The 224925-nt window shown below is 51.7% G+C and carries 228 protein-coding genes, 2 tRNA genes, 5 other RNA genes, 5 pseudogenes, 1 riboswitch and 1 other annotated feature (2 of these 242 running past the window's edge); of the genes and pseudogenes, 116 read left to right on the top strand and 124 right to left on the bottom strand.

What is annotated here, in order from left to right; genetic code table 11:
- The 4 genes in view from cmoA to ACH0WD_RS08735 are tightly spaced (at most 52 nt apart) and all read right to left on the bottom strand, a layout consistent with a single transcriptional unit that may run on beyond the window.
- Window positions 1–719: the 5' portion of a carboxy-S-adenosyl-L-methionine synthase CmoA gene (gene cmoA, locus ACH0WD_RS08750; protein WP_000019609.1), read on the bottom strand. 25 nt of this gene lie to the left of the window's left edge; 719 of the gene's 744 nt are visible here — the first part of the coding sequence; its start codon is at window positions 717–719; its stop codon lies beyond the left edge, outside the window.
- Between the two features lie 40 nt (window positions 720–759).
- The gene (locus ACH0WD_RS08745) at window positions 760–1155 is read right to left on the bottom strand and encodes an MAPEG family protein (protein ID WP_000252975.1); all 396 of its coding nucleotides are present in this window, start codon (window positions 1153–1155) and stop codon (window positions 760–762) included.
- Between the two features lie 52 nt (window positions 1156–1207).
- Entirely contained in the window at window positions 1208–2026 is an 819-nt protein-coding gene (locus ACH0WD_RS08740) for a DUF72 domain-containing protein (protein WP_000639238.1), read from the bottom strand.
- Complete coding sequence (locus ACH0WD_RS08735; protein ID WP_000916144.1) at window positions 2023–2589, bottom strand: hydrolase; 567 nt, start codon at window positions 2587–2589, stop codon at window positions 2023–2025. Before ACH0WD_RS08735 ends, ACH0WD_RS08740 begins: the two co-directional genes overlap by 4 nt.
- Window positions 2590–2913: 324 nt before the next feature.
- On the opposite strand from ACH0WD_RS08735, the gene aspS reads away from it, so the two are divergent.
- From aspS to ruvC, 4 genes are all read left to right on the top strand, one after another.
- A complete protein-coding gene (aspS, locus tag ACH0WD_RS08730; protein WP_001258637.1) occupies window positions 2914–4686 on the top strand; it encodes an aspartate--tRNA ligase in 1773 nt (590 codons plus the stop codon).
- Window positions 4687–4779: 93 nt separating this feature from the next.
- Window positions 4780–5232 carry a dihydroneopterin triphosphate diphosphatase gene (gene nudB / locus ACH0WD_RS08725; RefSeq protein WP_000653693.1) on the top strand — a complete coding sequence of 151 codons (453 nt, stop codon included), beginning with the start codon at window positions 4780–4782 and terminating at the stop codon, window positions 5230–5232.
- Window positions 5233–5261: 29 nt separating this feature from the next.
- The gene (locus ACH0WD_RS08720) at window positions 5262–6002 is read left to right on the top strand and encodes a YebC/PmpR family DNA-binding transcriptional regulator (protein ID WP_000907242.1); all 741 of its coding nucleotides are present in this window, start codon (window positions 5262–5264) and stop codon (window positions 6000–6002) included.
- A 36-nt stretch (window positions 6003–6038) separates the two neighbouring features.
- Window positions 6039–6560, top strand: a complete 522-nt coding sequence (gene ruvC / locus ACH0WD_RS08715; protein WP_000022509.1) for a crossover junction endodeoxyribonuclease RuvC — start codon at window positions 6039–6041, stop codon at window positions 6558–6560.
- 1 nt (window position 6561) lies between these two features.
- Here the strand turns inward: ruvC and ACH0WD_RS08710 are convergent, their stop codons facing one another.
- Together ACH0WD_RS08710 and ACH0WD_RS08705 are read right to left on the bottom strand one after the other, a co-directional pair.
- Entirely contained in the window at window positions 6562–7161 is a 600-nt protein-coding gene (locus ACH0WD_RS08710; RefSeq protein WP_000716743.1) for a YebB family permuted papain-like enzyme, read from the bottom strand.
- A 627-nt stretch (window positions 7162–7788) separates the two neighbouring features.
- Window positions 7789–8685: a DUF4034 domain-containing protein gene (locus tag ACH0WD_RS08705; RefSeq protein WP_001597478.1), complete on the bottom strand. Its 897-nt coding sequence runs from the start codon at window positions 8683–8685 to the stop codon at window positions 7789–7791.
- A gap of 419 nt (window positions 8686–9104) precedes the next feature.
- Between ACH0WD_RS08705 and ruvA the strand changes: the two genes are divergently transcribed.
- Window positions 9105–9716, top strand: coding sequence for a Holliday junction branch migration protein RuvA (gene ruvA / locus ACH0WD_RS08700; RefSeq protein WP_000580335.1), 612 nt, complete (start codon window positions 9105–9107; stop codon window positions 9714–9716).
- Window positions 9717–9724: 8 nt separating this feature from the next.
- Entirely contained in the window at window positions 9725–10735 is a 1011-nt protein-coding gene (ruvB, locus tag ACH0WD_RS08695; protein ID WP_000568508.1) for a Holliday junction branch migration DNA helicase RuvB, read from the top strand.
- Between the two features lie 78 nt (window positions 10736–10813).
- Here the strand turns inward: ruvB and znuB are convergent, their stop codons facing one another.
- Both znuB and znuC read right to left on the bottom strand, forming a co-directional pair.
- Window positions 10814–11599: a zinc ABC transporter permease subunit ZnuB gene (znuB, locus tag ACH0WD_RS08690; RefSeq protein ID WP_000571508.1), complete on the bottom strand. Its 786-nt coding sequence runs from the start codon at window positions 11597–11599 to the stop codon at window positions 10814–10816.
- Window positions 11596–12351, bottom strand: coding sequence for a zinc ABC transporter ATP-binding protein ZnuC (gene znuC / locus ACH0WD_RS08685; protein WP_000203023.1), 756 nt, complete (start codon window positions 12349–12351; stop codon window positions 11596–11598). The genes znuB and znuC overlap by 4 nt, the downstream gene beginning before the upstream one ends.
- 78 nt (window positions 12352–12429) lie before the next feature.
- On the opposite strand from znuC, the gene znuA reads away from it, so the two are divergent.
- The 3 genes from znuA to lpxM all read left to right on the top strand — a co-directional run bounded on the left by znuA (window position 12430) and on the right by lpxM (window position 15797).
- On the top strand, window positions 12430–13374 hold the full coding sequence (znuA, locus tag ACH0WD_RS08680) for a zinc ABC transporter substrate-binding protein ZnuA (RefSeq protein WP_000939597.1): 945 nt from the start codon (window positions 12430–12432) through the stop codon (window positions 13372–13374).
- A gap of 15 nt (window positions 13375–13389) precedes the next feature.
- Window positions 13390–14709, top strand: coding sequence for a murein DD-endopeptidase MepM (gene mepM, locus ACH0WD_RS08675; protein WP_001184028.1), 1320 nt, complete (start codon window positions 13390–13392; stop codon window positions 14707–14709).
- A gap of 116 nt (window positions 14710–14825) precedes the next feature.
- Window positions 14826–15797, top strand: coding sequence for a lauroyl-Kdo(2)-lipid IV(A) myristoyltransferase (gene lpxM, locus ACH0WD_RS08670; protein WP_000448398.1), 972 nt, complete (start codon window positions 14826–14828; stop codon window positions 15795–15797).
- A gap of 72 nt (window positions 15798–15869) precedes the next feature.
- Here the strand turns inward: lpxM and pyk are convergent, their stop codons facing one another.
- Both pyk and ACH0WD_RS08660 read right to left on the bottom strand, forming a co-directional pair.
- Window positions 15870–17312, bottom strand: coding sequence for a pyruvate kinase (gene pyk / locus ACH0WD_RS08665; protein WP_000091156.1), 1443 nt, complete (start codon window positions 17310–17312; stop codon window positions 15870–15872).
- A gap of 123 nt (window positions 17313–17435) precedes the next feature.
- On the bottom strand, window positions 17436–18305 hold the full coding sequence (locus ACH0WD_RS08660) for a MurR/RpiR family transcriptional regulator (RefSeq protein WP_001056719.1): 870 nt from the start codon (window positions 18303–18305) through the stop codon (window positions 17436–17438).
- A gap of 341 nt (window positions 18306–18646) precedes the next feature.
- Between ACH0WD_RS08660 and zwf the strand changes: the two genes are divergently transcribed.
- The 3 genes from zwf to kdgA all read left to right on the top strand — a co-directional run bounded on the left by zwf (window position 18647) and on the right by kdgA (window position 22847).
- Window positions 18647–20122 (top strand): glucose-6-phosphate dehydrogenase, encoded by a 1476-nt coding sequence (gene zwf / locus ACH0WD_RS08655; RefSeq protein ID WP_000301711.1) that lies wholly within the window; start codon window positions 18647–18649, stop codon window positions 20120–20122.
- A 234-nt stretch (window positions 20123–20356) separates the two neighbouring features.
- Window positions 20357–22168, top strand: coding sequence for a phosphogluconate dehydratase (edd, locus tag ACH0WD_RS08650; protein WP_001069128.1), 1812 nt, complete (start codon window positions 20357–20359; stop codon window positions 22166–22168).
- Between the two features lie 37 nt (window positions 22169–22205).
- Window positions 22206–22847 (top strand): bifunctional 4-hydroxy-2-oxoglutarate aldolase/2-dehydro-3-deoxy-phosphogluconate aldolase, encoded by a 642-nt coding sequence (gene kdgA / locus ACH0WD_RS08645; protein WP_000800494.1) that lies wholly within the window; start codon window positions 22206–22208, stop codon window positions 22845–22847.
- A 99-nt stretch (window positions 22848–22946) separates the two neighbouring features.
- Here the strand turns inward: kdgA and purT are convergent, their stop codons facing one another.
- Window positions 22947–24125 (bottom strand): formate-dependent phosphoribosylglycinamide formyltransferase, encoded by a 1179-nt coding sequence (gene purT, locus ACH0WD_RS08640; protein ID WP_000173431.1) that lies wholly within the window; start codon window positions 24123–24125, stop codon window positions 22947–22949.
- A gap of 130 nt (window positions 24126–24255) precedes the next feature.
- Here purT and yebG point away from each other — a divergent pair, with 130 nt between their 5' ends.
- From yebG to ptrB, 4 genes are all read left to right on the top strand, one after another.
- Window positions 24256–24546, top strand: a complete 291-nt coding sequence (gene yebG / locus ACH0WD_RS08635; RefSeq protein WP_000257723.1) for a DNA damage-inducible protein YebG — start codon at window positions 24256–24258, stop codon at window positions 24544–24546.
- A 67-nt stretch (window positions 24547–24613) separates the two neighbouring features.
- Entirely contained in the window at window positions 24614–24967 is a 354-nt protein-coding gene (gene yebF / locus ACH0WD_RS08630) for a protein YebF (protein ID WP_001042123.1), read from the top strand.
- A gap of 93 nt (window positions 24968–25060) precedes the next feature.
- On the top strand, window positions 25061–25720 hold the full coding sequence (locus ACH0WD_RS08625) for a tellurite resistance TerB family protein (protein ID WP_000024707.1): 660 nt from the start codon (window positions 25061–25063) through the stop codon (window positions 25718–25720).
- 212 nt (window positions 25721–25932) lie between these two features.
- The gene (gene ptrB / locus ACH0WD_RS08620; protein ID WP_000937000.1) at window positions 25933–27984 is read left to right on the top strand and encodes an oligopeptidase B; all 2052 of its coding nucleotides are present in this window, start codon (window positions 25933–25935) and stop codon (window positions 27982–27984) included.
- Window positions 27985–28018: 34 nt separating this feature from the next.
- Here the strand turns inward: ptrB and exoX are convergent, their stop codons facing one another.
- The 3 genes from exoX to ACH0WD_RS08605 form a co-directional block, all read right to left on the bottom strand.
- Window positions 28019–28717 (bottom strand): exodeoxyribonuclease X, encoded by a 699-nt coding sequence (exoX, locus tag ACH0WD_RS08615; protein WP_000944278.1) that lies wholly within the window; start codon window positions 28715–28717, stop codon window positions 28019–28021.
- A 23-nt stretch (window positions 28718–28740) separates the two neighbouring features.
- The gene (locus tag ACH0WD_RS08610) at window positions 28741–29397 is read right to left on the bottom strand and encodes a carbon-nitrogen hydrolase family protein (RefSeq protein WP_000100257.1); all 657 of its coding nucleotides are present in this window, start codon (window positions 29395–29397) and stop codon (window positions 28741–28743) included.
- 107 nt (window positions 29398–29504) lie between these two features.
- Entirely contained in the window at window positions 29505–29735 is a 231-nt protein-coding gene (locus ACH0WD_RS08605; RefSeq protein ID WP_000856227.1) for a DNA polymerase III subunit theta, read from the bottom strand.
- A 137-nt stretch (window positions 29736–29872) separates the two neighbouring features.
- Between ACH0WD_RS08605 and yobA the strand changes: the two genes are divergently transcribed.
- The 3 genes from yobA to ACH0WD_RS08590 are packed head-to-tail and all read left to right on the top strand — an operon-like array spanning window position 29873 to window position 31493.
- On the top strand, window positions 29873–30247 hold the full coding sequence (gene yobA, locus ACH0WD_RS08600; protein ID WP_000168393.1) for a CopC domain-containing protein YobA: 375 nt from the start codon (window positions 29873–29875) through the stop codon (window positions 30245–30247).
- Window positions 30248–31123 (top strand): copper homeostasis membrane protein CopD, encoded by an 876-nt coding sequence (gene copD, locus ACH0WD_RS08595; protein WP_000979694.1) that lies wholly within the window; start codon window positions 30248–30250, stop codon window positions 31121–31123. It begins immediately after the preceding gene.
- A 16-nt stretch (window positions 31124–31139) separates the two neighbouring features.
- Window positions 31140–31493, top strand: a complete 354-nt coding sequence (locus tag ACH0WD_RS08590; RefSeq protein WP_000722368.1) for a YebY family protein — start codon at window positions 31140–31142, stop codon at window positions 31491–31493.
- A gap of 382 nt (window positions 31494–31875) precedes the next feature.
- Here the strand turns inward: ACH0WD_RS08590 and ACH0WD_RS08585 are convergent.
- Window positions 31876–32229, bottom strand: a pseudogene (locus tag ACH0WD_RS08585) (tyrosine-type recombinase/integrase); the annotation flags it as partial.
- A 261-nt stretch (window positions 32230–32490) separates the two neighbouring features.
- Between ACH0WD_RS08585 and sspH3 the strand changes: the two are divergent.
- The 3 genes and pseudogenes from sspH3 to ACH0WD_RS08570 form a co-directional block, all read left to right on the top strand.
- On the top strand, window positions 32491–34911 hold the full coding sequence (gene sspH3, locus ACH0WD_RS08580) for a type III secretion system effector SspH3 (protein ID WP_024144813.1): 2421 nt from the start codon (window positions 32491–32493) through the stop codon (window positions 34909–34911).
- 33 nt (window positions 34912–34944) lie between these two features.
- Window positions 34945–35043 (top strand): annotated as a pseudogene (locus ACH0WD_RS08575) (DUF4113 domain-containing protein); the annotation flags it as partial.
- Window positions 35044–35052: 9 nt separating this feature from the next.
- Window positions 35053–35595, top strand: a pseudogene (locus ACH0WD_RS08570) (IS256 family transposase); the annotation flags it as partial.
- 145 nt (window positions 35596–35740) lie between these two features.
- Here the strand turns inward: ACH0WD_RS08570 and ACH0WD_RS08565 are convergent.
- Window positions 35741–35881 (bottom strand): hypothetical protein, encoded by a 141-nt coding sequence (locus tag ACH0WD_RS08565; RefSeq protein ID WP_000489598.1) that lies wholly within the window; start codon window positions 35879–35881, stop codon window positions 35741–35743.
- Between the two features lie 165 nt (window positions 35882–36046).
- Window positions 36047–36316 carry a hypothetical protein gene (locus tag ACH0WD_RS08560; RefSeq protein WP_077905753.1) on the bottom strand — a complete coding sequence of 90 codons (270 nt, stop codon included), beginning with the start codon at window positions 36314–36316 and terminating at the stop codon, window positions 36047–36049.
- Between the two features lie 370 nt (window positions 36317–36686).
- On the opposite strand from ACH0WD_RS08560, the gene ACH0WD_RS08555 reads away from it, so the two are divergent.
- The gene (locus ACH0WD_RS08555) at window positions 36687–37106 is read left to right on the top strand and encodes a GNAT family N-acetyltransferase (RefSeq protein ID WP_000354404.1); all 420 of its coding nucleotides are present in this window, start codon (window positions 36687–36689) and stop codon (window positions 37104–37106) included.
- Between the two features lie 235 nt (window positions 37107–37341).
- Here ACH0WD_RS08555 and ACH0WD_RS08550 read toward each other — a convergent pair whose 3' ends face one another.
- The 4 genes from ACH0WD_RS08550 to ACH0WD_RS08535 form a co-directional block, all read right to left on the bottom strand.
- Entirely contained in the window at window positions 37342–37500 is a 159-nt protein-coding gene (locus ACH0WD_RS08550) for a lipopolysaccharide 1,2-N-acetylglucosaminetransferase (protein ID WP_023165344.1), read from the bottom strand.
- On the bottom strand, window positions 37497–37991 hold the full coding sequence (locus tag ACH0WD_RS08545) for a glycosyltransferase (protein ID WP_016419152.1): 495 nt from the start codon (window positions 37989–37991) through the stop codon (window positions 37497–37499). The genes ACH0WD_RS08550 and ACH0WD_RS08545 overlap by 4 nt, the downstream gene beginning before the upstream one ends.
- Window positions 37992–38246: 255 nt before the next feature.
- A complete protein-coding gene (locus ACH0WD_RS08540; RefSeq protein ID WP_000561389.1) occupies window positions 38247–38666 on the bottom strand; it encodes a type II toxin-antitoxin system HigA family antitoxin in 420 nt (139 codons plus the stop codon).
- A complete protein-coding gene (locus ACH0WD_RS08535; RefSeq protein WP_000558158.1) occupies window positions 38663–38974 on the bottom strand; it encodes a type II toxin-antitoxin system HigB family toxin in 312 nt (103 codons plus the stop codon). The genes ACH0WD_RS08540 and ACH0WD_RS08535 overlap by 4 nt, the downstream gene beginning before the upstream one ends.
- Before the next feature lie 178 nt (window positions 38975–39152).
- On the opposite strand from ACH0WD_RS08535, the gene ACH0WD_RS08530 reads away from it, so the two are divergent.
- Window positions 39153–39452, top strand: a complete 300-nt coding sequence (locus ACH0WD_RS08530; RefSeq protein WP_000775225.1) for a hypothetical protein — start codon at window positions 39153–39155, stop codon at window positions 39450–39452.
- 29 nt (window positions 39453–39481) lie between these two features.
- Entirely contained in the window at window positions 39482–39697 is a 216-nt protein-coding gene (locus tag ACH0WD_RS08525) for a hypothetical protein (RefSeq protein WP_001747696.1), read from the top strand.
- Window positions 39698–39750: 53 nt separating this feature from the next.
- Here ACH0WD_RS08525 and ACH0WD_RS08520 read toward each other — a convergent pair whose 3' ends face one another.
- The 4 genes from ACH0WD_RS08520 to ACH0WD_RS08505 all read right to left on the bottom strand — a co-directional run bounded on the left by ACH0WD_RS08520 (window position 39751) and on the right by ACH0WD_RS08505 (window position 42400).
- Window positions 39751–40533 carry a DUF2971 domain-containing protein gene (locus tag ACH0WD_RS08520; RefSeq protein ID WP_001747695.1) on the bottom strand — a complete coding sequence of 261 codons (783 nt, stop codon included), beginning with the start codon at window positions 40531–40533 and terminating at the stop codon, window positions 39751–39753.
- Between the two features lie 362 nt (window positions 40534–40895).
- A complete protein-coding gene (locus tag ACH0WD_RS08515) occupies window positions 40896–41090 on the bottom strand; it encodes a hypothetical protein (protein WP_023134800.1) in 195 nt (64 codons plus the stop codon).
- A 109-nt stretch (window positions 41091–41199) separates the two neighbouring features.
- Entirely contained in the window at window positions 41200–41676 is a 477-nt protein-coding gene (locus ACH0WD_RS08510) for a hypothetical protein (protein WP_000030944.1), read from the bottom strand.
- Between the two features lie 328 nt (window positions 41677–42004).
- A complete protein-coding gene (locus ACH0WD_RS08505) occupies window positions 42005–42400 on the bottom strand; it encodes a DUF1398 domain-containing protein (RefSeq protein WP_000422887.1) in 396 nt (131 codons plus the stop codon).
- Between the two features lie 684 nt (window positions 42401–43084).
- Here ACH0WD_RS08505 and sopE2 point away from each other — a divergent pair.
- The 4 genes from sopE2 (at window position 43085) to pphA (ending at window position 45130) form a co-directional block, all read left to right on the top strand.
- Window positions 43085–43807: an SPI-1 type III secretion system guanine nucleotide exchange factor SopE2 gene (sopE2, locus tag ACH0WD_RS08500; RefSeq protein WP_000182066.1), complete on the top strand. Its 723-nt coding sequence runs from the start codon at window positions 43085–43087 to the stop codon at window positions 43805–43807.
- Between the two features lie 284 nt (window positions 43808–44091).
- Window positions 44092–44256 carry a hypothetical protein gene (locus ACH0WD_RS08495; RefSeq protein ID WP_001134851.1) on the top strand — a complete coding sequence of 55 codons (165 nt, stop codon included), beginning with the start codon at window positions 44092–44094 and terminating at the stop codon, window positions 44254–44256.
- Complete coding sequence (locus ACH0WD_RS08490; protein ID WP_024132346.1) at window positions 44247–44462, top strand: hypothetical protein; 216 nt, start codon at window positions 44247–44249, stop codon at window positions 44460–44462. Before ACH0WD_RS08495 ends, ACH0WD_RS08490 begins: the two co-directional genes overlap by 10 nt.
- Before the next feature lie 17 nt (window positions 44463–44479).
- Window positions 44480–45130, top strand: a complete 651-nt coding sequence (gene pphA, locus ACH0WD_RS08485) for a protein-serine/threonine phosphatase (protein ID WP_000986168.1) — start codon at window positions 44480–44482, stop codon at window positions 45128–45130.
- A gap of 18 nt (window positions 45131–45148) precedes the next feature.
- Here pphA and ACH0WD_RS08480 read toward each other — a convergent pair whose 3' ends face one another.
- From ACH0WD_RS08480 to yebS, 5 genes are all read right to left on the bottom strand, one after another.
- Entirely contained in the window at window positions 45149–45340 is a 192-nt protein-coding gene (locus ACH0WD_RS08480; RefSeq protein ID WP_000457838.1) for a YebW family protein, read from the bottom strand.
- A 110-nt stretch (window positions 45341–45450) separates the two neighbouring features.
- The gene (locus ACH0WD_RS08475; protein WP_024131108.1) at window positions 45451–45687 is read right to left on the bottom strand and encodes a YebV family protein; all 237 of its coding nucleotides are present in this window, start codon (window positions 45685–45687) and stop codon (window positions 45451–45453) included.
- 117 nt (window positions 45688–45804) lie between these two features.
- On the bottom strand, window positions 45805–47244 hold the full coding sequence (gene rsmF / locus ACH0WD_RS08470) for a 16S rRNA (cytosine(1407)-C(5))-methyltransferase RsmF (protein ID WP_001747693.1): 1440 nt from the start codon (window positions 47242–47244) through the stop codon (window positions 45805–45807).
- Window positions 47245–47321: 77 nt separating this feature from the next.
- Window positions 47322–49955, bottom strand: a complete 2634-nt coding sequence (locus ACH0WD_RS08465) for a PqiB family protein (protein WP_001747692.1) — start codon at window positions 49953–49955, stop codon at window positions 47322–47324.
- On the bottom strand, window positions 49924–51207 hold the full coding sequence (gene yebS, locus ACH0WD_RS08460; RefSeq protein WP_001207293.1) for a membrane integrity lipid transport subunit YebS: 1284 nt from the start codon (window positions 51205–51207) through the stop codon (window positions 49924–49926). Before yebS ends, ACH0WD_RS08465 begins: the two co-directional genes overlap by 32 nt.
- Window positions 51208–51335: 128 nt before the next feature.
- On the opposite strand from yebS, the gene ACH0WD_RS08455 reads away from it, so the two are divergent.
- From ACH0WD_RS08455 to htpX, 4 genes are all read left to right on the top strand, one after another.
- Complete coding sequence (locus ACH0WD_RS08455) at window positions 51336–51833, top strand: GAF domain-containing protein (protein WP_001518229.1); 498 nt, start codon at window positions 51336–51338, stop codon at window positions 51831–51833.
- A gap of 97 nt (window positions 51834–51930) precedes the next feature.
- Window positions 51931–52617, top strand: coding sequence for an RNA chaperone ProQ (proQ, locus tag ACH0WD_RS08450; RefSeq protein ID WP_000431401.1), 687 nt, complete (start codon window positions 51931–51933; stop codon window positions 52615–52617).
- A gap of 19 nt (window positions 52618–52636) precedes the next feature.
- Window positions 52637–54685 carry a carboxy terminal-processing peptidase gene (prc, locus tag ACH0WD_RS08445; RefSeq protein ID WP_001091237.1) on the top strand — a complete coding sequence of 683 codons (2049 nt, stop codon included), beginning with the start codon at window positions 52637–52639 and terminating at the stop codon, window positions 54683–54685.
- A gap of 193 nt (window positions 54686–54878) precedes the next feature.
- The gene (gene htpX / locus ACH0WD_RS08440; protein ID WP_000984498.1) at window positions 54879–55760 is read left to right on the top strand and encodes a protease HtpX; all 882 of its coding nucleotides are present in this window, start codon (window positions 54879–54881) and stop codon (window positions 55758–55760) included.
- A 47-nt stretch (window positions 55761–55807) separates the two neighbouring features.
- On the opposite strand, the gene ACH0WD_RS08435 is transcribed toward htpX, so the two are convergent.
- The gene (locus tag ACH0WD_RS08435; RefSeq protein ID WP_000416128.1) at window positions 55808–57181 is read right to left on the bottom strand and encodes an MFS transporter; all 1374 of its coding nucleotides are present in this window, start codon (window positions 57179–57181) and stop codon (window positions 55808–55810) included.
- Window positions 57182–57356: 175 nt separating this feature from the next.
- Here ACH0WD_RS08435 and kdgR point away from each other — a divergent pair, with 175 nt between their 5' ends.
- Window positions 57357–58148: a DNA-binding transcriptional regulator KdgR gene (gene kdgR, locus ACH0WD_RS08430; RefSeq protein ID WP_001262195.1), complete on the top strand. Its 792-nt coding sequence runs from the start codon at window positions 57357–57359 to the stop codon at window positions 58146–58148.
- A 211-nt stretch (window positions 58149–58359) separates the two neighbouring features.
- Here kdgR and yobH read toward each other — a convergent pair whose 3' ends face one another.
- On the bottom strand, window positions 58360–58599 hold the full coding sequence (gene yobH, locus ACH0WD_RS08425; protein ID WP_001236777.1) for an invasion protein YobH: 240 nt from the start codon (window positions 58597–58599) through the stop codon (window positions 58360–58362).
- A 157-nt stretch (window positions 58600–58756) separates the two neighbouring features.
- Between yobH and mgrB the strand changes: the two genes are divergently transcribed.
- From mgrB to rlmA, 6 genes are all read left to right on the top strand, one after another.
- Entirely contained in the window at window positions 58757–58900 is a 144-nt protein-coding gene (mgrB, locus tag ACH0WD_RS08420; RefSeq protein WP_000714547.1) for a PhoP/PhoQ regulator MgrB, read from the top strand.
- Window positions 58901–58970: 70 nt separating this feature from the next.
- Complete coding sequence (locus ACH0WD_RS08415; RefSeq protein ID WP_001000660.1) at window positions 58971–59258, top strand: YebO family protein; 288 nt, start codon at window positions 58971–58973, stop codon at window positions 59256–59258.
- 648 nt (window positions 59259–59906) lie between these two features.
- Window positions 59907–60050 carry a DUF2627 domain-containing protein gene (locus tag ACH0WD_RS08410; RefSeq protein WP_001537930.1) on the top strand — a complete coding sequence of 48 codons (144 nt, stop codon included), beginning with the start codon at window positions 59907–59909 and terminating at the stop codon, window positions 60048–60050.
- A gap of 12 nt (window positions 60051–60062) precedes the next feature.
- Window positions 60063–60272 carry a transcription antiterminator/RNA stability regulator CspE gene (gene cspE, locus ACH0WD_RS08405; RefSeq protein ID WP_001062678.1) on the top strand — a complete coding sequence of 70 codons (210 nt, stop codon included), beginning with the start codon at window positions 60063–60065 and terminating at the stop codon, window positions 60270–60272.
- Between the two features lie 219 nt (window positions 60273–60491).
- Window positions 60492–62237: a peptidoglycan glycosyltransferase FtsI gene (ftsI, locus tag ACH0WD_RS08400; RefSeq protein ID WP_000730307.1), complete on the top strand. Its 1746-nt coding sequence runs from the start codon at window positions 60492–60494 to the stop codon at window positions 62235–62237.
- A 65-nt stretch (window positions 62238–62302) separates the two neighbouring features.
- A complete protein-coding gene (rlmA, locus tag ACH0WD_RS08395; RefSeq protein WP_000010924.1) occupies window positions 62303–63112 on the top strand; it encodes a 23S rRNA (guanine(745)-N(1))-methyltransferase in 810 nt (269 codons plus the stop codon).
- Here rlmA and mntP read toward each other — a convergent pair.
- The 5 genes from mntP to manX form a co-directional block, all read right to left on the bottom strand.
- A complete protein-coding gene (gene mntP / locus ACH0WD_RS08390; protein WP_001518359.1) occupies window positions 63109–63675 on the bottom strand; it encodes a manganese efflux pump MntP in 567 nt (188 codons plus the stop codon). The genes rlmA and mntP overlap by 4 nt on opposite strands.
- A gap of 111 nt (window positions 63676–63786) precedes the next feature.
- Window positions 63787–63888, bottom strand: a riboswitch (yybP-ykoY riboswitch).
- Window positions 63889–64084: 196 nt separating this feature from the next.
- The gene (locus ACH0WD_RS08385; RefSeq protein WP_000156286.1) at window positions 64085–64543 is read right to left on the bottom strand and encodes a DUF986 family protein; all 459 of its coding nucleotides are present in this window, start codon (window positions 64541–64543) and stop codon (window positions 64085–64087) included.
- 58 nt (window positions 64544–64601) lie between these two features.
- Window positions 64602–65453 carry a PTS mannose transporter subunit IID gene (locus ACH0WD_RS08380; protein ID WP_001518647.1) on the bottom strand — a complete coding sequence of 284 codons (852 nt, stop codon included), beginning with the start codon at window positions 65451–65453 and terminating at the stop codon, window positions 64602–64604.
- Between the two features lie 12 nt (window positions 65454–65465).
- Window positions 65466–66266 carry a PTS mannose transporter subunit IIC gene (manY, locus tag ACH0WD_RS08375; RefSeq protein ID WP_000406918.1) on the bottom strand — a complete coding sequence of 267 codons (801 nt, stop codon included), beginning with the start codon at window positions 66264–66266 and terminating at the stop codon, window positions 65466–65468.
- Between the two features lie 52 nt (window positions 66267–66318).
- The gene (gene manX / locus ACH0WD_RS08370) at window positions 66319–67287 is read right to left on the bottom strand and encodes a PTS mannose transporter subunit IIAB (RefSeq protein WP_000150523.1); all 969 of its coding nucleotides are present in this window, start codon (window positions 67285–67287) and stop codon (window positions 66319–66321) included.
- Window positions 67288–67439: 152 nt separating this feature from the next.
- Between manX and ACH0WD_RS08365 the strand changes: the two genes are divergently transcribed.
- Together ACH0WD_RS08365 and yoaE are read left to right on the top strand one after the other, a co-directional pair.
- Entirely contained in the window at window positions 67440–67772 is a 333-nt protein-coding gene (locus ACH0WD_RS08365) for a protein YoaL (RefSeq protein ID WP_011233029.1), read from the top strand.
- Window positions 67760–69319, top strand: a complete 1560-nt coding sequence (gene yoaE, locus ACH0WD_RS08360; protein WP_000421815.1) for a CNNM family cation transport protein YoaE — start codon at window positions 67760–67762, stop codon at window positions 69317–69319. The genes ACH0WD_RS08365 and yoaE overlap by 13 nt, the downstream gene beginning before the upstream one ends.
- A gap of 21 nt (window positions 69320–69340) precedes the next feature.
- Here the strand turns inward: yoaE and ACH0WD_RS08355 are convergent, their stop codons facing one another.
- From ACH0WD_RS08355 to pabB, 4 genes are all read right to left on the bottom strand, one after another.
- Window positions 69341–70942 (bottom strand): EAL domain-containing protein, encoded by a 1602-nt coding sequence (locus tag ACH0WD_RS08355; protein WP_001192519.1) that lies wholly within the window; start codon window positions 70940–70942, stop codon window positions 69341–69343.
- 137 nt (window positions 70943–71079) lie between these two features.
- The gene (gene sdaA / locus ACH0WD_RS08350) at window positions 71080–72444 is read right to left on the bottom strand and encodes an L-serine ammonia-lyase (protein WP_000624277.1); all 1365 of its coding nucleotides are present in this window, start codon (window positions 72442–72444) and stop codon (window positions 71080–71082) included.
- Window positions 72445–72707: 263 nt separating this feature from the next.
- Window positions 72708–73286 (bottom strand): CoA pyrophosphatase, encoded by a 579-nt coding sequence (locus tag ACH0WD_RS08345; RefSeq protein ID WP_000381531.1) that lies wholly within the window; start codon window positions 73284–73286, stop codon window positions 72708–72710.
- 3 nt (window positions 73287–73289) lie between these two features.
- The gene (gene pabB / locus ACH0WD_RS08340) at window positions 73290–74654 is read right to left on the bottom strand and encodes an aminodeoxychorismate synthase component 1 (RefSeq protein ID WP_000978463.1); all 1365 of its coding nucleotides are present in this window, start codon (window positions 74652–74654) and stop codon (window positions 73290–73292) included.
- An 80-nt stretch (window positions 74655–74734) separates the two neighbouring features.
- On the opposite strand from pabB, the gene ACH0WD_RS08335 reads away from it, so the two are divergent.
- The gene (locus tag ACH0WD_RS08335; protein WP_000457328.1) at window positions 74735–74914 is read left to right on the top strand and encodes a YoaH family protein; all 180 of its coding nucleotides are present in this window, start codon (window positions 74735–74737) and stop codon (window positions 74912–74914) included.
- A gap of 5 nt (window positions 74915–74919) precedes the next feature.
- On the opposite strand, the gene ACH0WD_RS08330 is transcribed toward ACH0WD_RS08335, so the two are convergent.
- Complete coding sequence (locus tag ACH0WD_RS08330; protein ID WP_000029550.1) at window positions 74920–75264, bottom strand: RidA family protein; 345 nt, start codon at window positions 75262–75264, stop codon at window positions 74920–74922.
- Between the two features lie 130 nt (window positions 75265–75394).
- Here ACH0WD_RS08330 and ACH0WD_RS08325 point away from each other — a divergent pair, with 130 nt between their 5' ends.
- The 5 genes from ACH0WD_RS08325 to rnd all read left to right on the top strand — a co-directional run bounded on the left by ACH0WD_RS08325 (window position 75395) and on the right by rnd (window position 81801).
- Window positions 75395–77305 carry an ATP-dependent DNA helicase gene (locus tag ACH0WD_RS08325; protein WP_000128793.1) on the top strand — a complete coding sequence of 637 codons (1911 nt, stop codon included), beginning with the start codon at window positions 75395–75397 and terminating at the stop codon, window positions 77303–77305.
- Window positions 77306–77362: 57 nt separating this feature from the next.
- Window positions 77363–78058 carry a tRNA (adenosine(37)-N6)-threonylcarbamoyltransferase complex dimerization subunit type 1 TsaB gene (gene tsaB / locus ACH0WD_RS08320; protein WP_001221017.1) on the top strand — a complete coding sequence of 232 codons (696 nt, stop codon included), beginning with the start codon at window positions 77363–77365 and terminating at the stop codon, window positions 78056–78058.
- A gap of 71 nt (window positions 78059–78129) precedes the next feature.
- Entirely contained in the window at window positions 78130–78711 is a 582-nt protein-coding gene (locus ACH0WD_RS08315) for a Slp family lipoprotein (RefSeq protein ID WP_000290594.1), read from the top strand.
- Between the two features lie 204 nt (window positions 78712–78915).
- Complete coding sequence (gene fadD, locus ACH0WD_RS08310; protein WP_001532413.1) at window positions 78916–80601, top strand: long-chain-fatty-acid--CoA ligase FadD; 1686 nt, start codon at window positions 78916–78918, stop codon at window positions 80599–80601.
- Window positions 80602–80673: 72 nt separating this feature from the next.
- Window positions 80674–81801 carry a ribonuclease D gene (rnd, locus tag ACH0WD_RS08305; protein WP_001109124.1) on the top strand — a complete coding sequence of 376 codons (1128 nt, stop codon included), beginning with the start codon at window positions 80674–80676 and terminating at the stop codon, window positions 81799–81801.
- A gap of 120 nt (window positions 81802–81921) precedes the next feature.
- Here rnd and minE read toward each other — a convergent pair whose 3' ends face one another.
- Genes minE through minC form a run of 3 tightly spaced genes read right to left on the bottom strand, consistent with a single transcriptional unit; the run spans window position 81922 to window position 83735 of the window.
- Entirely contained in the window at window positions 81922–82188 is a 267-nt protein-coding gene (gene minE / locus ACH0WD_RS08300; RefSeq protein ID WP_001185666.1) for a cell division topological specificity factor MinE, read from the bottom strand.
- Window positions 82189–82191: 3 nt separating this feature from the next.
- On the bottom strand, window positions 82192–83004 hold the full coding sequence (gene minD, locus ACH0WD_RS08295; RefSeq protein ID WP_000101047.1) for a septum site-determining protein MinD: 813 nt from the start codon (window positions 83002–83004) through the stop codon (window positions 82192–82194).
- Between the two features lie 23 nt (window positions 83005–83027).
- On the bottom strand, window positions 83028–83735 hold the full coding sequence (gene minC / locus ACH0WD_RS08290; protein ID WP_000072527.1) for a septum site-determining protein MinC: 708 nt from the start codon (window positions 83733–83735) through the stop codon (window positions 83028–83030).
- 125 nt (window positions 83736–83860) lie between these two features.
- Here minC and ACH0WD_RS08285 point away from each other — a divergent pair, with 125 nt between their 5' ends.
- The 5 genes from ACH0WD_RS08285 to ACH0WD_RS08265 all read left to right on the top strand — a co-directional run bounded on the left by ACH0WD_RS08285 (window position 83861) and on the right by ACH0WD_RS08265 (window position 86257).
- Complete coding sequence (locus ACH0WD_RS08285) at window positions 83861–84130, top strand: YcgL domain-containing protein (protein WP_000458764.1); 270 nt, start codon at window positions 83861–83863, stop codon at window positions 84128–84130.
- Between the two features lie 73 nt (window positions 84131–84203).
- Window positions 84204–84863, top strand: a complete 660-nt coding sequence (locus ACH0WD_RS08280; protein WP_001519560.1) for a fumarylacetoacetate hydrolase family protein — start codon at window positions 84204–84206, stop codon at window positions 84861–84863.
- Window positions 84864–84955: 92 nt separating this feature from the next.
- Window positions 84956–85402 carry a YcgN family cysteine cluster protein gene (locus tag ACH0WD_RS08275; RefSeq protein ID WP_001747690.1) on the top strand — a complete coding sequence of 149 codons (447 nt, stop codon included), beginning with the start codon at window positions 84956–84958 and terminating at the stop codon, window positions 85400–85402.
- Between the two features lie 351 nt (window positions 85403–85753).
- Window positions 85754–85891: a hypothetical protein gene (locus tag ACH0WD_RS08270; RefSeq protein ID WP_001540194.1), complete on the top strand. Its 138-nt coding sequence runs from the start codon at window positions 85754–85756 to the stop codon at window positions 85889–85891.
- Window positions 85892–86083: 192 nt separating this feature from the next.
- Window positions 86084–86257, top strand: coding sequence for a GnsA/GnsB family addiction module toxin (locus tag ACH0WD_RS08265; RefSeq protein WP_001083582.1), 174 nt, complete (start codon window positions 86084–86086; stop codon window positions 86255–86257).
- A 70-nt stretch (window positions 86258–86327) separates the two neighbouring features.
- Here ACH0WD_RS08265 and ACH0WD_RS08260 read toward each other — a convergent pair whose 3' ends face one another.
- The 3 genes from ACH0WD_RS08260 to nhaB all read right to left on the bottom strand — a co-directional run bounded on the left by ACH0WD_RS08260 (window position 86328) and on the right by nhaB (window position 88994).
- A complete protein-coding gene (locus tag ACH0WD_RS08260; protein ID WP_000018967.1) occupies window positions 86328–86669 on the bottom strand; it encodes a DUF1971 domain-containing protein in 342 nt (113 codons plus the stop codon).
- Between the two features lie 108 nt (window positions 86670–86777).
- Window positions 86778–87308, bottom strand: coding sequence for a disulfide bond formation protein DsbB (gene dsbB / locus ACH0WD_RS08255; protein WP_000943475.1), 531 nt, complete (start codon window positions 87306–87308; stop codon window positions 86778–86780).
- Between the two features lie 141 nt (window positions 87309–87449).
- Window positions 87450–88994: a Na(+)/H(+) antiporter NhaB gene (gene nhaB, locus ACH0WD_RS08250; protein ID WP_000406446.1), complete on the bottom strand. Its 1545-nt coding sequence runs from the start codon at window positions 88992–88994 to the stop codon at window positions 87450–87452.
- A gap of 219 nt (window positions 88995–89213) precedes the next feature.
- Between nhaB and fadR the strand changes: the two genes are divergently transcribed.
- Complete coding sequence (gene fadR / locus ACH0WD_RS08245; RefSeq protein ID WP_000234826.1) at window positions 89214–89933, top strand: fatty acid metabolism transcriptional regulator FadR; 720 nt, start codon at window positions 89214–89216, stop codon at window positions 89931–89933.
- Window positions 89934–89979: 46 nt separating this feature from the next.
- On the opposite strand, the gene ACH0WD_RS08240 is transcribed toward fadR, so the two are convergent.
- Complete coding sequence (locus tag ACH0WD_RS08240; RefSeq protein WP_000190831.1) at window positions 89980–91512, bottom strand: SpoVR family protein; 1533 nt, start codon at window positions 91510–91512, stop codon at window positions 89980–89982.
- A gap of 322 nt (window positions 91513–91834) precedes the next feature.
- Here ACH0WD_RS08240 and ACH0WD_RS08235 point away from each other — a divergent pair, with 322 nt between their 5' ends.
- Together ACH0WD_RS08235 and dadX are read left to right on the top strand one after the other, a co-directional pair.
- Window positions 91835–93133: a D-amino acid dehydrogenase gene (locus ACH0WD_RS08235; protein WP_001266935.1), complete on the top strand. Its 1299-nt coding sequence runs from the start codon at window positions 91835–91837 to the stop codon at window positions 93131–93133.
- A gap of 13 nt (window positions 93134–93146) precedes the next feature.
- Window positions 93147–94217: a catabolic alanine racemase DadX gene (gene dadX / locus ACH0WD_RS08230; protein WP_000197892.1), complete on the top strand. Its 1071-nt coding sequence runs from the start codon at window positions 93147–93149 to the stop codon at window positions 94215–94217.
- A 62-nt stretch (window positions 94218–94279) separates the two neighbouring features.
- On the opposite strand, the gene ACH0WD_RS08225 is transcribed toward dadX, so the two are convergent.
- Together ACH0WD_RS08225 and ldcA are read right to left on the bottom strand one after the other, a co-directional pair.
- Window positions 94280–96013, bottom strand: coding sequence for a potassium/proton antiporter (locus ACH0WD_RS08225; protein WP_000338376.1), 1734 nt, complete (start codon window positions 96011–96013; stop codon window positions 94280–94282).
- A 96-nt stretch (window positions 96014–96109) separates the two neighbouring features.
- Window positions 96110–97024, bottom strand: coding sequence for a muramoyltetrapeptide carboxypeptidase (gene ldcA, locus ACH0WD_RS08220; protein ID WP_000051606.1), 915 nt, complete (start codon window positions 97022–97024; stop codon window positions 96110–96112).
- 170 nt (window positions 97025–97194) lie between these two features.
- Here ldcA and emtA point away from each other — a divergent pair, with 170 nt between their 5' ends.
- Window positions 97195–97806, top strand: a complete 612-nt coding sequence (emtA, locus tag ACH0WD_RS08215; RefSeq protein WP_000776974.1) for a membrane-bound lytic murein transglycosylase EmtA — start codon at window positions 97195–97197, stop codon at window positions 97804–97806.
- Window positions 97807–97819: 13 nt separating this feature from the next.
- On the opposite strand, the gene ycgR is transcribed toward emtA, so the two are convergent.
- On the bottom strand, window positions 97820–98554 hold the full coding sequence (gene ycgR, locus ACH0WD_RS08210; protein ID WP_000017420.1) for a flagellar brake protein YcgR: 735 nt from the start codon (window positions 98552–98554) through the stop codon (window positions 97820–97822).
- A 168-nt stretch (window positions 98555–98722) separates the two neighbouring features.
- On the opposite strand from ycgR, the gene ACH0WD_RS08205 reads away from it, so the two are divergent.
- A complete protein-coding gene (locus ACH0WD_RS08205) occupies window positions 98723–98977 on the top strand; it encodes a GlsB/YeaQ/YmgE family stress response membrane protein (RefSeq protein ID WP_000511323.1) in 255 nt (84 codons plus the stop codon).
- 62 nt (window positions 98978–99039) lie between these two features.
- Here ACH0WD_RS08205 and ACH0WD_RS08200 read toward each other — a convergent pair whose 3' ends face one another.
- The 11 genes from ACH0WD_RS08200 to hyaA form a co-directional block, all read right to left on the bottom strand.
- Window positions 99040–100752, bottom strand: coding sequence for an alpha,alpha-trehalase (locus tag ACH0WD_RS08200; RefSeq protein WP_000612835.1), 1713 nt, complete (start codon window positions 100750–100752; stop codon window positions 99040–99042).
- Between the two features lie 213 nt (window positions 100753–100965).
- Window positions 100966–102240: a Glu/Leu/Phe/Val dehydrogenase gene (locus tag ACH0WD_RS08195; protein WP_001526439.1), complete on the bottom strand. Its 1275-nt coding sequence runs from the start codon at window positions 102238–102240 to the stop codon at window positions 100966–100968.
- Window positions 102241–102634: 394 nt separating this feature from the next.
- The gene (gene cbdX, locus ACH0WD_RS08190; RefSeq protein ID WP_000270301.1) at window positions 102635–102724 is read right to left on the bottom strand and encodes a cytochrome bd-II oxidase subunit CbdX; all 90 of its coding nucleotides are present in this window, start codon (window positions 102722–102724) and stop codon (window positions 102635–102637) included.
- A gap of 12 nt (window positions 102725–102736) precedes the next feature.
- Entirely contained in the window at window positions 102737–103873 is a 1137-nt protein-coding gene (gene appB, locus ACH0WD_RS08185) for a cytochrome d ubiquinol oxidase subunit II (RefSeq protein WP_000888110.1), read from the bottom strand.
- A gap of 11 nt (window positions 103874–103884) precedes the next feature.
- Window positions 103885–105429 (bottom strand): cytochrome bd-II oxidase subunit 1, encoded by a 1545-nt coding sequence (appC, locus tag ACH0WD_RS08180; protein WP_000263612.1) that lies wholly within the window; start codon window positions 105427–105429, stop codon window positions 103885–103887.
- 74 nt (window positions 105430–105503) lie between these two features.
- Window positions 105504–106352: a hydrogenase expression/formation protein gene (locus ACH0WD_RS08175; RefSeq protein ID WP_000063377.1), complete on the bottom strand. Its 849-nt coding sequence runs from the start codon at window positions 106350–106352 to the stop codon at window positions 105504–105506.
- Entirely contained in the window at window positions 106349–106753 is a 405-nt protein-coding gene (gene hyaE, locus ACH0WD_RS08170) for a hydrogenase-1 operon protein HyaE (protein ID WP_001262580.1), read from the bottom strand. The genes ACH0WD_RS08175 and hyaE overlap by 4 nt, the downstream gene beginning before the upstream one ends.
- Window positions 106743–107339: a hydrogenase 1 maturation protease gene (gene hyaD / locus ACH0WD_RS08165; protein ID WP_000993809.1), complete on the bottom strand. Its 597-nt coding sequence runs from the start codon at window positions 107337–107339 to the stop codon at window positions 106743–106745. The genes hyaE and hyaD overlap by 11 nt, the downstream gene beginning before the upstream one ends.
- Window positions 107336–108067, bottom strand: coding sequence for a Ni/Fe-hydrogenase b-type cytochrome subunit (hyaC, locus tag ACH0WD_RS08160; RefSeq protein WP_000147036.1), 732 nt, complete (start codon window positions 108065–108067; stop codon window positions 107336–107338). Before hyaC ends, hyaD begins: the two co-directional genes overlap by 4 nt.
- 18 nt (window positions 108068–108085) lie before the next feature.
- Window positions 108086–109879, bottom strand: coding sequence for a Ni/Fe-hydrogenase large subunit (hyaB, locus tag ACH0WD_RS08155; protein ID WP_000070984.1), 1794 nt, complete (start codon window positions 109877–109879; stop codon window positions 108086–108088).
- Window positions 109876–110994, bottom strand: a complete 1119-nt coding sequence (gene hyaA, locus ACH0WD_RS08150; protein ID WP_001058316.1) for a hydrogenase 1 small subunit — start codon at window positions 110992–110994, stop codon at window positions 109876–109878. Before hyaA ends, hyaB begins: the two co-directional genes overlap by 4 nt.
- 494 nt (window positions 110995–111488) lie before the next feature.
- On the opposite strand from hyaA, the gene ACH0WD_RS08145 reads away from it, so the two are divergent.
- Entirely contained in the window at window positions 111489–112754 is a 1266-nt protein-coding gene (locus ACH0WD_RS08145; RefSeq protein ID WP_000794382.1) for a DUF4427 domain-containing protein, read from the top strand.
- A gap of 483 nt (window positions 112755–113237) precedes the next feature.
- Here the strand turns inward: ACH0WD_RS08145 and ACH0WD_RS08140 are convergent, their stop codons facing one another.
- The 4 genes from ACH0WD_RS08140 to pth all read right to left on the bottom strand — a co-directional run bounded on the left by ACH0WD_RS08140 (window position 113238) and on the right by pth (window position 116894).
- A complete protein-coding gene (locus ACH0WD_RS08140) occupies window positions 113238–113693 on the bottom strand; it encodes a hypothetical protein (protein ID WP_000487337.1) in 456 nt (151 codons plus the stop codon).
- A 38-nt stretch (window positions 113694–113731) separates the two neighbouring features.
- Window positions 113732–114352 (bottom strand): hypothetical protein, encoded by a 621-nt coding sequence (locus ACH0WD_RS08135; protein ID WP_000376828.1) that lies wholly within the window; start codon window positions 114350–114352, stop codon window positions 113732–113734.
- 749 nt (window positions 114353–115101) lie between these two features.
- Window positions 115102–116193: a redox-regulated ATPase YchF gene (gene ychF, locus ACH0WD_RS08130; protein WP_000505850.1), complete on the bottom strand. Its 1092-nt coding sequence runs from the start codon at window positions 116191–116193 to the stop codon at window positions 115102–115104.
- 116 nt (window positions 116194–116309) lie between these two features.
- Window positions 116310–116894, bottom strand: coding sequence for an aminoacyl-tRNA hydrolase (pth, locus tag ACH0WD_RS08125; RefSeq protein WP_000985595.1), 585 nt, complete (start codon window positions 116892–116894; stop codon window positions 116310–116312).
- 275 nt (window positions 116895–117169) lie between these two features.
- On the opposite strand from pth, the gene ychH reads away from it, so the two are divergent.
- A complete protein-coding gene (gene ychH, locus ACH0WD_RS08120; protein WP_000823878.1) occupies window positions 117170–117448 on the top strand; it encodes a stress-induced protein YchH in 279 nt (92 codons plus the stop codon).
- Window positions 117449–117492: 44 nt separating this feature from the next.
- Here the strand turns inward: ychH and dauA are convergent, their stop codons facing one another.
- The 4 genes from dauA to lolB form a co-directional block, all read right to left on the bottom strand.
- The gene (gene dauA / locus ACH0WD_RS08115) at window positions 117493–119178 is read right to left on the bottom strand and encodes a C4-dicarboxylic acid transporter DauA (protein WP_001037181.1); all 1686 of its coding nucleotides are present in this window, start codon (window positions 119176–119178) and stop codon (window positions 117493–117495) included.
- 124 nt (window positions 119179–119302) lie between these two features.
- Window positions 119303–120250, bottom strand: a complete 948-nt coding sequence (gene prs / locus ACH0WD_RS08110) for a ribose-phosphate diphosphokinase (protein WP_001518537.1) — start codon at window positions 120248–120250, stop codon at window positions 119303–119305.
- A 265-nt stretch (window positions 120251–120515) separates the two neighbouring features.
- Window positions 120516–121367: a 4-(cytidine 5'-diphospho)-2-C-methyl-D-erythritol kinase gene (gene ispE, locus ACH0WD_RS08105; RefSeq protein ID WP_000988257.1), complete on the bottom strand. Its 852-nt coding sequence runs from the start codon at window positions 121365–121367 to the stop codon at window positions 120516–120518.
- On the bottom strand, window positions 121364–121987 hold the full coding sequence (lolB, locus tag ACH0WD_RS08100) for a lipoprotein insertase outer membrane protein LolB (protein WP_000174484.1): 624 nt from the start codon (window positions 121985–121987) through the stop codon (window positions 121364–121366). Before lolB ends, ispE begins: the two co-directional genes overlap by 4 nt.
- Before the next feature lie 313 nt (window positions 121988–122300).
- On the opposite strand from lolB, the gene hemA reads away from it, so the two are divergent.
- The 6 genes from hemA to kdsA are packed head-to-tail and all read left to right on the top strand — an operon-like array spanning window position 122301 to window position 127604.
- Complete coding sequence (gene hemA, locus ACH0WD_RS08095) at window positions 122301–123557, top strand: glutamyl-tRNA reductase (RefSeq protein WP_000173208.1); 1257 nt, start codon at window positions 122301–122303, stop codon at window positions 123555–123557.
- Window positions 123558–123597: 40 nt separating this feature from the next.
- Window positions 123598–124680 carry a peptide chain release factor 1 gene (gene prfA / locus ACH0WD_RS08090; protein ID WP_000804703.1) on the top strand — a complete coding sequence of 361 codons (1083 nt, stop codon included), beginning with the start codon at window positions 123598–123600 and terminating at the stop codon, window positions 124678–124680.
- Window positions 124680–125513 (top strand): peptide chain release factor N(5)-glutamine methyltransferase, encoded by an 834-nt coding sequence (gene prmC / locus ACH0WD_RS08085; RefSeq protein ID WP_000347305.1) that lies wholly within the window; start codon window positions 124680–124682, stop codon window positions 125511–125513. Before prfA ends, prmC begins: the two co-directional genes overlap by 1 nt.
- Entirely contained in the window at window positions 125510–125899 is a 390-nt protein-coding gene (sirB2, locus tag ACH0WD_RS08080) for an invasion regulator SirB2 (RefSeq protein ID WP_000150667.1), read from the top strand. Before prmC ends, sirB2 begins: the two co-directional genes overlap by 4 nt.
- A gap of 3 nt (window positions 125900–125902) precedes the next feature.
- Window positions 125903–126712, top strand: a complete 810-nt coding sequence (gene sirB1, locus ACH0WD_RS08075) for an invasion regulator SirB1 (protein ID WP_001257065.1) — start codon at window positions 125903–125905, stop codon at window positions 126710–126712.
- A gap of 37 nt (window positions 126713–126749) precedes the next feature.
- Window positions 126750–127604, top strand: a complete 855-nt coding sequence (kdsA, locus tag ACH0WD_RS08070; protein ID WP_000811046.1) for a 3-deoxy-8-phosphooctulonate synthase — start codon at window positions 126750–126752, stop codon at window positions 127602–127604.
- Between the two features lie 53 nt (window positions 127605–127657).
- Here the strand turns inward: kdsA and chaA are convergent, their stop codons facing one another.
- Window positions 127658–128758, bottom strand: a complete 1101-nt coding sequence (chaA, locus tag ACH0WD_RS08065) for a sodium-potassium/proton antiporter ChaA (protein ID WP_000148416.1) — start codon at window positions 128756–128758, stop codon at window positions 127658–127660.
- 266 nt (window positions 128759–129024) lie between these two features.
- Between chaA and chaB the strand changes: the two genes are divergently transcribed.
- Complete coding sequence (chaB, locus tag ACH0WD_RS08060; RefSeq protein ID WP_001146392.1) at window positions 129025–129255, top strand: putative cation transport regulator ChaB; 231 nt, start codon at window positions 129025–129027, stop codon at window positions 129253–129255.
- A 79-nt stretch (window positions 129256–129334) separates the two neighbouring features.
- Here the strand turns inward: chaB and ACH0WD_RS08055 are convergent, their stop codons facing one another.
- On the bottom strand, window positions 129335–129688 hold the full coding sequence (locus ACH0WD_RS08055; protein WP_001179794.1) for a DsrE/DsrF/TusD sulfur relay family protein: 354 nt from the start codon (window positions 129686–129688) through the stop codon (window positions 129335–129337).
- Window positions 129689–129864: 176 nt separating this feature from the next.
- Here ACH0WD_RS08055 and ACH0WD_RS08050 point away from each other — a divergent pair, with 176 nt between their 5' ends.
- Window positions 129865–131289 carry a YchO/YchP family invasin gene (locus ACH0WD_RS08050; protein ID WP_001116345.1) on the top strand — a complete coding sequence of 475 codons (1425 nt, stop codon included), beginning with the start codon at window positions 129865–129867 and terminating at the stop codon, window positions 131287–131289.
- Here ACH0WD_RS08050 and narL read toward each other — a convergent pair whose 3' ends face one another.
- Window positions 131290–131940, bottom strand: a complete 651-nt coding sequence (narL, locus tag ACH0WD_RS08045; protein ID WP_001064598.1) for a two-component system response regulator NarL — start codon at window positions 131938–131940, stop codon at window positions 131290–131292. It lies immediately after the preceding gene.
- Complete coding sequence (narX, locus tag ACH0WD_RS08040) at window positions 131933–133729, bottom strand: nitrate/nitrite two-component system sensor histidine kinase NarX (protein WP_000476244.1); 1797 nt, start codon at window positions 133727–133729, stop codon at window positions 131933–131935. Before narX ends, narL begins: the two co-directional genes overlap by 8 nt.
- A 340-nt stretch (window positions 133730–134069) precedes the next feature.
- Here narX and narK point away from each other — a divergent pair, with 340 nt between their 5' ends.
- The 6 genes from narK to ACH0WD_RS08010 all read left to right on the top strand — a co-directional run bounded on the left by narK (window position 134070) and on the right by ACH0WD_RS08010 (window position 144285).
- A complete protein-coding gene (gene narK, locus ACH0WD_RS08035; protein WP_000019864.1) occupies window positions 134070–135467 on the top strand; it encodes a nitrate transporter NarK in 1398 nt (465 codons plus the stop codon).
- 387 nt (window positions 135468–135854) lie between these two features.
- Window positions 135855–139598: a nitrate reductase subunit alpha gene (locus ACH0WD_RS08030; protein ID WP_000032891.1), complete on the top strand. Its 3744-nt coding sequence runs from the start codon at window positions 135855–135857 to the stop codon at window positions 139596–139598.
- Window positions 139595–141130 carry a nitrate reductase subunit beta gene (gene narH, locus ACH0WD_RS08025; protein WP_000702629.1) on the top strand — a complete coding sequence of 512 codons (1536 nt, stop codon included), beginning with the start codon at window positions 139595–139597 and terminating at the stop codon, window positions 141128–141130. Before ACH0WD_RS08030 ends, narH begins: the two co-directional genes overlap by 4 nt.
- On the top strand, window positions 141127–141837 hold the full coding sequence (gene narJ, locus ACH0WD_RS08020) for a nitrate reductase molybdenum cofactor assembly chaperone (protein WP_000571667.1): 711 nt from the start codon (window positions 141127–141129) through the stop codon (window positions 141835–141837). The genes narH and narJ overlap by 4 nt, the downstream gene beginning before the upstream one ends.
- Window positions 141837–142514: a respiratory nitrate reductase subunit gamma gene (gene narI, locus ACH0WD_RS08015; protein ID WP_000545593.1), complete on the top strand. Its 678-nt coding sequence runs from the start codon at window positions 141837–141839 to the stop codon at window positions 142512–142514. Before narJ ends, narI begins: the two co-directional genes overlap by 1 nt.
- Before the next feature lie 241 nt (window positions 142515–142755).
- Window positions 142756–144285 carry a tetratricopeptide repeat protein gene (locus ACH0WD_RS08010; RefSeq protein WP_001212717.1) on the top strand — a complete coding sequence of 510 codons (1530 nt, stop codon included), beginning with the start codon at window positions 142756–142758 and terminating at the stop codon, window positions 144283–144285.
- A gap of 102 nt (window positions 144286–144387) precedes the next feature.
- On the opposite strand, the gene ACH0WD_RS08005 is transcribed toward ACH0WD_RS08010, so the two are convergent.
- The 9 genes from ACH0WD_RS08005 to ACH0WD_RS07965 all read right to left on the bottom strand — a co-directional run bounded on the left by ACH0WD_RS08005 (window position 144388) and on the right by ACH0WD_RS07965 (window position 146993).
- A non-coding RNA gene (locus tag ACH0WD_RS08005) (RtT sRNA) lies at window positions 144388–144518 on the bottom strand.
- Window positions 144519–144568: 50 nt separating this feature from the next.
- A non-coding RNA gene (locus ACH0WD_RS08000) (RtT sRNA) lies at window positions 144569–144700 on the bottom strand.
- A 46-nt stretch (window positions 144701–144746) separates the two neighbouring features.
- Window positions 144747–144877: non-coding RNA, RtT sRNA (locus tag ACH0WD_RS07995), on the bottom strand.
- A 44-nt stretch (window positions 144878–144921) separates the two neighbouring features.
- Window positions 144922–145006 (bottom strand) — tRNA-Tyr (locus ACH0WD_RS07990).
- Between the two features lie 34 nt (window positions 145007–145040).
- A non-coding RNA gene (locus ACH0WD_RS07985) (RtT sRNA) lies at window positions 145041–145172 on the bottom strand.
- Between the two features lie 44 nt (window positions 145173–145216).
- Window positions 145217–145301: transfer RNA gene (locus ACH0WD_RS07980), tRNA-Tyr, on the bottom strand.
- A 28-nt stretch (window positions 145302–145329) separates the two neighbouring features.
- Window positions 145330–145471: non-coding RNA, RtT sRNA (locus ACH0WD_RS07975), on the bottom strand.
- 170 nt (window positions 145472–145641) lie between these two features.
- Window positions 145642–146484: a formyltetrahydrofolate deformylase gene (gene purU / locus ACH0WD_RS07970; RefSeq protein ID WP_001191152.1), complete on the bottom strand. Its 843-nt coding sequence runs from the start codon at window positions 146482–146484 to the stop codon at window positions 145642–145644.
- Window positions 146485–146534: 50 nt separating this feature from the next.
- A complete protein-coding gene (locus ACH0WD_RS07965; protein WP_001747570.1) occupies window positions 146535–146993 on the bottom strand; it encodes a YchJ family protein in 459 nt (152 codons plus the stop codon).
- 110 nt (window positions 146994–147103) lie between these two features.
- Between ACH0WD_RS07965 and rssA the strand changes: the two genes are divergently transcribed.
- The 4 genes and pseudogenes from rssA to galU all read left to right on the top strand — a co-directional run bounded on the left by rssA (window position 147104) and on the right by galU (window position 150357).
- Window positions 147104–148009, top strand: a complete 906-nt coding sequence (rssA, locus tag ACH0WD_RS07960) for a patatin-like phospholipase RssA (protein ID WP_001230575.1) — start codon at window positions 147104–147106, stop codon at window positions 148007–148009.
- A gap of 52 nt (window positions 148010–148061) precedes the next feature.
- Window positions 148062–148142 (top strand): annotated as a pseudogene (locus ACH0WD_RS07955) (hypothetical protein); the annotation flags it as partial.
- Between the two features lie 90 nt (window positions 148143–148232).
- Window positions 148233–149246: a two-component system response regulator RssB gene (gene rssB / locus ACH0WD_RS07950; protein WP_000193432.1), complete on the top strand. Its 1014-nt coding sequence runs from the start codon at window positions 148233–148235 to the stop codon at window positions 149244–149246.
- Window positions 149247–149448: 202 nt separating this feature from the next.
- The gene (galU, locus tag ACH0WD_RS07945; protein WP_000729450.1) at window positions 149449–150357 is read left to right on the top strand and encodes a UTP--glucose-1-phosphate uridylyltransferase GalU; all 909 of its coding nucleotides are present in this window, start codon (window positions 149449–149451) and stop codon (window positions 150355–150357) included.
- Window positions 150358–150488: 131 nt separating this feature from the next.
- Here galU and hns read toward each other — a convergent pair whose 3' ends face one another.
- The gene (gene hns / locus ACH0WD_RS07940; RefSeq protein ID WP_001287383.1) at window positions 150489–150902 is read right to left on the bottom strand and encodes a histone-like nucleoid-structuring protein H-NS; all 414 of its coding nucleotides are present in this window, start codon (window positions 150900–150902) and stop codon (window positions 150489–150491) included.
- A gap of 662 nt (window positions 150903–151564) precedes the next feature.
- Between hns and tdk the strand changes: the two genes are divergently transcribed.
- The gene (gene tdk, locus ACH0WD_RS07935) at window positions 151565–152182 is read left to right on the top strand and encodes a thymidine kinase (RefSeq protein ID WP_000068097.1); all 618 of its coding nucleotides are present in this window, start codon (window positions 151565–151567) and stop codon (window positions 152180–152182) included.
- Window positions 152183–152378: 196 nt separating this feature from the next.
- Here the strand turns inward: tdk and adhE are convergent, their stop codons facing one another.
- Window positions 152379–155057, bottom strand: coding sequence for a bifunctional acetaldehyde-CoA/alcohol dehydrogenase (gene adhE, locus ACH0WD_RS07930; RefSeq protein WP_000301678.1), 2679 nt, complete (start codon window positions 155055–155057; stop codon window positions 152379–152381).
- A gap of 476 nt (window positions 155058–155533) precedes the next feature.
- Here adhE and ACH0WD_RS07925 point away from each other — a divergent pair, with 476 nt between their 5' ends.
- The 7 genes from ACH0WD_RS07925 to ACH0WD_RS07895 all read left to right on the top strand — a co-directional run bounded on the left by ACH0WD_RS07925 (window position 155534) and on the right by ACH0WD_RS07895 (window position 163458).
- Window positions 155534–156181, top strand: a complete 648-nt coding sequence (locus tag ACH0WD_RS07925) for a YchE family NAAT transporter (protein WP_000615840.1) — start codon at window positions 155534–155536, stop codon at window positions 156179–156181.
- Window positions 156182–156957: 776 nt separating this feature from the next.
- The gene (oppA, locus tag ACH0WD_RS07920; RefSeq protein WP_001521098.1) at window positions 156958–158589 is read left to right on the top strand and encodes an oligopeptide ABC transporter substrate-binding protein OppA; all 1632 of its coding nucleotides are present in this window, start codon (window positions 156958–156960) and stop codon (window positions 158587–158589) included.
- Window positions 158590–158710: 121 nt separating this feature from the next.
- Window positions 158711–159631, top strand: a complete 921-nt coding sequence (gene oppB / locus ACH0WD_RS07915) for an oligopeptide ABC transporter permease OppB (protein WP_000911097.1) — start codon at window positions 158711–158713, stop codon at window positions 159629–159631.
- Window positions 159632–159645: 14 nt separating this feature from the next.
- Entirely contained in the window at window positions 159646–160554 is a 909-nt protein-coding gene (gene oppC / locus ACH0WD_RS07910) for an oligopeptide ABC transporter permease OppC (RefSeq protein WP_000979653.1), read from the top strand.
- 11 nt (window positions 160555–160565) lie between these two features.
- Complete coding sequence (locus tag ACH0WD_RS07905; protein WP_000058857.1) at window positions 160566–161573, top strand: ABC transporter ATP-binding protein; 1008 nt, start codon at window positions 160566–160568, stop codon at window positions 161571–161573.
- Window positions 161570–162574 (top strand): murein tripeptide/oligopeptide ABC transporter ATP-binding protein OppF, encoded by a 1005-nt coding sequence (gene oppF, locus ACH0WD_RS07900; protein ID WP_000994696.1) that lies wholly within the window; start codon window positions 161570–161572, stop codon window positions 162572–162574. Before ACH0WD_RS07905 ends, oppF begins: the two co-directional genes overlap by 4 nt.
- A gap of 47 nt (window positions 162575–162621) precedes the next feature.
- Window positions 162622–163458, top strand: coding sequence for an ion transporter (locus ACH0WD_RS07895; protein WP_000059074.1), 837 nt, complete (start codon window positions 162622–162624; stop codon window positions 163456–163458).
- 47 nt (window positions 163459–163505) lie between these two features.
- On the opposite strand, the gene ACH0WD_RS07890 is transcribed toward ACH0WD_RS07895, so the two are convergent.
- Together ACH0WD_RS07890 and cls are read right to left on the bottom strand one after the other, a co-directional pair.
- Window positions 163506–163835, bottom strand: coding sequence for an HI1450 family dsDNA-mimic protein (locus ACH0WD_RS07890; protein WP_000425070.1), 330 nt, complete (start codon window positions 163833–163835; stop codon window positions 163506–163508).
- Window positions 163836–163868: 33 nt separating this feature from the next.
- A complete protein-coding gene (cls, locus tag ACH0WD_RS07885; RefSeq protein WP_000206886.1) occupies window positions 163869–165329 on the bottom strand; it encodes a cardiolipin synthase in 1461 nt (486 codons plus the stop codon).
- A gap of 142 nt (window positions 165330–165471) precedes the next feature.
- Between cls and ACH0WD_RS07880 the strand changes: the two genes are divergently transcribed.
- Entirely contained in the window at window positions 165472–165645 is a 174-nt protein-coding gene (locus ACH0WD_RS07880; protein ID WP_001531561.1) for a YciY family protein, read from the top strand.
- A gap of 43 nt (window positions 165646–165688) precedes the next feature.
- Here the strand turns inward: ACH0WD_RS07880 and ACH0WD_RS07875 are convergent, their stop codons facing one another.
- Window positions 165689–165985, bottom strand: coding sequence for a YciI family protein (locus tag ACH0WD_RS07875; protein WP_000967605.1), 297 nt, complete (start codon window positions 165983–165985; stop codon window positions 165689–165691).
- 223 nt (window positions 165986–166208) lie between these two features.
- Here ACH0WD_RS07875 and tonB point away from each other — a divergent pair, with 223 nt between their 5' ends.
- Entirely contained in the window at window positions 166209–166937 is a 729-nt protein-coding gene (tonB, locus tag ACH0WD_RS07870; RefSeq protein WP_001525247.1) for a TonB system transport protein TonB, read from the top strand.
- 59 nt (window positions 166938–166996) lie between these two features.
- On the opposite strand, the gene yciA is transcribed toward tonB, so the two are convergent.
- From yciA to ACH0WD_RS07850, 4 genes are all read right to left on the bottom strand, one after another.
- Window positions 166997–167398 carry an acyl-CoA thioester hydrolase YciA gene (gene yciA, locus ACH0WD_RS07865; protein WP_000210317.1) on the bottom strand — a complete coding sequence of 134 codons (402 nt, stop codon included), beginning with the start codon at window positions 167396–167398 and terminating at the stop codon, window positions 166997–166999.
- 160 nt (window positions 167399–167558) lie between these two features.
- On the bottom strand, window positions 167559–168098 hold the full coding sequence (locus ACH0WD_RS07860) for a septation protein A (RefSeq protein ID WP_000808682.1): 540 nt from the start codon (window positions 168096–168098) through the stop codon (window positions 167559–167561).
- Window positions 168099–168154: 56 nt separating this feature from the next.
- Window positions 168155–168898: a YciC family protein gene (locus ACH0WD_RS07855; protein ID WP_000028507.1), complete on the bottom strand. Its 744-nt coding sequence runs from the start codon at window positions 168896–168898 to the stop codon at window positions 168155–168157.
- A 25-nt stretch (window positions 168899–168923) separates the two neighbouring features.
- Complete coding sequence (locus ACH0WD_RS07850) at window positions 168924–169328, bottom strand: YkgJ family cysteine cluster protein (RefSeq protein WP_000114954.1); 405 nt, start codon at window positions 169326–169328, stop codon at window positions 168924–168926.
- Window positions 169329–169664: 336 nt separating this feature from the next.
- Here ACH0WD_RS07850 and ompW point away from each other — a divergent pair, with 336 nt between their 5' ends.
- Window positions 169665–170303 (top strand): outer membrane protein OmpW, encoded by a 639-nt coding sequence (gene ompW, locus ACH0WD_RS07845; RefSeq protein ID WP_000714798.1) that lies wholly within the window; start codon window positions 169665–169667, stop codon window positions 170301–170303.
- Window positions 170304–170384: 81 nt separating this feature from the next.
- On the opposite strand, the gene ACH0WD_RS07840 is transcribed toward ompW, so the two are convergent.
- The 10 genes from ACH0WD_RS07840 to trpL all read right to left on the bottom strand — a co-directional run bounded on the left by ACH0WD_RS07840 (window position 170385) and on the right by trpL (window position 179785).
- Complete coding sequence (locus tag ACH0WD_RS07840) at window positions 170385–171263, bottom strand: manganese catalase family protein (protein WP_000488346.1); 879 nt, start codon at window positions 171261–171263, stop codon at window positions 170385–170387.
- 19 nt (window positions 171264–171282) lie between these two features.
- Window positions 171283–171789, bottom strand: a complete 507-nt coding sequence (locus tag ACH0WD_RS07835) for a ferritin-like domain-containing protein (RefSeq protein WP_001109977.1) — start codon at window positions 171787–171789, stop codon at window positions 171283–171285.
- Window positions 171790–171862: 73 nt separating this feature from the next.
- Entirely contained in the window at window positions 171863–172366 is a 504-nt protein-coding gene (locus ACH0WD_RS07830) for a ferritin-like domain-containing protein (RefSeq protein WP_001022822.1), read from the bottom strand.
- Between the two features lie 89 nt (window positions 172367–172455).
- Window positions 172456–172638: a general stress protein gene (locus ACH0WD_RS07825; RefSeq protein ID WP_000807657.1), complete on the bottom strand. Its 183-nt coding sequence runs from the start codon at window positions 172636–172638 to the stop codon at window positions 172456–172458.
- A gap of 479 nt (window positions 172639–173117) precedes the next feature.
- Complete coding sequence (gene trpA, locus ACH0WD_RS07820; RefSeq protein ID WP_000443029.1) at window positions 173118–173924, bottom strand: tryptophan synthase subunit alpha; 807 nt, start codon at window positions 173922–173924, stop codon at window positions 173118–173120.
- Window positions 173924–175117: a tryptophan synthase subunit beta gene (gene trpB, locus ACH0WD_RS07815; RefSeq protein ID WP_000209485.1), complete on the bottom strand. Its 1194-nt coding sequence runs from the start codon at window positions 175115–175117 to the stop codon at window positions 173924–173926. Before trpB ends, trpA begins: the two co-directional genes overlap by 1 nt.
- A gap of 9 nt (window positions 175118–175126) precedes the next feature.
- Entirely contained in the window at window positions 175127–176485 is a 1359-nt protein-coding gene (gene trpCF, locus ACH0WD_RS07810; RefSeq protein ID WP_395201887.1) for a bifunctional indole-3-glycerol-phosphate synthase TrpC/phosphoribosylanthranilate isomerase TrpF, read from the bottom strand.
- A gap of 3 nt (window positions 176486–176488) precedes the next feature.
- Window positions 176489–178084 (bottom strand): bifunctional anthranilate synthase glutamate amidotransferase component TrpG/anthranilate phosphoribosyltransferase TrpD, encoded by a 1596-nt coding sequence (gene trpD, locus ACH0WD_RS07805; RefSeq protein ID WP_000763489.1) that lies wholly within the window; start codon window positions 178082–178084, stop codon window positions 176489–176491.
- On the bottom strand, window positions 178084–179646 hold the full coding sequence (locus ACH0WD_RS07800; RefSeq protein WP_001194369.1) for an anthranilate synthase component 1: 1563 nt from the start codon (window positions 179644–179646) through the stop codon (window positions 178084–178086). Before ACH0WD_RS07800 ends, trpD begins: the two co-directional genes overlap by 1 nt.
- Before the next feature lie 22 nt (window positions 179647–179668).
- Window positions 179669–179764, bottom strand: a sequence feature (Trp leader region).
- Window positions 179741–179785, bottom strand: coding sequence for a trp operon leader peptide (gene trpL / locus ACH0WD_RS07795; protein WP_006496683.1), 45 nt, complete (start codon window positions 179783–179785; stop codon window positions 179741–179743). (Overlaps the previous feature by 24 nt.)
- A 121-nt stretch (window positions 179786–179906) precedes the next feature.
- On the opposite strand from trpL, the gene rnm reads away from it, so the two are divergent.
- The 3 genes from rnm (at window position 179907) to rluB (ending at window position 182392) form a co-directional block, all read left to right on the top strand.
- Window positions 179907–180788: an RNase AM gene (rnm, locus tag ACH0WD_RS07790; RefSeq protein ID WP_000500435.1), complete on the top strand. Its 882-nt coding sequence runs from the start codon at window positions 179907–179909 to the stop codon at window positions 180786–180788.
- A 7-nt stretch (window positions 180789–180795) separates the two neighbouring features.
- The gene (locus ACH0WD_RS07785) at window positions 180796–181416 is read left to right on the top strand and encodes an L-threonylcarbamoyladenylate synthase (protein ID WP_000077250.1); all 621 of its coding nucleotides are present in this window, start codon (window positions 180796–180798) and stop codon (window positions 181414–181416) included.
- Between the two features lie 100 nt (window positions 181417–181516).
- Window positions 181517–182392 (top strand): 23S rRNA pseudouridine(2605) synthase RluB, encoded by an 876-nt coding sequence (gene rluB / locus ACH0WD_RS07780; RefSeq protein ID WP_001291233.1) that lies wholly within the window; start codon window positions 181517–181519, stop codon window positions 182390–182392.
- A gap of 86 nt (window positions 182393–182478) precedes the next feature.
- On the opposite strand, the gene cobO is transcribed toward rluB, so the two are convergent.
- A complete protein-coding gene (gene cobO / locus ACH0WD_RS07775) occupies window positions 182479–183069 on the bottom strand; it encodes a cob(I)yrinic acid a,c-diamide adenosyltransferase (protein WP_001278856.1) in 591 nt (196 codons plus the stop codon).
- Window positions 183066–183827, bottom strand: coding sequence for a YciK family oxidoreductase (locus tag ACH0WD_RS07770; RefSeq protein WP_000559310.1), 762 nt, complete (start codon window positions 183825–183827; stop codon window positions 183066–183068). Before ACH0WD_RS07770 ends, cobO begins: the two co-directional genes overlap by 4 nt.
- 237 nt (window positions 183828–184064) lie before the next feature.
- Here ACH0WD_RS07770 and sohB point away from each other — a divergent pair, with 237 nt between their 5' ends.
- Entirely contained in the window at window positions 184065–185111 is a 1047-nt protein-coding gene (gene sohB / locus ACH0WD_RS07765; RefSeq protein WP_000422082.1) for a protease SohB, read from the top strand.
- A gap of 41 nt (window positions 185112–185152) precedes the next feature.
- Here sohB and ACH0WD_RS07760 read toward each other — a convergent pair whose 3' ends face one another.
- The gene (locus ACH0WD_RS07760; RefSeq protein ID WP_000548616.1) at window positions 185153–185404 is read right to left on the bottom strand and encodes a YciN family protein; all 252 of its coding nucleotides are present in this window, start codon (window positions 185402–185404) and stop codon (window positions 185153–185155) included.
- A 402-nt stretch (window positions 185405–185806) separates the two neighbouring features.
- Between ACH0WD_RS07760 and topA the strand changes: the two genes are divergently transcribed.
- From topA to acnA, 6 genes are all read left to right on the top strand, one after another.
- Window positions 185807–188404 (top strand): type I DNA topoisomerase, encoded by a 2598-nt coding sequence (gene topA / locus ACH0WD_RS07755; protein WP_000513593.1) that lies wholly within the window; start codon window positions 185807–185809, stop codon window positions 188402–188404.
- 410 nt (window positions 188405–188814) lie between these two features.
- Window positions 188815–189789: an HTH-type transcriptional regulator CysB gene (gene cysB, locus ACH0WD_RS07750; protein ID WP_000776233.1), complete on the top strand. Its 975-nt coding sequence runs from the start codon at window positions 188815–188817 to the stop codon at window positions 189787–189789.
- 280 nt (window positions 189790–190069) lie between these two features.
- On the top strand, window positions 190070–190210 hold the full coding sequence (locus ACH0WD_RS07745) for a YmiA family putative membrane protein (RefSeq protein ID WP_213083417.1): 141 nt from the start codon (window positions 190070–190072) through the stop codon (window positions 190208–190210).
- Window positions 190211–190381 carry a hypothetical protein gene (locus ACH0WD_RS07740; protein WP_000029025.1) on the top strand — a complete coding sequence of 57 codons (171 nt, stop codon included), beginning with the start codon at window positions 190211–190213 and terminating at the stop codon, window positions 190379–190381. It abuts the gene before it with no gap.
- A gap of 109 nt (window positions 190382–190490) precedes the next feature.
- Window positions 190491–190583, top strand: a complete 93-nt coding sequence (ymiC, locus tag ACH0WD_RS07735; protein ID WP_223148964.1) for a small membrane protein YmiC — start codon at window positions 190491–190493, stop codon at window positions 190581–190583.
- Between the two features lie 182 nt (window positions 190584–190765).
- On the top strand, window positions 190766–193441 hold the full coding sequence (acnA, locus tag ACH0WD_RS07730) for an aconitate hydratase AcnA (protein ID WP_395201886.1): 2676 nt from the start codon (window positions 190766–190768) through the stop codon (window positions 193439–193441).
- 55 nt (window positions 193442–193496) lie between these two features.
- Here the strand turns inward: acnA and ribA are convergent, their stop codons facing one another.
- Window positions 193497–194087, bottom strand: coding sequence for a GTP cyclohydrolase II (gene ribA / locus ACH0WD_RS07725; protein WP_001176284.1), 591 nt, complete (start codon window positions 194085–194087; stop codon window positions 193497–193499).
- A 195-nt stretch (window positions 194088–194282) separates the two neighbouring features.
- Here ribA and pgpB point away from each other — a divergent pair, with 195 nt between their 5' ends.
- The 5 genes from pgpB (at window position 194283) to yciH (ending at window position 197935) form a co-directional block, all read left to right on the top strand.
- Complete coding sequence (pgpB, locus tag ACH0WD_RS07720) at window positions 194283–195047, top strand: phosphatidylglycerophosphatase B (protein ID WP_000948651.1); 765 nt, start codon at window positions 194283–194285, stop codon at window positions 195045–195047.
- 149 nt (window positions 195048–195196) lie between these two features.
- Complete coding sequence (locus tag ACH0WD_RS07715) at window positions 195197–195505, top strand: LapA family protein (RefSeq protein WP_000876301.1); 309 nt, start codon at window positions 195197–195199, stop codon at window positions 195503–195505.
- A gap of 6 nt (window positions 195506–195511) precedes the next feature.
- The gene (gene lapB / locus ACH0WD_RS07710; RefSeq protein WP_000891378.1) at window positions 195512–196681 is read left to right on the top strand and encodes a lipopolysaccharide assembly protein LapB; all 1170 of its coding nucleotides are present in this window, start codon (window positions 195512–195514) and stop codon (window positions 196679–196681) included.
- Between the two features lie 190 nt (window positions 196682–196871).
- Entirely contained in the window at window positions 196872–197609 is a 738-nt protein-coding gene (gene pyrF / locus ACH0WD_RS07705; RefSeq protein ID WP_001529407.1) for an orotidine-5'-phosphate decarboxylase, read from the top strand.
- Window positions 197609–197935 (top strand): stress response translation initiation inhibitor YciH, encoded by a 327-nt coding sequence (yciH, locus tag ACH0WD_RS07700; RefSeq protein ID WP_001285199.1) that lies wholly within the window; start codon window positions 197609–197611, stop codon window positions 197933–197935. The genes pyrF and yciH overlap by 1 nt, the downstream gene beginning before the upstream one ends.
- 119 nt (window positions 197936–198054) lie before the next feature.
- Here yciH and osmB read toward each other — a convergent pair whose 3' ends face one another.
- From osmB to ACH0WD_RS07655, 9 genes and pseudogenes are all read right to left on the bottom strand, one after another.
- The gene (gene osmB / locus ACH0WD_RS07695; RefSeq protein ID WP_000481166.1) at window positions 198055–198273 is read right to left on the bottom strand and encodes an osmotically-inducible lipoprotein OsmB; all 219 of its coding nucleotides are present in this window, start codon (window positions 198271–198273) and stop codon (window positions 198055–198057) included.
- 258 nt (window positions 198274–198531) lie between these two features.
- The gene (locus ACH0WD_RS07690) at window positions 198532–199284 is read right to left on the bottom strand and encodes a DNA-binding transcriptional regulator YciT (RefSeq protein WP_001088593.1); all 753 of its coding nucleotides are present in this window, start codon (window positions 199282–199284) and stop codon (window positions 198532–198534) included.
- 86 nt (window positions 199285–199370) lie between these two features.
- The gene (locus ACH0WD_RS07685) at window positions 199371–199550 is read right to left on the bottom strand and encodes a hypothetical protein (protein WP_001279854.1); all 180 of its coding nucleotides are present in this window, start codon (window positions 199548–199550) and stop codon (window positions 199371–199373) included.
- Between the two features lie 121 nt (window positions 199551–199671).
- Window positions 199672–201654 carry a cyclic di-GMP phosphodiesterase gene (pdeR, locus tag ACH0WD_RS07680; RefSeq protein ID WP_001747569.1) on the bottom strand — a complete coding sequence of 661 codons (1983 nt, stop codon included), beginning with the start codon at window positions 201652–201654 and terminating at the stop codon, window positions 199672–199674.
- Between the two features lie 261 nt (window positions 201655–201915).
- Window positions 201916–203850: an exoribonuclease II gene (locus tag ACH0WD_RS07675; RefSeq protein ID WP_000485041.1), complete on the bottom strand. Its 1935-nt coding sequence runs from the start codon at window positions 203848–203850 to the stop codon at window positions 201916–201918.
- A gap of 244 nt (window positions 203851–204094) precedes the next feature.
- A pseudogene (locus ACH0WD_RS07670) lies at window positions 204095–205072 on the bottom strand (CMD domain-containing protein); the annotation flags it as partial.
- A gap of 199 nt (window positions 205073–205271) precedes the next feature.
- On the bottom strand, window positions 205272–206060 hold the full coding sequence (gene fabI / locus ACH0WD_RS07665) for an enoyl-ACP reductase FabI (protein ID WP_000506501.1): 789 nt from the start codon (window positions 206058–206060) through the stop codon (window positions 205272–205274).
- Between the two features lie 117 nt (window positions 206061–206177).
- Window positions 206178–206471: a hypothetical protein gene (locus ACH0WD_RS07660; protein WP_031602435.1), complete on the bottom strand. Its 294-nt coding sequence runs from the start codon at window positions 206469–206471 to the stop codon at window positions 206178–206180.
- 81 nt (window positions 206472–206552) lie between these two features.
- Complete coding sequence (locus tag ACH0WD_RS07655) at window positions 206553–206756, bottom strand: hypothetical protein (protein ID WP_001518100.1); 204 nt, start codon at window positions 206754–206756, stop codon at window positions 206553–206555.
- A 34-nt stretch (window positions 206757–206790) separates the two neighbouring features.
- Between ACH0WD_RS07655 and steC the strand changes: the two genes are divergently transcribed.
- Window positions 206791–208164, top strand: a complete 1374-nt coding sequence (gene steC, locus ACH0WD_RS07650; RefSeq protein ID WP_001116905.1) for an SPI-2 type III secretion system effector kinase SteC — start codon at window positions 206791–206793, stop codon at window positions 208162–208164.
- Window positions 208165–208630: 466 nt separating this feature from the next.
- Window positions 208631–209338, top strand: a complete 708-nt coding sequence (locus ACH0WD_RS07645; protein ID WP_001268415.1) for an EAL domain-containing protein — start codon at window positions 208631–208633, stop codon at window positions 209336–209338.
- Window positions 209339–209353: 15 nt separating this feature from the next.
- Here the strand turns inward: ACH0WD_RS07645 and sapF are convergent, their stop codons facing one another.
- From sapF to pspF, 6 genes are all read right to left on the bottom strand, one after another.
- Entirely contained in the window at window positions 209354–210160 is an 807-nt protein-coding gene (sapF, locus tag ACH0WD_RS07640) for a peptide ABC transporter ATP-binding protein SapF (RefSeq protein ID WP_000230462.1), read from the bottom strand.
- Between the two features lies 1 nt (window position 210161).
- Entirely contained in the window at window positions 210162–211154 is a 993-nt protein-coding gene (gene sapD, locus ACH0WD_RS07635; RefSeq protein ID WP_001128869.1) for a peptide ABC transporter ATP-binding protein SapD, read from the bottom strand.
- Window positions 211154–212044 carry a peptide ABC transporter permease SapC gene (gene sapC, locus ACH0WD_RS07630; protein WP_001146150.1) on the bottom strand — a complete coding sequence of 297 codons (891 nt, stop codon included), beginning with the start codon at window positions 212042–212044 and terminating at the stop codon, window positions 211154–211156. Before sapC ends, sapD begins: the two co-directional genes overlap by 1 nt.
- Complete coding sequence (sapB, locus tag ACH0WD_RS07625) at window positions 212031–212996, bottom strand: peptide ABC transporter permease SapB (protein WP_000583298.1); 966 nt, start codon at window positions 212994–212996, stop codon at window positions 212031–212033. The genes sapC and sapB overlap by 14 nt, the downstream gene beginning before the upstream one ends.
- The gene (gene sapA, locus ACH0WD_RS07620) at window positions 212993–214642 is read right to left on the bottom strand and encodes a peptide ABC transporter substrate-binding protein SapA (protein ID WP_001241628.1); all 1650 of its coding nucleotides are present in this window, start codon (window positions 214640–214642) and stop codon (window positions 212993–212995) included. Before sapA ends, sapB begins: the two co-directional genes overlap by 4 nt.
- 111 nt (window positions 214643–214753) lie before the next feature.
- A complete protein-coding gene (pspF, locus tag ACH0WD_RS07615) occupies window positions 214754–215734 on the bottom strand; it encodes a phage shock protein operon transcriptional activator (RefSeq protein WP_001747565.1) in 981 nt (326 codons plus the stop codon).
- Between the two features lie 170 nt (window positions 215735–215904).
- On the opposite strand from pspF, the gene pspA reads away from it, so the two are divergent.
- From pspA to tyrR, 8 genes are all read left to right on the top strand, one after another.
- Complete coding sequence (gene pspA, locus ACH0WD_RS07610; RefSeq protein WP_000511006.1) at window positions 215905–216573, top strand: phage shock protein PspA; 669 nt, start codon at window positions 215905–215907, stop codon at window positions 216571–216573.
- A 59-nt stretch (window positions 216574–216632) separates the two neighbouring features.
- Window positions 216633–216857, top strand: a complete 225-nt coding sequence (gene pspB, locus ACH0WD_RS07605; RefSeq protein ID WP_001274953.1) for an envelope stress response membrane protein PspB — start codon at window positions 216633–216635, stop codon at window positions 216855–216857.
- Entirely contained in the window at window positions 216857–217216 is a 360-nt protein-coding gene (gene pspC / locus ACH0WD_RS07600; protein ID WP_000508938.1) for an envelope stress response membrane protein PspC, read from the top strand. The genes pspB and pspC overlap by 1 nt, the downstream gene beginning before the upstream one ends.
- A 22-nt stretch (window positions 217217–217238) precedes the next feature.
- Window positions 217239–217457, top strand: coding sequence for a phage shock protein PspD (gene pspD, locus ACH0WD_RS07595; RefSeq protein WP_001026494.1), 219 nt, complete (start codon window positions 217239–217241; stop codon window positions 217455–217457).
- 75 nt (window positions 217458–217532) lie between these two features.
- A complete protein-coding gene (gene pspE / locus ACH0WD_RS07590; protein ID WP_000913428.1) occupies window positions 217533–217847 on the top strand; it encodes a thiosulfate sulfurtransferase PspE in 315 nt (104 codons plus the stop codon).
- A 148-nt stretch (window positions 217848–217995) separates the two neighbouring features.
- Window positions 217996–219393 carry a YcjX family protein gene (locus ACH0WD_RS07585; RefSeq protein WP_000825860.1) on the top strand — a complete coding sequence of 466 codons (1398 nt, stop codon included), beginning with the start codon at window positions 217996–217998 and terminating at the stop codon, window positions 219391–219393.
- The gene (locus ACH0WD_RS07580; RefSeq protein ID WP_001294461.1) at window positions 219390–220451 is read left to right on the top strand and encodes a YcjF family protein; all 1062 of its coding nucleotides are present in this window, start codon (window positions 219390–219392) and stop codon (window positions 220449–220451) included. Before ACH0WD_RS07585 ends, ACH0WD_RS07580 begins: the two co-directional genes overlap by 4 nt.
- Window positions 220452–220598: 147 nt before the next feature.
- Window positions 220599–222140, top strand: coding sequence for a transcriptional regulator TyrR (gene tyrR, locus ACH0WD_RS07575; RefSeq protein ID WP_001235493.1), 1542 nt, complete (start codon window positions 220599–220601; stop codon window positions 222138–222140).
- Between the two features lie 89 nt (window positions 222141–222229).
- Here the strand turns inward: tyrR and tpx are convergent, their stop codons facing one another.
- The gene (gene tpx, locus ACH0WD_RS07570) at window positions 222230–222736 is read right to left on the bottom strand and encodes a thiol peroxidase (RefSeq protein ID WP_000084401.1); all 507 of its coding nucleotides are present in this window, start codon (window positions 222734–222736) and stop codon (window positions 222230–222232) included.
- Between the two features lie 115 nt (window positions 222737–222851).
- On the opposite strand from tpx, the gene ycjG reads away from it, so the two are divergent.
- A complete protein-coding gene (gene ycjG, locus ACH0WD_RS07565; protein WP_001258076.1) occupies window positions 222852–223817 on the top strand; it encodes an L-Ala-D/L-Glu epimerase in 966 nt (321 codons plus the stop codon).
- Here ycjG and mpaA read toward each other — a convergent pair.
- Window positions 223792–224520 carry a murein tripeptide amidase MpaA gene (gene mpaA / locus ACH0WD_RS07560; RefSeq protein ID WP_000219108.1) on the bottom strand — a complete coding sequence of 243 codons (729 nt, stop codon included), beginning with the start codon at window positions 224518–224520 and terminating at the stop codon, window positions 223792–223794. The two genes, ycjG and mpaA, sit on opposite strands and share 26 nt — an antisense overlap.
- Window positions 224521–224709: 189 nt before the next feature.
- Here mpaA and ACH0WD_RS07555 point away from each other — a divergent pair, with 189 nt between their 5' ends.
- Window positions 224710–224925 carry the beginning of an ABC transporter substrate-binding protein gene (locus ACH0WD_RS07555; protein ID WP_001216561.1) on the top strand. The gene runs 1398 nt beyond the window's last position, so 216 of the gene's 1614 nt are visible here — the first part of the coding sequence; the start codon lies at window positions 224710–224712; its stop codon lies beyond the right edge, outside the window.

The raw sequence follows: 224925 nt of genomic DNA, 5'->3' as shown, positions 1-224925 counted from the left end.
GCGACAAGCGACCCGAAATTAAAGCACTGGAACCACAGTTCACTGTGTTCGAAACCCGCCTGACGCAGGCGCGCTTTATGTGTTTCCACCGAGTCGGTGAGCATCACGTTTTCCAGCATACTGCGCTTCTGGCTGATCTCCAGTTCGCTGTACCCATTCGCGCGTTTAAAATCGTGGTGCATGTTGAATAACAGCTCGCCCACTTTCGCATCTTCAAAGCTAAATTTTTCCGACAGTACCAGCGCGCCGCCGGGATTCAACCCCAGGTAAATCTTATCCAGCAATGCCTGGCGTTCGGCAGGTTCAAGGAATTGCAGGGTAAAATTCAGCACCACCATCGAGGCGTTTTCAATAGTGATATCGCGGATATCGCCTTCAACGACTTCAACCGGCGTAGGCGCTTTATACGCATCAATATGACGGCGGCAGCGTTCAATCATGGCCGGGGAGTTATCGACGGCGATAATGCGACAATGCTCATGGCGGATATTACGCCGAACAGACAGCGTCGCGGCGCCCAGCGAGCAGCCCAGATCGTAGACCTGCGTGTTCGGCTGCACAAAGCGTTCAGCTAACATGCCGATCATGGAGATGATGTTGGAGTAGCCTGGTACCGAACGCTGAATCATGTCGGGGAAAACTTCGGCTACTCGTTCATCAAAAGTCCAGTCGCCGAGACGGGCGATAGGCGCAGAAAAAAGCGTGTCGCGGTGAGACATAACGTATACATCCGGGAAAAATAAAGGCGCATATTGTGCGCTAATACAGGGAGAAAACCAACTCCCAGGGCATATACCACAGGTTTGCCAGCACCATCAGCAACAATGCGCACCAGGTCGCGCTCATCCCCGCCCGCCGCCAGCGGAACAGGCGGTGGTGAAAACCGTAATAATGCATCAGCCGACCGGCGATTAAAATGATGCCGCAGATATGCACCATCCACGTTTCGGCGCCGTTCATTTCCATAAACAGCAGCAGCACCAGCGCGACAGGAATATATTCCACCGCGTTGCCATGAATACGGATGGCGCTTTGTAATTCGCTAAAACCGCCGTCGCCATAGGCGACACGGTACTGCATTCGCAAGCGAACGACATTAAAAGAGAACTTCATTAATAATAACGCACCCAAAACGGCATACAGCGCGCTTACCATACAAACTCCCTTTTAAAATGGCTGATGGCACTGTCTATGATAGGGGGCATTTTCAGAAAAGAGAAGATTGCTGTGGAATGGACGGAGCAGTGCCGATTTCCGGTAAGACGCTGCGTAAATCATGCCAAAGTGTATTTACCAGTTCCGGCGCCTGCGCGATATCCGGAGTATGTAAAAACAGAAAAGGCGTGGTGGTCTGCCGCCACTGCGGGAGTTTCTGCAACCAGGCGGCGAAAAACTCACGGTTTTGCGCCATATTGTCGCTACCGATAAAACGCACCATCGGGTGGCTGGCCGTCACGACCGCATGTACCGGGACTTTGGGTTTTTTTCGCTGCGCGTCGCGGACGGCCTCGCTGTGGGGATGGGCGGCATGTACCGGACGACTATCCAGGATCACGCGGTTTACGCCGCGCGCGTGTAACCCGCGATTGAGCCGCTGTTCATCCTCACCTTTGTCAAAAAAACACGGATGACGAACTTCTACGCCATAGGTAAACGTGGCGGGGAGCGCATCAAGAAACTGCCATAAGGCGGGGAGATCGCGCGGTCCAAAGGCGGCGGGCAACTGCAGCCAGTATTGGCCAATACGCGTTTCCAGCGGCGCCAGCCGGGTAAAAAACGCCTGTACCAGATCGTCGCAATGGCGCAGCGCGGCCTGGTGAGAAATGGTGGCGGGAAATTTAAAGCAAAAACGGAAATCGTCCGTAGTTTGCGCATACCAGCGCTCGACAATTTCCGCTTTCGGCAGCGCGTAAAGCGTGGTGTTGCCCTCCACGCAATTAAAGTGGCGGGCATACTCTTCCAGACTGGTGATGCCGAGCCGCGCCCATTTCGGGTGCGACCATTGCGGCAAGCCAATGTAGATCATAAGGCGTTTAAAATATCCTCTACGCTGCGTACCCGGCCAATGCGCGGGAAAATATGCGTCATACTGCTCTGATGCTGCTCACTGCTGGCGGCGCTACAGGCATCTTCGGCAATAATAAGGTTAAATCCCAACTCCCAGGCGTTACGCGCTGTGGATTCGACGCCGATATTGGTTGAGATTCCGCACAATATGATGGTGTCGATACCCCGGCGGCGAAGCTGTAATTCCAGGTCGGTGCCGTAAAACGCGCCCCACTGGCGTTTAGTCACTTCCAGATCGCTGTCCTTTTTACCCAATGCCGTAGGCCAGGTCCACCAGTTTTCCGGCAACGCGTGCGCAGGCGTTGCGGCATCCACCGGCTGTTTTAACGCTTCGGCATAATCATCAGACCATCCAACGCGTACCATAACCACGGGCGAGCCGTTGGCGCGACACTTTTCCGCCAACCGCGCGGCGCGGGCGACCACCTCATTTGCCGTATACGGGCCGCCGGCAAACGGAAGAATTCCTTCCTGTAAATCAATAACCACCAGGGCGGTTGTGGTCGCGTTGAGTTTCAGCATGATAATCACTCTCCTAAAAATAGCGGATTTCACTACACCTTAAGCGCGATTAAAGAGGAAAGCGGCGACAAATATTGTTAATTTTTGTGAGCATACGCAATACCCGCGTGAAAAACCCGGGTACAGTCAGTATGAACCAAGTGTCGATACCGCATGAAACGGGCAAGTTATCGCTCCCATGCTGGATTGACTCTTATCGTGCGGCAGAATTTCCAGTATAATAGCCGCCTTTTTTCATCCAGTTGTGACATACAGCTAAAGCTGCGACTTCGTCGCCTGCATGGCAGGCAACAATCCGCCTGCGGCTAAGTTAAGGGATATCTCATGCGTACAGAATATTGCGGACAGCTACGTCTGTCCCACGTGGGGCAGCAGGTGACTCTGTGTGGTTGGGTCAACCGTCGTCGTGATCTTGGCAGCCTGATCTTTATCGATATGCGCGACCGCGAAGGTATTGTGCAGGTGTTCTTCGATCCGGATCGTGCGGACGCGTTAAAGCTGGCCTCTGAACTGCGTAATGAGTTCTGCATTCAGGTTACGGGCACCGTGCGTGCGCGTGACGCGAAAAACGTCAATGCGGATATGGCGACCGGCGAAATTGAAGTGCTGGCGTCCTCTCTCACTATCATCAACCGCGCAGACTCACTGCCGCTTGACGCTAACCACGTTAATACCGAAGAGGCGCGTCTCAAGTACCGCTATCTGGATTTGCGTCGTCCGGAAATGGCGCAGCGCCTGAAAACTCGCGCCAAAATTACCAGCCTGGTGCGTCGTTTTATGGACGAGCACGGTTTCCTTGATATTGAAACGCCGATGCTGACCAAAGCCACGCCGGAAGGCGCGCGCGACTATCTGGTGCCTTCGCGCGTGCACAAAGGTAAATTCTACGCGTTGCCGCAGTCGCCGCAGCTGTTCAAACAGCTCCTGATGATGTCCGGTTTCGATCGTTACTATCAGATAGTCAAATGCTTCCGTGATGAAGACTTACGTGCTGACCGTCAGCCGGAGTTTACTCAGATCGACGTCGAGACCTCCTTCATGACCGCGCCACAGGTGCGCGAAGTGATGGAAGCGCTGGTGCGCCATTTATGGCTGGAAGTGAAAGGCGTGGATCTGGGGGATTTCCCGGTCATGACGTTTGCCGAAGCGGAACGTCGTTACGGTTCCGACAAACCAGACCTGCGTAACCCGATGGAACTGGTAGATGTCGCTGACCTGCTGAAATCGGTAGAGTTCGCGGTCTTCGCGGGCCCGGCTAACGATCCGAAAGGCCGCGTGGCAGCGCTGCGTGTGCCTGGCGGCGCACAGCTTAGCCGTAAGCAGATCGACGATTATGGTAACTTTGTTAAGATCTACGGCGCGAAAGGCCTGGCGTATATCAAAGTTAACGAGCGCGCGAAAGGTCTGGACGGGATTAACAGTCCGGTGGCCAAGTTCCTGACCGCCGACATCGTCGACGCTATCCTTGAACGTACCGGCGCGCAGGACGGCGACATGATTTTCTTCGGCGCAGATAACAAAAAAGTGGTTGCCGATGCGCTGGGCGCGCTGCGTCTGAAACTGGGCAAAGACCTGAGCCTGACCGACGAAGACAAATGGGCGCCGCTGTGGGTGATTGACTTCCCGATGTTCGAAGACGACGGCGAAGGCGGTCTGACCGCGATGCACCATCCGTTCACCGCCCCGCGTGACATGACGGCGTCTGAACTGAAAACTGCGCCGGAAGAAGCCGTCGCTAACGCTTACGATATGGTGATTAACGGCTATGAAGTGGGCGGCGGTTCGGTGCGTATTCACAACGGTGAAATGCAGCAAACCGTATTTGGTATTCTCGGTATCAATGAGCAGGAGCAGCGCGAGAAGTTCGGCTTCCTGTTGGATGCGTTGAAATACGGTACGCCGCCGCATGCGGGCCTGGCGTTTGGTCTGGACCGTCTGACCATGCTGTTGACCGGCACCGATAATATTCGTGATGTTATCGCCTTCCCGAAAACGACCGCCGCCGCGTGTCTGATGACCGAAGCGCCGAGTTTCGCCAACCAGGCAGCGTTGACGGAGTTGGGGATTCAGGTTGTAAAGAAAGCCGAGAATAACTGATATGAACAATGTACACGACATCATTCGCGTGATATCGCGGCGGCCCGCAGGGGCGAGTCTCATCCGTCACCCAACAGCCAACAACGAGGTCGCGTGAAGGATAAAGTGTACAAGCGCCCCGTTTCGGTCTTGGTGGTTATTTTCGCGCAGGATACGAAACGGGTGCTAATGTTGCAGCGACGCGACGACCCGGATTTTTGGCAGTCAGTGACTGGCAGCATAGAAGAAGGGGAGACCGCGTTGCAGGCCGCCGTACGTGAAGTCAAAGAGGAGGTCACGATTGATGTTGCGGCAGAGCAACTGACCTTAATCGACTGCCAGCGTACGGTGGAGTTCGAAATTTTTTCACATTTACGTCATCGCTATGCGCCGGGCGTCATGCACAATACAGAATTCTGGTTCTGCCTTGCGTTACCGCATGAGCGGCAGGTGATATTCACTGAACATCTGACGTACCAGTGGCTTGATGCGCCTGACGCGGCGGCGCTTACCAAGTCCTGGAGTAACCGGCAAGCGATTGAAGAGTTTGTCATTAACGTCGCCTGAAAAGGCGCGCTTTTTTTGAGGAAATATTTATGGCAGGTCATAGTAAATGGGCCAACACCAGACATCGTAAAGCTGCGCAGGATGCCAAGCGCGGTAAAATCTTCACTAAAATTATTCGTGAACTGGTAACGGCAGCTAAATTGGGCGGCGGCGATCCGGATGCCAACCCGCGTCTGCGCGCGGCTGTAGATAAAGCGCTGGCCAACAACATGACCCGCGACACTCTGAACCGTGCCATCGCTCGCGGTGTGGGTGGTGATGAAGACTCGAACATGGAAACCATCATCTATGAAGGTTATGGTCCTGGCGGCACGGCCATTATGATTGAGTGTCTGAGTGACAACCGTAACCGTACCGTAGCGGAAGTGCGTCATGCTTTCAGCAAGTGCGGCGGTAATCTGGGTACCGATGGCTCAGTGGCGTACCTGTTCAGTAAGAAAGGGGTCATCTCCTTTGAGAAAGGCGATGAAGACACCATCATGGAAGCTGCTCTGGAAGCTGGCGCGGAAGATGTTGTGACCTATGATGATGGCGCGATTGATGTTTACACTGCCTGGGAAGAGATGGGCAAAGTGCGTGACGCGCTGGAAGCGGCGGGTCTGAAAGCGGACAGCGCCGAAGTGTCCATGATCCCGTCAACCAAAGCGGATATGGATGCGGAAACCGCGCCGAAACTGCTACGTCTGATCGATATGCTGGAAGACTGTGACGATGTTCAGGAAGTCTACCATAACGGTGAGATCTCTGATGAGGTGGCGGCGACCCTGTAATGGTGCTGTTAAACGCCGGCGGGCAGGGGGTATAGCATGTCGATTATTCTCGGTATTGACCCCGGCTCGCGCATTACCGGTTATGGCGTTATCCGCCAGGTAGGTAGGCAACTGACCTATCTGGGCAGCGGATGTATTCGTACCAAAGTCGATGATTTGCCGTCTCGTTTGAAGCTCATATACGCAGGCGTGACGGAAATCATCACGCAGTTCCAGCCGGACTATTTCGCTATCGAACAGGTGTTTATGGCGAAGAACGCCGATTCAGCCCTCAAGCTGGGACAGGCGCGCGGCGTCGCGATTGTCGCCGCGGTCAACCAGGAACTGCCCGTGTTTGAATACGCGGCGCGTCAGGTGAAGCAAACCGTCGTCGGTATTGGTAGCGCGGAAAAAAGCCAGGTACAGCATATGGTTCGTACGTTGCTAAAGCTCCCCGCTAACCCGCAGGCCGATGCCGCAGATGCGCTGGCTATCGCCATTACGCATTGCCACGTTAGCCAGAACGCGATGCAAATGAGCGAGAGCCGACTCAATCTGGCGCGGGGAAGGTTGCGCTAAATCATTCTCCCTCAGCCTCGCGTTGAGGGGGTTCAATTCCACAGGCGCTAATTAATTCTAAATTGGGATGTTGCCACAGGCTGGCGGGCGTCACCGTCTTACGATCCCACGGGATTGAACCTAAAAACCAGAACTTCCAGAAGGCGAGTTTCGCATCAGGATTGCTGTGAAGTAATTCTTCGAATGTCTCAATATCGCCTACCGGAATACACAATGCTTCTTTATAGATATCAAACACAAATTTCGAGCAGAACTGGCGCGATGACTCGTATTTAAACCCCGTGTGATAAAACTTATTCAGCCGGGCGGGAACCTGTTCCATGATGGCGAGTTTCTGTTCGACCGTCAGACCGCCGCACAGGCGACGAACGGCGTAACGTTGTCCGGCTGAACGTTGTATAAACAGTGACAGCGTGGTGACGGTTGAGAGGGGGACGCGACTTTCCGCCACCAGATAGTCATCACCATTATGACCAATAATAATCCCAACATGGTTGCTCCAGCACTGTGAAGCGGTGGATATCTGGCCGAAAAGCGCGGCACCTATACAGGTAAAGACGATATCCCCGGTTTCATAGTGGACAGAATAATGTTTTTTCATGTTCACGTTCCATTATTACCTAAAATAATATCCTTTATTTTACGCTATTGGATAATTAGCATTATACTCACATAATGACAAGATATTATTATCAATAAATATCCATCATGAATATTATAATTTACAGTGATAATGTTTTTACCTCTTTCCAGAGGTGAAAGTGAAAGGGAAAATAGACGAATGCAGGGAATAAGTGGACTGTCCTTTCCATATTATATAATTGTTTGTATCGCCATATATTTTTCTTGAGTCTATGTTATTGTCTGGTTGTGTTTCTCTTCATGCTTATTGCTTTTGTTTTTAATAGGCATTTGAGGTGTGATCTGGCAAGAGTGGTTGGCGCAAATATTTGGCTGACTCTGCGTTATATTAAGCGCCAGGGGGAACAGGAGGCGAAAGTGCAAAAGGTTAGGTTGCAATGCAAAAAAATATCGAGTTTGTACTGTTCATCAATCGCTGATTATTATTCTTGTAAAGGGTAAGGAAGTGATTAACAACGGTACCGTTTATCTCGTTCATGATCCAAAGGTTGAAGGATGTTTTCCATTAAACCACCTCTGCATATAACGGCTGAGGCGGCTTAATTCAATTAATGCTGTGCATTAAACTGTGATGGTAATCTGGCAATTATTGGAAGGACTGCTGGCATTCCCGATAATTTAACCCTTGTGGCCAGGTATCCCGCTCCGTTTCCCCTTGAATCATTTTATCTGCTTTCACAAAGGAGTCTTTATCGCGGGCAATGCAGGAAGTTATCAGAATATTATTAAGCGTGCGGGTTGATGGGAACTGTTTGTAGCGATCTCTCCAACCTTGCAGCATATCGTCCCAGGAGACAATCTGACGTTTATTCAGTAAAGCCATTAATTCAGGTTGGTAATGGATTGCATTACTCCAGATATAAGCGTAGTAAGAAAGTCCCGATTGATCTTTGTTTTTTTCTGCGGCCATTCTGGCGATTTTTTCGACTTCTTCCGGAGAACCACCCCATTTAGGCAAACGAGCGACCATGGCCTCGATATAAATATTTTGATAGGCGGGATATTTTTTGCTGGCTTCTTCCAAAGTGCTATAGAGCAGCTCTTTATCCTCAAGATTGCGTGCGACCATTTCCATTTCCTGATACCAGGTCACATCTTTGTCGGCAATATCTTTGTTCTTTAACAGATACTCTTTTTCCTGAATCATCAGCTTCTTATATTTCGGCCATATATCAGAGTCCACCGTGCTGGCCGCACCTTCACCGCGTAAATTCACGGCTTTAGCATCAAAAACCATTGCTTGCAGCAGCCTTGCACCCGTGGATTTGGGGTTTGCTTTAAGCCACTCTTTTGCCACGCCAGAAATACCATTGTCGGAAACATCTACTGAAAAAAGATTATAGATCCCTCCCCATGCGATAACCAGTTTATGAGTTCCGCCGCTGGTTGTCGGGAATCCGGTATTGTATTCCTGAAACATAGCGTCCAGCTTGTCCCACTTTTGGCTGACAGTATAGGCGATAGCTTGTTGCTCAATGGCCATTCTTTCCCGTGTTTCCGTGAGGCTATTAGCTGACGCCAGCGCAGGAATAGCCATTAATGTACCTATGACAATATTTTTCAATAACATTGAATTTCTGTCCTGAATGATTAAATAACAAGATGATTAATATTGTTTATAAAGGATGTGCTTTCACCGGAGGAAATTCAAGCTATAGTGATAATGCGTATCTGGACTTTTTATTTATTATTCTTACAGAAAATGTTATTGAATTATATTTATAATAGACACTTATTATATCTCCATATTATGGGGCGCGGCGGCACCCAGTGGTGTCGCGCGACCGATTCGAAGGGAAGGTCATTGAGATAGGCGAATAACGTGTTTTTCATCTGGATAAACATCCAGTCTTTTTTTATGATAGTGCATTATCTTTTCAGCCCTTTACGCAGGAGCGTCATGTGATAGGCAGACTCAGAGGCATTATTCTCGAAAAACAACCCCCGATCGTGCTGCTGGAGACAGGGGGCGTAGGCTATGAAGTACATATGCCTATGACCTGCTTTTACGAGCTGCCGGAGGCCGGGCAGGAGGCAATCGTCTTCACCCACTTTGTGGTGCGTGAAGATGCGCAGTTGCTGTACGGATTCAACAATAAGCAAGAGCGCACGCTGTTTAAAGAGCTAATTAAAACGAATGGCGTCGGGCCTAAGCTGGCGCTGGCGATCCTCTCCGGCATGTCGGCGCAGCAGTTTGTGAATGCGGTTGAGCGCGAAGAGCTTGGCGCACTGGTGAAGCTGCCGGGTATCGGCAAGAAAACCGCCGAAAGGCTGATTGTCGAAATGAAAGACCGCTTTAAAGGGCTACATGGCGATCTCTTTACGCCAGCGGTCGATCTGGTATTGACGTCGCCGGCCAGCCCAACCTCGGAAGATGCAGAACAAGAAGCAGTTGCTGCGCTGGTGGCGCTGGGTTATAAACCGCAAGAAGCCAGTCGGATGGTAAGCAAGATCGCCCGTCCGGATGCAAGCAGTGAAACACTGATTCGCGACGCGTTACGCGCCGCGTTATGAGGTAAAGGATGATAGAAGCAGATCGCCTGATTTCAGCAGGCGCCACGATCGCAGAAGACGTCGCCGATCGCGCCATTCGCCCGAAGTTATTGGCGGAATATGTCGGCCAACCGCAGGTGCGCTCCCAGATGGAGATCTTTATTCAGGCGGCAAAACGGCGTGGCGACGCACTAGATCACTTGCTGATTTTCGGCCCGCCAGGGTTAGGTAAGACGACTCTGGCGAATATCGTTGCCAATGAAATGGGCGTCAATCTCCGAACCACGTCCGGCCCGGTGCTGGAAAAAGCAGGCGATCTGGCGGCTATGCTCACCAATCTTGAACCGCATGATGTGCTGTTTATTGATGAGATTCACCGGCTTTCACCGGTGGTGGAAGAGGTACTCTATCCGGCGATGGAAGATTACCAGTTGGATATTATGATTGGCGAAGGGCCTGCTGCACGTTCAATTAAGATCGATCTGCCGCCGTTTACGCTCATTGGCGCGACGACGCGAGCAGGTTCGCTGACCTCGCCGCTACGTGACCGTTTTGGTATTGTGCAGCGCCTGGAGTTCTACCAGGTGCCCGATCTGCAGCACATCGTCGGGCGCAGCGCAAGGCACATGGGGCTTGAGATGAGTGATGACGGCGCGCTGGAAGTGGCGCGTCGGGCGCGCGGTACGCCGCGTATAGCCAACCGCCTGCTCAGACGTGTGCGTGATTTCGCCGAGGTGAAGCATGACGGGGCTATTTCAGCGGAAATTGCCGCGCAGGCGCTGGATATGCTGAACGTCGATGCGGAAGGGTTTGACTATATGGATCGCAAGCTGCTGCTGGCGGTTATTGATAAATTCTTCGGTGGTCCGGTGGGACTGGATAACCTGGCGGCGGCGATTGGCGAAGAGCGTGAAACCATTGAGGATGTGCTGGAGCCGTATCTGATTCAGCAAGGCTTTTTGCAGCGTACGCCGCGTGGGCGTATGGCAACGGTGCGCGCCTGGAACCATTTCGGGATCACGCCGCCAGAGATGCCTTAGCGCCTGAAGTCGCTGCGCTCATCAGACCTGGGCGATTTTGTAGGCCCGGTAAGCGCAGCGCCACCGGGCAACACACGCTTAGCTTGCCTGCTTTTTCATCATACTGAAGATAAACAGCAGCGCGGCACACAGCACTACGGATGGCCCTGCCGGGGTATCATAAAAGGCTGAGAAGGTCAGTCCACCTGTAACCGCTATCATACCTACACCAACGGCGACGCCCGCCATCTGCTCCGGCGTACGGGCAAAGCGACGCGCGGTTGCGGCGGGGATAATCAGCAGCGACGTAATGATCAGCGCTCCGACAAACTTCATCGCCACGCCAATAGTTAATGCCGTTACCAGCATCAATAGCAGCTTCACGCGCTGTAACTTCACGCCATCGACAAAGGCAAGATCCGGACTGATAGTCATTGACAGCAAGTTGCGCCACTGCCAGAAGAGAATGGCCAGCACAATAACGACCCCAATAGCGATCGAGATAAGATCTTCCGGCGTGACGGCCAGCAAATCGCCAAACAGATAAGCCATTAAATCAACGCGGACGTTGGACATCAGGCTGACCACGACCAGTCCTAAAGATAAGGCGCTGTGCGCCATAATGCCCAGTAAGGTATCAATCGCGAGGTGAGGGCGTTTCTCCAGCCATACCAGACCGGCGGCCAGCAGCAGCGTAACGGCGATTACCGCATAAAAGGGGTTAACGTCCAGCAACAGGCCAAACGCCACGCCCAGAAGCGACGCGTGAGCCAGCGTATCGCCAAAATAGGACATCCGACGCCAGACCACAAATGAGCCCAAAGGACCAGCGGCGCAGGCCAGCATCATCCCGGCCAGCCAGCCGGGCAGTAATAATTCAATCATGAGTGACCATTTCCCCGGCGCAGTACAATACGACCCTGTAAATCGTGGCGATGATTATGATGATGGCGATAAATCCCTAATTGCTCCGCGCCTCGCGGGCCAAACATAGAGATAAATTCCGGATGCATAGACACCACTTCCGGCGCGCCGGAACAGCAAATATGATGGTTCAGGCATAACACTTCATCCGTCTTTGCCATGACCAGATGTAGATCATGTGACACCATCAACACGGCGCAATCGAGTTCGCGACGCAGTTGATCGATAAGGTCGTATAACGCGACCTGGCCGTTGACATCCACGCCTTGCGTCGGCTCATCAAGTACCAGCAACTGCGGCCTGTTAAGCAGAGCACGCGCCAGCAGTACGCGCTGTGTCTCGCCGCCGGAGAGTTTTTGCATGGGCGCGTCAATCAAATGTCCGGCCTGAACGCGTTTAAGCGCCGGGAGAATATCCGTTTTTTGCGTGCCGGGACGTAAACGTAAAAATCGGTTTACCGTCAGCGGAAGCGTGGTATCGAGATAGAGCTTTTGCGGGACATAGCCGATACGGAGTTGCCCGTTGCGCTTGATCACCCCTTCATCAGGGGCTACCAGTCCTAAAACCACGCGTACAAGCGTTGACTTCCCCGCGCCGTTAGGGCCGAGAAGCGTTAAAATTTTTCCGGGGCTCAATTCAAGCGACACGTCAGAGAGGACGCGGCGTTGACCAAATGAGACCGAGACGTTTTCCAGTGAAACTAAACTTGTCATGTTAATTTTAGGCTTGCAGAAGTGATAGAATGTTATAATATCACATTTCACACATTCATTACGATGATTAGTCGCATTATGTTACAGAAAAATACGCTTCTTTTCGCAGCATTATCCGCCGCGCTTTGGGGGAGTGCAACCCAGGCCGCCGATGCCGCCGTTGTCGCTTCGCTTAAACCGCTTGGGTTTATCGCTTCCGCCATTGCTGATGGCGTTACGGATACGCAAGTATTACTTCCGGATGGGGCTTCCGAGCATGATTATTCATTGCGTCCATCAGACGTAAAACGCTTACAGGGCGCGGACTTAGTCGTCTGGGTTGGCCCGGAAATGGAAGCCTTTATGGAGAAGTCGGTCAGGAATATTCCTGATAATAAGCAGGTTACCATTGCGCAACTTGCCGATGTAAAACCGTTACTCATGAAGGGCGCGGATGATGATGAGGATGAACATGCGCATACGGGCGCCGATGAGGAAAAAGGTGACGTACATCACCATCACGGCGAATATAACATGCATCTTTGGCTCTCCCCAGAGATAGCGCGGGCTACAGCGGTTGCAATCCATGAAAAATTAGTGGAACTTATGCCGCAAAGTCGAGCCAAACTCGACGCCAACCTGAAGGATTTTGAGGCACAATTAGCCGCAACCGATAAACAGGTCGGTAACGAGCTCGCGCCGCTCAAGGGGAAAGGGTATTTCGTTTTTCATGACGCCTACGGTTACTACGAAAAACACTACGGACTCACCCCACTCGGTCACTTTACCGTGAACCCTGAGATACAACCTGGCGCGCAGCGTTTACATGAAATAAGAACACAGTTGGTTGAGCAAAAAGCAACCTGCGTTTTTGCTGAGCCACAATTCAGGCCAGCGGTCGTGGAAGCCGTGGCGAGAGGGACATCCGTTCGAATGGGAACACTGGACCCCCTCGGGACGAACATTAAACTGGGTAAAACAAGCTATTCAGCGTTTTTAAGCCAATTAGCCAACCAGTATGCGAGCTGCCTGAAAGGAGATTAACGAGGAAGTGAATACGTGCAACAGATAGCCCGCTCTGTCGCCCTGGCATTTAATAATCTGCCCCGACCCCACCGCGTTATGCTGGGGTCACTTACCGTTCTGACACTGGCCGTCGCCGTATGGCGGCCCTATGTTTACCACCCAGAATCCGCACCAATCGTTAAAACTATTGAACTGGAGAAAAGCGAGATTCGTTCCCTCTTACCGGAGGCCAGCGAACCCATCGATCAGGCCGCGCAGGAAGATGAAGCTATTCCTCAGGATGAGCTGGACGATAAAACCGCAGGCGAAGTCGGCGTCCATGAATACGTCGTCTCCACAGGCGATACGTTAAGCAGCATTCTGAATCAGTACGGCATCGATATGAGCGATATTAGCCGACTTGCCGCTTCTGATAAGGAGCTGCGCAATCTGAAAATTGGCCAACAGCTTTCCTGGACACTGACCGCCGATGGCGATTTACAGCGTCTGACATGGGAAGTCTCCCGCCGTGAAACGCGTACCTACGATCGCACTGCCAACGGTTTTAAAATGAGCAGTGAAATGCAGCAGGGGGACTGGGTTAACAGTCTGCTGAAAGGTACGGTAGGGGGTAGCTTTGTCGCCAGCGCGAAAGAGGCCGGTTTAACCAGCAGCGAAATCAGCGCAGTGATAAAAGCCATGCAGTGGCAGATGGATTTTCGCAAGCTGAAAAAGGGCGATGAATTTTCGGTTCTGATGTCGCGCGAGATGCTGGATGGCAAGCGTGAACAGAGTCAGTTGTTGGGCGTGCGGATGCGTTCCGATGGTAAAGATTACTACGCCATTCGCGCCGCTGACGGTAAATTCTATGACCGTAACGGTGTTGGCCTGGCGAAAGGCTTTTTACGCTTCCCGACCGCCAAACAGTTCCGCATCTCCTCCAACTTCAATCCGCGCCGTCTGAACCCGGTTACCGGACGCGTTGCGCCGCATCGTGGCGTTGACTTTGCGATGCCGCAGGGGACGCCGGTGCTGTCGGTGGGGGATGGCGAGGTCGTGGTCGCTAAACGTAGCGGCGCTGCCGGTTACTACATTGCGATTCGTCATGGACGCACCTACACCACACGTTACATGCACTTGCGTAAGCTGCTGGTAAAACCGGGGCAAAAAGTGAAACGTGGCGATCGCATTGCGCTTTCTGGTAACACCGGGCGTTCCACAGGGCCGCATCTGCATTATGAGGTATGGATAAACCAGCAAGCCGTTAACCCTCTAACAGCAAAATTGCCGCGCACGGAAGGTCTGACGGGGTCAGATCGTCGTGAATACCTGGCACAGGTGAAAGAGGTTCTGCCGCAACTGCGCTTCGATTAACAAATGCGCTGACAGAGCCGGTACGCGATGTGTGCCGGCTTTTTTGTTTTGTGTGCGGCGCAGACGTCGCTACACTATTCACAATTCCTTTTCGCGTCAGCAGACCCTGGAAAAGCATGGAAACCAAAAAAAATAATAGTGAGTATATCCCTGAATTCGAAAAATCCTTTCGCTATCCGCAGTATTGGGGCGCCTGGTTGGGCGCTGCGGCAATGGCGGGGATCGCATTAACACCGGCATCATTCCGCGACCCTTTGCTGGCGACGCTGGGGCGTTTTGCCGGACGGCTGGGGAAGAGTTCTCGTCGCCGGGCGCTAATTAATCTGTCGTTGTGCTTTCCGCAGCGTAGCGAAGCTGAGCGCGAAGCGATTGTCGATGAGATGTTCGCCACCGCGCCACAGGCAATGGCGATGATGGCTGAGTTGGCGATGCGCGGTCCGAAAAAAATTCAACAGCGTGTTGACTGGGAAGGTCTGGAAATCATTGAGGAAATGCGTCGTAACGACGAAAAAGTCATTTTTCTCGTACCGCATGGCTGGGGCGTCGACATTCCAGCCATGCTGATGGCCTCTCAGGGGCAAAAAATGGCGGCGATGTTTCATAATCAGGGTAATCCGGTTTTTGACTATATCTGGAACACAGTGCGTCGGCGTTTCGGCGGACGTTTGCATGCGCGTAATGACGGGATTAAACCCTTTATTCAGTCTGTTCGTCAGGGCTACTGGGGCTACTACCTGCCGGACCAGGATCACGGCCCGGAGCATAGTGAATTCGTTGATTTCTTTGCGACATACAAAGCGACGCTGCCTGCGATTGGTCGGCTGATGAAAGTGTGCCGCGCACGCGTGATACCGCTTTTCCCGGTGTATAATGGTAAAACGCATCGCCTGAGTATCCAGATTCGCCCGCCAATGGACGATCTGCTCACGGCTGACGACCACACTATCGCCAGACGGATGAACGAAGAGGTCGAAATTTTTGTCGGCCCGCATCCGGAACAGTACACCTGGATCCTGAAGCTGCTCAAAACCCGCAAGCCAGGCGAGATTCAGCCGTATAAGCGTAAAGATCTTTATCCCATCAAATAAATAAAGCCTCTCGTAAGAGAGGCTTTATGCTGACAAACCCTGTACTACCTGTTGAACAGGCCTGGAGGAGTTTTACTCAACGGTCAAAATACGCGTGGTATTGGTTGAACCGACGGTGCTCATGACATCGCCCTGAGTCACGATAACCAGGTCACCGGAAACCAGATACCCTTTATCGCGCAGCAGATTAACAGCTTCATGTGCCGCGACAACGCCATCAGCCGCGCTGTCAAAATGCACCGGCGTTACTCCGCGGTAGAGCGCGGTCAGGTTGAGCGTGCGTTCATGGCGCGACATGGCGAAAATCGGCAGGCCGGAGCTGATACGGGAAGTCATTAGCGCGGTACGACCGGATTCCGTCATGGTGATGATCGCGGTAACGCCTTTCAGATGGTTTGCCGCATACATCGCAGACATGGCAATAGCTTCTTCAACGTTGTCGAACTGCACGTCGAGACGGTGTTTAGACACATTGATGCTGGGGATTTTTTCTGCGCCCAGGCAGACGCGCGCCATTGCGGCAACGGTTTCAGAAGGATACTGACCGGCTGCGGTTTCGGCAGACAGCATAACCGCATCCGTGCCATCCAGGACGGCGTTCGCCACGTCCATCACTTCCGCGCGGGTCGGCATCGGGTTGGTGATCATCGACTCCATCATCTGCGTTGCGGTGATGACTGCACGGTTTAGCTGACGCGCACGGCGAATCAGCGCCTTCTGGATACCAACCAGCTCCGGATCGCCGATTTCAACGCCCAGGTCGCCACGTGCGACCATCACAACGTCAGAGGCCAGAATGATATCGTCCATGGCGTTTTGGTCGCATACCGCTTCGGCGCGTTCGACTTTAGCCACAATTTTCGCGTCGCAGCCGGCGTCGCGTGCCAGGCGGCGTGCATAGTTCAGATCTTCGCCGCAGCGCGGGAAGGATACGGCCAGATAGTCAACGCCTATCAGCGCAGCGGTTTGAATATCGGCTTTGTCTTTTTCGGTCAGCGCTTCAGCAGAAAGCCCGCCGCCGAGCTTGTTAATGCCTTTATTGTTAGACAGCGGGCCGCCGACGGTGACCTCGGTAAAGACTTTCATGCCCTGGACTTCAAGCACTTTCAACTGCACTCGACCATCGTCAAGCAGCAGGATATCGCCAGGAACGACGTCTGCCGGCAACCCTTTGTAATCAATGCCGACTTTTTCTTTATCGCCTTCGCCTTTACCCAGGTTAGCGTCTAACAGAAATTTGTCCCCGATATTGAGGAACACTTTGCCTTCTTTAAAAGTGGAAACGCGAATTTTTGGCCCTTGCAGGTCGCCTAAAATAGCCACATGACGCCCCAGTTTGGCGGCAATCTCACGGACTTTATCAGCACGCATTTTATGATCTTCCGGCGAGCCGTGAGAGAAGTTCATACGTACTACGTTTGCGCCCGCGGCGATAACCTTCTCAAGGTTGTTATCGCGGTCAGTTGCCGGGCCTAACGTGGTAACGATTTTGGTTCTGCGAAGCCTTCTGGACATGTAATACTCCGTTGACTAAAACAACTTGGTGTTGCGTGAACATTGATCCGGTCGTTCTGAAACCTTAACGGTATAAAATGAACGTCCCCGGATGACGAAAAGGGTAGAACATTGTTATTGCTTTTAGCGGTCATCACTCCTGATGAGTAATTCTTTATCAAAACGCGATTCCTTGAGCGCTTCCTTGACACGCTTCAAGTTATCTCTGAATTTCGCCCCGCGACGCAAAGTAAATCCCGTTGCCAGCACATCTATCACGGTCAGCTGAGCAAGTCGAGAGACCATGGGCATATAAATGTCTGTATCTTCCGGTACGTCGAGGGTAATGGCCAGCGTGGCTTCGCGCGCCAGCGGCGTTCCAGCGGAGGTCAGGGCGATCACCATCGCATCGTTTTCCCGCGCCAACTGCGCCAGTTCCACCAGGCTCTTGGTTCTGCCAGTATGCGAAATGAGCACGACGACGTCATCATCGTTACAATTCATACAGCTCATCCGTTGCAGCACGATATCGTCGGAGTAAATCACCGGCACATTGAAGCGAAAAAACTTATTCATGGCGTCATGCGCGACCGCGGCGGAGGAACCAAGACCAAAAAAGGCGATTTTTTTTGCCTGGGTCAGTAAATCGACGGCGCGGTTGACGGCCGATTTATCCAGCGACTGACGAACATGGTCGAGACTGGCCATGGCGGACTCGAAGATTTTTCCTGTATAGGCCTCAACGCTGTCATCTTCATCCACATTGCGATTAACATAGGGGGTGCCATTTGCCAGACTTTGCGCCAGATGCAGTTTAAAATCAGGAAAGCCGCGGGTATTCATGCTGCGACAGAAACGGTTCACCGTTGGCTCGCTAACGTTAGCTTCCTGGGCCAGCATGGCAATGCTTAAGTGAATCGATCTGCCTGGGGCGGCCAGAATAACATCGGCGACTTTTCGTTCAGATTTGCTTAAATGTTCCAGTTGAGACTGGACTTTTTCCAGCATATTCATGATTAGCAAGGCTCATGGGTATTAGCGATTTCAATGATGCGCGAAACCGAGCGCGTTTTGTTAGATATTACTCCTGGCGGCTGTCAAAGGGGGCAAAATGGCTAAAAAAGGTGTCGTTTTTTTTCATTACATGACCGACGTCGGATTTTAAGTTCCAGCTTGTGTGGAAAAGCGACAATTTTATTAGGCGTTTTGCCGATTATATTGCCAATCAAACGCCGGTTCACCTATGAAAAGGCGTTTACGGTTTCCGTAATCTCGTAAAAGCAGTACAGTGCTGTGTAATAAAATTACAACGATATCCTGGCTAAAGTACCAGGAGATTAACTGAGGAGAATGACATGGCGGTAACGCAAACAGCCCAGGCATGTGACCTGGTCATTTTCGGCGCGAAAGGCGACCTGGCGCGCCGGAAACTGCTGCCTTCCCTGTATCAGCTTGAGAAAGCCGGCCAGATCCATCCGGATACCCGGATCATTGGGGTGGGGCGCGCGGACTGGGATAAAGAAGCTTATACCCACGTCGTGCGTGAGGCGCTGGAAACCTTCATGAAGGAAAAAATTGATGAAGGCTTGTGGGATACGCTGAGCGGCCGTCTGGATTTTTGTAATCTTGACGTTAACGATACGCCTGCGTTCAGTCGCCTGGGCGATATGCTGGATCAAAAAAACCGCACCACCATTAACTATTTTGCGATGCCGCCCAGCACGTTTGGCGCTATTTGCAAAGGGTTAGGGGAGGCTAAACTCAACGCCAAACCGGCGCGTGTCGTGATGGAGAAACCGTTGGGTACTTCGCTGGCGACCTCGCGTGAGATTAACGATCGGGTCGGCGAATACTTTGAAGAGTGCCAGGTATATCGTATCGACCACTATCTGGGCAAAGAAACGGTTCTCAACCTGCTGGCGCTGCGTTTTGCCAACTCGTTATTCGTTAATAACTGGGATAACCGCACTATCGATCACGTTGAGATTACCGTAGCGGAAGAGGTGGGGATTGAAGGGCGCTGGGGATATTTTGACCAGGCCGGTCAGATGCGCGATATGATCCAGAACCACTTGCTGCAAATTCTCTGCATGATTGCCATGTCACCGCCGTCTGACCTGAGCGCCGACAGTATTCGCGATGAAAAAGTCAAAGTGTTGAAATCGCTGCGCCGTATTGATCGCTCCAACGTGCGTGAAAAAACGGTTCGTGGTCAATACACCGCGGGCTTTGCGCAGGGGCAAAAGGTGCCGGGCTATCTGGAAGAAGAGGGCGCGAATAAAAGCAGCAACACCGAAACGTTCGTCGCGATCCGCGTCGACATCGATAACTGGCGTTGGGCGGGCGTGCCATTCTATCTGCGCACCGGCAAGCGTCTGCCAACCAAGTGCTCTGAAGTCGTGGTTTATTTCAAGACGCCTGAACTGAACCTCTTTAAAGAGTCCTGGCAAGACCTGCCGCAGAACAAATTGACGATTCGCCTGCAGCCGGATGAAGGCGTAGATATTCAGGTGCTTAACAAAGTGCCGGGGCTGGATCATAAGCATAATCTGCAGATCACGAAGCTTGATCTGAGCTACTCCGAGACCTTTAATCAGACGCACCTGGCGGATGCATATGAGCGCCTGCTGCTGGAAACGATGCGTGGCATTCAGGCGCTGTTTGTCCGCCGTGACGAAGTGGAAGAAGCCTGGAAGTGGGTGGACTCCATTACCGAAGCATGGGCGATGGACAACGACGCGCCGAAGCCGTATCAGGCGGGCACCTGGGGACCGGTAGCGTCCGTGGCGATGATTACCCGTGACGGTCGTTCGTGGAATGAGTTTGAGTAAATTTGCCACTCACTCTTAGGTGGTATTTTACCGGTAACATGATCTAACACAGATTGTAGAATCATTTTTGCACTTTTAAGCCTCGTGTGGATTCACCTGCGAGGCTTTTTTTATTACACTGCCTGAAACGATTTTGCCCCATTATCCCCGGACATCATGTATTTCACTGTCTTTCCACATTGATGAAACGCATGGTAAACCCGGTAGCCGGACAGATAAATTTCAGGAGCCTCTATGAATCCTAATTTGTTACGCGTAACACAGCGTATTGTCGAACGCTCGCAGCAGACCCGAAAAGCCTATCTTGCCCGCATTGAGCAGGCGAAAACCGCCACGGTCCACCGCTCTCAACTGGCCTGCGGCAACCTGGCGCATGGCTTCGCCGCCTGTCAGCCAGAGGACAAAGTCTCGCTGAAAAGTATGTTGCGCAATAATATCGCCATTATTACCTCCTACAATGACATGCTCTCTGCGCATCAACCGTATGAACATTATCCGCAGATTATTCGTCAGGCCCTGCATTCCGTGAATGCGGTAGGTCAGGTCGCAGGCGGCGTACCGGCAATGTGCGATGGCGTTACGCAAGGGCAGGATGGCATGGAGTTGTCATTACTCAGCCGCGAAGTGATAGCGATGTCGGCAGCAGTAGGCCTTTCTCACAATATGTTTGACGGCGCGTTATTCCTCGGCGTATGCGACAAAATCGTTCCGGGGCTGGCGATGGCCGCGCTCTCTTTTGGTCATTTACCCGCGATTTTTGTTCCGTCAGGCCCGATGGCGAGCGGCCTGCCGAATAAAGAAAAAGTCCGTATTCGTCAGCTATATGCGGAAGGAAAAGTAGACAGAATGGCGCTGCTGGAGTCGGAAGCCGCCTCTTACCATGCGCCGGGCACCTGTACATTTTACGGCACCGCCAACACCAACCAGATGGTGGTGGAGTTTATGGGAATGCAGTTGCCGGGTTCTTCGTTTGTGCATCCGGATGCGCCGCTGCGCGAGGCATTGACTGCCGCTGCCGCACGTCAGGTAACACGTCTTACCGGCAACGGCAATACGTGGATGCCGCTCGGTAAAATGATCGACGAAAAAGTCGTGGTGAACGGCATTGTCGCGCTGCTGGCTACCGGCGGCTCCACCAACCACACCATGCATCTGGTTGCAATGGCGCGCGCGGCGGGCATTCTGATCAACTGGGATGACTTCTCGGATTTGTCGGAAGTGGTTCCGTTGATGGCGCGTCTGTATCCGAACGGTCCGGCGGACATTAACCACTTCCAGGCGGCGGGCGGCGTACCGGTATTGATGCGTGAGCTGCTCAATGCCGGATTGCTGCACGAAGACGTTAATACTGTCGCAGGCTTCGGCCTGAAACGCTATACGCTGGAGCCCTGGCTCAACAACGGCGAGCTGGACTGGCGTGAAGGCGCGGAAAGGTCACTGGATAACGATGTCATTGCCTCTTTTGATAAGCCGTTCTCTCCTCACGGCGGTACTAAGGTGCTAAGCGGTAATCTGGGGCGCGCAGTAATGAAGACGTCTGCGGTACCGGTTGAAAACCAGATCATTGAAGCGCCTGCCATGGTATTTGAAAGTCAGCATGATGTGCTGCCTGCGTTTGACGCGGGCCTGCTTGACCGGGATTGTGTCGTTGTCGTGCGTCATCAGGGACCAAAAGCGAATGGAATGCCAGAATTACATAAACTCATGCCGCCACTTGGTGTATTATTGGACCGCCGTTTCAAAATCGCGTTAGTTACTGATGGACGACTTTCAGGCGCTTCGGGTAAAGTGCCTTCAGCTATCCACGTAACGCCGGAAGCCTACGATGGCGGCTTACTGGCAAAAGTGCGCGATGGCGACATCATTCGCGTGAATGGGCAGACAGGTGAGTTAACTCTGCTGGTCGACGAGGCGGAACTTGCCGCTCGTCAGCCTCATATTCCGGACCTGAGCGCGTCGCGCGTCGGAACGGGGCGTGAGTTGTTTGGCGCGCTGCGCGAAAAGCTGTCGGGTGCGGAGCAGGGCGCAACCTGTATCACTTTTTAAGATGACACACTAGTAATCAGGCGAGAGAAGAATTCCGATGAAAAACTGGAAAACAAGTGCAGAAGCAATCCTGACCACCGGCCCGGTTGTCCCGGTCATTGTAGTCAATAAACTGGAGCACGCGGTGCCGATGGCTAAAGCGCTGGTGGCCGGGGGCGTTCGCGTTCTGGAAGTGACTTTACGTACGGCCTGCGCGATGGATGCTATTCGCGCTATCGCTAAAGACGTGCCGGAAGCGATTGTCGGCGCCGGAACCGTTCTCAATCCGCAGCAGTTGGCGGAGGTGACGGAAGCGGGCGCGCAGTTTGCGATTAGCCCGGGACTGACTGAGCCACTGCTGAAAGCCGCGACGGCAGGCACTATCCCATTGATTCCCGGTATTAGCACCGTTTCTGAACTGATGTTGGGCATGGACTATGGTCTGAAAGAGTTCAAATTCTTCCCGGCGGAAGCGAATGGCGGCACTAAAGCGTTGCAGGCGATTGCCGGTCCGTTCTCTCAGGTACGTTTCTGCCCAACCGGCGGCATCTCTCCGGCAAACTATCGTGACTATCTGGCGCTGAAAAGCGTGTTGTGCATCGGCGGTTCCTGGCTGGTACCGGCCGACGCGCTGGAAGCGGGTGATTACGATCGCATCACCAAACTGGCGCGCGAAGCGGTAGAAGGCGCGAAGCAGTAAGCCGTTAAATGCCCGATGGCGCTTGCTTATCGGGCTTACGAGTGGCGATCAGGCAGGTCTGATAAAAATGCGCTAACGTCGCCATCAAGCGATGGCGCATTAGCCTTTTACCGTCACGCGGCTGACGGCCTTTTTCGCTCTTATCACCGCTTCTTCAACGTTTTCACCTGTCGCTAACGCTACACCAAGACGACGGGTGCCGTCGATCTCAGGCTTACCAAACAGCCGTACCTGCACTCCGGCTCCTACCGCCGCGTGTACATTATCAAACGTCACATTTTGACTGGTAAGCTGCGGCAGAATCACGGCCGAGGCAGCGGGACCATACTGGCGAATAGCGCCTACGGGCATTCCCAGAAAGGCGCGCACATGCAGCGCAAACTCAGAGAGATCCTGAGAAATCAACGTGACCATTCCGGTATCGTGCGGGCGAGGGGATACTTCGCTGAAAATGACTTCATCGCCACAGACGAAGAGTTCAACGCCGAACAGGCCATGACCGCCTAACGCCAGTACCACATGACGGGCAATCTCTTGCGCCCGCTTCAGCGCCAGTTCGCTCATCTGCTGTGGCTGCCAGGATTCGCGATAGTCACCATCTTGCTGACGATGACCGACCGGCGCGCAGAAATGCACGCCATCGACGGCGCTAACGGTGAGCAACGTAATTTCAAAATCAAATTTAACCACGCCTTCCACAATCACGCGACCCGCGCCAGCGCGTCCGCCCTGTTGAGCATACTCCCATGCCTGCGCGAGCTGTTCGGCCGAGCGGATAAAGCTCTGGCCTTTGCCGGAAGAGCTCATGACCGGTTTGACGATGCAAGGAAAACCCACTGCGGCTACCGCATCATGAAAACTGGCCTCACTGTCGGCAAAGCGATACGTCGATGTCGGCAGACCTAATTCTTCTGCGGCCAGGCGACGGATCCCTTCGCGGTTCATCGTGAGCTGCGTTGCACGGGCGCAAGGCACGACATTCAGCCCTTCGCCCTCCAGCTCGCGCAGCGTATCGGTGGCGATCGCTTCTATTTCCGGCACGATATAATGCGGTTTTTCCTCTGTAATCACATGACGTAGCGCCTCGCCGTCCAGCATATTAATGACGTGTGAACGGTGAGCCACATGCATGGCGGGAGCATCAGGATAGCGATCGACGGCGATAACCTCGATCCCCAGGCGTTGGCATTCAATCGCCACCTCTTTTCCTAATTCTCCTGCCCCTAATAACATCACCCGCGTTGCTGCCGGACGCAGCGCAGTGCCTAATAGCGTCATATTTCTGTCCCCTTATTTACCTGCGCGCAGTATATACGAAAACGTTTGCGTATGTCTTTTCGAATAAATTGCTTTTCTTGCTGCCTTGCAATATACTGTATATAAACACAGGTAAATAAGGGGCTGCAAAATGGCGGTTGAAGTTAAATACGTAGTCATTCGCGAGGGTGAGGAGAAGATGTCATTTACCAGTAAAAAGGAAGCCGACGCCTGGGACAAAATGCTCGATACTGCCGATCTTCTTGATACCTGGCTTGAGCAGTCGCCAGTCGTGCTGGAAGATGGGCAGCGCGAAGCGTTGTCGCTGTGGCTGGCGGAACATAAAGAGGTATTAAGCACTATCCTCAAAACCGGTAAGTTGCCTTCTCCGCAGGCGGTTGAAAAGGACGCCGCGAGTAAAACGAAAAAGCAAGCCGCCTGAACCCGTACTTGCGCTCCCGGCGTTTTGTACCATGCTTTTCCTGAATCATTGTGCTAAGGAGAAAAGTATGAATAAAAGAGGAGCGTTGTTGAGCCTGCTGTTGTTATCCGCCAGCGTATCGGCATTTGCGGCATCCACCGAGAGTAAATCGGTTAAGTTTCCGCAGTGCGAAGGGCTGGATGCCGCCGGGATTGCGGCAAGCGTGAAGCGCGACTACCAGCAAAATCGTATCGTGCGGTGGGCCGACGACCAAAAAAAGGTCGGGCAGGCTGACCCGGTCGCGTGGGTTAATGTGCAGGACGTTGTAGGTCAAAATGATAAATGGACAGTTCCGCTAACTGTTCGCGGTAAAAGTGCCGATATTCATTATCAGGTCATCGTTGATTGCAAAGCCGGCAAGGCGGAATATAAGCCCCGCTAGCAGCGTAATTTGCGCTTCTTTTGCCGGAACAGACAATTCCTGACATCCCCTCAGGTACGCTTGACCATTATTGGTCTGTATTTGAGGGGTACTATGGCTAACTGGTTGAACCAATTACAATCACTTCTTGGGCAAAAAGGCGCTTCTGCATCGCCTTCCGGTGAACAGGGGTTAAATAAACTGCTGGTTCCCGGCGCGCTGGGCGGTCTGGCTGGACTGTTGGTCGCCAATAAGTCTTCGCGCAAATTATTAACTAAATACGGTACTGGCGCTTTGCTGGTGGGCGGCGGCGCGGTAGCGGGTTCCGTATTGTGGAATAAGTACAAAGATAAAGTACGCGCTGCGCATCAGGGGGAGCCGCAATTCGGCAGCCAAAGTACGCCGCTGGATGTTCGCACTGAGCGACTGATCCTGGCGCTGGTTTTTGCTGCAAAAAGCGATGGGCATATTGATGCCAAAGAACGCGCGGCGATTGAGCACCAACTGCGAGAGTCAGGTGTTGAAGAGCAAGGGCGTGTGTTTATCGAGAAAGCTATTGAGCAGCCGCTTGATCCACAACGTCTGGCACAGGGCGTTCGTAATGAAGAAGAAGCCCTGGAAATCTACTTCCTGAGCTGCGCCGCCATTGATATTGACCACTTTATGGAACGTAGCTATCTGAATGCGTTAGGAGACGCGCTAAAAATTCCTCAGGAGGTTCGGGACGGTATCGAGCAGGACTTGCAGCAGCAAAAACAAGCGCTACCAGGCTGATAACCTGCCATTAAGTAACATGTTTCGCTTGCATCATGCGTGTCTTTTGCCACCCTTATAGGATGGATAGTTTAAGTCATTCATGTTGCAGGATAGCGGCGAAGCAGTGACATCTCAGGCGCTTACCGAGGTGAGCGACCGGGACTACCATGCTACGCCGCTGTGTTTGCCGCGTGATATATAACAAATATTAACGCAAAAGAAAAAACGACATGTTGCCAAAAGCCAATCGAATTCCCTATGCCATGACCGTACATGGCGATACGCGCATTGATAATTATTACTGGCTGCGAGATGACACTCGCTCGCAGCCGGAAGTCCTTGATTACCTGCATCAGGAAAATGAGTATGGCCGGAAGGTCATGACCTCTCAGCAGGCGTTACAGGACCGCATTCTAAAAGAAATTATCGATCGCATCCCGCCCAGAGAAGTTTCCGCTCCGTATGTGAAAAATGGCTATCGCTACCGTTATATCTATGAACCCGGCTGCGAATATGCCATCTATCAACGACAATCAGCGTTAAGCGAAGAGTGGGATGTGTGGGAAACCTTGCTCGATGCGAACCAGCGGGCCGCGCACAGCGAATTTTATACGCTCGGCGGGCTTGCCATTACGCCGGATAATACCATCATGGCGCTGGCAGAAGATTATTTATCCCGTCGTCAGTATGGGTTGCGTTTTCGTAACCTCGAAAGCGGTAACTGGTATCCGGAACTGCTGGATAACGTTGCGCCTGAATTTGTCTGGGCCAATGATTCCCTGACCCTTTACTATGTGCGTAAGCATAAGAAGACGCTGCTGCCCTATCAGGTTTGGCGACACACGATTGGCACTCCGTCATCGCAAGATGAACTGGTATATGAAGAGAAAGACGATACCTTTTATGTCAGCCTGCATAAAACCACTTCGCAGCATTATGTGGTGATTCATCTTGCCAGCGCCACCACTAGCGAAGTGCTGTTACTTGACGCGGAACTGGCCGATGCCGAGCCGTTTTCATTTTTACCGCGCCGCAAAGACCATGAATATAGTCTCGATCACTATCAACATAAGTTTTACCTGCGCTCTAACCGGAACGGTAAAAACTTTGGGTTGTACCGTACCCGCGTGCGCAATGAAAACGCCTGGGAAGAACTGATCCCTCCGCGCGAGCATATTATGCTGGAAGGGTTTACCCTGTTTACCGACTGGTTAGTAGTAGAAGAGCGTCAACGGGGGCTTACCAGCCTGCGGCAAATTAACCGTAAAACCCGTGAAGTGATAGGCATTGCCTTTGACGATCCGGCTTACGTGACGTGGCTGGCCTATAATCCCGAACCTGAGACCTCCCGGCTGCGTTACGGCTATTCTTCAATGACGACGCCAGATACCTTGTTTGAACTGGATATGGATACCGGAGAACGACGGGTACTTAAACAGACGGAAGTGCCTGGGTTTGATTCTGGCTGTTATCAGAGCGAACACCTGTGGATCACCGCACGCGACGGTGTCGAAGTGCCGGTATCGCTGGTTTATCATCAGAAGTATTTTCGTAAAGGGCAAAATCCGCTTCTGGTTTACGGCTACGGATCTTACGGTTCCAGTATTGACGCCGACTTCAGCAGCAGCCGACTGAGCTTGCTGGATCGTGGCTTTGTTTACGCAATCGTACACGTTCGCGGCGGCGGTGAGCTGGGGCAGCAGTGGTATGAAGATGGTAAATTCCTCAAAAAGCGGAATACTTTTAATGACTATCTTGATGCCTGCGATGCCTTATTAAAACTGGGTTACGGTTCACCGTCGCTGTGTTATGGGATGGGCGGGAGCGCGGGCGGAATGCTAATGGGCGTCGCTATCAACGAACGCCCCGAGCTTTTCCACGGCGTTATTGCCCAGGTACCCTTTGTTGATGTATTAACCACGATGCTGGATGAGTCGATCCCACTAACGACAGGAGAGTTTGAAGAGTGGGGGAACCCGCAGGATAGTGAGTATTATGACTATATGAAAAGCTATAGTCCTTATGACAATGTCAAAGCGCAGGACTATCCGCACCTGCTGGTGACGACAGGATTGCACGATTCCCAGGTGCAATACTGGGAACCGGCGAAGTGGGTGGCAAAATTACGCGAGCTAAAAACGGACCAACGTCTGCTGCTGTTATGTACGGATATGGACTCCGGGCACGGTGGTAAGTCGGGGCGGTTTAAATCCTACGAAGGCGTCGCGCTGGAGTTCGCCTTTTTAATCGGCCTGGCGCAGGGAACCTTACATAGCGCATAGACGTGCGCCCGCAATGGCTTGTGAGCGTCGCGGGTTATTGTGGTGTTCCATTGCTGCGTTGCTCGCCAGCCTGAACATCTTCCAGGTAGTGTTTAAGCGTCAGGCGAAGTTCCGGGCTCATATTATCAAGGTTATTAAAAAGCCAGCGTAAATAGCCCGGATCGCGTTTTGCGACTTCAGATACCGCCTTACCGCGGTATTTACCGAACGGGAAAGTGGTTAACAGCGCAGGACGGCCCGTGATATTGACCATCTCTTCCGCGGTCCAGCCGGTGGTTTGCATAATATCAATCAGCAAGGCGGCGGTGATATAGCAATCATAAAGCGCCCGGTGATGATGCAGCCCCGGCGGCGTTTGTACGCTTAGTTTACGCGATTTATAGAGCGCCATATTGCTGTATTTTATTCCCGGCCACAGGCGTCGCGACAACTTCATGGTACAGATCCACTCACCCGGCAATTCAGGTAATACGCGTCTGTCGAAACTGGCATTGTGAGCGACATACCACTCACTACCGTAATAAAGCGGTATGACATCTTCAATCCACGGCTTATCGGCGACCATGGCTTCGGTAATACGGTGTATCGCCATCGCCTGCGGCGTAATAGGGCGATCGGGGCGTATCAGGTGACTCATGGGATTGACAATGTTGCCATCAATGACATCTACAGAGGCTATCTCTACGATCCCGCCCTGCAGCCCGCAGGTTTCCGTGTCTATAATCCGCAACATGATTCATTCCTCACCGAAAGACCTTAGCGTAATGGAATGATATCGCCTTGCCAACCCTCGGTTGTGCGCAGACCCGTCAGTAATAGCGAACCGCAATCGGCACGAACAATAAGTTGCCCGCTTTCATCCCACAGCGCGCTACTGCCACAGGCATTGGCCATCAGTACGGCCAGCGCATATTTATGCGAAAAACGTTGTAAGCGTGAGGTAGAAGCATGGAGTTCAGGTTCGTTAAGACATTGACTGGTTGTGAATAACGTAAATGAGGGATCTATATCACCACCTTCTGGCTGCTCATCCACCACGTTGATAGCGCTTCGCTGCCTGGCAATACAGGCGCCATGACTTTTGTGAAACATGAGCGGCGACGTTAGCCATGGGGCAAAAATAGCGATGCCTTTTACGAAGCGGCAGTTATGCTCAACAGGCATACCCACAATGATAGTCATATGGTGGGTATCGGCCGCATGAGTGAGCGGCTGTAAAAGCGCCTCGTCAGGCGGGGCGGGCAACGATTTATTCCTTTCGTCGCAGCCTAATAGCGACAGTGACGGAAAGACCAGCAGTTCGCACTGTTGACGAGCCGCAAGCTCAATATATTCCAGATGATGGGCGACATGCTCCGCCGGCGAGGCGTTCAGGGGCGCATACTGCGCAGCAGCAATTTTCCAGGAGGACATAATGACTTCCTTTTCATAGTCTCTACAGCCATTCTAAAAAGCATAGGTTAAGAATCGCCTTATAATGTAGTCGTCTGCATGTAAGGAAGTGTAACGTTATATAATTTTTATTTAACTTTGGGTTCGTAAGGGAGTCGGGATAGTGATACGGAAGCCAGACGATGGGCAATCAGCCGCTCGCGAAACCAGGCGCGTAGGTGCTCTGGCTGCTCACGTTCGACCGCCTCCGCGACAACTGGCATATTGTAGCGCTCTTTAAATGCCACCCCGGCTGCCGCCAGGTCCACATTGACTTTATCCATTTCCACTTGTTCAAGCTGAGCCAGATTCGTTTTCATACGCGTCTCCTTTTTTGTTGCCGCCAGAAGGTACTAAGAGTCCGCGGTAATGGCAAGATGGAAATGATGATCCTCGACTCATTGATTGTTGAAGGTTATTCTTTGTAACGTAGGCATAACAAAAAGGAATAGTGAATATGGCTTCTTCTGCACCATCGCGACGTTTAGCTTTACTGCTGCTGGCATCGACATTTGCGACGCCAGCGGCTTGGGCACATGCGCACCTGACGCATCAGTATCCAGCGGCGAATGCTGCCGTTACGGCCTCGCCACAGGCGCTGACCCTGAACTTTTCTGAAGGGATTGAGCCAGGGTTCAGCGGCGCAACCATTACTGGCCCTCAGCAAGAGCTCATCAAAACGCGCCCGGCAAAGCGAAATGAACAGGATAAAACGCAGTTGATTATCCCGCTTGAGCAGCCGTTAAAATCTGGCGCTTACACGGTAGACTGGCACGTTGTGTCGGTGGATGGACATAAAACAAAAGGGAAATACACCTTCAGCGTGAAATAAATGATGCTGACATTCGTCTGGATAACTCTCCGATTTATTCATTTTGCTAGTTTGATGCTGGTCTACGGCTGCGCGCTTTACGGCGCCTGGCTGGCACCCGCATCAATTCGTCGTTTAATGACGCGTCGATTTTTACATCTGCAACGACATGCCGCCGCCTGGAGCGTTATCAGCGCGGCTTTTATGCTGGCGATTCAGGGCGGACTGATGGGCGGCGGCTGGCCCGATGTTTTTTCCGTCTCGGTGTGGGGCGCGGTACTGCAAACCCGCTTTGGCGCGGTCTGGATATGGCAAATTATCCTCGCGCTGGTCACGCTGGCGGTGGTAGTCATTGCGCCGGTAAAAATGCAACGACGGCTTCTTATTCTCACCGTTGCTCAGTTTATCCTGCTGGCAGGCGTTGGACATGCGACGATGCGCGACGGTGTAGTGGGAACATTACAGCAGATTAACCATGCTCTGCATTTACTCTGTGCCGCAGCCTGGTTTGGTGGGCTGTTGCCAGTGGTTTATTGTATGCGCATGGCTCAGGGACGCTGGCGTCAACATGCTATTAGCGCCATGATGCGTTTTTCTCGTTATGGTCACTTTTTTGTGGCGGGCGTATTGCTCACAGGCATTGGCAACACGCTATTTATCACGGGATTTACCGCTATCTGGCAGACCACCTATGGACAGTTGCTTTTGTTAAAATGTGCGCTGGTGGTGCTTATGGTAGCAATTGCGCTGACGAATCGGTATGTTCTCGTACCACGTATGCGACAGGAAAATCCCCGGACTGACCTATGGTTTGTCAGGATGACGCAAATTGAATGGGGAGTTGGAGGCATAGTTCTGGCGATCGTCAGCCTGTTTGCAACCCTCGAACCTTTTTGATGGACTGGCATAACGAATGAAAAAAATACTCCTTCCGGCGCTTCTGCTGGCCACTTCGGGCGTAGCGTTGGCGGCGCCGCAGGTGATTACCGTAAGTCGTTTTGAAGTAGGAAAAGACAAGTGGGCGTTTAATCGGGAAGAGGTCATGTTGACCTGTCGGCCTGGCCAGGCGCTCTATGTGATCAACCCCAGTACGCTGGTGCAGTATCCCTTGAATGCCATTGCCGAACAGCAAGTAGCGGAGGGTAAAACGCGCGCTCAGCCTATTGCCGTCATTCAAATCGATAACCCGGCGAAGCCCGGTGAGAAAATGAGTCTGGCGCCGTTTATCGAACGTGCGCAAAAGCTTTGTGATCCATCCAATAGCTGACTGATTTTTAATAAAAAACCGTAAACCTTCACGAAAAGACTTACGGTTTTTTTATCTCTGATGACAGACAAAACGCCAGGTTTTTTCAATCACCTTCGTCACAAACTGGAAAACCTGGCGTCGTCATCTATTCTTAAAGGGCAAGGCGATTTAGCCTGCATTAATGCCAACTTTTAGCGCACGGCTCTCTCCCAAGAGCCATTTCCCTGGACCGAATACAGGAATCGTATTCGGTCTCTTTTTATTTTCCTTACAAATCAAACAATTAAAAACGCTTGTCCGAAAATGTCCGAAATTTGTCCGAATTTCTGTATTCCGGTCTTTTTGGTTATATCACAATCAAATTAAATTTAACATTTATTTCACAAGGAAAATTGGAGTATTAGAGCATCATATAAGCTTTATCATCACGCTCATCGAGATAGAGTTTCGTGGTGTTCGCTGATGTGTGGCCCAGGAGTTTTTGGGCGAACACCTCGCCGTGCTCGTTTTTGTACAGCCGCCCGGCCAGACTTCGGATCTCGTGAAATGTCGGTGGATTATTGCTGAAGTTAACACCGGAGGCTTTTCTTGCTTTTACAAATTTCTTTGTCAGCCCATCCGGGTGAATATTCCCGGTCGGGCTATTTTTCCTGATTCCTGCACTGATCATGAAATCGGTTCTGCTTACCAGCCGGCAGCGATCGATAACCGTTCCCGGACGTAACCCTGGCGCCTCAAGGGTCAGGGATCTGCCTGCCAAAATTGAACGCCCGGGCGCTGATGCCGGATGATCTGGTCATCGTAGAAAGCGCCCCTGAAAAAATCGACACCTTTAGCTGCAAAATGACAGTCCCGCCATCCGGTCATCATAACGGATTTTTCTTCTGCACCTACTGAAGCCCGCCATGGCAGGACGACCATGAATCCGTCGATAACCTTATTGTGAAATTAAGACCAGGGAAAGAGGATGTCCGCCAGACAGACATTATGTGTAAATTTATAAAGGTTTTTTATTATGCCCTTGCATGTTGGAAGCGGATGTCTTCCCGCCACAATCACTAACCTTCGTATTAACTGTATAGCCCAATCTGCAACCCCGCCTGAAATGAGCTTATGGGAAAAAATTAAGGAGTTTTTCTGCTCAACGCACCAGACTGAAGCGCAGGAATGTATCTGGACGATTTGCCACCCTTCGGTCGGAACGACGCGGGAGGATGTGGTCAGCAGATTTGAACAGCTCAGGATGCTCGTGTATGCCGGATACGAGGAAAGCATTCACTCCGGCCGCCACGGGGAAAGCCACTTCTGTATCCTGGATGCAGACAACCAGGAGATATTGTCGGTCACCCTTGATGACGCCGGGAACTATACCGTGAATTGCCAGGGGCACAATGAAACATATCGCTTCACCATGGACATAGAACAGGGAGAGGAATGTACAGAACATGCGGAAGGGGCATCCGGGACACTCCAGGTATCCCCCCTTCCTGATCCGGCGGCTCCACAGACACCAGCAGCGTATGATGCTGTCTGGTCAGAATGGAAGAGGGCTGCGCCAGCAGAAGAGTTACGCGGTCGTGCTGCGACGGTACAGAGAATATGTACCTGCCTGAATAACGGCAGTCGAGAGCTTAATGTGGGAGAGTCAGGCCTTACCGCCTTACCAGACTGTTTACCAGCGCATATAACAACATTGGTTATTCCTCATAATAATTATCTGACTAGCCTGCCGACGCTGCCGTCAGGACTGGAGGTGCTTACTGTCGAAGATAACCAACTGACCAGCCTGCCGCCGTTGCCGTCAGGACTGGAGGTGCTTACTGTCGAAGATAACCAACTGACCAGCCTGCCGCCATTGCCGGCAGGACTGGTGGTGCTGACGGTATCAGGTAACCAACTGACCAGTCTGCCGCCGTTGCCGGCAGGACTACAGACGCTGTCGGTAGCAGGTAACCAACTGACCAGCCTGCCGCCGTTGCCGGCAGGACTACAGATGCTGTTGGTAGCACGTAACCAACTGACCAGCCTGCCGCCGTTGCCGGCAGGACTACAGATGCTGTCGGTAGCAGGTAATCAACTGACCCGCCTGCCGCCGTTGCCGGCAGGACTACGGAGGCTGTTGGTAGCAGGTAACCAACTGACCAGCCTGCCGCCGTTGCCGGCAGGACTACAGGTGCTGTCGGTATCAGATAATCAACTGACCAGCCTGCCGCTGTTGCCGGCAGGACTGGAGTTGCTGACGCTCGAGCGCAATCCACAACTGGTGCGCCTGCCGCCGTTGCCGGAAGGACTACAGACGCTGTCGGTTGATGCTAACCCACAGTTGACCCGCCTGCCGGCGCTGCCGTCAGGCCTACAACGGTTGTATGCCCGCAATAACCAACTGACCCGCCTGCCGGAAAGCATCACGGGTCTGTCTTCAGAGGCAAGCGTAAATCTGGAAGGCAATCCTCTGTCTGAACGCACTCTGCAGGCGCTGCGGGAGATCACCAGCGCGCCTGGCTATTCAGGCCCCAGGATACTATTCGATATGGCGGGAGCCTCAGCCCCCCGGGAAGCCCGGGCACTGCACCTGGCGGCCGCTGGCTGGCTGGTGCCTGCCCGGGAGGGCGAACCGGCTCCTGCAGACAGATGGCATATGTTCGGACAGGAAGATAACGCTGCTGCCTTCAGCCTCTTCCTGGACAGACTGAGTGAGACGGAAAACTTCATGAAGGACGCGGGGTTTAAGGCACAGATATCGTCCTGGCTGGTACAACTGGCTGAAGATGAGGCGCTGAGAGCAAAAACCTTTGCCATGGCAACAGAGGCAACAGCAAGCTGCCAGGATCGGGTCACACTTGCTCTGCACCAGATGAAGAACGTACAACTGGTACATGATGCAGAAAAAGGGCAATACGATAACAATCTCGCGGCGCTGGTTGCCACGGGGCGTGAGATGTTCCGTCTGGAAAAACTGGAACAGATTGCCCGGGAAAAGGCCGGAACGCTGGCCTTGGCCGATGATGTTGAAGTCTATCTGGCGTATCAGAATAAGCTGAAGAAAGCACTCGGGCTGACCAGCGTGACGGCAGAAATGCGTTTCTTTGGCGTATCCGGCGTGACGGTTTCAGACCTTCAGGCTGCGGAGCTTCAGGTGAAAGCCGCTGAAAAAAGCGAGCTCAGGGAGTGGATACTGCAGTGGGGGCCGTTACACAGCGTGCTGGAGCGCAAAGCGCCGGAACGCGTTAACGCGCTTCGTGAAAAGCAAATATCGGATTATGAGGAAACGTACCGGATGCTGTCTGACACAGAGCTGAGACCGTTTGGGCTTGTCGGTAATACCGATGCAGAGCGCACTATCGGAGCAAGAGCGATGGAGAGCGCGAAAAAGACATTTTTGGATGGCCTGCGACCTCTTGTGGAGGAGATGCTGGGTAGCTATCTAGCGCCTTAACTGAACATGATATTCACCGCGCCAGGCGAATGGGGGACGTTGTACTTCGCCGGGCAGGGGATGCCGCAACAGTGGGCTATGAAGCGAGAAATGCTTTCGCCCCGGTACACCACCCGCTATGAAGACCTGCTTCTTCCTGATGTTAAGGACATCCTGATTGCCTGTGTGGATGGTCTGAAGGGCTGCCCGGATGCGATAAACAGCGTCTTCCCGCAAACCCATATCCAGCTATGCATTATCCATATGGTGCGTAACAGCTTGAAATACGTAGCCTGGAAAGACTACAAAGCCGTCACCAGCGGCCGGAAGATGGTCTATCAGGCCCCGACCGAAGAGGCGGTACTGATGGCGATAGATGCGTTCGCGAAAGTCCGGGACGATAAATATCCGCAAATCAGAAAAAGCTGGCGTGCGCACCGGGAAAACCTCAATACGCTCTTCAGTTATCCGTCGGATATCCGCAAGACCATCTACACGACAAACGCAATCGAATCCCTGAACTGCGTGATCCGTGCCGCGATTAAGAAACGCAAGGTGTTCCCAACGGATGACTCAGTACGAAAAGTTATTTATCTGGCAATCAAGGATGCGTCAAAAAAATGGAGTATGCCGATCCAGAACTGGTGGCTGGCGATGAGCCGTTTTATTATCGAGTTCGGTGACCGCCTGAGCGATCACCTTTAATAACTGGGCAGTTACACAGAATTACTGACAGGCTCATTCTTTTGTGTTGCGCATCTCTGTTTCTATTGTTTTAGATAGCCATAAGAGCTCCGTTGCTGAGAGTTTTAGTCGTGGGGTTCTTTCTTCTGTACCGGGTGGTCGCATTTCAAAACTGCAGGAACATCTGCTGAATACTGTATACTCCTGTATTTTGCATGTTGTTGAGATCAGTGTGCAATTCCTCGGTACTGGCTTGTTCTGTATAGGTCTGGAGATTTCTGGGTAGTGTCCTTTTGGGCCTGAACATATGTGTTTGATTGAAAATGGCATCGTGTTTTATCCTTTACGCTGTGAAATGTTGTTTTGTGCTCTTCTGTTGTGATTGGTGATGTGACGGGATCGTCCATGCACCCTTCCTTTTATTGACGGCGTATCAGTCCATTGATGCCATGCTTGCTTAATTTGTCCAGCATCAGCAAGCCGTCGTTTTCTTTCTGCTGCAATTCAAGCAACTTAAAGCGTATTTCGTTAAGTAAAGGTTTAATGACTCCGCGCTTGCGAACCACCTTTTTGATAACGTCTTTTTCGAAGTATAAACGGCAGAAGTGATTTTCATAATTCGCCTACACTCTTCACCCTGCGCTGGCAAATCTTCAACGCTTAAAGGCTGGGGAGAAGGGCGTCCAGTTGCTGAACGGAGAGCGTACCAAACACCCTGATTCCACGCGTTATCAAACTTCATACCGTGGTCATCATTCAGACAAGGCGCTTGAGGTTGCTCATATCTTTTGGGGAAAGAGGTTCGGCGGTGGATACTGGATATCCTGGATCGGGAAGTGGGTTCCACCGGTGCCAAATACAGGGTGCTGGTAAACCGGGTGGATACCTCAAATCCTGACAGGCCAGAGCATCAGCCTGATAAAATCGTATTACTGATTTCTAACCAGTGGCACATTAATTGTACCAGCTCAGACTCCAACTGACAGTTTGCTTTAAGCGAGTAGCGGACGTGACCTGTCCCGCAGGAGTAAAAATAAACTTTCTATTGATACATTTAATTAACTTATTTATAACGTTATATTCCAAATGCAAACTTGTTCAATTGGATATGTATGGACATTCAAATCACACATCAAGTTACTGAATTTGATAAAGAAGAACTATTAGCCGGATTAAGAAGCTACAATGCTCAGTTCGTCGATTTTAGTAAAAATGGGCAGCTTGGGGTCTACTGCAGAAACGAAAGCGGCGAAATGGTAGGCGGATTAATTGCTGACAGAAAAGGTCCGTGGCTCTGCATCGACTATCTTTGGGTAAGTGAATCTGCAAGGAGCCGCGGTCTGGGGAGTCAACTTATGGAGATGGCCGAAAAAGAAGGTTTGCGGAAAGGCTGTGTTCATGGACTTGTAGATACCTTTAGCTTCCAGGCTCTCCCTTTTTATGAAAAACAGGGTTATATACTTCAAATGTCGCTACCGGACTTTCCTAAAGTAGGTTCGCAAAGGCATTATTTAATTAAGCCTGATTTATAGCTTTGTTACATTTGAATACCCATAGCCTTATGAAAGCTGCAATCAGGTAGCTTTAAAATATATCGTATTGTTGGCCTGTACACACCATGTTCAGCGTCCGCTTCTGGCACAGGGCGGACAGCCAGATTAGGTTTGGCGCTGTGCCATAGATATGTCAGCTCACATTTGAGCTAATGCGCATTAATTATCTAAACCAGTTATTAACCACTTCCTCAAACCGCTGGGTTACTTTTTCTCACGGGAATTTCTCTTCCACACAACGTTGTCCATGTAAGGCAATATTGTTTAAATCAGGGGATGCCAGCGCTTTATTAATGTCCCTGGCAATGGTCTCCGGGGTCATTGGCTCCTGCAAATGGAAGCCGGTATCCCCCTCTTTTACGAGCTCAGTCATCCCGCCGCGTGTACTGACCAGTACAGGCTTTCCTGCCCCATTGCTTCAATTGCAACCATGCAGAACGGTTCCTGGAATTGAAAGGGAATAACAACCAGAACTGCTAACGAATAGTAATTGTATATCTCTTCAGGCGTTACACCTTCAACCATATGACAGTGTGGTTTTAGCCGTTTTGCTAATTCCCGCACCTCACGCTGATAGGTTGCTTTTTCACCTTTACTTTTACTCATATAGTTACCAACGACAACTAACTCTATATCGTTGCGTTCCTTGAGGAGTTGTTCGAACGCCTGTAAAAGCAAAGTCACTCCCTTATCCGGTGATATAAGGCCTGCAAAGAAAATCGTTTTTTTCTCCGGAGTTATTCCCAGGTCAGACTTTTGCAGTGGTACAACGTTTTTCTGATAGGCCTCCAGGTCAATACCATTAGGGACGATAGCGATATCAGCATTCGGCAGGTACGCCTGATAATGCTTCTTCAAAAACATGTTAGTGATTTTGTTTCCGGGGAGAATTCTACCTTTTTAACTTCGTCGATATTCAAAGGAATAACCGGGCCATCTACTGGTATATCGTTCATGATCTATCTCTCCTTTTATCTGGTTACTTTCGCATCGCAACGATATCAGGCGAGGTAATACGCCGCCAGAAAATGTCCTGGCGGCAATCTTTTTCTGCAGATCACATCAAAACCATCCAATGGAAGTGAGGGCAAATAGCAGCTTCCACTGCTAAGCGTTGTTTTATAAGAACCACTCAGGTTTCACGCCAAATCGTGCTGAAAGCGCTTTGATGTGCGTAATCGTTAACGAGCGCTGTCCGGACAGGATCTGACTTACCAGTGATTTGGAACCGATTTCTTCTTTAAGATCTGAGTATGAGAGTTTGTACTGGTCAATTAGCGTGCGCAGCAGGGCAACGCCAACCGGCATTTCAGCAACAGATTTGTTGAACTCGGCGAACTGCTTGCTGTTATCTTCGTACTCGGCAATTTTGCTTGCCAGGAAGTCAATCAGCGGGTTTTCATCGTCATTTTCGATAAGATAATCAACCAGCGCCAGCGCATCACGATAATCTTTCTCTGACGCGCTGCCACCCAGGAAAGGAACGGCGGCGACCAGCGCCTTTGTGGCTTCGATAGCTTTTGCGGTGTTGGCAATCATTCTTTATTCTCCCTGTAATAGCGGGTCAGCTTGTCATATTCAGCGTGAGTGGCGATGTGTTTCACATAAAAGCGTTTGTTTATAAAGTTGATGTAAGCGATCACCCTCAGGTTGTTGCCTCCGACATCCAGTACCCACCACTTGTTACGGTACTTAAAGTTATCGAGGCTCGGTATGACCGTTCGTAGCTCTGCCGGAGAAGAGAAATCTTTTTCGCGGACTAAGCGATACAGGGCTTTTATGGCTAACGAGTCATTGGGATATCGTCTTGCCGCTTCATCAAAAGGCTCTTTTGATATGACATGCATTATGCGTTAAACCTGCCTGTTTACATTATGTGAATATTATACCAGTGATGCTTTTCGTTTACAATATGTGAACGGTTTGGTTTTGAACACACTTCAATTACACGCCCGCCCAATCAGCCACCTACATATCACATACCCTGACACCGTGGGCGAGGCGCTTTCCATCAACGGACAGACAATGAAACTTCCTGAACTTAACTGGCCCTGGGCCGCATACTTCTGGATCGGCTGTATCTGGCTTGGCTCTATTGCGCATTCAGCGTTTCGTGTGCTGGTGGGTGATGATGTCACTGTCATTGGTGTCATTCTGCAACTGATCGTCGCGTCGTTCGCCGGGCTGCTGGCAATCCTCATTGCCATCCGCTTTAACTGGAGCGCTGAAACAGCGGGGAGTGTCTGTTCAATCGCTGGCTGGGCCGGTGGCCGGTTCGTTCAGGTTGTTGAGCACAAGGTAATGACGATGATCGCGAAAAAGTGATCTTGTAAATTCTGACCGAGGAAATCCAAATGAAAAAAACCGTATTAGCTGTACTCGCAGCGGTTTCGCTGTGCGCGTTATCGGCGTGCTCGACTTACACCGAAGCAACTGGCCTTAACGGGACGACAGTGAAGCATGTTGCCGTGGCACCGGGAACCAGTGCGGTCATATCGAACGGTGGGTATATTAATTCAGGTGGTGGAGTGTGTGAGCAGCAGACGACCAGCACAACTACTGCCCAGTAACCACTACAGAGCGTCAGGGGTTGGCGCTCTTTGCCAAATGTTTGCCTATTTCGTCAGACTTTAAGATGGTCTAAACTGTAATTTCTTTTGTTTATTTTATTTTCGAATATACTAGTTTCGGGTAAATGATTATGAATCATACATAATATTTTATTCCTATCCTGTTCCTGCATAGCGCAGCCAAGTGTAACTGATTTGAAGCATTCTTTCGGGAGAGAGAATAGTCCGTTTTCAGCAAGATTTTTTATTGGTATTATTGATCTGTATTCATTTTCATAATTCCAAATTTCTTGCTTTGTCAAAAGCAATGCTTCAAAAAGCTTTTTGGCTTCTTCGGGGAATAACTCCTCATTCATGCCCTTAATGATTTCAAAGGTTATCTCAGGGAATTGTTCTGTGTACTTTATTTTTTTTAGTGTGTTAGCGATTACAGTGCATTCTTTTAGTTTTTCTATATCGATTTCGAACATAATGCCTGTATGGTTTTGTGCGTAATGAGACCACATTAAATGGTTGTTCGGTATTTTACTTAAACATAAAACACCGAGTTTTTCTTTGATTATTTTATGAGTTGCATCGATAAATCCTTTATATCCATATATGGTTTTCTCCATTATGTCTGAGATTGACATGCTACGCCTTATAGCTTTCTCTATATTTAAATAATTATCGACTGTCTTATTTTTAATGAATAATTTAATGTAAGTGTTTATGATGTTATTTGCTTTCACTAGTTCTTGATATTTATCCGGTCTTTTTTCTTTAAATTGTTCATATATAGTGTTTGTGTCGTTTACTGTTAGCAGTTTGCAAGTGATTGATGAAGCTATAGCCATTAATCTTATTGCATTGTTTTCATTTTTTTCATCGAGGTGAAATCTTGACTCGAATGGATCGTTAAAGTCGAGGATAGATGACCATCTGAAACTCTGATTCTGTATAATGCGAGTGGCACTGTCAAACGTAGTATATTTATATAATGATGATGGTATGTTCATAAATTTTATATTTGCAGTAAATTAATAAAACATGATGTATCTTCTCTGATTATGTTTCACTTGTACATGTGTAAATAATGTTATACGTGTTTTTTTTGTTATTTTATGTGAAATAACAACCTCATCTGAAGGCGAATAATTAACCAAAACCGACTCATCCAAAATTATCGGCAGAAGCGCACCGCTGAAACCGAAAAGGCTCAGAACAAATCAAACTGCGGCGTGGCCCGAGGATCGTACTCTTCAATTGAAATCCCCAGCTCACGCCGGAACCACCGTGAGACCAGTTGCCGGTGGCAGAACTCCCCAGGCTTTTCCCAGCACAGCAGCACCGGCTCCACATTCCCCATCAACAGGTGCAGCTCATTCCACGTCTGCTCAGGATTTAACTTCACCAGTATGTCGCGCTCATACAGTTCGATATTAGGAGGAGATCACTCCACATAAACGTAATTAATTTTGTACTAAATCTCTGTGGTATGGCACAGACGTTTAGAAGACAGGTCAATTGCGAGCTGCTGGCTGGGATTTCGTCGCGCCACTCAAAAATGCGCAGAGTTTTTCACACGCCGTCAATGGCTCAATGGGCGTTTTTCCGAGGGCGGTCTCAGTCATGACGATGGCAGGACCAATAAGCATGGACCATGCTTCGCTCGCGTCTTGCTCAAGCGATGTGAAGGCAAGGAACAGTGTTTTATCTGAAGGAAAGCGGTGCTGAGTATTAAAAAGTTTCAGCCAGGCGCGGGACTGCCGGTCGGCCTGTGCTGATCGCGTGCCGAAGCGGAGTACTCTTTTTAGTATGGCGATACCCACAATGCCTGGCCCCAGAATAAAGGGATTCCCGACGTTTATGGTGACGCCGACCCCGAGAAAAACGAGGGCGAATGACAGCACGTTATCTACTCTTCTGGTAAGGGTACTGTATAGCTTTTCCAGAGAGTACCGGTAAAGAATTTGATAACTGATTTCATCCTTGCTCATACATCTCCAGATAGTTTTTCGATTACGCTCCGGTATGTTCCCGGAATCCTGACAGATTCTGCAATTATGCCACACTTCCTGGAGGGTATTAATTAGATGGAATATAAATAGCAGGCAAATATTTTGAGCTTTTAGTCGATATCGCTTTGAATATCATTTCTCCTGCATCAGGAGATGCTATTGTCGAGCATCGTGTCAAACGTTGCTGCGTCGGTCGGACTGCACAGGGTAACTCTCGCAGTCAGACTCTCATTATGGTCTCTAAATGGATAACCCGCAGTCGCAACACGCCGGATGTCACGACTGACGCTATTATTACCCTGGCTTGTTAAAGCGGCATGACCACATTTTCTATATATAATAATTGGTTGTCTTTCGACCAGTATTGTCGAGTTTTTTGGTTTAATTCCACAATCCATTTAAAAACGCCTGCCGTTGCCAGATCGGTACAGTATTTTTCATAGGAATGCTCCCCCGAAAAGTGTTTGGCTGAAGTCAATTTTATTAATTGCGTATTCGGTGTTGAATTGACTTTAATCAGCTTTCTATTGCTTTTAATAGAAATGAAGTGGCCTGCATGAGTGATAATTTTCACATTACCGGTAGCAACAAAATAGATGTAATAAGCGATATTATTATATTCCAGATCGATTAGAAATGCGTTGAAATTTGCATCCTTTCTGACGCGCTCGAAAAAGTGGTTAAGCATAAGCTGTAATTCCATTTGTTAACCTATTGTAAGTTATAATGTTATATGTTGTGTTAGAGTATTGTTGCTTAAAAGCAGCCATACAAAGATGTTACCTAAAAGCAATAATAATCGCCCGGTATCATATAGTTTACGTTATGATTGGAATAGTGTTGCAATTGTTACTGATTATTTCTCGTAGCGCGTTTTTTTGACCATTAATAGATAAGTCAATCCATTTCATTTGTAGTTTTTCTGAACGCCATGAAAAGTCATAATATATAAAAATCAGTTAATTAATTGATATTTAGATAATGATTACAGTGGTGGAGAGGTTTGGCGTGGAGACTTTATAGGTTTTGAAAAAGCGGCTAACCTGCAGGCAGGATAACTGACAGTCAGTGTTTGAATAGGGGCAAAATCGTAACAACATCAGCATAAATAATAATATTCATGAATGTTTTTGTGTGACGCAGCAGTTGAATTGAAGTGATGTTTTGCCTGTTCAGGATTGTCCCGGCAAAAATGTTCCTCGATAAAAGTCGATCTCCTTGCGCCGAAAAAAAACAGGCTAAGTGACAGAAGAACAAAATCCATCAGGAAAATAAAATTTATACAGATCAATGAATAAAAATGGTTGTGGCGAAGGTGGCTATTTTTTGAAAGCAAGAAATATAAATAAAGTGTAGCTATGCATAGGTACCCAAAAGGAGAACTACCGTGACTAACATAACACTATCCACCCAGCACTATAGAATCCATAGAAGTGACGTTGAACCAGTAAAAGAAAAAACAACGGATAAGGACGTTTTTGCAAAAAGTATTACTGCCGTTAGAAATAGCTTTATCAGCCTGTCGACGAGTCTGTCTGATCGCTTTAGCCTGCATCTGCAAACAGACATACCGACTAGCCATTTTCATCGTGGGAGCGCTTCTGAGGGTAGGGCAGTATTAACCAGTAAAACTGTTAAAGATTTTATGCTGCAAAAGCTCAATAGCCTGGATATCAAAGGTAATGCGAGTAAAGATCCGGCCTATGCTCGTCAGACATGCGAAGCCATATTATCAGCCGTGTACAGTAATAATAAAGATCACTGTTGTAAATTGCTCATCAGTAAAGGGGTCAGTATTACCCCCTTTCTGAAAGAGATAGGAGAGGCTGCGCAGAATGCGGGGCTACCTGGGGAGATAAAAAACGGCGTATTTACTCCAGGTGGGGCAGGGGCGAATCCTTTTGTCGTCCCCCTCATTGCTGCAGCGAGTATTAAATATCCGCATATGTTTATAAATCATAATCAGCAGGTGGCTTTTAAAGCGTATGCTGAGAAAATCGTTATGAAAGAGGTTACGCCGCTGTTTAATAAGGGGACGATGCCGACGCCACAACAATTTCAGTTAACTATAGAAAATATCGCGAATAAGTATCTTCAGAATGCCTCCTGAAGATAGCAAACACAATACTGCTATTAACCATATGAATTAATAGCAGATTTTCTGAAAGTATATATTCATTTTTATGGCGACGCTTTTAACAAAACGTTGTCATCTTTATTTTAATATAAAAATCAAATGGATACCCTTAAAACTTAAAATAATTGTTATTACTCTAAATACCGGCATAACCAGACAGCTTTTTTTGTAACGCTGCGTGTTGTTAAGTCTATGATACCCGCGCACGGATTATGTCTCGATAAGGATTAATGGTCTGTTAACTGTCAGGAGAGGTTATGCCGCCTTTAAAAAAAATTATGCTGCTCCTGTTTGTGGGGGCGATGGTCGCCACGGTAACGACACCTGCATTGGCGCTGGTTTGCCTTGCAACTCACTCAGCTCAAGAGTGTGCTGAAGCCTGTGGTGTCGATATGTGGTTTATGTTTTTGGCATGCTTTTAAGGAGGGAGAATATTGAACGTGAACAGGCGATAGTGAGTAGCTCGCTGCGCCAGGGGATAACACTCCCCTGGCGCAGCCAGTTATATTTTATTGCGATAATAACAAAGTATTTACTCGCTACTGATGAAATTCGCTATTTACAACAGAGCACATTTACTAAGCAAGAAAATCTGCACACGCTATCCTTTTATATCTGTCCTGGATAATGAACGACAGGAAAAATATGATGCGGCCTGAAGAGATTTATCAGCGAATAGAGGCAAAGAATTGGCGGCATGTCTGGGTGGTCGGTGATATCCACGGCTGTTTTTCAATGTTAATGAAAAAGTTACGTGAGTGTCGATTTGATCCGCAACAAGACTTGTTAGTTTCTGTGGGCGATCTCATTGATAGAGGCCCGGACAGCCTGGGTTGCCTGGCTTTACTGCGTGAGTCCTGGATGACGGCGGTTCGCGGCAATCATGAACAAATGGCGCTGGATGCGCGGGCCTCATCGCAGTCGACGCTGTGGTTGATGAATGGTGGCGACTGGTTTACCCGCCTGACGGCTGAACACGCTGCGCAAGCTGAAGCGCTTTTTATTCTTTGTCAGCGGCTGCCCTGGATACTGGAAGTTCGCTGCCGCCATAGCACGCATGTGATCGCTCATGCTGATTACCCCGCGTCAACCTATCAATGGCAAAAAAAGGTCGATTTACATCAGGTTCTCTGGAGCCGCGAACGGCTCATAAATAAGCGCGGCGGGATTAGCGGTGCCGATCATTTTTGGTTTGGCCATACGCCGTTGCGTCGGCGCATGGATTTTGCCAACGTACACTATATTGATACGGGCGCGGTATTTGGCGGGCAATTGACGTTAGCGCGGATACAATAGCGGTATCAGCGACCAGGGTTAAAAATCGCTATATTGCTGCGCAGGTCGCCAGAAGCCGTCGATAAAATCCTCTACCGGAAAACAGCCGCCATGGCGAATCCGTTGATCGTCCATCGAATAAAGACATTGCTGCTCGGTATCGTAGATGTCCACGACAATATCCTCGCATCCTCCATCCAGGTAACATACAAAAAGTACCAGCGCGAACATTACATCCTCAATGTTAACTACTTTACACGATAGTGTAGGAGAGGTTAGCGCAGGGGGGAAATGAGAAAAGGAAGAATAAATAACCCGCCTGGCGACGGGTTCTTTTTGAGTCAGGCAAGACGCATGACCCAGGCATCAGATTTAGGATCGTAATGAGTACGGAACAAAACGGAATGTTCCCCGTTGAGAATGGCGGGAACGCTGGTTTCGGCATCCCAGGCGTCCAGTTGCATACATAAATCCGGATCGGATTTACAGGGGATTGTTAACGTTCGCTCCCCCGGCGATTCGCCATGTAATTCGGCATCGTCGATTTCAAAAGCGCCAATGCGCACACTGGTTTTCATCATCGTGCTCTCCGTTAATACGCTAATTGTGGTACGACCAGTTTAGCCGTCCATTTTTCAGCGTAGTCAACGTACGCAAAAGCGCCAGTCAAAAAGTGCGGTTTTTTTGTGCGCCTTTTAACTATTACCAGTAAAGAGTTTGCCATCACGTACCAGTTCACGCGGGTAACTGTTCTTTATTCTTGAGCCGATACGTTTTGCCAGACCAAGCGGCTGACGCTGGAACGTCACCAGGACATCATCAGCGGCAGGGGGTGTTTGCGGATAAATATCCCGACCGCGATACCACTCCTCCGCCTCTTGCGCAGAGAGTTCGAACGCGTGAGCATGAGTCGGGCAGGCAAGGGCTATCGTCGCCTCATGTTGCCAGCGATAGCCTTTATTATGACTTTCGGCCAGTTTAATGCCGAGCCGGGAAAAACGGACTTTTCCGATCAGTGATTCAATCTCTGCCGGGAACAGCCAGACCTCTTTTTCACGCTGCCAAAGATGGAGATTTTCATCCCATAGCAGTCCGACGGCGTTGGCCGCCTGGGTAACGTGTAATGCTTCGCGGCCTTTGAGGGGGGTAAAAGGAAACGTCCCCACTTTATACCCCGGCGCGGGCATGGCTGGAAGGGATGATATTTTACGCAGACGTGCGACGAAGAATCCTTCGCAGTCGTAAATTTGTGGGAAGACGTGCAGGAAGCCTTCCGGGGTGAGGGCGCGGTCAGCGTCAGGAAACAGATCATCCAGCGGCAAAAATTCAACGGCGTCGGCGTAGGTCTCTTTTAGCCAGAGGCAGACCTCTTCGTTTTCCTGGCGATTTAACGTGCAGGTGGAGTAGACCAGAGTGCCGCCGGGTCGCAAAGCATGAAAAGCGCTGTCGAGCAGTTCCCGCTGTGTAGCCGCGATATCCAGATTGCTTTCTGGCGACCAGTTTTTTAGCGCATCAGGATCTTTACGTACTACGCCTTCGCCAGAGCAGGGCGCATCCAGCAGGATAGCGTCAAACATCTCCGGTAACGCAGCGCCAAATACGCGGCCATCGAAATGCGTCAGTGCGGTATTGGCGATTCCACATCGGCTGATATTAGCGTGCAGAACTTTGACGCGGCTGGCCGAAAATTCGTTGGCCAGAATGGCGCCGCGGTTCCCCATGCGGGCAGCGATCTGCGTGGTTTTGGAGCCAGGCGCCGCTGCCATATCCATAACCCGCTGCGGATGATTATCATCGGCGAACAGGGCCGCGACCGGCAGCATCGAACTGGCCTCCTGAATGTAAAACAGGCCGCTTAAATGCTCAGCGGTACTGCCAAGCGGCAATGCCTCTTCATCATCGCGCTCGATCCAGAATCCTTCATGACACCACGGAATTGGCGTGAGCGACCAGCCGTAGGGCGCGATTAGGGCAAGGAAATCAGCCACGGATATTTTAAGCGTATTGATGCGTATACTGCGGCGCAACGGGCGTTGGCAGGCCGAAATAAATTCATCAAAAGAGAGCGTGGAAGGCATTGCTTCACGCATTTGCGTCAGAAAAGCGTCAGGAAAATAGACAGCGTGTTGAGCCACAGGTGTATCGCCGGCAAAAAAACAGGCGCGCAGTGTAGCATAAAACGCTCCGGCGCGAGTACGCCGGAGCCGGGTGTTTAACGTGGCAGAGCGGTACCCCATTCACGCCACTCTTTCGGTTCGCTCTCTTGTAACAGGAAATGCTTACCGGCTTGCGCTTTTGGCGCCAGAGGCGTACCTGGTGGAGTAGCGAAGGCGATACCGCCACGGATGAACTGATTGAATGTCCCCGTTTTCACCACGCCGCCTGTCAGACCAAAGTCGAGACTATAGCCGGAGGCAAGCCAGAATACGGAGTTATTACGCACCAGATATTGGTAACGCTTACTGATGCGCAAGGTGATCATCACGCGATCGGAGAGCGACCCCAGGGACATTCCGGTGACGGTTCCCACTTCGATACCGCGGAACAGGACGGGTGTGCCAATATTAAGCGAGCCTGCTTCTGGCGCCTCCACGACGATGCTTAACCCATCCAGATAGCGTGAGTCGGTAATCGTGGCTTCCTGCAGTTCAAAGTCGCGCCGCGCCGCGCCGCGTCCTGGCTCAACGTTAATATAGGGCTGGAGAATCGTATCCAGATGCTCGACGCCCGCCGCGGAAATTTGTGGCGTAATAACGGAAAAACGTGTCCCGGCGCGGGCAAATGTCTGTACGTACTCCGGATAAAGGACGGCTTTTGCCTGCACTTCATTACGTGCGGTGATCAATTCCAGCGTCTGGATCTGGCCGATATCAATACCGAGGTAACGAATTGGCATCCCTTCCGCCAATTTTCCAGCGTCGAACGCGTGCAGCGTAATTTGTCCGCCTACCGCGCGGGCGGAAGTTTCTGAAGCATAAAGAATGCGTTTATCGCCTTTGCGCCGACTGGCGCTGGCGCCGCTCAGGTTATCAAAACTAATGGCCCCTTTCAGCGCGCGGGAGAGTGGCGAGGCCTGTACCGTTAGGCCGCTGCCGTTAAGTTGCACCTTCGCGCCGCCTTCCGCCCAGAACACGCTATTGCTGGTTAACAGGTGGCGATACTCCGGCTTAATATGCAGGTCGATGTCAAAGGTATTGGCGCGTGGGCGAACGGTGATGACTTCGCCTACTTCAAATTTTCGATACAGCACGACGGAACCTGCCTGGACATCCGGCAACGTTTCGGCCGTCAGCGTTAAGGTGGTAGTCGGTAAGTCACTGAGGCTATTTTCCAGCGCTTTTTCCAGGTTAGCATAGAGCGGGTAGGTGGATTTCATCTTCCCGCTCGTACCGGGTAAAATACGAATTCCGCCGTCAATCCACTCGCTGGCGCTGGCGCCGAGGAACTCTACGCCGTCAAGGCCGACTTTGACATCCACCCGGCTGTTGACCACGAATTTACTGTCGCCCTGTACCAAATCCCGGTGCTGCGGTTCAATCGCGACGGTGAATGACACGCCTTTACTGGATAAGTTGCGCTCAATGACCTGGCCAATTTTTACACCATGTAAAATTAACGGCTGGCCCGGTTCGATGCCGTAACTTTCCGGGGCCGTCAGCGTCAGGGTTAAGGCATTCGCCTCATGCAGCAGGGCTTTTTCACCCGGCACCACCACAAATTCACTGCGCGGTTCGCCGTCGCCCGGCACCAGCTCGAAGGTTTTTCCGGTTAACAACGAACTGATATTCGCGTCACTTAGCGACAGTTTGGGATTGCGTAACTCAATACGCGTATTTTCCCGCATCAGCGGAACAACGCTGGGATCGACGGTCATCTCTCCGGTGACTTTACCGCCAGGGTTGAGCGTCAGTTTAGAAAGCTCACCCACCTCCAGTCCCTGGTACATGAGCGGCGTAGATTCCGCCTTCAGACCGTCTCCGCTGGGCAGCTCAAGTTTAACGATTACCCCTCGTTGGCTGTGGGCTAAATCTTTATATAAGCCGAACGTGTCATCCTGGGCGGCGGGTTTGGAATTGTCCGGCGAATCAAACGCAATCGCGCCATTGACCAGGGCTGCGAGGCTCTCCAGTTTCACCTTCGCGCCGCTCAGGCTTAGATCGGCGTCAATGCCGGAGACATTCCAGAAACGGCTGCCTTTTTTCACCAGATCGGTAAACCGTCGCTCAATCAGAACGTCAATCGTCACGCCCTGTTTGTTAGGGTTAATCGAATAGTCATACACCCGTCCGACAGGGATTTTACGGAAATAGACCAGTGAACCGCTATTAAGCGAACCGAGATCCGGCGCATGGAGATGAATCATCAGATCGCCGTTGCTAAGCCGGTATTTAGGCTGTGTATCCAGGGCGACGAAATGATCTCTGGGCTTGCCTTTACCTGGCATCATACCGATGTAATTCCCGCCGACCAACGCATCCAGGCCGGAAACGCCCGCCAGCGAGGCTTTGGGCGTCACCAGCCAGAATTGCGTCTCTTCGCGCAACGCATCTTCCATATCTGATTTGATACTGACGCGAACTTCAATTTTGCGCAGATCTTTGCTCAGACTGACATCTTCCACGGTGCCGACTTCTACTCCCTGATAACGCACGGGAGTCCGGCCCGGTACGATACCGTCCGCCGACATAAAATCGATAGTCACGCTATTGCCGCGATCCTGGTAGCTATCCCATACCAGCCACCCTGCGATCATTAGCGCGATAAGCGGTAGCAGCCAGAAAGGTGAAATACGGCGTTTAGTTTTAATTTGCGCTTCAGTCTTCGAAGCGGGCGTTTCCTGACTCATGTGCATCCCAAAGTAAGCGGCTATCCAGCCATTCCACTGCAAGAATAGTCAAAATTACCGCTGCGCCGAAATAAAACGCAGCCGGTCCCATAGTAAAAGCCAGAATCTGATCGCGATTAATCAGAGACATGGTTAACGAGATAACGAAAAGATCCAGCATCGACCAGCGGCCTATCCATGTCACCAGACGCAGCAACAGAATTCGCGTCCGCAGTCCCTGTTCGCATTTAAAATGGATACTCAACAGTAGCGTAAACATCACGATGACTTTGGTAAACGGCACCAAAATACTGGCGATAAAAACGACGGCGGCGACGGCGATATTGCTGCTGGCAAGCGACATAATGCCCGACAGGATAGTATCTTCCTGACGCCCGCCATTAATGTAGATTACCGAGATAGGCAGCAGGTTTGCCGGCAGCAAAAAGACAATAGACGCCAGCAAGGCCGCCCAACACTTCTGTATGCTCTGTTTTCTGCGTAACCGTAGCGGAATATGACAACGCGGGCAGCGTCCTTTCGCATCCGGATAGCCGCTAAAGTGGCAGCCAAGACAGACGCGCAATCTTTCGTCCGCACGTTGAGCAGGGCGCTGCGGATAAAATCGTTCCCATAGTTGCTCCACATTCAGATGAATCATAGTCAGAATGCTAAGAACCACCAACGAGACGAACGCTAAAAGCCCGATGCCCGGCTGCAGAAAGGCATAGTCCTGCACTTTGATAGAGGCAACGCCAATACCGACCAGATAGATGTCCAGCATCACCCACTCTTTCAGTTTTTCCAGCATCAGCAGGACTGGACGCAGATTCATGCCGAGGAGGCTGCCAAACCACAGATAAGCAATTGAAAAAACCAGAATAAGCGGCGCGCCCACCACGCAAAAGAGCACCATTGCGGCGGTTAACGGATCGCCCTGCTGCGTCATTTGCCAGATGCCGTGCATCACATTGGCATCAATGCGTACGCCCAACAGGTAGATATGGAGTAGCGGTTCACTCCAGGCAAACGGCATCAATAGCAGCATGGTTACCGCCATCGCGGTCAGCCGCGTCAGCGACCAGTCGCGCCCATCGCGAATTTTAGCCTGGCAACGAGGACAATAAGCGCTTTGATGAGCGCTCATCTCCGGCAAGCTGAACAGCATGTCGCATTCAGGGCAGCGCTGGTAGTGGCTGCGCGGCAGCGCTTCGCTAATTGACCTGATCGTTAGCTTTTTTGTTGGCGTGACGTGTGAGGTGTTCAGAGCCATGTATCGTGAATCAAAGTGTTAGAATAATGTAATCTTAACTCATGACAGGAATAATCTTGAGCAAGAACGCATTTAATGCTTATTTTAATAGCCTGTGTTTAGGAGTAAGACCACGAAGTGATTATATAATGAGCAAAACAGAACTATACGCGGCGTTAAACCGCGATTTTCAGTCGTTAATGGCAGGTGAAACCAGCTTTCTGGCCACGCTGGCGAATACCAGCGCGCTACTGTTCGAACGTCTTACCGAGGTGAACTGGGCAGGGTTTTATCTCCTCGAAGGCGATACGCTGGTGTTGGGGCCGTTTCAGGGGCGAATCGCCTGTGTGCGGATTCCGGTTGGTCGCGGCGTGTGCGGCGCAGCGGTAGCGCAGAATAAGGTTCAACGTATTGATGATGTTCATGCGTTTGACGGCCATATTGCCTGTGATGCCGCCAGCAACGCCGAAATTGTGCTGCCTGTCACGGTTGGCGAACGGATTATCGGCGTGCTGGATATAGATAGCACGGCGTTTGGCCGTTTTACCGAAGAAGATGAACACGGCCTGCGTACGCTGGTCGCACAGCTTGAAACCGTGCTTGCAACGACGGATTACAAAAAATTCTTTGCGAGCGTCGCAGGATAATCAACGGATAACGTAGCAATTACTGATGGCGTCATTATAATGACGCCTGTTCATGCCTGCTGCTTGTTGGCTACGTCCGTTGTAATCAGGAAATTTCATGGAAAATCAACCTAAGTTGAATAGCAGTAAAGAAGTTATCGCGTTTCTGGCCGAGCGTTTTCCTCACTGTTTTAGTGCGGAAGGCGAAGCTCGCCCGCTGAAAATTGGTATTTTTCAGGATCTGGTAGAGCGAGTTGGGGGCGAAATGAACCTCAGCAAAACGCAACTTCGTTCCGCTTTACGTCTTTATACTTCAAGCTGGCGTTACCTGTACGGCGTTAAGCCGGGCGCAACGCGCGTCGACCTTGATGGCAATCCGTGCGGCGAGCTGGAAGAACAGCATGTCGAACATGCGCGTAAGCAGCTTGAAGAAGCCAAAGCCCGTGTTCAGGCGCAGCGCGCAGAGCAGCAAGCGAAAAAACGCGAAGCTGCCGCGGCGGCTGGCGAAAAAGAAGACGCGCCGCGACGCGAGCGTAAACCTCGCCCGGTAGCGCGTCGTAAAGAAGGCGCTGAACGTAAACCTCGCGCTGATAAACCGACGACGAAAGCGCCGCGTGCGCCTCGCGAAGAGAAGCACACGCCGGTTTCTGATATTTCAGTATTGACCGTAGGGCAGTCCCTCAAGGTGAAAGCGGGTAATAATGCGATGGATGCCACCGTATTAGAAATCACCAAAGATGGTGTCCGTGTACAGCTGAATTCGGGTATGTCTTTGATTGTACGCGCAGAACACCTGGTGTTCTGAAACGGAGGCCAGGCCTGGCATGAACACTTTTTTTAGGCTTACCGCGTTAGCTGGCCTGCTTGCATTAGCAGGCCAGTCCTTCGCCGTGGAAGATATTACGCGTGCCGATCAAATTCCCGTACTAAAGGAAGAGACGCAACATGCGACGGTGAGCGAGCGAGTAACGTCGCGTTTTACCCGCTCCCACTATCGCCAGTTCGATCTGGATGAGGCATTTTCGGCAAAGATTTTTGATCGCTATCTGAATCTTCTCGACTATAGCCACAACGTTTTGTTGGCGAGCGATGTCGAGCAGTTTGCGAAAAAGAAAACCGTGTTGGGCGATGAGCTGCGCACGGGTAAGCTGGATGTTTTTTACGATCTTTATAACCTGGCGCAAAAGCGCCGGTTTGAACGTTACCAGTACGCGCTAAAAGTGCTGGAACGGCCAATGGATTTCACCGGAAACGATACGTTTAACCTGGACCGCAGTAAAGCGCCCTGGCCTAAAGATGAGGCTGAGCTAAATGCGCTGTGGGATGGTAAAGTGAAATTCGATGAGCTCAGTCTGAAACTCACCGGCAAGAGCGACAAAGAAATTCGCGAAACGCTAACGCGTCGCTACAAATTCGCTATTCGTCGCCTGGCGCAGACCAACAGTGAAGATGTGTTCTCGCTGGCGATGACCGCTTTTGCGCGTGAAATCGACCCACATACAAATTATCTTTCTCCCCGCAATACCGAGCAGTTTAATACCGAAATGAGCCTGTCTCTGGAAGGTATCGGCGCGGTGCTGCAAATGGATGACGATTATACTGTCATTAACTCATTGGTTGCCGGCGGCCCGGCAGCGAAGAGCAAGTCGATTAGCGTCGGCGATCGTATCGTCGGCGTAGGGCAAGCTGGAAAACCGATGGTCGACGTCATTGGCTGGCGTCTTGACGATGTGGTGGCGCTGATCAAAGGGCCAAAAGGCAGCAAGGTTCGACTGGAAATACTGCCGGCTGGCAAAGGGACGAAAACGCGTATTATCACGCTGACGCGTGAACGGATTCGTCTTGAAGATCGCGCGGTTAAAATGTCGGTGAAAACCGTCGGCAAGGAAAAAGTTGGCGTACTGGATATTCCAGGCTTCTATGTTGGCTTGACCGATGATGTCAAAGTTCAGCTTCAGAAGCTGGAAAAACAGAACGTTAACAGCATCGTTATCGATCTGCGTTCAAACGGCGGTGGGGCGCTGACGGAAGCCGTTTCGCTTTCCGGTCTGTTTATCCCTTCTGGTCCGATAGTTCAGGTGCGCGACAATAACGGCAAAGTGCGTGAGGATAGCGACACCGACGGCGTGGTCTACTACAAAGGCCCGCTGGTGGTGCTGGTCGATCGTTTCAGTGCCTCGGCATCGGAAATCTTTGCTGCCGCGATGCAGGATTATGGTCGCGCGCTGATTGTCGGTGAGCCGACCTTCGGTAAAGGGACGGTACAGCAATATCGTTCGCTAAACCGAATTTACGATCAGATGCTTCGCCCGGAATGGCCTGCGCTGGGTTCGGTGCAGTACACCATTCAGAAGTTTTACCGTGTCAACGGCGGTAGTACGCAGCGTAAAGGGGTCACGCCGGATATCATCATGCCGACTGGCAATGAAGAGACGGAAACCGGAGAAAAATTTGAAGATAACGCCTTGCCGTGGGATAGCATTGATGCGGCGAAATACGTGAAATCGGACGATTTGGCCCCGTTTGGCCCGGAATTATTGAAAGAACACAACGCGCGTATCGCCAAAGATCCTGAGTTTCAGTACATCATGAAGGATATTGCACGTTTCAATGCCATGAAGGATAAGCGCAACATCGTCTCTCTGAATTATGCGCAGCGTGAGAAAGAGAACAATGAAGAAGACGCTCTGCGTCTGGCGCGTATTAACGATCGGTTTAAACGTGAGGGTAAACCGTTGCTGAAGAAACTGGACGATCTGCCAAAGGATTACCAGGAGCCGGACCCGTACCTTGATGAAACGGTGAAGATTGCTCTGGACCTGGCGCATCTTGAAAAAGAAAAACCAGCGGAGCAGGCGGCAGCCAATAAGTAACGCTAAACAGGCACAAAAAATTGTGCCTGTTTTTTTTTAACAAGCGCAGAAGTCGTCAGGATAATGCTACAAAATGTAAAGTTGTGTTTTTCTCGTGACTTACCGCCTGGTGATGCTTGAAAATAGCCATAAGACCCATACGATGTGGGTAATCGCATAGTGCGCTTTGTTAAATTGAGGTTAAAAGAAAATTATGATGCGAATCGCGCTCTTCCTGCTGACGAACCTGGCCGTGATGGTCGTTTTCGGGCTGGTTCTGAGCCTGACAGGGATACAGTCGAGCAGCGTGCAAGGCTTGCTGATCATGGCGCTGCTGTTTGGTTTTGGCGGTTCTTTTATTTCATTGCTGATGTCCAAATGGATGGCGTTAAAATCCGTAGGAGGGGAAGTTATTGAACAGCCTCGCAATGAAAGAGAACGCTGGTTGATGAACACCGTAGCAACGCAAGCGCGCCAGGCCGGTATCGCCATGCCGCAGGTTGCTATCTACCATGCGCCGGACATTAACGCGTTTGCGACGGGCGCACGCCGTGACGCCTCATTGGTCGCTGTGAGCACCGGTTTGTTGCAAAACATGAGCCCTGACGAAGCGGAAGCCGTCATTGCGCATGAAATCAGCCATATTGCCAATGGCGATATGGTGACGATGACGTTGATTCAGGGGGTGGTTAACACCTTCGTTATCTTTATTTCGCGCATTATCGCGCAAATTGCTGCTGGTTTTCTGGGCGGCAACCGCGATGAAGGCGAAGGAAGTAACGGTAATCCGCTAATCTATTTCGCCGTTGCGACGGTGCTGGAACTGGTCTTCGGTATTCTGGCGAGCATCATCACCATGTGGTTCTCCCGTTACCGTGAGTTTCATGCCGATGCGGGATCGGCGAAGCTGGTAGGCCGTGAAAAAATGATTGCCGCGTTGCAGCGCCTGAAAACCAGCTACGAGCCGCAAGAAGCGACCAGCATGATGGCGTTTTGTATTAACGGTAAATCGAAATCGTTAAGCGAGCTGTTTATGACGCACCCACCGCTGGATAAACGCATCGAAGCGCTGCGTAGCGGCGAGTACCTGAAATAATAAGCCCACTGGCAAGTATGAAAAGCGCGTCGAATGACGCGCTTTTTTTACGCCTGAACGCGTGGTTGCGTAATACGTAAACCGCTCACCACCGCCGCGAGAGTCGCCAGGATCGCCGCCGCAAGCAGCGAAAGATGCGTACCGCTATCGCCAAACTGGTTCAACATCAGCGCTACCAGCGCGGCGCCAGTACTTTGGCCTAACAGTCGCGCCGTGCCCAGCATCCCGCTGGCGCCACCGCTGCGCTCACGCGGCGCGGAAGTGATAATGGTGTGATTATTCGGCGACTGGAACAGGCCAAACCCTGCGCCACAAAGGATCATTGGCCAGATAATATTCAGATCGGAGGGGGAGGCTGGCAACATGACCAGCGCAAACAACCCGGCTGCCATTATCACCATTCCCAGCGCCCCTAGCAAACCGGCATGAAGACGTTCTATCAGGTATCCCGCCAGCGGCGCCATCACCATCGTTGCCAGCGGCCAGGGCGTCAATAACAGGCCGGTTTCTACTTCGCTACGGCCCAGCACGGTTTGCAGATAAAAAGGTAGCGAGACCATGGCTAACATTTGCGCGCAGAACGAGCAAATTGACGTGCCGATCGAGAGTGAAAAAAGCGGAATTCGTAACAAGTCGATGGGTAACAAAGGGACGGGCAAAGAAAGCTGGCGGCGCACGAAGAAAAACCCGACCACGACCAGAACGAGCAGCTCTGCGCCAATCAACGTTAGCGACTGTCCCTGGGCAAATCCGCTCAATGCGGTAATCAGCAGGCCAAATGTGAGCGCATTCATTACCGCGCTCGGTAAGTCAAAGCGCGGCTTAGTGTCATGGGCGATGTTTGCTGGTAAAAAGCGGATGGCCAGAATTAACGCGATGATACCTAACGGGACATTAATCAGAAACAGCCATTTCCATGATGAGATGGATAAAATCGCCGCGGCGATCGTCGGACCCGCGGCGGAAGAGACTGCGACGATAAAAGAGTTAATTCCCATACCTCGTCCCAGATGACGCTGGGGGTAGATAAGACGAATCAGCGCCGTGTTTACGCTCATTAGCGCCGCGCCGCCAAATCCCTGCGCGATGCGCGCCAGCGTCAGCATCTGCAGCGAGTCTGAAAGCGCGCAAAACAATGATGAAAGCAGAAATACCACTAAACCACATTTATAGATCCGGTGATAACCAAACATGTCGCCTAAAAAAGACAGGGAAAGCAGTGAGACGACAATGGCGATTTGGTACGCATTGACAATCCAGATAGAGCTGGCAGGGGAGGCATGTAAATCAGTCGCAATGGTTGGCAGTGCGACATTAGCGATTGCGCCATCCAGAACCGCCATCGAAATACCGATAATAATCGTCAGGATAGCGCCGTATCTCTGCGGGAGGGGCAGGCCATCGGCCCGTGTTTTTTCCATAAGTATTTTGTAATAAGGGGAATTATGAGCTGAATAATAATGTTAGCATTAATACTGAGTTGTTATGTCGCAGATTTGTAACGAAGTAAGCAAAGATGGATTGCGGGCGACCTGGCGTGAAATTATAATAAAAACTCGTTCTGAATTTTATAAAACGCTCGTAATGAGGTGATAAATGGCAAACGCAGATCTGGATAAGCAGCCTGATTCTGTATCTTCTGTGCTGAAAGTTTTCGGCATTCTGCAGGCGCTGGGTGAAGAGCGTGAAATAGGGATTACCGAGCTATCGCAGCGCGTCATGATGTCGAAAAGCACCGTTTATCGCTTTTTGCAAACCATGAAAACGCTGGGCTACGTGGCTCAGGAGGGGGAGTCTGAAAAATACTCTCTGACGCTAAAGCTGTTTGAGCTGGGCGCGCGAGCGTTGCAAAATGTTGATCTCATCCGCAGTGCGGACATTCAGATGCGCGAACTGTCTCGTCTGACAAAAGAAACTATCCATCTTGGCGCGCTGGATGAAGACAGCATTGTCTATATCCATAAAATTGACTCTATGTACAATCTGCGGATGTACTCACGTATTGGGCGTCGTAATCCGCTGTACAGTACGGCCATCGGTAAAGTGCTTCTGGCCTGGCGCGACCGTGATGAGGTTAAGCAGATTCTCGACGGCGTAGAGTATAAGCAAAGCACTGGACGCACGATTACCAGCACTGAAGCGTTGCTGCCGCTGTTGGATGAAGTGCGTGCGCAAGGCTACGGTGAAGATAACGAAGAACAGGAAGAAGGGTTACGTTGTATCGGCGTACCGGTATTTGACCGTTTTGGCGTAGTCATCGCAGGGTTAAGCATTTCGTTCCCGACGCTGCGTTTTTCAGAAGAACGCCTACAGGAATATGTGGCTATGTTACACGCCGCCGCGCGTAAAATTTCTGAACAAATGGGTTACAACGATTATCCCTTCTAAGCAACGTTATTAGCATGACGTTAAAAAAAAGCAGCTACGAAAAATGTAGCTGCTTTTTTTATAACATCGGGTGGGATGAAATCGTAAAAGTAGATAATATCTGTCGGCTTATTTAACGGTTATTAAAATATTATTTAACAGTACTTATGAACAACAGCCAATATAGGAGAATTATTGGTGATAGTTTCACTGTGAAATTATTTATTGCCGCTTAGCCATTATCCACCACGGTGGCGATTTTTCTGAAAATGGGACAGTCGGAAAAGCCAATAATGCCGCTGTTGGTATGGAGATATTGCGCCGTGCTGGTGCCGCGTGCGGTCAGGTAATGGCACTGTAAACCCAGCCCCGCAGCGTTCACTTTACTTCCCACCAGGATGCCATAGCCGCTCATCAGCAGGCCTATCCACACCAGGGCAAACAATACAATTGCGCGAATGATCAAACGCATTACTACCTCTTTTCTTTTTTAGTTAGAATAAGAGTAGCGTGTACATTGATTGAAACAAGTGAATCATTCCTAAAAACATATAATGCCGCTACAGTTACTCCTGGTTTAAGTAACTCATGATAATTTAGCGACATAAGATGTAAGATCGGAGAGTGGAGTGAAAAAATTTCGATGGGTCGTTCTCGGCATCGTGGTGGTAGTATGCCTGTTGCTGTGGGCGCAGGTGTTTAATATCATGTGCGATCAGGATGTACAATTTTTCAGCGGTATTTGCGCCATCAATAAATTTATTCCCTGGTAAACGTTTTACACCAGAGATTTCCTTCCCGTGTAGCAGTGGTAGAATGACGTCTCTACATCGAGGTGGTGAAATGAACGACGTTTTAAACTCTGGTGCGTTTTCTCTTGCATCTTTAATAGTATCAATGGTGGTTCTGGTGGTGGGGCTGGCGCTCTGGTTCTTTGTCAACCGGGCAAGTTCCCGTGCCAACGAGCAGATAGAACTGCTCGAAGCGTTATTGGATCAACAGAAGCGGCAAAACGCGTTGTTACGCCGCCTTTGCGAAGCAAACGAACCAGAAAAAGAAGCGGAACCCGCAACAGCGGCAAGCGAACCGAAAGAGGATGAGGACATCATTCGTCTGGTTGCAGAACGATAATGCTTACCGGGGCGCAAATGGCGCCAGTGCCATACGCCCCATTTCCCCGTCGGATCTCTCCGCGTTGCCGTTTGCAACTGATACTACAGCATCAACACCTTACATAATATATGGCTTTATATGCAACATAGTTTTATATGTATAACAAATGGACATATGGCATTTTTGTGATACTGCTCATTCTCTATTAAAAGCGAAACGTTTCTCTCTCTTTATGGATTGTCATTGTTTGTTCATTATTTTAAGGCATTCTGTAAAGACGCAGAACATCACAAAAAGCGGTGTCGAAAATCGCTTTTCTTTTCTATTATTTTGATTAAAAGGTGTTTTTTATCATTGTGACAATTTATGCATAACTCAGCATAAAAAGTGATATGAAAAATACAGCTTTTAAATGTGATTTGATGCACTGGAAGAAGCGAAGTTATTGAGCTATGGTAGAAAAATGGCTTTTCAGCAGTGACGTTGTCAGGAGTCCGTCAGCGCGTGAGGATATATCTTTCGCAATTTTGTTGCATAAACGTGCTGTCAATTTGTGAAGGTTCTCGTAATTTGTGCGACGGATCGAGACACGTTTAAAAATGGCTTGCCATAATTAACGTTGTATGTGATAACAGGCTTTGGGTTAAACGAGGTACAGTTCTGTTTATGTGTGGCATTTTCAGTAAAGAAGTCCTGAGTAAACACGTTGACGTTGAATACCGCTTCTCTGCCGAACCTTATATTAGTGCCTCAAGCAGTAATGTCTCAGTTTTATCTATGTTATGCCTACGGGCAAAGAAAACACTCTAAGGAATTTTGCAAATGGCAAAGATTAAAGGTCAAGTTAAGTGGTTCAACGAATCCAAAGGTTTTGGCTTCATTACTCCGGCTGACGGCAGCAAAGATGTGTTCGTACACTTCTCCGCTATCCAGGGCAATGGTTTCAAAACTCTGGCTGAAGGCCAGAACGTTGAGTTCGAAATTCAGGACGGCCAGAAAGGTCCGGCTGCTGTTAACGTAACAGCTATCTGATCGACACCACTGATTTGATGCGTTTGTCGCGTCAGCCTCAGATATAAAGCCTCGCTAAAAGCGGGGCTTTTTAATTCAATATCCTTCAAAATGTGTCTGGATGCGCTCTCGTTAGCGATTTGTTGCAAAGGCGCGAGGTTATTAGCATTGTTTTTTCTGGTTTTTCCGTCCGTTTCCCGTTAAATCAATCACCTGAAAAATGATTCGGCTGGAGATCAGGTGAAAAAGAAAAGCGACGGCGATACCCGTAATTTTGCGCCCATACGTTTTGCACTACTTTGCACTGCCATTCTGCTCAGTATGGCATTGTTGTTAGGGCGGGTGGCATGGCTGCAAATTGTTACGCCGTCGAAACTGGTGAAACAAGAAGATATGCGCTCGCTTCGTGAAGTGACCACGGCCTCTCCACGCGGCATGATCACCGACAGAGAAGGGCGGCCCTTAGCGGTGAGCGTTCCGGTTAATGCTGTCTGGGCCGATCCGAAGACTATCATAAGCAAAGGCGGCGTTGGCTACAATGAGCGCTGGCAGGCGCTGGCCAGCGCCTTACATCTGTCTCTCAGTACGCTTGCGGAACGGGTAAACAGTAACCCGGCAGGCCGTTTTATCTACCTTGCGCGCCAGGTTTCACCCCAGCAAGCCGAATGGATAGATAAACTGAATCTACCGGGTATTAACCTGCGGGAAGAGTCGCGCCGTTTTTACCCTGCCGGACACGTAGCGGCCAATTTGATCGGCTTTACCAATATCGACGGGCAGGGAATAGAAGGTATTGAAAAAAGCTTTAACGCGCAACTGACGGGAAAACCGGGCTCCCGACTGGTGCGTAAAGATAAATTTGGTCACGTTATTGAGAACATTACGGAAGTGAATCCGGTTCCTGCTCATGAACTTCAGCTTAGCATTGATGAACGTCTGCAAACGGTTACCGAAGATGCGCTGGATAACGCCGTCATCTGGAACAAAGCGGAATCCGGCGCTGCCGTATTGATTAACATCCCAACGGGTGAAATTCTCTCGATGGCGAGCTACCCGGATTTCAACCCGAACAACCGTGAAGGCGCGCAGTTGGACGATTTTCGTAACCGCGCGATTAGCGACACTTTCGAACCCGGTTCTACTGTGAAGCCATTGGTCATTATGACTGCGTTACAGCAGGGTATCGTGCAACCGGACAGCGTTATCGATACCCATCCTTTTACTCTCGATGGACACCGTATCCGCGACGTCGGTTACTATCCGGAACTGACATTAACCGGCATTTTGCAAAAATCCAGCGATACCGGCGTTTCTCACCTTTCTCTGGCGATGCCGGTGCAGAAATTAATGGATACTTATAAAAGCTTTGGTTTCGGCGTGCCTACCGGACTGGGTCTCACCGGAGAGAGCAGCGGGTTATTACCGAAACGCCGTTACTGGAGTGATTTAGATCGCGCTACCTTCGCTTTTGGCTATGGATTAATGGTGACGCCGCTGCAACTGGCGCATGTTTATGCCACGATTGGCAGCTTTGGTATCTACCGTCCGTTATCGATCACCAAAGTTGATCCGCCCGTGATCGGCACGCGGGTAATGCCTGAAGAACTGGTGCACGAGGTGGAACATATGATGGAGAGCGTCGCGTTGCCTGGCGGCGGCGGAACAAAAGCCGCAGTAAGAGACTACCGTATTGCGGTCAAAACCGGGACGGCGAAAAAAATTGGCGATGATGGTAAATACGTCGATAAGTATGTGGCATATACCGCAGGCGTCGCGCCGGCAAGTAACCCCAGGTTTGCGCTGGTGGTGGTGATTAATAATCCACAAAATGGGGCTTATTATGGCGGCGCGGTATCTGCGCCCGTCTTCAGCCAGATCATGGGCGATGTGCTGCGGCTGGAAAATGTTGAGCCAGACGGTATGCCAGCCGATTCAGATCACCTTCTGGTGATGCATGGCAGCCACGTTGCGGTTCCGGGCTCGTAAAGGATTTTCCCGGGGCGCAATTCGCGTTACACTTGCGCCCTTTAGCGCCCCAGTCCGGAGTTGTCATGTCGTTTACCTGTCCGCTTTGCCATCAGCCGCTTACGCAGATTAATAACAGCGTTATATGTCCACAGCGCCATCAGTTTGATGTGGCGAAAGAGGGCTACATCAATCTGCTGCCGGTACAGCATAAACGTTCGCGCGATCCGGGCGACAGCGCCGAAATGATGCAGGCGAGGAGAGCGTTTCTTGATGCGGGCCATTATCAGCCGCTGCGCGATGCGGTGATTAACCTGTTGCGCGAGCGGCTGGATCAGTCGGCCACGGCGATTCTGGATATCGGCTGCGGCGAGGGGTATTACACTCATGCTTTTGCCGAGGCGTTGCCGGGAGTTACCACGTTTGGACTGGACGTTGCTAAAACGGCGATCAAAGCGGCGGCGAAGCGCTATTCGCAGGTGAAGTTTTGTGTGGCGTCAAGCCATCGACTGCCCTTTGCCGATGCGTCAATGGATGCGGTGATCAGAATCTACGCCCCGTGTAAGGCGCAGGAATTGGCGCGCGTGGTGAAACCTGGTGGTTGGGTCGTTACCGCCACGCCGGGACCGCATCATCTGATGGAACTAAAAGGGCTCATTTATGATGAGGTGCGTTTACATGCGCCGTATACCGAGCAGCTCGACGGATTCACATTGCAGCAGAGTACCCGCCTTGCTTATCACATGCAGCTCACCGCCGAAGCGGCTGTAGCACTGTTGCAAATGACGCCATTTGCCTGGCGCGCCAGGCCAGAAGTGTGGGAACAACTGGCCGCCAGCGCCGGACTTAGCTGCCAGACGGATTTCAACCTTCATCTCTGGCAGCGTAACCGTTAACCGTGAAAATGCGTCCAGAGGATCTGGACGCCAATTCCTATCAGTACGACCCCGCCGAGAATTTCAGCACGCTTACCCAGCATTGGGCCGATAAAGCGACCGATCATCATCCCGAGGGTGGACATGATAAGCGTGGCGCAACCGATAGCCAATGCGGTTGCGATGATGTTTACCTGCAAAAACGCCAGACCGACGCCAACCGCCATCGCATCGAGGCTGGTCGCGATAGCCGTCGTGACTAATAGCCAAAAGCTGTGGCGACGTAACGGTGTTTCATCTTCATCGCTACCGCCGCGGATACCTTCGATGATCATGCGTCCGCCCAGAAAGATCAGCAGAACAAAGGCTATCCAGTGGTTCCATTCCAGAACGAATTTACTCGCCAATATCCCCAGCCCCCAGCCGATTAACGGGGTCAGCGTTTCAACCGCGCCAAAGATAAGACCGGTACGCAACGCTTCTGAGAATTTGGGTTTATGTAGGGTGGCGCCTTTGCCAATTGATGCCGCGAAAGCATCCATCGACATGCCGAAAGCGAGAAGAACAGTAGCAGTAAAGTGCATGACAGCGTCCTGACCGGGGTATCCATTAAACACATCACTGCCCCCAGCAAACATGCATGTCGCCATTCTGTGACGAAATACACAGCAGTTGATGCGCCTATGGTCTCGCCTGACCAGCGGCGGCTGGTCCGTACGCGCCACGTTTTGCAACGAGTATGTTGACGCGTACATTTCCGGAGTCTGGAAATCGGCTACTCCCCAATTGACGGCGCAACATTAACATATTTTTAGAATATAAAACAACAGCGATAAAATATTATTTGCCTTCTAATTGAAAACGATTTTCATTTAGATTCATTCATCAATAAAACGTTAAATTAAATAACAATTGGCCAATAGAAAATATAGCCTTAGCTATATTATGATTCGAAATAAAATTCGAAAAACATAGTTGAGGCTATATCTTAGATTATTGATTTTCAATAAGAAGTTTATATATTTTTTCCAGATCGTTGATATTGCGTACACGGATAAGCAAGCGTCGTTGTTCTAATTGCATCACCAGTACGCCGTCTTCCGATAAATTCATCTCTTTAATACGGTTATATTCTATCCAGACATTGGCGAAGAAAAAGCCACGTTGTTTAAAGATGATCCGTGGCGTGCGGATCCAGAATATATAAAACCCCATTAACGCCAGCGCGCTTAATAACCATGTGGTCATCTGCGCTCCGTGGCTGGTTACGTTGTTATAAATAAGGATGGCGACCAGCCCAACAAAGATAACGCTGTCTACGCGACCACGGCGGAGCAGGGCTATAGAAAGCAGAGTGGGGCCATTGCGACGGGGCATGATGAACTGATCGTAGAGAGCGTAAGCCAATAATGCGGCAATAAAGAGAATCAGCACCAGGTCCGTGATAGTCATTTATCCTCCAGAGAAATAAAAAAACGGGGCCGTTTGGCCCCGGTAGTGTACAACAGCCTTACTGGCCCAGCAGTCCTACGGAGTAGCCGGCGATACCAATGACGAAGAAGCCCACGATAATCCACAGCGGGTTAACTTTCTTACGCAGCAGCCACATACAGGCAAAGGTCAACAGTAGCGGAACCAGACCCGGCATCAGCTGGTCGAGAATGGTTTGCACGGTGGTAACGCGTGTCTGACCATCCTGACCAGTGATGGTGGAAACCACCAGCGGGATATTCACATGCGTCCACTTGTTAACCAATGCCCCCATGACAAACAGGCCGAGGATTGACGCCCCCTCAGTCAGTTTTTGCAGGAAGCCGCCGCCCATATCCTTAACGATATCGACGCCTTTGCGGTAGCCATAAGCCACGCCATAATAACGGGTCGCCAGACGCACCAGGTTAAACAGGATGAAAAACAGCAGCGGACCAAGCAGGCTGCCGCTCATTGCAATACCTGCGCCCAGCGCCGCGAATACCGGACGGACGGTACCCCAGAAGATAGGGTCGCCGACGCCTGCCAGCGGTCCCATCAGACCGACTTTGATACCGTTGATAGCGCCATCGTCAATCTCTGCACCGTTCGCACGCTTTTCTTCCATTGCCAGGGTCACGCCCAGTACCGGCGCCGCAACGTAAGGATGAGTGTTAAAGAACTCCAGGTGACGTTTAATCGCCTGTTTACGCGCGTCATTATTCTCCGGATACAGGCGACGAATCGCCGGCACCATAGAGAAGCAGAAGCCCAGCGCTTGCATACGTTCGAAGTTCCATGACCCCTGGAACAGGTTAGAACGAAGAAATACGCCGCGAATATCGCTCGGAGTGAGTTTTTTCTCGGTGGTAGTTTTAGTCATATCAACCATTTCGCTCACCTGTTAGTCCAGTTCGTTATCGAGATCGTTATTGCCAGCAGCCGCTGCAGGCGCGCCCGCTACACGGTTGTATTTCGGGCTCAGCTGGATGTAAAGAATAGCCATCACTGCGCCGATGACACCCAGTGCGACCAGGTTGAAGTTTGTGAAAGCCGCGGTGACGAAACCGAGGTAGAAGAACGGCATCAGGTAGCCTGCGCGCATCATGTTGATAACCATCGCATAACCAACCACGACGATCATGCCGCCGGCGATGTTCAGACCGCCTGTGACGACTTCAGGAATCGCATTCAGCATTCCCTGTACTTCGCTGGTGCCTACGGAGATGGCAACGATAACCGCCGGGATAGCGATACGCATTGCCTGCAGGAACAGAGAAGAAACGTGCAGCCAGGAGAGCGCCGTCAGGTTGCCGTTTTCAGCCGCCTTGTCCGCCGCGTGCTGGAATGCCACGGTGATGGTACGAACGATAATGGTCAGTACCTGGCCTGCCGCCGCCAGCGGAATCGCCAGCGCGATACCGGCGCCAATGCTTTGATGCCCGGCGATGACCAGAACGGTAGAGATGATGGACGCCAGTGCGGCATCAGGCGCAACGGCAGCACCGATGTTCATCCAGCCCAGAGCGATCATTTCCAGAGTACCGCCGATGATAATACCGGTTTTCATGTCCCCCAAAACGGCGCCGATTAAGGTACAGGCGATCAGCGGACGGTGGAACTGAAATTCATCAAGTACCGACTCCATACCTGCGATACATGCGACGATGAACACCAGCACAATCTGAAGAGTGGTAATCTCCATTGTACTTCTCCTATTGCTATCTTAAGTGTGAAAGCTAATTAAATGCCGGCGGTTATTTCGCCACTTTGGCAATTAAATCCATCATTTTCAGTTTCGGATCGGTGGAAACTTTACGCACCTCAAGCTCGATGCCGCGCTCGTTGAGCTTTTTAAAGGCTTCGATATCCTTTTCATCGACGGAAACGGCGTTGTTCACCTGCGTTTTACCTTGACGATAGGCCATACCGCCAATGTTCACGGAAGTGACTTTCACGCCGCCCTCAACGATGCGCTCGACGTCGGTAGGATTGGTAAACAGAAGCATCACGCGTTCACCGGCGTATTTCGGGTTATTGTAGACGCGAATCATCTTCGCGACGTCAACCACATGCGCCGTAACGCCCGGCGGCGCAACTTGCGTCAGCAGCGTTTTACGTACGGTATCCGCCGCGACTTCATCGCTCACAACAATAATACGGCTGACATTGGTCTCTTTGGTCCAGCGGGTAGCGACCTGACCGTGAATGAGGCGGTCATCAATACGGGCAAGCCCGATAACCATATAATCATTCGGGCCCATCGGTTTTGCCGGCGTGGCCGCTTTTGGCGCGGCGGCGACTGGCGCTGGCGCGGCTTTTTCTACCGGTTTCGCTTTCAGCGCTTTTACGCCTTCACGACCGGTTTCTACCGCCAGTGCGACCAGCTCATCAAAGCTCGGATCGTCGTCACGAGCCATAAACGTTTCGACCAGCATCGGGATGTTGACGCCGGCAATAACTTCATAGCGCTCTTTATCGACGACAATGCGGCTGGCAGCATTAAACGGGCTGCCTCCCCATGTATCAACGAGAAATAGCACGCCTTTACTGGTATCGAGTTTAGCCAACTGAGCGTTGTACTTTTCGATCAGCGTTTCGGCATTTTCGCCTGGAACGAAATCGATCCAGCCGACGTTTTCCTGCTCGCCTAACAGCATTTCGGCTGTTTTAAGTAACTGCTCTGCAGCCCAACCATGTGTGCCTATAACAATAGCAATGGTCACTTGCTACCTCCTTTATTATTGTCAACACATCAACTTGACAGATGTATTTTTTGAATCGCCGTCCGCAAGCGAATCGATTCAGATGAGGGTTACAACGAAAAACGCATGATTTTCGTGAATTATTTTAGATATCGAAAAAAATATTTTGTGTGATGGAGATCCGTAATTTTGTTTTCGATAATGAGAAATTTCGAAGTGTAAAATATCCCGGTTACATCTCTTTGCAAAGGAAGGTAAATCTTTGCCAAAAACCAGTTGTCTCTGTTATGTTTAGCTTCCGTTTAATTAGAATGGGGTATAGGGCAGCAGCCCGTTGTATGGATCGTCACCGACGTCATTTCACTCTTTGGCCGTTTTGCGCCTGTCAATCTGGCATATCTTGCCATAGCCTTACTTTGTTTATTGCGTTACCGCCTGCATCCTTTGAGATGTTGTGGGCGCCGTTTAGTCATTCCTTAAGCAGGAGCTTGTCATGGAATTATTAATGGATCCCTCAATTTGGGTGGGTTTACTCACGCTCGTCGTCCTGGAAATTGTCCTGGGTATCGATAACCTGGTCTTTATCGCGATCCTCGCCGATAAATTGCCGCCAAAGCAGCGTGACAAAGCGCGTCTTATCGGGCTCTCGCTGGCGCTGATTATGCGTCTGGCGCTGCTGTCCATTATTTCGTGGCTGGTGACCTTAACAAAGCCGCTCTTTACCGTCTGGGATTTTACCTTCTCCGGCCGCGATTTAATTATGCTGCTGGGCGGTATATTCCTGCTGTTTAAAGCGACCACCGAGCTGCATGAACGTCTGGAAAACCGCGAGCATGACACCGGACACGGTAAAGGCTATGCGAGCTTCTGGGTGGTAGTCACGCAGATTGTCATCCTGGATGCGGTCTTCTCGCTGGACGCCGTGATTACGGCGGTAGGTATGGTAAACCATCTGCCGGTTATGATGGCGGCGGTGGTGATTGCGATGGCGGTGATGCTACTGGCGTCAAAACCGCTGACCCGTTTTGTCAACCAGCATCCGACGGTGGTGGTGCTCTGTCTGAGTTTCCTGCTGATGATCGGCTTGAGCCTGGTGGCGGAAGGGTTCGGTTTCCATATTCCGAAAGGCTACCTGTACGCGGCAATTGGTTTCTCGATCGTTATCGAGGTGTTTAACCAGATTGCGCGCCGCAACTTTATTCGTCATCAGTCCACGTTGCCGCTGCGCGCGCGTACTGCGGACGCTATCCTGCGTCTGATGGGCGGTAAACGTCAGGCAAGTACGCAACATGAGACGGATAGCCCGGCCGCGATATCGGTGTCGGAAGGCGCCTTCGCCGAAGAAGAACGCTACATGATTAACGGCGTACTGACTCTGGCGTCGCGCTCCCTGCGCGGCATTATGACGCCGCGAGGCGAAATTAGTTGGGTGGATGCGAATCTCAGCGTAGCTGAAATCCGTCAGCAGTTACTCTCTTCTCCGCATAGCCTGTTCCCGGTATGTCGGGGCGAGCTGGATGAAATTATCGGTATCGTTCGCGCGAAAGAGTTGCTGGTGGCGCTGGAAGAGGGAGCGGACGTTGCGGCTATCGCCGCGTCTTCCCCGGCGATAGTGGTGCCGGAAACGCTTGATCCTATCAATCTGTTAGGCGTTTTGCGTCGCGCGCGCGGCAGTTTCGTTATCGTCACTAACGAGTTCGGCGTGGTGCAGGGGCTGGTTACGCCGCTGGATGTGCTGGAAGCGATTGCCGGTGAGTTCCCGGATGCCGATGAAACGCCGGAAATCGTTGCCGATGCCGAGGGCTGGATAGTGAAGGGCGGCACCGATCTTCATGCGTTACAGCAGGCGCTGGAAGTTGACCATCTGGTGAACGAAGAGGGCGATATTGCGACGGTCGCGGGGTTAGTGATCGCCGCTAATGGCCATATTCCTCGTGTAGGCGATGTCATTGATGTTCCGCCCCTGCGGATCACCATTGTCGAGGCCAACGACTACCGTGTCGATCTGGTTCGGATTGTTAAAGAACAGCCTGCCCACGACGAAGAGGAATAACGTCACACGCAGGAATCAAGTCTATAGATGCGGCATCGCGGACATAATCTGTCCGTTATGCCGGGCGGGCGGCGGCGCGCTGCCCGCCAGCCACTGTGGAAATTCGCTAATGGGCATCGGCTTCGCATAGAGATAGCCCTGTAACATTTGCACGCCATGCTGGCGCAAATGCTGTGCTTGCGTCTGGTTTTCGACCCCTTCCGCCACCAGTTCAATATTCAGTCTCTGCCCCAGCGCGATAATAATATCGGTCACCGTTGAATTGACCGCATCGGTACCGATGGCGGCGGTGAAGGATTTATCGATTTTCAAAATATCCGGCCGCAGTTTTTCCAACCAGGAGAGCGAGCTGTTTCCTGTGCCAAAATCATCGATGGCTAACTTGACGCCTTTACGATGCAACTCGCGCATCAGGCGGTAATCAACGTCAAGCAACGCGTCGCGTTCCGTGAGCTCCAGCACCAGTTGCTGAACAGGTTCCGCACTAAACCAGTACTGATTAAGATCCTTGAGAAGCACGCCGTGTCGGAAATGGCTTGCCGCCACATTGATGCCGATATGAAACTGATGGTTGATGGGGAAGTAGTGCCGCTGCCGAATGGTTTCCGCAATCACATAGCGGGTCAGCGGCGCTATCAGGTTATGCTCCTCGGCGATAGGAATAAAAACATCCGGTGAGATCCAGCCCTGGCGCGGGTTGTTCCAGCGTAACAGGATCTCAACGCCGGTACACTGCTGCGTGCGGGCATTAAGCAACGGCTGACAAAATAGCTCAAACTCCCGTTCGGCAAGGGCCAGATTAATCTCCCAGGAAAAGCTCATTCTGCTGGCCGTCGCCAGCCAGGCGATATAACCGATCAACAGGCTAAGCAATACGGCCAGCGGTAACTGTGTCGGGAGATGTTTGAACGCCAGTACGCCTGCCGACGGCCCGCTGACGCTGATAGTAAAAGGGAAATGCCGCGATGAAAGCTGGTAACGCTCTTCATCTTTTTTTAATTCTGGAAGAGTATCGACCACGCCCCGACCATATAACAGGTGCCGTTTGCCGACCGTCAGGCTGGCGCTGGTAATTTGCGGCTGCTGTGGCTCAAGTAGCATGGTCGCCAGCAAGTCAATATTCACAATTTCCATCACGCCATCCTGGCCATCGGCAGAGGCGGGATACCACTGAATGAGGATCGGGCTTCCCTTGAGTAACGATTGATCCGTGGAAAGTAGCAGCAGATCGCCAGCTGCGGGAAGATCGGGTTGAAGCTGGCGTATGGGAGTATTACGGGCGCCAAAAATGCTTGAGCAGTAGAGAATTCCCTCTTTTACCAGCCCGATAGAACGAATGGTTTGCAGGCGGGCGGCTTGCTTACGCAACGGCAAATGCGCGGTCGCGCACGGAAGCTCAAGCAAGGGTAGCAGTATGTTTCGTCCGACCAGGAGAGGATGCAGCACATTATCCAGCGCATCAACGGCATGATTCGCAAATGCAACCGTGCGATGGTGATTTAAGTTCCGCTCCGAAATAAATCGGATGCTCAGCGTAAGAATGAGCGTGACCAGTGCACAAATCGTGCAAACAATGAAACGATTACGGCGATAATGATTGATGATCCGTTGTGCTGTTTGCATGCGGGCCGCCCAATAAGCGTTGGCGACAAAAGCCAACCGCGACACAGCAAGTGTAGTGGGGAAACGTGGAGTCGACGAGGAAGAGATAAAAATTTCGCCCATCCGTAGCAGATGGGCGAAGGGAGGGGAAACGGCGTTTAATCACACTGGACTTTAATGGCCAGCCCGCCGCGCGACGTTTCGCGGTATTTTGCGTTCATGTCTTTTCCGGTCTCGTACATCGTTTCGATGACTTTATCCAGCGAGACGCGCGGCGCGCTGGTTCGACGCATGGCCATACGCGCAGCGTTAATCGCTTTAACCGAAGCAATGGCGTTACGCTCGATACACGGCACCTGCACCTGACCGGCAACCGGGTCGCAGGTCAGCCCCAGGTTATGCTCCATGCCGATTTCAGCGGCAACGCAAACCTGTTCCGGGCTGGCGCCCAACAGTTCAGCAAGGCCTGCCGCCGCCATCGAACAGGCGACCCCGACTTCACCCTGACAGCCGACTTCCGCGCCGGAAATAGACGCGTTCATCTTATACAGCGCGCCAATAGCGCCTGCCGCCAGGAAGTAGCGGGTGTAAATATCTGGGCTGACAGACTCAATAAAATGGTCGTAGTAAGCCAGTACCGCAGGCACGATGCCGCACGCGCCGTTGGTTGGCGCCGTCACGACGCGACCACCTGCGGCGTTCTCTTCGTTCACCGCCAGAGCAAACATGTTCACCCAGTCAATGACGTTCATCGGATCGCTGGAAAGCTTATCGCTGGAAACCAGCATACGACGCAGCGCGGAGGCGCGACGCGGTACGCGCAGCGGCCCCGGCAGAACGCCTTCGGTATTCATACCGCGATCAATACAGGCCTGCATGGTTTGCCAGACGTGACCGAAATACTCTTCAATCTCTTTCTTGCTATGCAGCGCCAGTTCGTTTTGCATCACCATGCCGGAGAGTGAAAGGCCGGTGCTGTTGCAATACTCCAGCATTTCTTTCGCCGATTTAAACGGATAAGGTACAGTAACCTCATTCGTCGCTTCCTGGCCGAAATGCTCTTCATCAACGATAAAGCCGCCGCCGATGGAATAGTACGTCTTGCTATAAATGACCGTGTCGTCATGCCAGGCGTGGATCTGCATCCCGTTTTCATGCAGCGGCAAATTGCCGTTGTGAAAACGCATTCCGTCATCTTTCGGGAAGTCGACTTCGTGACGTCCCTGGGCCAGTAACAGACGCTCGCGCGTTTCGACGTCGCGAATAAAACCGGGGATACTATCAATATCCACGGTAGCGGGTTCATTACCCGCCAGACCCATAATAATGGCGATATCGGTATGGTGACCTTTCCCCGTCAGCGACAGCGAGCCGTAGACATCGACAGCGACGCGGGTAACGTTATCCAGTAATCCTTTTTCGACCAGGTCATCGACGAACTGTTTACCGGCCTTCATCGGGCCAACAGTGTGGGAAGAGGAGGGACCAATCCCTACCTTAAACATGTCGAATAGGCTAATCACGATAATACTCCTGACAGGGCAACCGGGGCTTCCGGTTACGATGTTATAACTGCGCATAGTGTAAGAGGGAACGCTGGCATCAGCTTAACTATTCACATGAATTAAACTAATGAATAACCGCGTTTTTACTAATATTGCGACAGTAATCTCAAGTCGTGTCTTGCGCGCGTAAAGTTAAGTATATACACGTTGCCCTTCAGGCTGCCTCTTTGGGGGAGGCGATTGTTACCGCCTTGAGGCAACGTGAATGGCGTTGTGTACAGTCAGGGCTTTACGCCGATTTGCAGCGCCAGCTCACGAAGAATGTTTGCGGTCATGCCCCAAACGAAATAATGCTCATACCAGGAGAGCCATACGCGGTGCGAATTGCCGCGACGGTAAACATCAAGCGGATGATATCGACCCAGTTGCAACGCTTGCGCCAGCGGCATTTCAAACACCGCAGACACTTCGTCTTCACTGGCGCGCCAGGGGAGATTTGGCGGAATAATGCCGACCACCGGGGTGACCTGAAAACCGGTCACGCTGTCTACCGGCGGTAAAACGCCAATCACTTCCACGGCTTGCGGCGGGATGGCGACTTCCTCCTGCGCTTCGCGAAGCGCTGCGGCGATAAGCGAAGCATCGGTACTGTCCACGGCCCCGCCGGGAAAGGCGACCTGTCCGGCGTGTTTGCGCAAATGAATAGCCCGCTGGGTCAACAGCAGCCCCGGTTGGGGGCGGCGAACCACAGGGATCAGTACGGCGGCCTGACGTTGGTTTAACGTTTCATGAGTTATCTGCGGGCGCAAAAGCTGAAAGCGCGATAAGAAATGATCGAGCGTCAGACGGCTGGTATCCACGTATTAGTTCTCCAGTGGGTGCAGGATACGATTAACTTTATCAAAAGTTTCCTGATATTCCGCTTCTTCCTTGCTATCGGCCACGATACCGCCGCCGGCTGAGCAATAGAGTTTGCCCTGCGTTGCCGTGACGGTGCGGATAGTAATACTGGTATCCATCTTGCCGCAGAAACTCAGATAACCGATGCTACCGCACCAGGCGTTGCGTCGCTGCGGCTCCAGTTCGTCGATAATTTCCATTGCCCGCACTTTAGGCGCGCCGGTAATGGAGCCGCCGGGGAAAGCCGCGCGCAGCAGGTCGGTAGCATGAAGCGAGTCCGGTAAACGGGCGGTAATGGTGCTAACCAGATGGTGAACGGCAGGAAATGGTTCGACGACGAACAGTTCCGGCACTTTCACCGAACCAGGTACGGCGACCCGGCCAATATCGTTACGCATCAAATCGACGATCATCAAATTTTCAGCGCGATCTTTCATTGAGTTGGCCAGTTTCTGCGCCTGCTGACGATCCGCCTGCGGATCGTTAAGCCGTGGAAGCGTACCTTTGATCGGGCGCGTCTGGATATGACCATTCTCCAGTTGGATAAAACGCTCGGGAGAAAGGCTCAATATGGCGCCGTCATGTAAACGAAGAAAGGCGCTGAACGGGGCGCGATTTGCGCGGTTAAGGCGTTCGAATGCCTGCCATTCATCACCCTCGTAGCTCGCCTGAAAACGCTGGGAAAGATTGACCTGATAGCAGTCCCCGCTGTGCAGCCAGGCCTGCACCTGACGAAACTTCTCGCCATACTCGCAACGCGTCATATTGGATTGCCAGGCCGAGGTAAGCCTGAAGGGCGTTCGGGTTGGCGCGCGCTGGCTGGTGAGCCAGCGATATCGGGCGTCTGCATCGTGATAGCTTATCAGCGACACCACCTGTTTTTGGTGATCGACAATCAGCGCCCAGTCGTAAAGGCCAATCGCCATATCGGGTAAAGCGATATCGCGCGCGGCAGTATCGGGCAAAATTTCGAAACGCCGCCCTAAATCATAACCAAACAGACCCAGCGCGCCGCCCTGAAAGGGTAAGTCAGGGTCAGGCTGAGGATGAAAAGGCAGCGCCTCCAGTTGAGTCTGCAAAACGTGTAACGGATCGTCGAGAGTGACGGTAGTCGTGCGCGCAGTACATACCGTGGTTTCCTGCGCGCGCGTGGTCAGTGTGGTGACAGGATCGGCGACCAGAATATCAAAGCGGTTATAGGGATGAATAGCATCACCTGAATGCAGCAGCATCGCCCAGGGCAAATGGTTTACGGGCGCAAAATAGTGTTCAGCGGCGTCCGGACGCCAGGGTAAGGTGATAACAGTGGGAGATAACGTCTTCATCATTCCTGACTCGTTACAACACTACTGGCTTACCGCCGGGTAGCGTGAAATAATTAGCGCTAACAATTTAGCAGGAGTTAATCATGTTTGCAGGTTTACCTTCACTCAGTCATGAACAACAGCAAAAAGCCGTAGAACGTATCCAGGAATTGATGTCGCAAGGTATGAGCAGCGGAGAAGCGATTGCCCAGGTGGCGGGCGAACTTCGCGCCAACCATACCGGCGAACGGATAGTGGCGCGTTTTGAGGATGAAGACGAATAACCGGCTTATACCGCCGCGACAATCTTAATCTCAACTTTATATTTCGGGTTCATCAACCCGGCCTGTACGGTACAGCGTACCGGCGCATGGCCTGCGACGACCCACGCATCCCACGCCTTATTCATGGCGGCAAAATCCGCTTTATCGCTCAGGAAAATAGTGGCATCCAGAATACGTGACTTACTGGAGCCCTGTTTTTCCAGCACCGCATCAATTTGCGCCAGAGTATTCGCCGTTTGCTCAAAAGCATCGGCGTCCAGGTTTTCCGGCACGCCGGTATACCACAGCGTATTATTGTAGATCACCACGTCTGACCAACGATCTTCGGCATCAATACGCACGATAGACATTACTTATTCCTCATTTGCTTTTCATTTGAATGGCTCAAGACTGCCACAATGTGGCGCCGCCGTCACCTCTGTAACTGGCGTAAGCCTTTCTACCCTGACATAATCCCTGTGCAAATTAACAGGGGGCAGTGTGACGGACGATTTTGCAGCAGATGGCCAACTGGCCAAAGCGATAACCGGCTTTAAACCGCGCGAACCACAGCGACAAATGGCGATTGCCGTAACACAAGCGATTGAAAATGCGCAGCCTCTGGTTGTTGAAGCCGGCACCGGAACCGGGAAGACCTATGCTTACCTCGCTCCGGCGTTGCGTGCCGGGAAAAAAGTCATTATTTCAACCGGGTCGAAAGCGTTGCAGGATCAACTCTACAGCCGCGATCTGCCGACGGTAGCAAAAGCGTTGGCGTTTACCGGTAAGACGGCCCTGTTGAAAGGACGTTCAAACTACCTCTGCCTGGAGCGGCTGGAACAACAAGCGCTGGCGGGCGGCGATTTACCGGTACAAACGTTAAGCGACGTGATATTGCTGCGCTCCTGGTCAAATCAGACGCGGGATGGCGATATCAGCACCTGCGTCAGCGTGGCGGAGGATTCCCAGGCCTGGCCGCTGGTCACCAGTACCAACGACAACTGCCTTGGCAGCGATTGCCCGCTCTATAAAGAGTGCTTTGTGGTGAAAGCGCGTAAAAAGGCGATGGACGCGGATGTGGTGATTGTAAACCACCACCTTTTTCTTGCGGATATGGTGGTTAAAGAGAGCGGATTTGGCGAACTTATCCCTCAGGCTGAAGTAATGATCTTCGATGAAGCCCACCAACTGCCTGACATCGCCAGCCAGTATTTCGGACAATCGCTCTCCAGCCGTCAGTTGCTGGATTTAGCAAAAGACATCACCATCGCCTACCGGACGGAACTGAAAGACACTCAACAGTTGCAAAAATGCGCCGATCGCCTTGCCCAGAGCGCCCAGGATTTTCGTCTGCAACTGGGGGAGCCCGGCTACCGGGGAAATTTGCGTGAACTGTTAGCCGACCCACGTATCCAACGGGCATTTTTACTGCTGGATGATACGCTGGAGCTTTGTTACGACGTGGCGAAGCTGTCGCTGGGCCGTTCGGCGCTGCTGGATGCGGCTTTTGAACGCGCCACGCTATACCGTTCACGGCTGAAACGCTTAAAAGAGATCAATCAGCCGGGATACAGCTACTGGTATGAGTGCACCTCGCGCCATTTCACCCTGGCGCTGACGCCGCTCACCGTGGCGGACAAATTCAAAGAGGTGATGGAACAGAAGCCCGGTAGCTGGATTTTTACCTCGGCCACGTTATCGGTAAATGATGATCTTCACCACTTTACCGCCCGTCTGGGAATTGAACAGGCAGAATCCATGCTACTGCCCAGCCCATTCGACTATACGCGCCAGGCGTTACTCTGCGTACCGCGTAACCTACCGCAAACCAACCAGCCCGGCGCGGCGCGACAGTTGGCGGCTATGCTCAGGCCGATTATCGAAGCCAATAACGGGCGATGTTTTATGCTGTGCACCTCACACGCCATGATGCGCGATCTGGCGGAGCAGTTTCGCGCCACCATGACGCTGCCGGTATTATTGCAAGGGGAAACCAGTAAAGGCCAATTGTTACAGCAATTTGTTAGCGCCGGCAACGCGCTGCTCGTCGCCACCAGCAGCTTCTGGGAAGGGGTGGACGTACGCGGCGATACGTTATCTTTGGTGATTATCGACAAATTGCCGTTTACTTCCCCGGACGACCCGTTGTTAAAAGCGCGAATGGAAGACTGTCGTTTGCGCGGCGGCGATCCGTTTGATGAGGTTCAACTGCCCGATGCGGTGATTACGCTGAAGCAGGGGGTGGGGCGGCTGATTCGCGATGCGGACGATCGCGGGGTGTTAGTGATTTGTGATAACCGGCTGGTGATGCGGCCCTATGGCGCCACGTTTCTCGCCAGCCTGCCTCCTGCGCCGCGCACGCGTGATATCGCCCGTGCCGTTCGCTTTCTTGCGATTCCATCCGCCGAGTAATTTGTTACGGAGTATGGTAAGATGCGCGCTATTTTATTGATCTAAGCACGAAACCTCATGCGAATTCTGGCTATCGATACCGCCACAGAGGCCTGTTCTGTCGCCCTGTGGAACAACGGTACTATCAATGCTCACTTTGAGCTTTGTCCACGAGAACACACTCAACGTATCCTGCCCATGGTGCAGGAGATTCTGGCCGCCAGCGGCGTCTCGCTCAATGAGATAGATGCGCTGGCGTTTGGGCGCGGTCCGGGCAGCTTTACCGGCGTGCGTATCGGCATTGGTATTGCGCAAGGGCTGGCGTTAGGGGCAAATCTGCCGATGATCGGTGTTTCGACGCTTGCCACGATGGCGCAGGGCGCGTGGCGTAAAACCGGCGCGACCCGCGTACTCGCCGCGATTGACGCGCGGATGGGCGAAGTGTACTGGGCGGAATACCAGCGTGATGCGCAGGGCGTCTGGCAGGGCGAAGAGACGGAAGCGGTGCTGAAACCGGAACGGGTCGGCGAGCGGTTGAAACAGCTTTCCGGCGAGTGGGCGACCGTAGGAACGGGTTGGTCCGCGTGGCCCGATCTGGCGAAGGAGTGCGGCCTGACGCTTCATGATGGGGAGGTGTCGCTCCCGGCAGCGGAAGATATGTTGCCCATCGCCAGTCAAAAGCTGGCGGCAGGAGAGACCGTTGCCGTGGAACATGCCGAGCCGGTTTATTTGCGTAACGAAGTGGCGTGGAAGAAACTTCCCGGCAAAGAATGACTCTCACTACTATTACCCCCCATACTTTATGCTGTGGGGTGGAATAGAGGTCGAGAAAAAGGAGTCGCATCATGGCGGTTCAAAAAAGGTTAATAAAAGGGGCGCTGGCGTGCGCTTTTGCGCTTATGCTGAGTGGTTGCGTGACTATCCCGGATGCCATTAAAGGTTCGAGTCCGACGCCGCAGCAGGATTTGGTGCGGGTGATGAATGCGCCACAACTCTATATCGGGCAAGAGGCGCGTTTCGGCGGTAAAGTTGTGGCGGTACAAAATCAGCAGGGAAAAACCCGGCTTGAAATCGCGACCGTACCGCTCGACAGCGGCGCGCGTCCTGTTCTGGGCGAAGCCTCGCGCGGCAGAATTTTTGCCGATGTGAACGGTTTTCTGGACCCGGTGGACTTCCGTGGCCAGTTAGTTACCGTTGTCGGGCCGATAACCGGCACGGTTGACGGTAAAATCGGCAATACGCCGTATAAATTTATGCTGATGCAGGCTACCGGCTATAAACGCTGGCATCTTGTTCAGCAGGTCGTCATGCCTCCACAGCCGATCGATCCGTGGTTTTACGGCGGACGCGCCTGGCCTTATGGCTATGGCGGTTGGGGGTGGTATAACCCTGGACCCGCAGAGGTTCAGACGATAGTAACAGAGTAACTCTTTGTTTTATCAATAAAAGAAACAGCGGCTGGTCCGCTGTTTCTGCATTCATAGAGACATAATAAAAATAAATAGTGACGCGCTTCGCAACCTTTCAGTTGCGTAATTAATAAACTGGTACGCTGAGTTAATATAATGTTAACGACTTGTTTATTAACTGGGGTTGTGATGACGACGAACACTCATTTTAGAGGTGATGCATTGAAGAAGGTTTGGCTTAACCGTTATCCTGCTGATGTTCCGGCGGAGATCAACCCTGACCGTTATCAATCCCTGGTTGAACTGTTTGAACATGCGGCGACGCGCTATGCCGATCAGCCTGCGTTCGTCAATATGGGGGAGGTAATGACCTTCCGTAAATTAGAAGAACGTAGTCGGGCATTTGCGGCTTATTTACAACAAGGGCTGGGACTCAAAAAAGGCGACCGTGTGGCGCTGATGATGCCAAACCTGTTGCAGTATCCCGTCGCGCTATTTGGTATTTTACGCGCCGGCATGATTGTGGTGAACGTTAACCCGCTGTACACGCCGCGTGAACTTGAGCATCAGCTTAACGATAGCGGCGCGGCGGCAATCATTATTGTTTCTAACTTTGCCCATACGCTGGAAAAAGTGGTCGAGAAAACGTCGGTACAGCACGTTATTCTGACGCGGATGGGCGACCAGCTTTCTACCGCCAAAGGTACAGTTGTTAACTTTGTCGTGAAATACATCAAGCGTCTGGTGCCAAAATACCACTTGCCAGATGCGATCTCGTTTCGCAGCGCGCTACAGCATGGCTACCGTATGCAGTATGTAAAACCCGAGGTTGTCGCTGAAGATCTGGCTTTCCTGCAATATACCGGCGGTACGACGGGCGTGGCGAAAGGCGCGATGTTGACCCACCGCAATATGCTGGCGAATCTGGAGCAGGTGAAAGCGACCTATGGGCCGCTGCTGCACCCGGGGAAAGAGCTGGTAGTGACCGCGCTGCCGCTGTATCACATTTTTGCCTTAACCATGAACTGTCTGCTTTTTATCGAGCTGGGTGGGCAAAACCTGCTGATTACCAATCCGCGTGATATCCCCGGCCTGGTCAAGGAGCTGGCGAAATATCCATTTACGGCGATGACTGGCGTTAATACGCTATTCAACGCTCTGCTCAATAATAAAGAGTTTCAACAGCTGGATTTTTCTTCGCTGCATCTGTCAGCCGGCGGCGGGATGCCGGTACAAAATGTCGTTGCGGAACGTTGGGTAAAGCTGACCGGGCAATACCTGCTGGAAGGCTACGGGCTGACCGAGTGCGCCCCGCTGGTGAGCGTCAACCCGCATGATATTGATTATCACAGCGGCAGTATCGGCCTGCCAGTACCGTCAACAGAAGCCAAACTGGTGGATGACGATGATAACGAAGTCGCGCCGGGTGAGGCCGGAGAGCTTTGCGTGAAAGGCCCGCAGGTTATGCTGGGATACTGGCAGCGTCCTGACGCGACGGATGAAATCATTAAAGATGGCTGGCTGCATACGGGCGATATTGCGGTTATGGATGAAGAGGGCTTTCTGCGGATTGTCGATCGTAAGAAAGATATGATTCTGGTTTCTGGTTTTAACGTTTATCCAAACGAAATTGAAGATGTGGTGATGCAGCATTCTGGCGTGCAGGAAGTCGCAGCGGTTGGCGTGCCTTCCGGTAGTAGCGGCGAAGCGGTGAAGCTTTTTGTGGTTAAGAAAGATCCGGCATTGACTGACGATGCGTTGATCACCTTCTGCCGTCGCCATCTGACCGGATATAAGGTGCCCAAACAGGTAGAGTTTCGCGAGGAATTACCAAAATCTAACGTTGGGAAAATTTTACGACGAGAACTGCGTGACGAAGCCCGTGGCAAAGTAGACAATAAAGCCTGAGCGTTAAGTCAGCTAACGAGAGACGCCGGTTAAGCCGGCGTTTTTTTTGGCGCGAACCAAAGAGAACACGATTTGAATTACCAAATGATTGAAACGGACGATGCGCTGGCGAGCCTGTGTGAGGCTGTCCGCGCATGTCCGGCTATTGCTTTAGATACGGAATTTGTCCGTACCCGCACCTATTACCCGCAGTTAGGATTGATCCAGTTATTTGACGGGGCAAATGTCGCCCTGATCGATCCGCTCGGCATCAGCGACTGGTCGCCGTTAAAAGCGGTGCTGCGCGATACGGGAATCACCAAATTTCTGCACGCGGGTAGCGAAGATCTGGAAGTATTTCTGAATGCGTTTGGCGAACTGCCGGAACCCCTGATTGATACGCAAATTCTGGCGGCGTTTTGCGGGCGTCCGCTGTCGTGGGGTTTTGCGGCGATGGTAGAAGAGTATACGGGCGTGGCGCTGGATAAAAGCGAATCTCGTACCGACTGGTTAGCCCGGCCTTTAAGCGAGCGTCAGTGTGAATACGCGGCGGCGGATGTCTGGTATCTGTTACCGATCGCCAAAAAGCTGATGATTGAAACTGAAGCCGCAGGATGGCTGCCTGCCGCGCTTGATGAATGCCGATTGATGCAGCAGCGTCGTCAGGAGATTCAGGCGCCGGAAGAGGCATGGCGGGATATCACTAATGCCTGGCAACTGCGTACCCGCCAGTTAGCCTGTCTGCAACTTTTAGCTGACTGGCGGCTGCGTAAGGCGCGTGAGCGCGATATGGCGGTGAACTTTGTTGTGCGTGAAGAAAACCTGTGGGCGGTCGCGCGTTATATGCCGGGCAGTCTCGGTGAGCTGGATAGCCTGGGGCTTTCCGGCAGCGAGATTCGTTTTCACGGCAAGACGTTGATATCGCTGGTGGCGAAAGCACAGGCGTTACCGGAAGAGGCATTGCCGGAGCCCCTGTTGAATCTGATGGACATGCCGGGCTATCGCAAAGCGTTTAAGGCCATCAAAGCGCTGGTGGCGGAGGTGAGCGCGTCGCATCACGTCAGCGGCGAGCTACTGGCATCGCGTCGGCAGATTAATCAGTTGCTTAACTGGCACTGGAAATTAAAACCGCAAAATGGGCAACCGGAATTGATTTCCGGCTGGCGCGCCGAACTGATGGCGGAGAAGTTAACTCTTCTGTTGCAGGAGTACCCGCGTTAACGGCGGTAATTGCCGGGAAAACGGCCAGTGAAATAAATGTCCGTATTCGGAATAATGTAAAAAAATAAAAAAGGCAGATTCTTCTGCCTTTTTAATCCAGGAATTTTCCCATAAAAGAGCTTATTTTGACTCTTCGGCTTCCGGCAGCGTTACGTTAAGTTCAAGGATGGAGATATCGCCATCTTTTTGCTCAAGCTGGACGGTAACCATTTCCGGATCGATTTGTACGTATTTACAAATGACCTCAAGAATATCTTTACGTAACTGCGGTAAATAATGCGGTTCGGCATCGCTACGGCGACGTTCCGCGACAATGATTTGCAACCGCTCTTTTGCAATATTAGCGGTACTCTTTTTCCGCGAGAGAAAAAAATCCAGTAATGCCATAATTTATCCTCCGAACAGGCGTTTGAGGAAACCTTTCTTCTCTTCTTCAATGAAGCGGAAAGGACGTTCTTCTCCCAACAGACGATCTACGGTATCTGCATAGGCTTTACCCGCATCCGCAGTGGCGTCAAGAATCACCGGTTCGCCCTGGTTCGATGCGCGCAGTACGGATTGATCTTCCGGGATCACCCCGACGAGTTTAATACGCAGAATCTCCAGTACATCTTCCATGCTGAGCATGTCGCCTTTATTTACGCGGCCTGGATTGTAGCGCGTCAACAGGAGATGTTCTTTAATCGGTTCTTCGCCATTTTCTGCGCGACGAGATTTCGATGCCAGAATACCCAGAATACGGTCCGAGTCACGGACAGAAGAGACTTCCGGGTTAGTCGTGATGATCGCTTCATCGGCAAAATAGAGCGCCATCAGCGCCCCGGTTTCGATACCCGCCGGCGAGTCGCAAACGATGAACTCAAAGTCCATCGCTTTCAGTGAGTCCAGTACCTTAGCGACGCCTTCGCGCGTTAGCGCGTCTTTATCCCGGGTCTGCGACGCCGGAAGAATGAAGAGATTTTCAGTACGCTTATCTTTGATCAGCGCCTGATTCAGTGTCGCATCGCCCTGAATGACGTTTACAAAATCGTAAACGACACGACGTTCGCACCCCATAATCAGATCGAGGTTACGCAGTCCGATATCAAAATCAATGACGACAGTTTTCTTTCCCTTCTGGGCCAAACCTGTAGCGATGGCCGCGCTGGAGGTGGTCTTGCCAACGCCCCCTTTACCCGAAGTAACAACAATAATGCGTGCCATAAAAATTCCTTGTTAAAAAGGGATCAATTCAACGGTTGAACTGTCAAAGCGTTGTCTGCTAAACGCAGGCGCGCCGCTTTGCCATAAAATTCTGCCGGGATTTTATCACTCAGCCAGTAAACACCTGCGATAGAGACCAGTTCTGCCGTCAGATGGGTACAAAAAATTTGCGCTTCCCGATCGCCGCTCGCCCCTGCCAGCGCGCGACCTCTCATCATGCCATAGACATGGATATTGCCGTCAGCGATAAGCTCTGCGCCAGCGCTGACGTGACTTGTAACAATCAGATCACATTGTGGAGCATAAATGCGCTGACCGGAACGAACCGGAACATCAATTAATCGCGTTTTTGTGATGGGATTAGCGTTTTGCGGCGGTTCGCTGGGCGTTGCCGGCTCAACGGGCGCAGGCCGAACCGCTTTCTCTTTACCTTCAGTCAGTAAAGGAAGACCCATCCGATCGATTTCTACTTTCAGGCTGGCGTCTTTACAGCCGCTCACGCCGATAATGCGTAAGCCGGTTGAGGTCACGATCTTATGCAGTTCCGGCCAGTTTACCGGGCTTTCAAGACCGCTAACGTTAATAACGACAGGGGCGTGTTTTAAAAACGCAGGAGCCTGCGCTATTTTGTCTTCTAACGCCTGACGAATAACCTCTGGTTCCGCTTCATGCAAATGAACCACTGATAAGGTGAAGCTACTGCCTTTAAGCTCGATTGGCGTGTTTGACATCCTGGCCTTACTCAATTTGCTATTTATCATCTCCGATACGGAGTGATATTCCGAAGTCCAGAAGGCATGTTATAGTCAGTATTATATTGAGGCAAGTCACCATCCCGTTAATTCAGAGTAAAAGTATGTTTTGTGTGATCTATCGAAGTAGCAAGCGCGATCAAACCTATTTGTATGTCGAAAAAAAAGACGATTTTTCGCGGGTGCCTGAAGCGTTGATGAAAGGATTCGGTCAGCCGCAGTTAGCGATGATGCTGCCGCTTGATGGACGTAAAAAATTAGTCAATGCCGAGCTCGAAAAAGTAAAACAGGCGTTAAGCGAGCAGGGCTATTATTTACAATTGCCGCCGCCGCCGGAAGATTTGCTGAAACAACATCTTTCTTCGGTGGGATAAAATACGTCGTCCGCTGACCGTTAAACGGTATTCGGCGCCGCGCCTGAATTCCATCATGATCTTAGGGGAAAATATGTATCAACATCGTAACTGGCAAGGCGCCTTGCTTGATTACCCGGTAAGTAAAGTGGTCTGCGTGGGCAGTAATTACGCAAATCACATCAAGGAGATGGGCAGTGCGACGCCGGAAGAACCCGTGCTTTTTATCAAGCCGGAAACCGCATTGTGTGATATTCGCCAGCCGCTGGCGATTCCGGCGGATATGGGCGCTGTTCATCATGAAGTTGAGCTTGCTGTGCTGATTGGCGCAACGCTCCGCCAGGCGACCGAAGATCATGTACGTAAAGCGATAGCCGGTTATGGCGTGGCGCTTGATTTAACCCTGCGCGATATTCAAGGGAAAATGAAAAAGGCCGGACAGCCCTGGGAAAAAGCCAAAGGTTTTGATAACGCATGTCCGATTTCAGGCTTCATCCCTGTCGCGGCCTTCTGCGGCGATCCGCAAAATACGGTTATCGGACTTAACGTTAATGGCGAGGTTCGCCAGCAAGGGTCGACCGCGGATATGATTCATCCTATTGTGCCCCTTATCGCCTATATGAGCCGCTATTTTACGCTCAAAGCCGGGGACGTGGTGCTAACCGGCACGCCGGCAGGCGTGGGGCCATTATTAAGCGGCGATGAGCTGGACATTCGTTTTAATGACGAAACGTTGTCTACCCGCGTTCTGTAAAATCTGCTTGCCGCCTTCAGCGGCGGTAAAACTTGCATCTGCAGGCCAGACTGGTTATAAGGTGCAGCTTTAGTGCAATGGCGGATACTTTAATGAGCGATATACCTTTCTGGCAACGTAAAACCCTGGATGAAATGACCGATGCCGAGTGGGAGTCGCTGTGCGATGGCTGCGGTCAATGCTGCCTGCATAAGCTGATGGATGAAGATACAGATGAAATCTACTTCACCAACGTGGCGTGCAGGCAATTAAATATCAAAACGTGCCAGTGCCGTCATTATGAACGCCGTTTTGAATTTGAACCCGACTGTATCAAACTCACTCGCGAAAACTTGCCAGACTTTGAATGGTTGCCGATGACCTGCGCCTACCGTTTGTTAGCGGAAGGTAAGCCCTTGCCGACGTGGCATCCGCTGCTGACTGGATCGAAAGCCGCTATGCATGGCGAGCGAATTTCTGTCCGTCATATCGCGGTTAAAGAATCTGAAGTACGGGACTGGCAGGATCATATTTTAAATAAACCGTCGTGGGCAGAATAAGTCTTCGGCAAAACGGCTGATTGTTTACAATTCTTTAATTTACGCCGGGCGGCCCCTGAAACCAGGAATTGCGTGCAAATTCCGTCACCTGGCGTTATCACCGCTTTCTATTCTTCCCTGACGCGCCTTGTCGCTGCGCTCGCGCACGTATGGCGGCGACTCTATACTTTCAAAGCAGTATATCGCTGCCTATCCTGAGGAGTTACCCCATGAATAACCAACCGTTGCGCGTTTCAAAGGATCAGCCCAGGAAGCCTGATAAGACACCCGAAGACGAAGGAAAAAATCCAAAGAAAAACCAAAAGTAGTGCTGTAGGGTATCTTTAATAACTATGGTTCGTTGGAGGCTTTATGTCTGAACGTCCTGATTTAGTCGATCCATTACCAGAGGATGACCCGCTTCCTGGTGAAAATATTCCGGATACGCCAGAGGGAGACGATCCTCTCGACCCGGATACCCAGAATGAGGTTGAAGATCCTCGTAGATAGCGTCTTGTGCTATTAACCAACCGCCTGATGCACCGTCTGCGCCAGGCGGTTTTTTACATCTTCTAAAGCGAAACATCCTGATAATCCTCAGAAAGATAGCCTATAATTTTTTGTACGTTAAAATAGTAGCGCGTCCATGACGACACTGTCTTATTTGCGCTTAGCCGTTTGCGAGTTCAAAGGAGGAAATCAATGAACAGCGAAGAGTTGACACATAAAGCAGAAGAGGAAATCGCGGCACTCATTAGCAAAAAGGTTGCCGAACTACGGAAGAAAACCGGGCAAGAGGTTTCCGAAATAGAGTTCGCGCCGCGAGAAACGATGAAAGGGCTTGAGGGATACCACGTTAAAATTAAACTACTCTAGCGTTTAATTAGCGCCATTAATCACCTGGCTACTGGGCGGGACCCGCCCAGTGGTGACTGGTTTACCGATGTCAGGCTTTTTTCTGTTGATACATTTCCTCGCCCTGATGGTCTTCCTCTACCCAAAAATGAATGTTGAACCGCGCATCATCGCTCAGCTCTACCCGATGCCAGTATTGCGGCGGACTGGTGGCGAATTGCCCGGCATTAATCACCACTTTCACTTCTGGTTCTGTCGCGGTTTCATTCGCAAAGCCATAGTAGGTCACGGTGCCTTCCATCACGCAGAGTTGTCCGAAAACGCCTGCCGCTGTGTTGTGATGAGAGAGCAGTGCCGCCGGAACATTCTCTTTGGTGAAAAAGGGGGTAGAGCGTTTAACTTTCCAGTTTGCCGGGATGCGTAAGTGGGACATAAGACATCTCCCTGATGTGGTGATTGAAAGATGTATTTAATATACACCTTTCAATCACTGGCAAACAACGCTTCGGGCAAAAAAAACGCTCCCGAAGGAGCGTGTGTATCAACGACCGAACAGGTCGCGTTTTTTAGGCTTAAATGCCTGGGCTATGACGACGGCTATCGCCACCACAAGGTAAGCGGCAAAGATCCCCAACAGCCATTGCGGCATCTCCAGCGTTAAAAACGACCACTGGCGCTCGGCGCAATCACCGGATGCCACAAACACCTGCGGTAGCCATTTACCCAACGGTAACCAGTCTGGAAAGCGCGCCATAAAGTCACAGGTCATGAACGGCGAGGGATGCAACTGAATCATCGTATGTTCATACGCCAGTTGTAGACCCCGCCAGGCGCTGTAAATCCAGATAACCATTGCCACGTATCGCAGCGGCGTTTTCGGCGCTATTGCGCCGACCAGACCCGCGCCCATCACGCCAAACAGGGCGCAACGTTCGTAAATACATAGCACGCAAGGTTTAAGTAACATGACGTGCTGGAACCACAGCGCCACCATTTCCAGCGCCAGGGCGGTAAACGCCATCAGTAACCATGCGCCCCGACCCCGTGAGCACTGGTTTAAAAATCGCAACATAATAATTTCCCTGCAACATGCGTAGAGACCGCAGTGTAAACCAATTCAATTCGTGCGCCACTAGCGGGAAATGAAATAATGTGTAATTGGATAATTATCAGGCAAAAATCGGAGCCGGGCGGTGTATTGCCCGGCCAAACGTTACGAAAGCGTTGCTAACCATCCTGCCTGAGTCATCCATTCGGTGGCCGGCGCAAGAGTGAATTCGACGCACAGTAGCCCTATCAGGGTCAGTACGATAGTGTACGGTAACGCCATCCAGACCATACGGCCATAGGAGAGACGGATTAACGGCGCCAGCGCGGAGGTCAGCAGGAATAAGAATGCCGCCTGACCATTTGGCGTCGCTACCGATGGCAGGTTAGTACCGGTATTGATGGCCACGGCTAAAAGCTCAAACTGTTTTAAGCTGATAGCGCCGTTTTCCATTGCCGCCTTCGCTTCGTTGATATAAATGGTGCCGACAAAGACGTTATCTGAGATGGAGGACAACAGGCCGTTAAAGAGATAGAACAGCGTTAGCTGCGCGTGTTCAGAGGCTTGCAAGACGAACTGAATAATCGGCGCGAAAAGATGTTGATCGATAATAACCGCCACAATAGAGAAGAAAACGGTTAACAGCGCAGTAAACGGCAGCGACTCGGTAAACGCTTTGCCGATGGCGTGTTCATCGGTGACACCCGTTAACGCGGTGGCCAGAATAATGACCGACAGACCAATCAGTCCCACCTCCGCGAGATGGAGGGCGAGGGCGGTAACCAGCCAGACGCCAATAACCGCCTGGACTATTAGTTTAATTTTATCCTGGCGGGTGCGCTTCTTACGGCTTTGATCGTCGAATTGCTGCAAGACGTCGCGGACTTTTTCGGGCAACGTTTCGCCATAGCCAAACCAGCGCATTTTCTCGACCAGCATACAGGTTAACAGTCCACATACCAGTACCGGGACGGTGACAGGCGACATCCGCAAAAAGAAGTCGCCGAAATGCCAGCCAGCCGCTTTAGCGATGATCAGGTTTTGCGGCTCCCCGACCATGGTCATGACGCCGCCCAGCGCCGTCCCCACGCCTGCATGCATCATCAGACTACGCAAGAATCCGCGGAATTGCTCCAGCACCGTTTTGTAATGCGGATCGATATGGCTGTCGTCCAGCATATCGTTCTCTTCGCCGCGCGATGAGGCCACACGATGGTAAATCCCGTAAAAACCGACGGCGACGCTGATCACCACCGCAACGACGGTAAGCGCGTCAAGGAAAGCCGACAAGAACGCGGCGGCGACGCAAAAGGCCAGCGACAGAACCATCTTCGAGCGGATACTGAGTAACAGACGGGTAAAAATAAACAGCAATAACTGCTTCATAAAGTAGATGCCTGCCACCATAAACATCAGCAGCAGCAAGACTTCCAGGTTGGCGGCAACCTCTTCACGTACATGGGCGGCGCTGGTCATGCCGATGATGACGGCTTCAATGGCCAGTAACCCGCCGGGCAGCAGCGGGTAACACTTTAACGCCATCGCCAGGGTGAAGATAAACTCTGCCACCAGCAGCCAACCGGCAACAAAGGGATTAGCTAAGAAAATAAATGGGTTAACAATTAAAAAGACAAGTAGTGCCAGTTTGTACCAGTCGGGCGACTGGCCTAAAAAGTTGCGCCACATGGCGCGACCCCATGAGATCTCCATGAAATTTTTCCTTACCTAGAAAAATGAAATAGCGTTTTTATGTTTAAACACAGAGAGTAGCGAGCGCGACGAATGCAAGCAAGTCCTTAACGATATTGGCAGGCGATATCAGAAATGGTGCCTTGATCCCCTTTTTCTTCATTGCGTCCGCTATCAGGTGTTACGCCCGTCTGGTATGATGAGTACAACTATGTTTTGCTGTGTAATGGAAATCTCACTATGGTCATTAAGGCGCAGAGCCCGGCGGGTTTCGCGGAAGAGTATATTATTGAAAGTATCTGGAATAACCGCTTTCCTCCTGGCACGATCTTACCGGCAGAACGAGAACTCTCCGAACTGATCGGCGTAACGCGCACGACATTACGCGAGGTGTTACAGCGGCTGGCGCGAGATGGCTGGCTGACCATTCAGCATGGCAAACCGACAAAGGTTAATAATTTTTGGGAAACGTCAGGGCTGAATATCCTTGAAACGCTGGCCCGCCTTGATCATGAAAGCGTTCCGCAACTGATCGACAATTTGTTGTCGGTGCGTACCAATATTTCTACTATCTTTATTCGTACCGCGTTGCGTCAACACCCGGATAAGGCGCAGGAAGTGCTGGCCACTGCCCACGAAGTGGCCGACCATGCCGATGCATTCGCCGATCTGGACTATAACATCTTTCGTGGTCTGGCATTTGCCTCCGGCAATCCTATTTACGGCTTGATCCTGAACGGCATGAAAGGGTTATACACCCGCATTGGTCGCCACTATTTCGCCAATCCGGAAGCGCGCAGTCTGGCACTGGGTTTCTATCATAAATTATCGTCGTTATGCGAGCAGGGCGCGCACGACCAGGTATATGAAACGGTGCGACGTTACGGGCATGACAGCGGCGAGATTTGGCATCGGATGCAGAAAAATCTGCCCGGCGATTTAGCGATTCAGGGACGATAATCCCGCGATGCCCGGTAAGCGCAAACACTACCGGGCAGCATCTCGATTACAGCATGTTCATGCGCGGCGGACAACGCTCCAGCAGTTCTACGCTGCCATCCTCATTTTGTTGCTCCAGCATCACATCAAAGCCCCATAACCGATGCACATGTTTCAGCACCTCTTTGCGGCCTTTATCCAGCGGCGCGCGGTTATGCGGGATATAACGCAACGTCAGCGATCTGTCGCCGCGTAAATCCACATTCCAGACCTGAATATTCGGCTCCAGGTTGCTCAGGTTATACTGTGACGACAGTTTTGATCGAATCTCCCGATAACCTTCTTCGTTATGAATGGCGGAGATCTCCAGATAATTATGCCTGTCATCATCAAGTACCGTGAAGAAACGGAAATCACGCATCACTTTGGGCGACAGGAACTGACTGATAAAGCTTTCATCTTTAAAATCGCGCATGGCGAAGTGCAGCGTTTCCAGCCAGTCGGAACCGGCAATATCCGGAAACCAGTATTTATCTTCATCCGTGGGCGACTGACAAATACGTTTGATATCCTGGAACATGGCAAAGCCGAGCGCATAGGGGTTAATTCCGCTATACCAGGGGCTATTATAGGGCGGCTGGAATACGACATTGGTATGGCTGTGTAAAAACTCCAGCATAAAGCGTTCCGTCACTTTGCCTTCATCATAGAGATGGTTCAAGATGGTGTAGTGCCAGAAGGTCGCCCAGCCCTCGTTCATGACCTGCGTCTGTTTCTGCGGATAAAAATACTGGCTGACTTTACGCACGATGCGCAGAATTTCGCGCTGCCACGGCTCGAGCAACGGGGCGTTTTTCTCCATAAAATAGAGCAGGTTTTCCTGCGGTTCAGCGGGAAAGCGGCGTGCTTCGGCGACAGTTTTTTCTTCCTCGCGTTTTGGCAGCGTGCGCCACAGCATATTCACCTGGCTTTGTAGATACTCTTCCCGGCTTTTTTGTCGCGCTTTCTCTTCCTGCAACGAGATTTTCTGCGGGCGCTTATAACGATCGACGCCGTAATTCATCAGCGCGTGGCAGGAGTCGAGCAGTTTTTCTACTTCATCCACTCCGTAGCGTTCTTCACAGCGGGTAATGTAATTTCGGGCGAAAATCAGGTAATCGACGATAGAGCTGGCATCCGTCCAGCTCCGGAAGAGATAATTATTTTTAAAAAAGGAGTTGTGGCCGTAACAGGCGTGCGCCATGACCAGTGCCTGCATGGTGATGGTGTTCTCTTCCATCAGGTAGGCAATGCAGGGATTAGAGTTGATCACAATTTCATAAGCCAGTCCTTGTTGACCATGCTTATACAGACGTTCCGTCTCAATGAACTTTTTGCCAAACGACCAGTGCGGATAGTTGATCGGCATCCCGACGCTGGAGTAGGCGTCCATCATCTGTTCGGAAGTGATGACTTCAATTTGGTGCGGGTAAGTATCCAGTTGGTAGAGTTTCGCCACGCGGTCTATCTCTGCCAGATAGACATCCAGCAGATCAAATGTCCAGTCGGGTCCATCGCTCAAACGTGTGGTGTCCTTGTTCATGGAATCAATCGTTGCCATTCGCGCACCCTCATTGTTGGCGACGCTCTCTGTATGGAGCGCCTCCTTTCAAGCATAGAACACCATGTTAAAAAACGACTTGATCGTGAAAACTTTTCTTTGCGATTTCCTCCACATTGAACGGCAAAAAATCGGGTATTGGCATCATTTTATGCTGTATAGCCATGCCGCGTAGCAGGAGATCCCAAACCAGTGGGATCGCTTGTCTTTAGGGTATATGTGAAGCACGTCACCATAAAAAAGTCATATGTTGAATAATATTTTCATCTGGGTTATCAAGATGTAATCAGAAGATTGTTCTTTTACTATTAACGGAGTGGCTATGCGAGTTGTCATCCTGGGGAGTGGCGTAGTTGGCGTGACCAGCGCCTGGTACTTGAGTCAGGCGGGGCATGATGTCACCGTCATCGATCGCGAATCCGGCCCGGCGCAAGAAACCAGCGCGGCGAATGCCGGACAAATTTCACCGGGATATGCTGCGCCCTGGGCGGCCCCTGGCGTACCGCTGAAGGCGATAAAATGGATGTTCCAGCGCCATGCGCCGCTGGCGGTACGTCTGGATGGCACTCCGTTTCAACTGAAGTGGATGTGGCAAATGCTGCGTAACTGCGATACCCGGCATTATATGGAAAATAAAGGCCGCATGGTGCGCCTGGCGGAATATAGTCGCGACTGTCTGAAAACGCTACGCGCCGCGACCGGTATCGAATATGAAGGCCGCCAGGGGGGAACGCTACAACTCTTCCGCACCGCGCAACAGTATGAGAACGCCACCCGTGATATCGCCGTACTGGAAGATGCCGGGGTGCCGTATCAGCTCCTGGAAGCCAGCCGACTGGCGGAAGTTGAACCCGCTCTGGCTGAGGTTGCGCATAAATTAACCGGCGGACTGCGCTTACCGAATGATGAAACCGGGGACTGTCAGCTCTTTACCCAGCGTCTGGCGCGCATGGCGGAGCAGGCGGGCGTAACCTTTCGCTTTAATACTCCCGTGGAAAAATTACTGTACGAAAATGATCAGATTTACGGCGTGAAATGCGCCGATGAGATCATTAAAGCAGATGCGTATGTCATGGCGTTTGGATCGTATTCGACGGCGATGCTTAAAGGCATTGTTGATATCCCGGTGTATCCGCTGAAAGGCTATTCATTAACCATCCCAATCGTCGAGCCAGACGGCGCGCCGGTATCGACGATTCTTGATGAAACCTACAAAATCGCTATTACGCGTTTTGATAAGCGTATTCGCGTGGGGGGAATGGCGGAAATCGTGGGCTTTAATACCGACTTACTGCAACCGCGCCGCGAGACGCTGGAGATGGTTGTGCGCGATCTCTTTCCGCGCGGCGGTCATATTGAGCAGGCCACATTCTGGACCGGCCTGCGCCCCATGACGCCGGACGGCACGCCGGTAGTAGGACGTACCCGTTATAAAAATCTGTGGCTTAATACTGGACACGGCACGTTAGGCTGGACGATGGCCTGCGGTTCAGGCCAGTTGTTAAGCGATATCTTGTCGGGTCGTACGCCAGCGATACCCTACGACGATCTGAGCGTGGCGCGATACCGTTCCGATTTTACGCCCACCCGCCCGCAACGTTTGCATAGCGCGCATAACTGATAAAGGAAGTGAAATGACCCGCCCTATACAGGCCAGCCTTGATTTACAGGTAATGAAACAAAATTTGGCTATTGTGCGCCGGGCGGCCCCAGAGGCGCGCGTCTGGTCGGTAGTGAAAGCCAACGCCTACGGCCACGGTATTGAACGCGTCTGGAGCGCGCTGGGCGCCACAGATGGTTTCGCTATGCTCAACCTTGAAGAGGCGATTACCCTGCGTGAGCGCGGGTGGAAAGGGGCGATATTGATGCTGGAGGGGTTTTTCCATGCGCAAGACCTGGAGGCGTATGACACTTATCGGCTGACCACCTGCATCCACAGTAACTGGCAGTTGAAAGCGCTGCAAAATGCGCGGCTTAACGCGCCGCTGGATATCTATGTCAAAGTCAACAGCGGCATGAACCGACTCGGTTTTCAGCCTGAGCGGGCGCAGACCGTCTGGCAGCAATTGCGGGCAATGCGCAATGTCGGTGAAATGACCCTGATGTCACATTTTGCTCAGGCCGATCATCCAGAAGGTATCGGGGAGGCGATGAGACGAATTGCGCTGGCGACGGAAGGCCTTCAATGTTCATACTCGTTATCAAATTCGGCAGCGACGCTGTGGCATCCCCAGGCGCATTATGACTGGGTCAGGCCAGGCATTATTTTGTACGGCGCGTCGCCGTCAGGACAGTGGCGGGATATTGCCGATACCGGACTAAAACCCGTGATGACGCTGAGTAGCGAAATTATTGGCGTGCAGACGCTGAGCGCGGGTGAAAGAGTAGGCTATGGCGGAGGGTATTCTGTGACTCAGGAACAACGCATTGGCATCGTCGCGGCGGGTTATGCCGATGGCTATCCACGCCATGCGCCGACCGGGACGCCTGTGCTGGTGGACGGTATCCGTACCAGAACAGTAGGCACCGTTTCAATGGATATGCTGGCGGTGGATTTGACGCCGTGTCCGCAGGCGGGAATCGGCACGCCGGTTGAATTATGGGGCAAAGAAATTAAGGTCGATGATGTCGCCTCTGCGGCAGGCACGCTGGGCTATGAGCTACTGTGCGCCGTAGCGCCGCGTGTGCCGTTTGTGACAACGTAACCTAATTCAGGCTAAGGCGTCGACCGGTCCACTTGGGGGCGGGTCGACGTTGCCAGGCGACCTTATTCTGCTTCGTCTTCGGCGACGCGTACCCCAATCTTGCGTACCACGTTATCTTCTTTTTCAGCTACCGTCCAAATCATGCCGCCAAACTCCACCTGATCGCCGACGACCGGCGCAGCGCCCAGCAGTTGCTGTATGATTTCACCGAGGGTTTGTTGTTTATCCCGGTATTCCGTTCCTTCTTCCAGCCCGTAGATAAGCGCCACGTCGGCGAATTTCGCATTCGCTTCGAGGATAAAATCGCCAAAGAAACGCTGATCTAACGAAACCGGCGGCGACTGGCTAAACAATTTGCCCAGCGCTGGCAGATCGCGCTCCCGGCCAATCACGCAGAGTACGTCGCCTTCCTGCAGGCGAGTACTGCCCGTGGGGTGAAACAGTTCATTATTGCGAAATAGCGCGGCAATGCGGGTTTCGTTCGGCATATGCAGGTCGCGCAACGCCGCGCCGACGCACCATTTGTCGGCGCTCAACTGATAGATGAATTGCTCCCACGGATTATCAGGATGGATGTCAAGCCCCACGCGCGATACTGGCCAGCCAACCGGAGGCACGACCACTTTGGCTCTTTTCGCCGCCCATGACAGCGATGTTCCCTGCAGGAGCAGTGACACCAGTACCACAAAGAAAGCGACATTAAAGAACAGGCGAGCGTTTTCAAGCCCGGCCATCATCGGGAAAACGGCGAGAATAATCGGCACCGCGCCGCGCAGTCCGACCCAACTGATGAAAATGCGCTCCCGAAGATTGAAGCCGCGAAATGGCAGCAGGCCGGTAAACACCGACAGCGGGCGGGCGAAGAAAATCATCCAGATAGAGAGAATAAGCGCAGGGACGGCAATCGGCCACAGATCGGAAGGCGTCACCAGCAGCCCCAGAACCAGGAACATGGCGATCTGCGCCAGCCAGGCCAGTCCGTCAAAGTTTTGCAGGATGCCGTAACGGTTGCGAATCGGACGGTTTCCTAACAGGAATCCGCACAGATAGACCGCGAGAATGCCGCTGCCTTCAAGCGCGGTCGTCAAAGCAAAAATCAGAATACCGCCGCTGAGCGCCAACATCGGATACAGGCCGCTGGGCAGAGAAATACGGTTGATCATCTGCTGTAGCAGGTAACCGCCGCCGAGACCAAAAACAATACCGAGACCGAACTGTTGGATAATATGGACGGCAAACATCCAGTCCAGGCCGGTTTCATGCTTCTGGATCATCTCAATTAATGTAATGGTCAGAAAAACGGCCATCGGGTCGTTACTTCCCGATTCGATCTCCAGCGTGGAGCCTACACGTTCGTTTAGCCCTTTGCCGCCAAGCAGAGAAAAGACCGCTGCGGCGTCAGTGGAACCGACTATCGCGCCGATAAGCAGACCTTCGATAAGATCCAGATGAAACAGCCAGGCGGCCATCATACCTGTTAACCCCGACGTGATCAGCACGCCGAGCGTCGCCAGCGACAGCGCGGGGCCCAGCGCTACCCGGAAAGAGCTGGCCTGGGTGCGCATGCCGCCATCGAGTAAAATAATCGCCAGCGCCAGGTTACTGACCATATAAGCGAAAGGATAATTATCGAAAGGAATACCGCCAATGCCATCCACACCCGCTAACATCCCAATGGCGAGGAAAATGACCAGAATCGGGATACCCAGTCGCGATGAGAATGAACTTAACAGGATACTGCTGGTTACAAGGATGGAACCTAAAATAAATAGACTAATAATTGTTGCAGCATCCAACGTTTTATATCTCCTGACTCACACGACTTCGTATTATTTAACATTAACATAATAACGGCCAGGGCAGCGTTTTACTTAGCCTGTCGGGGACTTTTTTTACAATTGCAGCGTAGGATGACCAGATAAAGTGAGTTGAGTCCCCTGGCGCGTATTTTTAAGCGTTGCGTTTGCCCCGATAGGGAGCGTCACCGTACGCTGTTCATGCCCGAAGTCGAGACCGGTAATCAGCGGAACGGACAGACGGGAACGTAAAAACGCGTAGACGCTCTCCAGAGAATAGCCGGCGTCATACTCGTTGGGCGCCGCGCCGCTAAAGCTGCCGAGAACGATGGCGCTCTGGCGGTTTAAAATTCCGGCGTACTCCAGTTGCAAAAGCATACGCTCCACCCGGAAAGGATGCTCATTGACATCTTCCAGCACTAAAATTCCTTTATCGATAGTCGGCATCCAGGGCGTACCGATAAGGGAAATCAACATCGCCAGATTTCCGCCCCATAAGGTGCCCTGTACGTCGCACTGAGGGCCGTCGCCTTGCCACTCTACGGTAAATTGCGCCTTGCGTAGCGCCAGCCAGAAATGTTGCTCGGTGAACGTATTCAGCGTTTCGGCGCCAAAATTTGCCGCCAGCATAGGACCGCTAAAGGTGATGACATTGGCCTGCGCCAGGAGTCCAGCCTGAATCGCCGTAAAATCGCTATGACCGCAAATCAGTAAGGGATCGCACTGTTGCCGGGAGGCGAGCGCCTGCCAGTCGATACGATCCAGCAAGCGGCTGGCGCCATAGCCGCCGCGAACCGGCATGACGATCGTATCCGGCGACGTTAGCGAGGCCAGCGAATTAACATCGGCCAGCCGTTCCGCGTCCGTACCGGCAAAACGCTGATAGCGGCGACGAATCACCTCGTCATTCTCCACCTGATGACCCGCGTCAGTCAGGCGCTGAACGCCGCGTAACGCGGCCTGTTGGTTAATACAGTAGCCCGAGGGGGCGATTAAATGAAACAGAGACATGGTAATTCCTTGCTGACAATAGAATGCAAATGTATATCATGCCGCATATATTAGGCGATGTCCCTCGTTGTGCGACGTTTCTGGATGCGCACCAGGGAGGCAACCTAAGTACCTGGCCGGGGCGGTATGACCTCTTCGGCAGATAAGTTACGGCTATAAGGATAGATGACGTGAAATTAAGATGGTTTGCTTTTTTGGTAGTAATACTGGCTGGCTGTAGCTCAAAACAGGATTACAGGAATCCGCCGTGGAATGCCGAAGTGCCTGTAAAGCGTGCGATGCAGTGGATGCCCATCAGTGAAAAAGCCGGGGCGGCATGGGGGGTTGATCCGCATTTAATCACCGCGATTATCGCCATTGAATCCGGCGGCAACCCTAACGCGGTCAGTAAATCCAATGCGATTGGCCTGATGCAGTTAAAGGCGTCGACCTCCGGGCGCGACGTTTACCGTCGTATGGGCTGGCGTGGCGAACCGACCACCAGCGAGCTGAAAAACCCTGAGCGTAACATCTCAATGGGCGCGGCGTATCTGAGCATTCTGGAAAATGGGCCGCTGGCCGGCATCAAAGATCCGCAGGTGATGCAATATGCGCTGGTCGTCTCTTATGCTAACGGCGCAGGCGCGTTATTGCGTACTTTTTCATCCGACAGGAAGAAGGCGATAGAAAAAATTAACGATCTGGATGCTGACGAGTTTTTTGAACATGTTGTTGATAATCATCCCGCGCCGCAGGCGCCGCGCTATATCTGGAAGCTTCAGCAGGCGCTGGACGCCATGTAGTTTAGCGTGAAGATTATTCTCGCACTTTATTCGCTCTTTCTCGGGCCTCGCGCTCAAGCGAAAAAATAATCCGCTGCAACTCCCGCTCCACCGCCGGGCTAACGTTAAGGAAACGAAAGCTCAGGCGGGGAGTGGTGATCGTTTCATTTTTCCCATCAATCACCTTACGCTCGCTGATGGCGATAAGCTGGGCGTCAACGTGAAAAATCCCCCATTGCCCCATGTTCAGTTCAACCTGCGAAAAGCGCGCGCCTTCGATTAGTCCGTCGGGGATGGCGGATTCCAGTAGCGCGCCCATGCCGCCCAGGGAAAGATCAAACAGGCGAAAACGTAACGTACGGGTGTCCGGTAGCGTGGTGACGCCGTAATAAGGCGGATACAGCGGCGCGCCAATGCGAAAATACTCCCGGCGCTGGACAAACCACAGTGACGACGGCAGGGGCGTGATAAAGGCCGGCAGCCGCTGATATTCGCCTGTAACGAGTTGCGGCAACGTGAACTCGACTTTTGCGCCCTGCGTTTCTGCGATAATGGCTACCTGCCCGGCACGTAATACGGCGCTATTTTCGTATTCCTGGCTGCCGTAATCCACGATGAGTTTTTCCGGGTCTACCGCCAAAATTTTACTAATGAATTGACCATGCGCCCATGAAATACGCAGTGGAACCTGATTTTTATTTAAATCCCGTAGCACGCCTAATATCGCTAATGGATTTTTTTTCAGGAACTGCTCATTGTAACCACTCACACGAAATAACCCCTGATACGCAGACTATCGTTGGGTTATCGGCATCGGTAGAAAGAACTTAATAGCGATAAATAAATTTTTATGTCCGCGAGATAAATCAGTGTTCAGAAATGCGACGCTCGACTTTGCCTATACTTAAAACGTTTTTACTGGAAAGAGGGTTCGCAAATGGGAATTATCGCCTGGATTGTTTTTGGTTTGATTGCCGGCGTTATCGCCAAATTGCTTATGCCGGGGCGCGATGGCGGGGGATTTATCCTGACCTGTATTCTCGGTATCGTCGGGGCGGTCGTTGGCGGATGGCTGGCGACGATGTTTGGTATTGGCGGCAGTATCAGCGGCTTTAATCTGCACAGTTTCCTGGTCGCCGTGGTGGGCGCGATCGTGGTGCTGGTGATTTTCCGCCTTCTGCGACGCGGCTAACCGCTGCAAAACGTGTAAGCGTTGACCCGGTCAGCGCCGGGTCAACCTACTATAAACACGCGTTACTGCGTTGCTGCAGACGGCGTTTTTGTCGGCGTTGCGCTTAACGATGCCGGACGAGTAGACGGTACGCTATCGCACGGTTTTTCCTGCGGACAAATCAGATCGAGCATTTTCAGCGTCACGCCGTTGGTCCAGCCAAAGCCGTCCTGAAGGGGATATTCGCCGCCGCCACCGCCGGTTCCGGTACTGCTGACGTCATATTTTTCGACCAGTTTTTTCTCGCGATCGTAGGTGTGCTGCACATTGGTTAAAAAGCGCCAGGTGACTTCCATTGCCACGTCATCCTGCCCATAATTTTGCAATCCTTCGGCAGCGACCCATTGTAACGGCGCCCAGCCGTTTGGCGCATCCCACTGCTGTCCGCTTTTAACCGAGGTGGTAGCCAGCCCGCCAGGCTGTAGCAGATGCGCCTGGGCCGCCGCCGCCACTTTCGCGGCGCGATCTTTCGCGGCGGCGTTTACATATAGCGGGAACAGCGCGGCAGCGGTGAGTTGGTTACGGATTTTATTGTTCTGCAGATCGTAGTCGGCATACCAACCCTCTTTGTTATTCCACAGATGCATTTCAATGGCTTTTTGCCGCGCGTTGGCCAGCGCGTCATATTGCGAGGCTTTGGCCCGATCGCCCGCCGCAGCGCTGGCGCGGGCGAGGGTTTTCTCCAGCTGATACAGCAGAGCGTTAAGATCGACAGGGACAATCGTGGTGGTACGGATGGTACTGAGCTGCTGCGGATTATCCATCCAGCGGGAGCTGAAATCCCAGCCGGAGGCGGCGGCAGATCGGAGGTCCCGATAGATCTCCGTTGCCGGGCGGTTGGGGTTGCTTTTGGCGGTAGCGATATCTTCAACCCAGGATTCAGGGCGGGGCGTATCCCGATCATCCCAGTAGCGGTTGAGAACGCTGCCGTCTTCCAGTTTGACGACGCGTTGGTTTTGTTGCCCTGGCTGCAATGTCTCAACGCCCTCCATCCAGTAGGCGTACTCTTTTTGCAGTTGCGGCAGGTATTCTTTCAGCGCATCGTCACCTTCATGTTGCGCCAGTAACTCAACCATAAACGCAAAGAAAGGCGGCTGCGAACGACTCAGGTAGTAGGTACGGTTGCCGTTAGGAATATGCCCCCAGGCGTCAATTTCGTAACCAAAGTTCGCTACCATATCCGCCACCTTATCCCAGTGCCCGCTTTCCGCCAGCCCCAGCATCGTAAAGTAGCTGTCCCAGTAGTAAATCTCTCTGAATCGCCCACCCGGTACGACATAGGATTCAGGCAACGGCAAGAGCGAGTCCCACTTTTCGACGTTTTTAGTTGAACGGGTCAGCACCGGCCACAGGCCATCAATATGTTCACGCAATGACTGTCCGGCCGGCGGGACATATTTTTCACCCGCTTTCGGCAGGGTGAAGTTAACATCAACAAAATGACGCAAATCGAAGCCGGACTGGTTCCGCTGCATACGATAATCCGCAAGAATCATGAGCGGATCGCTATTAGGTATGGCGTCAGCAAAGGTTTTCTGATCGGGGAAGAGTTTTGCATTCTGGACATCATTAAAGAGCGGGCCAAGCAAAATATCCGGCGGCTGCGGAGTTTCAGTGTCGGAAGACGGGTCTGCGGCAGTCGCCGAAAACGATGCAAACGTCAGCAGCGTCCCTGCCAGCGCCAGTTTTATGGCTTTCTGCAGTAGAACAGAACGGCGAATCTCTGGGGGTATCATCAAGTTATCTCCTTAGCGGTGAGCCAAAGCCAACGGCATTTACCATGACAAAACCTTAGTCTACGATGACCAGATACGCGTGATTGAACCGCTATTTTGCGAACAAACAGACATTTTATTCAGACAGAGTTTATCGGCGCGCGCGTGGAAAACGGGGGATACAGACAAAAAATCCACGCCGGGACGTGGATTTTAGCGCAATAACTTGTAGCCTTAACCCGGATAGATACCGCGATCTTTACGGGCCAACAGAATGCGCTCACAGGCGACAATATAGGCTGCGGTGCGCAGAGAACAGGATTTCTCAGCCGCTTTCTCCCAGACATGGACGATCGCGTCGGTCATGATTTTGTCCATGCGCGCGTTGATCTCTTCTTCGCTCCAGAAGAAGCTGGCCATATCTTGTACCCATTCGAAGTAGCTGACGGTTACGCCGCCTGCGTTACAGACCACGTCAGGCACCACAAGGATACCACGGCTGGCCAGAACATCATCAGCATCCGGATAGGTCGGGCCGTTAGCCCCTTCCAGCACCAGCTTACACGTCAGGGCTTCCGCGCGCTGACGAGTTATCTGACCTTCAAGCGCCGCCGGGATCAGAATATCCATCTCCAGACGCCAGAACGCATCGCTGGCGATAGTTTCCGCGCCCGGGAAACCGGCAATCTGTTTGTGTTCTGTCTGCCATGCTGTGAGCGCTTTCATGTCAATACCGGTGGCGTTAAACAGCGTTGCGGTATGATCCTGAATCGCCACGACACGGGCGCCAGCGCCTGCAAACAGACGCGCGGCTTCGCTGCCGACGTTACCAAAACCCTGAACCGCAACGCGAGCGCCTTCAACGGCGATATTCGCCCGACGCGCGGCTTCCAGCCCGCTGACGAAAACGCCGCGCCCCGTCGCTTTTTCACGACCCAGCGAACCGCCAAGATGGATAGGCTTACCGGTGACGACGCCAGTGACCGTCGTGCCATGATTCATGGAATACGTATCCATCATCCAGGCCATCACTTTACCGTTGGTGCCGACATCCGGCGCAGGAATATCTTTCTGCGGCCCGATGATAATGCCGATCTCGCTGGTATAGCGGCGGGTCAAACGCTCCAGTTCACCTTCCGACAGCGAGAACGGATCGACGCGGATGCCGCCTTTGGCGCCGCCGTACGGCAGGTTCAGCGCGGCACATTTGATGGTCATCCATGCTGACAGGGCCATCACTTCATTGAGATCAACGTCAGGATGGTAGCGAACACCGCCTTTACCCGGACCTCGGGAGAGGTTGTGCTGCACGCGATATCCTTCGAAATGACGAATAGTGCCATCATCCATTTGTACCGGAATATCGACGATCAGAGCGCGTTTTGGGTGGCGCAGAGTATCCACCCAGGGGGATAACTCGCCCAGATAAGGGGCCACACGCTCGATTTGTTGCAGGTAGGTATTCCAGGCAGATGTGCTGCTATCTGAAGCGTAAGATAACTTATCCATGATAAACCTTAGTGATAAAAGTAATATGTTCTTTAATTGACCGTGATACATAGTAGATCACACCATGTAGCGATAAATTTAACACTTTTTTAAACAATTAACTCAGATCAAAAATGGCAGGCAGTTGGATTTTCGTTATGTTTTTGGATGAGAAGTGGTTAACTATCCGTTATAAGAGGTGATATATCGCTAATTATGCAATTATTTGCTTAAATATGCGCAATATGTGCAAGGCGGCTATTTGTCATAATTATGACGCACCTCTAAAAGTAAACGTTATGATAACGACATGTATCAATGTTATGTCGTCCTGTCGGCGGGGAAACGTCTTCGCCAGGCGCGTAAAAAGATAAAAATAACCGGAGTCAGACGGCGCTGGCCCCGGTTTACCTCTTTATTGTTGACGCGACTCAAGCCATACCAGCGCCAGTGTCGACAGTGAGCACATCAGCAGAATGCCGACAAACCACAGTAAATACCACATCGCTTCCGCTCCCTAATAAAGTTCATGATCGTTGCGGCGGAGGGTCTCCAGGTTGATACGCCCCAACATTTTGTAATAGCTCCATAGCGTATAGAGCAGTACGATCGGCAGAAAAATCAGCACAATCACCAGCATGATTTCGAGCGTCATCTGGCTGGAGGTGCTGTCCCACACCGTCAGGCTGGAGAGAGGACTAACACTCGACGGCATCACAAAAGGAAATAGCGTTATTCCGGCGGTAAAGATGACGCAGGCCTGGGTCAGGGAAGCGAACAGAAATCCACGAATAGTCTGACCGCGAAGGCAGGCATAGAAAGCCAGAATCGGCAGGATCATACCGAGCAACGGGATGATGAGCAGTAGCGGCGAGCGTATAAAGTGGTTCATCCATGCGCCAGGGAGTATCGCCACGCCTTTTAAGAGCGGATTGGAAGGGCCGTTGGCATCCTGCGTGAGCAAGACAAAGCCATCAACGCCGGCCCACAGCCAGTAACCGGCCAGCAGGAAGCAGATCACGATCAGCAGCGCGCTGTGGCGGGTGGCCGACAGAGCCCGTTGACGAATAACGCCCTCCGTTTTCAACTGTAACCAGACGCCTCCTTGCATAATCACCAACGACAGGCTCAATAATCCACACAGTAGGGCAAAGGGCGAGAGTAACTGCCAGAAGGTGCCAAAATAGTCAACATGAAGCTGCGGCGTGAAGGCAAACGGCACGCCTAAAAACAGGTTGCCGAACGCGATGCCGAATACGACTGGGGGAACCAGGCTGCCGATAACCAGACCGGTATCCCACAGCGCGCGCCAGCGGGCATTGGCGATTTTACCCCGATAATCAAAGGCCAGCGGGCGAAAGAAGAGGGCACACAGCACCAGGATCATCGCCACATAAAAACCGGAAAACGCGGCGGCATAGACCCGTGGCCAGGCGGCGAATAATGCCCCGCCCGCGAGAATCAACCATACCTGGTTTCCTTCCCAGTGGGCGCCGACGCTATTGATCAATACCCGGCGTTCGTCATCGTTGCGCGCTATCAGCGGGAGCAGGCAACCGACACCCATATCAAACCCGTCAGTTACCATAAATGCCACCAGGATGACGCCGATCAGCAGCCACCAAATGAACCGCAACGTTTCATAATCCAACATGATTGTCTCCTTTATCCCTGTTGTTGCGCTTGTTGTTGATGTTGCATGGCGCTCGGCCCAAGACGCGCGTACTTCTGCATCAGATAGACTTCCGCGATTAAAAACAGGGTGTAAAGTCCGAGGATAAGTCCCATTGAGAAGGCCAGCTGGCCCGGCGTCAGCGCGGAGTGAGCGTACCAGGTCGGCAGAATGTCCTGAATCGCCCAGGGCTGACGGCCAAACTCCGTCATAAACCAACCGGCTTCAATGGCAATCCACGGTAACGGCAGGCTCCACAGCGTCATACGCAATACCCAGCGATGCTGGTCGATATGCATTCGCAGCGTCTGTATCAACGCAATCAACATCACCACTAACAGCAGCGAACCGCAGCCGACCATAATACGGAAACTCCAGAACACCGGCGCCACCTGAGGAATAGCGCCACGCTGGGCCGCACGATACTGCTCCGGCGTCACATGGTTCATATCCGGGGCATATTTCGCCAGCAGAATGCCGTACCCCAGATCGCCCTCAACGGCGTGAAACGCATTCAGTACCTGCGGCGAGCGATTGCCTTGCGCTATCTCCTGCATGAGCAGCCAGGCCTCCCGGCCACGCTTCAGGCGCGGCAGAGCGTCGTCCATCAGGTTTTTTAACCCCGGAACTGGCGTATCCAGCGAATGGGTGGCCAGAATACCCAGCAGAGCAGGGATCTTCACGGCAAATGCATTACGCTCCTGTTCCTGCTGCGGCCAGGCAATCAGATGAAACGGCGCGGGCGCGGGTTCGGTTTGCCATTCGCCTTCCATCGCCGCCAGTTTCACCGGCTGAATTTGGGCGACCTCGTAGGCCGAACTGTCGCCCAGTTGCAGGGTTCCCAGAATGGCCAGGGTGCCGAATACTGAGCCGATAGCAAACGAGCGCAAGGCCACCTCACGCTCGCGGCCACGTAGCAGATACCAGGCGCTGATAGACATAATAAACATGGCGCCGGTGACATAACCGGACATGACGGTATGGACGAATTTCACCTGGCTCACCGGGTTAAAGACCAGATCGCTGAAGCTGCTCATTTCCATCCGTAACGTATCGATGTTGAAATGAGCGCCGGTAGGATACTGCATCCAGCCATTGGCATTCAGAATCCATAATGCTGAAATATTGGAGCCGAAGGCCACCAGCCAGGTGACCAGCAGGTGTTGGTATTTATTCAGCCGCTGCCAGCCGAAAAAGAACAGACCGACAAAAGTGGATTCGAGAAAAAAGGCCAGTAACGCTTCCATCGCCAGCGGCGCGCCGAAAATATCGCCCACATAGTTGGAATAGAGCGACCAGTTAGTCCCGAACTGAAACTCCATGGTCAGGCCGGTAGCCACACCGAGAGCAAAATTGATCCCGAAGAGCTTGCCCCAGAAACGCGTCATATCGCGGTAGACGGTTTTCCCCGTCACTACATAGATCGTCTCCATGACGGCCAGCAAAAAAATCAGCCCAAGCGTAAGAGGAACAAATAAAAAGTGATACAGCGCGGTCAGCGCAAACTGCCAGCGCGATAAGTCAATGACATCCCACATGCTAACTCCTGTAGGCAGAAAGAGAGTAAAAAGCTAATCAGTACCGGACACCGGTTACGTTCCTGTTGAGAGCGCTAGCGCGTCTCCAGCCATCGGCAGACTTCATCCAGGCGCTGGCGCGAATCGGCCAGATCTTCCGGGGCCGCCAGTACCAGCTCCGGCAAAGGACAAATCTCATAGCTATCGAGCAACGGCCCTTTAAGGGCGTCCAGACAGCGCACATGCCAGAGATGGCGCAATGCTGTGGCGTTGATTTGGCTTTCGCCATACCCGGAGATGCGAATCTGAATATTCCCGTGTCCGCATAAACGCGCCAGAAAAAGACGATCGGCCTCGCTGAGCGGCAGTTGGGTCAAATTGATGCTGTGAGGTTGCAACGCCGGATCGCGTACGTGCGCCAATAACTCATGGGCCAGCGGCAGTCCATTCATCAGGCCAGCGACAGGCGGAGGCAGCAGAGAGTCGTCAGGCAGCGTATCGGCAGTCGCCGCTTGCCATAATGTCAGGGGCGCGCTACCCGCTTCCAGACGATCCGTCAGCAGACGTCGGTTATGCAGATGGCGTACCCGCCACAGGCCGCAGAAGATGGTCTCCTGGATCTCGCTTTCACTCCCGTCCGGATGCTGAATGCGTACCGAGACTTCGCCTTCGCCCAATAACGTATTGAGGAATGAGAGATCATCGGCATTCAGGGGAGATAACTCCCATCCCAGCACGTCGCCGACTTCCGGGATGCGCCGGGCAAGCTGACCTCGCAGATCGGTCAACAATGCCATCACCGCCGGGCTGTGAGCGCAGCGCTCCAGCGCCGCCATACTTGGGTCGCCATTGACCTGACAGGTGAGCGGTAAGGGATTCATCGAGAAACTGGCGTCATCAGGCTGCGTACCTGGCCCCAGCAGATGAAAAAAGGCGTTGCTCATTGTACTGTCTCCTGCGCTGCGGGAGTGTCAACCATCGAACGCATCAGCGTGAGCAGTTCAGCCCAGGGATGAATGCCGCTGAGCGCGCCGCGTAGCTCGCCGTCTGTAAAAACTAACGTCGCCGGAAACCGACGAACATTAAAGCGATCGCCGATAGCTTCGCTTTGTTCAAGGTCGGCCACCGCCACCTGCCAGTCAAACTGCGGGAACTCACGCAGGAGTTCGGCAATCATCACCGGGTTATCGCTGACTTCCGGCGTACGCCGCGGATCGCTACTTAACAGGATGACGCCATCTCCAACCCGTTTGATCCAGTCGTCTACCGTGGAAGCCTCTACCGGTTGCCATCCACGGGTTAACAGGCGTTGCCATAGCGCAGAGAAGGGGGTGTCATTCGCCACTTCTTTTGCCCTCCAGACGTGTCTGATACTGACGTATGCGCACTCCCTCATAATTTTCCATCGACAGGCATTTATAGTTCAGGCAGCGTGCGACCTCGTTTGCCTGCGGTACGATCCCCCAGGCGGCCAGTTGCGCCAGGGCGGCCTGTTCCGCCGCCGGTAGCTGGCTGCGAGCTATTTCGCTCAGGCTACCGCCATAGTCGTCCAGTTGCGCCGGTTGCAGACCGACCAGCGCTATGTGACAGGGCAGATGCCCGCGGATGTCGGCCAGCGCCAGAACTTCGGAAAAACTGTTTTGATGCAGACTCATTTTTTTGGCGCTGAGATACGCGGGGATTTTCTCGCCGGCATAGGTTCGCAGGCTGCCCGGCGCCAGGCCGTAATCGATCGCGTCAAGGAGCAGGAGATGGCTGGCTTGCTCTACATAACCTAACAGGTTTAGCCCTTGCGTACCGCCGTCCACAATTTCCACCTCTTCAGGCCAGTGATATCGGGCATACAAACGCTCCGCGACCCGGATACCGAATCCTTCATCGGCCCACAGCAGGTTTCCTAACCCCATCACCACTACGCGTTGCGCATTCATGAGGGCTCCTTGTCGTGCGGTTTGGGGAATTTATGGCTGCGATAGCCATTGATCATGGTGGAGATCACCGTATCGTCGGACATAATGTCTTCCCGGATAGCGAGGTAAACGTGCCCGACGATGAAGGCGGCGATCAGCCACATGCCCAGTCGGTGCCAACTGTGAATATCGATGGAGTTGCCGCCGGTCCAGTAGAAAAATTCAACCACATAGCGGAACGGCGCAAAGATGGCGTACTGGCTATGCTCGCCAAACAGAGCGAAACCGGTGAGGATCATAAATACCGACAACAGGAAATAGCCGAACATCGCGGCCTGCGCGACAGGGTTATGTCCGATGTCGCTCCCCGGTTTTTTCTCCAGAAACAGATACCAGCGGACCACGGTGAAAGCGCCTTGCCACCAACTACGACGCCAGACCGGGACGATAAACAGCTCTCGTGAATAGCGGTTGCCGACACAGGCCCAATAAATTCGCCCCAACAGTAACACGGTAAAGATCATCGCGGCGGCAAAGTGGATCAGCCGGATATAGCCCATATAAAACAGATAGGTCGCCTCGCCACTCACCGACGGCAGCGGTCGGCCAATGAAGTAGCCTGTTACCATCAGTACCAACATGCAGGCCACCGTTAGCCAGTGCCACAGGCGTACCGGCGCTTCAAACACATAGTGGCTGACGGCAGTATCACGCGCCTCCCCGACGCGTGGAGATAGCTTTCCAGTCATCGTTCTTTTCCTTAACGCTTAGCGTACCTGGACGGCAATCAGTTCGCTGCCGTCGTCGCCGAGCACGTGGGTTGAACAGGCGAGGCAGGGGTCGAAGCTGTGCAGCGTCCTCAGGATTTCTAACGGTTGGTCGGGAATCGCCATTTGCGTTCCCATCAATGCCGCTTCATAGGCGCCGATCTGTTTTTTAGGATCGCGCGGGCTGGCGTTCCAGGTGGTGGGGACCACGCACTGATAGAGTTCAATCTTCTGATCGCGTATTGACGCCCAGTGTCCCAACGCTCCGCGAGGCGCTTCGGTAAAACCGATGCCCCGGCAGTGCTGCGGCCAACTGGCCGGTTCCCATTTCTCGGTATTGGCGGTGGCCAGGTCGCCGTTTTTCAGGTTGGTCATAAGCCTGTCGAAAAAATACTGCAGCTTACCGACGGCCCATTGCGCTTCGTGCGCGCGGCATAAAATACGGCCAAGCGTAGACTGGATACCGGAGAGCGGCAGTTTAAGGGCGGACATCATGCGATCTACCGACTCTATGGTGGCGGCATCCCCTTTGTGGTACGCGATAAGCGTTCGGGCAAGCGGGCCGACTTCCATGGCATGACCCCGCCAGCGCGGCGCTTTAATCCAGGAGTAACGTTCCTGCTCGTTGAGCTGCTGGATATGCGTATCGCTGCCTTTGACATCACCCGGGTTGTACCAGGGATCGGTAATGCCGTCAAAAGGATGACGCCCCTGCCGATCGTCCGGATAGCGGTACCAGGCGTGATCCACAAACTCCTGTATCTGCTGCGGATCGGCCAAATCTACCGGCATGACATTTTTAAAATCGCCATTGACCACCGCGCCGCCCGGCATTAACAGGCTTTGCTGGCTGAAGTCGTTGGCAATGTCCGGAAATGCGCCGTAACTCAGCACGCATTTATCCGACAGACCGGTGCCAATTTGACTCCATGCTTTATTGAACTGGCCGATAGCCAGCGCGTCCGGAACCATCACGTTGTTAATGAAGTCGGCGGTGCGGGTGATGATCGACTGCACCAGGTTGAGGCGCTCCATATTGATAGCCCCGACCGCGCCGCTTTGATCGAGATTGATCGCGCACGGCATCCCGCCAACGATCCAGTTAGGATGGGGGTTCTTACCGCCAAATATGGTATGGATTTTGACGATCTCGCGCTGGAAGTCGAGGGCTTCAAGATAGTGGGCAAAGCCCATCAGATTAGCCTCTGGCGACAGTTTGTACTGTGGATGTCCCCAATAGCCGTTACGGAATATCCCAAGCTGGCCGCCATCGACAAATTTCTTCAATCGATTTTGTACGTCAAAGAAGTAGCCCGGCGATGACATCGGCCAGGCGGAAAGGCTTTGCGCCAACTGCGAGGTGGCGCGCGGATCGGCTTTCAGCGCATTCAGAACATCAATCCAGTCCATACCGGCTAACTGATAAAAATGGACCAGATGATCGTGACACCACAACGTAGCCAGCATGATGTTACGTATAATATTGGCGTTATCCGGCACCTGGATACCAATCGCATCTTCGATAGCGTACACCGATGCCAGAGCATGTACCCCGGTACATACACCACAAATACGTTCAACAAACGCCCAGGCGTCACGCGGGTCACGGCCTTGCAGAATGATCTCCAGCCCGCGGAACATCGTGCCGCAGGAAACGGCATTGGTAATGACGTTTTGCTCATCAATGTTCACTTCGCAGCGCATATGCCCTTCGATGCGGGTAATCGGGTCCACGATCAGACGACGGCCGGCGTCGTTAACGGTATAACCCTGGGTTTGATACTGGTTACTCATGCCTGTTTATCCTCATTGTCCGGCTGTTGTTCGGCTTGCGCTAACTGTTGTTTGTGGCGTTTACGTTGGTTGAGCGCGCTGGCGACAGCGTGACCGCCAACGCCCGCCGCGACCACGCCCAGCGCGGTCAGCCCCACCGTATCGGCGGTTGAATGGGTACCCATCTGGGGAATATCCACCACGCGGCTATAAAACGAGCCGCGATCCCAGAAACCATTTTCTGAACATCCCAGACATCCGTGACCGGACTGGATAGGAAAGGAGACGCCGTCATTCCAGCGAGTGGAGGAGCAGGCGTTATAGGTGGTTGGCCCTTTACAGCCCATCTTGTACAGACAGTATCCCTTGCGGGCGGCATCATCATCCCAGCTCTCGACAAATTCACCGGCGTCAAAATGGGCGCGGCGGTAGCATTTATCGTGGATACGCTGACCGTAGAACATCAGTGGACGGCCCATGCGATCGAGTTCCGGCAGACGATCAAACGTCACCATATAGGTGATAATGGCGCTCATGACATCCGGGATTGGCGGACATCCAGGGACTTTCACGATCGGCTTGTCGGTGATCACTTTATCGATAGGCGTTGCCTGGGTTGGATTGGGGCGGGCGGCCTGGACGCAACCCCAGGAGGCGCAGTTTCCCCAGGCGATAATAGCGCTGGCGCCCGCGGCGGCTTTCTTCAGTTTTTCAATAAACGGGCGGCCGCCGCTGATACAGAACATCCCTTGTTCTCCTAACGGCGGATTGCCTTCCACCGCCAGAATGTATTTCCCGGCGTAGCGAGTGGTAATATCGTCAAAGACTTCTTCGGCCTGTGCGCCGGCGGCGGCCATCAGGGTGTCGTCATAATCGAGGGAAATCAGCGAGAGGATCACATCTTTGGCTAGCGGGTGCGAGGAACGGATAAAGGATTCGGTACAGCAGGTGCATTCCAGTCCATGAATCCAGACCACCGGAATCCGCGGTTTATTCTCCAGCGCCCAGGCGATCTTTGGCGTCATTCCGGCGCTCAGTCCCAGCGATGTGGCGGCAAGGCTACAGAATTTGAGAAAGCTGCGTCGGGTCACTCCCTTACGACGCATGGCTTGATAAAAGGTCTCCTCGTTATTCATAACGCGTATTTTTTCTCCTTTTTGCACCACGCTCCGCCAGGGGCATAAGGCGCTTTTGCGGGTCCGTTGACGTTCCGCCAGCAAGGCAAATCATTGGGTTACGCGCGAGCGCGGAAACGAGCCCGATTCACTTTGCACCGGCGTATATCGCCAGAAATAATGTAAAAAAAGCGTATCGGATTAACGATAAGAAACAATGTGAAGTGTGTGGGTATAGCTTATAGCGGTATATTTATACCCATTATCGGTTTTTCGGCGAAAGGGCCGTGGCGGGGAAGGACGGCTGAGCTTGTTCCAGGATGAGGTTTTCAGTGAGCAACCTCGGGTAGATTTAGCCTGGTCTCGCCATTTCAGGGATACGTAAGTTGACGCAAAAGGAGGGAGGGTTTGATGTCATCGTTAAAAGAAGCATACTTCGTGATGATTTTTATATAAAATGATGGTGCTGGTTTTAAAGGAATGCAAAAAAGAGACCATTTGAAAGAGGGCGCCCCATGAAAAATAACATCAGATTTGACTTATCCGATTATTTGATTCATTTTTTTCGGGACGTTAATTTAGAGACCGGTAGCCATATTTATTTGCCTGAACACTGTGGTTTTAATAATCAGCACCACGCCTGTTTCATTGATGCTAAATATTTACTTCGATTATCTTTACGCAGTCATAAAATTTTCTCGTCCTGGTCATACCGAAATGGGCAACGAACCGTATATGGTGACTCCCCGGTGGTATGCTTTACAGATATGCCGATTGCAGCTTATTTAGAAACTGGTGTTCGCCGATTAGAACGAAATGAAAAAATCGGTTTATATGCAATCGTTTTACCTAAAGAGCAAATGTTTAATTATGGGGCAAGGCCAGTCATATATGGGTTGGATGAGCATAACAATGCTCGATGCTCGCAAGGCAGAAACGGGGAACGTATTCTTGATGAAATGGCTCTTCCTTTGATTGAACAATATAGATATGTTACTTATGTTCCAGGTAAGATTGACTGGACACATGAACGCGAATGGCGATGGCCATATCGTGGCGATATTAAAAATTTCCTTAATCATATTAAAGAGTATGGTATTCCGGAAAACATTGAAAGCACCCCAGGGTTTGATTTTAAATCAAGCGAAATAAGTGGTGCGGGAATAATTGTCCCATTTGTAGAAGATATTCCTACCGTAGCTCACGATATTTTAACTTTAATTGACCGGGGTATCATTGGAAGAAATACTTTCAAATTCATTATAGCTGTAGAGAGTTTACAATCATGGACCCAGCTCTCGGAACCGGGCGCGTTACTGACTTGTATTAATGATAATACTTTCGGATTTGAATCTTTTTTTGATTTATCTGCATCTAAAGTAAAAAATTATGCTGATTCTATCAATGATTATGTAAATGAATTATACTCAAAAAAAGATTTTCTAAATGATAGCTATGCAATGGAATTTGGAAATGCCTGGGTCTGGATTCATGATAACCAATCCCAGGTGGTACGGGCGTTACTGCAGGCTGGAATGATCGAGGTTAATAAAGAAGGGCGGTACTTATTAGATGTTAATTTGGCTTCTGTTGATTGGCCATTAAGAAGGAAACAAGCTTTCGCAAGTCATGTTGCGGGATGGCTCAAACATCGTTTTAATATCGAAGCGGGAGGGTATTCCGTTCAGGGAAAAGATGATTATGATGCCATCCCAGGTTATGAGACGCCGCTAAAGGATCAGCATCCTTTTTATAATCATACAGTGAATGTCGACTGGTAATTAAGAAAAGAACTTACTGTAAATAGACTCGTTTTAGTTCCATGCATTTTTGAGATCCCGGCCAGATTGATCCTGGCCCGATCTCTGACGAAAACTCTGAATCTTCGATGTTTCCAATTATGAATTTCTACACCAGTCTTTTAGTATCAATGCATTGTACCTGGTGCGCTGCTATAACTGTGTAAGAGGGATTGACGCTTAGAGCCTATCCCATTAGGGCTATTTTACTTGCCATTTTGGACCTGGGCAGTGCTCGCCAAAACGCGTTAGCGTTTTGAACGCCGCTTGCGGCGGCCCGAAGGGCGAGCGTAGCGAGTCAAACCTCACGTACTACGTGTACGCTCCGGTTTTTGCGCGCTGTCCGTGTCCAAACTGGCTGCGCCAATAACGCCTGGTGGGATAGGCTCTTAGTGTTAATGTACACCAATACACCAAAGGTCGATGTGTTTACCGCACTTGTGGCTTGGTATGCAGTGTGTATAATTATTGTGTGAATGTTTTCATAAATTGATTTGTCTCTTCTTTGGCCTCTTCTATTGATTTATGTTTATATATTTTTGATTGGTATGTGTATTTTTCTAACGCAGGTAAGTACTTAGAGACGTCGTTACCTTTTTTGAAATCTATAGGCATATGAATACTCGCATATAATATATTTATTCTCTGCGATGGCGTTAGCTCAGAATAATTTATACCTTGTTCATAATAAGAAAGCATCACATCATTGCAGATCCTGTCTTTATACGACTGCCCTATGTATGCGATGATAAGTCCATATATAAGTAGCAATCCAAAAGCGACACCAGCTTTGTGGCTATGAAGAAAATTATATTGTAGCCCAACAAAAAAAAGCACTTTTCTAATTAAAACAAGAATAAATGGTAAGGAAAATAAAAAACAACCGAAGTACATAATCACTTCGCCTGAATTCTGAAACATTTTATACCTTCCTGATAAATAATGGGTTAATTATCTGGTTAATATTCGTTGCCTATTATTTCTTTTATAAACATAGACGATTCTTTGAAATTTTTTTTGAAACTGGAGTAATTGCTAAGTGTTTTCGGTATGCAAAAGATGACTCGCCCATTTTTTACTATGGCATAATATCTTGGATACATTAGCGCTTCTTCTTTTGTGTTTGGAACACCGTCATAGTCTATTTTTTCATCAATAGAGTCAAGTTGGCTAAATAAAAAGACTCTTTTCCTTAGCAAAGTATTATGAACAATAGCATTTTCATATATATCAAGTGAGATTGTAAGACTCAATGCAGCAAATGAAAGTAATGCAATGATGGAAATTGTTAATATTGCTAATGACAAGCCTTCCAGGCAATATAAAACAAGACAAAAGAGTGGGATTGCAGGGAGGTAAGTGATCAACGGGTAAAAACGATCGATTTTTAAATGTGATATGATATTCTGAGGAGATGTGACATGGTCCTGAACGCCCTTGTTAAAGATAATGCTGTAAAGCGTCAAACTATTGTCAATTTTATTTATTGCTTTAGCTTTTATTCTTTGTGTGAATATAAAAAATGCTATCAAAAAGACAATAAATAAGAAAATGATTAAATTATAAATAAAACTATCCACGGCATCATCCTGTATATCTACCGAAATTTCTATGGTCACTATTCTACTATTATTAATGAATGTCAATCTAAAATTGATGATGGTGCGTCCAGCCGTTTGGATTTGATCAAAAATAAAACTTTCGGTATTTCTCTATAGTCACAGAGCAAACAGAGTTGATTCTTTGTTAAAAAATCATCTCAATATTTTAATATGAATTCCTTCACGCGATTCTTAGAGTATTACAGTCTACGATTTTAATGATTTTTTATTCATTCATTATGCGTATTAAATTAATGGCAGTGCAATCGCAAATTATAATTAGTTTCAGAATTGCAAAATGATTATAATTTTGTAGTTCATGCAGTTGGCCTAAGATCCCCGGTGGTGAGTGTAGGGGAGCGCCTGAACAAGATCTGAGGCTATGTACGATACTGTGATATGAGTTAACCCAAACAGGCCATACGGTATCTATACCTTTCTAAAAAGCTTTTAGTTGGTATAGAGTCAAAACCTTAGACGAAACAACATTCACACTATGGCCCTGGCAGTGCGTATCGGTGAGCATAATGGGGCCTTGTTTATTTATTATACCGTTCTTGTACTTACTTAAAATGAAGATGGAAGAATGTTGTACTCATTTTTGACAGCGTTGTTACGAGATGAGTTGAGACATTGTGAAAAGAAAAATCCACGCAAGTGCGTGGATTTTATGGGGTTTTCCAGTCTTCATGCGATTCGCTGAGATCGCATGAGACAACAGAAACTAATTAGACGTTGAACAGGAAGTTCATTATATCGCCATCTTTAACGATGTAATCTTTGCCTTCCGCTCGCATCTTACCGGCTTCTTTCGCGCCTTGTTCACCTTTATAGGTAATAAAGTCGTCAAAGGCGATAGTTTGGGCGCGGATAAAGCCTTTTTCGAAGTCGGTATGGATTTTACCTGCTGCCTGCGGCGCGGTTGCGCCAACCGGAATGGTCCATGCGCGAACTTCTTTCACCCCGGCGGTAAAGTAGGTCTGGAGGTTCAGCAGGCGATAACCCGCGCGAATAACGCGGTTCAGCCCCGGCTCTTCCAGACCCAGTTCAGCCATAAATTCGTCGCGCTCGTCATCATCCAGCTCAGCAATATCAGCTTCGACGGCGGCACACACCGGAACCACGACCGAACCTTCTTTGGCGGCGATTTCGCGAACCTGGTCCAGATACGGGTTATTTTCAAAACCGTCTTCATTGACGTTAGCGATATACATTGTCGGCTTCAGCGTCAGGAAGCTTAAATAACGGATAGCCGCTTTATCTTCGTCCGTCAGGTCCAGCGAACGCAGCATCCCCGCTTCGGCCAGGTGCGGCAGGCATTTTTCCAGCGCGGCCAGTTCCGCTTTGGCGTCTTTATCGCCGCCTTTGGCTTTCTTCTGTACGCGATGGATAGCGCGCTCGCAGGTATCGAGGTCAGCCAGCGCCAGTTCGGTATTGATAACATCAATATCTTCTGCCGGGTTTACTTTACCCGCCACATGGATGATATTGTCGTTCTCAAAGCAGCGAACCACGTGACCGATAGCTTCAGTTTCACGGATATTGGTCAGGAACTGGTTACCCAACCCTTCGCCTTTGGACGCGCCTTTTACCAGACCGGCGATATCCACGAACTCCATCGTGGTTGGTAGAATGCGTTGCGGTTTAACAATCTCAGCCAACTGGTCCAGACGCGGATCGGGCATCGGCACGACACCGGTATTCGGTTCGATAGTGCAGAACGGAAAGTTTGCCGCTTCAATACCGGCTTTTGTCAGCGCGTTGAACAGGGTGGATTTCCCGACGTTGGGCAGACCGACGATACCGCATTTGAATCCCATGATTTAACTCACCTTAATATCTTAATAATCAACCTATTATAGAAAACAGATTGCAGAAATGGAAATAACTTCGCCTATTATACACGGCGTGCGGCAAAAATGCCGCACATCACTGGTTATTGCGCCTTAAAGGTATGCAAACGGCTTGTTGCTTTGGCCAGACCCTCTTTGAACCACAATTCCGTACATCGTGCCGCTTCGTCAATGGCCTCATCAATTAATTTTTGTTCAGAAACAGGGGGTTTACCCAGCACGAAACCAACAACTTTATTTTTATCGCCTGGATGACCAATTCCAACGCGTAAGCGGTGAAAGTTGGGATTATTGCCCAGCTTGCTGATGATGTCTTTCAGACCATTGTGGCCGCCGTGGCCGCCGCCAAGTTTAAATTTCGCCACGCCCGGAGGGAGATCCAGCTCGTCGTGAGCGACCAAAATTTCGTCCGGCTGAATACGGTAAAAACTGGCCATTGCACCAACTGCTTTACCACTGAGGTTCATGAACGTGGTGGGTACCAGCAGGCGAACATCTTCCCCTTCCAGCGTGATGCGTGAGGTATAGCCAAAGAATTTAGGCTCTTCACGCAACGGCGCGCGCAGGCGCTCCGCCAGTAAATCGACGTACCATGCGCCTGCATTGTGTCGCGTCGCGGCATATTCCGCACCGGGATTCGCCAGACCAACAATCAATTTAATTGCCACGTTTTTTGTCCTGAGTAGATCCATAACTGGCGCGTAGTTTACTGTCTGTCTGCCCGCTTGACAAAACACAGCGGCACTCTGAAGTAAATTAAATAATTGCCAGCATTGATTATTAAAAATGTAAACTGTTCAGAGTGTTATTTGTAAAGTTTTGTTAAATGAAACTTTACATTTGTGATCGCACCCGCACTTACAAATGGAAGTGTTGTCTATACTTTACACATAAAGTTTAGGGGGATTTCCTAAAAACAACCCAAAAGTTCCGGAGGTGACATATGAAACGCAAAAACGCTTCGTTATTCGGTAACGTGCTGATGGGGTTGGGGCTGGTCGTGATGGTTGTCGGCGTGGGTTACTCTATTTTAAACCAACTGCCGCAGTTTAATTTGCCGCAATTTTTTGCGCATGGCGCAATACTGAGCATTTTTGTCGGGGCAGTTCTTTGGCTGGCGGGGGCTCGTGTAGGGGGGCATGAGCAGGTGAGCGACAAATATTGGTGGGTACGTCACTATGACAAACGTTGCCGCCGTAACGACAATCGTCGTCATAGCTAACCGGTTCAGGCCCGGTAAGCGTTATCGCCACCGGGCATTGTCCATTAACTGAGTAAATCCGCTAACGCCTCCGTCCTGTTCGGGAAGAAGGTCAGACGCCCAGGAATAGGTTTGATACCGGCACGCGCCATTGTGCGCAGCGGTTGGAACTCCAGATTACTGATACGCAATTCGCAACCCTCCGGCAGACGCTTCACAAAACGCTGAAAAGCATCAAGCCCGCCTGCATCCAGCACTGGTACTGCGTCCCATTTCAGAACGACGATACGTTTGCCCTTAATACGTGACTCAAGGTCAGTAAACAGCCCTTCCGCCGCGGCGAAAAAGAGCGGACCGATAACACGCAGCACCAGCACATCATCAGGCACATCGACATTGACCGGCGCAAGTCGAGTCATTCGCGCAATACGGCGCATAAACAGCAGGGAAGCAAGGACAATCCCCACGCTGATGGCGATGACCATATCAAACAGAACCGTTAATGACATGCACAGCAGCATAACGATGATGTCGTCTTTCGGCGCATGGCGTAACAGATCTACCACTTTATGGGCTTCACTCATATTCCATGCCACCATCAGCAGTAGCGCCGCCATCGCGGAAAGCGGCAGCCAGGAGAGTAGCGGGGCCAGGACCAGTAGCGCCAGAATGACCAGGATAGCGTGAATTACCGCCGAGATGGGAGAGGTCGCGCCAGCGCGGACGTTGGCGGCAGAGCGGGCAATCGCGGCGGTGGCGGTGATGCCGCCAAAGAACGGCGCGACCATATTCCCCAGTCCCTGGCCGATAAGTTCGCTGTTAGCTTTATGTTTGGTGCCGGTCATGCCGTCCAGCACGACGGCGCAGAGCAATGATTCGATTGCCCCCAGCATTGCCATCGAGAAGGCCGCTGGCAGCAGCGCGCGCAGTGAATCCCAGCTTAGCGTGAAATCGGAGCCAGGAAGACTCCACGGCAGCATCAGTTGCGGCAGGAGCTGCGGGATGCCGTTGCCCTGAGTGCCGTCAGCCAGAACATAATGGAACTGTGAGCCGATAGTCGCCACATTGCCGCCCAGCAGATTAACGATCCCCATCACGGCGCAACCAGCCAGCAGCGCGGGAAGATGTCCTGGCAGACGAATACCGAGACGCGGCCAGAAAATCAACGTTCCCAGCGTTACCACGCCAATGGCGGCATCGCCAATATTGACGGTGGGCAACGCCATAAACAGCGCGCCGACTTTCTGCAAATAGTGCTCTGGCACATGGGCCATCTGCAGACCAAGAAAATCTTTAATCTGCATGGTACCGATGGTAATACCAATCCCTGAGGTAAAACCCAACGTGACCGACACCGGGATATATTCAATCAATCGCCCCAGTCTCGCCAGGCCGAAAAGGATCAGGAAGAAGCCCGACATCAGCGTGGCGACCAGTAGGCCCGCCAGACCAAACTGTTGCGATACCGGATACAAAATCACCACAAACGCGGCGGTAGGGCCGGAAACGCTAAAGCGCGAGCCGCCGGTTAGCGCGATCACGATCCCGGCGACAGCGGAGGTATAGAGGCCATACTGCGGCGCAACGCCACTGCCAATTGCCAGCGCCATCGCCAGCGGGATAGCAATAATCCCGACGGTGATCCCGGCTATCACATCACGGGTGAACCGGGAGGCGGTATATTTTTCTTTCCAGCAAGCATCGATGAGAGCGCGGAAAGGCATCACATGTGAGGAAAATAATTTGTTCACAATAATGTTTCATCCATGAGCGCATCATCTGTCAACTAAATGGCAGGTGAAGGAGGCATAAGTCATACAAAAGGGTGTTACAGACAAAAAAACCCGCCGCAGCGGGTTTCAGATCCGGGTTCGATCAATGCTCGAACATGGCGGAAATCGATTCTTCGTTGCTGATACGGCGAATCGCTTCGGCCAGCATACCTGACAGGGTCAAAGTACGCACGTTCGGCAGCGCTTTGATTTCGTCGGTCAGCGGAATGGTGTCGCAGACAACGACTTCATCAATGACGGAGTTGCGCAGGTTGTTTGCCGCATTGCCTGAGAAGATCGGGTGCGTCGCGTAGGCAAACACGCGTTTAGCGCCACGTTCTTTCAATGCTTCTGCTGCTTTGCACAGAGTACCGCCGGTATCGATCATATCATCAACCAGCACGCAGTCACGGCCAGCGACGTCGCCGATGATGTGCATCACCTGAGAAACGTTCGCGCGCGGACGACGTTTATCAATGATAGCCATATCGGTATCGTTCAGCAGCTTAGCGATAGCGCGGGCACGAACCACGCCGCCAATATCCGGGGAAACCACGATCGGGTTATCCAGATTCAGTTGCAGCATATCTTCGAGCAGGATTGGGCTACCGAACACGTTATCAACCGGAACGTCAAAGAAGCCCTGGATCTGTTCAGCATGCAGATCTACGGTGAGAACGCGGTCAACGCCGACGCTGGACAGGAAGTCAGCGACAACTTTTGCGGTAATCGGCACACGGGCGGAACGTACGCGACGGTCCTGACGTGCATAGCCAAAGTAGGGGATAACGGCGGTGATACGACCTGCGGAAGCACGACGCAGGGCATCAACCATAACGACCAATTCCATCAGGTTGTCGTTGGTTGGGGCACAAGTGGACTGGATGATGAAAATATCACCACCGCGTACATTTTCGTTGATTTGTACGCTGACTTCGCCGTCGCTAAAGCGACCTACGGCGGCGTCGCCGAGAGAAGTGTACAGGCGGTTGGCAATACGTTGTGCTAGTTCCGGGGTGGCGTTACCAGCAAAAAGCTTCATATCAGGCACGAGAAGAACCTCAGGCATGCGTCCATTGGTGGAAAGAATCTGCCGAAAACTGTGCGGGCCAGGCAAAATCCTATCCAGGCGGTGTATTAAAGAGCGCGATGCAACGTCTGGAACAAGGTGACGTTGTCACCGAAGCTCAGCTTGCCCGGCTTACTCGTCTTCATTCACGTTTCATGTGCGCTGGTATCGATGCCTCACACCGGTCAAATACGGCATATATGACCGGCGATTCGTCATTTCGCCATCTTCCTGAAACCCGAATGCGTTAGAGTAACTCTCGATGCAATGGGGAGAGGTTGACACCCTTCGCCACAAAAGCATTGAGCCATTCCGGGGCTTGCTCAAGCACCTGGCGAGCACAAGACTCTGTATCGAATTCAGCAAAGACACAGGCCCCTGTCCCAGTCAGGCGCGACGGCGCGTATTCTAACAGCCAGGAAAGCGCCGCATCAACCTCGCGAAAACGTTTTCTTGCGATAACCTCGCAATCATTGCTGAATTCACATTTTAGTAACGTATCTATTGACCTTTTTGGCGTATTACGCGGCAATTGAGGATCTTTAAAGATAACCGGTGTGGGAATGCTTACGCCAGGGTGCGCGACCAGATACCATTTTTCCGGCGGATTCACCGGCGTTAATATTTCGCCTACGCCTTCGGCAAACGCGGCGTGGCCACGAACAAAGACCGGGACGTCGGCGCCGAGCGTCAGGCCGAGCGTCGCCAGTTCATCAATGGAAAGCCCGCATTGCCAAAGATGATTGAGCGCCACCAGAACGGTCGCGGCGTTAGATGAGCCGCCGCCCAGACCGCCGCCCATGGGAAGGCGCTTCTCAATGCTGATATCCGCGCCGCTTCCGGCGGGCAGGCGTCCACTCTCCGAGGCGGCTTTCATCAACAGCCGCGCGGCGCGGACGATCAGGTTGTCTTCATTTTCAACGCCGTTAACCGGCGTTAATAAATGGATTTCGCCATCGCGACGCGGTTCGATGTGGAGTGTGTCGCCATAATCCAGAAACTGAAACAGCGTCTGCAGCGTGTGGTAGCCGTCTGCACGCTGTCCGGTGATATATAAAAACAGGTTTAATTTTGCCGGAGAAGGCCAATGGGTCATCATTTCACAATCCAGTTATCCATTTTCAGCTTAATGCGCTGACTGCCGTCTGAAAGCTCCATATTGGCAGGCATGGCAGGCTGCGTTTTGCTGTCATAGCCACCGTAAACCACTTTCCAGTTTTTACCATCCTGGCGGTAGTTCACTTCGCTCAGGCGGTACTGGTCGTCCAGTTTGTAGTCGGTGGCATCGCCAGGCAGACCGAGGATCCACTGCCGCAGGCTGTTTAACGGAATCGGCATCCCGGTGAGTTTGCCGATCATCTCTTCGGCGTCATCGGCGGTATAACGCTGGCCTTTGTTATCCACCAACTGGACATTGCCTGGCTGGGCGTTAAGCTCCAGCTCGGTGCTGCCCAGCGGATTGGTGAGCAGCAGGCGATAGCGATCCTGTCCGGTCTGTTGCCAGAAGAAGCGCGCATAGACTTTCTGATCATCTGAGATGTAAGCAAAGGCGCCGCGCGTCTGGTATTGATTCAGATGACGCACCTCTTGCTGATGCTGGCGCCACTGAGGGGAATCCGGGCTCTTGCCCGGGCCTTTATGCCCAGGAAGCGTACAGGCGGTGAGAACCAGGCTTGCTAACGGCAGTAGACGAATCAGGCGAAAATCGGGCAGGGTCATAGTGATGACGAATCCTTGTGATACGGTGCAATAATTGCCTGATGGCGTTACGCTTATCAGGCCTGAAAACTGAACCTGCAGGCTGTAAAAACGTTCGCGCCGCGATTCGGCAAATTTTTGCTATCGGTTACAGTTATAGCCTTTAATGCTAGCGCCGCCTGGTGACATCGTCTACTTTCAAGTTGTCTTAAATCATCAAATTAGCGAGCGCTGCCAATTACTCCAAAAGGGGGCTCTCTCTTTTATTGACCACGCGCATCCTGTATGATGCAAGCAGACTAACCATATCAACGCTGGTACTACTCCCGCAGACATGACCCTTTTAGCGCTCGGTATTAACCATAAAACGGCACCTGTATCGCTGCGAGAACGCGTAACGTTTTCGCCGGACACGCTTGATCAGGCGCTGGACAGCCTGCTTGCGCAGCCAATGGTGCAGGGCGGGGTCGTGCTGTCAACCTGTAACCGTACAGAGCTGTATCTGAGCGTGGAAGAGCAGGATAACCTGCAAGAAGCGCTGATCCGCTGGTTATGCGATTACCATAACCTGAACGAGGACGATCTGCGCAACAGTCTGTACTGGCATCAGGACAATGACGCCGTCAGCCACCTGATGCGCGTCGCCAGCGGTCTGGATTCACTGGTGCTGGGCGAACCGCAAATCCTCGGTCAGGTGAAAAAAGCATTTGCGGATTCGCAAAAAGGTCACCTTAACGCCAGCGCGCTGGAGCGAATGTTTCAGAAGTCTTTTTCCGTCGCCAAGCGAGTGCGGACTGAAACCGATATCGGCGCCAGCGCCGTCTCCGTCGCGTTTGCCGCCTGTACGCTCGCCCGCCAAATCTTTGAATCGCTCTCGACGGTCACTGTACTGTTAGTTGGCGCGGGCGAAACCATTGAACTGGTGGCGCGTCACCTGCGCGAGCATAAAGTACAAAAGATGATTATCGCCAACCGAACCCGCGAGCGCGCGCAAGCCCTGGCGGATGAGGTTGGCGCTGAGGTTATCTCGCTCAGCGATATCGACGCCCGTTTGCAGGATGCCGATATTATCATCAGTTCGACCGCCAGCCCGCTGCCGATTATCGGTAAAGGCATGGTGGAGCGCGCATTAAAAAGCCGTCGCAACCAGCCGATGCTGCTGGTGGATATCGCCGTACCGCGCGACGTTGAGCCGGAAGTCGGCAAACTGGCGAACGCTTATCTTTATAGCGTCGATGATTTACAGAGCATCATTTCGCATAATCTGGCGCAGCGTCAGGCTGCGGCGGTAGAAGCGGAAACGATTGTTGAGCAGGAAGCCAGCGAGTTTATGGCCTGGCTACGCGCCCAGGGGGCTAGCGAGACCATTCGGGAATACCGTAGTCAGTCGGAGCAGATTCGTGACGAACTGACTACCAAAGCGCTGTCGGCCCTTCAACAGGGCGGTGATGCGCAAGCCATCTTGCAGGATCTGGCATGGAAACTGACCAACCGCCTGATTCATGCGCCAACGAAATCACTTCAACAGGCTGCCCGTGACGGGGATGACGAACGCCTGAATATTCTGCGCGACAGCCTCGGGCTGGAGTAGCAGCACACACCACACTTTTTTACAGGGTGAATTTACGCCTATGAAGCCTTCTATCGTTGCCAAACTGGAAGCCCTGCACGAACGCCATGAGGAAGTTCAGGCGTTGCTGGGCGATGCGGGAATTATCGCCGACCAGGACCGCTTTCGCGCATTGTCGCGCGAATATGCGCAATTAAGCGATGTTTCTCGCTGTTTTACGGACTGGCAACAGGTTCAGGACGATATCGAGACGGCTCAGATGATGCTCGACGATCCTGAAATGCGAGAAATGGCGCAGGAAGAACTGCGCGAAGCGAAAGAAAAAAGCGAACAACTGGAGCAACAGTTACAGGTACTGCTGCTGCCGAAAGATCCGGACGATGAACGAAACGCGTTCCTTGAAGTTCGCGCCGGTACCGGCGGCGACGAAGCCGCGCTGTTTGCCGGCGATCTGTTCCGCATGTACAGCCGTTATGCCGAAGCGCGCCGCTGGCGCGTGGAGATCATGAGCATGAGCGAAGGCGAGCATGGCGGTTATAAAGAGATCATCGCCAAAATCAGCGGCGACGGCGTGTATGGCCGACTGAAATTTGAGTCCGGCGGACACCGCGTACAGCGTGTTCCGGCGACCGAGTCGCAGGGGCGTATCCATACCTCCGCCTGTACCGTCGCCGTGATGCCGGAGCTGCCGGAAGCCGAGCTGCCGGATATTAACCCGGCGGATCTGCGCATTGATACGTTTCGTTCTTCCGGCGCGGGCGGTCAGCACGTTAACACCACCGACTCCGCTATCCGTATTACCCACTTGCCGACCGGCATCGTGGTGGAATGCCAGGACGAACGTTCGCAGCATAAAAACAAAGCGAAAGCGCTCTCGGTGCTCGGGGCGCGTATTCACGCCGCCGAAACGGCAAAACGCCAGCAGGCAGAGGCGTCAACGCGCCGCAACCTGCTTGGCAGCGGCGATCGCAGCGATCGTAACCGGACCTATAATTTCCCGCAGGGGCGCGTGACCGATCATCGTATTAATCTGACGTTATATCGCCTTGATGAAACGATGGAAGGTAAGCTGGATATGCTGATTGAGCCGATTGTTCAGGAACACCAGGCTGACCTGCTGGCCGCCTTATCCGAGCAGGAATAATGGATTTTCAGCACTGGCTGCATGAGGCGGTAAACCAGCTCCGGGACAGCGACAGCCCCCGGCGCGACGCCGAGATCCTGCTAGAGTATGTTACGGGCAAGGGGCGGACGTATATCATGGCCTTTGGCGAAACGCCGCTTACCGACGTCCAGCAACAACAGCTCGCGGATCTGCTGCAGCGGCGTAAACAGGGCGAACCTATTGCGTACCTGACGGGCTTACGCGAATTTTGGTCGCTGCCGCTCTTCGTTTCTCCCGCCACGCTAATCCCGCGCCCGGATACCGAATGTCTGGTTGAACAGGCGTTGGCGCAATTGCCGGTAAAAACCTGTCGTATTCTGGATTTAGGCACCGGAACCGGCGCGATTGCGCTGGCGCTGGCCTGCGAGCGACCGGATTGCGAGGTGACTGCGGTCGATCGTATGCCTGATGCGGTTGCGCTGGCGATACGCAACGCGGAACATTTGGCCATCCGGAATGTGCGTATACTGCAAAGTTGTTGGTTCAGCGCGCTATCGGGGCAGCAGTTCGACATGATTGTCAGCAATCCGCCCTACATTGACGCGCAGGACCCGCACCTTAGCGAAGGCGATGTACGCTTTGAACCGCGCTCGGCGTTGGTGGCGGACGAAAACGGTATGGCGGATCTTACGCATATTATCGATAACGCCCGCCAGATGTTAACGCCCGGCGGCTTCCTGCTGCTGGAACACGGTTGGCAGCAGGGCGAAGCGGTAAGAGCGGTTTTCAGGCGGTCTGGTTACATGGATGTAGAAACGTGTCGTGATTATGGTGGTAATGAACGTGTGACCTGCGGACGTTTTACGCCATGACAATTGCGATGCTGCTCACGCTTCATCTTATCTGTGTTGCGCTCTCCGTCAGTTTGTTTGTCGCTCGTTACTGGTGGCGCTATTGCGGCCATGCGTTGGCCGCCGCGCGCTGGACACGAATCGTGCCTCCCGTCATAGATACCCTGTTACTGCTTAGCGGTATTGGGTTAATCGTTAAAACGCACATCCTGCCATTCACGGAGTCGGGCTCATGGCTGACTGAAAAACTGTTTGGCGTTATCATCTACATCGTTTTGGGTTTTATTGCGCTTGATTATCGTCAGGCGCGCAGCCAGCAGGCGCGTTTTATCGCTTTCCCGCTGGCGCTGGTGGTGCTGTACATCATCATTAAACTCGCCACCACAAAAATACCGTTACTGGGGTAAGTCATGAGGTCGTTAGCTGATTTCGAATTTAACAATGCGCCGCTGTGTGATGGCATGATCCTGGCATCAGAGATGATTCGCCTGGATTTTCCCACGCAGTTTGTCTACGACGAACTGGAACGTCTGGTCAGTCTGGCGCAGGAAGAAATTAGCCAGCTCCTGTCTCAGGATGAGCAACTGGAAAAATTGCTGGCACTTTTTTACGGCGAGTGGGGGTTCACGGACTCCCGCGGCGTCTACCGTCTTTCTGATGCTTTATGGCTCGATAAAGTCCTGAAAAAACGCCAGGGGAGCGCGGTATCGTTGGGCGCTATTTTATTATGGATAGCAAACCGTCTTGATTTGCCGTTGGTGCCCGTTATCTTCCCAACGCAGTTGATTTTGCGTATTGAATCGCTGGAAGGGGAAATGTGGCTGATTAACCCGTTCAACGGTGAAACGCTTGATGAACATACTCTGGAAGTCTGGTTAAAAGGCAATATTAGTCCGGTCGCCGAGTTGTTTAACGAAGATTTGGACGAGGCGGATAACGCCGAAGTGATTCGTAAGCTACTGGATACGCTGAAATCCTCGCTGATGGAGGAACGGCAAATGGAGCTGGCGCTGCGCGTTAGCGAAGCATTGTTGCAATTTAACCCGGAAGATCCTTACGAAATCCGTGACCGCGGGTTGATCTACGCGCAGCTTGAGTGTGAACACGTTGCGCTGACTGATTTAAGCTACTTCGTTGAACAGTGTCCGGAAGACCCGATCAGCGAAATGATTCGTGCGCAGATCAACACCATTGCGCACAAGCAAATTGTTCTACATTAATTAACCGACATTTTACCTATAAGTGTAAGGCGATCCTATGAAACAAAAAGTGGTTAACATTGGCGACATTAAGGTGGCAAATGACCTGCCGTTTGTGCTGTTTGGCGGTATGAACGTGCTGGAGTCACGCGATCTGGCAATGCGCATTTGTGAGCACTACGTAACCGTTACCCAGAAGCTGGGTATTCCTTACGTGTTCAAGGCCTCTTTTGATAAAGCCAACCGTTCCTCTATTCACTCTTACCGTGGGCCGGGTCTGGAAGAAGGGATGAAAATCTTCCAGGAACTCAAGCAGACATTTGGCGTAAAAGTGATCACTGACGTCCATGAAGCCAGCCAGGCGCAGCCTGTGGCTGATGTGGTTGACGTGATTCAGCTCCCGGCGTTTCTGGCGCGCCAGACCGACCTGGTGGAAGCGATGGCGAAAACCGGCGCTGTGATTAACGTGAAAAAGCCGCAGTTCGTAAGCCCGGGTCAGATGGGCAATATCGTGGATAAGTTCCATGAGGGCGGTAACGATAAGGTGATTCTGTGCGACCGCGGCGCGAACTTCGGTTATGACAACCTGGTGGTGGATATGCTGGGCTTTAGCGTGATGAAAAAGGTCTCCGGCAACTCGCCGGTGATTTTCGACGTTACCCATGCGCTGCAATGCCGCGACCCATTTGGCGCTGCCTCGGGCGGTCGTCGTGGTCAGGTGACCGAGCTGGCGCGCGCCGGCATGGCTGTCGGTCTGGCGGGCCTGTTCCTGGAGTCGCATCCGGACCCGGCTAACGCGAAGTGCGACGGTCCTTCCGCACTGCCGCTGGCGAAACTGGAGCAGTTCCTGACCCAGATAAAAGCGATTGATGATTTGGTGAAAAGCTTCGACGAGCTGGATACAGAGAACTGATTGCGGTTTTTAGCTTGTGTAGGCCGGATAAGATACTATCCGGCTTTTTTATATCAGGCAAAAATCGTCATCAGATAGGCGGCAAATAAAGCCAGATGCGCCGCGCCGTTTAGCACGTTGGTGCGTCCGGTAGAGAACGAAATATGGCACAGCACTAACGAGGCCACCATCACTACCATTTCCGGCGCGCCTAAACCAAACACCAGATCATTACCTGTCGCCCAGGCGATGAGCGTGACGACCGGCACGGTTAATGAAATCGTCGCCAACACCGATCCGAAGAACAGATTCATTGCCCGCTGAACCTGATTATTCAGTACCGCCTTCAGCGCGCCCAGTCCTTCCGGCGAGAGAATTAACAACGCGACCAGGAAACCGGTAAAGGCGACCGGGGCGTTCATGCTGGACAGCAACGCCTCCAGCGGGCTGGCATTCATTTTGGTAACGGCAATGACCGCAATTAAATGAATGAGTAACCAGACCGTATGCCAGCCGCTACTGTGCGCGGAGGGTTTACCGTGGTGTGGATTGTCATCATCGCCTTCATCTTCATGTTCATAGATAAATAAGCTCTGGTGCGTTTTGGTTTGAATCAACAAAAATACGCCGTACATCGCGGCGGAAATTAACGCGACCAATAATGCCTGACCGGTAGAGAAATTGGCTTGCGGCAATGCCATTGGAAAAACCAGCACAATAATCGCCAGCGGAAACAGCGCGATAAGATACTGCTTAATCCCAAATAAATTCATATATTGCGTTGCGAATTTACGCCCGCCCAACAACAACGAGAAACCGACCAGTCCCCCGGTGACAATCATAATAATAGAGTAGAGCGTATCGCGCATAAGCGTTGGCGCAGCATCGCCGGTAGCCATCAGCGCGGAAATTAAACTCACCTCAAGAATAACGACGGACAGGCTTAAAATAAGCGATCCATAGGGTTCGCCGAGTCGGTGCGCTAATACATCGGCATGACGGACCACGCTAAACGCGCTGCTTAAAATACCAATAAGTGCAAGGATATTGATGCCAATAACCACTGGTAGTGACTGGCTGCTTCCCCAAAGGAACAGCACTACCAGCGCAAGAACCGGGAAAATAAGCGAAGTCTCCTTATGGCGGGTTTTCACCGCCTCACAGGCATGTGTCATGAGGGTCTCCCTTGTGCAGGTGTTAATATTTTGGAAAGAGTAAAGAAGGTAAAAATAGCAGAAATTTGTATTTTTTTAGTGGTTTTTTACGTAGTTTTACGGCGTAGACGATTTTTTTCTTTCAAGGTTACTAAAACAAGCATCTTGTTTTAACAGTGTTTAAATAACAAAAAGTTAATTTCCGTAAAAAGCAAAAATCCTCCTCGACTGGCGTAATAACTCATTGTTTACCACACTTAATGTTTTCCCTGAAGACGGAGGCGCTGATGCCGTATAAAGCCAAAAGTGATTTACCCGATAATGTGCGGAATGTTCTTCCAGCCCATGCCCAGGACATTTACAAAGAAGCGTTTAATAGCGCCTGGGAGCAATATAAAGATAAAGCCGATCGTCGTGATGACGCCAGTCGCGAGGAAACCGCACACAAAGTCGCCTGGGCGGCGGTTAAAAACGATTATGAAAAAGGCGAGGATGATAAATGGCATAAGAAAAAATAAACGCGGTATTACTCACGTGTTAGCCTGATTTTCTTGCCGGAAGTCTATCCTGACGCGGGAGCTTTTCCCGCGTACAGATTCAAAATGTCAGCACTTTGTCCGCCGCCAGCGTCCATTGCGCCAGCTCGACCAGCGTTCCGATTTCCACACCGTCAATCAGCGGCAGGGGAGTGATACCACGTCCGTCCGCACAGGTTTTGCATAATTTTACCGGTACGTTTTGCGCGGTCAGAATTTCCAGCATTTGCTGAATATTGTAGCCTTCGGCTGGTTTTTGACCGCGTAACCCTGCGGTTACGGCATCTGACATCAAAAACAGGCGTAAATCGAGATGGCTTTCCTGCTCGCGCAGCGCAATGGCCAGACGCAGGCTATTAAATAATGATTCGCTGCCGTAGGCGGCGCCGTTAGCGATAATGACGATATTTTGCATGGATAACCCTTCTCCTTGAGAAATTTTGTCGGCAATGGCGTTATGTTACCTCGGGAACCGGGTACCGCCAAATGCGTGGATAAAATCCCGGGACGCTCTGCGGAAAAAATAAGGATATTCCTGGAAGCACGAGAAAAGGCTGCAAAACCTGTCCGGACACGTTATGGTTTACTCTGATGCCATTCCTCTTATCTTTTGTTGTAGAAGTTGCCGACACGTTGAGCCGTATTGTTTTTCGTTCATTCTCACTCTCGCTTCTCTTGCTGGCTGCCAGCGGTACGATCTGTGCGCAGGCGCAAGATCCTTTCGATCAAAACCGTCTGCCGGATTTAGGCATGATGCCGGAATCCCACGAAGGGGAAAAGCATTTTGCCGAGATGGCCAAAGCGTTTGGCGAAGCCAGCATGAAAAATAACGATCTGGATACCGGTGAACAGGCGCGGCAATTCGCTTTCGGACAGGTACGCGATGTGGTCAGCGAGCAGGTTAACCAGCAGCTTGAAAGCTGGCTATCAGCCTGGGGCAGCGCCAGCGTGGATATTAACGTCGATAACGAAGGTCATTTTAACGGCAGTCGCGGAAGCTGGTTTATCCCTTTACAGGATAAACAGCGCTATCTGACCTGGAGCCAGCTTGGTCTTACGCAACAGACTGACGGACTGGTAAGCAACATTGGCGTAGGACAGCGCTGGGCGCAGGATGGCTGGCTTCTTGGCTATAATACCTTTTACGATAATCTGCTGGATGAAAATCTGCAGCGCGCCGGCTTTGGCGCGGAGGCGTGGGGAGAATATTTGCGTTTATCCGCCAACTATTACCAGCCTTTTGCCGACTGGCAGACGCATACGGCGACCTTAGAACAGCGAATGGCGCGCGGGTATGATATCAACGCGCAAATGCGGCTGCCGTTTTACCAGCATATCAATACCAGCGTTAGTCTGGAGCAGTACTTTGGCGATAGCGTGGATCTGTTTGACTCCGGAACGGGGTATCACAATCCTGTCGCGTTAAAACTGGGTCTCAACTATACGCCAGTACCTTTGCTTACCATGACCGCCCAGCACAAACAGGGCGAGAGCGGGGTCAGTCAAAATAACCTGGGGCTGACGCTTAACTACCGCTTCGGCGTGCCGCTCAAAAAGCAGCTTGCCGCCAGTGAAGTGGCGCAAAGCCAGTCATTACGCGGTAGCCGCTATGATACGCCGCAACGTAACTCGCTGCCGACAATGGAGTATCGGCAGCGTAAAACGTTAACGGTTTTTCTGGCGACGCCGCCCTGGGATCTTACGCCTGGTGAGACGGTTGCGTTAAAATTGCAGGTGCGCAGCGTGCACGGTATTCGTCATTTGAGCTGGCAGGGCGATACACAGGCATTAAGTTTGACGGCAGGAACGGACACCCGCAGTACCGAGGGCTGGACAATCATTATGCCGGCCTGGGATCACCGCGAAGGCGCGGCAAATCGCTGGCGTTTATCGGTGGTGGTTGAGGATGAAAAAGGTCAGCGTGTCTCTTCCAATGAGATCACGCTCGCGCTGACTGAACCGTTTATCACGATGCCGGACGATAATCCGCATTGGCAACCGTTCCAGGAGCAATAATTAAAAGATGCGTTCCTGATGCACCCAGACGGCGGCCTCCACGCGCGATTTCAGCTTCATTTTCTTGAGCATATGTTTCACGTGCACTTTGACCGTACTTTCGGTGATATCCAGACGTCGGGCAATCATCTTATTCGGCAATCCCTGCGCGATGAGCTTCAGAATATCGCGCTCACGCGGGGTGAGTTGCGTTACATCGCGATCGGTGGTGGCGCGGTTGGCCCGCAGGCTGGCCGCCAGTACCGGCGTTAACGCTTCACTTAATACCATTTCGCCGGCGGCGGCCTGTTGTAACGCTTTGAGCAAGTCCTCCGGCTCCATGTCTTTCAACAGATAACCATCCGCGCCGCGCTTTAGCGCCGTGACGACATCTTCTTCATGGTTGGATACGCTGAAAACGACAATACGTCCTGACAGCGCTTTTTCGCGTAATTTATCCAGCGTTTCGAGACCATTCATTCCCGGCATATTCAAATCAAGGAGGATCAGATCGGGATCGAGCGATTCCGCCAGGTCAATACCCTGCTCACCGTTGCTGGCTTCTCCGACCACGCTGATATCGGGCGCCATACTCACAAGCTGCTTTACACCCGTGCGTAGCATCGGATGGTCGTCAATTAACAGGATAGTTGCCGGTTCCTGATTATTCATGGGTATCTCCCTGGGTTTCTGTGAAGTTTGTTTCTGGAATAAAAGTAACAGTGACCTCTGTTCCGCCAGTCTCGCGTCGGCGTACCTGGCAATCGCCGCGCAAACTTTGCGCCCGATCGCGCATGATGATCATGCCGTAGTGATTACTGCGTTCGGCGTTTTCCGGGACGCCGCAGCCATTATCCTGCACTTTTAGTTTGACCTGTTTGCCACATTGCGTCACTGTCACCACCACATCGTCGGCATGAGAGTGTTTAAGGGCGTTGCTGAGGGCTTCCCTGGCAATTTGCAACAGGTGTATCGCCTGGTGTGAAGGCACCAGGCGGGGGGGAAGCTGATAATCCAGTTTTACCGTAAAGCCAAACCGGGCGCTGAACTCCTGGCAGCTTGCTTCCAGCGCCGGACGTAGCCCGGGTTCCGTCAACTGTAAGCGGAAAGTGGTTAACAGTTCGCGCAGTTGCGCCCAGGAGCAGTTCAGCTCATTGCGAATTTGGCTGAGTAACTCACGGCTGCTTTCCGGTAACACGTCGCCCTGCATTTGCAGGCAGCTCACCTGCATCTTCATACAAGAGAGCGACTGGGCAATAGAATCATGCAGTTCGCGGGCAATGGTGGCACGCTCTTCCATGACAATCAACTGCTGCTGGCGCTCCTGATGCCTGTCGAGCGCCAGAGTCGCGGTAAGCTGTTCAACCAGCGTGTCCACCAACTGTTGCTGATCGTGGCTGAGATGGCGTCCATAGGGCAGCGTCGCCAGCAAAATACCGTATTGGGTGTGAGAGTCGGTGAGCCGCCATTTTAAGGTGGTGCCGCCGTTAATCATCGGCAGGGCGCTACGTGGGCAAAGGTGGCAGCCTTTATCATCGCAACTGATGTCCGACTGACAGGTAAATTCCTGGTGATTATCTTCATCTTCCAGGTCATAGACTCGCAGCTCAATATCATGCAACTGGGTTAAATTTTGCAGGCCATTCAGTACCGGTGAAAGACGCTCACATAGCGGAGCCTGTGAATGCAGTCGGCGGTTGGCTTGCCACAAAAACGAGAGAATCTGGTTTTTATGTTCCAGACCGGCTGTTTTTTCCTGTACGCGCTGTTCCAGTACCGCATAACTTTCGGCCAGTTCTTCAGACATATTATTGAGCGCAGAACCCAACGCGGCCATCTCATTGCGTCCACTGATATTGGCACGTTGGGTAAAGTCGCGCTGACTGACGGCGCGCGCCATTGATAATAACTGTTTCCAGGGCTGCAAAAGGCGAACACGTAGCCAGATAATCGTAAATACCAGCAATAGCGCCATAAAGATCGCCATTACCCGGTGAACTAATACCACGCGTTCGATACGCAATTCAGTAGTATGGTCGAACGACGTCACCAGGCGATCCAGGCCCGCCACAAAGCGCGTGACATCTTCTGCGACCGCGTGCGCGTTTTGCGCGTGCTGTAGTCCTGGCGAGAGTTCGTTATGCCAGTAATCCTGCAACGCTTTAAGCTGCTTTTGCTGCCCGTCTCGCTCAGCGGCGCGGGTCAGTTCCGGGCTGAATGCCGTTTGCTCCATCTCATCCAGCAGCTTTTGATCTTTAGCATCCAGCGGGACAGCGGCCAGTAGTCGATAGCTTTGCATACGCAATGAGCCCGCTTTATTAATCGCATGAGCGCTACCCTGTACGCCCTGAACCAGCCAGCCGGAAACCGCCATCCCCGCCACGCCGATAGCGGTAGAGAGCATGACAATCAGCGCCAGTTGGTTAACCAGCGTAAGAGGAGAGAAACACCGTTTAAACATGTTACCTTCTTTCTTCGGGGTAATGTCGCCGAAAAAACGTAGCAAAAAAGAGGGGCGTCAATCGGCTGTGCCGCTATTCTCAACGATACAGCGGAGTATACCCATACCTATAACGAGTTACTCCTTAATTGCCGCCGTAGAGAGGTATCTGCGACGGGAAGGAGTAGACAGACACAGCATGGTGAAAAACCACAGCTTTTTTACCAAAATAGCCTACTCATTAAGGGTAATAACTATTTTTAGTCGCCGGTGATGACGACTTTTCCTTTGATTTATATCAACTTACCTTCGGCAGTAAACCCTAATGTGGCAGACATCAAATCAAGAATCAGAGGTGTCTATGAGTCACTCATCCGTCCCTGAAAGGGCAACTGGCGCTGTTATCACGGAATGGCGTCCGGAAGATCCGGCATTCTGGCAGCAGTGCGGCCATCGTGTCGCCAGCCGTAATTTGTGGATTTCTGTCCCGTGTTTACTGCTGGCGTTTTGCGTCTGGATGCTATTCAGCGCAGTGGCGGTGAACCTGCCGAAAGTGGGATTTAATTTTACGACCGATCAGCTCTTTATGTTGACTGCGCTGCCATCTGTTTCCGGCGCGCTGCTACGGGTGCCTTACTCCTTTATGGTGCCGCTATTTGGCGGACGTCGCTGGACAGCGTTCAGTACCGGTATCCTCATCGTGCCTTGCGTATGGTTAGGCTTTGCCGTTCAGGATACCAGTACGCCATTTAGCACTTTCATTATTATTTCCTTGCTGTGTGGTTTTGCCGGCGCGAACTTTGCCTCCAGTATGGCGAACATCAGCTTTTTCTTTCCTAAACAAAAGCAGGGCGGCGCGCTGGGTCTGAACGGTGGTCTGGGCAATATGGGCGTGAGCGTGATGCAGCTGGTTGCGCCGCTGGTGGTTTCGCTCTCTATCTTTGCCGCCTTTGGCAGCCACGGTGTAGAGCAGCCGGACGGTTCTCAGCTCTATCTGGCGAACGCAGCCTGGATTTGGGTGCCTTTCCTGGCCATTTTTACGCTGGCGGCGTGGTTCGGCATGAACGAACTGGCGACCTCTAAGGCCTCGCTAAAAGAGCAACTGCCGGTGCTCAAACGTGGTCATCTGTGGATCATGAGTCTGCTGTATCTGGCGACCTTCGGATCGTTTATCGGTTTCTCCGCGGGGTTCGCTATGCTGTCTAAAACGCAATTCCCGGATGTGCAGATCCTGCATTATGCGTTTTTCGGTCCGTTTATCGGCGCGCTGGCGCGTTCGGCAGGCGGCGCAATTTCTGACCGTCTGGGGGGGACTCGCGTCACGCTTATCAACTTTGTCCTGATGGCGATTTTCAGCGGTCTGCTGTTCCTGACATTACCTACTGGCGGCGTTGGCGGTAGCTTTATCGCGTTCTACGGGGTATTTCTGGCGCTGTTCCTGACGGCTGGGTTGGGGAGTGGTTCTACCTTCCAGATGATCTCCGTTATCTTCCGTAAACTGACGATGGACCGGGTAAAAGCGGAAGGCGGGTCGGACGAAAGAGCCATGCGTGAAGCGGCGACCGATACGGCGGCGGCGCTGGGCTTTATTTCCGCGATTGGCGCGATTGGCGGCTTTTTTATTCCGAAAGCGTTTGGTTCATCTTTAGCATTAACCGGTTCTCCAGTCGGCGCGATGAAGGTCTTTCTTATTTTCTATATCGCCTGCGTCGTTATTACCTGGGCGGTATATGGACGTCATTCTAAAAATAAAAAGTAACTTTTGATTATCCTTTGCGCGGCGTTAGACCGCGCTTTTTTTTACCTGCATTTAGTTACAACATACTTATAGTCAAAAAGAGAGGCTCGACAGGGCTGACCACGCACATCTTTATCGGTCATCCAGGGGGATACCCCTTAATACCCACTTGTTGAAAATTTAACATTCATGTCGTGCGTAAATTTAATTTTATGTAATTAAATCAGTAATATATATAAATAAAACTCCTCCTCCAAAAGGAGTATGCAGGAGGTTTGCGCGCCATTTGCATCCCTGTCCGCCTTGATCGTTATCAATTCTCACGCCCATTCAGCGCGTTACCTTCGCCCTTAGTTAAGCAATGTCGATTTATCAGAGAGCCGTAAGGTTCCACACAGGAGAAACCCGATGAGTAAATTCCTGGACCGGTTTCGCTACTTCAAGCAGAAGGGCGAAACCTTTGCCGATGGGCACGGCCAGCTTCTCGAAACAAACCGGGACTGGGAGGACGGATACCGCCAACGTTGGCAGCATGACAAAATTGTGCGCTCAACCCATGGGGTGAACTGCACCGGTTCTTGTAGCTGGAAAATTTATGTCAAAAATGGTCTGGTGACCTGGGAAACACAGCAAACCGATTACCCGCGCACCCGTCCTGATATGCCAAACCATGAACCTCGCGGCTGCCCGCGCGGGGCAAGTTACTCCTGGTATCTCTACAGCGCTAACCGACTGAAATATCCGCTAATGCGCAAACGTCTGATGAAGATGTGGCGCGAGGCGAAAAAACTGCATCGCGATCCGGTAGAGGCATGGGCCTCAATTATTGAAGATGCCGATAAAGCCAAAAGCTTCAAACAGGCGCGTGGTCGTGGCGGCTTTGTTCGCTCCTCATGGCAGGAAGTGAACGAGCTGATCGCCGCTTCCAACGTGTACACCGTGAAAACCTATGGCCCTGACCGCGTCGCGGGCTTCTCACCCATCCCGGCGATGTCGATGGTCTCCTACGCTTCCGGCGCACGTTATCTTTCGCTGATTGGCGGTACCTGCCTGAGCTTCTACGACTGGTACTGCGACCTGCCGCCAGCCTCCCCGCAAACCTGGGGCGAGCAGACCGACGTGCCGGAATCCGCTGACTGGTACAATTCCAGCTATATTATCGCCTGGGGCTCTAACGTGCCGCAAACCCGTACGCCGGATGCCCACTTCTTTACCGAAGTACGTTACAAAGGCACTAAAACCGTCGCGGTGACGCCGGACTATGCCGAAATCGCCAAACTGTGCGATCTGTGGCTGGCACCGAAGCAGGGGACCGATGCGGCGATGGCGCTGGCGATGGGCCACGTCATGCTGCGCGAATTCCACCTCGACAACCCGCGCCAGTACTTCACCGATTATGTCCGTCGCTATACCGACATGCCAATGCTGGTGATGCTTGAAGAGCGTGATGGTTATTATGCCGCAGGTCGTATGCTGCGCGCTGCCGATCTCGTTGATTCGCTGGGGCAGGAAAATAACCCGGAATGGAAAACCGTCGCCATTAACAGCAACGGTGAAATGGTGGCGCCAAACGGTTCAATTGGTTTCCGCTGGGGCGAAAAAGGCAAATGGAACCTCGAACAGCGCGACGGGACTACCGGTGCAGAAACTGAATTGCAGCTCAGCTTGCTGGGCAGCCAGGATGAGATTGCTGACGTGGGCTTCCCGTATTTCGGCGGCGAAGGTTCAGAGTACTTTAATCATGTGGCGCTGGATAACGTCCTGCTGCATAAATTGCCGGTTAAACGTCTGCAACTGGCCGATGGTTCTTCAGCGTTAGTCACTACCGTGTATGACCTGACCATGGCGAACTATGGTCTGGAACGCGGCCTCAACGATGAAAATTGTGCCGCCAGTTATGATGATACCAAAGCGTATACGCCAGCATGGGCCGAGCAGATCACCGGCGTGCCGCGGGCGCAGATCATCCGTATCGCACGGGAGTTCGCCGATAACGCGGACAAAACGCACGGGCGTTCAATGATTATCGTTGGCGCCGGTCTGAACCACTGGTATCACCTCGATATGAACTATCGCGGGCTGATCAATATGTTGGTGTTCTGTGGTTGCGTTGGTCAGAGCGGTGGCGGCTGGGCGCACTACGTCGGCCAGGAAAAACTGCGTCCGCAGACCGGCTGGCAGCCGCTGGCGTTTGCCCTTGACTGGCAGCGTCCGGCGCGTCACATGAACAGCACCTCTTACTTCTATAACCACTCCAGCCAGTGGCGCTACGAGACGGTGACCGCCGAGGAATTACTGTCGCCGATGGCGGACAAATCTCGCTATAGCGGTCATCTGATTGACTTCAATGTGCGCGCCGAGCGTATGGGCTGGTTGCCGTCAGCGCCGCAGTTAGGCACCAACCCGCTGTACATTGCGCGTGAAGCGGAAAAAGCCGGTATGACGCCGGTAGACTATACCGTCAAATCCCTGAAAGAGGGTTCGATTCGCTTTGCCGCCGAGCAGCCGGAAAACGGTAAAAACCACCCGCGTAACCTGTTCATCTGGCGTTCTAACCTGCTTGGGTCTTCCGGTAAAGGCCATGAGTACATGCTGAAGTATCTGCTGGGTACTGAGCATGGTATTCAGGGGCTGGATCTGGGTAAACAGGGCGGTGTGAAGCCGGAAGAAGTGGAGTGGCGTGACAATGGTCTGGACGGCAAACTGGATCTGGTGGTGACGCTGGACTTCCGCCTGTCGAGCACCTGCCTGTACTCCGATATCGTACTGCCGACCGCCACCTGGTATGAAAAAGACGATATGAATACCTCGGATATGCATCCGTTTATTCATCCGCTGTCTGCCGCCGTAGATCCGGCCTGGGAATCGAAAAGCGACTGGGAAATCTACAAAGGCATTGCGAAGAAATTCTCCGAAGTCTGTGTAGGCCACCTGGGTAAAGAGACTGACGTCGTGACGCTGCCGATCCAGCACGATTCTGCCGCTGAACTGGCGCAGCCGCTGGACGTGAAAGACTGGAAAAAAGGCGAATGCGATCTGATTCCAGGGAAAACCGCGCCGCACATCATGACCGTCGAGCGCGATTACCCGGCGACTTACGAACGCTTTACCTCTATCGGCCCGCTGATGGAGAAAATCGGCAACGGCGGGAAAGGGATTGCCTGGAACACGCAGAGCGAAATGGACTTGCTGCGTAAGCTCAATTACACCAAAGCGGACGGTCCGGCGAAAGGTCAGCCGATGCTCAACACGGCGATTGACGCGGCAGAGATGATCCTGACGTTAGCGCCGGAAACCAACGGTCAGGTGGCGGTGAAAGCCTGGGCGGCGCTGAGCGAGTTTACCGGTCGCGACCATACGCATCTGGCAACCAATAAAGAAGAAGAGAAAATCCGCTTCCGCGATATTCAGGCCCAGCCGCGCAAAATTATCTCCAGCCCGACCTGGTCTGGTCTGGAAGATGAGCACGTTTCTTATAACGCCGGTTATACCAACGTTCACGAGCTGATCCCGTGGCGTACGCTGTCTGGTCGCCAACAGTTGTATCAGGATCACCAGTGGATGCGCGACTTTGGCGAAAGTCTGCTGGTGTATCGCCCACCGATCGACACCCGCTCGGTGAAAGCGGTGATGGGGCGTAAATCCAACGGTAATCCGGAGAAGGCGCTCAACTTCCTGACGCCGCACCAGAAATGGGGTATCCACTCGACCTACAGCGATAACCTGTTGATGCTGACCTTGTCGCGTGGCGGCCCGATTGTATGGATGAGCGAAACCGACGCCAAAGAGCTGGGCATTGAAGATAACGATTGGATCGAAGTCTTCAACAGCAACGGCGCATTGACCGCACGCGCAGTGGTCAGCCAGCGTGTACCGGCGGGTATGACCATGATGTACCACGCGCAGGAACGTATCGTAAACCTGCCGGGGTCGGAAATTACCCAGCAGCGCGGCGGTATTCATAACTCGGTGACACGCATTACGCCGAAACCGACCCATATGATCGGCGGCTATGCGCAGTTAGCCTACGGCTTTAACTACTACGGTACCGTCGGCTCCAACCGCGATGAGTTTGTGGTGGTACGTAAGATGAAGAACATTAACTGGTTGGATGGCGAAGGCAATGACCAGGTACAGGAGAGCGTAAAATGAAAATTCGTTCACAAGTCGGCATGGTGCTGAATCTCGATAAGTGCATCGGCTGTCATACCTGTTCAGTCACCTGTAAAAACGTCTGGACCAGTCGCGAAGGTATGGAATACGCGTGGTTTAACAACGTAGAAAGTAAGCCTGGCGTTGGTTTTCCGAATGACTGGGAAAATCAGGAAAAATGGAAAGGTGGCTGGATCCGCAAAATCAACGGCAAACTACAGCCGCGCATGGGCAACCGGGCGCTGCTGCTGGGTAAAATCTTCGCTAACCCGCATCTGCCGGGTATCGACGACTACTACGAGCCGTTTGATTACGACTACCAGAACCTGCATACCGCGCCGGAAAGCAAACATCAGCCGATCGCGCGTCCACGCTCGCTGATTACCGGCCAGCGGATGGACAAAATTACCAGCGGGCCAAACTGGGAAGAGATTCTGGGCGGCGAGTTCGAAAAACGCGCCAAAGATCAGAATTTCGAAAACATGCAGAAGGCGATGTACGGCCAGTTCGAAAACACCTTCATGATGTACCTGCCGCGCCTGTGCGAGCACTGTCTCAACCCGGCGTGCGTGGCGACCTGCCCGAGCGGCGCGATTTATAAGCGTGAAGAAGATGGCATCGTGCTGATCGACCAGGACAAGTGCCGCGGCTGGCGGATGTGCATCACCGGCTGCCCGTACAAGAAGATTTACTTCAACTGGAAGAGCGGCAAGTCCGAGAAATGCATCTTCTGCTACCCGCGTATCGAAGCCGGTCAGCCGACCGTTTGCTCGGAAACCTGCGTGGGCCGTATCCGTTATCTTGGCGTACTGCTGTATGACGCCGATGCCATTGAAAGCGCCGCCAGTACGGAAAACGAAAAAGATCTGTACCAGCGTCAACTGGACGTGTTCCTCGATCCGAACGATCCGGCTGTCATTGAACAGGCGCTGAAGGACGGCGTGCCGCAGAGCGTGATCGATGCGGCGCAGCAATCGCCAGTGTACAAAATGGCGATGGACTGGAAGCTGGCGCTGCCGCTGCATCCGGAATACCGCACGCTGCCGATGGTCTGGTACGTGCCGCCTTTGTCACCGATTCAGTCTGCCGCCGACGCGGGTGAACTGGGCAGCAACGGTATTCTGCCGGATGTAGACAGTCTGCGTATCCCGGTGCAGTACCTGGCGAACCTGTTGACCGCTGGCGACACCCAGCCGGTACTGTTGGCGCTGAAACGGATGCTGGCGATGCGTCACTACAAACGTGCGGAAACCGTAGACGGTAAAGTGGATACCCGCGCGCTGGAAGAGGTGGGTTTAAGCGAAGCCCAGGCGCAGGAAATGTATCGTTACCTGGCAATTGCTAATTATGAAGATCGCTTTGTGGTGCCGAGCAGCCATCGTGAACTGGCGCGTGACGCATTCCCGGAGAAAAGCGGTTGTGGCTTTACCTTCGGCGATGGTTGCCACGGGTCTGATACCAAATTCAATCTGTTCAACAGCCGCCGAATCGACGCTGTTGATGTGACCAGCAAAACGGAGCCGCACGCATGATTGAACTCGTCATTGTTTCGCGTCTGCTCGAGTACCCGGATGCTGCCCTGTGGCAGCATCAGCAGGAGTTGTTCGATGCGCTCGCGTCATCTGAGAACCTGGATAAAGAGGATGCCCAGACTCTGGGCGTTTTCCTGCGCGATTTAACCGCGCAGGACCTGCTGGATGTACAGGCCGCCTACAGCGAACTGTTTGACCGTGGTCGCGCCACATCGCTGCTGCTGTTTGAACATGTACACGGGGAATCCCGCGATCGCGGTCAGGCGATGGTTGACCTGATGGCACAGTATGAGCAGCACGGTTTGCAGCTCGACAGCCGCGAACTTCCCGATCATCTGCCGCTGTATCTGGAATACCTTGCGCAATTGCCGAAAAGCGAAGCGTTAGGGGGTTTACAGGATATCGCGCCGATTCTGGCGCTGCTCAGCGCACGTTTGCAACAGCGTGACAGCCGTTATGCGGTGCTGTTCGATCTGCTGTTAAAACTGGCGAATACCGTTATCGACAGCGACAAAGTGGCTGAAAAAATTGCGAATGAAGCACGTGATGATACCCCACAAGCGCTGGATGCGGTCTGGGAAGAAGAGCAGGTGAAATTCTTCGCCGATCAAGGGTGTGGCGAGTCGGAAATCTCCGCTCACCAGCGTCGTTTTGCCGGGGCCGTGGCGCCGCAATATCTGAATATCACCACCGGAGGACAGCACTAATGCACTTCCTGAATATGTTCTTCTTTGATATCTACCCGTACATTGCCGGATCGGTATTTCTGATCGGTAGCTGGTTACGTTACGACTACGGTCAGTACACCTGGCGGGCGGCTTCCAGTCAGATGCTGGATCGCAAAGGAATGAACCTGGCGTCAAACCTGTTCCACATTGGGATTCTGGGTATTTTCGCCGGTCACTTCCTGGGCATGTTAACGCCGCACTGGATGTATGAAGCTTTTCTGCCGGTCGACGTGAAGCAGAAGATGGCGATGATTGCCGGCGGCGCCTGCGGCGTGCTGACGCTGGTTGGCGGTATTTTACTGCTCAAGCGTCGTCTGTTTAGCCCACGTGTCCGCGCCACCACTACCGGCGCAGATATTTTGATTCTCTCGCTGCTGGTGATTCAGTGCGCGCTGGGCCTGCTGACCATTCCGTTCTCCGCCCAGCATATGGACGGGAGTGAAATGATGAAGCTGGTCGGGTGGGCGCAGTCAGTTGTGACCTTCCACGGTGGCGCATCCGCACATCTGGATGGTGTAGCCTTTATCTTCCGTATGCACCTGGTACTGGGGATGTCGCTGTTCCTGTTGTTCCCATTCTCGCGCCTGGTGCATATCTGGAGCGTGCCGGTCGAGTACCTGACCCGCAAGTATCAGATTGTACGTGCGCGTCACTGATTTGCTCTCGATGCCCTAAACTCCGCTTCGGCGGAGTTTTTTTATGGCTGTTTGCCGGAGTGCGGCATAAATGCCTTATCGACCGCCGCCTTGTTTCGTTTACAGCGGATTTGCCATGTCTGGCATCTGAATCCGGACTCTTTGTTTCTGAGTTTATTCAGCATCTGTGCGAGTTTTTTGTAAGCAGAAAAAGGATGATGCAGCATATAATCACGCCATAAACGACAATAAGGATAGTTGTATGCGTTTTTCATCAATTTTCAAAATAATAATATTAAATATATTTATTTCAAAAATGGCTCACGCTGCTGTCTGCGAGGAGCGCTATCCCCCCGACTCGGAAGAATGCCAGTACGTTCAGGAATTAGAGCAAAAAGCGGAACAAGGAGATGAAAGCGCGCAGTTCTCGCTTGGAAGCTGGTATGCGGAGGGGCGATATGTTAAGCCTGATTATAAACTAGCCATAAAATGGCTGGAGAAAGCGGGTAAACAAGGTTCTGATTTTTCCTATTTCATCCTTGGCTATCATTACAACTATGGTGAAAATTTTCCACTTAGTCGACAAAAAGCGCTGGAGTGGTATCGCAAGGCGGCAGAGCTAGGGGATAGTAGTACGCAAGAAATCCTCGGTGACGCCTATATGTATGGCGATGGGTTTCCCCAAAATACCCAGCTAGCGCTGGAGTGGTATCGAAAAGCCGCCTCTCCAACCAATGATGCGGGCGTTGTCCGCGGCCAGGGTTCAGCTTCGTCAGCACAATTTAAGCTTGGGGTAATGTACGCCCACGGTCAGGGCGTCCCTCAGGATTATCAGCAAACGGCGATCTTGATGCGTAAAGCGGCGGAAAATATGTACTACCCCGCGCAACTTTATCTCGGCGTTGCCTATTTTTATGGTGAAGGCGTGCCTCAGGATTATCGTCAGGCAGTTTACTGGCTTAATGAAGGTATACCAAGCAGCTATACGCCAGGCCACATTCCGCTGAATGCGCTCTATGATAAAGCGCATCCCGCTGACCGGGTTCACTCTCAGACGTGGTATCGAAAAACAGCGCAACGCGTGATGGCAAAGGTACAGTACAATTTTGGCGTATGGTATTACAACGGTTATCACTTATTGAAAGATCACAACCTGGCGCTGGAGTGGTATCGCAGAGCCGCAGCGCAAGGATTGGCCGAGGCGCAGGATGCGATCGGCGTGATGTTTATGCAGGGTGAGGGCGTTTCTCAGGACTACCAACAGGCGCTGGCGTGGTATCGCAAAGCCGCACGCCAGGGACTGCCTGCTGCGCAAACGCATCTGGGCATCATGTCTGCTTTTGGTCGCGGCGTCGCGCAAAGCGACAGACAGGCTATCGCATGGTATCGAAAAGCAGCAAAACAGGATTTTGCGAAAGCGCAATATCAGCTTGGCGTAGCATATAGCACGGGAAGAGGCGTGCCTGAAAATAGCCGGAATGCGCTGAAGTGGTACCTCAAAGCGGCAGAGCAGGGGTTTACTCCGGCACAATCAGCGCTTGGGGAAATTTATGCTCATGGGCGCCAGGGTGTGCCTAAAGATAATAAGCAGGCCTATATTTGGTATTACATGGCAAGTATATATACGGAAAAATCTAAGGATGATTGTTCAGCGCTCATTGCCGAAAGAAACCGACTCAAGGGAACGCTCACCCCAGATCAACTTAGCGAGACATATGCCGCCTTTGATCTCATCAGGCGAAAAATCAACCAATCAAAGGAGGCGAAAAAGATTGCCAGGAAGAAGTATTGATAAGATAGCCAATAAGCCATGGCGCCATGGAGTGAAGTCTGCCTGTGGGGTAAGGATATGGGGCAGTGCTGATTGATTTGAAATTGGTGCTTTATGAAGTAATGGTGGTGGGGGAAGGATGACTCAGCGCTGCGCGCTTCGCCCTTCGGGCCGTTGCCGTTGGCAACGCTTTCTCGCTGCGCTCGAATCGAACCTTAGTCGAAGCTTCTCATCCTTCCCCACATGGGTAGAATTATGACAAACCGATGTCGAATGAAGGTTAGATGCTTTCTGAAGATCATGATGGTGGTGGGGGAAGGATGACTCAGCGCTGCGCGCTTCGCCCTTCGGGTCGTTGCCTGCGGCAACGCTTTCTCGCTTTCGCTCGAATCGAACCTTAGTCGAAGCTTCTCATCCTTCCCGTACGGAGAGATATGAGACACTGTGCTTAACGGGGATAAGATACGCGACGGAAGTGATGGTGGTGGTGGGGGAAGGATTACTCAGCGCTGCGCGCTTCGCCCTTCGGGTCGTTGCCTACGGCAACGCTTTCTCGCTGCGCTCGAATCGAACCTTAGTCGAAGCTTCTCATCCTTCCCCGTACGGAGAGATATGAGACACTATGCTTAACGGGGATAAGATACGCGACGGAAGTGATGGTGGTGGGGGAAGGATTCGAACCTTCGAAGTCGATGACGGCAGATTTACAGTCTGCTCCCTTTGGCCGCTCGGGAACCCCACCAGGGGTAATTCAAATTGTAGGTAAAGCTTGAAGATGGTGGTGGGGGAAGGATTATTCGTCGCTTCGCTCCTCACCCTACGGGCCGTTGCCGTTGGCAACGTTCTCTCGCTTTCGCTCGAGTCGAACCTTAATCGAAGGTTCTCACCCTTCCCCGACAAGTGCAGACTTCTGCATTGCTCATCGAGTTAACTACATCGCTGTAGTGAATAATGGTGGTGGGGGAAGGATTCGAACCTTCGAAGTCGATGACGGCAGATTTACAGTCTGCTCCCTTTGGCCGCTCGGGAACCCCACCACGGGATAAATTCATTATGCTGCTTGCATTCTATAGCGGGAAGGATTATTCGGAGCTAAAGCTCCTCACCCTTCGGGCCGTTGCCTGCGGCAACGTTCTCTCACTATTGCTCGAGTCGAACCTTGAAGTCGATGACGGCAGATTTGCAGTCAGCTCCCTTATGATCGCTCGGGAACCCCACCACGGGGTAATGCTTAATACTGGCCCGCTTCCTTTTGGGAAGCGGGGCGCATCATATCAAATGACACGCCGCTGTAAAGCATTCCTTTGCCTGAAATGAACTGTTTGCGTACTTTTCATCCGTAACGGATTAAAGCTAATCAATTCATATTACTGACGATTAAAGAATAATCGTCCGATTGCCGTAAACAAAGACCCGCTGCGCCAGAACCTGATACAGCGCGCGGCTTAATACGTTTTTCTCAACGTCGCGCCCGGCACGCATCATATCTTCTGCGGTGTAGGTGTGATCGACATGAATCACGTCCTGCATAATGATTGGGCCTTCATCCAGATTATCATTCACATAGTGCGCGGTAGCGCCGATGATTTTCACGCCGCGCTCATAGGCCTGATGATAAGGACGCGCGCCGATAAACGCCGGCAGGAATGAGTGGTGGATATTGATAATTTTGTTCGGGAAGCGCGCCACAAAACCTGGCGTCAAAACACGCATATACTTGGCCAGCACTACATAGTCCGGTTGATGGGCATCAATGGCGTCCGCCATCTTCGTGTCATGCTCTTCACGCGTTAATCCCTCATGGCTGAGCAGTTCGAAAGGGATCTCAAAACGTTCAACCAGCGAGCGTAACGTTTCATGGTTGCCAATGACCGCGGCGATTTCAACATCCAGCCCGCCATAGTTGGCTTTCATCAGCAGGTCGCCCAGACAATGCGCCTCTTTGGTAACCAGAATCACTACCCGACGGCGTCCGGCGGGATTGAGTTCACGAACAGAGCCTTCCGGTAAGGCGCTGTCCAGATCGGCCAGAAGAGTGGAATCATTGAAGATGCCTTCCAGCTCGGTCCGCATAAAAAAGCGTCCGGTGCGATGGTCCACAAATTCATTGTTTTGCACAATATTAAGCTCGTGCTTATAGCAAATGTTGGTAATCCGCGCGATAAGGCCTTTTTGATCGGGACAAATAGTACGCAGAACTTTACGTTGTAGTGATTGCATTGCCGGAAAAATCCTGTTGAGAGTGTTTGCTGTATCGATACTGTCAGGCGTCACTGGCCGCAGCACTTTTTAAATTTTTTGCCTGAACCGCACGGGCAGGGATCGTTTCGACCCAACAGCGGGCGGGTACCGTCAATATAATACCACTGACCGTTTTCTTTGATAAAACGAGAACGTTCGATAATCGCCCCGGTTTTCCCTTGTTCGGAAAAACGCGCGATAAAACTAACATACCCTGTATTTTCTGCTTCTGACCAGGTATGTTCAAAAATAGTCAGGCCGAGCCACCTGGTATTGGCAAATCCGGCGATGATATCATCACGAAACGCGGCCGCATTGCAGGTTGGATGCCAGCTCTTAATTAAGTAATCTGCGTCTTTCATCACAAAAGCGCAGTAACGAGAGCGCATGAGATGTGACGGATCGGGTGCTACTCGTTCTCCGGACACAATACGACCACAACATAGGCTATACTCGTCAGCGCTACCACAGGGACAAGGCTGAGACACAATAATCTCCCTGAATATAAAAAACGGCGTTGAACGCCAGGGTGGCATTATGTTAACTGAGCAGTGGCGATGTTGCTACGTCTTGAAGCCAGGGGAAGTCGTTAAGTACGATGAGAAAAATGAAAATAGGGCTGGCGCTGGGATCTGGCGCAGCGAGAGGATGGTCTCATATTGGGGTCATCAAAGCCCTCAAGCAAACAGGCATTGATATTGATATCGTTGCAGGATGCTCAATAGGTTCACTGGTCGGCGCCGCGTATGCCTGTAATAAATTATCGGCGCTTGAACAGTGGGTATGTTCATTCCGCTACTGGGATGTTTTACGCCTGATGGATGTATCCTGGGGCAGAGGAGGGTTGCTTCGCGGCGAACGCGTATTTAATCACTATCGGGATATTATGCCCGTCACGGATTTTGACCACTGTTCAAGACGTTTTGGCGCGGTCGCGACGAATCTTAGCACTGGACGAGAGCTATGGTTTACTGAAGGCGATCTACACCTTGCCGTACGCGCGTCGTGCAGTATGCCAGGGCTGATGTCTCCGGTTGAGCATAACGGTTACTGGCTGGTAGATGGCGCAGTCGTTAATCCGGTACCTGTTTCGTTAACCAGGGCGCTGGGGGCTGATATCGTTATTGCGGTAGACCTGCAACATGATGCCCACCTCATGCAGCAAGATTTGCTCTCTGTAAATGTCGGGAATATCAATGAAGAGAGCGATGATGCGCTGCCCTGGCATAAGCGTTTAAAAGAACGTTTCAGTAGCCTGACTTCACGCCGTGGCGTGAGTTCGCCTGGGGCAATGGAAATCATGACAACCTCCATTCAGGTGTTGGAAAATCGTCTTAAACGTAACCGTATGGCTGGCGATCCGCCTGATATTCTCATTCAACCATTCTGTCCGCAAATCTCTACGCTGGATTTTCATCGCGCCCATGCCGCTATTGCGGCGGGTCAGTTAGCCGTAGAGAAAAAGATGGACGAACTTATACCCTTGGTGCGTACCGACGTTTAATGTACCTTTTACGATCACTTAAGCAAATTCTGACAGGCGCAAGCGGCAATACCATGCCGCTATTGCGGCGGGTCAGTTAGCCGTAGAGAAAAAGATGGACGAACTTATACCCTTGGTGCGTACCGACGTTTAATGTACCTTTTACGATCACTTAAGCAAATTCTGACAGGCGCAAGCGGCAATACCATGCCACTATTGATTAAAGCCAGTCAGGGGAGAGAACATGACGCAGCCATTGGTCGGAAAACAGATTCTTATTGTTGAAGACGAGCCTGTATTTCGCTCGCTTCTGGATTCGTGGTTTTCCTCTTTGGGAGCGACAACGGCATTGGCAGGCGACGGGGTGGATGCCCTGGAGTTGATGGGGCGTTTTACCCCTGATCTCATGATATGTGATATCGCGATGCCGAGAATGAACGGTCTCAAACTGGTAGAAAACTTACGTAATCGCGGAGACCAGACGCCTATTCTGGTTATTTCCGCAACAGAAAATATGGCGGATATCGCCAAAGCGTTACGCCTTGGGGTTGAAGATGTCCTGCTGAAGCCGGTAAAAGATCTCAACCGCTTGCGGGAAACCGTATTCGCTTGCTTATACCCTAATATGTTTAACTCGCGGGTTGAAGAAGAAGAACGCCTGTTTCGTGACTGGGATGCAATGGTGAGTAATCCAACCGCCGCAGCACAATTGTTGCAGGAATTGCAGCCCCCGGTACAGCAGGTGATTTCCCATTGCCGCATTAATTATCGGCAGCTCGTCTCCGCCGATCAGCCTGGACTGGTGCTGGATATTGCGCCGCTATCTGATAACGAACTGGCATTTTATTGCCTGGATGTCACCCGGGCGGGCGATAACGGCGTGTTAGCCGCATTGTTGCTGCGGGCGCTATTTAACGGCTTATTGCAGGATCAGCTCGGCCAACAAAAGCACCGTTTACCGGAGTTAGGCGCGCTATTAAAACAGGTAAATCATCTGCTCAGACAAGCCAATTTACCTGGGCAATTCCCGCTATTTGTCGGCTACTATCACAGTGAGCTCAAAAATTTGATTCTCGTCTCCGCCGGATTGAACGCCACCTTAAATACGGGCGCTCATCAGGTTCAAATTAGCAGCGGCGTGCCGCTAGGAACATTGGGTAACGCCTACCTTAACCAATTAAGCCAGCGTTGCGACTCGTGGCAGTGTCAAATATGGGGCGCAGGAGGGCGTCTGCGATTGATGTTGTCTGCGGAATGACCAAACGGAAGAGTGAGCGGAAATTGCTTTACCGGCCTTTCCCGACGAGTGTTACTATCTGCGGCAGATTTATAAGTATTTGTCTTAATTATACCAATATAAGTCCTTTTTGGACCTGAGGCTTGTTCTGGTACTGATATACTGGAACACGATACAGATTAATGAACACGTTCAATACATGAACAGTCCAGGAGAATTTTAAATGGCTGCCCTTAATTCGAAAGTCAAAAAAGCCGTTATCCCGGTCGCGGGATTGGGAACCAGGATGCTGCCAGCGACCAAAGCTATCCCGAAAGAGATGCTGCCGCTGGTTGATAAGCCATTAATTCAGTACGTCGTGAACGAATGTATCGCTGCTGGCATTACTGAAATCGTGCTTGTTACGCACTCGTCTAAAAACTCTATTGAAAACCACTTTGATACCAGTTTTGAGCTGGAAGCGATGCTGGAAAAACGCGTTAAGCGTCAGCTTCTGGAGGAGGTTCAGTCTATTTGCCCTCCGCATGTCACTATTATGCAGGTACGTCAAGGGCTGGCAAAAGGCCTGGGCCATGCCGTATTGTGCGCGCATCCCGTTGTCGGAAACGAACCTGTCGCTGTTATTCTGCCAGACGTTATTCTTGACGAATATGAGTCCGACCTGTCTCAGGATAACCTGGCTGAAATGATCCGCCGTTTCGATGAAACCGGCAATAGCCAGATTATGGTTGAGCCAGTAGAAGATGTGACTGCATACGGCGTGGTCGATTGTAAAGGCGTTGAGCTGGCGCCGGGCGAAAGTGTGCCGATGGTTGGCGTGGTTGAAAAACCAAAAGCGGATGTCGCGCCGTCTAACCTTGCGATTGTCGGGCGTTATGTGTTGAGCGCGGATATCTGGGCGTTGCTGGCGAAAACCCCTCCGGGCGCCGGGGATGAAATTCAGTTGACCGATGCTATCGATATGCTGATCGAAAAAGAAACGGTTGAAGCCTACCACATGAAGGGTAAAAGCCATGACTGTGGTAATAAGTTAGGATATATGCAGGCATTCGTTGAATATGGCATCCGTCATAATTCGCTGGGTGCTGAATTTAAAGCCTGGCTTGAAGAAGAAATGGGTATTAAGAAGTAACGATACGTTATAAATTTTTTAACAGAAGCGCTGGTAAATCCGGCGCTTTTTTTATGCCTGGGGTCGTCAGCGGAGAACTCAGGCAAAAAAAATCCCGCCAGCGGCGGGATTTTAAGCATCCAGGAAGTAAATTATTCCTTGATCAGGAAATCTTCCAGTTGCTTACCTTGTTCTTCCATTGCTTTTTTGATTACAGCCGGTGTACGACCCTGGCCAGTCCAGGTTTTAGTTTCACCGTTTTCGTCAACATAGCTATATTTAGCCGGACGAGCTGCGCGTTTAGCTTTGGTGCCGGATTTAGCGGCAGCCATGCTATTCAGCAGTTCATTCGGGTCAATGCCGTCGGCAATTAACATTTCACGATACTGTTGCAGTTTACGAGTGCGTTCTTCCACTTCAGCAGCAGCAGCGCTTTCTTCTTCACGACGCTCATTAACGACAACTTCTAATTTTTCCAGCATTTCTTCAAGCGTTTCCAGAGTACATTCTCTTGCCTGCGCACGAAGAGTACGGATGTTGTTCAGAATTTTAAGTGCTTCGCTCATTGTAGTAATCTCAAACTTATATTGGGGTGGTTTGTTGAGCTAATAATAGAGCGATAAATTCAGTTGTGCAATAGCCAGGAATGTAAGGAATTCAAAATTACGCTTTATTAAGCACACGTTTTAATTATCTCAACTTAAATTTTCCTTGAGGCGCCGCACAAAAAAGAGCTTATTGGCAGGGGGGATACTCACCGTCTGTCGCTAAAAATTTAGGAGTCAGGTCACATTTTATCATGATGAAATACGATCTCATTGCAGAGATATCAATCTCTTGTATTAGCTTTCCTTACAAGAAAACCCTATTACTTTGCACCGGGTATGAGTAACGGTAACAATAAGTACAAGGTTTTCATATTGGCGGGTGATGATAAGCATTGTTGATGAATTTTAACGGCATAATTTGTGAAGGAATGTGTATATACCCTTCATACTTCAAGTTGCTTATGTGTTGGCTACGCTCGCTCACCCCAGCCACATAGATATCTATGCTCCTGGGCACTCACTCCCTTGCCGCCTTTAAGCAACGCGAATTATTTTGGGTATAGTGAGCGATGTTTGTACAATTCTTAATACTCACCGGAGCGCGAGCCGCGCCGTCGCGTCGGTAAATTATGGTACAATCCCGCCAATCTTTATTTCACTCAGGTGAGGTCCTGCGACCAATGGCACAGCTATATTTCTACTATTCGGCAATGAATGCGGGTAAGTCGACTGCACTGCTGCAATCTTCATACAATTATCAGGAACGCGGGATGCGTACCGTCGTATATACGGCGGAAATCGACGATCGTTTCGGCGCAGGCAAAGTCAGCTCTCGTATCGGTTTGTCGTCGCCGGCAAAATTGTTTAACCAAAATACATCCTTGTTTGAAGAGATTCGTGCCGAGAGCGCGCGGCAGACAATACATTGCGTGTTAGTCGACGAAAGCCAGTTTTTGACTCGCCAGCAGGTTTATCAATTATCCGAGGTTGTCGACAAATTAGATATTCCAGTACTTTGCTATGGGCTACGAACAGACTTTCGTGGGGAGCTCTTTGTCGGCAGCCAATACTTGCTGGCATGGTCAGATAAGCTGGTGGAATTAAAAACTATCTGTTTCTGCGGTCGTAAAGCCAGTATGGTTCTGCGCCTTGATCAGGACGGCAGGCCTTATAACGAAGGCGAACAGGTGGTTATTGGCGGGAATGAACGCTACGTTTCAGTTTGCCGTAAGCATTATAAGGACGCGCTGGAGGAGGGCTCACTGACGGCGATTCAGGAGCGTCATCGGCACATATGATACCTGAGGTAACGATCGGCTTATAAAACGCCCTGTAGCGCTTTGGAGGTCATTATTCAGGCCTCCTGACGAAGGGCGTGCCGTGAGCACGTAGGCCAGATGATCAGCATAGCGCCTTCAGGCATCAGATAAACAGGTAAAACAAAAAAACGGCCTCAATTGAGGCCGTTATTGTCATGCTAAAGCAGATAACGAATTAAGCGGATTTTTTCGCTTTTTTCTCTGCTTTCGGTGCGGCAACGACGTCTTTCTTCGCTGCAACTTCACCTTCGGTGAAATCACGACCGTAGTAGGTATCCAGCAGAATCTGTTTCAGTTCGGAGATCAGCGGATAACGCGGGTTAGCGCCGGTGCACTGGTCATCGAAGGCATCTTCAGACAGTTTGTCAACGTGGGCCAGGAAGTCAGCTTCCTGTACGCCTGCTTCACGGATAGACTTAGGAATGCCCAGCTCAGCTTTAATGCTTTCCAGCCATGCCAGCAGTTTTTCAATCTTAGCGGCGGTACGATCGCCCGGCGCGCTCAGGCCCAGGTGGTCAGCAATTTCAGCGTAACGACGGCGTGCCTGCGGACGATCGTACTGGCTGAATGCGGTCTGCTTGGTCGGGTTGTCATTCGCGTTGTAGCGGATAACGTTACAAATCAGCAGGGCGTTCGCCAGACCGTGTGGAATGTGGAACTGAGAGCCCAGTTTGTGCGCCATGGAGTGACATACACCCAGGAAGGCGTTGGCAAACGCGATACCGGCGATAGTCGCTGCACTGTGAACACGTTCACGCGCAACCGGGTTTTTAGACCCTTCGTGGTAAGACGCCGGCAGGTTTTCTTTCAGCAGTTTCAGGGCCTGCAGAGCCTGACCGTCAGAGAACTCAGAAGCCAGTACGGAAACGTAAGCTTCCAGGGCGTGAGTTACCGCATCCAGACCACCGAACGCACACAGGGACTTCGGCATATCCATCACCAGGTTGGCATCGACAATCGCCATATCCGGGGTCAGGGCATAGTCAGCCAGCGGATATTTCTGACCGGTTGCATCGTCGGTCACAACCGCAAACGGTGTGACTTCAGAACCGGTACCGGAAGTGGTGGTGACGGCGATCATTTTCGCTTTCACGCCCATTTTCGGGAACTTGTAGATACGTTTACGGATGTCCATAAAGCGCAGCGCCAGTTCTTCGAAGTGAGTTTCCGGGTGTTCGTACATGACCCACATGATTTTCGCGGCGTCCATCGGGGAACCACCGCCCAGCGCGATAATCACGTCCGGTTTGAAGGAGTTAGCCAGCTCAGCGCCTTTGCGAACAACGGAAAGCGTCGGGTCGGCTTCAACTTCGAAGAAGACTTCGGTTTCAACGCCAGCCGCTTTCAGCACAGAGGTGATCTGGTCTGCGTAGCCGTTGTTGAACAGGAAGCGGTCAGTCACGATGAGCGCACGTTTGTGGCCATCAGTAATCACTTCATCCAGCGCGATGGGCAGAGAGCCACGGCGGAAGTAGATAGATTTCGGAAGTTTGTGCCACAACATGTTTTCAGCTCGCTTAGCAACGGTTTTCTTGTTGATCAGGTGTTTCGGACCAACGTTTTCAGAGATGGAGTTACCACCCCAGGAACCACAACCCAACGTCAGGGAAGGTGCGAGTTTGAAGTTGTACAGGTCACCGATACCACCCTGAGAGGCCGGGGTGTTGATCAGGATACGCGCGGTTTTCATCATCTGACCGAAGTAAGCAACGCGTTCTGGCTGGTTATCCTGGTCAGTGTACAGGCAGGAGGTGTGACCGATACCGCCCATAGCGACCAGTTTTTCTGCTTTTTCTACCGCTTCTTCGAAATCTTTCGCACGGTACATCGCCAGAGTCGGAGACAGTTTTTCGTGTGCGAACGGTTCGCTTTCATCAACGACCGTAACTTCACCGATCAGAATCTTGGTGGTTTCTGGTACGGAGAAGCCTGCCAGTTCAGCAATTTTGTAGGCTGGCTGACCGACGATAGCGGCGTTCAGGGCGCCATTTTTCAGGATAACGTTTTGAACTGCTTTCAGCTCCTGGCCCTGCAGCATGTAGCCGCCATGGCTGGCGAAACGTTCGCGAACGGCATCATAGACGGAATCAACAACGACAACAGACTGTTCAGAAGCACAGATTACGCCGTTATCAAAGGTTTTAGACATCAGAACAGACGCCACAGCGCGTTTGATATCCGCAGTTTCATCAATGACAACCGGAGTGTTGCCTGCGCCTACGCCGATAGCCGGTTTACCGGAGCTGTATGCAGCTTTAACCATGCCTGGACCGCCAGTGGCGAGGATCAGGTTAATATCCGGGTGGTGCATCAGCGCGTTAGACAGTTCTACGGAAGGTTGATCGATCCAGCCAATCAGATCTTTCGGCGCGCCGGCAGCGATAGCCGCTTGCAGAACGATGTCTGCCGCTTTGTTGGTTGCTTCTTTAGCGCGCGGATGCGGAGAAAAGATGATGGCGTTACGGGTCTTCAGGCTAATCAGCGATTTGAAGATCGCGGTAGAGGTTGGGTTAGTGGTTGGAACGATACCGCAAATAATGCCGATAGGTTCAGCAATGGTGATGGTCCCGAAGGTGTCGTCTTCAGACAGCACGCCGCAGGTTTTTTCATCTTTATAGGCATTGTAAATATATTCAGAAGCGAAGTGGTTTTTAATCACTTTGTCTTCCACGATACCCATACCGGATTCGGCGACAGCCATTTTGGCCAGCGGAATGCGGGCATCAGCGGCTGCCAGAGCGGCGGCGCGGAAGATTTTGTCGACCTGTTCTTGAGTGAAACTGGCATATTCACGCTGGGCTTTTTTTACACGCTCTACGAGTGCGTTAAGTTCAGCGACATTAGTAACAGCCATAATGCTCTCCTGATAATGTTAAACTTTTTTAGTAAATCATCTGCGCGATACGTGAGTATAGACAGATCGACGATACTTTGTATAAATGCCTGAAATTCAGGTGGTTACTTAACGTCCGTTTCGCTCTGATTTACTAAAAGAGCTTCTGCGTTAGTATCATTTAACTCTAACGCGTTACGTCCAGGTGGCGTAAGCAAGATTACTCACTTCTGAGTAGCGATTGTGTGATCTAAATCAAGATTACGCAAAGCTGACACCTTTCAGCAGGCCATTTTAGCCTTTTATGTAAATTGTTAAGAAATCGTTGTCATGAAGAGTAAGTGGATTAGCATAACGAGTACATATAAATAACAGCGATGAATGGATGAAATTAGGTGTAGATAAGAGGTGAACTATGCGAATAAAAGGCGTATCTTCTGCGCGTTTTGATCATTAACGAACATTGACTTCATCCGGCTAACGCTTCGGAGCTAACCGTGATTCAACCGCTTTTTGATTTTCCTGTTTACTTTAAGTTCTTTATCGGGCTCTTTGCGCTGGTTAACCCGGTGGGGATTATCCCCGTTTTCATCAGCATGACCAGCTACCAGACGGCCACGGCGCGTAATAAAACTAACCTCACCGCGAATCTGTCGGTTGCGATTATCTTGTGGAGTTCCTTATTCCTCGGCGATGGCATCCTGCAGCTGTTTGGTATTTCTATTGACTCGTTCAGAATTGCGGGCGGTATCCTGGTTGTCACCATTGCAATGTCGATGATCAGCGGGAAGCTGGGGGAAGATAAACAAAACAAGCAAGAAAAGTCAGAGACGGCCATACGCGAGAGCATTGGCGTTGTGCCGTTAGCGCTGCCGTTAATGGCGGGGCCAGGGGCGATTAGCTCCACTATCGTCTGGGGGACGCGTTATCACAGCATCGCGCATTTGCTTGGTTTTTCAGTTGCCATTGCGCTTTTTGCGCTTTGCTGCTGGGGCGTGTTCCGTATGGCGCCGTGGCTGGTTCGTTTGCTGGGGCAAACCGGTATCAACGTTATTACCCGAATCATGGGGTTGTTGTTAATGGCGCTCGGCATCGAATTTATTGTCACAGGAATAAAAGGCATTTTCCCCGGCTTGCTCAACTAAACTCCCACCTGTTGATTTACAGGCGGTGCCCTAAGGGGGCCGCCTTGTGACATTCCCAGTGACATTCCCACGTAACACTTCTTACTTTGATAAGCATTCAGCGTTTTAATGATAAAAAATACTAATATAATCTAACGCTATTTATTTTTATTAATCAAACTATTATCAACATTACTGAGTCCGTGAGAAGCGGTAGGTCTGTTATTTTATTCACACCATACTCTGGGGCTTGATGAAGGATTATTGAAATGTTATTAGTTGTTTCAGCTCCATCGTAGATGAATGTGCTAAATAATGAGCATTTGTTAAATTTGTGTGTGTTTTCTGGCGCAGGCATAACCTACGATGCGACAGAGAGATATTTTTCTTTCAACTTGTTGATTATAAAGAACAAATTAAATATTTTTAACATTCTTTAACTGTTTTTCTGGGCAGGGATTTTTCCATAAAAGAGAATTGGTTAACAAAATTGTAAAATGAATTGGCGGTTCAGAAACGCATTTGATACTTTTCGGCCAAACATTTTGCAGAAGATTTCACATTGTTGATAACTATTTTCATTTACATGGTTGTCAGAAATAACGTGCGACGTGGGCAGGTACGTCGTATACCGAATCGACGAAAGGCGATCGAACGAATCGTCAGAATAAATAAAGTCGGTGATAGCAAAAGCAGTGACAGACCTGGCAGTACACCACCAGTGCTGCACAGGAGCCCTGACGGGATTAAACAGGCTGGTAAAAACCAGTAATTATAATGAGTGGAGTACAAACACAATGTCTAACATCACGAAAAAAAGTTTGATTGCAGCGGGAATACTCACTGCGCTCATCGCCGCCAGCGCCGCGACTGCGGCAGACGTGCCCGCCGGCGTTCAGTTAGCCGACAAGCAAACGTTGGTACGTAATAACGGATCAGAAGTGCAGTCTCTCGACCCGCATAAAATTGAAGGCGTGCCGGAATCGAACGTCAGCCGTGACCTCTTCGAAGGCTTATTAATTAGTGATGTCGAGGGGCATCCTTCACCGGGCGTCGCGGAAAAATGGGAAAATAAAGATTTTAAAGTCTGGACATTCCATCTACGTGAAAATGCGAAATGGTCAGATGGTACGCCCGTCACCGCCCATGATTTCGTTTATAGCTGGCAACGCCTGGCCGATCCTAATACGGCATCGCCGTACGCCAGCTATCTGCAATACGGTCATATCGCTAATATCGATGACATTATCGCCGGTAAAAAACCCGCCACCGATCTGGGGGTAAAAGCGCTTGATGATCACACCTTTGAAGTGACCTTAAGTGAGCCGGTGCCTTATTTCTACAAATTGTTGGTCCACCCTTCAGTGTCGCCTGTACCGAAATCGGCGGTCGAAAAATTTGGCGATAAATGGACGCAACCGGCCAATATTGTCACTAACGGCGCTTATAAGTTAAAAAACTGGGTGGTGAACGAACGTATCGTGCTGGAGCGTAACCCGCAATACTGGGATAACGCCAAAACCGTCATCAATCAGGTAACTTATTTGCCTATCTCTTCGGAGGTGACGGATGTTAACCGCTACCGCAGCGGCGAGATCGATATGACTTATAACAATATGCCGATCGAATTATTCCAGAAACTGAAGAAAGAGATCCCGAATGAAGTCCGCGTAGACCCTTATTTGTGTACCTATTATTACGAAATTAATAATCAAAAAGCGCCGTTTAACGATGTCCGCGTGCGTACCGCGCTGAAACTGGCGTTAGATCGCGACATTATTGTTAATAAGGTTAAAAATCAGGGCGATTTACCCGCTTATAGCTACACGCCGCCGTATACCGATGGCGCAAAACTGGTAGAGCCTGAGTGGTTCAAATGGTCCCAGCAAAAGCGTAATGAAGAAGCGAAGAAATTGTTGGCTGAAGCCGGCTTTACGGCGGATAAGCCCTTAACATTCGACCTGCTGTATAACACCTCCGATCTGCATAAAAAACTGGCTATTGCCGTGGCGTCTATCTGGAAGAAAAATCTGGGTGTCAATGTGAATCTGGAGAATCAGGAATGGAAAACCTTCCTGGATACCCGTCATCAGGGCACCTTTGATGTCGCCAGAGCCGGGTGGTGCGCAGATTATAATGAACCGACCTCGTTCCTGAATACCATGTTGTCCGACAGTTCAAATAACACCGCGCATTATAAGAGCCCGGCGTTTGATAAGCTGATTGCCGACACGCTGAAAGTGGCGGACGATACGCAGCGCAGCGAACTCTACGCTAAAGCGGAGCAGCAGTTAGATAAAGACTCGGCTATTGTGCCGGTGTATTACTACGTTAACGCGCGCCTGGTGAAACCTTGGGTGGGCGGGTATACCGGTAAAGACCCGCTGGATAATATTTATGTGAAAAACTTATATATTATCAAACATTAATGGCAAGACATGGGACAACTGCGGTTGTCCCATGGTGTCTTTTTTCATCGCACTATAACTTTCCCTGGCGGATCTTTTGTCACGTCCGGGAAGTAAAGGCACAGGCCAGAAGGTACGGGCAATGTTGAAATTTATTTTACGCCGCTGTCTGGAAGCGATTCCGACGCTGTTTATTCTTATTACCATCTCTTTCTTTATGATGCGCCTCGCGCCGGGGAGTCCTTTTACCGGCGAGCGCGCATTGCCGCCGGAAGTGCTGGCCAATATTGAAGCAAAATATCATCTGAACGATCCCATCATGACGCAGTACTTCAGCTACCTGAAGCAGCTGGCGCATGGCGATTTTGGACCATCGTTTAAATATAAAGATTACACGGTCAACGATCTGGTTGCCGCCAGCTTCCCCGTTTCGGCGAAACTTGGCGCCGCCGCTTTTTTGCTGGCGGTCATTATTGGTGTCAGCGCTGGCGTGATTGCCGCGCTAAAGCAAAATACGCGATGGGATTATACGGTGATGGGATTTGCCATGACCGGCGTCGTTATCCCCAGTTTTGTGGTGGCGCCGTTACTGGTGATGGTCTTTGCGATAACCTTGCAATGGCTGCCTGGCGGCGGCTGGAACGGCGGGGCGTTAAAATTTATGATCCTGCCGATGGTCGCGCTTTCACTGGCCTATATTGCCAGCATCGCTCGTATTACGCGCGGCTCAATGATTGAAGTTCTGCATTCGAACTTTATTCGTACCGCGCGGGCAAAAGGATTACCGATGCGCAGAATCATCTTCCGCCATGCGTTAAAACCTGCGCTGCTGCCGGTTTTATCCTATATGGGGCCAGCCTTTGTCGGCATTATTACCGGCTCAATGGTGATTGAAACGATTTATGGCTTACCGGGCATTGGGCAGCTTTTCGTTAATGGCGCGCTCAACCGCGATTACTCGCTGGTGTTAAGTTTGACCATTTTAGTCGGGGCGCTGACCATATTGTTTAACGCCATTGTCGATGTGCTCTATGCCGTTATCGACCCGAAAATTCGCTATTGATACTGGAGCTCGCGATGATGTTAAGTAAGAAAAACAGCGAGACGCTGGAAAATTTCAGTGAAAAGCTGGAGGTGGAAGGTCGCAGCCTTTGGCAAGATGCCCGTCGGCGCTTTATGCATAACCGTGCGGCGGTGGCCAGTCTTATTGTCCTGTTTCTGATAGCCCTGTTCGTGACAGTGGCGCCTATGCTGTCGCAATTTACCTATTTCGATACCGACTGGGGCATGATGTCCAGCGCGCCGGATATGGCGTCCGGCCACTATTTCGGCACTGACTCTTCCGGGCGCGATCTGTTGGTGCGCGTTGCCATCGGCGGGCGTATCTCATTGATGGTCGGGATTGCCGCCGCGCTGGTGGCGGTCATTGTCGGAACGCTGTATGGCTCGCTGTCCGGGTATCTGGGCGGCAAAATTGATTCTGTGATGATGCGTTTGTTGGAGATCCTCAACTCGTTCCCGTTTATGTTCTTTGTGATTTTGCTGGTGACGTTTTTTGGGCAGAACATTCTGTTGATTTTCGTCGCCATCGGCATGGTCTCCTGGCTTGATATGGCGCGTATCGTGCGTGGCCAAACCCTAAGTCTTAAACGTAAAGAGTTCATCGAAGCCGCGCAGGTGGGTGGTGTGTCGACCGCCAGCATTGTGATCCGCCATATTGTGCCTAACGTCCTGGGCGTAGTGGTAGTGTATGCATCGTTGCTGGTGCCCAGCATGATTCTGTTTGAGTCTTTCCTCAGTTTCCTGGGGCTTGGGACGCAGGAACCGTTAAGCAGTTGGGGAGCGTTGTTGAGCGATGGCGCAAATTCAATGGAAGTCTCACCGTGGCTGCTGCTGTTTCCGGCTGGCTTTCTCGTGGTGACGTTATTCTGTTTTAACTTTATTGGCGATGGCCTGCGTGATGCCCTCGACCCGAAAGATCGTTAAGGAGTACAGCCATGAGCTTATCAGAAACCGCAACTCAGGCGCCGCAACCGGCGAATGTACTGCTGGAGGTAAACGATCTTCGTGTTACGTTCGCTACGCCTGATGGCGATGTGACGGCGGTCAACGATCTGAACTTTACGCTTCGCGCTGGAGAAACGTTAGGCATTGTTGGCGAGTCTGGATCGGGGAAATCGCAAACGGCGTTCGCATTAATGGGACTGCTGGCGACGAATGGTCGAATCGGCGGTTCTGCGACCTTCAACGGACGTGAAATTCTTAATCTACCTGAGCGCGAACTGAATACGCTGCGCGCAGAACAGATTTCGATGATTTTTCAGGACCCGATGACCTCGCTAAATCCTTATATGCGCGTTGGGGAGCAGTTAATGGAAGTCCTAATGCTGCATAAAGGGATGAGCAAAGCGGAAGCTTTTGAAGAGTCCGTCAGAATGCTGGATGCCGTAAAAATGCCGGAAGCGCGCAAACGGATGAAAATGTACCCGCACGAATTTTCCGGCGGAATGCGTCAACGTGTGATGATTGCGATGGCGCTGTTGTGCAGGCCGAAACTGCTTATTGCCGATGAGCCTACCACCGCGCTTGATGTTACCGTGCAGGCGCAGATTATGACCTTGCTTAATGAGCTAAAGCGCGAATTTAATACCGCCATTATCATGATTACCCACGATCTGGGCGTGGTCGCGGGTATTTGCGATAAGGTCCTGGTAATGTATGCCGGGCGTACCATGGAATACGGTAAGGCGCGCGATGTCTTTTATCAGCCCGTTCATCCGTATTCGATAGGCCTGCTTAATGCGGTGCCGCGTCTGGATAGCGAGGGGGCGGAAATGCTGACGATTCCGGGCAATCCTCCCAATTTATTGCGTTTGCCTAAAGGGTGTCCATTCCAGCCGCGTTGTCCTCATGCGATGGAGATCTGCAATAATGCGCCGCCACTTGAAGCGTTCAGTCCTGGTCGCTTGCGCGCCTGTTTTAAACCGGTGGAGGAACTGCTATGAATGCTGTGATTGAACAACGTAAAGTTCTCCTCGAAATCGCCGATCTGAAAGTACATTTTGATATCAAAGAAGGAAAGCAGTGGTTCTGGCAACCGCCGAAAACCCTGAAAGCGGTGGACGGCGTTACGCTACGCCTGTATGAAGGCGAAACGCTGGGCGTGGTGGGCGAATCCGGCTGCGGCAAGTCGACGTTTGCGCGCGCCATTATTGGTCTGGTGAAGGCGACAGACGGTAAAGTCGCCTGGCTGGGAAAAGATCTGTTGGGCATGAAAGCGGATGAGTGGCGCGAGGTGCGCAGCGATATCCAGATGATTTTCCAGGACCCGCTGGCGTCACTCAACCCGCGAATGACGATTGGCGAAATTATCGCTGAACCGCTGCGCACTTATCATCCTAAACTTTCGCGCCAGGACGTGCGTGACCGCGTGAAAGCCATGATGCTGAAAGTGGGGCTGCTGCCGAATCTCATCAACCGTTATCCCCATGAATTTTCCGGGGGGCAGTGCCAGCGCATCGGTATCGCCCGGGCGTTGATCCTGGAACCTAAGCTTATTATTTGCGATGAGCCGGTGTCGGCGCTGGACGTTTCTATTCAGGCGCAGGTGGTGAATTTGCTCCAGCAGTTACAGCGAGAGATGGGGCTGTCGTTGATTTTTATTGCGCACGACCTGGCGGTCGTAAAGCACATATCCGATCGTGTCCTGGTGATGTATCTCGGTCATGCAGTAGAATTGGGCACCTATGATGAGGTGTACCATAATCCACTGCATCCTTATACCAAAGCGCTGATGTCGGCGGTACCGATTCCCGATCCCGATCTGGAGCGAAATAAGAAGATACAATTGCTGGAGGGCGAATTACCTTCGCCCATTAACCCGCCTTCCGGCTGCGTGTTCCGTACACGCTGTCCGATAGCCGGGCCAGAATGCGCGCAAACGCGACCGGTGCTGGAAGGGAGTTTTCGCCATGCCGTTTCCTGCCTTAAAGTAGACCCGTTATAATCGCAAGGGCTGACAATTCGTCAGCCCTTCTTTTAGGTGAGGTTACCGTGTCACTTTCTTTGTCGTCGGTTCGCCGTCGTCTTTATCATAATCTGTTCGATTTGACTACGCGCTCAGGTCGCCGTTTTGAAGGGTTATGCGCGCTGTTTGCGCTGCTTAGCGTACTGGTCATTTTTGTTGAATCAGGCGTAGGAACGGAATATCACCTGACATTTGATGAATGGCATATTTTTGTCTGGCTGGAGCTCTGCGTTACCCTGATATTTACCGGTGAATACTTGCTCAGACTGTTTAGCTGGCCCGAACCGGCAAAATACGTTTTTAGTTTCTGGGGATTTATTGATCTGGTGACGATTTTGCCGCTGTACGTCATGTGGCTGTGGCCGGAAATTAGCCTGAACTATATGTTTGCCTGGCGTGCTATGCGAGCGATTCGCGTGCTGCGTATTCTTAAACTGCTACGCTTTATGCCATCCCTGCGCGTATTCTGGAGCGCCATTATTAGCGCGCGTCATCAGCTTATTCTGTTCTATTCATTTATTGCGATCGTGATGATTATTTTCGGTGCCCTGATGTATCTTATTGAAGGACCGAAATATGGCTTCACGACGCTTAATGCCTCGGTGTATTGGGCGATAGTGACAGTCACAACCGTGGGGTATGGTGATATTACGCCGCATACGCCGCTGGGACGTATTGTCGCGTCGGTGCTTATTTTGATTGGTTATTCGGTGATTGCGATTCCTACAGGACTGATTACCACGCACATGAGCAGCGCGTTTCAAAAACGTCACTGGCAGCGAAAATGTCCGCAGTGCCAGCAAAGCCAGCATGAACATAGCGCGCAATATTGTAACCGATGCGGCAGTAAGCTACCGGATTAAACAGGCTTGCCGGAGGGCGCAATCAGACGCCATCCGGCCTGAACCGCTTATTCGCGCCAGAGAATATGGCACAGCTTGTGGTCCTTTTCCCGGCACAGCAGAACGCGGGCGAAAATGTCGTTAATTTCGCCGTCTTCGGTATCCGCCAGGCCAATTACCACCTCGGCAAAAAAGTCTGGATTCAGGTCAAAATCGACGTGCTCTTGCCAGTCTTCAGCGGGATCAAACAACTCCGCGCCGCCGCGCTCCTCGAATTGCAAATTGAACAGAATGATATCAGCCGGATCAAGATTATCCGCCGCCAGCTCAAGAAAAATATCGTAAGCCTGCTCAAGCGTTTCGTCTTCAGTCAGGCGATTGTTCAGATCCATTTCCATAGTGACTACCTGTTTACTCATGTTGGTCACGTTTTACAGCAATGGACTAAAGAAGTAAAACAATCGCTCGGTAATACGCTGCCATAACGGACGTTTTACCCACAAACGCGCATCTAACAGGCGGGAGCGCGAAATATAATCGTCCTGTACCGCAGCCAGATCGGCGCCGAAACCCGTATCATCAATGACCAGCGTAATCTCGAAATTAAGCCACAGGCTACGCATGTCGAGATTCACGGTACCGACCAGGCTCAGTTCGCCATCGACCAGCACGCTTTTGGTATGTAACAGCCCGCCTTCGAACTGATAGATTTTCACGCCCGCCGCCAGTAACTCGCTGAAAAAGGCGCGACTGGCCCAGCCGACGAGCAGTGAATCATTTTTACGGGGCAGGATAATACTGACATCCACGCCGCGCTGCGCAGCGGTACAAATGGCGTGCAGCAGATCGTCGCTGGGGACGAAATATGGCGTGGTCATAATTAAATATTCGCGCGCAGCATAGGTGGCGGTTAATAGTGCCTGGTGAATGAGATCTTCCGGAAAACCAGGACCGGAAGCAATGGTATGAATGGTATGCCCGCTGGCCTGCTCAAACGGCATAATATTCACGTCCGGCGGGGGAGGCAGAATGCGTTTACCCGTCTCGATTTCCCAATCGCAGGAGTAAACAATCCCCATTGCTGTCGCCACGGGGCCCTCCATCCGCGCCATCAAATCGACCCATTGCCCAACGCCGGCATCCTGTTTGAAAAAACGCGGGTCCACCATATTCATACTGCCGGTATAGGCGATGTAATTGTCAATCATCACCATTTTACGGTGCTGGCGAAGATCCATACGGCGTAAAAAGACGCGCATCAGATTCACCTTCAGCGCCTCTACGACTTCAATGCCAGCGTTACGCATCATGGCCGCCCAGGGGCTGCGGAAGAAAGCGACGCTACCCGCGGAGTCCAGCATAAGCCGGCAATGGATGCCGCGGCGGGCGGCGGCCATTAGCGATTCAGCGACCTGATCCGCCATGCCGCCTGGCTGCCAGATGTAAAACACCATTTCGATATTATGCCGCGCCAGTTGGATATCGCGAATAAGCGCCTGCATGACATCATCGGAGTCGGTAAGCAATTGCAACTGGTTGCCTTTGACGCCCGCAATCCCCTGACGTCGTTCGCACAGCTTAAACAAGGACGATGCGACGCTACTGTTTTCTTGCGCGAAAATGTGTTTGCAGGCTTTGAGGTCATTCAACCATTTGGCGGTAGACGGCCACATGGCGCGGGCACGCTCGGCGCGACGTTTGCCTAAATGCAATTCGCCCACGGACAAATAGGCGATGATCCCGACCAGCGGAAGGATATAGATGATTAACAACCAGGCCATTGCGGAGGGAACTGCGCGCCGTTTCATTAGAATACGTAATGTGACGCCGGCAATGAGAACCCAGTATCCCAAAATGACCAGCCAACTCACCACGGTGTAGAAGGTTGTCATAACTTTAAAAATCCTTTAGAAAGCGTGTTGTTAAGAGTTTACGCGTCAGGATTCACATGGCAAATAAAAACACGGGAAAAGCGCTGGTCTGCATCCGGCGAGGGGGTATAATGGCGCTTCTGTTACAGTGAGAGTCGTAAACATGAAGCGTAGTAGAACGGAAGTGGGGCGCTGGCGAATGCTACGTCAGGCGAGCCGCCGTAAAGCGCGTTGGCTTGAAGGGCAATCACGCCGTAATATGCGTATCCATACCATCAGGAAATGCATCTTTAATCGTCAGCGTAATTCATTACTCTTTGCGATTCACGGTGTGTGAGCCAGAAAGGGCACCGTATGCGGTGCCCAACAGGCTATACTTTTCAAAAGATCTTCTTATACGGTTTGACCGAAACCTGCGCATAGACGCCCGCTGCGACGTAGGGATCCGCATCAGCCCAGGATTGCGCTGCTTCTAAAGATTCAAATTCAGCAATCACCGTTGACCCGGTAAATCCGGCTACCCCAGGATCGTTACTGTCCACTGCGGGCATCGGCCCGGCAGTTAATAATCGCCCTTCATCATGCAGAAGTTGCAGGCGCGCCAGATGCGCGGGCCGTACCGAGAGGCGTTTTTCAAGCGAGTTGGCATTATCCTGAGCGTAAATAACATACAGCACGGGTAGAGCTCCTTAATCGGTAAAAGTTGCTGATTACGTTATTGGAAAGGGCATTTAACTGCAATGTAAAGATACCGACTTTGTTAAACATGCACATTTTGTGTGGTGTTTTTGTGCAATATCATCTTTTAAATGCCGCTATCGGCAATGCCTTATTGAATATGATTGCTATTTGCATTTAAAATTCAGCTCTGGTTTTTCAACTGAAACGATTATGACTTCAATGACCCTTGATTTACCTCGTCGCTTTCCCTGGCCGACACTCCTTTCCGTAGGCATTCATGGTGCTGTAGTGGCAGGTTTGCTCTATACCTCGGTACATCAGGTTATTGAATTGCCTGCGCCAGCGCAGCCTATCACGGTGACAATGGTTTCACCCGCTGACCTGGAGCCGCCCCAGGCGGTTCAGCCGCCGCCGGAGCCGGTGGTTGAACCCGAACCGGAGCCAGAGCCGATCCCTGAACCGCCTAAAGAAGCGCCCGTGGTGATTGAGAAACCCAAACCTAAGCCAAAACCCAAGCCAAAACCGAAACCGGAACCGGTGAAAAAGGTTGAAGAGCAGCCGAAGCGCGAAGTCAAACCAGCCGCGCCGCGTCCTGCCTCACCGTTTGAAAATAGCGCCCCGGCGCGGCCAACAAGCAGCACCGCCTCGGCGACCAGCAAGCCGGCGGTGAGCGTGCCCACTGGACCTCGCGCTCTGAGCCGTAACCAGCCGCAATATCCGGCGCGAGCACAGGCGTTACGTATTGAAGGCCGCGTAAAGGTGAAGTTTGACGTGACCTCTGCTGGGCGAGTGGAAAATGTACAGATTCTGTCCGCGCAGCCAGCCAATATGTTTGAGCGTGAAGTTAAGAATGCGATGCGAAAATGGCGCTATGAAGCAGGCAAGCCGGGTTCCGGGCTGGTGGTCAATATTATCTTCCGTCTGAACGGTACGGCGCAGATTGAGTAATCTCTGGCGCCGCCAGCCAGGAATATACCATCACCTGCTGGCGGCGTAAGCGGGTATACTTAACCCTGAACCGGGAGCGGGCGAGGTTTACCGTCCGGATCGACGGCAACATAAATAAACAGCGCCTCGGTGGCCTTGTAGCGCTGTCCAATCGGTTCTGACGCGACTTTTTTCACCCAGACTTCAATATTGATGCTAATAGACGTCGTACCGCGTTTAACGCAGCGCGCGTAGCAGCATACGACATCGCCAACCGCGACGGGGCGCAGAAATGTCATTCCTTCCACGCGTACGGTTACAACCCGACCGTGCGCGATCTCTTTGGCCAGTATCGCGCCGCCAATATCCATTTGCGACATCAGCCAGCCGCCAAAAATATCGCCGTTCGCATTGGTATCGGCAGGCATGGCCAATGTACGTAAAACCAGCTCGCCCTGAGGAGTATTATCCATTGTTGTCATTGTAAAACCGACTATCAGAAAAAATTACAGCCGCGATGCTACTATGAATTTTGTGTGGAGAATAGTGGGAATAAAGGTACTGACGGGAAAGCGCAGGGCGTAAAGGCGAAGAAAATATCGCCAGGCGTTCGCAGTCTGGCGATGATAAGTCACGGGAGGGTTATGATTTATCTTCCTGTGGCAGATGCCGGTAGATATAGACGCCGCTCAGCAGGGTAAAAATGAGCGTCAGCGCCGTGAGTCCAAAGACCTTAAAGTTGACCCAGATATTTTGCGGCAACCAGAAGGCGATATAAATGTTAGCCAGACCGCACGCAATAAAAAACAGCGCCCACGCCAGGTTCAGCTTTGACCAGACCTGCTGCGGCAACGCCAGTTCTTTACCTAACATACGTTGGATTAACGGTTTTTTCATCACCCACTGGCTTATTAACAGCGCGCCGGCGAACAGCGCATAAATAACCGTCACCTTCCATTTAATAAATTCATCGTTATGGAAGAAGAGCGTCAGACCGCCGAAGACGGCAACCAGAACAAAGGTAATCAGCGCCATCTTCTCTATTTTCCGATAGCGCACCCAGCTATAAATCAGCACGATTGCCGTCGCGACAATCAGTGCGGAGGTCGCCGCATAGATGTCATAAAGTTTATAAAACGCAAAAAAGACAACCAGCGGTAAAAAATCCAGAAACTGCTTCATTCTTCGATTCCATCATCAACGAGCGTCGAATGCGCCGCGTAACGGCGCATTGCGGATTATTGGCGAATCAACATATACAGGCGGAATAAGTAGATAAGCAATACTGCGGAAATCAGATTGCTCAACGTATTCGCCAGTACAGCGCCTACATTTGGGGTCAGTACAGCGAAGCTGGGCGCGAACAGCAATAGCAATGTTTTAGCCAGTAACCAGCCTATCACCGCAGGCGCGACCAGTCTCATGTTAGCCCAGGCTAAACGCATACTGCTGCGCATTGCGGCAAACACGCCCATTTTCTCTTCAACCAACATCACTGGCGCAAGCGCCAGCACAATGGCCATAATAATCCCCGGAACGACAATCAGCATTATACCGATTTGCACTAACAGGGTAGTCAGAAAAATAAGAATAAACAGTTTAGGCAATGCAGGGGCGCTGGCGCCGATAGCGCGCAGCGCGCTAACCCGATGTCCCGCTGAAACTAACTGAATCATCAGGATGATACCGCCGGCCAGAATAGCATTGCCGATAAGCCCGGAAAACGTCGAGGCGGCAGAGGCGCGCAACAGGATCTGCTGCTGCTCCGGCGTCATATTTTGTACCAGCTCAAACAGGCCAGCGCTGCCTGCCAGATGTTCTCCTTCACTGAGTTGCGCGATTTGCGCATCGCTGGGTGAAAAGGCATGACCTAAGACCACCGTGATAAATGCGCACAGCAACGAAACCAGCAAGATAGTAATAAATTGATTTCGGAAAAAATTTCCGGCGTCACGGTAAACGGACTTCGCCGTGATAGACATGCACTCTCCTTGAGTTTTGCAGGTGTTAATTTGCGGGCAATTGTACCCTGGATAACTCTACAGTGGCAGCATCAGCAGTTGTATGGAAAAGCATATCTTTGTAAAGCGGCGGTAATCCGTATCGCGCGCGGGCGCGATTGCACGCCTCATTCACTTCGCCTCCTTCGCCCGATATCGAAAATTCGCGACAGGTTGAAGGGCGGTTTTCATAAATAGCGCAACTGACGTTTTCACCCGGCGTGCCAATTAGCGCTTTACAGTGCGGCTGTTTTTGGTTTGTACCGGCCATACAACGTAAAAAAGGGGTAACGGGCTCGGTTAATGACGCCGGAACGCATCCGCTGGCATCGTCGCCTTCAGCCCAATAAAAGGAGACACGAAAATAGGCACAACAGGCACCGCATGTCATGCATGGGTTAAGAACGCTCATGATTCACCTGCAAAAACTCACGTATCAATAGATTACAACGGAAATAAATCTGTCCCGCAGTGTTCGCGAATCTTACCGCCACGCGCCATTGCGGGACATTGATTACCTTAGCCAGCCTTTATCGCCAGGGCAACAGGAGCAGACAAATATTTGCATAGCGTGAATATGTCAAAATTGATCTGAATTCCTATAACCAGGATTTTCAATACAAGTTCTAAATTAATCTGGATCAATAAATGTTAAATTATAAGAACAAATGTGATCTGTGTTAGATCACTTATTACTTCATTGTGGGTATATTCATCACGCTTTTATAACCATAACGATGGAGCGGGTATGAAAAAATTTACAGTGGCGGCACTGGCGTTAACAACTCTTCTCTCAGGCAGCGCGTTCGCGCACGAAGCCGGAGAATTCTTTATGCGTGCAGGTCCGGCAACCGTCAGACCTACAGAAGGGGCGGGTGGTACGCTGGGGCATTTAAACGGGTTTGATGTGAGTAATAACACGCAACTCGGCCTGACATTCACTTACATGGCGACGGACAATATCGGGGTTGAATTGCTGGCGGCCACGCCGTTCCGCCATAAGGTGGGTACGGGCGCGACGGGTGATATCGCCACGGTCCACCTGTTACCGCCAACGTTAATGGCGCAGTGGTACTTCGGCGATTCCAGCAGCAAAGTGCGTCCTTATGTCGGCGTGGGGGTGAACTACACCACCTTCTTCGATAACGACTTTAACGATAATGGTAAAAAGACCGGGCTGTCCGATCTGAGCTTTAAGGATTCCTGGGGCGCGGCAGGGCAAGTTGGGGTAGATTACCTGATTAACCGCGACTGGTTAATTGGCGCCTCTGTCTGGTACATGGATATTGATACTACCGCCAATTATAAAATGGGCGGCGTGCAGCAGCATGACAGCGTGCGTCTGGACCCATGGGTATTTATGTTCTCGGCAGGCTATCGTTTCTAATCGCGTGATGTTGTGACGAAAAAAGACCCCGCCAGGCGGGGTCAAAAAAGGACATGACACACGGATTTTACTTGTCGGAACTCACTTGTCTTCTTTCGGTTCGCCGCAGCCTAGTTCTGCGCCAGTGAGAGGATCAACGGTGGGGTCCGATTTCGTTCTTTCTGCCATCGCTTTGAGCAGCGCCATCTGCTCGCGCGGCAATTTCACTGTCGCCAGGCCATCGCCGCCATCAACAGCAGGCATCGGTTCTGCGACATAGTTGAAGTTCTCATCGCTATTCCAGCTACCTCGCGGATCGTCGCCTTGCGACATGTTGTAGTACACGTCGGTATACTGTTCTACCGGCGGTAATTTACCCGGCGGGAAGTTGTTACGAATCGAATACAGCGCCTTTTCAAAAGAGAGCTGGTGCGCGACTTCACGGGTCATTAAGAAACTGAGCGTGTCTTTTACGCCAGGATCGTCGGTCAGGTTAATCAGGCGTTCATAAATAATCTTCGCTCGCGCCTCTGCCGCGATGTTTGAGCGTAGATCGGCTGTGACTTCGCCGATAGTATCAATATAAGCCGCGGTCCACGGTACGCCGCCGGAGTTCGTCAACGCCGGGCCGCCGCCATACAGCAGAGAGGTGATATGGCTGTCATTACCATTCTGCGTCAACGAGCGATAAAGTTCCGCTTCGCTTTCGATGCCTTCCGCCAGCTCGCCTTTAGCGCCTTTATTAAGCATTCCTACCAGTGAGCCGATAATTTCCAGATGACTCAACTCCTCGGTGGCGATGTCCATTAACATCTCTCTACGACCGGCATCATCATCGCTTAAACCTTGCGTGAAGTAGCGGCAGGCGGCCGCCAGTTCGCCCTGCGGGCCGCCAAACTGTTCCAGCAGCAGGTTCGCTAATCCAGGATTAGGTTCGCTCACTCGCACAGTATATTGAAGTTGTTTTACGTGTCGAAACATATTGCCTCCTGCTTATTATTTATTTTTTGGCTTCAACGCCATCTGCTTCAGATCGCAGTAAAAATTGTTCCGTTGTCTGCGGAATATGTTTGATCAGCCAGTCAGCCATTTGCATTTCTTCTTTCAGAATGGCTTCAATCGTCGGGATTGAGGCAGTGTCGCCAGCTTTTTTTGCCGCCGCCAGCAGGGAGGTATAACAAGCAATTTCGAACTGCTCGAAAACATAACCGCTAATTGAGCCTTTGACAATTTCATCGGAAGGGAACATGCCACCGATAGATTGCCCCATTGCTGCCATTTTACTCATGGAGTCTTTCAACACCGAACGGGAAATGCCATTACGGTCCAACACTTCTTCGAGCATGGTAATTTGATGTTTAGTTTCACTAATATGTTGTTCAATTCTGGCTTTTATATCAGGATAATTTTCAATACGGCTGGCCATAGATTCAAGCATCGATTCTGCCTGTTTTTCCATGGCATGGGCGTCACGAAGCCAGTCATGATAATGTTCAGTATAATTCATTTTAAATTCCTCAATGCGTGATAATCTGCTCCGATAATAAAATCGGAATCATGCAAGCTGATAATTAAAAATATTATTTCGATTTGCGTTCAGCACTTTTATTAACATTGCTGACTGCTAAATCGGTAAGTTTTAAATCAGTTTGTTTTTCCTCGTCGAGGGTTTCTTTGAGCAGTTTTAATGCCTTGCTATAGCCGAGCTGCTCGGCCAGGGTGGCTAGCGTGCCGTAGCTGGCGATTTCATAGTGCTCGACTTTTTGCGCCGCGGCGATAAGCGCTGCATCGCGTACTTCGTTTTTCTCCGTACTTTCGATGACTTCATTGGCTTCTTCAATCAGCCCTTCCATAGCGACGCATTTCATTCTTTTCAGTTTAATGCCAGATTCAGACTCGACGATCTGATCAATACGTTCAATCTGACCCTGGGTTTCTTCAAGATGAGATTGAAAGGCCTGGCTTAATTTTTCATTGGACGTGGCTCTGGCAAGTTTAGGAAGAGCCTTGGTTAATTGTTTTTCTGCACTATAGGTATCTGAAAGTAGATGGATAAAAAGGTCTTCAACGGTTTTGATATTCATAAATCTAATTCTCCTGGGCAAAATACTGCGAGCCAGAAGACTCGCAGATTGCTTGATAAAAGCATGTGTTATATTTACATTACAGTAAATCAGGAATTATCGGATTTACGTCCGCCGTGACTATTCTGACCACCTTTTTTACCGGCTTCAGAAGCTCGTTGCGGATCGTTTTTGAAATTCCCGCCGCTATGCTGACCGCCTTTGCGGCCCGCTTCAGATGCTTTTTCACGATTCTCGGCGAAATTTCCTGAACCACCACGATGTTCGGCCATATTATTTCTCCTGTCTCGTTGCTTGCTGAAAAAATCGGTTTTAATCGTGTCGACACCCTATTAAAATTAGTTGGTTAAACCGATTAGTCAAATTGACGGAAATAGTTGTGATTTACCGCGTAAATAACGCACAAAAAATGGTTTAGAGATAATATATTCTATATTTTCTTTTAGAATAAGCGATTTAACAGAAAATGCTTTGCATTGTTATTAATAACAAACGTCACTATCTGCGGCCATAGAAACGTTAATGCATTGTTTATTGACATTTCTTTACATAAAGGCGGGGGAAATTGACGTGAAAACGCTAAATTTTTCGGCGTGATTAGGAGTTTTCTTAGCAGAAATTGACTTCAGACTTTTTGAAAGCTGGACGGGGAATAACACCAAAAAGATTGATGATGTACGTCTGAATCGTGATTCTGGTTCGGCGCCAGCCACTCATTAAGCCGCCAGCGTTATGCTGACGGCTTAACCCGTTATGCGCGGCTGGCGGCTTTCATGGCTGAGACAAAGGACCTGAGCTCCGCCAACATCTGTTCGGGAGACGCGAGGTTTTTCTCGATAATCTTGACAATGGCTGAGCCGGAGATAGCGCCAGCCGCCCCGGCACGCACGGCCGCAGACACCTGTTCCGGCGAGGAGATACCGAAGCCCTGTAACGCAGGCGCGGCATGGTACTCTTTAAGCTTCTCAATGAGATGATGCAACGGCAATGCGCCACGGTTTTCCGCGCCGGTGACGCCCGAACGCGAAAGCAGGTAGGTGTAACCGCGGCCGTAAGATGCGACCTGGCGCAGAAGATCGTCATCCGCATTTGGCGGGCAGATGAAGATCGGCGCGATATTATGCCGTAACGCCGCCTGGCGGAAGGGGGCCGATTCTTCAACCGGGACATCTGCGACCAGCACGGAATCTACGCCAACCTGTTCACAGCGGGCATAGAACGCATCTATGCCGTTATTGAACACCAGATTCGCGTACATTAGCAGGCCAATCGGAATGGTCGGGTGTTTTTCACGAATCAGCGCCAGCATTTCAAAACACTGAGCCGGCGTGACGCCAGCGGCGAAGGCGCGTAAGTTCGCATTCTGGATGGTGGGGCCATCGGCCAGCGGATCGGAGAAGGGAACACCCAGTTCCAGAGCGTCGGCGCCAGCGTCAATCAGTGTGTCGATAATTTTCAGTGACTGTTCAATGCCAGGGTCGCCCAGGGTCACGAAGGGGACAAAAGCGCCTTCCCGGCGATCGTTGAGCTGTGCAAATAAATTTTCGTAGCGTTCCATCAGATTTCCCCTCGCGCTTTCAGGATATCGTGTACGGTAAAGATGTCTTTATCACCGCGGCCAGAGAGATTGACCACCAGCAGTTGCTCTTTTTCCGGCTGCTCGCGCATCATTTTCAGAGCGTGCGCCAACGCGTGGGAGGATTCCAGCGCCGGGATAATTCCCTCATGGCGGCACAACGTTTTGAAGGCTTCCAGCGCCTCATCATCGGTAATGGAGACATAATCCGCGCGTCCGATGCTGTTCAGGTACGCATGTTGCGGCCCAACGGATGGGAAATCGAGCCCGGCGGAAATGGAATAGGACTCTTCAATTTGCCCGTCCGCTGTTTGCATCATCGGCGCTTTCATCCCGAAATAGATGCCAACGCGACCATGTTTAAGCGGCGCGCCATGCTCGCCGGTTTCAATACCGTGACCGCCAGGTTCAACGCCTATTAGCCCGACGCTGGTATCATTAATAAAATCCGCAAACATCCCGATAGCGTTTGAGCCGCCACCGACGCAAGCGATAACGGCATCTGGCAGACGGCCCTCTTTGTCGAGGATTTGCGCTTTCGTCTCTTCGCCAATCATGCGTTGGAACTCGCGAACGATGGTGGGATAGGGATGCGGTCCTGCCGCCGTGCCGAGCATATAGTGCGCGGTTTCGTAACTACCGGACCAGTCGCGCAGCGCCTCGTTACAGGCATCTTTTAGCGTAGCGGAGCCGCTATGAACCGGGATAACCTCAGCGCCCATCAGACGCATACGGAAGACGTTCGGCGACTGGCGCTCAACGTCTTTGGCGCCCATATAGATACGGCATTTCAGACCCAGCAGGGCGCTGGCGAGCGCAGAGGCGACGCCGTGCTGACCGGCGCCGGTTTCAGCAATAATCTCGCTTTTACCCATCCGTTTGGCCAGCAGCGCCTGACCCAGTACCTGATTGGTTTTGTGTGCGCCGCCGTGCAGTAAATCTTCGCGCTTTAAATACAACGTGGTACGCGTACCGGCGGTAATGTTCTGGCATTTCGTCAGCGCAGTGGGGCGTCCCGCGTAGTTTTTTAGCAGATCGGCGAATTGCGCCTGAAATTCAGGATCTTTTTGCGCGCTGACGAAGGCCTCTTCAAGCTGGTTCAGCGCAGGCATCAGGATCTGCGGCACATACATGCCGCCGAATTCACCAAAGTAGGGATTGAGAAGTGTTGTCATGTTTTTTCCTTAATATGCGCGCAGTGTCTGAAAAACTGAGGCCAGAAGACGAGCATCTTTGATGCCCGGCAGTGACTCCACACCTGAATTAAAATCGAGACCGGCACAGCCGACTTGCGCCGCCTGGACGCAGTTATCGGCCGCCAGCCCGCCCGCCAGTAATACATTATCCAGCGGTTGCCCCTGTAGCAGTGACCAGTCGAAGCGCTGCCCGCTGCCGCCTTGCCCATTGTCGAAAATGTATTTATCGACATGGTGATAATCGCGTGCGGGAAGGGCATCGCTAACGCTCAGCGCCTTCCAGATTTGCACCTGTTTGGGCAACGCCTCGCGCAGCGCGTTGACATACGCCTGGTCTTCGCTGCCATGTAGCTGTACGGCAGAAAGCGACAGGACGGCAGCTTTCTGGCAAACATCGGCGATATCAGCGTCCTGGAAAACGCCGACATACTGCAATGGTGCGCCGCTTATCACTTCTCGCGCCTGCTCAACGCTCACCGCGCGTGGAGATGAGGGCACAAAAATCAACCCGCCATATATTGCGCCAGCGTCACAGGCCGCTTTAGCGTCCTGGGCGCGGGTCAGGCCGCAGACTTTATTCTCGCCAAGCAGCACGCGACGGACGGCGGCGTTAAGATCGTCATGCGCCATTAACGCGGAGCCAATTAAAAAACCGTTGGCGAAGTGGCTCAGTTCGCGTACCTGACCATAGGTGTTAATCCCGGACTCGCTGATGACAGTCACGCCGTGGCCCAGTTTTGGCGCCAGCTGGCGGGTGCGATTCAAATCAATCGACAGATCGCGCAGATCGCGATTGTTGATACCTACCACTTTTGCGCCTAACGCTATCGCGCGCTCCCGTTCTTCGTCATTACTGACCTCCGTGAGCACGCCCATTTTCAGACTGTGCGCGACGGCGGAGAGTTGGCGATACTGTTCGTCATCCAGAACCGAGAGCATCAGTAAACAGGCATCGGCCTGATAGTAACGGGCAAGGTAGATCTGATAGGGATCGATAATAAAATCCTTACACAGAATCGGCTGCGGCGCGCTTTGGCTAACGACCGGCAGAAAATCGAAGCTCCCCTGAAAATATTTTTCGTCGGTGAGCACCGAGATCGCCGAGGCGTAATGTTGATAAATACTGGCAATACGCGCCGGATCGAAATCGTCGCGAATCACGCCTTTTGATGGCGATGCTTTCTTACACTCCAGAATAAAGGCGGTACGCGCGCCCTGGAGCGCATTATAAAAATGGCGTGTACTTGGCTGGATCTCATTTTGAAAGCTGGCCAGCGGCTGTTGCTGTTTGCGGGCTTCTACCCAAATCGCCTTGTCTGCGACGATTTTCGCTAAAACGGTTTGCATTATTTACCCTCTTGCCGCCAGTGCGGTGACTCTGTCATATGCGGTGCCGTTGCGCAGAACATCAAGCACGGTTTGCGCGTTGGCCTTGAGATCTTCCTGACCATGCAGACGCATCAGCATCGCCACGTTGGCGGCGACGGCGGCCTCATGCGCGGCATCGCCTTTACCTTGTAATAACCGCGTCAGAATGTCACGGTTTTCTTCCGGCGTGCCGCCAGCCAACTGATCCTGATGGTAAGGCGTCAGGCCAAAATCCTCCGCCGTAAGTTGATAGCTTTTAATTTCGCCGTCATGCAGCTCCGCGACAATCGTCGGCGCATGGAGAGAAACCTCATCCATGCCGCCGCTATGTACCACCGCCGCGCGCTGATAGCCCAGTACCCGTAAGGTTTCCGCAATCGGCAGCACCAGTTCCGGGCTATAGACGCCAATCAATGCCAGCGGCGGATGCGCCGGGTTGATCAGCGGGCCGAGTACGTTGAACAGGGTTCGCGTTTTTAACTGTTGGCGAACCGGCATCGCGTGACGGAATCCGGTGTGATATTTCGGCGCGAACAGGAAACAGACACCCAGTTCATCTAACGCCTGACGTGATTTATCGGCGTTCATATCCAGATTAATACCGAACGCCGCCAACAGATCGGATGACCCCGATTTGCTGGATACGCTGCGGTTGCCGTGTTTCGCCACTTTCAGTCCACAGGCCGCCGCGACAAAGGCGCTGGCGGTAGAGATATTGATACTGTTACTGCCATCGCCGCCGGTACCAACGATATCCGCAAACAGGTAGTCCGGGCGCGGGAACGGGGCGGCATTTTCCAGCAACGCAGTGGCGGCGCCGGCAATTTCATTGGGATGCTCGCCGCGAATTTTCATGCTCACCAGCGCGGCGGCGAGCTGTTCAGGCTTAAGTTCGCCGCGGACGACCGCCGAAAACAACTGGTGGCTCTCTTGTTGCGTCAGAGTTTGCGCCTGATAGAGTTTCTCCAGAATCGGCTGTAGGGTGTTGGTCGGTTCCAGCTTTTGCTGCGCCCAGGCTAATGTTTGCTCCAGCAGACGCGCGCCCTGCGTCGTCAGGATGGACTCAGGATGAAATTGAAAACCGCAAACGCGATCCGCATCATGACGTACCGCCATCACCATGCCGTTGAAATGGGCGTTAATGGTCAGCCCGGCAGGAACATTACTGCCGACCAGCGAATGATAACGCGCGACCGGTAGCGGATTCGCCAGCCCGGCGAACATCGCCTGACCGTCATGTTCAATGCTGGAGGCTTTGCCATGCAGGATTTCTCCCGCCTGACCGACATAACCGCCGTAAGCTTCGACAATCGCCTGATGCCCCAGACAAATGCCGATGATCGGTAACTTGCCGCGTAGTCGGGTCAGCAGCTCCGGCATACAGCCTGCCTCGCTGGGAACGCCCGGACCGGGGGAGAGCATTAGCACCGGATTTTTCATTGTCGCCAGGCGATCGATAAGCGTCTGCGCCGGAATATGGTTACGGTAAATCACCACGTTATGACCGTTGGTCCGTAGCTGATCTGCCAGGTTCCAGGTAAACGAGTCGATGTTATCGAGCAGCAGAATATCAGCCATCAGAAGGTCTCCTGTGCATGATGCGCGGTGGCGATAGCACGCAATACGGCGCGCGCTTTATTACGGGTTTCATCGGCTTCAGACTGCGGAACCGAGTCCAGCACAATTCCGGCGCCCGCCTGTACGGTGGCGATACCGTTCTCCACCAGCGCGGAGCGGATAACAATACAGGTGTCCAGATCGCCGTGGGCGGTGAAGTAACCGACCGCGCCGCCATAGCTGCCGCGGCGCTGTCCTTCCGCATCGGCAATCAACTGCATGGCGCGTACTTTCGGCGCGCCGCTCAGGGTGCCCATGTTCATGCAGGCGCGATAGGCGTGCAGCGCGTCGAGATCGTGACGCAGTTCGCCCACCACCCGGGAAACCAGATGCATCACGTACGAATAGCGGTCAACTTTTGTCAGATCGGCAACGTAGCGACTGCCCGGCGTACAGATGCGCGCCAGGTCATTGCGCGCCAGATCGACCAGCATCAGATGTTCGGAAAGCTCTTTATGGTCGGTACGCATGTCCAGCTCAATACGGCTGTCGAGATCTCTGTCCAGCGTACCATCGGCGCGGCGACCGCGTGGACGGGTACCCGCGATGGGATAAATCTCAATCTGACGGCTGGCGGCGTCATATTTCAGCGAGCTTTCCGGCGACGCGCCGAAAAGCGTGAAATCATTATCCTGCATAAAGAACATATATGGGCTGGGGTTGCTCTTTTTCAGCACATAGTAGGCAGCCAACGGCGACGGGCAGGGCAGTGAAAAGCGGCGCGACGGCACCACCTGAAATATCTCCCCCGCGCGGATGGCTTTTTGCAACTGGCGTACCACCGCGCCGAACGCGTCATCGCTCTGATTGCATTCACAGCGCATGTCCGGCACCGGCGTCACCGGCAACGGCGGCGCAGGCTGGGTTAACTGTTGGCTAAGGTACGCCAGGCGGGCGTTGAGGCGCTGTTTTTCCCGGTCGCTTGCGGTGAACAGACTGGCCTGAATACGGGTGCTTTTTTTCTGATGATCTATCACCATCAGCGTTTCCGCTAAATAAAAGCAGTAGTCCGGGCAGTTATTGCCAGCCTCAAGGTGTGGCAGCGCTTCAAAGCCAGCGACCAGGTCGTAGGCAAACAGACCGCCGAAAAACATAGCCTCCCGCTCTTGCGTCGGTATGTTCACCACTCCCTGTAACAGACGGAACGCATCAAATACCGACAGAGAGCATAAACGGGCGTCTTCATCTAATAATGGGCTGACGGGCGGAAAGCGTAGAATGCGACCGGCAGGCAGGACTTCGTTCTCCGCGCCAGCGGGCAGGGCGGTATCCAGTAGCGGCAATAACGAGGCGCCATTATCAGATAACGCCTGAATAGTGACAGTGTCACCTAAAGCGGTAATGCGCAGCGCGCTATCTACCAGCAGCAGGCTTTTTAAATCGTCTTTACTGTCGATATCAGCGGATTCCAGCAGCAGCGTTGCCGGGCGATCGCCGCAGACCTGATGAAAAAGCGCCGTTGGGTTTTCCCGGTAGGCGGCATCGCAGGTCAATAGTTCGAGCGTGGGTTTTGGTGTTTGCATGGTTATTCTCATTATTTTGTTCAAAAAAAAGCCCGCTTAACAGGCGGGCCGGGTATCGTTTGGCTGATTACAGCTGTTCATACACCGCCCGCTATCAGGAAGTGCGCCACCAACCGTGTAATGCAAATATCGCTGCCATTTTAGATACCCTCTTCATGTGAACTTTCGTACTAGTTAACTAGTTCGATGGAATAATGTCAACACCTATTTCAGTATATTTGCCGGAACCGTTATGATGTACATGACATACCTTTATCTCTATGGGAGCCGCCTTGAGCGACACGAATTACGCAGTGATTTACGATCTGCACAGTCATACCACGGCGTCCGATGGACTGTTGACGCCAGAAACATTAGTACACCGTGCGGTAGAGATGCGAGTCGGCACGCTGGCGATTACCGATCATGACACCACAGCCGCGATTCCTGCGGCAAGAGAAGAAATTTCACGTTGCGGGCTGGCCCTGAATCTTATTCCCGGCGTGGAGATTTCAACGGTCTGGGAGAATCATGAGATTCACATTGTGGGTCTGAATATTGATATTGCGCACCCGGCAATGCGCGATTTTCTGGCGCAGCAGACACAGCGGCGTCAGGCGCGTGGTCGGCTCATTGCGGAGCGTCTGGAAAAAGCCCATATTCCCGGCGCGTGGGAAGGGGCATTGAGACTGGCCAATGGCGGCGCGGTGACGCGCGGCCACTTCGCCCGCTTTCTGGTGGAGTGCGGCAAAGCCGCAACCATGGCGGATGTTTTTAAAAAATATCTCGCGCGTGGGAAAACCGGTTACGTTCCGCCGCAGTGGTGTACAATAGAACAAGCTATTGATGTCATTCATCATTCTGGCGGTAAGGCGGTGTTGGCCCATCCGGGACGCTACGACCTTAGCGCTAAGTGGCTGAAAAGATTAGTGGCGCATTTTGCCGACCATCACGGCGACGCGATGGAAGTGGCGCAGTGCCAACAATCGCCCAATGAACGTACCCAACTGGCGACGCTTGCGCGTCAGCATCATTTATGGGCATCGCTTGGATCTGATTTCCATCAGCCCTGCCCGTGGATTGAGTTGGGGCGTAAACTCTGGCTGCCCGCTGGCGTTGAAGGCGTATGGCAGACATGGGAACAGCCGCAAATATCACAGTGAGGGAAGTATGAGCCAGTTTTTTTATATCCATCCGGATAACCCACAGCAACGGCTGATTAATCAGGCCGTCGACATTGTGCGTAAAGGCGGTGTTATTGTTTATCCAACCGATTCCGGCTATGCCCTTGGTTGTAAAATTGAAGACAAAGGCGCAATGGAGCGCATTTGCCGCATCCGTCATCTGCCGGACGGCCACAACTTCACGCTGATGTGCCGCGATTTGTCCGAGTTGTCGACCTACTCCTACGTCGACAACGTGGCATTTCGTCTGATGAAAAACAATACGCCGGGTAACTACACCTTTATCCTGAAGGGGACAAAAGAGGTGCCGCGCCGTCTGTTGCAGGAAAAGCGTAAAACTATCGGCCTGCGCGTACCGTCAAACCCGATTGCGCTGGCGTTATTGGATACGCTGGGCGAACCAATGCTCTCGACGTCGTTGATGCTGCCTGGCAGCGATTTTACCGAGTCGGACCCGGAGGAGATTAAAGATCGGCTGGAGAAGCAGGTGGATCTGATCATCCACGGCGGTTACCTCGGTCAACAGCCTACCACGGTAATCGATTTGACCAATGACTCCCCGGTGGTGCTGCGCGAAGGCGTCGGCGACGTTACACCTTTCTTATAAGGGCGTAAGCCTGTATACTACGCGGCCTTAAAATGGCGCGGCAACGCGCCGTTCATTCTCCTGTTCGACGCCTGTGAAGGCGACACCTGAAGGAAGCTCTATGAGCGAAAAGTTACAAAAAGTGCTGGCGCGCGCTGGCCACGGCTCTCGCCGTGAAATCGAATCCATTATTGAAGCGGGACGTGTCAGCGTTGACGGTAAAATCGCCACGCTTGGCGATCGTGTTGAAGTCACTCCCGGTTTGAAAATCCGTATCGACGGTCACCTGATTTCGGTGAAAGAGTCGGCGGAACAAATTTGCCGCGTTCTGGCCTATTACAAACCAGAAGGTGAACTGTGTACCCGCAATGACCCTGAAGGGCGACCAACCGTTTTTGATCGCTTACCGAAACTGCGCGGCGCGCGGTGGATTGCGGTAGGACGTCTGGATGTCAACACCTGCGGGCTATTGTTATTTACCACCGACGGTGAACTGGCGAACCGCCTGATGCACCCTAGTCGTGAAGTTGAACGTGAATATGCCGTGCGCGTGTTCGGTCAGGTGGATGAATCGAAACTGCGTGATTTAAGCCGTGGCGTACAGTTGGAAGATGGTCCGGCGGCATTTAAGACCATTAAATTCAGCGGCGGCGAAGGCATTAACCAGTGGTATAACGTGACGCTGACGGAAGGGCGCAACCGCGAAGTTCGCCGACTGTGGGAAGCGGTAGGCGTTCAGGTCAGCCGTCTGATCCGCGTTCGTTACGGCGATATCCCGCTGCCGAAAGGCCTGCCGCGCGGCGGCTGGACTGAGCTCGACCTCGCGCAAACGAACTATCTGCGTGGTCTGGTAGAGCTCCCGCCGGAAACCTCGTCGAAGGTTGCCGTCGAAAAAGACCGTCGTCGTATGAAAGCGAACCAGATCCGTCGGGCGGTAAAACGCCACAGCCAGATAGCTGGCGGACGCCGCTCCGGTGGGCGTAATAACAACGGGTAATCTCTACCGCGGTCTATAGGCTAAGAATCATCAGACAAGAGGGTTTGTGCCGGATGGCGGCGCAAACGCCTTAATCCGGCCTACGGTTAATAATCAATTCCCATCTGGGCTTTTACGCCCGCGTCAAAAGCATGTTTAACCGGACGCAGTTCGCTGACGGTATCCGCAAGATCAAGAATATCCCGGTGACAGCCGCGACCTGTAATAATCACCGTCTGGTGACCAGGGCGCGCGTTTAGCGCGCTTATGACCTCTTCCAGCGGCAAATAGTCATACGCCACCATATAGGTCAGCTCATCCAGGACCACCATATCAAGCAGCGGATCGGCCAGCATCCGTTTCCCATGCTGCCAAACGGCCATACATGCTGCGGTGTCTGCCTCGCGATTTTGCGTCTCCCAGGTAAATCCCGTTGCCATCACCTGAAATTCGACGCCATGCGGTTCCAGCAGATTACGCTCGCCGTTGGGCCAGGTGCCCTTAATAAATTGCACCACGCCTACGTTTTTACCGTGTCCTACGGCGCGGGCGGCAGTCCCGAAAGCCGCCGTGGTTTTGCCCTTACCATTGCCAGTAAAAACGATAATAATACCGCGCTCTTCCTGTGCCTGGGCGACGCGGGCGTCAACCCGATCTTTTACCTTTTGCTGGCGCTGCTGATAACGTTCATCACTCATTGGGCGATTCCTGGTTTACGGCCCGGTTGGGCGTCAAAGGTCATACCGGTTTTACGGCGACTGTCGTCGCCCATAAGCCACAGGTAAAGCGGCATAATATCGGCAGGCGTTTTTAATTTCTGTGGATCTTCCGTCGGAAAGGCGCTGGCGCGCATACTGGTGCGCGTGCCGCCCGGGTTAATGCAGTTAACACGCAGAGAACGGTTCTGGTATTCGTCCGCCAGCACCTGCATCATTCCTTCAGTAGCAAACTTCGAGGTGGCATAGGCGCCCCAGTTAGCGCGCCCCTGACGGCCAACGCTTGATGACGTAAAGACCAGCGAGCCGGCATCGGACTTCAGCAATAACGGTAACAGCGCCTGGGTGAGCATAAAGGTGGCATTAACGTTTACCTGCATGACATCCTGCCAGATCTGCGGATCTTGTTCGCTCATTGGGCCGATTTCCCCCAGTAACCCGGCATTGTGCAGGACGCCATCCAGGCGGGGATAGTGCGCGGCGATGCGGTCGGCCACTTGCCGGCACTCTTCAGCGGTGCAGGTCAGCAGATCGAGCGTAAACCACTGTGGTTGAACATGTTGCTCGTCAGCAATGTGCTGCGCGACCCGACGCAGTTTCTCTTCGTTGCGTCCCAGCAGAATCACCGTTGCGCCGTAACGCGCATACGTGAGCGCGGCTTCCCGCCCAATGCCATCGCTGGCGCCAGTGACCAGAATAATGCGGTTTTGCAATAGATCTTGTTTCGGTTGGTAATGCATGGCTACTCCTCAACGGTGTGGTGCACCGTCCTGCCAGGTTGTCTTATCTTCGCGTTAACTTTTCGGGTTTATGCCTGAAAGCGCCTTTTTTTTCAATCAGACAGGGGCGATAACGCCGTAAAATGAACGTCTTGTCATACTTTTTCTTCCTCAACAGGCATACGGATGAAGAGAGACTGACTTCGATGCCTGTTGTACACTGAGCGCAAGTCGCGTTATTTAATCAAGGTGGGAGTCGTGGAATTGTTGTCTGAATATGGCTTATTTTTGGCAAAAATCGTCACCGTTGTGGTGGCCATTGCCGTCATTGTGCTGCTGATCGTGAATGCTACGCAACGCAAACGTCAGCGCGGCGAGCTGCGCGTGACCAATTTGAGCGAGCAGTATCAGGAGATGAAGGATGACCTTGCTGCGGCGTTGATGGATGGCCATCAGCAAAAACTGTGGCATAAAGCGCAGAAAAAAAAGCATAAGCAGGAGGCGAAAGCCGCCAAAGCGAAAGCGAAGCTGGGGGACATTGCGACATCGGACAAACCGCGCGTATGGGTGATAGATTTCAAAGGCAGTATGGATGCTCACGAAGTTAATGCGTTACGCGAAGAGGTCACGGCGGTGCTGGCAGTGGCGAAACCCGGCGATCGGGCGGTTGTGCGTCTGGAAAGCCCAGGTGGCGTTGTGCATGGCTATGGCCTGGCGGCATCGCAATTGCAGCGCCTGCGCGATAAAAATATTCCGCTGACCGTGACGGTGGATAAAGTCGCGGCAAGCGGAGGCTACATGATGGCCTGCGTGGCGGAAAAAATTATCGCGGCGCCGTTCGCTATTGTGGGGTCAATTGGTGTTGTCGCGCAAATCCCGAACTTTAACCGCTTTCTCAAAAGTAAAGACATTGATATTGAACTGCATACCGCAGGGCAGTACAAACGTACCCTGACATTGTTAGGCGAGAATACGGAAGAAGGGCGGCAGAAGTTTCGTGAAGATCTCAACGAAACGCACCATCTGTTCAAAGAGTTTGTGCAGCGGATGCGTCCGGCTCTGGACATTGAACAGGTGGCCACGGGCGAACACTGGTACGGTCAGCAGGCGCTGGAGAAAGGACTGGTTGATGAGATTAACACCAGCGATGAGGTTATCCTCGGCCTGATGGAAGGGCGCGAGGTGCTGAATGTGCGCTATATGCAGCGTAAAAAACTGATCGATCGTGTTACCGGCAGCGCGGCGGAAAGCGCGGATCGGCTGCTGCTGCGCTGGTGGCAGCGTGGACAAAAGCCGTTGATGTAAACCGCTATTGCCGGATGGCATTCAGCGCCATCCGGCATGGATTAATCAACCAGGTGATACTTCTCAGACAGCACATGCGCCAGGTGTTTAAACATGTTAAACACCGCGGTGCTTTTAGGGGTCGGTAACCCTTGCTCGTCTAAAAAGTAATCGCCGCTGAAAACCAGCACGCCATTTCTCTGCGTTACGCCGGTGGCGACAATACCTGCCATCGTGTCTTCATGTTCCCGAATAATTTTGTTGGCTTCAAGCAACAGTGTTTCGCGATCGATAGGTTGCGTCTCTTTATGCATTTTTTACTCCTTAAACAAGGAGATTAGTCTACGCTGAGCACTTCTGATGGGCAAATATTCTCACAGGAAATTGATGGATTTGTCATGTTGCGTTCACTGGCAAGATTTGTTTTTGCATGCTAATAAAGTTGCGTATCGAATTTTATCAGGTACAGTGTGACGCTTTCGTCAATCTGGCAACAGAATTGCTTGACATTCGACCAAAATTCCGTCGTGCTATAGCGCGTGTATGCAAAAAAGCCTGTTAACTCAGTCACCTGAGGGTTACATTTCGTACACAAAGCCAGTACAAGGGGTTGATATCCGCAGACGCAGAGACCATATATCGTTGTCTCGTCGCCAGTGGAAGGTGAATCAACGTGCGACGCATTCCTGGAAGAATCAACTTAGGTAAAGGTGAATATGGGTAAAGCTCTTGTCATCGTTGAGTCCCCGGCAAAAGCCAAAACGATCAACAAGTATCTGGGTAATGACTACGTGGTGAAATCCAGCGTGGGTCATATCCGTGATTTGCCGACCAGTGGCTCAGCAGCTAAAAAGAGCGCCGACTCTACCTCCACCAAAACGGCTAAAAAGCCCAAAAAGGATGAACGTGGCGCTCTCGTCAACCGTATGGGGGTTGACCCGTGGCACAACTGGGATGCGCACTATGAAGTGCTGCCCGGTAAAGAGAAGGTCGTCTCTGAACTGAAACAGTTGGCGGAAAAAGCCGACCACATCTATCTCGCAACCGACCTTGACCGCGAAGGGGAAGCCATTGCATGGCACCTGCGGGAAGTGATCGGCGGCGATGACGCGCGCTACAGTCGCGTAGTCTTTAACGAAATAACCAAAAATGCCATTCGCCAGGCGTTTGAACAGCCGGGCGAGCTGAATATTAACAGGGTCAACGCCCAGCAAGCGCGCCGCTTTATGGACCGCGTGGTAGGCTATATGGTCTCGCCGCTGCTGTGGAAAAAGATCGCCCGTGGTTTGTCGGCAGGTCGCGTTCAGTCTGTCGCGGTCCGTCTGGTCGTTGAACGCGAGCGCGAGATTAAAGCGTTTGTTCCGGAAGAGTTCTGGGAAATTGACGCCAATACGACGACGCCGTCTGGCGAGGCGCTACCGCTACAGGTCACGCATCAGAACGACAAGCCATTCCGGCCGGTAAATCGCGAGCAGACGCTTGCCGCCGTCAGCTTGCTGGAAAAAGCGCGCTATAGCGTACTGGAGCGTGAAGACAAACCGACCAGCAGCAAACCTGGCGCGCCGTTTATCACCTCCACGCTACAACAGGCGGCCAGCACCCGGCTGGGCTTTGGCGTGAAGAAAACCATGATGATGGCGCAGCGTCTGTATGAGGCGGGTTATATCACCTATATGCGTACCGACTCCACCAACCTGAGTCAGGATGCGGTCAACATGGTGCGCGGTTATATTGGCGATAATTTCGGCAAGAAATACCTGCCGGATAACCCGAACCAGTACGCCAGCAAAGAAAACTCTCAGGAAGCGCATGAAGCGATCCGTCCTTCCGACGTTGCTGTCATGGCGGAGTCGCTGAAAGACATGGAGGCTGACGCGCAGAAGTTGTATCAACTAATTTGGCGTCAGTTTGTCGCCTGTCAGATGACGCCAGCACAATATGACTCCACTACGCTTACCGTTGGCGCAGGCGAATTCCGTCTGAAAGCGCGTGGGCGTATTTTGCGCTTTGACGGCTGGACAAAAGTGATGCCGGCGCTGCGTAAAGGCGATGAAGATCGCACATTGCCTGCCGTGAATAAGGGCGATGCGCTGACGCTACTTGAATTGACGCCTGCTCAGCACTTTACTAAACCGCCAGCCCGTTTTAGCGAGGCTTCTCTGGTTAAAGAGCTTGAGAAGCGCGGTATTGGTCGTCCGTCTACCTATGCGTCGATTATCTCGACCATTCAGGATCGCGGCTATGTTCGCGTTGAAAACCGTCGCTTCTATGCGGAAAAAATGGGTGAAATCGTCACCGATCGGCTGGAAGAAAACTTCCGCGAATTGATGAACTACGATTTTACCGCGCAGATGGAAGATAGTCTGGATCAGGTTGCGAATCACCAGGCCGAGTGGAAAGCGGTACTGGATAACTTCTTCAGCGATTTTACTCAGCAGCTCGATAAAGCCGAGAAAGATCCGGAAGAAGGGGGGATGCGTCCTAACCAGATGGTGCTGACCAGCATCGACTGTCCAACCTGTGGCCGTAAAATGGGAATTCGTACTGCCAGTACGGGAGTTTTCCTTGGGTGTTCAGGTTATGCGCTTTCGCCGAAAGAGCGTTGTAAAACGACCATTAACCTGGTGCCGGAAAATGAAGTTCTGAACGTGCTGGAAGGCGACGACGCCGAAACCAACGCCCTGCGCGCCAAGCGTCGCTGTCAGAAGTGCGGTACGGCGATGGACAGCTATCTGATCGATCCGAAGCGTAAATTGCATGTGTGTGGTAATAACCCGACCTGTGACGGCTACGAGATTGAAGAAGGCGAGTTCCGCATCAAAGGGTATGACGGCCCGATCGTTGAGTGTGAGAAATGTGGTTCCGAAATGCACCTTAAAATGGGGCGTTTTGGTAAGTACATGGCCTGTACTAACGACGAATGTAAAAATACCCGTAAGATCTTGCGTAACGGCGAAGTTGCGCCGCCGAAGGAAGATCCTGTTCCATTACCGGAACTGCCGTGTGAAAAATCGGACGCGTACTTTGTGCTGCGCGATGGCGCCGCAGGGATATTCCTGGCGGCCAATACGTTCCCGAAATCACGTGAAACGCGCGCGCCATTAGTCGAGGAGCTTTACCGGTTCCGCGATCGCCTGCCGGAAAAACTGCGTTATCTGGCGGATGCGCCGCAGCAGGATCCAGAAGGCAATAAAACCGTTGTTCGCTTTAGCCGCAAAACAAAACAGCAGTACGTTGCGGCGGAAAAAGACGGGAAGGCGACGGGATGGTCAGCGTTCTTCGTCGACGGTAAGTGGGTTGAAGGCAAGAAATAACCCCGGCCTGTCGCCACTGTAGTCAAGCGGGCCGCGTAAGCGGCCCTTTTTTATATCCCCTTCATATTTCAAGTGGCTTATGTGTTGGCTACGGATTACTCGGCCCATCTATGGGCCTCGCCCTGACGGGCCGTCGCACGCGACGTTCAAATCTGCTCCCGGCAGATTTGTCGCTCACCCCAGTCACCTGGTTATCTATGCTCCTGGGAACTCACTCGCTTGTTGCCTTTAATCACTCGAATTATTTTGGGTATAGCGGGCTTATTATTTTATCGCGCTGGCTATACAGTTCAGATATAAATGATATAGTGGTTATAGTTAACACCTTTTTTATTATTAAATCGTATTAGCAGCCCAATGATGTCTGCAGATAAACGATGGCCTGATGGCGCTAATCTGGATGATGTATTATGAAATTGCAGCAGCTTCGTTACATTGTTGAAGTGGTTAATCATAACCTTAACGTCTCCTCTACCGCTGAGGGGTTGTATACTTCCCAGCCGGGGATCAGCAAGCAGGTTAGGATGCTGGAAGATGAGCTTGGCATCCAGATTTTCGCCCGCAGCGGTAAGCATCTGACTCAGGTGACACCCGCAGGCCAGGAGATTATTCGTATTGCGCGTGAGGTGCTTTCCAAAGTCGATGCCATTAAGTCGGTCGCCGGCGAGCATACCTGGCCGGATAAAGGCTCGCTCTATATTGCCACTACCCATACTCAGGCGCGTTACGCATTGCCAGGCGTGATTAAAGGCTTCATCGAGCGTTACCCGCGCGTTTCGCTGCATATGCACCAGGGGTCGCCAACGCAGATTGCGGAAGCGGTATCGAAAGGGAACGCCGATTTCGCGATTGCCACGGAAGCGCTGCATTTATATGACGATCTGGTGATGTTGCCATGCTACCACTGGAACCGTTCGATAGTGGTGACGCCGGATCATCCATTGGCGGCAACGTCTTCCGTAACGATTGAAGCGCTGGCGCAGTATCCGCTGGTGACGTATACCTTCGGCTTTACCGGGCGTTCCGAACTGGATACCGCTTTTAATCGCGCAGGATTAACGCCGCGGATCGTCTTTACCGCAACCGATGCGGATGTGATTAAAACCTATGTCAGGTTGGGGCTGGGCGTTGGCGTCATTGCCAGCATGGCGGTCGATCCGCTTGCCGATCCTGATTTAGTGCGGATTGACGCGCACGATATTTTTAGCCACAGCACCACAAAAATTGGTTTTCGCCGTAGTACTTTTTTACGCAGCTATATGTATGATTTTATCCAGCGTTTTGCGCCGCATCTGACGCGTGACGTGGTGGATACGGCGGTGGCGTTGCGTTCTAATGAAGAAATTGAAGCGATGTTTCAGGATATCAAGCTGCCTGAAAAGTAATATCACCGTCGGTTTGTGTCGTAGTGGCATGGCAGACAAAGCCGCCTTTTGCAATATCCCTCGAAGTATTACGGGTAATGATCAGCAAAATAGTGTTGAATTACCCGTCCCGCCAGTTTCTTTTTCCAAATAGTTATCTTGAGTCAAAAGATTGATTTATTCACTGGCAACGATTCGTAAATTGACTGGATTTTTGACTAAAGTTTATTTAGGATTTGTCTCATCTGATGATTAATTGTACCGATTGTTTGGTGCTGAAATGATAAGTGATACCGATAGCATGAGGTTAGTAATGCCTTCTGAAAACCAGGAACCGCGCCGCGACCCTGAGCTCAAACGTAAAGCATGGTTGGCGGTTTTTGTGGGTTCTGCGTTGTTCTGGGTAGTGGTAGCGCTTGTTATTTGGCATTGGTGGGGCTAAGTGAGCATTACGTCGGAACGCGAGCGCGTGGTCGCGCCCCCGATTCAATCTTGTGACGATGATAACACCCCGGATACGACCGTTTTCCGGTCTGTTCCGCAACACTGGACGCTCACACCGCAGCAGCGGGCATTTATTGATGCTTTTGCTGATGAGGTGTCACAAAAATAATATCCGTCTTTTTATTGGCGTTACTGTTTTATTAACGCTGTCTTATTACACCGCAGCAACCGTGTGCTGAGCGCCTCTCAGTATTGATTAAACACAGTTGGTGTCGCCTATGTTAACGTCAAATATAAAGTATTGGTCATGGACTGGCGCGTTTATATTATCGCTACTGTTCTGGGCCGAGTTAATCTGGATTGCCGTCTAATCTCGTCAAAGCCCGGTAATGCGTTATTTATCGGGCTTTTTCATCTTCGCTCCTCGCCTGTTAGGTTTCTCCTCTTTTAGCAATTTGGGTTGTTATCAAAACGTTACATTTTGTTTGTGTTATCTTTAATACAACCCTGTGGAGAATCAGGGTAACGCAACCCTGTCATTTAAGGAGGAGCTATGTCGTCAACCCTACGAGAAGCCAGTAAGGATACATTGCAGGCCAAAGATAAAACGTATCATTACTACAGTCTGCCGCTGGCTGCCAAATCCCTGGGCGATATCGCCCGTTTGCCCAAATCACTTAAAGTGTTACTGGAAAACCTGTTGCGCTGGCAGGACGGCGAGTCTGTGACTGATGAAGATATTCAGGCGCTGGCCGGTTGGCTTAAAAATGCCCATGCCGATCGTGAAATTGCCTGGCGGCCCGCCCGTGTCCTGATGCAGGACTTTACCGGCGTGCCTGCTGTTGTCGACCTGGCGGCGATGCGTGAAGCCGTTAAACGCCTCGGCGGCGATACGTCGAAAGTGAACCCGTTATCGCCGGTTGATCTGGTTATTGACCACTCTGTGACGGTCGATCATTTCGGCGATGACGATGCGTTTGAAGAAAACGTGCGGCTGGAAATGGAACGTAACCATGAGCGTTATATGTTCCTGAAATGGGGAAAGCAGGCATTCAGTCGTTTCAGCGTGGTGCCGCCCGGAACCGGCATTTGCCATCAGGTTAACCTGGAATACCTGGGTAAAGCCGTCTGGAGCGAATTACAGGACGGGGAGTGGATTGCTTACCCGGACTCGCTGGTGGGGACTGACTCCCATACGACCATGATTAATGGTCTGGGCGTATTGGGGTGGGGTGTGGGTGGTATCGAAGCGGAAGCGGCGATGCTTGGTCAGCCCGTGTCGATGCTTATTCCGGATGTCGTCGGCTTTAAGTTAACCGGTAAACTTCGGGAGGGGATCACCGCCACTGACCTGGTGCTAACCGTCACGCAAATGCTGCGTAAGCATGGCGTCGTGGGTAAATTTGTTGAATTTTATGGTGATGGTCTGGATTCGCTGCCGTTGGCGGATCGCGCGACCATCGCTAATATGTCGCCGGAATATGGCGCCACCTGTGGTTTTTTCCCCATTGACGCCATCACCCTGGAATATATGCGATTAAGCGGGCGTAGCGACGATCTGGTCGAGCTGGTTGAAGCCTACGCGAAGGCGCAGGGAATGTGGCGCAATCCCGGAGACGAACCGGTATTTACCAGTACTCTGGAACTGGATATGGGCGATGTCGAGGCCAGTCTGGCCGGGCCGAAACGCCCGCAGGATCGCGTGGCGTTAGGCGATGTGCCGAAAGCCTTTGCCGCCAGCGCCGAGCTGGAGCTGAATACCGCGCAAAAAGATCGCCAACCGATTGACTATACGATGAACGGACAGCCATATCAGCTTCCGGATGGCGCTGTCGTCATTGCCGCCATCACCTCCTGCACGAATACCTCGAATCCCAGCGTGCTGATGGCGGCGGGATTACTGGCGAAAAAAGCAGTAACGCTGGGGTTGAAGCGTCAACCGTGGGTCAAGGCTTCTCTGGCGCCGGGGTCAAAAGTGGTATCTGACTATCTGGCGCAGGCCAAACTTACGCCTTATCTGGATGAGCTCGGTTTTAACCTGGTCGGTTATGGCTGTACGACCTGTATCGGGAACTCTGGTCCGTTGCCTGAGCCTATTGAGACCGCGATTAAAAAAGGCGATCTGACGGTAGGGGCCGTACTTTCCGGTAACCGAAATTTTGAAGGGCGTATCCATCCGTTGGTGAAAACGAACTGGCTGGCGTCGCCGCCGCTGGTGGTCGCGTATGCGCTGGCCGGAAACATGAATATTAACCTCGCGACAGACCCGCTGGGGTACGATCGTAAAGGCGATCCGGTATACCTGAAGGATATCTGGCCTTCGGCGCAGGAAATTGCCCGCGCCGTTGAACTGGTATCATCGGATATGTTCCGTAAAGAGTATGCGGAAGTGTTTGAGGGCACGGAAGAATGGAAATCGATTCAGGTTGAATCGTCCGATACCTACGGCTGGCAGTCGGATTCAACCTATATTCGCCTGTCGCCTTTCTTTGATGAAATGCAGGCCGAGCCTGCGCCAGTCAAAGATATCCACGGCGCGCGTATCCTGGCGATGCTGGGGGATTCGGTAACGACCGACCATATTTCTCCGGCCGGCAGTATCAAGCCGGACAGTCCCGCCGGACGCTATCTGCAAAACCACGGCGTTGAGCGGAAGGATTTTAACTCCTATGGATCACGGCGCGGCAACCATGAAGTGATGATGCGCGGTACGTTCGCCAATATTCGTATTCGCAACGAAATGCTGCCCGGCGTCGAAGGTGGCATGACGCGGCATTTACCGGGTACGGAAGCGATGTCGATTTATGATGCTGCTATGCTCTACCAGCAGGAAAAAACGCCTCTGGCGGTGATTGCCGGGAAAGAGTATGGGTCGGGATCGAGCCGTGACTGGGCGGCAAAAGGTCCGCGACTGTTAGGTATTCGCGTGGTGATCGCCGAGTCGTTCGAACGTATCCACCGCTCAAACCTGATTGGGATGGGGATCCTGCCGCTGGAGTTTCCACAGGGCGTAACGCGTAAAACCCTGGGACTGACCGGGGAAGAGGTGATTGATATCGCGGATCTGCAAAACCTGCGCCCTGGCGCGACCATTCCGGTGACGTTAACGAGATCGGACGGCAGTAAAGAAACGGTGCCTTGCCGCTGTCGCATTGATACCGCCACCGAGCTGACTTACTACCAGAATGACGGCATATTGCACTATGTCATTAGAAATATGCTGAACTAAAGCCGTTTATCGGGCCTGCCGTAAACAGGCAGGCCCGCGCTTTAATACCGGTGGCTTACTTGCTTAGTAGGTGGCCCATTTTGGCCGCTTTAGTATCGAGATAATGCTCATTATTTGGATTACGACCCACAATGAGCGGAACGCGTTCGACGATATTAATTCCCGCCTCGGTCAGTATTTCGACTTTCTTCGGATTATTGGTCAGCAGGCGAACTTCATCCACGCCCAGTAATTTGAACATATCCGCGCACAGGGTGAAATCACGCTCATCGGCGGCAAAGCCGAGCTGATGATTGGCCTCCACCGTGTCATAGCCTTGATCCTGTAACGCATAAGCGCGAATTTTATTAAGCAGGCCGATATTGCGGCCTTCCTGACGGTGGTAAATCAGAATACCGCGTCCTTCTTCCGCAATATGCGTCAGCGCGGCTTCCAGTTGAAAACCACAATCACAGCGCAGACTAAAAAGCGCGTCCCCGGTAAGACATTCGGAATGAACGCGAGCCAAGACCGGCGTTTTACCTGAAATATCGCCAAAAACCAGCGCGGCATGGTCGTGTCCGGTTGCCAGTTCTTCAAATCCCACCATCAGAAAGTCACCCAATGGGGTTGGCAGTTTGGCTTCTGCCACACGTTTAAGCTGCATGTATTTCTCCAGATTATGCTGACGCCTGCGGTGTCGTCGCCTGTTGGCTTGTATCCCGCTATTTTGCCATAAGGCGGCGGTCATCACCTAATCCCTACCACGTAATTGCTCAGGAATGGCACAAATTTGTCAATTTTCCAGTCCGGCGAGAATTTTCAGTTATGATTGTGATACTTACTTATAAAAGGAGCATCCATGCTTTCAATTGCGAGGCGCACCGCGGCAGGCGCCGCCCTGTTGCTTATCATGCCGCTTGCCGTATGGGTATCAGGCTGGCAGTGGCAGCCTGGACATCAGGTCTGGTGGCTAAAAACGCTATTCTGGATAACGGAAACCGTGACCAAACCCTGGGGCGTTATCACGCATGTGATTCTTTGTGGATGGTTCTTATGGTGCCTGCGATTTCGCCTGCGCGCCGCCATTATGCTGTTTGCGATTCTCGGTGGGGCGATTATCGTCGGGCAGGGCGTGAAGTCATGGGTAAAGGAGCGCGTACAGGAGCCGCGGCCATTTGTGGTCTGGCTTGAAAAAACGCACCATATTCCCGTCGATGAGTTCTACACTTTAAAGCGTACAGAACGCGGACATTTAGTGAAAGAGCAGTTGGCCGGGCAACAGAACATCCCCGTTTTCCTGCGTCAGCACTGGCAAAAAGAGACGGGCTTTGCGTTTCCCTCCGGACACACCATGTTTGCAGCGAGCTGGGCGCTTTTGGCCGTGGGTCTGTTATGGCCGCGCAGACGGACTTTCACCATCGCGTTTTTGTTAGTCTGGGCGACCGGCGTAATGGGCAGCCGTTTGCTTCTGGGAATGCACTGGCCGCGAGATTTAGTGGTCGCCACGCTCATCTCCTGGCTATTAGTTACCCTGGCGACCTGGCTGGCGCAGCGAATTTGCGGGCCGCTTATGCCGCCTCGTGAAGAAGCGCAAGAAATTGCTGAACGCGAGCAGGAAAGCTGACAACGGTTGATTTTCTGACTATTGCCCTTAAATCATCTGATGGCGGGCGCATTTCCATTTCGCGCGAGGCGGGAAAATGGTAATTTAGAAGGCTGGATGCGGTAAGTTGGACACGATTTATTCGCGCAAACCACATAACGGGAAGTAATGTGAAATATTTACTCATTTTCTTACTGGTATTGGCGATTTTTGTTATTTCGGTGACGCTGGGCGCGCAGAATGATCAACAGGTGACGTTTAACTACCTGCTGGCGCAAGGGGAGTATCGTATCTCCACGTTGCTTGCTGTGCTGTTCGCCGTCGGTTTTGCGATTGGCTGGCTGATTTGCGGCCTGTTCTGGCTGCGGGTCCGCGTTTCCCTTGCCCGTGCTGAACGTAAAATTAAACGACTGGAAAACAAGCTTTCGCCAGCAACCGACGTTGCGGTCCCTGCCGATTCGTCGGTTGTAAAGGAATAATCATTTATGTTGGAGTTGTTATTTCTGCTGTTGCCTGTAGCCGCTGCCTATGGGTGGTATATGGGTCGCAGAAGTGCGCAACAAACAAAACAGGATGAAGCTAACCGCCTGTCGCGCGATTATGTCGCAGGGGTTAACTTCCTGCTGAGTAACCAACAAGATAAAGCGGTGGATCTGTTCCTCGATATGCTTAAAGAGGATACCGGCACCGTTGAGGCTCATCTCACTCTCGGTAATCTGTTTCGCTCACGCGGCGAAGTCGATCGCGCCATCCGTATTCATCAAACGCTCATGGAAAGCGCTTCATTGACCTATGAACAGCGTTTACTGGCTGTTCAGCAACTGGGGCGCGACTATATGGCCGCCGGTTTATATGACCGCGCGGAAGATATGTTTAACCAACTTACCGACGAAACGGAATTTCGCGTAGGCGCGTTACAGCAGCTCTTGCAAATCTATCAGCTAACCAGCGACTGGCAAAAGGCGATCGAAGTAGCAGAACGGCTGGTGAAACTGGGCAAAGATAAACAGCGTATCGAAATTGCCCATTTTTACTGTGAGTTAGCGTTACAGCAGATGGGCAACGACGACATGGATCGCGCGATGGCGTTGCTGAAAAAAGGTGCCGCCGCAGATAAAAATAGCGCCCGGGTGTCTATCATGATGGGGCGCGTTTATATGGCGAGAGGGGATTACGCCAAAGCGGTCGAAAGCTTGCAACGTGTGATCGTTCAGGATAAAGAGCTGGTCAGCGAAACGCTGGAGATGCTGCAAACCTGTTATCAACAGCTCGGTAAAAATGCCGAGTGGGCGGAGTTTTTACGTCGCGCCGTTGAGGAGAATACCGGTGCTGGCGCTGAGTTAATGCTTGCCGATATTCTGGAAGCGCGTGAAGGTAGTGACGCAGCTCAAGTCTATATTACGCGTCAGCTACAGCGACATCCTACCATGCGGGTGTTCCATAAGCTGATGGATTACCACCTCAACGAGGCGGAAGAAGGGCGAGCGAAAGAAAGCCTGATGGTACTGCGTGATATGGTTGGCGAGCAGGTGCGCAGTAAACCGCGGTATCGTTGTCAGAAATGCGGTTTTACCGCCTATACCTTGTACTGGCACTGTCCGTCCTGCCGGGCATGGTCGACCATTAAACCTATTCGCGGACTTGATGGGCAGTAGTATATAAAAAAAGCCTTACTTTAGTTACAACATACTTAATGACATAAGACAAGAAACAACGCTGGCATCGGCAACCAGAGCTTATCAGGTTGTCAATCGAACCTGTTAATTTCCCTGCGCCGCAGGTAGAATGCACGCCGTTTATCCAATTTGGGCCACTTCCGGTGCCCATCATCAAGAAGGTCTGGTCATGACGTTTACTGCTTCATCTTCTTCCTGCGCTATTACTGAATCGCCTGTCGTTGTGGCGTTGGATTACCATGAACGCGATAAAGCCCTGGCGTTTGTCGATAAAATCGATCCTCGCGATTGTCGCTTAAAAGTGGGCAAAGAGATGTTCACGCTGTTTGGTCCACAGCTCGTCCGGGATCTCCAGCAACGTGGGTTTGATGTCTTTCTTGATCTAAAATTTCATGATATTCCCAACACCACGGCCCGGGCAGTCGCCGCAGCGGCAGACCTGGGCGTCTGGATGGTAAACGTTCACGCGTCTGGCGGGGCGAGAATGATGGCCGCAGCGCGCGACGCGCTGGCGCCATTCGGTAAAGATGCGCCGTTGCTCATTGCCGTGACCGTGTTGACCAGTATGGAAACCAGCGATCTGCGCGATCTGGGCGTGACGTTGTCACCAGCGGAACATGCGGAGCGGCTGGCGCGCCTGACGCAGCAATGCGGGCTGGATGGCGTGGTCTGTTCCGCTCAGGAAGCGGTCAGATTTAAACAGGTCTTTGGCGCTGCATTTAAGCTGGTGACGCCGGGCATTCGGCCCGCAGGCAGCGAGGCAGGCGACCAGCGACGCATTATGACGCCCGAACAGGCATTATCCGCCGGCGTCGACTATATGGTGATTGGCCGCCCGGTTACGCAATCGGTAGATCCGGCGCAAACGCTGAAGGATATTAACGCGTCACTGAAACGGGAGGCATAATGAGCGATTCCAATAGTCGTCTGGTTTATTCAACACAGACGGGGCGCATTGAAGAACCTAAAACGGCACCAGTTCGTCCCAAAGGGGATGGTATCGTTCGCATTCAGCGTCAAACCAGTGGCCGTAAGGGTAAAGGCGTATGTTTGATTACCGGTATCGAGATGAATGATGCGGAATTAACCAAACTGGCGGCTGAACTGAAGAAAAAATGCGGCTGTGGCGGGGCAGTAAAAGAAGGGATTATTGAAATTCAGGGTGATAAACGCGACTTGATAAAATCATTGCTGGAAGCTAAAGGAATGAAAGTAAAATTAGCTGGCGGCTAATGAAAACGCCACGGTTGTAAATTACCGTGGCGTAAAAGTCAACTTTGTCTATTTTTGTAATCCAGACCTGAAAAGAATAAACATATTATTTTGAGCCGTTCAATATTTAAACGTCTGGATTATTTTCCAACCTGGTGACCAATCACGCCGCCGACCGCCGCGCCGCCCAGGGTGCCTAATGTACTGCCGTCCGTTAACACTGCGCCGCCTAACGCCCCCGCACCTGCGCCAATAGCCGTGTTGCGATCGCGCTTGGACCAGTTTGAGCAGGCGCTCAGAGACATTGCTACGGTGATTGCCAGCACAGCAGCGGCCATTTTTTTGCTCGTCATAAACATAATACTCTCTCCTGAATTAACGATTCACGGAATTAAGCTCACTATAACTATAGTTAAAATAAAACCTGTTAAGAGATTTTCCGTAAAACCTGATTGCGCAGGGGTATATCACGCAGGTGATAGTCACTTCCTGTTATTTCGCTAATATTAATTTTACGACGTTACGCTCGTTACAACAGGTAAATAGTCTTAATTGGGATGTCAGAAAAGTCTTAGAGAGAGGATGATTTGCCATAGGGCAAACCATCGGGAAATATTTTAAACGGATGAGCCAATAACATTGACTAGCAGCCCTGCATGCTCTAACTGCATTTGATCGCTGGCGGAAATTTTGGAATCCGTAATGACACGATGGAAGCGAGAGAGCGGGCCCAGGGGATAGGGATGCACACAGCCAAATTTGGAGCTGTCGGTGAGGACAATCGCTTCTGAGCCTTTTTCCAGAACAGCGTTAACCACATCCGATCGCATCATATCGCGTCCGGTAAAGCCGGTATCAGCCTGCCAGCCATCAATACCGATAAATGCTTTGCTGAAATGCACTTGATGGATAAACTGTCGCGTCAACGGCCCTACCATGCTTTCACTTTTTTTCTGATAGATTCCACCGAGGAGAATGACTTCGCAAGGGGTCTCTTTGAGCAGGTGCGCGATATAACTGCTCACGGTGATGATCGTGACATCTTTTTGTTCCGCCAGCGTCCGGGCCAATAGCGCATTGCTACTGCCATTTTCAATAAAAACGGACTCTCCTGGACTGACCAGCGAGGCGGCGAACTCCGCCAGCCGGCGTTTTAGCGTGTAGTTCGTCATCATGCGAGTCTCTACGTCATCGCTCTCAAGCGAAACGGCGAAACCGTGCGCACGGCGTAAATAGCTCTGCTTTTCCAGGGTATTCAGATCCTGACGAATCGTGACTTCAGATACGCCGGTAATTTTCGCCAGTTCAGCAACGCTCATCTGGCCTTTATCAACCACCATTTGCAAAATTGATTGTTGTCGGGAGTTCATAGTATTAATTTTATACGTTAAGAGGAGTCAACAGACAGTCAGAGAGCCGGGAAGGGCTAACGGCCATCCCGGACAAATAATCGCTATCAGATTTCCCAGGGCGATCCGGGCGCCTGGGATGGCGAGATACCGTCTTTAACCTGATCTAACAGCTCTGCTCTCAATATTTCAAGGTTATTGATGGCCGAGTGGTAATCGCCAGCAACAAGGATATCCAGCACGGTATCAATGCGTGCGGCAATTCGTTGTGCTTCGATATCAGACATGTTTGTCATCCTTAATGTCAGAAAAGGTTTCAATTCATGATGCAGAAATTAATCTGAAAAGAGAAGGGAAAAATAGGGCTATGCCTGTCTGCACAGGCTGTTCTCCCTATTATCGCCGCCGTTAACGCATTTTTTTCGTCTGATAACGTTTGTACCAGCGTTCAAAAGAAACGGCGGGCATAGGTTTAGCGAATAAAAAGCCCTGTCGTTCATTGACACCGTTTTTTGTCAGGAAGGCATCTTCTTTAGCATTTTCTACGCCTTCGGCAATCACTTGTAAATTTAGCGCCTGAGCCACCGCGACAATCGCCCGAACCAGAGATTGCGACAGCGGTTGCTTATGGATATCTCTGACGAAAGCCTGATCCAGTTTAACGGCATCAATAGGGAACCGTGCGAGTTGGGAAAGCGAAGAATACCCGGTGCCAAAATCATCCAGATGAATCTGAGCGCCGAGCTGACTAAATTGCTGGATAACCGATAGCGCCAGCGTGTCGTTTTCGATCAGGCAGCTTTCCGTTAGCTCGACATCGATCGGGCAATACTCAAAATTCAGATCGTACAAAGCCTGTTTAAGCGCAGTAAAAAGCGTCTGGTCGGCCAGTTGTCGCGCCGAAAAGTTAACGGCTACGCGCAAGTTAATCCCCTTATCGCGCCATTTCGCAATCTGGCGAACTACATCCAGAATCACCCAGCGGCCCAGCGGGACGATGAGTCCTGACTCTTCGGCGTATGAGATGAACTCCAGCGGCGGAATTAATCCGCGTTCCGGCGATTGCCAGCGTACCAGCGCTTCCAGGCTACGTACTTCGCCGCGCCAGGTAATTTTGGGCTGATAGTGAATAAGTAACTGGTCGTTTTCCAGCGCTTTTCGCAGGTTTGTATCCAGCCAGTGATAGTCAAATACGCGCTGATTCATTTCAGGCGAAAAAACGCAGAACTGACCGCGGCCGCCTTCTTTGGCGTTATACATTGCGGTATCGGCAGTGCGAATGAGACTTTCGCTGTCCTGTCCGTGCCGGGGGGCCAACGAAATGCCAATGGCGCATCCCGTGTAAACTTCAATGAGTCCAATACGAAACGGTTGCCGCAGACGGGTAAGGATTCGTGAGGCTACTGCTTCCAGCGCGGCCTGAGACGTATGGGCAGCGAGGATAATGAATTCATCTCCCCCCAGTCTGGCCAGCAATTGATCTTCCTCCAGACAACTCAACAGCGCCAGCGAAACGGCCTGTAAGAGCTGATCGCCAAACATATGCCCATAGGTGTCATTAATTTTCTTGAAGTTATCCAGATCGAGATAAACGATACCCACCTGCGACTCGCCAGCCGAGGCAATAGCATGATTAATAAATTCATGGATAGCATTGCGATTGGGCAGGCCGGTGACGGTGTCTGTATTCGCCAGTATGCGTAAACGCTCCTGAGCCCGCCTTTCTTCGGTGATATCCGTGCCTGCGCAGATCAGGAAAATTTCGTTTTTTCCGCTACCGTTATGGATGAATTTATTACGAAATAAGAACAAGCGTTGGCCTTTACGGGTCTTTATCCAGCGTTCGATTTCATAGGCATTCCCATTGCGAAAAAAATTCTCAATGTAGTGTCGGGAGGCAACCGCCTCCCGGCGGCTCATAAATAATTTAAAGACGCTTTGACCAATTACATCTTGCTCTTTTAAGCCCGTGTACTCTTCGCATAACCGATTAAATCGACAGATTTTTCCCCGACTATCCAGTATCGCAATGACTGAGTTGGCTTCTGATACGATTTGCTCGGCAAAAGAGAGCTCCTGCGCCTGCGTTGGCGAGACGGCAGGCGTATCAGGCCAGGTTGCCAGGCTTCCAGCCCATTCACGGTTATTAATCTTACGGCCTACCAGGTGCACAGCGGTAACCTGTTTTTCTATCAACAACGTTATCAGCAGACTGGACGTAATCGCCGTTATTTCCCGGATACGCCCGGCTTGTTCCGGCGATAGCTCAACCGTTTTTTCTGCATCCGTTTCACCTGTCGGGGAGAGATACAGCACGTTGCGGTCATCAGCCAGACGCCAGTGAGAGTGAAGGGGATTTAGCGCCGTTTGTTCCTGAATCTGTTTCATCATGCGTACCATCCCATTTAAGCGCCAGGTGCCCGAAAAGAAAGGTTAGCCATGTTATAAATAAGGGTAATTATGGCTGAACGTATTGTTTTATCTATGTATTCATATGTAATCCAGATTCTGGAAAAAGCATAGTCGCCAGCTAAAAATAACAAGAAATGGGGCGCTTGAATAAGATTAAACTTAGAGCATGACGGAAGGGAGAAGAAGAAAAGAAACGGCCTTTGCCTTCTCAGCAAAGGCCGTTGAGCGAGCTAAGCGTGGTTACGCTGCCGGTCGGGCAATAATGCTGCGGGTTTCCATGCGAACTTCCGCAATAGTGACATCAATGACATCCGTCACTTTATAAACCGTCTCACCTTTAATCTGTACCGTACCGTTTTCCTGGCTGCATACCAGTTCATCGCGAACGGCGTGCAGGAACGGGGCAGGGATAAAGGCGATAGCGCCGTTATCGACCAGTCGCACACGCATACCACCACGGCTGACGTCAATAATTTCTGCCGCGAAACGGGTATTTGTCCCCGCCTTATCGTTAAGGAAGCGTGCATATAACCAGTCGCCGACATCGCGCTCCGCCATGCGGTTCAGGCGACGGCGTTCCGCCATTTGCTGGGTGATATCTTCCTGCGGACGCGCAATAGCTTCCCCCTTGATGACCGCTTTCAGCAGGCGATGGTTAATCATATCGCCATACTTACGGATGGGAGAAGTCCAGGTGGCGTAAGCCTCAAGACCAAGACCGAAATGCGGCCCCGGCTCGGTGCTGATTTCCGCAAAAGACTGGAAGCGACGAATGCGGCTGTCAAGGAAACCGGAGGGCTGCGCATCCAGTTCGCGACGCAGTTTACAGAAGCCTTCCAGCGTCAGCACCTCTTCGGCATCGACATGCAGACCATGCGTTTTCAGCAGCGCGGCCAGCGCGTCGGCATTCGCGGGATCGAAGCCCGTATGTACGTTGTAAATACCGAAACCGAGCTTATCGCGCAGTACGCGCGCGGCGCAAAGGTTAGCGGCGATCATCGACTCTTCTACGATACGGTTAGCGATACGGCGCGGTTCCGCCACAATATCCAGTACTTCGCCTTTTTCGCCAAGCACAAAGCGGTAATCCGGGCGGTCTTTAAAGACTAACGCATGATGATGACGCCACTCACTGCGGCTTAGACAAATACGGTGCAACAGACGAATCTGCTGGGCAATGCCTTCGTTATCCGGCTGCCAGGTGCCGTTATTTTCCAGCCAGTCGGAGACATTGTCGTACGCCAGCTTGGCCTTCGATTCGATGGTGGCCGCAAAAAAGGCGATATCATCGTCAATGGTGCCGTCCGCAGCGATTATCATGCGACAGGCGAGCGCCGGACGCACTTCGTTGGCGCGCAGTGAGCACAGATCGTCAGACAGTTCACGTGGCAGCATAGGAATATTGAAGCCCGGCAGGTAGTTGGTGAAGGCGCGAATTTTCGCGGCGTTATCCAGCTTACTGCCTTCGGCAATCCAGGCGGTAGGATCGGCGATAGCCACCGTAAGCTGGAGTCTGCCGTCCGCTAATTCCTCAGCATAAAGCGCGTCATCCATATCTTCAGTGCTGGCGCTATCGATAGTGACGAAATTCAGCGCGGTAAGATCCTGGCGCTCCAGCCCTTCGTCCAGCATCTCCGTCGCTACGCCGTTCGGCGCTTCTTTTTCCAGGTTATGGCGGGCAAGCGTAACCCACCAGGGAACAAAGTGATCGTCGGCAAAGGTGATGTACTGCGTTAAATCGGCGTAAAACGAACGGTCGCCTTTAAGCGGATGGCGGCGCATTTCGGCAACCGCCCAGTCACCTTCTTTGAACTCATGCTGAACGCCGCGCGCGGCGCGGCAGGGAATCGCGTCTTTCAGCAACGGATGATCCGGCACGATGGACAGGCGGTCATTTTTACCCTGAACTTTTCCCACAAAGCGCGTCAGGAACGGTTCGATCAGTTCTTCCGGCTCGGCAGACTCCCGTTCTTTTTCCGTGTGGATGACCGCGACGATACGATCGCCATGCATCACTTTTTTCATCTGCGGTGGAGGAATGAAATAGCTTTTTTGCGCGTCAACTTCAAGGAAGCCAAAGCCTTTTTCCGTGGCTTTTACGACCCCTTCAGCGCGCGGCGTCTGGGAATGCAGTTGCTGTTTAAGCTGCGCTAGCAGCGGGTTGTCCTGAAACATATTCGTCTATTTTCGTAGCCAAAAGAGCGGCTGACAGTTTTACGCGATTCTGCCTGGCGCAGCAAGCGCTCTTTCTGTAATGGATGAGTTAATAGGTTTCGCCCAACGCGATTTTTAAACGATTTAACCATCCGCACACGCCGCACCAGCCTAACATATTAATGGCCTGCTCCGATGAAACTCCCCTGGTGAGTAGCGGGAAAAAATGCGCGGAGCTAAAGCGATCGGGCGCTCTGGTGAGCCATTGTATCGCCTGTGTCAGCGCAGGCTCAAGCTCCCAACGAGCGATATCGTCGTCTTCCTGGCGTAACGTGATGACAGCGCGACGCCACGCGCCAGGTTGGGTTGCCTGTTCGTTAAAGCAGGCGGCGCTGCCGTTGATACGTGATGTGAGGAGCGTGATAAGTGGAAGTAAAGAAGGGGGCGACGAGGTGTGTAATGTGCTGGTCAGTATGCGTTCGAGTAACGCGAATGAAGACGGATCGAGGATGAGTACCGGCGCCATCATTTGGCATTGTGAAGACGAATATTGCCGCCGAACTTTGGTATGGGCGGGAGGATATTCTACCAGACTGGCGGCGGGCCGCCATATCGTCTGGGGGTTTTGAAACCGCGCGGCCCTGGCAAAGCGCTGCATCTCCTGGCCGGGCAGTTCGCGCACGGGCAGACGGCAAAACGCCTGAAATATCGCCGCTACCCGCGCCTGAAAACCGATAAACCCAATGATCTGATTGATGAGTACGGTATCCCGGGCGGTTAATCCCACCTCTGCAAGCTGTTCGCGGGCCCGCGTATTGATAACGGAGGGAGAGCCGGCAAGCTGACGAGCGTATTGCGTAATTTGCGCCAGCCGTTGATTGCTCTCTCTTGAGGCGTCAGGGCCAGGTAGCGGCGCCAGACGCGCGGCATAATAGCGGCACAAACGCTGAACCCCAAATACCTGAGCGGCGGTTAGCGCGGTGCTCATACGTTCATAGGCGCTAAACGTATGAAGCCGGTCGTTGAGAACCGTGCGGGGAAATAAGACATCCGTCAACTGGCGAGCGGGCTTTAACCATGACTCAAAAGGCGTCAACGCGGTTTCTGATACCGTTAAATCCAGTAAAAAACGATCGTTAACATACGCGGCTTCCGGCATTAGCGAAAGCGGGGTTTGTGACGACATAGTGGATTGTGTTTCATGATACCAGTGGCTTTTACCCGCTTTTCGGCATTGTTCCATAGGGTTTCCCGAGGATGAAATGGCGATTGATAATGATTCGGCGTCGGATCGTTTATGCTGGATTATCCTGGCGTATGCGGGAAAGGGATGAAAGATTGTTAGGTGATAACAAATATCAGAACGCTATATAACGAGATGATCGGTGAGTGAGGGGAATGGGGCAGCACAGTCGTGCCGCCCGCTAATAAACTTAATGCGCTTACTTCAGTTCCAGTTCATTCATTGCCGCAATGCTGAACCCGCCGTCAACATGAACGACTTCGCCAGAAATGCCTGCCGAGAGATCGGAACACAGAAACGCCGCTGAGTTACCCACATCTTCAATGGTCACGGTGCGACGAATTGGCGTAACGGCTTCACAATGCGCCAGCATTTTACGGAAGTCTTTAATACCGGACGCCGCCAGCGTGCGGATTGGACCCGCAGAGATGGCGTTGACGCGAACCCCTTCCGGTCCCATAGCGTTTGCCATATAACGCACGTTGGCTTCCAGAGAGGCTTTCGCCAGACCCATGACATTGTAGTTCGGGATGGCGCGCTCCGCTCCCAGATAAGACAAGGTCAACAGCGCAGAACCCGGATTCAGCATGGTGCGGCAGGCTTTCGCCATGGCAACAAAGCTGTAAGAGCTAATATCGTGAGCGATTTTAAAGCCTTCGCGGGTAACCGCATTAACATAATCGCCGTCCAGCTGATCGCCAGGCGCGAAACCGATCGAGTGTACGAAACCGTCAAATTTCGGCCAAACGTTACCCAGCTCTGCAAACATAGCGTCAATGCTGGCATCTTCAGCGACATCACACGGTAAAACGATGCTGGAACCCAGCTGGGCAGCAAATTCTTCTACGCGGCCTTTCAGTTTGTCGTTCTGGTAGGTGAACGCCAGTTCAGCTCCTTCGCGGTGCATCGCCTGTGCGATACCGTAGGCGATGGACAGTTTACTGGCCACGCCAGTGACCAGAATGCGCTTACCGGAAAGAAAACCCATAGCTTTAATCCTTATAGTCATTGCTTATTTTTTGCTTTTACGAACAATGGTTAACAGCAACTTTTCAACATTATTCGAAATTAGTCTGAAATTATATCCCACTCCTGGCCCCGTGTGTCACGCTATTTTTCCGCCGCTATCTCCGGCAGGTGACGTTCTAAAACCACACGGTAACGAAGTCCCTGAGGATTTTGAGCACTCCCCAGGGCCAAACTGGCAAATCAAAGAGTCTAATGGGACAGACCCTAGGGTGCAGTATACCAGCTGGTGTAAGGTTCGCCTCATCCAACCAGAGACACCGGGACGGATAGCAAGTACGATAGCGATGCGCCTTCCACCAGACAAATAAAGGTTCTGTAGGAAGCCAGAATATTCATCCGAATGGTTTACCTCACCTATTAGCGATGTTATATACCCTTCATACTTCAAGTTGCTTATGTGTTGGCTACACTCGCTCACCCCAGTCACATAGTTATCTATGCTCCTGGGGACTCACTCCCTTGCCGCCTGTAAGCAACTCGAATTATTTTGGGTATAGACATGTAATTTTAACCAGCAAATGCTTAACAAAAATAATTTCTTTTTTAGGCGCTGTAAGTTTTCTCTATTTATTGATGCAGAGTAATACTGGATATGAAAAATTTTGGAAATCAGGTGATTACAGTAGTTACAAATCAGGTTTTTATATGTTTGCATGTGTATTATAATAAATTTTCAGAGGATGAGACATATGCCGTTTACATTTCATATCGGAAATCATAGTTGTCAGATATCAGAAAAGTATTTAAGAGATATCATCGATAATAAAAGAGAGCATGTTTTTTCAACGTATGAGAAATTCATAGATTTTTTCAGAAATATATTTACCAGTCGAAGTTTAATTTCTGATTATAGAGAGATATATAATCTACTGTGCCAAAAAAACGAGCGTCCAGATATTACGAAGCCTTTCTCGCTACGACCATTTTCGAGGCGAGATGAAGACTGTACACGATGGCGCCCCCTTCTTGGATATATTAAACTTATTGATGCCTCCAGACCTGAAACAATGGATAAATACACTGTAGAGGTATTAGCACATCAAGAAAATATGTTACTACTACAGATGTTTTACGATGGAGTATTAGTGACCGAGACGGAGTGTTCTGAACATTGCGTCGATTTTTTAAAAGAAACAATGTTTAATTATAATTCCGGGGAAATTACGCTTGCCGCTTTGGATAATGATAACCAGCCGCCGAGCGAAGCAGGTAGTAATGGAATCTATGAGGCTTTTGAGCAACGTTTGATAGACTTCCTGACCACGCCCGCCACGGCGTCTGGTGATGAGAGCTGCGCTACTGATCAGACGGATGCATCACAACCAGCGGCAATAGAGGCGTTTATTAACTCGCCGGAGTTTCAGAAAAATATTCGCATGCGTGATATTGAAAAAAATAAAATAGGTAGCGGAAGTTATGGGACAGTCTATCGGTTACATGAAGACTTTGTTGTTAAAATTCCAATTAATGAGCGGGGAATAAAAGTGGATGTTAACTCTCAGGAACATCGTAATTGTCATCCTGATCGTGTCAGTAAGTATTTGAATATGGCCAATGGCGACAAGAATTTTTCTCGTTCGGCCATCATGAATATTAATGGTAAAGACGTTACGGTTTTAGTTTCAAAATATATTCAAGGTCGGGAGTTAGATGTTGAAGATGAAGATAACTATCGAATGGCGGAGGCGCTTCTTAAATCCCGGGGGGTTTATATGCATGATATAAATATCTTAGGTAATATTCTGATTAAAGAAGGGGTTCTTTTCTTTGTGGATGGCGATCAAATCGTGTTGTCACAAGAATCCCGGCAACAGCGAAGCGTTTCTCTTGCAACAAGGCAACTGGAAGAGCAAATTAAGGCCCATCACCTGATAAAATTAAAGCGGGCAGAGACCGAAGAAAATACTGAAGATATTGAATATTATAAGTCACTTATTGCGGATCTTGATGCGTTAATCGGAGAGGAAGAACAGACACCTGCGCCAGGAAGACGTTTTAAACTAGCCGCGCCTGAGGAAGGGACTCTTGTGGCTAAGGTATTAAAGAATGAATTAAAAAAATAGCATTTAGTTCAGTTCTTTTCTGCGAATCGCCGGGGGCTCATTCGCTACAGATTTGCCGATCAATTATTGAGAGTTGCTATTCGCTTAAAGGTCGTTCGGGGGATCTGGACAGCCTGTAGCGGAGATGCAACTCGCCATTAGGGTTGGCGATGCCGCGCTGCCATAGTGGGTGAAATGCCACGCGATGGTGCAACACCATTAACTCGCCTTGATTTTTCCCCTCTGCCTGACAAGAAAAACCTGGCTTTACGGATGGTCTCATGCCGTCGTATTAGCGTTGTTCGGCGTAGTATGTAAATTTCCTTATAGCAATAGAAGAACATTCTCAAAACATAAAATTAGCAAGTTATCATGAAGTTAACATATATTGTTTTTTTCGATCATTTTTTATATATTGATCGTTTTTATTGATTGATTTGCGTTAAAAGCGCATTATCAGGGAGTTAAGATCAAGTGGAGTGGTCACATGCGCTATTTTTTTATGGCAGAGCCGATAAGGGCAATGGAGGGGGAGTTACTGGGTGTCGAAATTATTACCCATTTTGCATCGTCGCCCGCTCGTCCGCTACACCCTGAGTTTGTTATCTCGTCATGGGACAATTCGCAGAAGCGCCGTTTTCTGCTTGATCTGTTGCGGACAATCGCGGCCAAACATGGCTGGTTTCTACGCCACGGCCTGTTCTGTATCATAAATATCGATCGGGGTATGGCGCAGTTTGTCCTTCAGGACAAAGATATTCGCGCATTACTACACGCCATGCTATTTGTGGAGCTGCAGGTCGCTGAACATTTTTCATGTCAAGATAACGCCTTAGTCGATCCTTTAATACACGCGCTTCATAAGCAACCTAATCCATTATGGCTGGGCGACCTGGGCGTAGGGAACGCAACCGCTGCGCCATTAGTTTGCGGGTGTTTTAGCGGCGTAAAACTTGACCGCAGCTTTTTTGTCTCACAAATTGAAAAAATGACGTTTCCGCTGCTCGTCAAACATATCCGGCATTATTGTGACAAGATTGTGGTGGGTGGCCAGGAAAACGTACGCCATTTGTCGGCGTTAAAAACGGCAGGCATTTGGGCAACCCAGGGCACGTTATTTCCTTCCGTTGCGTTAGAAGAGGTTGAAACATTGCTGTTGGGCAGTCGCATGAACACCCTCAGAGAATCGAACTGAGGGTATTTGTTTCGCTTAGCGATCCTTTCGCCATGCGTCAGCGGTCAGCGCCTCGCCAAAATGGCCTGCGATTAAACGGCGGGTAAGCTCATGTAGCGGAGAGGCGAGCACATCGGCGGTGCTGCCGCGTTCAACCACTTCCCCCTGATGCATCACTAATACCTGATCGCTAATATGTTTCATCATGCCGATATGCTGCGTGACATAGATATAGGAGATGCCTTGTTTTTCCTGCAATTCAAGCATCAGATTGATGAGCTGCGAGCGCATGGACATATCAAGCGAAGCCAGCGCTTCGTCCGCGATAATGACTTTAGGGCGTAAAATCAGCGCGCGGGCCAGGCCCAGACGCTGTTTCTGCCCCGGCGCCAGCATATGCGGGTAGTAGCTCACGTGATCGGGCAATAGACCCACCATACGCATCGTCTCGACAATCTGTTTGCGCCGCTGTTCCGGCTCCAGATCGGTATTAAGGCGCAGGGGGAAGTCAAGGATCTGCGAAATACGTTGACGTGGATTCAGTGACGTTGAGGGGTCCTGAAAAATCATTCGAATACGTTGGCTTCGAAACGAATAGTCGCCGTAATGCAGGGGATGATCGTCAATAAGAAGCTCGCCGCTGGTGGGTTCAATCATGCCGGCCAGCATCTTTGCCAGCGTGGATTTGCCGGAACCGTTTTCGCCGATAATGGCCAGAGTCTGACGCTCACGAAGCGTAAAGCTTAATGGTTTCACGGCGTCGACGGTCTGGCGGCGAAACCATCCTGTCCGGTAGCGAAAGGTTTTACTCAGGTTGCGCACTTCAAGCAGAGTTTCCACCATATCACTCTCTCTCCATATTCAGCGGAAAATGACAGGCATAGAGATGATTTTTCGCGCCGGTTAAGCGTGGCGTGATAATGCATTCTCGTTGCGCGTAAGGGCAGCGCGGCCCCAGACGACAGCCTATCGGTAACTGCTCCAGTAGCGGGATCGCGCCCGGCAGCGTATTCAGACGGCTTTTATGCGGCATCGCGCTGCCAAAATCCGGAATCGCACGGATAAGCGCCTGCGTATAAGGATGATGTGGCGTCGTCACCAGATCTTTACTTGGCGCGGTTTCTACCGTCTGGCCGCAGTATAAGACGTTGATTTTGTCAGCCCACTGACTCAGCATTTGCAGGTCGTGGCTAATCAACAGAATGGTGGTATTACTGTTTTGATTCAGTCGGGTCAACAGGCGAAAAATTTGCGCCTGCGTCGTTGGTTCCATTGAGTTGGTGGGTTCATCAGCGATCAGGAGTCGCGGTTGATTCGCCAGCGCGATAGCGATCATAACTTTCTGACACTCGCCATCGGTCAGTTCATAGGGAAAACTGCGCATCGCGTCTTTATGATCTTTAATTCCCACCCGGTGCAGTAATTCAATTGCACGCCGTTTACGCCAGCCTAAACGCTGCCACCAGCGGCCTTTATAGGTCCAGGCGGGAATATTTTGCATTAGCTGGCGGCCGACGCGTTCGGAAGGATCAAGGCACGACTGCGGCTCCTGGAAGATCATCGACACATTATGTCCGACCAGCTTACGCCGTTCACGAGAGGAGAGGCGCAGCAGATCGATATCATCAAAACGCATACGGTCGGCAGTGACTCGCCAGTTGTCTTTCGCGACGCCGCAAATAGCTTTAGCAATCAAGCTCTTTCCGGAACCCGATTCACCTACCAGGCCGCGAATTTCACCTTCGCTTAATGTCATACTGACGCGATCGACCGCTTTTACCCAACCTTCGCTGGTTTTAAATTCAATGGTGAGATTGCGGATATCCAGTAACGGCATTATTCCACCCCCGCAATAATCGCACGACGAATCCCATCTCCGAGCAGGTTTACCAGTAAAACACTGAGCGTTATCGCCGCGCCGGGTAGCATAACGGTCCACGGCGCGACATAGATTAGCTCCAGCGCATCCCCCAACATGGCCCCCCATTCAGGAGAGGGAAGCTGCGCGCCGAGATCTAAAAATCCCAGCGCGGCGATGTCCAGAATCGCCATCGACAGCGCCCGGGTAATTTCGGTGACCAGACCGGCGGTAATATTCGGTAAAATGGCGAACCACAGAATATTCAGCGTTGTCGCGCCATCCAGACGGGCGGCAATGACGTACTCTTTTTCCAGTTCATCATGCACCATGCTATAGACGGAACGTACCATTCGCGGCAACAGGGCCAGCCAGACGGCAAACATCGCGTGTGACAGATGTGGGCCGGCAAATGCCACGACGATAATCGCCAGCAAGAGCGAAGGGATGGAAAGCAGCGTGTCCAGAATATGGTTCAGTACGGCAGAGCGTAAACCGTGGGTCGCGCCTGCCACTACGCCGAGGACTAATCCACATAGCGTAGCCGCCAGCGTTACGATAAACGCGCCGCCGACCGTGGGCGCCGCGCCGCTTAACAGGCGGCTCAGCACATCGCGCCCCAGATCGTCCGTCCCCAGAAAAAAGGAGACTTCGCCATAGCGTGACCAGGAGGGCGGCAGTAGCTGATAGCCCAGAAATTGCTGATCGATACCATAGGGCGCGATCCAGCCGCCAAAAATACACAGCAACGCCAGACCGGCGCATCCATACAGGCCCACCATCGCAGGCGCGTCGCTATAAAATTTGCGCCAGGCAGTGCGCAGGGTGCCTGGCGGGCGCTTTTCGCTGTATACGCTATCGTAAGGCATACCATTCCTTATGTTTCAGAGGGTTAGCCATAGCACCCAAAATATCGGAAATCACATTGACCACAATAACCAGCGAGCCAATGACCATCACGCCAGCGGAAATAGCGGCATAGTCCTGCTGACGAATGGCGTGAATTAACCATCGTCCCAGCCCTGGCCAGCTGAAAACCATTTCGGTAATCATCGCCAGCGTTAACATGGTTGAAAATTGCAGACCAAGACGGGGAATGACCGGCGGCAGCGCATTATGCAACACGTGACGGCGTAAAATCGTAAAGCGCGACAAGCCGCGCGTGGCCGCCGCTTTAACGTAGTTCTGATCGTAGACCTCAATAGTGCTGATTCGCATCAGGCGGATCACTTCTGTGGTCGGCGCGACGGAAAGCGTGAGCACCGGTAAAACCATATGCCGTATGGCGCTCATTACCATTTCATCACGCCACGGCGAATCTGAAATCCAGGCGTCAATGATGGCGAAACCGGTAACCGGTTTAACTTCATAAAGCAGGTCAAATCGCCCGGATACCGGCAGCCACCCCAGCGTGAGCGAAAAGAACAGTGTGAGCAGAAGCGCCAGCCAGAAAACCGGAATTGAGAAACCTAATAGCGCCAGAGCGCTGATAAAACGATCCGGCCATTTGCTACGCGTCACGCCCGCCAGCATCCCGACCGGGATGCCGACCATCAGCGCAAAACCAAAGGCGAGAATGCACAGCTCCATCGTGGCGGGAAACACCTCTTTAAGCTGTTCGGAGATCAGCTGGCCGTTAATGCTGGACACGCCAAAGTCCCAGTGCAGCAGACCGTTGAACCAGAAAACCCAGGCATTCCATAATGATGCGCCTTGTAGCGGCGCGTGCGGCGTAAAATAGCTCAGGCTAAAGCCGATAAAGGTCAGGAAGAAGAGCGTCACCAGCAACAGCAATAACCGACGCAGGGTGAAGATAATCATGGTTTTTTCACCTCTTCGTGTTTTTCGCGGGAGACGCCGGCAAAAGACGCATTGCCGAACGGGCTTAACACCAGCCCTTTAATATCGTAGCGGTAAGCCTGCAGGCGTAGTGATGATGCCAGCGGCAGTATCGGCAGCTCTTTCTCCAGGATATTCTGCGCTTCCTCATATGCTTCTATGCGCGAAGCCAACTGCTGCGACGACAGTGCTTTACGCAGCACGCTGTCAAATTCAGGGTTACACCAGTGGGCGAAATTGGTTTGCGAATTGATGGCCGCACAGCTTAACAGTGGTCTGAAAAAGCTATCCGGATCGTTGCTGTCCGTGGCCCAGCCGGATAAGGTCAGATCGTGATTCATATCCATCAGGCGCGCCTCCTGAAAACGACCTTCAACCGGCACAATGACCACTTTTACGCCAACCTGCGCCATATCCGCCTGAATAAGCTCCGCCGTTTTTAGCGGACTTGGGTTCCAGGCCTGAGAACTGGTCGGCACCCAGAGATGCAGCGTAAGATTCTCAATGCCCAGCGCTTTTAGCTGTTCGCGCGATTTTTCCGGATTGTACTCCGTAATTTTGGCATCGTTATCGTAAGCCCATGAGGCTCTCGGTAAAATGGAGGCTGCGGTTTCCGCCGTGCCGTAATAAATCGACTGCATCAGACGCTGGTTGTTGATCGATAAGGCCAGCGCATGGCGCACTGCGGGATTATTCAACGGCGGCTTATCGGTGTTAAAGGCCAGATAGGCGATATTCATCCCCGGGCGCAACGTCAGACGTAAACGCGGATCGTCGCGTAAAATAGTTAGCTGGCTGGCGGCGGGCCAGGCCAGAACATCGCATTCACCGGTCAGTAATTTCGATAAACGCCCGGTACCGCCGGAGCCTAAATCCACCACCACTTGCGGCATCAGCGGTTTGCCGCGCCAAAACCCATCGTGGCGCTGGAGACGAATAAACTGCCCGGCACGGTACTCCGAAAGCTGGAAAGGCCCGGTGCCAACCGGTTGGCGGTCTAGCAGTTCCTGACGATCTTTTCGGCTAAGCTGCGCGGCGTACTCAGCGGACATGACGGAAGCGTAGTGTGTGGCCAGATGCCATAAAAAGGAGGCGTCTGGCTGCGTCAGGCGAAACTCAACGGTGTTATTGTCCAGCTTACGCACGCTTTTTACATTGTCGGCGAACTGTAGGCTATCAAAGTAGGGGAAGCTACTGCCGTTGATGTTATGCCACGGATGTCGACGATCGAAAATCCGCTGAAAGGTAAAGACGACATCATCAGCATTGAGTTTTCGGGTCGGCGTAAACCAGGCGGTTTTTTGAAAGGAAACGTCGCGGCGCAGGTGAAAACGGTACGTTGCCCCGTTATCCAGCACTTCCCAGCTTTCTGCCAGCTCTGGGACTAAACGATAAGTATAGGGATCGACATCCAACAGGCGATCATATAACTGGGCGGCCAGGGTATCGACGATGAGGCCGCTGCTCGCTTTTTGCGGATTAAAGGTGTTGACCTGCCCGCTAACACAATACACAAAGCCGCTATCGCGAATATCTGCACTCGCAGTTTGTTCGGGCGCAGTCGCAGCCGTAGCCTGACTACTCAGTAGACCCGCTATCACGATCAGAGACGATAAAACCAGGCGCATAATAGTTAAGTTTTTGAAGTTCAATTTGCAAAGTGTATCGCACTTCGGCCCGCCACGTAAAAATGTCGGTGGATAACTGGCGTAAATGTCGTCAATTAGCCGGAGAAATAGCTAAAGCTGATGCTTTTTAAGCAAGGCGCGAAACTGATGGTAGGTGAGTGCCAGCAAATCGGCGGCTCGTTTCTGGTTAAATTTCGCCTGCTGTAAGCTACGTTGCAGCAGCGCTTTTTCCTGTTGCAGTTGAAACTCCCGCAAGTTGAGCGGCAGGTCAGGCGTGGCGGATGCCGATGGCAGGGCGGGCGTGGGCGGTTCGGCGGGATGGCGTTGAAAAGGATCGATAACAATTTCATCCAAAGGATGTTCACTGCTGCCGTGGCGATACACTGAACGTTCGACTACGTTTTTCAGCTCGCGGACATTACCCGGCCAGGCGTAATGCAACAACGTTTCTTTTGCCCGATCGGTAAAACCGGGAAATAAGGGCAGACGTAGCTCACGACACATCTGAATAGCAAAATGCTCGGCCATCAGCATGATATCGCTTTGGCGTTCGCGCAGCGGCGGCAGTTGTACAACGTCAAAAGCCAGCCTGTCGAGCAGATCGGCACGAAATGTCCCTTCCTTCACCATGGCGGGTAAATCGGCGTTGGTGGCGCATACTAATCGCACATTAACCTGTAACGGTTGGCTGCCGCCGACGCGCTCTAGCTCGCCATATTCAATCACCCGCAGTAGCTTTTCCTGTACCAGCATCGGCGCTGTCGCCAGTTCATCCAAAAACAGCGTGCCGCCATCGGCGCGTTCAAAGCGACCGGGATGACGTTTTTGCGCCCCGGTAAAAGCGCCCGCTTCATGACCAAACAGTTCGGAGTCCAGCAGATTTTCGTTAAGCGCCGCGCAGTTAAGCGAGATAAGCGGTCCCTGCCAGCGTGAAGAGAGATAGTGCAGGCGATTGGCGATAAGTTCTTTACCCGTCCCGCGTTCGCCAATAATCAGCACTGGCTTATCCAGCGGCGCGAGCCGGGAGACTTGTTCCAGTACTTCAAGAAAACGGTTTGCCTCGCCGAGCAGGTTATCTTTAAATTCAGCCATGATGAAAATCGCCACTTGTTAGTGTTTTTCACCACTTTATCCTTTTTTGCTGGCGAGGTAAAACGAAACAATTTCTTTATTATCAGTGATATGAAAAGTTGGCACGCAAATTGTATTAATCATGTAGCAGGGCATCGCCCGTTATCAGAACATTATGTGAGGATTGAATTATGGGTATTTTTTCTCGTTTTGCCGACATCGTGAACGCCAATATCAATGCGTTGTTGGAAAAAGCGGAGGATCCGCAGAAGCTGGTGCGCCTGATGATTCAGGAGATGGAAGATACGCTGGTGGAGGTTCGCTCGAACTCCGCGCGTGCTTTAGCGGAAAAGAAACAGTTATCCCGTCGTATTGAACAGGCTACGACTCAGCAGACCGAGTGGCAAGAAAAAGCGGAACTGGCTCTGCGCAAAGATAAAGACGATCTGGCGCGCGCCGCATTGATTGAAAAACAAAAGCTGACCGATTTAATTGCTACGCTTGAACAGGAAGTCACGCTGGTGGATGACACGCTGGCGCGCATGAAGAAAGAGATTGGCGAGCTGGAAAACAAACTCAGCGAAACACGCGCTCGCCAGCAGGCGCTGATGCTGCGTCATCAGGCGGCGAGTTCTTCCCGTGATGTCCGTCGTCAGCTTGACAGCGGCAAACTGGATGAAGCCATGGCGCGGTTTGAATCCTTTGAACGTCGTATCGATCAAATGGAAGCGGAAGCGGAAAGCCATCGTTTTGGTAAGCAGCAATCGCTGGACCAACAGTTTGCCAACCTGAAAGCCGATGATGAAATCAGCGAGCAGCTGGCGCAGTTGAAAGCCAAAATGAAGCAAGATAATCAATAATGACAATGGCGGCGCCGGTACGCGCCGTCGCTCATCAGCTTTAGGTGTAAGGAGAACGCATGAGCGCGCTATTTCTGGCCATCCCGTTAACCATTTTTGTGTTGTTTGTGTTACCGATTTGGCTGTGGCTGCATTACAGCAACCGCGCCGGTCGGGGAGAACTGTCGCAAAGCGAGCAGCAACGCTTACTGCAACTCACAGACGATGCGCAACGTATGCGCGAGCGCATTCAGGCGCTGGAAGACATTCTTGATGCAGAGCATCCGAACTGGAGAGAGCGCTAATGGGTGGAATCAATCTGAATAAAAAACTATGGCGTATGCCGCAAAAGGGCATGGTGCGTGGCGTTTGCGCCGGGATCGCCGACTACCTTGATGTACCGGTAAAACTGGTGCGTATTCTGGTCGTGCTGTCGATTTTCTTTGGGCTGGCGTTTTTTACCGTAGTGGCCTATATCGTCCTGTCTTTTGTACTGGACCCTATGCCGGATAATCTGGCCGCAGGCAAACCGCAGCCGACCAGCGGCGAACTGCTGGATACCGTAGACAGAGAGCTTGCCGCAGGCGAAAAGCGTTTGCGAGAAATGGAACGCTACGTCACGTCAGATACGTTCACACTGCGTAGTCGTTTCCGTCAACTTTAAGTGTTATATCGGGAAGGTGAAGATGAATATTCGCTGGCAACGCGCCGGGCAGAAGGTGAAGCCCGGCTTCAAAATAGCAGGTAAGCTGGTTCTGTTGACCGCGTTACGCTACGGGCCTGCCGGCGTGGCGGGATGGGCGGTAAAATCCGTCGCCCGTCGTCCGCTAAAAATGTTGCTGGCGTTTGCGCTGGAGCCAGTACTTCGTAAGGCGGCGAATAAAATTTCGCAGCGTTACAAATAGCGAGTCTGGTCATAATATTTCGTTAAGCTCTGGCGTATAGTGTGTGCGAAATACATTACGTGTCAGGACGGAAGTATGTTGAAAAAAGGAATATTTGCGTTAGCGTTATTCATAGCCATGCCGCTTTATGCCGCAGAATACTGGATAGATGTCCGCATTCCGGAACAATATCAGCGTGAGCATATTCAGGGCGCGATTAATATCCCATTGAAGGAGATTAAATCTCATATCGAAACGGTAGTTCCAGACAGGAACGATACGGTAAAGTTATATTGCAACTCCGGGCGACAGTCGGGCATGGCAAAACAAATGTTGCTTGATATGGGGTATACGCACGCGATGAATATGGGCGGCATCAGTCGTCTTGATATGCCGAAAGTAAAAAAATAGATAATCTATTGCTCAATACTCATACTAACCGCGGCGCTTAATGCGCCGTTGTTGATCTCTCCGGGTAGTTGATAATAACGTTTTTGCACATATCTATAACGCAGGCTCGTTATTATTTTTTCTTCTCTTCAGGCTCAACAGGATGTCAATGAAGCGACTTAAAACTGAACTCAACGCGCTGGTCAATCGTGGGGTAGACAGGCATTTGCGTCTTGCCGTAACCGGGTTGAGCCGCAGCGGTAAAACAGCGTTTATCACGGCGATGGTTAACCAGTTGCTTAATGTCCACGCGGGCGCGCGCTTACCGTTGCTCAGCGCGGTACGTGAAGAACGCCTGCTTGGTGTAAAGCGTGTGCCTCAACGTGATTTTGGTATTCCCCGTTTTACCTACGACGAGGGGATACTTCAGCTTTATGGCAATCCTCCCGCCTGGCCCACACCGACGCGCGGCGTCAGTGAGATTCGGCTGGCGTTGCGCTATCGCTCAAACGACTCGCTGCTGCGCCATTTTAAAGATACCTCGACATTGTATCTGGAGATTGTGGACTATCCAGGGGAATGGTTACTCGATCTGCCCATGCTGGCTCAGGATTATTTAAGCTGGTCCCGTCAGATGAACGGCTTGTTGCAAGGGCAACGCGCTGAGTGGGCCGCAAAATGGCGGCAACTTTGCGACGGGCTCGATCCGCTGGCGCCCGCCGATGAAAACCGACTGGCGGAGATTGCCGCCGCCTGGACGGATTATTTGCATCAGTGTAAATCGCAGGGATTGCACTTTATTCAGCCTGGACGGTTTGTTTTGCCGGGCGATATGGCGGGTGCGCCAGCGTTGCAGTTTTTCCCGTGGCCGGATGTGGACGCCTTCGGCGAGTCAAAACTGGCGCAGGCGGATAAACAGACCAACGCTGGAATGCTGCGCGAACGCTTTAACTACTATTGCGAAAAAGTGGTCAAGGGGTTCTACAAAAATCATTTTCTACGCTTTGATCGCCAGATTGTGCTGGTCGACTGTCTGCAACCGCTTAATAGCGGGCCGCAGGCGTTTAATGATATGCGTCTCGCCTTAACGCAGTTGATGCAAAGTTTTCACTATGGCCAGCGGACTCTGTTTCGCCGCTTGTTTTCGCCGGTGATTGATAAATTGCTGTTCGCCGCGACGAAAGCCGACCATGTCACCCTCGACCAACATGCCAATATGGTGGCCTTGCTCCAGCAGCTTATTCAGGATGCCTGGCAAAATGCCGCGTTTGAAGGCATTAGTATGGATTGCCTGGGGCTGGCGTCGGTACAGGCGACCACCAGCGGCGTGATTGAGGTCAACGGCGAAAAAATCCCGGCTTTACGTGGAAACCGTTTGAGTGACGGCGCGCCGTTAACCGTGTACCCCGGCGAAGTGCCTTCGCGTTTGCCGGGGCAAGCATTTTGGGATAGTCAGGGTTTTCAGTTCGAAGCCTTTCGTCCGCAGGTGATGGATGTTGATAAACCGTTACCGCATATTCGTCTGGACGCTGCGCTGGAGTTTTTAATAGGAGATAAGCTGCGATGAGCGAACCGTTAAAACCGCGTATTGATTTTGCAGAACCGCTAAAGGAGGAACCTACGTCGGCCTTCAAAGCGCAGCAAACTTTCAGCGAAGCGGAGTCGCGTACATTTGCGCCTGCGGCTATCGATGAGCGCCCGGAAGACGAAGGCGTGGCAGAAGCGGCGGTCGATGCCGCGCTGCGCCCCAAACGCAGCCTGTGGCGTAAAATGGTGATGGGAGGGCTGGCGCTGTTTGGCGCGAGCGTGGTCGGGCAAGGCATACAGTGGACAATGAATGCCTGGCAAACTCAGGACTGGGTCGCTTTAGGCGGCTGTGCCGCAGGCGCGCTGATCGTTGGCGCTGGCGTGGGATCGGTGGTCACGGAGTGGCGGCGATTATGGCGCTTGCGCCAGCGAGCGCATGAACGCGATGAAGCGCGTGAACTGTTACATAGCCATAGCGTCGGGAAAGGTCGCGCATTTTGCGAAAAACTGGCGCAGCAGGCGGGGATTGATCAATCACATCCGGCATTACAACGTTGGTATGCCGCTATTCACGAAACGCAAAACGACAGGGAAATCGTCGGTTTGTATGCGCATCTGGTACAGCCGGTACTTGACGCGCAGGCGCGACGTGAGATTAGCCGTTTCGCCGCGGAATCGACTCTGATGATCGCCGTCAGCCCGTTAGCGTTGGTGGATATGGCGTTTATTGCCTGGCGTAATTTACGCCTGATTAACCGCATCGCAACGCTGTATGGCATTGAACTTGGTTATTACAGCCGCCTTCGTCTGTTCCGTCTGGTGTTGCTGAATATCGCGTTCGCGGGAGCCAGTGAGCTGGTGCGTGAAGTCGGTATGGACTGGATGTCTCAGGATCTGGCCGCACGCTTGTCCACGCGCGCGGCGCAGGGGATTGGCGCAGGCCTCCTTACCGCTCGACTGGGAATAAAAGCGATGGAGCTATGTCGACCATTGCCGTGGATCGATAACGATAAACCACGTCTCGGTGATTTTCGTCGTCAGCTTATCGGTCAGCTAAAAGAGACGCTGCAAAAGAGTAAGTCGTCGCCTGAGAAATGACCTTCCACAGGGCGCTGATTGCCTGGCTTTACGCCGCAGCGCCCGTTTTTCCGTCATGCTGTCAATATTTGTTGACAGAATCCTTCCTGCCAGCCGAATAGTGTCTTATCATCTATTTAATGGTTCATTATTCAGGTGAAGGTTCCCATGCGTCTGGAAGTCTTTTGTGAAGACCGACTTGGTCTGACCCGCGAATTACTTGATTTACTGGTGTTACGTAGCATTGATTTACGCGGAATCGAGATTGATCCCATTGGGCGAATTTATCTTAATTTTGCTGAGCTGGAATTCACCGACTTCAGCAGCCTGATGGCCGAAATCCGCCGTATTTCCGGCGTAACGGATGTCCGTACCGTTCCCTGGATGCCGTCCGAACGTGAACATCTGGCCCTGAGCGCGCTGCTTGAGGCGTTGCCGGAGCCGGTGCTCTCATTGGATATGAAGAGTAAAGTGGAGATGGCGAACCCGGCGAGTTGTCAGCTTTTTGCCCAGAGCCAGGAGCGAATGCGGCACCATACCGCCGCACAATTAATCAACGGCTTCAATTTTCAGCGCTGGCTGGACGGTAACCCGCAAAGCTCCCATAACGAACATGTCGTGATCAACGGGCAAAACTTCCTGATGGAGATTACGCCGGTACATTTACAAAACGAAAATGACGAATACGTGTTGACCGGGGCGGTCGTGATGTTGCGTTCCACGATTCGTATGGGGCAGCAGCTACAGAATTTGTCCACGCAGGATCTGAGCGCGTTTAGTCAGATTATTGCCGTGAGCGCAAAGATGAAGCACGTCGTTGAGCAGGCGCGCAAACTGGCGATGCTCAGCGCGCCGCTGCTGATTACCGGCGATACGGGAACCGGCAAAGATCTTTTCGCCTATGCCTGTCACCAGGCAAGCCCTCGTTCAGCGAAGCCATATCTGGCGCTCAACTGCGCTTCAATCCCGGAAGATGCGGTAGAAAGCGAACTATTTGGCCATGCGCCGGAAGGTAAAAAAGGCTTTTTTGAACAGGCGAATGGCGGCTCGGTGCTGCTGGATGAAATTGGCGAAATGTCGCCGCGTATGCAGGCGAAGCTGCTACGTTTTCTCAATGATGGTACGTTCCGTCGCGTCGGCGAAGATCACGAAATTCATGTTGATGTCCGCGTTATCTGCGCCACGCAGAAAAATCTGGTGGAGCTGGTGCAAAAAGGACTGTTCCGCGAAGATCTCTATTATCGACTTAACGTTCTGACGCTTAATTTGCCGCCGTTGCGCGATTGCCCGCAGGATATTATGCCGTTGACCGAACTGTTCGTGGCGCGTTTTGCCGACGAACAGGGCGTTCCGCGACCGAAACTGTCTGCCGATCTGAGTACGGTCCTCACTCGTTACGGCTGGCCGGGTAACGTTCGCCAGCTTAAAAATGCGATATACCGGGCGCTGACGCAACTGGAAGGGTATGAGCTGCGTCCGCAGGATATCCTGCTGCCTGACTACGATGCCGCGACGGTGGCAGTCGGCGAGGATGCGATGGAAGGTTCGCTGGATGACATTACCAGTCGTTTTGAACGTTCTGTCCTGACCCAGCTTTATCGTAGCTATCCGAGTACGCGTAAACTGGCGAAACGGTTGGGGGTATCGCACACCGCGATTGCCAATAAGCTGCGTGAATATGGTCTGAGCCAGAAGAAGGGTGAAGAGTAGAAAAAAAGAAGGCCTCCGGATAGAGGCCTTCTTGTGACAAAAGAGCACCGCCTGTAGCACTGACAAACGTAGCGCCAGCAGGCGCTGGCTTATGCCTTCAGGACATTAAGCGCGGCGTCGTAATCCGGCTCGTGGGTGATTTCATCCACCAACTGGCTGAAAATAACGTTGTCGTTTTCGTCAAGCACGATGACTGCGCGCGCCGCCAAACCTTTCAGCGGGCCGTCAACGATTTCGACGCCGTAGTTTTTCAGAAACTCGTTATTACGCAGAGTGGAAAGCGTAATAACGTTGCTCAGGCCTTCCGCGCCGCAAAAACGCGACTGTGCAAAAGGCAGGTCAGCAGAAACGCACAATACGACGGTATTCTCCACTTCTGTGGCCAGTTGATTAAACTTACGAACTGATGCGGCGCATACGCCAGTATCAATGCTTGGGAAAATATTCAGCACTTTGCGTTTGCCTGCATATTGGCTGAGGGAAACGTCAGACAAATCTTTTGCGACAAGAGTAAAAGCCTGTGCTTTGCTACCAGCCTGCGGAATAACGTTGGCAACGGTGACCGGGTTACCCTGGAAATGTACAGTCTGTGACATAATTATGTTCCTATTTACTTATAGTTAACGTCGAAATCCAGTTTAAGTCATTATTCATTAACACGGCAAATACTATTTGTAGCAAGCCGCGTCCGGCGCTATCAGAGGGGAAGAGATGAGATCTGTTAAGGTATATGAGGAAACCTGGCCGTTACATACGCCTTTTGTTATTGCGCGTGGTAGCCGAAGCGAAGCGCATGTTGTCGTTGTCGAACTGGAAGAAGAGGGCGTAAAAGGCATCGGGGAATGTACGCCATATCCACGTTATGGTGAAAGTGATGCCTCGGTCATGGCGCAAATCATGAGTATTGTGCCTCAGTTGGAAAACGGGCTGACTCGCGAAGCATTGCAGAAACTGTTGCCGGCAGGCGCGGCGCGCAACGCGGTGGATAGCGCCTTATGGGATTTGCAGGCCCGCCAGCGGCAGCAAAGCCTTGCCGGGCTGCTCGGCGTGACGCTGTCCCCGGTTTTTACTACCGCGCAAACGGTAGTGATAGGTACGCCGGAACAGATGGCTGCCAGTGCGGCGGCACTATGGGAAAAAGGGGCGACGTTGCTGAAAATTAAACTCGATGCTCGTCTGATTAGCGAACGTATGGTGGCGATCCGCTCGGCGGTGCCGGAGGCGACGCTCATTGTGGACGCCAATGAATCGTGGCGCCCAGAAGGGCTGGCGGCGCGTTGCCAGTTACTGGCGGATCTGAATGTCGCGATGCTGGAGCAACCGCTGCCCGCGCAGGATGACGCCGCCCTGGAAAATTTTATTCATCCGTTGCCCATCTGTGCAGATGAGAGCTGCCATACTCGCAGTAGTCTGAAAGCCCTGACGGGGCGCTACGATATGATCAACATTAAGCTGGATAAAACCGGCGGTCTGACTGAGGCGCTGGCGCTGGCAACGGAGGCGCGGGAGCAAGGATTCGGCCTGATGCTGGGCTGTATGCTCTGTACATCAAGAGCGATTAGCGCCGCGCTGCCGCTTATGCCGCAGGTGAGCTTCGCCGATCTTGATGGCCCAACATGGCTGGCGGTTGATGTTGAGCCCGCGCTACGCTTTACGACGGGTCAACTCCATCTTTAGGATGCCAGCGGAGCAGATTCGACATCGCCAGCAAGTATTTTTCGCTGGCTTCATCGGCGGAAACAGGGGGAAACTCGGCGGTAATGCAGTGCAGGTTGAGGTCGGCGCACCAGCTGCCAAACGAACCGGGCGTTTCGTAACCTACGCTGGTCACCAGCGGCAACGCAAACGCATCGGCCAGCCACTCGCCTAGCTCGCTGCGACGTGGATCTTCAATGCAGGCCAGGGGATCGTGAAAAGAGACGACCCAGGCGGGTTGGAGTCGATGAATTAACTGGCAAAGCGCCTGGGTTTCCGGTTCTGAGCCGGGATGGTCGCCGGTTAGCAGCACGACATCACGCTCTTGCGCGCGGCTATTCCAGCGATAAACTGTCTCACCCGCTTTCCAGTTGGCGGCGGGAAAGTTACGGTTTAGATCAATGCCATTCGCATTTGCCCTTAACCCCAGTTGACAGCCATCAGGATTAACGGCAAGTACGACATGATGACGGCGAAGGGTTGGATTTAAGGTGCGTAACGCACAGGAGAGCGTCACCACGGATGAGGTTTCATCTCCGTGGGTGCCAGCCAGTATCAGGCCGCTTTCGCGATTGGCGGCAGGCGCCGGAAACCAGATTAGCGGCGCGCCTAGTAGCGAACGTCCATAATGTTCAGTGCCTGGCGGAAATGCGCCGCGCTCGGCACGGGGGCGGGTGACAGTCATACGCGTTTCCCGAAGCTGAGACCAGTAGGGTAATCATCGTAGTGTTGTGTAAAACCCGCCGATTATCAAATGGTTTCTATTTACCCTCTTGTATGGCGCGATATCAACTTTCTGGCGGAAGATAATTGCATTTCTTTCTGCTGAAACAAATAATTACGTTGTCATTTAACTCATCTTTGAGGAACTTCTATGAGGCATTCTGTTTCAGTAACCTGTTGTGCGCTGTTGGTTAGCAGCTTTTCCCTGGCATATGCTGCGGATGTTCCCGGCGGAACGGTACTGGCAGAAAAACAAGAACTGGTGCGTCATATCAAAGATGAGCCCGCTTCGTTAGATCCAGCGAAAGCCGTTGGGCTGCCTGAAATTCAGGTGATCCGCGATCTGTTTGAAGGGCTGGTTAACCAG

Origin of the sequence: Salmonella sp. 2020_1395 (assembly GCF_043848115.1) — a bacterium.
Taxonomy (GTDB): Bacteria; Pseudomonadota; Gammaproteobacteria; order Enterobacterales; family Enterobacteriaceae; genus Salmonella; species Salmonella enterica.
Note: the sequence above shows the minus strand (reverse complement) of the source record. Positions and strands in the feature narration are given on the sequence as shown.

Excerpts from the sequence above, each read along its gene's own strand:
- tonB (WP_001525247.1), top strand. The coding sequence starts at position 166,209 with ATGACCCTTGATTTACCTCGTCGCTTTCCCTGGCCGACACTCCTTTCC.
- ACH0WD_RS07800 (WP_001194369.1), bottom strand. The coding sequence starts at position 179,646 with ATGCAAACACCAAAACCCACGCTCGAACTATTGACCTGCGATGCCGCC.
- ACH0WD_RS08465 (WP_001747692.1), bottom strand. The coding sequence starts at position 49,955 with ATGAGTCAGGAAACGCCCGCTTCGAAGACTGAAGCGCAAATTAAAACT.
- ACH0WD_RS08740 (WP_000639238.1), bottom strand. The coding sequence starts at position 2,026 with ATGATCTACATTGGCTTGCCGCAATGGTCGCACCCGAAATGGGCGCGG.
- ACH0WD_RS08435 (WP_000416128.1), bottom strand. The coding sequence starts at position 57,181 with ATGGAAAAAACACGGGCCGATGGCCTGCCCCTCCCGCAGAGATACGGC.
- kdgA (WP_000800494.1), top strand. The coding sequence starts at position 22,206 with ATGAAAAACTGGAAAACAAGTGCAGAAGCAATCCTGACCACCGGCCCG.
- edd (WP_001069128.1), top strand. The coding sequence starts at position 20,357 with ATGAATCCTAATTTGTTACGCGTAACACAGCGTATTGTCGAACGCTCG.
- sapD (WP_001128869.1), bottom strand. The coding sequence starts at position 211,154 with ATGCCGTTACTGGATATCCGCAATCTCACCATTGAATTTAAAACCAGC.
- trpB (WP_000209485.1), bottom strand. The coding sequence starts at position 175,117 with ATGACAACACTTCTCAATCCCTACTTTGGTGAATTCGGCGGCATGTAT.
- yciA (WP_000210317.1), bottom strand. The coding sequence starts at position 167,398 with ATGACAACAATGGATAATACTCCTCAGGGCGAGCTGGTTTTACGTACA.
- ACH0WD_RS08385 (WP_000156286.1), bottom strand. The coding sequence starts at position 64,543 with ATGACTATCACGGACCTGGTGCTGATTCTCTTTATTGCCGCATTATTG.
- ACH0WD_RS08530 (WP_000775225.1), top strand. The coding sequence starts at position 39,153 with ATGAAACTTCCTGAACTTAACTGGCCCTGGGCCGCATACTTCTGGATC.
- acnA (WP_395201886.1), top strand. The coding sequence starts at position 190,766 with ATGTCGTCAACCCTACGAGAAGCCAGTAAGGATACATTGCAGGCCAAA.
- ACH0WD_RS08455 (WP_001518229.1), top strand. The coding sequence starts at position 51,336 with ATGAGCAAAACAGAACTATACGCGGCGTTAAACCGCGATTTTCAGTCG.
- lpxM (WP_000448398.1), top strand. The coding sequence starts at position 14,826 with ATGGAAACCAAAAAAAATAATAGTGAGTATATCCCTGAATTCGAAAAA.
- oppC (WP_000979653.1), top strand. The coding sequence starts at position 159,646 with ATGATGTTAAGTAAGAAAAACAGCGAGACGCTGGAAAATTTCAGTGAA.
- pspD (WP_001026494.1), top strand. The coding sequence starts at position 217,239 with ATGAATATTCGCTGGCAACGCGCCGGGCAGAAGGTGAAGCCCGGCTTC.
- ACH0WD_RS07850 (WP_000114954.1), bottom strand. The coding sequence starts at position 169,328 with ATGAGCGTTCTTAACCCATGCATGACATGCGGTGCCTGTTGTGCCTAT.
- rssB (WP_000193432.1), top strand. The coding sequence starts at position 148,233 with ATGACGCAGCCATTGGTCGGAAAACAGATTCTTATTGTTGAAGACGAG.
- kdgR (WP_001262195.1), top strand. The coding sequence starts at position 57,357 with ATGGCAAACGCAGATCTGGATAAGCAGCCTGATTCTGTATCTTCTGTG.
- ACH0WD_RS08235 (WP_001266935.1), top strand. The coding sequence starts at position 91,835 with ATGCGAGTTGTCATCCTGGGGAGTGGCGTAGTTGGCGTGACCAGCGCC.
- oppB (WP_000911097.1), top strand. The coding sequence starts at position 158,711 with ATGTTGAAATTTATTTTACGCCGCTGTCTGGAAGCGATTCCGACGCTG.
- ruvC (WP_000022509.1), top strand. The coding sequence starts at position 6,039 with ATGTCGATTATTCTCGGTATTGACCCCGGCTCGCGCATTACCGGTTAT.
- minD (WP_000101047.1), bottom strand. The coding sequence starts at position 83,004 with ATGGCACGCATTATTGTTGTTACTTCGGGTAAAGGGGGCGTTGGCAAG.
- pspB (WP_001274953.1), top strand. The coding sequence starts at position 216,633 with ATGAGCGCGCTATTTCTGGCCATCCCGTTAACCATTTTTGTGTTGTTT.
- znuC (WP_000203023.1), bottom strand. The coding sequence starts at position 12,351 with ATGACAAGTTTAGTTTCACTGGAAAACGTCTCGGTCTCATTTGGTCAA.
- pphA (WP_000986168.1), top strand. The coding sequence starts at position 44,480 with ATGATGCGGCCTGAAGAGATTTATCAGCGAATAGAGGCAAAGAATTGG.
- pyk (WP_000091156.1), bottom strand. The coding sequence starts at position 17,312 with ATGTCCAGAAGGCTTCGCAGAACCAAAATCGTTACCACGTTAGGCCCG.
- ACH0WD_RS07760 (WP_000548616.1), bottom strand. The coding sequence starts at position 185,404 with ATGCATAAAGAGACGCAACCTATCGATCGCGAAACACTGTTGCTTGAA.
- ACH0WD_RS07745 (WP_213083417.1), top strand. The coding sequence starts at position 190,070 with ATGAGGTTAGTAATGCCTTCTGAAAACCAGGAACCGCGCCGCGACCCT.
- ACH0WD_RS08365 (WP_011233029.1), top strand. The coding sequence starts at position 67,440 with ATGGAGATCCGTAATTTTGTTTTCGATAATGAGAAATTTCGAAGTGTA.
- mntP (WP_001518359.1), bottom strand. The coding sequence starts at position 63,675 with ATGCACTTTACTGCTACTGTTCTTCTCGCTTTCGGCATGTCGATGGAT.
- ACH0WD_RS08610 (WP_000100257.1), bottom strand. The coding sequence starts at position 29,397 with ATGTCCTCCTGGAAAATTGCTGCTGCGCAGTATGCGCCCCTGAACGCC.
- ACH0WD_RS07905 (WP_000058857.1), top strand. The coding sequence starts at position 160,566 with ATGAGCTTATCAGAAACCGCAACTCAGGCGCCGCAACCGGCGAATGTA.
- ACH0WD_RS08055 (WP_001179794.1), bottom strand. The coding sequence starts at position 129,688 with ATGCAAAATATCGTCATTATCGCTAACGGCGCCGCCTACGGCAGCGAA.
- adhE (WP_000301678.1), bottom strand. The coding sequence starts at position 155,057 with ATGGCTGTTACTAATGTCGCTGAACTTAACGCACTCGTAGAGCGTGTA.
- ACH0WD_RS08205 (WP_000511323.1), top strand. The coding sequence starts at position 98,723 with ATGGGAATTATCGCCTGGATTGTTTTTGGTTTGATTGCCGGCGTTATC.
- ACH0WD_RS08605 (WP_000856227.1), bottom strand. The coding sequence starts at position 29,735 with ATGAAAACGAATCTGGCTCAGCTTGAACAAGTGGAAATGGATAAAGTC.
- pspE (WP_000913428.1), top strand. The coding sequence starts at position 217,533 with ATGTTGAAAAAAGGAATATTTGCGTTAGCGTTATTCATAGCCATGCCG.
- aspS (WP_001258637.1), top strand. The coding sequence starts at position 2,914 with ATGCGTACAGAATATTGCGGACAGCTACGTCTGTCCCACGTGGGGCAG.
- ACH0WD_RS08545 (WP_016419152.1), bottom strand. The coding sequence starts at position 37,991 with ATGTTTTTGAAGAAGCATTATCAGGCGTACCTGCCGAATGCTGATATC.
- sapB (WP_000583298.1), bottom strand. The coding sequence starts at position 212,996 with ATGATTATCTTCACCCTGCGTCGGTTATTGCTGTTGCTGGTGACGCTC.
- hyaA (WP_001058316.1), bottom strand. The coding sequence starts at position 110,994 with ATGAATAACGAGGAGACCTTTTATCAAGCCATGCGTCGTAAGGGAGTG.
- ACH0WD_RS07770 (WP_000559310.1), bottom strand. The coding sequence starts at position 183,827 with ATGCATTACCAACCGAAACAAGATCTATTGCAAAACCGCATTATTCTG.
- ACH0WD_RS08565 (WP_000489598.1), bottom strand. The coding sequence starts at position 35,881 with ATGTTCAGGCCCAAAAGGACACTACCCAGAAATCTCCAGACCTATACA.
- ACH0WD_RS07890 (WP_000425070.1), bottom strand. The coding sequence starts at position 163,835 with ATGGAAATGGATCTGAACAATCGCCTGACTGAAGACGAAACGCTTGAG.
- ACH0WD_RS08525 (WP_001747696.1), top strand. The coding sequence starts at position 39,482 with ATGAAAAAAACCGTATTAGCTGTACTCGCAGCGGTTTCGCTGTGCGCG.
- ACH0WD_RS08710 (WP_000716743.1), bottom strand. The coding sequence starts at position 7,161 with ATGAAAAAACATTATTCTGTCCACTATGAAACCGGGGATATCGTCTTT.
- ACH0WD_RS08355 (WP_001192519.1), bottom strand. The coding sequence starts at position 70,942 with ATGCAAACAGCACAACGGATCATCAATCATTATCGCCGTAATCGTTTC.
- yciH (WP_001285199.1), top strand. The coding sequence starts at position 197,609 with ATGAGCGATTCCAATAGTCGTCTGGTTTATTCAACACAGACGGGGCGC.
- yebF (WP_001042123.1), top strand. The coding sequence starts at position 24,614 with ATGAATAAAAGAGGAGCGTTGTTGAGCCTGCTGTTGTTATCCGCCAGC.
- ACH0WD_RS08590 (WP_000722368.1), top strand. The coding sequence starts at position 31,140 with ATGAAAAAAATACTCCTTCCGGCGCTTCTGCTGGCCACTTCGGGCGTA.
- narH (WP_000702629.1), top strand. The coding sequence starts at position 139,595 with ATGAAAATTCGTTCACAAGTCGGCATGGTGCTGAATCTCGATAAGTGC.
- ACH0WD_RS07580 (WP_001294461.1), top strand. The coding sequence starts at position 219,390 with ATGAGCGAACCGTTAAAACCGCGTATTGATTTTGCAGAACCGCTAAAG.
- appC (WP_000263612.1), bottom strand. The coding sequence starts at position 105,429 with ATGTGGGATGTCATTGACTTATCGCGCTGGCAGTTTGCGCTGACCGCG.
- ACH0WD_RS08265 (WP_001083582.1), top strand. The coding sequence starts at position 86,084 with ATGAACAGCGAAGAGTTGACACATAAAGCAGAAGAGGAAATCGCGGCA.
- ACH0WD_RS08540 (WP_000561389.1), bottom strand. The coding sequence starts at position 38,666 with ATGATTGCCAACACCGCAAAAGCTATCGAAGCCACAAAGGCGCTGGTC.
- galU (WP_000729450.1), top strand. The coding sequence starts at position 149,449 with ATGGCTGCCCTTAATTCGAAAGTCAAAAAAGCCGTTATCCCGGTCGCG.
- ACH0WD_RS07785 (WP_000077250.1), top strand. The coding sequence starts at position 180,796 with ATGAGCCAGTTTTTTTATATCCATCCGGATAACCCACAGCAACGGCTG.
- ACH0WD_RS08260 (WP_000018967.1), bottom strand. The coding sequence starts at position 86,669 with ATGTCCCACTTACGCATCCCGGCAAACTGGAAAGTTAAACGCTCTACC.
- trpCF (WP_395201887.1), bottom strand. The coding sequence starts at position 176,485 with ATGCAAACCGTTTTAGCGAAAATCGTCGCAGACAAGGCGATTTGGGTA.
- rnm (WP_000500435.1), top strand. The coding sequence starts at position 179,907 with ATGGGAGCCGCCTTGAGCGACACGAATTACGCAGTGATTTACGATCTG.
- ACH0WD_RS08285 (WP_000458764.1), top strand. The coding sequence starts at position 83,861 with ATGTTTTGTGTGATCTATCGAAGTAGCAAGCGCGATCAAACCTATTTG.
- ACH0WD_RS08660 (WP_001056719.1), bottom strand. The coding sequence starts at position 18,305 with ATGAATATGCTGGAAAAAGTCCAGTCTCAACTGGAACATTTAAGCAAA.
- ACH0WD_RS08335 (WP_000457328.1), top strand. The coding sequence starts at position 74,735 with ATGTTTGCAGGTTTACCTTCACTCAGTCATGAACAACAGCAAAAAGCC.
- narX (WP_000476244.1), bottom strand. The coding sequence starts at position 133,729 with ATGTTTAAACGGTGTTTCTCTCCTCTTACGCTGGTTAACCAACTGGCG.
- sapA (WP_001241628.1), bottom strand. The coding sequence starts at position 214,642 with ATGCGCCTGGTTTTATCGTCTCTGATCGTGATAGCGGGTCTACTGAGT.
- narI (WP_000545593.1), top strand. The coding sequence starts at position 141,837 with ATGCACTTCCTGAATATGTTCTTCTTTGATATCTACCCGTACATTGCC.
- pspA (WP_000511006.1), top strand. The coding sequence starts at position 215,905 with ATGGGTATTTTTTCTCGTTTTGCCGACATCGTGAACGCCAATATCAAT.
- ACH0WD_RS08550 (WP_023165344.1), bottom strand. The coding sequence starts at position 37,500 with ATGACTGAGCTCGTAAAAGAGGGGGATACCGGCTTCCATTTGCAGGAG.
- ACH0WD_RS08240 (WP_000190831.1), bottom strand. The coding sequence starts at position 91,512 with ATGGCAACGATTGATTCCATGAACAAGGACACCACACGTTTGAGCGAT.
- cysB (WP_000776233.1), top strand. The coding sequence starts at position 188,815 with ATGAAATTGCAGCAGCTTCGTTACATTGTTGAAGTGGTTAATCATAAC.
- ACH0WD_RS08535 (WP_000558158.1), bottom strand. The coding sequence starts at position 38,974 with ATGCATGTCATATCAAAAGAGCCTTTTGATGAAGCGGCAAGACGATAT.
- ACH0WD_RS08030 (WP_000032891.1), top strand. The coding sequence starts at position 135,855 with ATGAGTAAATTCCTGGACCGGTTTCGCTACTTCAAGCAGAAGGGCGAA.
- ACH0WD_RS08050 (WP_001116345.1), top strand. The coding sequence starts at position 129,865 with ATGCCATTCCTCTTATCTTTTGTTGTAGAAGTTGCCGACACGTTGAGC.
- ACH0WD_RS07830 (WP_001022822.1), bottom strand. The coding sequence starts at position 172,366 with ATGAATATCAAAACCGTTGAAGACCTTTTTATCCATCTACTTTCAGAT.
- ACH0WD_RS08735 (WP_000916144.1), bottom strand. The coding sequence starts at position 2,589 with ATGCTGAAACTCAACGCGACCACAACCGCCCTGGTGGTTATTGATTTA.
- ACH0WD_RS08175 (WP_000063377.1), bottom strand. The coding sequence starts at position 106,352 with ATGAGCAACGCCTTTTTTCATCTGCTGGGGCCAGGTACGCAGCCTGAT.
- trpD (WP_000763489.1), bottom strand. The coding sequence starts at position 178,084 with ATGGCTGATATTCTGCTGCTCGATAACATCGACTCGTTTACCTGGAAC.
- yebS (WP_001207293.1), bottom strand. The coding sequence starts at position 51,207 with ATGGCTCTGAACACCTCACACGTCACGCCAACAAAAAAGCTAACGATC.
- ACH0WD_RS08560 (WP_077905753.1), bottom strand. The coding sequence starts at position 36,316 with ATGAAGTTTGATAACGCGTGGAATCAGGGTGTTTGGTACGCTCTCCGT.
- cls (WP_000206886.1), bottom strand. The coding sequence starts at position 165,329 with ATGACAACCTTCTACACCGTGGTGAGTTGGCTGGTCATTTTGGGATAC.
- minC (WP_000072527.1), bottom strand. The coding sequence starts at position 83,735 with ATGTCAAACACGCCAATCGAGCTTAAAGGCAGTAGCTTCACCTTATCA.
- trpA (WP_000443029.1), bottom strand. The coding sequence starts at position 173,924 with ATGGAACGCTACGAAAATTTATTTGCACAGCTCAACGATCGCCGGGAA.
- sapF (WP_000230462.1), bottom strand. The coding sequence starts at position 210,160 with ATGGTGGAAACTCTGCTTGAAGTGCGCAACCTGAGTAAAACCTTTCGC.
- ACH0WD_RS08275 (WP_001747690.1), top strand. The coding sequence starts at position 84,956 with ATGAGCGATATACCTTTCTGGCAACGTAAAACCCTGGATGAAATGACC.
- prmC (WP_000347305.1), top strand. The coding sequence starts at position 124,680 with ATGGATTTTCAGCACTGGCTGCATGAGGCGGTAAACCAGCTCCGGGAC.
- ACH0WD_RS08270 (WP_001540194.1), top strand. The coding sequence starts at position 85,754 with ATGTCTGAACGTCCTGATTTAGTCGATCCATTACCAGAGGATGACCCG.
- ACH0WD_RS08745 (WP_000252975.1), bottom strand. The coding sequence starts at position 1,155 with ATGGTAAGCGCGCTGTATGCCGTTTTGGGTGCGTTATTATTAATGAAG.
- ACH0WD_RS07690 (WP_001088593.1), bottom strand. The coding sequence starts at position 199,284 with ATGAACTCCCGACAACAATCAATTTTGCAAATGGTGGTTGATAAAGGC.
- dsbB (WP_000943475.1), bottom strand. The coding sequence starts at position 87,308 with ATGTTGCGATTTTTAAACCAGTGCTCACGGGGTCGGGGCGCATGGTTA.
- sspH3 (WP_024144813.1), top strand. The coding sequence starts at position 32,491 with ATGCCCTTGCATGTTGGAAGCGGATGTCTTCCCGCCACAATCACTAAC.
- ACH0WD_RS07835 (WP_001109977.1), bottom strand. The coding sequence starts at position 171,789 with ATGAATTATACTGAACATTATCATGACTGGCTTCGTGACGCCCATGCC.
- htpX (WP_000984498.1), top strand. The coding sequence starts at position 54,879 with ATGATGCGAATCGCGCTCTTCCTGCTGACGAACCTGGCCGTGATGGTC.
- minE (WP_001185666.1), bottom strand. The coding sequence starts at position 82,188 with ATGGCATTACTGGATTTTTTTCTCTCGCGGAAAAAGAGTACCGCTAAT.
- oppA (WP_001521098.1), top strand. The coding sequence starts at position 156,958 with ATGTCTAACATCACGAAAAAAAGTTTGATTGCAGCGGGAATACTCACT.
- ptrB (WP_000937000.1), top strand. The coding sequence starts at position 25,933 with ATGTTGCCAAAAGCCAATCGAATTCCCTATGCCATGACCGTACATGGC.
- ACH0WD_RS08410 (WP_001537930.1), top strand. The coding sequence starts at position 59,907 with ATGTGTGGCATTTTCAGTAAAGAAGTCCTGAGTAAACACGTTGACGTT.
- lolB (WP_000174484.1), bottom strand. The coding sequence starts at position 121,987 with ATGACCCTGCCCGATTTTCGCCTGATTCGTCTACTGCCGTTAGCAAGC.
- yobH (WP_001236777.1), bottom strand. The coding sequence starts at position 58,599 with ATGCGTTTGATCATTCGCGCAATTGTATTGTTTGCCCTGGTGTGGATA.
- appB (WP_000888110.1), bottom strand. The coding sequence starts at position 103,873 with ATGTTGGATTATGAAACGTTGCGGTTCATTTGGTGGCTGCTGATCGGC.
- tsaB (WP_001221017.1), top strand. The coding sequence starts at position 77,363 with ATGCGAATTCTGGCTATCGATACCGCCACAGAGGCCTGTTCTGTCGCC.
- lapB (WP_000891378.1), top strand. The coding sequence starts at position 195,512 with ATGTTGGAGTTGTTATTTCTGCTGTTGCCTGTAGCCGCTGCCTATGGG.
- hyaB (WP_000070984.1), bottom strand. The coding sequence starts at position 109,879 with ATGAGTAACCAGTATCAAACCCAGGGTTATACCGTTAACGACGCCGGC.
- sapC (WP_001146150.1), bottom strand. The coding sequence starts at position 212,044 with ATGCCTTACGATAGCGTATACAGCGAAAAGCGCCCGCCAGGCACCCTG.
- ispE (WP_000988257.1), bottom strand. The coding sequence starts at position 121,367 with ATGATGACCCATTGGCCTTCTCCGGCAAAATTAAACCTGTTTTTATAT.
- ACH0WD_RS08380 (WP_001518647.1), bottom strand. The coding sequence starts at position 65,453 with ATGGTTGATATGACTAAAACTACCACCGAGAAAAAACTCACTCCGAGC.
- cobO (WP_001278856.1), bottom strand. The coding sequence starts at position 183,069 with ATGAGTGATGAACGTTATCAGCAGCGCCAGCAAAAGGTAAAAGATCGG.
- pspC (WP_000508938.1), top strand. The coding sequence starts at position 216,857 with ATGGGTGGAATCAATCTGAATAAAAAACTATGGCGTATGCCGCAAAAG.
- proQ (WP_000431401.1), top strand. The coding sequence starts at position 51,931 with ATGGAAAATCAACCTAAGTTGAATAGCAGTAAAGAAGTTATCGCGTTT.
- ACH0WD_RS08705 (WP_001597478.1), bottom strand. The coding sequence starts at position 8,685 with ATGGCCATTGAGCAACAAGCTATCGCCTATACTGTCAGCCAAAAGTGG.
- nhaB (WP_000406446.1), bottom strand. The coding sequence starts at position 88,994 with ATGGAGATCTCATGGGGTCGCGCCATGTGGCGCAACTTTTTAGGCCAG.
- purT (WP_000173431.1), bottom strand. The coding sequence starts at position 24,125 with ATGACGCTATTAGGCACTGCGCTGCGTCCGGCAGCAACGCGGGTGATG.
- chaA (WP_000148416.1), bottom strand. The coding sequence starts at position 128,758 with ATGACACATGCCTGTGAGGCGGTGAAAACCCGCCATAAGGAGACTTCG.
- narL (WP_001064598.1), bottom strand. The coding sequence starts at position 131,940 with ATGAATAATCAGGAACCGGCAACTATCCTGTTAATTGACGACCATCCG.
- ACH0WD_RS08520 (WP_001747695.1), bottom strand. The coding sequence starts at position 40,533 with ATGGCTATAGCTTCATCAATCACTTGCAAACTGCTAACAGTAAACGAC.
- rluB (WP_001291233.1), top strand. The coding sequence starts at position 181,517 with ATGAGCGAAAAGTTACAAAAAGTGCTGGCGCGCGCTGGCCACGGCTCT.
- ACH0WD_RS08195 (WP_001526439.1), bottom strand. The coding sequence starts at position 102,240 with ATGGATAAGTTATCTTACGCTTCAGATAGCAGCACATCTGCCTGGAAT.
- ACH0WD_RS08510 (WP_000030944.1), bottom strand. The coding sequence starts at position 41,676 with ATGAGCAAGGATGAAATCAGTTATCAAATTCTTTACCGGTACTCTCTG.
- ACH0WD_RS08475 (WP_024131108.1), bottom strand. The coding sequence starts at position 45,687 with ATGAAAACCAGTGTGCGCATTGGCGCTTTTGAAATCGACGATGCCGAA.
- ACH0WD_RS07675 (WP_000485041.1), bottom strand. The coding sequence starts at position 203,850 with ATGTTTCAGGACAACCCGCTGCTAGCGCAGCTTAAACAGCAACTGCAT.
- ACH0WD_RS08415 (WP_001000660.1), top strand. The coding sequence starts at position 58,971 with ATGAACGACGTTTTAAACTCTGGTGCGTTTTCTCTTGCATCTTTAATA.
- ACH0WD_RS08495 (WP_001134851.1), top strand. The coding sequence starts at position 44,092 with ATGCCGCCTTTAAAAAAAATTATGCTGCTCCTGTTTGTGGGGGCGATG.
- tpx (WP_000084401.1), bottom strand. The coding sequence starts at position 222,736 with ATGTCACAGACTGTACATTTCCAGGGTAACCCGGTCACCGTTGCCAAC.
- ymiC (WP_223148964.1), top strand. The coding sequence starts at position 190,491 with ATGTTAACGTCAAATATAAAGTATTGGTCATGGACTGGCGCGTTTATA.
- ACH0WD_RS08280 (WP_001519560.1), top strand. The coding sequence starts at position 84,204 with ATGTATCAACATCGTAACTGGCAAGGCGCCTTGCTTGATTACCCGGTA.
- ACH0WD_RS08480 (WP_000457838.1), bottom strand. The coding sequence starts at position 45,340 with ATGTTCGCGCTGGTACTTTTTGTATGTTACCTGGATGGAGGATGCGAG.
- steC (WP_001116905.1), top strand. The coding sequence starts at position 206,791 with ATGCCGTTTACATTTCATATCGGAAATCATAGTTGTCAGATATCAGAA.
- prc (WP_001091237.1), top strand. The coding sequence starts at position 52,637 with ATGAACACTTTTTTTAGGCTTACCGCGTTAGCTGGCCTGCTTGCATTA.
- sirB2 (WP_000150667.1), top strand. The coding sequence starts at position 125,510 with ATGACAATTGCGATGCTGCTCACGCTTCATCTTATCTGTGTTGCGCTC.
- fadR (WP_000234826.1), top strand. The coding sequence starts at position 89,214 with ATGGTCATTAAGGCGCAGAGCCCGGCGGGTTTCGCGGAAGAGTATATT.
- manY (WP_000406918.1), bottom strand. The coding sequence starts at position 66,266 with ATGGAGATTACCACTCTTCAGATTGTGCTGGTGTTCATCGTCGCATGT.
- ychH (WP_000823878.1), top strand. The coding sequence starts at position 117,170 with ATGAAACGCAAAAACGCTTCGTTATTCGGTAACGTGCTGATGGGGTTG.
- ACH0WD_RS08140 (WP_000487337.1), bottom strand. The coding sequence starts at position 113,693 with ATGTTTCAGAATTCAGGCGAAGTGATTATGTACTTCGGTTGTTTTTTA.
- zwf (WP_000301711.1), top strand. The coding sequence starts at position 18,647 with ATGGCGGTAACGCAAACAGCCCAGGCATGTGACCTGGTCATTTTCGGC.
- ychF (WP_000505850.1), bottom strand. The coding sequence starts at position 116,193 with ATGGGATTCAAATGCGGTATCGTCGGTCTGCCCAACGTCGGGAAATCC.
- rlmA (WP_000010924.1), top strand. The coding sequence starts at position 62,303 with ATGTCGTTTACCTGTCCGCTTTGCCATCAGCCGCTTACGCAGATTAAT.
- yebG (WP_000257723.1), top strand. The coding sequence starts at position 24,256 with ATGGCGGTTGAAGTTAAATACGTAGTCATTCGCGAGGGTGAGGAGAAG.
- oppF (WP_000994696.1), top strand. The coding sequence starts at position 161,570 with ATGAATGCTGTGATTGAACAACGTAAAGTTCTCCTCGAAATCGCCGAT.
- fabI (WP_000506501.1), bottom strand. The coding sequence starts at position 206,060 with ATGGGTTTTCTTTCCGGTAAGCGCATTCTGGTCACTGGCGTGGCCAGT.
- sirB1 (WP_001257065.1), top strand. The coding sequence starts at position 125,903 with ATGAGGTCGTTAGCTGATTTCGAATTTAACAATGCGCCGCTGTGTGAT.
- hyaD (WP_000993809.1), bottom strand. The coding sequence starts at position 107,339 with ATGAATGCGCAACGCGTAGTGGTGATGGGGTTAGGAAACCTGCTGTGG.
- pdeR (WP_001747569.1), bottom strand. The coding sequence starts at position 201,654 with ATGATGAAACAGATTCAGGAACAAACGGCGCTAAATCCCCTTCACTCT.
- pyrF (WP_001529407.1), top strand. The coding sequence starts at position 196,872 with ATGACGTTTACTGCTTCATCTTCTTCCTGCGCTATTACTGAATCGCCT.
- narJ (WP_000571667.1), top strand. The coding sequence starts at position 141,127 with ATGATTGAACTCGTCATTGTTTCGCGTCTGCTCGAGTACCCGGATGCT.
- yoaE (WP_000421815.1), top strand. The coding sequence starts at position 67,760 with ATGGAATTATTAATGGATCCCTCAATTTGGGTGGGTTTACTCACGCTC.
- ompW (WP_000714798.1), top strand. The coding sequence starts at position 169,665 with ATGAAAAAATTTACAGTGGCGGCACTGGCGTTAACAACTCTTCTCTCA.
- tyrR (WP_001235493.1), top strand. The coding sequence starts at position 220,599 with ATGCGTCTGGAAGTCTTTTGTGAAGACCGACTTGGTCTGACCCGCGAA.
- ACH0WD_RS08200 (WP_000612835.1), bottom strand. The coding sequence starts at position 100,752 with ATGATACCCCCAGAGATTCGCCGTTCTGTTCTACTGCAGAAAGCCATA.
- purU (WP_001191152.1), bottom strand. The coding sequence starts at position 146,484 with ATGCAATCACTACAACGTAAAGTTCTGCGTACTATTTGTCCCGATCAA.
- cbdX (WP_000270301.1), bottom strand. The coding sequence starts at position 102,724 with ATGTGGTATTTACTGTGGTTTGTCGGCATTCTGCTGATGTGCTCACTG.
- cspE (WP_001062678.1), top strand. The coding sequence starts at position 60,063 with ATGGCAAAGATTAAAGGTCAAGTTAAGTGGTTCAACGAATCCAAAGGT.
- ldcA (WP_000051606.1), bottom strand. The coding sequence starts at position 97,024 with ATGTCTCTGTTTCATTTAATCGCCCCCTCGGGCTACTGTATTAACCAA.
- ACH0WD_RS07880 (WP_001531561.1), top strand. The coding sequence starts at position 165,472 with ATGAAGCGTAGTAGAACGGAAGTGGGGCGCTGGCGAATGCTACGTCAG.
- ruvB (WP_000568508.1), top strand. The coding sequence starts at position 9,725 with ATGATAGAAGCAGATCGCCTGATTTCAGCAGGCGCCACGATCGCAGAA.
- yobA (WP_000168393.1), top strand. The coding sequence starts at position 29,873 with ATGGCTTCTTCTGCACCATCGCGACGTTTAGCTTTACTGCTGCTGGCA.
- hyaC (WP_000147036.1), bottom strand. The coding sequence starts at position 108,067 with ATGACTGGAAAGCTATCTCCACGCGTCGGGGAGGCGCGTGATACTGCC.
- ACH0WD_RS07585 (WP_000825860.1), top strand. The coding sequence starts at position 217,996 with ATGAAGCGACTTAAAACTGAACTCAACGCGCTGGTCAATCGTGGGGTA.
- ACH0WD_RS08490 (WP_024132346.1), top strand. The coding sequence starts at position 44,247 with ATGCTTTTAAGGAGGGAGAATATTGAACGTGAACAGGCGATAGTGAGT.
- exoX (WP_000944278.1), bottom strand. The coding sequence starts at position 28,717 with ATGTTGCGGATTATAGACACGGAAACCTGCGGGCTGCAGGGCGGGATC.
- osmB (WP_000481166.1), bottom strand. The coding sequence starts at position 198,273 with ATGTTTATGACGAGCAAAAAAATGGCCGCTGCTGTGCTGGCAATCACC.
- ACH0WD_RS08720 (WP_000907242.1), top strand. The coding sequence starts at position 5,262 with ATGGCAGGTCATAGTAAATGGGCCAACACCAGACATCGTAAAGCTGCG.
- ACH0WD_RS07645 (WP_001268415.1), top strand. The coding sequence starts at position 208,631 with ATGCGCTATTTTTTTATGGCAGAGCCGATAAGGGCAATGGAGGGGGAG.
- rssA (WP_001230575.1), top strand. The coding sequence starts at position 147,104 with ATGAGAAAAATGAAAATAGGGCTGGCGCTGGGATCTGGCGCAGCGAGA.
- znuB (WP_000571508.1), bottom strand. The coding sequence starts at position 11,599 with ATGATTGAATTATTACTGCCCGGCTGGCTGGCCGGGATGATGCTGGCC.
- ACH0WD_RS07840 (WP_000488346.1), bottom strand. The coding sequence starts at position 171,263 with ATGTTTCGACACGTAAAACAACTTCAATATACTGTGCGAGTGAGCGAA.
- dadX (WP_000197892.1), top strand. The coding sequence starts at position 93,147 with ATGACCCGCCCTATACAGGCCAGCCTTGATTTACAGGTAATGAAACAA.
- ACH0WD_RS07655 (WP_001518100.1), bottom strand. The coding sequence starts at position 206,756 with ATGCAAACATATAAAAACCTGATTTGTAACTACTGTAATCACCTGATT.
- ribA (WP_001176284.1), bottom strand. The coding sequence starts at position 194,087 with ATGCAGCTTAAACGTGTGGCAGAAGCCAAACTGCCAACCCCATTGGGT.
- ACH0WD_RS08625 (WP_000024707.1), top strand. The coding sequence starts at position 25,061 with ATGGCTAACTGGTTGAACCAATTACAATCACTTCTTGGGCAAAAAGGC.
- tdk (WP_000068097.1), top strand. The coding sequence starts at position 151,565 with ATGGCACAGCTATATTTCTACTATTCGGCAATGAATGCGGGTAAGTCG.
- znuA (WP_000939597.1), top strand. The coding sequence starts at position 12,430 with ATGTTACAGAAAAATACGCTTCTTTTCGCAGCATTATCCGCCGCGCTT.
- pabB (WP_000978463.1), bottom strand. The coding sequence starts at position 74,654 with ATGATGAAGACGTTATCTCCCACTGTTATCACCTTACCCTGGCGTCCG.
- ACH0WD_RS08145 (WP_000794382.1), top strand. The coding sequence starts at position 111,489 with ATGAAAAATAACATCAGATTTGACTTATCCGATTATTTGATTCATTTT.
- pspF (WP_001747565.1), bottom strand. The coding sequence starts at position 215,734 with ATGGCTGAATTTAAAGATAACCTGCTCGGCGAGGCAAACCGTTTTCTT.
- narK (WP_000019864.1), top strand. The coding sequence starts at position 134,070 with ATGAGTCACTCATCCGTCCCTGAAAGGGCAACTGGCGCTGTTATCACG.
- prfA (WP_000804703.1), top strand. The coding sequence starts at position 123,598 with ATGAAGCCTTCTATCGTTGCCAAACTGGAAGCCCTGCACGAACGCCAT.
- pgpB (WP_000948651.1), top strand. The coding sequence starts at position 194,283 with ATGCTTTCAATTGCGAGGCGCACCGCGGCAGGCGCCGCCCTGTTGCTT.
- chaB (WP_001146392.1), top strand. The coding sequence starts at position 129,025 with ATGCCGTATAAAGCCAAAAGTGATTTACCCGATAATGTGCGGAATGTT.
- ACH0WD_RS08315 (WP_000290594.1), top strand. The coding sequence starts at position 78,130 with ATGGCGGTTCAAAAAAGGTTAATAAAAGGGGCGCTGGCGTGCGCTTTT.
- ACH0WD_RS07825 (WP_000807657.1), bottom strand. The coding sequence starts at position 172,638 with ATGGCCGAACATCGTGGTGGTTCAGGAAATTTCGCCGAGAATCGTGAA.
- hns (WP_001287383.1), bottom strand. The coding sequence starts at position 150,902 with ATGAGCGAAGCACTTAAAATTCTGAACAACATCCGTACTCTTCGTGCG.
- kdsA (WP_000811046.1), top strand. The coding sequence starts at position 126,750 with ATGAAACAAAAAGTGGTTAACATTGGCGACATTAAGGTGGCAAATGAC.
- ACH0WD_RS07855 (WP_000028507.1), bottom strand. The coding sequence starts at position 168,898 with ATGTCTATCACGGCGAAGTCCGTTTACCGTGACGCCGGAAATTTTTTC.
- ACH0WD_RS08010 (WP_001212717.1), top strand. The coding sequence starts at position 142,756 with ATGCGTTTTTCATCAATTTTCAAAATAATAATATTAAATATATTTATT.
- ACH0WD_RS08330 (WP_000029550.1), bottom strand. The coding sequence starts at position 75,264 with ATGTCTATCGTGCGTATTGATGCCGAAGATCGTTGGTCAGACGTGGTG.
- ACH0WD_RS07685 (WP_001279854.1), bottom strand. The coding sequence starts at position 199,550 with ATGTCTGATATCGAAGCACAACGAATTGCCGCACGCATTGATACCGTG.
- hemA (WP_000173208.1), top strand. The coding sequence starts at position 122,301 with ATGACCCTTTTAGCGCTCGGTATTAACCATAAAACGGCACCTGTATCG.
- mpaA (WP_000219108.1), bottom strand. The coding sequence starts at position 224,520 with ATGACTGTCACCCGCCCCCGTGCCGAGCGCGGCGCATTTCCGCCAGGC.
- topA (WP_000513593.1), top strand. The coding sequence starts at position 185,807 with ATGGGTAAAGCTCTTGTCATCGTTGAGTCCCCGGCAAAAGCCAAAACG.
- ACH0WD_RS07860 (WP_000808682.1), bottom strand. The coding sequence starts at position 168,098 with ATGAAGCAGTTTCTGGATTTTTTACCGCTGGTTGTCTTTTTTGCGTTT.
- ACH0WD_RS08555 (WP_000354404.1), top strand. The coding sequence starts at position 36,687 with ATGGACATTCAAATCACACATCAAGTTACTGAATTTGATAAAGAAGAA.
- copD (WP_000979694.1), top strand. The coding sequence starts at position 30,248 with ATGATGCTGACATTCGTCTGGATAACTCTCCGATTTATTCATTTTGCT.
- ycjG (WP_001258076.1), top strand. The coding sequence starts at position 222,852 with ATGAGATCTGTTAAGGTATATGAGGAAACCTGGCCGTTACATACGCCT.
- ACH0WD_RS08505 (WP_000422887.1), bottom strand. The coding sequence starts at position 42,400 with ATGGAATTACAGCTTATGCTTAACCACTTTTTCGAGCGCGTCAGAAAG.